The 230,686-nt window shown below is 64.1% G+C and carries 175 protein-coding genes and 4 pseudogenes (2 of these 179 cut by a window edge); 94 read left to right on the top strand and 85 right to left on the bottom strand.

Annotation, left to right across the window (positions count from 1 at the left end; all coding sequences use genetic code 11):
* Together LOY34_RS12880 and LOY34_RS12875 are read right to left on the bottom strand one after the other, a co-directional pair.
* Positions 1-145, bottom strand: partial view of a DUF3833 domain-containing protein gene (locus LOY34_RS12880; RefSeq protein WP_195884038.1) — the 5' portion only. It extends 392 nt beyond the left edge of the window; 145 of the gene's 537 nt are visible here — the first part of the coding sequence; the start codon lies at positions 143-145; its stop codon lies beyond the left edge, outside the window.
* A gap of 3 nt (positions 146-148) precedes the next feature.
* Entirely contained in the window at positions 149-697 is a 549-nt protein-coding gene (locus LOY34_RS12875; RefSeq protein ID WP_195884037.1) for a chalcone isomerase family protein, read from the bottom strand.
* Positions 698-834: 137 nt separating this feature from the next.
* On the opposite strand from LOY34_RS12875, the gene LOY34_RS12870 reads away from it, so the two are divergent.
* Complete coding sequence (locus LOY34_RS12870) at positions 835-1,602, top strand: SDR family NAD(P)-dependent oxidoreductase (RefSeq protein ID WP_195884036.1); 768 nt, start codon at positions 835-837, stop codon at positions 1,600-1,602.
* Between the two features lie 184 nt (positions 1,603-1,786).
* Here LOY34_RS12870 and LOY34_RS12865 read toward each other — a convergent pair whose 3' ends face one another.
* The 8 genes and pseudogenes from LOY34_RS12865 to LOY34_RS12835 form a co-directional block, all read right to left on the bottom strand.
* On the bottom strand, positions 1,787-2,518 hold the full coding sequence (locus LOY34_RS12865; protein ID WP_195884035.1) for an anti-sigma factor domain-containing protein: 732 nt from the start codon (positions 2,516-2,518) through the stop codon (positions 1,787-1,789).
* Complete coding sequence (locus LOY34_RS12860; protein WP_195885995.1) at positions 2,515-3,075, bottom strand: sigma-70 family RNA polymerase sigma factor; 561 nt, start codon at positions 3,073-3,075, stop codon at positions 2,515-2,517. Before LOY34_RS12860 ends, LOY34_RS12865 begins: the two co-directional genes overlap by 4 nt.
* Positions 3,076-3,185: 110 nt before the next feature.
* Complete coding sequence (locus LOY34_RS12855) at positions 3,186-3,728, bottom strand: DUF3455 domain-containing protein (RefSeq protein ID WP_195884034.1); 543 nt, start codon at positions 3,726-3,728, stop codon at positions 3,186-3,188.
* 203 nt (positions 3,729-3,931) lie between these two features.
* Positions 3,932-4,075 (bottom strand): annotated as a pseudogene (locus LOY34_RS27510) (hypothetical protein); the annotation flags it as partial.
* A gap of 38 nt (positions 4,076-4,113) precedes the next feature.
* Positions 4,114-5,844, bottom strand: a pseudogene (locus LOY34_RS12850) (TonB-dependent receptor domain-containing protein); the annotation flags it as partial.
* Positions 5,845-5,920: 76 nt separating this feature from the next.
* Positions 5,921-6,754: a FecR family protein gene (locus LOY34_RS12845; protein WP_195884006.1), complete on the bottom strand. Its 834-nt coding sequence runs from the start codon at positions 6,752-6,754 to the stop codon at positions 5,921-5,923.
* A complete protein-coding gene (locus LOY34_RS12840) occupies positions 6,751-7,272 on the bottom strand; it encodes an RNA polymerase sigma factor (protein ID WP_195884005.1) in 522 nt (173 codons plus the stop codon). The genes LOY34_RS12845 and LOY34_RS12840 overlap by 4 nt, the downstream gene beginning before the upstream one ends.
* 105 nt (positions 7,273-7,377) lie before the next feature.
* Complete coding sequence (locus LOY34_RS12835; RefSeq protein ID WP_195884004.1) at positions 7,378-7,809, bottom strand: nuclear transport factor 2 family protein; 432 nt, start codon at positions 7,807-7,809, stop codon at positions 7,378-7,380.
* Positions 7,810-8,007: 198 nt separating this feature from the next.
* On the opposite strand from LOY34_RS12835, the gene LOY34_RS12830 reads away from it, so the two are divergent.
* Positions 8,008-8,709, top strand: a complete 702-nt coding sequence (locus tag LOY34_RS12830) for an EthD domain-containing protein (protein ID WP_045198977.1) — start codon at positions 8,008-8,010, stop codon at positions 8,707-8,709.
* Here LOY34_RS12830 and LOY34_RS12825 read toward each other — a convergent pair.
* Positions 8,706-9,182 (bottom strand): nuclear transport factor 2 family protein, encoded by a 477-nt coding sequence (locus LOY34_RS12825; protein WP_195884003.1) that lies wholly within the window; start codon positions 9,180-9,182, stop codon positions 8,706-8,708. The genes LOY34_RS12830 and LOY34_RS12825 overlap by 4 nt on opposite strands.
* A 105-nt stretch (positions 9,183-9,287) precedes the next feature.
* Here LOY34_RS12825 and LOY34_RS12820 point away from each other — a divergent pair, with 105 nt between their 5' ends.
* Positions 9,288-11,141, top strand: coding sequence for an ABC transporter ATP-binding protein (locus tag LOY34_RS12820; protein ID WP_195884002.1), 1,854 nt, complete (start codon positions 9,288-9,290; stop codon positions 11,139-11,141).
* A 24-nt stretch (positions 11,142-11,165) separates the two neighbouring features.
* Here the strand turns inward: LOY34_RS12820 and LOY34_RS12815 are convergent, their stop codons facing one another.
* The gene (locus LOY34_RS12815) at positions 11,166-11,777 is read right to left on the bottom strand and encodes a dTMP kinase (RefSeq protein ID WP_195884001.1); all 612 of its coding nucleotides are present in this window, start codon (positions 11,775-11,777) and stop codon (positions 11,166-11,168) included.
* 388 nt (positions 11,778-12,165) lie between these two features.
* On the opposite strand from LOY34_RS12815, the gene LOY34_RS12810 reads away from it, so the two are divergent.
* The 4 genes from LOY34_RS12810 to LOY34_RS12795 all read left to right on the top strand — a co-directional run bounded on the left by LOY34_RS12810 (position 12,166) and on the right by LOY34_RS12795 (position 15,230).
* Positions 12,166-12,468: a DUF3077 domain-containing protein gene (locus LOY34_RS12810; RefSeq protein ID WP_258665010.1), complete on the top strand. Its 303-nt coding sequence runs from the start codon at positions 12,166-12,168 to the stop codon at positions 12,466-12,468.
* Positions 12,469-12,577: 109 nt separating this feature from the next.
* The gene (locus LOY34_RS12805; RefSeq protein WP_195883999.1) at positions 12,578-13,609 is read left to right on the top strand and encodes a hypothetical protein; all 1,032 of its coding nucleotides are present in this window, start codon (positions 12,578-12,580) and stop codon (positions 13,607-13,609) included.
* A 42-nt stretch (positions 13,610-13,651) separates the two neighbouring features.
* Positions 13,652-14,377, top strand: coding sequence for a hypothetical protein (locus LOY34_RS12800; protein ID WP_195883998.1), 726 nt, complete (start codon positions 13,652-13,654; stop codon positions 14,375-14,377).
* A 73-nt stretch (positions 14,378-14,450) separates the two neighbouring features.
* Positions 14,451-15,230 carry a YcxB family protein gene (locus tag LOY34_RS12795; RefSeq protein ID WP_230090852.1) on the top strand — a complete coding sequence of 260 codons (780 nt, stop codon included), beginning with the start codon at positions 14,451-14,453 and terminating at the stop codon, positions 15,228-15,230.
* Here LOY34_RS12795 and LOY34_RS12790 read toward each other — a convergent pair.
* The 11 genes from LOY34_RS12790 to LOY34_RS12740 form a co-directional block, all read right to left on the bottom strand.
* On the bottom strand, positions 15,131-16,060 hold the full coding sequence (locus LOY34_RS12790) for an AEC family transporter (protein ID WP_195883997.1): 930 nt from the start codon (positions 16,058-16,060) through the stop codon (positions 15,131-15,133). The genes LOY34_RS12795 and LOY34_RS12790 overlap by 100 nt on opposite strands.
* A 5-nt stretch (positions 16,061-16,065) precedes the next feature.
* Positions 16,066-17,118 (bottom strand): FAD-binding oxidoreductase, encoded by a 1,053-nt coding sequence (locus tag LOY34_RS12785; protein ID WP_195883996.1) that lies wholly within the window; start codon positions 17,116-17,118, stop codon positions 16,066-16,068.
* A complete protein-coding gene (locus LOY34_RS12780) occupies positions 17,108-17,458 on the bottom strand; it encodes a cupin domain-containing protein (protein ID WP_195883995.1) in 351 nt (116 codons plus the stop codon). Before LOY34_RS12780 ends, LOY34_RS12785 begins: the two co-directional genes overlap by 11 nt.
* On the bottom strand, positions 17,455-18,624 hold the full coding sequence (locus LOY34_RS12775) for a CaiB/BaiF CoA-transferase family protein (RefSeq protein ID WP_195883994.1): 1,170 nt from the start codon (positions 18,622-18,624) through the stop codon (positions 17,455-17,457). The genes LOY34_RS12780 and LOY34_RS12775 overlap by 4 nt, the downstream gene beginning before the upstream one ends.
* Positions 18,621-20,165 (bottom strand): methionine--tRNA ligase, encoded by a 1,545-nt coding sequence (locus LOY34_RS12770; protein WP_258665001.1) that lies wholly within the window; start codon positions 20,163-20,165, stop codon positions 18,621-18,623. Before LOY34_RS12770 ends, LOY34_RS12775 begins: the two co-directional genes overlap by 4 nt.
* Entirely contained in the window at positions 20,158-21,447 is a 1,290-nt protein-coding gene (locus LOY34_RS12765; RefSeq protein WP_195883992.1) for an acetyl-CoA carboxylase biotin carboxylase subunit family protein, read from the bottom strand. The genes LOY34_RS12770 and LOY34_RS12765 overlap by 8 nt, the downstream gene beginning before the upstream one ends.
* A gap of 11 nt (positions 21,448-21,458) precedes the next feature.
* Positions 21,459-22,817 carry a lysine N(6)-hydroxylase/L-ornithine N(5)-oxygenase family protein gene (locus tag LOY34_RS12760; protein ID WP_195883991.1) on the bottom strand — a complete coding sequence of 453 codons (1,359 nt, stop codon included), beginning with the start codon at positions 22,815-22,817 and terminating at the stop codon, positions 21,459-21,461.
* Positions 22,818-22,869: 52 nt separating this feature from the next.
* Entirely contained in the window at positions 22,870-24,006 is a 1,137-nt protein-coding gene (locus tag LOY34_RS12755) for an FAD-binding oxidoreductase (RefSeq protein WP_195883990.1), read from the bottom strand.
* Positions 24,003-25,340 carry a KamA family radical SAM protein gene (locus tag LOY34_RS12750; protein WP_195883989.1) on the bottom strand — a complete coding sequence of 446 codons (1,338 nt, stop codon included), beginning with the start codon at positions 25,338-25,340 and terminating at the stop codon, positions 24,003-24,005. The genes LOY34_RS12755 and LOY34_RS12750 overlap by 4 nt, the downstream gene beginning before the upstream one ends.
* A gap of 238 nt (positions 25,341-25,578) precedes the next feature.
* Entirely contained in the window at positions 25,579-26,466 is an 888-nt protein-coding gene (locus tag LOY34_RS12745) for an oxaloacetate decarboxylase (protein WP_195883988.1), read from the bottom strand.
* 9 nt (positions 26,467-26,475) lie between these two features.
* Positions 26,476-27,381 carry an amidohydrolase gene (locus LOY34_RS12740; protein ID WP_195883987.1) on the bottom strand — a complete coding sequence of 302 codons (906 nt, stop codon included), beginning with the start codon at positions 27,379-27,381 and terminating at the stop codon, positions 26,476-26,478.
* 124 nt (positions 27,382-27,505) lie between these two features.
* Here LOY34_RS12740 and LOY34_RS12735 point away from each other — a divergent pair, with 124 nt between their 5' ends.
* The gene (locus tag LOY34_RS12735) at positions 27,506-28,390 is read left to right on the top strand and encodes a LysR family transcriptional regulator (protein WP_045198920.1); all 885 of its coding nucleotides are present in this window, start codon (positions 27,506-27,508) and stop codon (positions 28,388-28,390) included.
* 33 nt (positions 28,391-28,423) lie between these two features.
* Here the strand turns inward: LOY34_RS12735 and LOY34_RS12730 are convergent, their stop codons facing one another.
* The gene (locus tag LOY34_RS12730; RefSeq protein ID WP_195883986.1) at positions 28,424-28,756 is read right to left on the bottom strand and encodes a hypothetical protein; all 333 of its coding nucleotides are present in this window, start codon (positions 28,754-28,756) and stop codon (positions 28,424-28,426) included.
* Positions 28,757-30,127 carry a PLP-dependent aminotransferase family protein gene (locus LOY34_RS12725; protein ID WP_093383083.1) on the bottom strand — a complete coding sequence of 457 codons (1,371 nt, stop codon included), beginning with the start codon at positions 30,125-30,127 and terminating at the stop codon, positions 28,757-28,759.
* 138 nt (positions 30,128-30,265) lie between these two features.
* On the opposite strand from LOY34_RS12725, the gene LOY34_RS12720 reads away from it, so the two are divergent.
* From LOY34_RS12720 to LOY34_RS12695, 6 genes are all read left to right on the top strand, one after another.
* The gene (locus LOY34_RS12720; protein ID WP_093383086.1) at positions 30,266-31,552 is read left to right on the top strand and encodes a hydroxymethylglutaryl-CoA reductase, degradative; all 1,287 of its coding nucleotides are present in this window, start codon (positions 30,266-30,268) and stop codon (positions 31,550-31,552) included.
* The gene (locus LOY34_RS12715; protein ID WP_195883985.1) at positions 31,552-32,463 is read left to right on the top strand and encodes a hydroxymethylglutaryl-CoA lyase; all 912 of its coding nucleotides are present in this window, start codon (positions 31,552-31,554) and stop codon (positions 32,461-32,463) included. Before LOY34_RS12720 ends, LOY34_RS12715 begins: the two co-directional genes overlap by 1 nt.
* Before the next feature lie 58 nt (positions 32,464-32,521).
* Positions 32,522-32,998: a hypothetical protein gene (locus LOY34_RS12710; protein ID WP_093383092.1), complete on the top strand. Its 477-nt coding sequence runs from the start codon at positions 32,522-32,524 to the stop codon at positions 32,996-32,998.
* Positions 32,995-34,383 carry a tripartite tricarboxylate transporter permease gene (locus LOY34_RS12705; RefSeq protein ID WP_045198912.1) on the top strand — a complete coding sequence of 463 codons (1,389 nt, stop codon included), beginning with the start codon at positions 32,995-32,997 and terminating at the stop codon, positions 34,381-34,383. The genes LOY34_RS12710 and LOY34_RS12705 overlap by 4 nt, the downstream gene beginning before the upstream one ends.
* Before the next feature lie 85 nt (positions 34,384-34,468).
* Entirely contained in the window at positions 34,469-35,722 is a 1,254-nt protein-coding gene (locus LOY34_RS12700; RefSeq protein WP_195883984.1) for an OprD family porin, read from the top strand.
* A gap of 100 nt (positions 35,723-35,822) precedes the next feature.
* Entirely contained in the window at positions 35,823-36,749 is a 927-nt protein-coding gene (locus LOY34_RS12695; protein ID WP_230090851.1) for a class I SAM-dependent methyltransferase, read from the top strand.
* A gap of 47 nt (positions 36,750-36,796) precedes the next feature.
* Here LOY34_RS12695 and LOY34_RS12690 read toward each other — a convergent pair whose 3' ends face one another.
* The 7 genes from LOY34_RS12690 to LOY34_RS12660 all read right to left on the bottom strand — a co-directional run bounded on the left by LOY34_RS12690 (position 36,797) and on the right by LOY34_RS12660 (position 45,788).
* On the bottom strand, positions 36,797-38,104 hold the full coding sequence (locus LOY34_RS12690; RefSeq protein ID WP_093383098.1) for an MFS transporter: 1,308 nt from the start codon (positions 38,102-38,104) through the stop codon (positions 36,797-36,799).
* A gap of 90 nt (positions 38,105-38,194) precedes the next feature.
* The gene (locus LOY34_RS12685) at positions 38,195-39,412 is read right to left on the bottom strand and encodes a fumarylacetoacetate hydrolase family protein (protein ID WP_195883983.1); all 1,218 of its coding nucleotides are present in this window, start codon (positions 39,410-39,412) and stop codon (positions 38,195-38,197) included.
* 20 nt (positions 39,413-39,432) lie between these two features.
* Positions 39,433-40,491, bottom strand: coding sequence for an Ldh family oxidoreductase (locus tag LOY34_RS12680; RefSeq protein ID WP_195883982.1), 1,059 nt, complete (start codon positions 40,489-40,491; stop codon positions 39,433-39,435).
* A gap of 16 nt (positions 40,492-40,507) precedes the next feature.
* A complete protein-coding gene (locus LOY34_RS12675; protein ID WP_408980907.1) occupies positions 40,508-42,088 on the bottom strand; it encodes an aldehyde dehydrogenase (NADP(+)) in 1,581 nt (526 codons plus the stop codon).
* Positions 42,089-42,127: 39 nt separating this feature from the next.
* Entirely contained in the window at positions 42,128-43,675 is a 1,548-nt protein-coding gene (locus LOY34_RS12670; protein WP_195883980.1) for a UxaA family hydrolase, read from the bottom strand.
* Positions 43,676-43,840: 165 nt separating this feature from the next.
* The gene (locus tag LOY34_RS12665; protein WP_195883979.1) at positions 43,841-44,806 is read right to left on the bottom strand and encodes a LysR family transcriptional regulator; all 966 of its coding nucleotides are present in this window, start codon (positions 44,804-44,806) and stop codon (positions 43,841-43,843) included.
* Positions 44,807-44,840: 34 nt separating this feature from the next.
* On the bottom strand, positions 44,841-45,788 hold the full coding sequence (locus tag LOY34_RS12660; RefSeq protein WP_195883978.1) for a LysR substrate-binding domain-containing protein: 948 nt from the start codon (positions 45,786-45,788) through the stop codon (positions 44,841-44,843).
* Between the two features lie 101 nt (positions 45,789-45,889).
* Here LOY34_RS12660 and LOY34_RS12655 point away from each other — a divergent pair, with 101 nt between their 5' ends.
* The 3 genes from LOY34_RS12655 to LOY34_RS12645 all read left to right on the top strand — a co-directional run bounded on the left by LOY34_RS12655 (position 45,890) and on the right by LOY34_RS12645 (position 48,959).
* Entirely contained in the window at positions 45,890-47,203 is a 1,314-nt protein-coding gene (locus LOY34_RS12655; RefSeq protein ID WP_045198901.1) for an L-fuconate dehydratase, read from the top strand.
* Between the two features lie 67 nt (positions 47,204-47,270).
* Positions 47,271-48,572 carry an MFS transporter gene (locus LOY34_RS12650; protein ID WP_258664994.1) on the top strand — a complete coding sequence of 434 codons (1,302 nt, stop codon included), beginning with the start codon at positions 47,271-47,273 and terminating at the stop codon, positions 48,570-48,572.
* 186 nt (positions 48,573-48,758) lie between these two features.
* The gene (locus tag LOY34_RS12645) at positions 48,759-48,959 is read left to right on the top strand and encodes a hypothetical protein (protein ID WP_195883976.1); all 201 of its coding nucleotides are present in this window, start codon (positions 48,759-48,761) and stop codon (positions 48,957-48,959) included.
* Here the strand turns inward: LOY34_RS12645 and LOY34_RS12640 are convergent.
* Both LOY34_RS12640 and LOY34_RS12635 read right to left on the bottom strand, forming a co-directional pair.
* Positions 48,943-50,049, bottom strand: coding sequence for an alkene reductase (locus LOY34_RS12640; RefSeq protein WP_258664992.1), 1,107 nt, complete (start codon positions 50,047-50,049; stop codon positions 48,943-48,945). The two genes, LOY34_RS12645 and LOY34_RS12640, sit on opposite strands and share 17 nt — an antisense overlap.
* Positions 50,050-50,068: 19 nt before the next feature.
* A complete protein-coding gene (locus LOY34_RS12635) occupies positions 50,069-50,479 on the bottom strand; it encodes a hypothetical protein (RefSeq protein WP_195883974.1) in 411 nt (136 codons plus the stop codon).
* A gap of 390 nt (positions 50,480-50,869) precedes the next feature.
* Here LOY34_RS12635 and leuA point away from each other — a divergent pair, with 390 nt between their 5' ends.
* The 11 genes from leuA (at position 50,870) to LOY34_RS12580 (ending at position 66,552) form a co-directional block, all read left to right on the top strand.
* Entirely contained in the window at positions 50,870-52,567 is a 1,698-nt protein-coding gene (leuA, locus tag LOY34_RS12630) for a 2-isopropylmalate synthase (RefSeq protein WP_258664988.1), read from the top strand.
* A gap of 10 nt (positions 52,568-52,577) precedes the next feature.
* Complete coding sequence (locus tag LOY34_RS12625; protein WP_045198892.1) at positions 52,578-53,312, top strand: helix-turn-helix transcriptional regulator; 735 nt, start codon at positions 52,578-52,580, stop codon at positions 53,310-53,312.
* 143 nt (positions 53,313-53,455) lie between these two features.
* Complete coding sequence (locus LOY34_RS12620; RefSeq protein WP_195883972.1) at positions 53,456-54,949, top strand: efflux transporter outer membrane subunit; 1,494 nt, start codon at positions 53,456-53,458, stop codon at positions 54,947-54,949.
* The gene (locus tag LOY34_RS12615; RefSeq protein WP_195883971.1) at positions 54,946-56,100 is read left to right on the top strand and encodes an HlyD family secretion protein; all 1,155 of its coding nucleotides are present in this window, start codon (positions 54,946-54,948) and stop codon (positions 56,098-56,100) included. Before LOY34_RS12620 ends, LOY34_RS12615 begins: the two co-directional genes overlap by 4 nt.
* A complete protein-coding gene (locus LOY34_RS12610; protein WP_045198886.1) occupies positions 56,090-57,604 on the top strand; it encodes a DHA2 family efflux MFS transporter permease subunit in 1,515 nt (504 codons plus the stop codon). The genes LOY34_RS12615 and LOY34_RS12610 overlap by 11 nt, the downstream gene beginning before the upstream one ends.
* 370 nt (positions 57,605-57,974) lie before the next feature.
* Positions 57,975-58,751: a DUF3050 domain-containing protein gene (locus LOY34_RS12605; RefSeq protein ID WP_258664984.1), complete on the top strand. Its 777-nt coding sequence runs from the start codon at positions 57,975-57,977 to the stop codon at positions 58,749-58,751.
* On the top strand, positions 58,748-59,095 hold the full coding sequence (locus LOY34_RS12600) for a DUF4437 domain-containing protein (RefSeq protein ID WP_045198882.1): 348 nt from the start codon (positions 58,748-58,750) through the stop codon (positions 59,093-59,095). The genes LOY34_RS12605 and LOY34_RS12600 overlap by 4 nt, the downstream gene beginning before the upstream one ends.
* A gap of 17 nt (positions 59,096-59,112) precedes the next feature.
* Entirely contained in the window at positions 59,113-60,042 is a 930-nt protein-coding gene (locus LOY34_RS12595; RefSeq protein ID WP_195883970.1) for a diiron oxygenase, read from the top strand.
* A 20-nt stretch (positions 60,043-60,062) separates the two neighbouring features.
* Positions 60,063-63,530: an amino acid adenylation domain-containing protein gene (locus LOY34_RS12590; protein WP_195883969.1), complete on the top strand. Its 3,468-nt coding sequence runs from the start codon at positions 60,063-60,065 to the stop codon at positions 63,528-63,530.
* A 19-nt stretch (positions 63,531-63,549) separates the two neighbouring features.
* Positions 63,550-64,017 (top strand): SRPBCC family protein, encoded by a 468-nt coding sequence (locus LOY34_RS12585; RefSeq protein WP_258664979.1) that lies wholly within the window; start codon positions 63,550-63,552, stop codon positions 64,015-64,017.
* 147 nt (positions 64,018-64,164) lie between these two features.
* On the top strand, positions 64,165-66,552 hold the full coding sequence (locus tag LOY34_RS12580) for a DUF3772 domain-containing protein (RefSeq protein ID WP_195883967.1): 2,388 nt from the start codon (positions 64,165-64,167) through the stop codon (positions 66,550-66,552).
* A gap of 22 nt (positions 66,553-66,574) precedes the next feature.
* Here the strand turns inward: LOY34_RS12580 and LOY34_RS12575 are convergent, their stop codons facing one another.
* Entirely contained in the window at positions 66,575-67,633 is a 1,059-nt protein-coding gene (locus LOY34_RS12575; RefSeq protein ID WP_195883966.1) for a GlxA family transcriptional regulator, read from the bottom strand.
* 33 nt (positions 67,634-67,666) lie between these two features.
* On the opposite strand from LOY34_RS12575, the gene LOY34_RS12570 reads away from it, so the two are divergent.
* Both LOY34_RS12570 and LOY34_RS12565 read left to right on the top strand, forming a co-directional pair.
* Positions 67,667-68,620, top strand: coding sequence for an ABC transporter substrate-binding protein (locus LOY34_RS12570; RefSeq protein WP_195883965.1), 954 nt, complete (start codon positions 67,667-67,669; stop codon positions 68,618-68,620).
* 63 nt (positions 68,621-68,683) lie between these two features.
* Positions 68,684-69,805, top strand: coding sequence for an aryl-sulfate sulfotransferase (locus LOY34_RS12565; protein WP_195883964.1), 1,122 nt, complete (start codon positions 68,684-68,686; stop codon positions 69,803-69,805).
* 234 nt (positions 69,806-70,039) lie between these two features.
* On the opposite strand, the gene LOY34_RS12560 is transcribed toward LOY34_RS12565, so the two are convergent.
* The 3 genes from LOY34_RS12560 to LOY34_RS12550 form a co-directional block, all read right to left on the bottom strand.
* Positions 70,040-70,600 (bottom strand): cupin domain-containing protein, encoded by a 561-nt coding sequence (locus LOY34_RS12560; RefSeq protein ID WP_230090850.1) that lies wholly within the window; start codon positions 70,598-70,600, stop codon positions 70,040-70,042.
* A 35-nt stretch (positions 70,601-70,635) separates the two neighbouring features.
* Positions 70,636-70,782: a hypothetical protein gene (locus LOY34_RS12555; protein ID WP_156160215.1), complete on the bottom strand. Its 147-nt coding sequence runs from the start codon at positions 70,780-70,782 to the stop codon at positions 70,636-70,638.
* Positions 70,783-70,870: 88 nt separating this feature from the next.
* Positions 70,871-71,605, bottom strand: coding sequence for a TraX family protein (locus LOY34_RS12550; protein WP_045198865.1), 735 nt, complete (start codon positions 71,603-71,605; stop codon positions 70,871-70,873).
* Between the two features lie 122 nt (positions 71,606-71,727).
* Here LOY34_RS12550 and LOY34_RS12545 point away from each other — a divergent pair, with 122 nt between their 5' ends.
* Positions 71,728-71,928: a hypothetical protein gene (locus LOY34_RS12545; protein WP_045198863.1), complete on the top strand. Its 201-nt coding sequence runs from the start codon at positions 71,728-71,730 to the stop codon at positions 71,926-71,928.
* Here the strand turns inward: LOY34_RS12545 and LOY34_RS12540 are convergent.
* From LOY34_RS12540 to xth, 3 genes are all read right to left on the bottom strand, one after another.
* Positions 71,925-73,202 carry an NTP/NDP exchange transporter gene (locus LOY34_RS12540; RefSeq protein WP_093383149.1) on the bottom strand — a complete coding sequence of 426 codons (1,278 nt, stop codon included), beginning with the start codon at positions 73,200-73,202 and terminating at the stop codon, positions 71,925-71,927. The two genes, LOY34_RS12545 and LOY34_RS12540, sit on opposite strands and share 4 nt — an antisense overlap.
* A 4-nt stretch (positions 73,203-73,206) precedes the next feature.
* Positions 73,207-74,118: an aldo/keto reductase gene (locus LOY34_RS12535; protein ID WP_195883962.1), complete on the bottom strand. Its 912-nt coding sequence runs from the start codon at positions 74,116-74,118 to the stop codon at positions 73,207-73,209.
* 132 nt (positions 74,119-74,250) lie between these two features.
* A complete protein-coding gene (gene xth, locus LOY34_RS12530; RefSeq protein WP_195883961.1) occupies positions 74,251-75,030 on the bottom strand; it encodes an exodeoxyribonuclease III in 780 nt (259 codons plus the stop codon).
* 257 nt (positions 75,031-75,287) lie between these two features.
* On the opposite strand from xth, the gene LOY34_RS12525 reads away from it, so the two are divergent.
* Both LOY34_RS12525 and LOY34_RS12520 read left to right on the top strand, forming a co-directional pair.
* Positions 75,288-83,879, top strand: a complete 8,592-nt coding sequence (locus tag LOY34_RS12525) for a glycoside hydrolase family 94 protein (protein ID WP_195883960.1) — start codon at positions 75,288-75,290, stop codon at positions 83,877-83,879.
* A gap of 60 nt (positions 83,880-83,939) precedes the next feature.
* A complete protein-coding gene (locus LOY34_RS12520; protein WP_195883959.1) occupies positions 83,940-84,680 on the top strand; it encodes a Crp/Fnr family transcriptional regulator in 741 nt (246 codons plus the stop codon).
* A gap of 28 nt (positions 84,681-84,708) precedes the next feature.
* On the opposite strand, the gene LOY34_RS12515 is transcribed toward LOY34_RS12520, so the two are convergent.
* Positions 84,709-85,668 (bottom strand): HlyD family secretion protein, encoded by a 960-nt coding sequence (locus tag LOY34_RS12515; RefSeq protein ID WP_258664963.1) that lies wholly within the window; start codon positions 85,666-85,668, stop codon positions 84,709-84,711.
* A 2-nt stretch (positions 85,669-85,670) separates the two neighbouring features.
* Positions 85,671-86,039 (bottom strand): DUF3302 domain-containing protein, encoded by a 369-nt coding sequence (locus LOY34_RS12510; RefSeq protein ID WP_045198848.1) that lies wholly within the window; start codon positions 86,037-86,039, stop codon positions 85,671-85,673.
* A 150-nt stretch (positions 86,040-86,189) separates the two neighbouring features.
* On the opposite strand from LOY34_RS12510, the gene napE reads away from it, so the two are divergent.
* The 11 genes from napE (at position 86,190) to LOY34_RS12455 (ending at position 95,982) form a co-directional block, all read left to right on the top strand.
* Positions 86,190-86,360: a periplasmic nitrate reductase, NapE protein gene (gene napE / locus LOY34_RS12505; RefSeq protein ID WP_093383168.1), complete on the top strand. Its 171-nt coding sequence runs from the start codon at positions 86,190-86,192 to the stop codon at positions 86,358-86,360.
* A 22-nt stretch (positions 86,361-86,382) separates the two neighbouring features.
* Positions 86,383-86,643, top strand: coding sequence for a chaperone NapD (locus tag LOY34_RS12500; protein WP_045198844.1), 261 nt, complete (start codon positions 86,383-86,385; stop codon positions 86,641-86,643).
* Entirely contained in the window at positions 86,640-89,144 is a 2,505-nt protein-coding gene (napA, locus tag LOY34_RS12495) for a nitrate reductase catalytic subunit NapA (RefSeq protein ID WP_195883958.1), read from the top strand. The genes LOY34_RS12500 and napA overlap by 4 nt, the downstream gene beginning before the upstream one ends.
* Before the next feature lie 11 nt (positions 89,145-89,155).
* The gene (locus tag LOY34_RS12490; RefSeq protein WP_195883957.1) at positions 89,156-89,641 is read left to right on the top strand and encodes a nitrate reductase cytochrome c-type subunit; all 486 of its coding nucleotides are present in this window, start codon (positions 89,156-89,158) and stop codon (positions 89,639-89,641) included.
* Positions 89,642-89,650: 9 nt separating this feature from the next.
* Positions 89,651-90,247 (top strand): cytochrome c3 family protein, encoded by a 597-nt coding sequence (locus LOY34_RS12485; RefSeq protein WP_045198838.1) that lies wholly within the window; start codon positions 89,651-89,653, stop codon positions 90,245-90,247.
* 192 nt (positions 90,248-90,439) lie between these two features.
* A complete protein-coding gene (locus tag LOY34_RS12480) occupies positions 90,440-91,039 on the top strand; it encodes a paraquat-inducible protein A (protein WP_045198836.1) in 600 nt (199 codons plus the stop codon).
* On the top strand, positions 91,036-91,662 hold the full coding sequence (locus tag LOY34_RS12475; RefSeq protein ID WP_045198835.1) for a paraquat-inducible protein A: 627 nt from the start codon (positions 91,036-91,038) through the stop codon (positions 91,660-91,662). Before LOY34_RS12480 ends, LOY34_RS12475 begins: the two co-directional genes overlap by 4 nt.
* Positions 91,655-93,307 (top strand): intermembrane transport protein PqiB, encoded by a 1,653-nt coding sequence (locus tag LOY34_RS12470; RefSeq protein ID WP_195883956.1) that lies wholly within the window; start codon positions 91,655-91,657, stop codon positions 93,305-93,307. The genes LOY34_RS12475 and LOY34_RS12470 overlap by 8 nt, the downstream gene beginning before the upstream one ends.
* Positions 93,308-93,323: 16 nt before the next feature.
* A complete protein-coding gene (locus LOY34_RS12465) occupies positions 93,324-93,869 on the top strand; it encodes a PqiC family protein (RefSeq protein WP_195883955.1) in 546 nt (181 codons plus the stop codon).
* Between the two features lie 30 nt (positions 93,870-93,899).
* The gene (locus tag LOY34_RS12460; protein ID WP_258664958.1) at positions 93,900-95,036 is read left to right on the top strand and encodes an AI-2E family transporter; all 1,137 of its coding nucleotides are present in this window, start codon (positions 93,900-93,902) and stop codon (positions 95,034-95,036) included.
* Positions 95,037-95,085: 49 nt separating this feature from the next.
* A complete protein-coding gene (locus LOY34_RS12455) occupies positions 95,086-95,982 on the top strand; it encodes a universal stress protein (RefSeq protein WP_195883953.1) in 897 nt (298 codons plus the stop codon).
* 7 nt (positions 95,983-95,989) lie between these two features.
* On the opposite strand, the gene LOY34_RS12450 is transcribed toward LOY34_RS12455, so the two are convergent.
* The 8 genes from LOY34_RS12450 to LOY34_RS12415 all read right to left on the bottom strand — a co-directional run bounded on the left by LOY34_RS12450 (position 95,990) and on the right by LOY34_RS12415 (position 105,359).
* The gene (locus LOY34_RS12450; RefSeq protein WP_195883952.1) at positions 95,990-96,811 is read right to left on the bottom strand and encodes a response regulator transcription factor; all 822 of its coding nucleotides are present in this window, start codon (positions 96,809-96,811) and stop codon (positions 95,990-95,992) included.
* Positions 96,812-96,884: 73 nt separating this feature from the next.
* Positions 96,885-98,303: an aminotransferase gene (locus tag LOY34_RS12445; RefSeq protein WP_258664955.1), complete on the bottom strand. Its 1,419-nt coding sequence runs from the start codon at positions 98,301-98,303 to the stop codon at positions 96,885-96,887.
* A 32-nt stretch (positions 98,304-98,335) separates the two neighbouring features.
* A complete protein-coding gene (locus tag LOY34_RS12440) occupies positions 98,336-99,439 on the bottom strand; it encodes a polyamine ABC transporter substrate-binding protein (RefSeq protein WP_195883950.1) in 1,104 nt (367 codons plus the stop codon).
* 113 nt (positions 99,440-99,552) lie between these two features.
* Positions 99,553-100,254: an NAD(P)H-dependent oxidoreductase gene (locus LOY34_RS12435; protein ID WP_195883949.1), complete on the bottom strand. Its 702-nt coding sequence runs from the start codon at positions 100,252-100,254 to the stop codon at positions 99,553-99,555.
* Positions 100,255-100,263: 9 nt separating this feature from the next.
* Complete coding sequence (locus LOY34_RS12430) at positions 100,264-101,910, bottom strand: ABC transporter ATP-binding protein (RefSeq protein WP_093383201.1); 1,647 nt, start codon at positions 101,908-101,910, stop codon at positions 100,264-100,266.
* A gap of 2 nt (positions 101,911-101,912) precedes the next feature.
* Positions 101,913-102,740 (bottom strand): ABC transporter permease, encoded by an 828-nt coding sequence (locus LOY34_RS12425; RefSeq protein ID WP_195883948.1) that lies wholly within the window; start codon positions 102,738-102,740, stop codon positions 101,913-101,915.
* A 3-nt stretch (positions 102,741-102,743) separates the two neighbouring features.
* Complete coding sequence (locus LOY34_RS12420; RefSeq protein WP_195883947.1) at positions 102,744-103,703, bottom strand: ABC transporter permease; 960 nt, start codon at positions 103,701-103,703, stop codon at positions 102,744-102,746.
* Positions 103,704-103,757: 54 nt separating this feature from the next.
* Positions 103,758-105,359 carry an ABC transporter substrate-binding protein gene (locus LOY34_RS12415; protein ID WP_195883946.1) on the bottom strand — a complete coding sequence of 534 codons (1,602 nt, stop codon included), beginning with the start codon at positions 105,357-105,359 and terminating at the stop codon, positions 103,758-103,760.
* 220 nt (positions 105,360-105,579) lie between these two features.
* On the opposite strand from LOY34_RS12415, the gene LOY34_RS12410 reads away from it, so the two are divergent.
* Positions 105,580-106,020, top strand: coding sequence for an Rrf2 family transcriptional regulator (locus LOY34_RS12410; RefSeq protein WP_093383213.1), 441 nt, complete (start codon positions 105,580-105,582; stop codon positions 106,018-106,020).
* Between the two features lie 14 nt (positions 106,021-106,034).
* Here LOY34_RS12410 and LOY34_RS12405 read toward each other — a convergent pair whose 3' ends face one another.
* The 13 genes from LOY34_RS12405 to LOY34_RS12345 form a co-directional block, all read right to left on the bottom strand.
* Positions 106,035-107,450, bottom strand: coding sequence for an aldehyde dehydrogenase family protein (locus LOY34_RS12405; protein WP_258664951.1), 1,416 nt, complete (start codon positions 107,448-107,450; stop codon positions 106,035-106,037).
* Positions 107,443-108,633: a pyridoxal phosphate-dependent aminotransferase gene (locus LOY34_RS12400; RefSeq protein ID WP_195883944.1), complete on the bottom strand. Its 1,191-nt coding sequence runs from the start codon at positions 108,631-108,633 to the stop codon at positions 107,443-107,445. Before LOY34_RS12400 ends, LOY34_RS12405 begins: the two co-directional genes overlap by 8 nt.
* A gap of 28 nt (positions 108,634-108,661) precedes the next feature.
* A complete protein-coding gene (locus LOY34_RS12395) occupies positions 108,662-110,269 on the bottom strand; it encodes a 5-guanidino-2-oxopentanoate decarboxylase (RefSeq protein WP_195883943.1) in 1,608 nt (535 codons plus the stop codon).
* A gap of 10 nt (positions 110,270-110,279) precedes the next feature.
* A complete protein-coding gene (locus LOY34_RS12390) occupies positions 110,280-112,370 on the bottom strand; it encodes an acetate--CoA ligase family protein (RefSeq protein ID WP_195883942.1) in 2,091 nt (696 codons plus the stop codon).
* Between the two features lie 14 nt (positions 112,371-112,384).
* The gene (locus LOY34_RS12385; protein ID WP_045198812.1) at positions 112,385-113,545 is read right to left on the bottom strand and encodes an acyl-CoA dehydrogenase family protein; all 1,161 of its coding nucleotides are present in this window, start codon (positions 113,543-113,545) and stop codon (positions 112,385-112,387) included.
* Positions 113,546-113,576: 31 nt separating this feature from the next.
* Complete coding sequence (locus LOY34_RS12380; RefSeq protein WP_195883941.1) at positions 113,577-114,368, bottom strand: enoyl-CoA hydratase/isomerase family protein; 792 nt, start codon at positions 114,366-114,368, stop codon at positions 113,577-113,579.
* 254 nt (positions 114,369-114,622) lie between these two features.
* Entirely contained in the window at positions 114,623-116,026 is a 1,404-nt protein-coding gene (locus LOY34_RS12375; RefSeq protein WP_045198808.1) for an amino acid permease, read from the bottom strand.
* Between the two features lie 202 nt (positions 116,027-116,228).
* Positions 116,229-118,484: an ATP-binding protein gene (locus LOY34_RS12370; protein ID WP_195883940.1), complete on the bottom strand. Its 2,256-nt coding sequence runs from the start codon at positions 118,482-118,484 to the stop codon at positions 116,229-116,231.
* The gene (locus LOY34_RS12365; protein ID WP_195883939.1) at positions 118,481-119,254 is read right to left on the bottom strand and encodes an ABC transporter substrate-binding protein; all 774 of its coding nucleotides are present in this window, start codon (positions 119,252-119,254) and stop codon (positions 118,481-118,483) included. The genes LOY34_RS12370 and LOY34_RS12365 overlap by 4 nt, the downstream gene beginning before the upstream one ends.
* Positions 119,255-119,258: 4 nt before the next feature.
* The gene (locus LOY34_RS12360) at positions 119,259-119,975 is read right to left on the bottom strand and encodes a response regulator (protein ID WP_045198803.1); all 717 of its coding nucleotides are present in this window, start codon (positions 119,973-119,975) and stop codon (positions 119,259-119,261) included.
* A 69-nt stretch (positions 119,976-120,044) separates the two neighbouring features.
* Entirely contained in the window at positions 120,045-120,689 is a 645-nt protein-coding gene (locus LOY34_RS12355; protein WP_093383240.1) for a TetR family transcriptional regulator C-terminal domain-containing protein, read from the bottom strand.
* Positions 120,690-120,895: 206 nt separating this feature from the next.
* Positions 120,896-121,651, bottom strand: coding sequence for a class II aldolase/adducin family protein (locus tag LOY34_RS12350; RefSeq protein ID WP_195883938.1), 756 nt, complete (start codon positions 121,649-121,651; stop codon positions 120,896-120,898).
* A gap of 71 nt (positions 121,652-121,722) precedes the next feature.
* The gene (locus LOY34_RS12345) at positions 121,723-122,760 is read right to left on the bottom strand and encodes an ABC transporter substrate-binding protein (protein WP_045198796.1); all 1,038 of its coding nucleotides are present in this window, start codon (positions 122,758-122,760) and stop codon (positions 121,723-121,725) included.
* Between the two features lie 184 nt (positions 122,761-122,944).
* Here LOY34_RS12345 and LOY34_RS12340 point away from each other — a divergent pair, with 184 nt between their 5' ends.
* The 3 genes from LOY34_RS12340 to LOY34_RS12330 are packed head-to-tail and all read left to right on the top strand — an operon-like array spanning position 122,945 to position 126,317.
* Positions 122,945-124,894 carry an FAD-dependent oxidoreductase gene (locus tag LOY34_RS12340; RefSeq protein WP_045198794.1) on the top strand — a complete coding sequence of 650 codons (1,950 nt, stop codon included), beginning with the start codon at positions 122,945-122,947 and terminating at the stop codon, positions 124,892-124,894.
* A 46-nt stretch (positions 124,895-124,940) separates the two neighbouring features.
* Positions 124,941-125,546 carry a helix-turn-helix domain-containing protein gene (locus LOY34_RS12335; protein ID WP_045198793.1) on the top strand — a complete coding sequence of 202 codons (606 nt, stop codon included), beginning with the start codon at positions 124,941-124,943 and terminating at the stop codon, positions 125,544-125,546.
* A gap of 24 nt (positions 125,547-125,570) precedes the next feature.
* The gene (locus LOY34_RS12330) at positions 125,571-126,317 is read left to right on the top strand and encodes an enoyl-CoA hydratase-related protein (protein WP_195883936.1); all 747 of its coding nucleotides are present in this window, start codon (positions 125,571-125,573) and stop codon (positions 126,315-126,317) included.
* A 118-nt stretch (positions 126,318-126,435) separates the two neighbouring features.
* Here the strand turns inward: LOY34_RS12330 and LOY34_RS12325 are convergent, their stop codons facing one another.
* Together LOY34_RS12325 and LOY34_RS12320 are read right to left on the bottom strand one after the other, a co-directional pair.
* Positions 126,436-126,936: a GNAT family N-acetyltransferase gene (locus LOY34_RS12325; protein WP_195883935.1), complete on the bottom strand. Its 501-nt coding sequence runs from the start codon at positions 126,934-126,936 to the stop codon at positions 126,436-126,438.
* A gap of 78 nt (positions 126,937-127,014) precedes the next feature.
* Positions 127,015-128,088, bottom strand: coding sequence for an NAD(P)-dependent alcohol dehydrogenase (locus tag LOY34_RS12320; protein ID WP_093383257.1), 1,074 nt, complete (start codon positions 128,086-128,088; stop codon positions 127,015-127,017).
* A 165-nt stretch (positions 128,089-128,253) separates the two neighbouring features.
* Here LOY34_RS12320 and LOY34_RS12315 point away from each other — a divergent pair, with 165 nt between their 5' ends.
* Complete coding sequence (locus tag LOY34_RS12315; protein WP_195883934.1) at positions 128,254-128,931, top strand: DUF3313 domain-containing protein; 678 nt, start codon at positions 128,254-128,256, stop codon at positions 128,929-128,931.
* Between the two features lie 60 nt (positions 128,932-128,991).
* On the opposite strand, the gene LOY34_RS12310 is transcribed toward LOY34_RS12315, so the two are convergent.
* From LOY34_RS12310 to LOY34_RS12300, 3 genes are all read right to left on the bottom strand, one after another.
* Positions 128,992-130,359 (bottom strand): hypothetical protein, encoded by a 1,368-nt coding sequence (locus tag LOY34_RS12310; RefSeq protein WP_195883933.1) that lies wholly within the window; start codon positions 130,357-130,359, stop codon positions 128,992-128,994.
* A 60-nt stretch (positions 130,360-130,419) separates the two neighbouring features.
* Positions 130,420-131,718 (bottom strand): serine/threonine transporter, encoded by a 1,299-nt coding sequence (locus LOY34_RS12305; protein WP_176794261.1) that lies wholly within the window; start codon positions 131,716-131,718, stop codon positions 130,420-130,422.
* A 114-nt stretch (positions 131,719-131,832) separates the two neighbouring features.
* A complete protein-coding gene (locus LOY34_RS12300) occupies positions 131,833-133,209 on the bottom strand; it encodes an L-serine ammonia-lyase (protein WP_195883932.1) in 1,377 nt (458 codons plus the stop codon).
* Between the two features lie 146 nt (positions 133,210-133,355).
* Between LOY34_RS12300 and LOY34_RS12295 the strand changes: the two genes are divergently transcribed.
* Positions 133,356-134,315: a LysR substrate-binding domain-containing protein gene (locus LOY34_RS12295; RefSeq protein ID WP_045198779.1), complete on the top strand. Its 960-nt coding sequence runs from the start codon at positions 133,356-133,358 to the stop codon at positions 134,313-134,315.
* A gap of 33 nt (positions 134,316-134,348) precedes the next feature.
* Here LOY34_RS12295 and LOY34_RS12290 read toward each other — a convergent pair whose 3' ends face one another.
* Positions 134,349-139,439: a dermonecrotic toxin domain-containing protein gene (locus tag LOY34_RS12290; RefSeq protein WP_195883931.1), complete on the bottom strand. Its 5,091-nt coding sequence runs from the start codon at positions 139,437-139,439 to the stop codon at positions 134,349-134,351.
* Between the two features lie 85 nt (positions 139,440-139,524).
* The gene (locus tag LOY34_RS12285) at positions 139,525-141,234 is read right to left on the bottom strand and encodes a sulfatase-like hydrolase/transferase (protein WP_195883930.1); all 1,710 of its coding nucleotides are present in this window, start codon (positions 141,232-141,234) and stop codon (positions 139,525-139,527) included.
* Positions 141,235-141,639: 405 nt separating this feature from the next.
* On the opposite strand from LOY34_RS12285, the gene LOY34_RS12280 reads away from it, so the two are divergent.
* From LOY34_RS12280 to LOY34_RS12205, 16 genes are read left to right on the top strand one after another with little or no spacing between them, the layout of a single operon-like run.
* Entirely contained in the window at positions 141,640-142,992 is a 1,353-nt protein-coding gene (locus LOY34_RS12280; RefSeq protein ID WP_093383285.1) for a UDP-glucose/GDP-mannose dehydrogenase family protein, read from the top strand.
* Positions 142,989-144,059, top strand: a complete 1,071-nt coding sequence (locus tag LOY34_RS12275) for an NAD-dependent epimerase (RefSeq protein WP_258664929.1) — start codon at positions 142,989-142,991, stop codon at positions 144,057-144,059. Before LOY34_RS12280 ends, LOY34_RS12275 begins: the two co-directional genes overlap by 4 nt.
* Positions 144,056-144,802 carry a sugar transferase gene (locus LOY34_RS12270; RefSeq protein ID WP_045198774.1) on the top strand — a complete coding sequence of 249 codons (747 nt, stop codon included), beginning with the start codon at positions 144,056-144,058 and terminating at the stop codon, positions 144,800-144,802. The genes LOY34_RS12275 and LOY34_RS12270 overlap by 4 nt, the downstream gene beginning before the upstream one ends.
* Positions 144,803-145,450: a CpsD/CapB family tyrosine-protein kinase gene (locus LOY34_RS12265; protein WP_045198772.1), complete on the top strand. Its 648-nt coding sequence runs from the start codon at positions 144,803-144,805 to the stop codon at positions 145,448-145,450.
* Positions 145,451-145,472: 22 nt separating this feature from the next.
* Positions 145,473-146,495, top strand: coding sequence for a polysaccharide biosynthesis/export family protein (locus tag LOY34_RS12260; protein ID WP_045198770.1), 1,023 nt, complete (start codon positions 145,473-145,475; stop codon positions 146,493-146,495).
* Between the two features lie 20 nt (positions 146,496-146,515).
* Positions 146,516-148,105, top strand: coding sequence for an LPS biosynthesis protein (locus LOY34_RS12255; RefSeq protein ID WP_045198768.1), 1,590 nt, complete (start codon positions 146,516-146,518; stop codon positions 148,103-148,105).
* A complete protein-coding gene (locus LOY34_RS12250; RefSeq protein WP_045198766.1) occupies positions 148,102-149,190 on the top strand; it encodes a glycosyltransferase family 4 protein in 1,089 nt (362 codons plus the stop codon). The genes LOY34_RS12255 and LOY34_RS12250 overlap by 4 nt, the downstream gene beginning before the upstream one ends.
* Positions 149,187-150,557, top strand: coding sequence for an O-antigen ligase (locus LOY34_RS12245; protein ID WP_258664926.1), 1,371 nt, complete (start codon positions 149,187-149,189; stop codon positions 150,555-150,557). The genes LOY34_RS12250 and LOY34_RS12245 overlap by 4 nt, the downstream gene beginning before the upstream one ends.
* Complete coding sequence (locus tag LOY34_RS12240; RefSeq protein ID WP_195883928.1) at positions 150,554-151,519, top strand: glycosyltransferase family 2 protein; 966 nt, start codon at positions 150,554-150,556, stop codon at positions 151,517-151,519. The genes LOY34_RS12245 and LOY34_RS12240 overlap by 4 nt, the downstream gene beginning before the upstream one ends.
* A complete protein-coding gene (locus LOY34_RS12235) occupies positions 151,512-152,648 on the top strand; it encodes a glycosyltransferase family 2 protein (RefSeq protein ID WP_093383297.1) in 1,137 nt (378 codons plus the stop codon). The genes LOY34_RS12240 and LOY34_RS12235 overlap by 8 nt, the downstream gene beginning before the upstream one ends.
* 9 nt (positions 152,649-152,657) lie before the next feature.
* Complete coding sequence (locus tag LOY34_RS12230; protein ID WP_195883927.1) at positions 152,658-153,668, top strand: polysaccharide deacetylase family protein; 1,011 nt, start codon at positions 152,658-152,660, stop codon at positions 153,666-153,668.
* Complete coding sequence (locus tag LOY34_RS12225; protein WP_195883926.1) at positions 153,665-154,969, top strand: oligosaccharide flippase family protein; 1,305 nt, start codon at positions 153,665-153,667, stop codon at positions 154,967-154,969. The genes LOY34_RS12230 and LOY34_RS12225 overlap by 4 nt, the downstream gene beginning before the upstream one ends.
* Entirely contained in the window at positions 154,966-156,885 is a 1,920-nt protein-coding gene (locus LOY34_RS12220; protein WP_195883925.1) for a hypothetical protein, read from the top strand. The genes LOY34_RS12225 and LOY34_RS12220 overlap by 4 nt, the downstream gene beginning before the upstream one ends.
* 34 nt (positions 156,886-156,919) lie before the next feature.
* A complete protein-coding gene (locus tag LOY34_RS12215; protein WP_195883924.1) occupies positions 156,920-157,609 on the top strand; it encodes an N-acetyltransferase in 690 nt (229 codons plus the stop codon).
* A gap of 4 nt (positions 157,610-157,613) precedes the next feature.
* Positions 157,614-158,786 carry a GNAT family N-acetyltransferase gene (locus tag LOY34_RS12210; RefSeq protein ID WP_195883923.1) on the top strand — a complete coding sequence of 391 codons (1,173 nt, stop codon included), beginning with the start codon at positions 157,614-157,616 and terminating at the stop codon, positions 158,784-158,786.
* Positions 158,758-159,552: a carbohydrate deacetylase gene (locus LOY34_RS12205; protein ID WP_195883922.1), complete on the top strand. Its 795-nt coding sequence runs from the start codon at positions 158,758-158,760 to the stop codon at positions 159,550-159,552. Before LOY34_RS12210 ends, LOY34_RS12205 begins: the two co-directional genes overlap by 29 nt.
* 135 nt (positions 159,553-159,687) lie before the next feature.
* Here LOY34_RS12205 and LOY34_RS12200 read toward each other — a convergent pair whose 3' ends face one another.
* Together LOY34_RS12200 and LOY34_RS12195 are read right to left on the bottom strand one after the other, a co-directional pair.
* Positions 159,688-167,886 (bottom strand): RHS repeat-associated core domain-containing protein, encoded by an 8,199-nt coding sequence (locus LOY34_RS12200; protein WP_258664919.1) that lies wholly within the window; start codon positions 167,884-167,886, stop codon positions 159,688-159,690.
* A 148-nt stretch (positions 167,887-168,034) separates the two neighbouring features.
* Positions 168,035-168,721, bottom strand: a complete 687-nt coding sequence (locus LOY34_RS12195; RefSeq protein ID WP_258664916.1) for a hypothetical protein — start codon at positions 168,719-168,721, stop codon at positions 168,035-168,037.
* A 561-nt stretch (positions 168,722-169,282) separates the two neighbouring features.
* Between LOY34_RS12195 and LOY34_RS12190 the strand changes: the two genes are divergently transcribed.
* Together LOY34_RS12190 and LOY34_RS12185 are read left to right on the top strand one after the other, a co-directional pair.
* Complete coding sequence (locus LOY34_RS12190; protein ID WP_195883919.1) at positions 169,283-173,461, top strand: leucine-rich repeat domain-containing protein; 4,179 nt, start codon at positions 169,283-169,285, stop codon at positions 173,459-173,461.
* Positions 173,462-173,527: 66 nt separating this feature from the next.
* Positions 173,528-177,859: a dermonecrotic toxin domain-containing protein gene (locus LOY34_RS12185; protein ID WP_195883918.1), complete on the top strand. Its 4,332-nt coding sequence runs from the start codon at positions 173,528-173,530 to the stop codon at positions 177,857-177,859.
* Here the strand turns inward: LOY34_RS12185 and LOY34_RS12180 are convergent.
* Positions 177,835-180,090 carry a bifunctional diguanylate cyclase/phosphodiesterase gene (locus tag LOY34_RS12180; RefSeq protein WP_195883917.1) on the bottom strand — a complete coding sequence of 752 codons (2,256 nt, stop codon included), beginning with the start codon at positions 180,088-180,090 and terminating at the stop codon, positions 177,835-177,837. The genes LOY34_RS12185 and LOY34_RS12180 overlap by 25 nt on opposite strands.
* Positions 180,091-180,229: 139 nt before the next feature.
* Here LOY34_RS12180 and LOY34_RS12175 point away from each other — a divergent pair, with 139 nt between their 5' ends.
* The 5 genes from LOY34_RS12175 to LOY34_RS12155 all read left to right on the top strand — a co-directional run bounded on the left by LOY34_RS12175 (position 180,230) and on the right by LOY34_RS12155 (position 184,680).
* Positions 180,230-181,849: an NADP-dependent glyceraldehyde-3-phosphate dehydrogenase gene (locus tag LOY34_RS12175; RefSeq protein ID WP_195883916.1), complete on the top strand. Its 1,620-nt coding sequence runs from the start codon at positions 180,230-180,232 to the stop codon at positions 181,847-181,849.
* A gap of 109 nt (positions 181,850-181,958) precedes the next feature.
* The gene (locus tag LOY34_RS12170; protein WP_093383327.1) at positions 181,959-182,426 is read left to right on the top strand and encodes a VOC family protein; all 468 of its coding nucleotides are present in this window, start codon (positions 181,959-181,961) and stop codon (positions 182,424-182,426) included.
* 83 nt (positions 182,427-182,509) lie between these two features.
* Positions 182,510-183,703, top strand: coding sequence for a hypothetical protein (locus tag LOY34_RS12165; RefSeq protein WP_195883915.1), 1,194 nt, complete (start codon positions 182,510-182,512; stop codon positions 183,701-183,703).
* 80 nt (positions 183,704-183,783) lie between these two features.
* Complete coding sequence (locus LOY34_RS12160; protein ID WP_195883914.1) at positions 183,784-184,089, top strand: hypothetical protein; 306 nt, start codon at positions 183,784-183,786, stop codon at positions 184,087-184,089.
* Positions 184,090-184,224: 135 nt separating this feature from the next.
* Positions 184,225-184,680 carry an REP-associated tyrosine transposase gene (locus tag LOY34_RS12155; RefSeq protein WP_195883913.1) on the top strand — a complete coding sequence of 152 codons (456 nt, stop codon included), beginning with the start codon at positions 184,225-184,227 and terminating at the stop codon, positions 184,678-184,680.
* 78 nt (positions 184,681-184,758) lie between these two features.
* Here the strand turns inward: LOY34_RS12155 and LOY34_RS12150 are convergent, their stop codons facing one another.
* The 3 genes from LOY34_RS12150 to LOY34_RS12140 all read right to left on the bottom strand — a co-directional run bounded on the left by LOY34_RS12150 (position 184,759) and on the right by LOY34_RS12140 (position 189,483).
* Positions 184,759-186,186, bottom strand: a complete 1,428-nt coding sequence (locus LOY34_RS12150) for a sigma-54 dependent transcriptional regulator (RefSeq protein ID WP_195883912.1) — start codon at positions 186,184-186,186, stop codon at positions 184,759-184,761.
* The gene (locus tag LOY34_RS12145; protein ID WP_195883911.1) at positions 186,161-187,648 is read right to left on the bottom strand and encodes an ATP-binding protein; all 1,488 of its coding nucleotides are present in this window, start codon (positions 187,646-187,648) and stop codon (positions 186,161-186,163) included. Before LOY34_RS12145 ends, LOY34_RS12150 begins: the two co-directional genes overlap by 26 nt.
* Positions 187,649-188,004: 356 nt before the next feature.
* Complete coding sequence (locus tag LOY34_RS12140; protein ID WP_195883910.1) at positions 188,005-189,483, bottom strand: HAMP domain-containing sensor histidine kinase; 1,479 nt, start codon at positions 189,481-189,483, stop codon at positions 188,005-188,007.
* Positions 189,484-189,732: 249 nt separating this feature from the next.
* Here LOY34_RS12140 and LOY34_RS12135 point away from each other — a divergent pair, with 249 nt between their 5' ends.
* The 10 genes from LOY34_RS12135 (at position 189,733) to LOY34_RS12090 (ending at position 206,542) form a co-directional block, all read left to right on the top strand.
* A complete protein-coding gene (locus LOY34_RS12135) occupies positions 189,733-191,079 on the top strand; it encodes a hypothetical protein (protein WP_258664908.1) in 1,347 nt (448 codons plus the stop codon).
* 35 nt (positions 191,080-191,114) lie between these two features.
* Positions 191,115-193,343: an Ig-like domain-containing protein gene (locus LOY34_RS12130; protein WP_195883908.1), complete on the top strand. Its 2,229-nt coding sequence runs from the start codon at positions 191,115-191,117 to the stop codon at positions 193,341-193,343.
* A gap of 16 nt (positions 193,344-193,359) precedes the next feature.
* Positions 193,360-193,830, top strand: coding sequence for a curlin (locus tag LOY34_RS12125; RefSeq protein WP_045198721.1), 471 nt, complete (start codon positions 193,360-193,362; stop codon positions 193,828-193,830).
* Between the two features lie 16 nt (positions 193,831-193,846).
* On the top strand, positions 193,847-195,292 hold the full coding sequence (locus tag LOY34_RS12120) for a curlin (RefSeq protein WP_195883907.1): 1,446 nt from the start codon (positions 193,847-193,849) through the stop codon (positions 195,290-195,292).
* Positions 195,293-195,440: 148 nt separating this feature from the next.
* Positions 195,441-195,953: a sigma-70 family RNA polymerase sigma factor gene (locus LOY34_RS12115; protein WP_258664903.1), complete on the top strand. Its 513-nt coding sequence runs from the start codon at positions 195,441-195,443 to the stop codon at positions 195,951-195,953.
* Positions 195,950-196,894, top strand: a complete 945-nt coding sequence (locus LOY34_RS12110; RefSeq protein WP_258664899.1) for a FecR domain-containing protein — start codon at positions 195,950-195,952, stop codon at positions 196,892-196,894. Before LOY34_RS12115 ends, LOY34_RS12110 begins: the two co-directional genes overlap by 4 nt.
* Before the next feature lie 115 nt (positions 196,895-197,009).
* Positions 197,010-199,934 carry a TonB-dependent receptor gene (locus tag LOY34_RS12105; protein ID WP_195883904.1) on the top strand — a complete coding sequence of 975 codons (2,925 nt, stop codon included), beginning with the start codon at positions 197,010-197,012 and terminating at the stop codon, positions 199,932-199,934.
* 183 nt (positions 199,935-200,117) lie between these two features.
* Positions 200,118-202,364, top strand: coding sequence for a FepA family TonB-dependent siderophore receptor (locus tag LOY34_RS12100; RefSeq protein WP_195883903.1), 2,247 nt, complete (start codon positions 200,118-200,120; stop codon positions 202,362-202,364).
* 244 nt (positions 202,365-202,608) lie between these two features.
* A complete protein-coding gene (locus LOY34_RS12095; RefSeq protein ID WP_045198714.1) occupies positions 202,609-203,223 on the top strand; it encodes a response regulator transcription factor in 615 nt (204 codons plus the stop codon).
* A 7-nt stretch (positions 203,224-203,230) separates the two neighbouring features.
* Positions 203,231-206,542, top strand: a complete 3,312-nt coding sequence (locus LOY34_RS12090; protein ID WP_195883902.1) for a transporter substrate-binding domain-containing protein — start codon at positions 203,231-203,233, stop codon at positions 206,540-206,542.
* On the opposite strand, the pseudogene LOY34_RS27505 reads toward LOY34_RS12090, so the two are convergent.
* From LOY34_RS27505 to LOY34_RS12080, 3 genes and pseudogenes are all read right to left on the bottom strand, one after another.
* A pseudogene (locus LOY34_RS27505) lies at positions 206,517-206,948 on the bottom strand (methyl-accepting chemotaxis protein); the annotation flags it as partial. The gene LOY34_RS12090 and the pseudogene LOY34_RS27505 overlap by 26 nt on opposite strands.
* Before the next feature lie 105 nt (positions 206,949-207,053).
* Positions 207,054-207,731, bottom strand: a pseudogene (locus tag LOY34_RS27500) (PAS domain-containing protein); the annotation flags it as partial.
* A gap of 204 nt (positions 207,732-207,935) precedes the next feature.
* Positions 207,936-208,955: a LacI family DNA-binding transcriptional regulator gene (locus LOY34_RS12080; protein WP_195883901.1), complete on the bottom strand. Its 1,020-nt coding sequence runs from the start codon at positions 208,953-208,955 to the stop codon at positions 207,936-207,938.
* A 206-nt stretch (positions 208,956-209,161) separates the two neighbouring features.
* Between LOY34_RS12080 and LOY34_RS12075 the strand changes: the two genes are divergently transcribed.
* Together LOY34_RS12075 and LOY34_RS12070 are read left to right on the top strand one after the other, a co-directional pair.
* Positions 209,162-209,701, top strand: a complete 540-nt coding sequence (locus tag LOY34_RS12075) for a gluconokinase (RefSeq protein ID WP_195883900.1) — start codon at positions 209,162-209,164, stop codon at positions 209,699-209,701.
* 99 nt (positions 209,702-209,800) lie between these two features.
* The gene (locus LOY34_RS12070; RefSeq protein ID WP_045198708.1) at positions 209,801-211,153 is read left to right on the top strand and encodes a GntP family permease; all 1,353 of its coding nucleotides are present in this window, start codon (positions 209,801-209,803) and stop codon (positions 211,151-211,153) included.
* Positions 211,154-211,215: 62 nt separating this feature from the next.
* Here the strand turns inward: LOY34_RS12070 and yiaY are convergent, their stop codons facing one another.
* The 3 genes from yiaY to LOY34_RS12055 all read right to left on the bottom strand — a co-directional run bounded on the left by yiaY (position 211,216) and on the right by LOY34_RS12055 (position 214,606).
* Entirely contained in the window at positions 211,216-212,364 is a 1,149-nt protein-coding gene (gene yiaY / locus LOY34_RS12065; protein WP_195883899.1) for an L-threonine dehydrogenase, read from the bottom strand.
* Between the two features lie 71 nt (positions 212,365-212,435).
* Positions 212,436-213,998 (bottom strand): threonine ammonia-lyase, biosynthetic, encoded by a 1,563-nt coding sequence (gene ilvA, locus LOY34_RS12060; protein ID WP_195883898.1) that lies wholly within the window; start codon positions 213,996-213,998, stop codon positions 212,436-212,438.
* Between the two features lie 179 nt (positions 213,999-214,177).
* Positions 214,178-214,606, bottom strand: a complete 429-nt coding sequence (locus tag LOY34_RS12055) for a PACE efflux transporter (RefSeq protein ID WP_045198705.1) — start codon at positions 214,604-214,606, stop codon at positions 214,178-214,180.
* 98 nt (positions 214,607-214,704) lie between these two features.
* Between LOY34_RS12055 and LOY34_RS12050 the strand changes: the two genes are divergently transcribed.
* The 8 genes from LOY34_RS12050 (at position 214,705) to LOY34_RS12015 (ending at position 228,335) form a co-directional block, all read left to right on the top strand.
* Positions 214,705-215,589 (top strand): LysR substrate-binding domain-containing protein, encoded by an 885-nt coding sequence (locus LOY34_RS12050; protein WP_195883897.1) that lies wholly within the window; start codon positions 214,705-214,707, stop codon positions 215,587-215,589.
* Positions 215,590-215,702: 113 nt separating this feature from the next.
* The gene (wecB, locus tag LOY34_RS12045; RefSeq protein WP_093383410.1) at positions 215,703-216,857 is read left to right on the top strand and encodes a non-hydrolyzing UDP-N-acetylglucosamine 2-epimerase; all 1,155 of its coding nucleotides are present in this window, start codon (positions 215,703-215,705) and stop codon (positions 216,855-216,857) included.
* Positions 216,854-218,974 carry a cyclic di-3',5'-guanylate-activated glycosyltransferase NrfB gene (gene nrfB / locus LOY34_RS12040; protein WP_258664891.1) on the top strand — a complete coding sequence of 707 codons (2,121 nt, stop codon included), beginning with the start codon at positions 216,854-216,856 and terminating at the stop codon, positions 218,972-218,974. Before wecB ends, nrfB begins: the two co-directional genes overlap by 4 nt.
* On the top strand, positions 218,971-221,946 hold the full coding sequence (locus LOY34_RS12035; protein WP_258664889.1) for an NfrA family protein: 2,976 nt from the start codon (positions 218,971-218,973) through the stop codon (positions 221,944-221,946). Before nrfB ends, LOY34_RS12035 begins: the two co-directional genes overlap by 4 nt.
* Positions 221,946-222,791, top strand: coding sequence for a DUF4434 family protein (locus tag LOY34_RS12030; protein ID WP_258664886.1), 846 nt, complete (start codon positions 221,946-221,948; stop codon positions 222,789-222,791). The genes LOY34_RS12035 and LOY34_RS12030 overlap by 1 nt, the downstream gene beginning before the upstream one ends.
* Positions 222,792-222,821: 30 nt before the next feature.
* Positions 222,822-223,910: a diguanylate cyclase gene (locus tag LOY34_RS12025; RefSeq protein WP_195883893.1), complete on the top strand. Its 1,089-nt coding sequence runs from the start codon at positions 222,822-222,824 to the stop codon at positions 223,908-223,910.
* 286 nt (positions 223,911-224,196) lie between these two features.
* Positions 224,197-228,150, top strand: coding sequence for a non-ribosomal peptide synthetase (locus LOY34_RS12020; protein WP_195883892.1), 3,954 nt, complete (start codon positions 224,197-224,199; stop codon positions 228,148-228,150).
* Positions 228,147-228,335: an MbtH family protein gene (locus LOY34_RS12015; protein ID WP_045198690.1), complete on the top strand. Its 189-nt coding sequence runs from the start codon at positions 228,147-228,149 to the stop codon at positions 228,333-228,335. Before LOY34_RS12020 ends, LOY34_RS12015 begins: the two co-directional genes overlap by 4 nt.
* Here the strand turns inward: LOY34_RS12015 and LOY34_RS12010 are convergent.
* Together LOY34_RS12010 and LOY34_RS12005 are read right to left on the bottom strand one after the other, a co-directional pair.
* Positions 228,332-229,630: an ATP-binding protein gene (locus LOY34_RS12010; RefSeq protein WP_045198688.1), complete on the bottom strand. Its 1,299-nt coding sequence runs from the start codon at positions 229,628-229,630 to the stop codon at positions 228,332-228,334. The genes LOY34_RS12015 and LOY34_RS12010 overlap by 4 nt on opposite strands.
* Before the next feature lie 6 nt (positions 229,631-229,636).
* Positions 229,637-230,338 carry a response regulator transcription factor gene (locus LOY34_RS12005; RefSeq protein WP_045198685.1) on the bottom strand — a complete coding sequence of 234 codons (702 nt, stop codon included), beginning with the start codon at positions 230,336-230,338 and terminating at the stop codon, positions 229,637-229,639.
* A gap of 156 nt (positions 230,339-230,494) precedes the next feature.
* Between LOY34_RS12005 and LOY34_RS12000 the strand changes: the two genes are divergently transcribed.
* Positions 230,495-230,686, top strand: partial view of an efflux RND transporter periplasmic adaptor subunit gene (locus LOY34_RS12000; protein WP_195883891.1) — the start only. Its footprint extends 987 nt past the window's final position; only the first 192 of its 1,179 coding nucleotides appear in the window; it begins with the start codon at positions 230,495-230,497; its stop codon lies off the right edge, out of view.

The following is a 230,686-nucleotide window of genomic DNA, read 5'->3' as shown; positions in this document are numbered from 1 at the left end:
TTTGGAACATGCCCCAGGCCTGCACCGGCCGCGAGAAAAACTCCACCAGGTTGAGGCGTGGATGCTCCCCAGCGTAGCGCTCAACGCCGACGTTTCCGCAACTACCTAGTAGCAAGCAGCCGATCAACAGAAGCACTTTGTACATATTTCAGTCTCCTCGGTCGCTCCCGGCCAGCCCGAGCAGGCGCTGGCGCAATTGTGGATCACGGGCCCGCGGATCAACCCAAATGGCGAAGAAAGCACGGGCGAAGGCCGGGTCGGTCACTTCAAGGCTGAGTTGGCCATCGACATAGAATCGGCAACCTTGCCCCGGTAGGTACAGACCGGCGATGCGCATGCCCGGGCGCACATCCACAAACGCTTCCTGCATCGCTTTTGACCATCGCTTCACGGTTTCCCTCGCCATTGGACGGTCAGCTAGGCGCTGCATTTCATCAATGCTGGCCTGCACCAACGTTTCCCGGGTCAATGCCCGGTGGTAGATCAGCTCGAGGGCGAACGGCTCATTCCAGCTCCATGCAGCACCGGCGCTCCACAGGCGGGCGGTGTAAAGACGCAGGCCGAACCAGGTGAATTCGCCGCTGCCGACCACGCGCGCCTCTGAAAGCGAAGGCCTCCAGTCTGACAATGCAGGCTGTGTGATCGTCATAAGAAAGGCCAACGCGAATAGGCTGAGTGCTGAGGTTCTGCTTGCCATGTGCGGGACACCGGGAAGAGAAAATACTGTACAAGTATATTTTAATGTACAGTTTTTAGTACAAATATCGAAGGTGATGATCAATTTCGTATGGCCCGGGGGTTAATACTGCGGCAACATCTTGCCGGGAGAGCAATATGACGCTGATCACCAATCTAGCTGTGGCAGCAAACACTCTTGTCTGCGGCGCCAGCGAAGGCATCGGTCTTGCGCTTTGCTCACAATTGCTAGCGCGTGATGACGTTAGGCAGGTGTTTGCTGTCTCGCGTCAGGCTAACCACAGCGCGGGTCTGGAGGCGTTGGCCCGGCAACATGGCCGGCGTTTGATACGCATCAATTGCGACGCCCGCTACGAAAAGTCGCTGGAGAAACTGACTCGTCATATCGGCGCAACTTGCGAGTGTTTGCATCTAGTGATCAGCACACTGGGCGTGCTGCACGACGCTCCAGCACGGGCGGAAAAAAAACTTGCGCAGTTAGACTTAGCAAGCCTGCAGGCCAGTTTCGTCACCAACAGCTTTGCCCCCATCTTACTGCTTAAACACCTCTTCCCGCTGCTGCATCAGCCTACGACCTTCGCCGCGCTTTCGGCGAGAGTCGGCTCAATCAGCGACAACCGTCTGGGTGGCTGGTACAGCTACCGGGCCAGCAAGGCGGCGCTCAACCAACTGTTGCGCACCGCCAGTATCGAACTGAAGCGGCTGAACCCCGCGTCGACGGTGCTGGCGCTACACCCCGGCACGACGGCTACCCGCCTTTCTCAACCGTTCCAGGCCAATGTACCGCCAGACAAACTGTTCGCGCCTGCGTTTGCCGCGCAGTGCATCCTCGAACTAATCGCTCGGCACGGGCCAGCTCACAGCGGCACTTTCTGGGCATGGGACCATCAGCCGGTCGCCTGGTGAACCTCCCTGCCTTTGTCACAGCAGAAAGCGTTGCATGAAACCTACCAGCATCCAGTTTGCCAACAGGGCCTGAAATTAGAGTAGGAACGCGATTTAGGTTGCAGTTATGACTATCAATCTCGCTCTAACGTTTCATCCAGCTTGGACCCGGAGCAGACAACTACAACCAAGCCTGGAGGGACCATCAGATTACTTTCACGGCACGGCCGATGAATTGCACCGGTCCTGTGGGTTTGCCAGTCTTCGATCCAGTGGGACTTTCCAGCGTCAGTTCAAAGAGCTGGTTGGGCTCCAGCGGTGGCAGTTTATCTAGAGGGACAGAAAGTGTTTGTCCAGGTGTGACCAATCCAAGAGATACCGGTCCTTGCCAGCCGTCGGCTTTGGTCCAGAACTCAAGTGCTTTGTCGGCAGGGACTTGCGTGCCCCCCAAAGGTATCAGTTGGATTTCCCGTGGACTGCTCGCCTGAATCACCCAGCCGGGCGTCTGATTTTGTGGCGCCACCAGAACGACCAGGTAGGTGATCGGTTTCATCTGAGCGGTTTGGGTCAGGAGTGCGGTTGCGAGCAACAGCGATGCGACAAGACCTGTCGCCGCCAGCCCACGCCATAGTGCAAGACGGTTCCACCATGAGTTCGGCTGTGCGGCGGCCGTTGCTCGTGGTGCTTGTCGCTCAATGCTGTTCACGCTGCGCTCGATACGCTCCCAGAGGCGTGGCGTAGGCGATTGCGCTTCAACCAGTTCAGTCAACGGGTATAAGCGCTGCTCCCAAGCATCTACAGCGGATCGTAGTTCAGTGTCTTGGGCCAGACGCTTTTGTACTTCGATGCGCTGCTCGGCCTGCAGCGTGCCCAGAACATACTCACTGGCCAGCGCGTCGATGTCGTCCGGGCTTTGATCTTGAGGGGTCTCGGTCATCCCATGCACTCCCGCAATGCCACCAGACTGCGTTTGATCCAGGCTTTGACCGTCCCCAGTGGTGTACCCAGTTTCTGTGCGATTTGTGCATGCGAATAGCCGTCGACATACGCATGAAGTATGCAGGTGCGCCGCGCCGGCTCCAGTTGCTCAAGGCAGGTATAAATGCGCCCTGAATGGCCGTGATAATCGAAGGTTTGCGCAGTCTCTAGCGATGCCTCCATGGAGGCTGAAGCGTGCAACGCCGTTTCGCTCTGCTCACTGACCTGTACTTCCCTGGCGCCATTACGCATGAAATTAAGCGCCAGGTGCCGCGTCACGCTGAAAATCCAGCCACGTGCTGAGCCTCTTGCCGGGTTGAAACTGGCGGCACGGGTCCAGATCCTGATAAAGGCATCGTGCACGATGTCTTCGGCCAGAACGTTGTCACGCGCAATGCGCCTGGCGACACCCAAAAGCCGAGGACTTTCCTGCTCATATAAATCCCGTAGTGCCTGCTGGTCGCCTCTGGCGCAGGCAATCAGGCAGGATTCATAGTCAAAACCGGGCTCGGGCAAGGACAATTTTTCCGCCGTCAGCAAGGGGTAGCCCCCAGCCGTATAGCTGGAGTTCGATCAGAGCAGCGTAGACGACTTTGTGCGCTGTCAGGCTGCTCTGAATCGCTGGCTTAATTGGCTGTCCAGAAAATATAGTCAGCCTGATATTTGACCATCTCTTGTTTGCCCTTGTTTGCGGCGGAGCATTCGCTACTGGGGGCTACGCCGCCTTTGACGGCCACCCGCTGGATATAGCTGACACCGTTCATCGCGCCTTTGCCTTCAGCTGGGTTGGCCTTGACCAACTGATAAGGGAGGTCACCGGTGCTTGAAGGGGCAACAGACAGTTGCGTCCCGGTGACTTTGGAGCCGTCTTTGGCTTGCCAGGTGGCAGGCGGTCCAAAGTAGGTGCCGATCTGTTTGCCGCTACGATCATTGAGCACCGCCTTGGGCCCGACAAACACCCATTCGGTCTGGCCGGCGGCGTTGGCTTTGTCGCGGCATTCATAAGTGATTTCGCCCACGCCTACGGCTTCCAGTGCGGTCTTGTGGCCGTCCGGAACCTTGATGCTGTCGGGCAGATTTGCCTGTCCATAGGCCGCGGGGATCATGAGTGACAAACAGGTGACAGCGAGCGTAGTACTGGTCATGCAGAGGAACCGTATGGCGTTCATGTAAGCCTCTCCAGAAGGATAATCAGCTCAGCAGCGCGATGGCTACTACCTGTACTACCCGCTGGAGGTCGATCTGGATGCAGTTACATTAGAAATATCAGTACAACTAACGCCGTAGAGCAAGTCCTTGATCGCTTGCCGGTGTGAGTGTCAGCTCTTGGATTGGGGGCAGCAGATTCTGACCGGATACAGGATCGCGTGGTCTTCACGTTTGCCCTCTCCAGTACCCCAATTTCCCGCTGCTGCAAAGCGGGCTTGAATATCTTGCCCACGGCAGTCAGTGGCAACGCTTCGAGGAATTCAATTCGTTTGGGAACTGCTGCCCGCTCGCTGATGTTGACCCAGGCACCGCCAGCAATCAAAGCGCCGGCTTTAAGCAGGTCCCGCCGGCCACCGGTGAGTAGGTGACGCTAAGGTTGGACAGCACCGAGTCGTAGTGCACCTCGCCGCCCTGCACCGTGGCCGGCTGGGCGGCGGCCGATTCCGACAGCGGAATGAAGTCATCGTACTCGGCGGTGGCGTACTCGTAGCGCACGCCGCCTTCCATCGACCAGTGCTCGTTGAACTTGTGCTGCAACTGGGCAAAGCCACCGACACTGCGCGAGGTCAGGTCGGGCATGTAGGTCAGCTTGCCGATCTTGTCGAACACCCGGCCGCCGCTGGCGTCGTACACCTGCGGGTCGAAGATGTCGATCGGCATGTCGCTGCGCTCCTGGTTGAAGTCGCCGCCCCACAGCAGCTCGGTGGTGCCGGCGCTGCCGATCGGGGTGCGCAGGGTCACGCGGCTGCCGAACACTTCGCTGTTTTGCATCACCTGGTCGACATTGCGCCCGCGGGTGGCCACCGCCCGCGCATCAAACGGCGTGAAGCGGGTGAAGTAGTCGCGGTAGTACAGCTGCGCATTGAGCGTGCCGCCGAGGATGTCGGTGTGCGCGTATTCAAGGTTGAGCAAGGTGTTCTTGATCTGGTTCTGCTCATCCAGCGACAGCCCCGACAGCGGCCTTGCCGGCACCGAATCTGGCGGTAACCGTGCAACCGAGGGGTCGGAGGTGTAGTCGGCGTTCTGCTCGGCGTTGTAGTGGCTGGCCGACAGCTGGATGCGCTGCACCTCGTCGATGCGCAAGCCCAGTTTGCCGCCGATGTTGTAGGTGTTGGAATCGAACAGGTCGCCCTGGCTCGGCTCGGGCGCTATACGGTGGCCTTTGGCGTCATAGGAGGCGCCAATGTGCCGGGCGCCAAAATCCAGGGCGTAATCGACCTGGCCCTGGGCGCCCGACAGGTGATGCTGCAACTGCCCGCCGAGGCCGTCGCTGTCTAGCTGGCTCAGTGGCGATACGGCGCTGAGGGTGGTTTGCGCACGCGGCTCGCCGCCGGCCGGGCGGGTGGTGATGGAGATGATCCCGCCGGTTGCCCCCGCGCCATAAATGGCGCTGCTGCCACGGATCACTTCGATGCGCTCGATCAGCGCCGGGTCGATGTTGGCCAGGTTACGTGAGGAATCGCGGTTGGTGTTCAGCGGTACGCCGTCGACCAGCACCAGCATTGTCCGCCCACGCAGCGTCTGCCCGTAGTCGGTGATGGTGCGGCTGGAGTCCGCCATGCCGGGGATGCTTTTCGCCAGCAGGGTGGCCAGGCCATCAGAGCCCTGGCGCAACTGCTGCAGTTGCTCGCGCTCGATGACATTGACCTGCCGGGCTTGCGGCACCAGGTCGCTGTTCAGGCGCGACGAGCTGATCTCCAGGCTGGCCAGTTCCACTGCAGCCGAATCGCTGGCGGGAGCTTCGTTAACAGCTGAAGTGGCGACCGGCAGCACCAGGTAGGTATGTTCGTCGCGCTCCTGGGCGGTCAGCCCGCTCTTGCCCAGCAGCCGCTGCAGCGCTTGCTGCAAGGTGTAGCGCCCGCGCAGCGCAGGTGCGCTCTTGCCGGCAGTGATGTCGCTGGCAAAGAGGATCTGCGCCGAGGATTGGCGGGCAACGGCGTTCAGGGATGTTTCCAGCGAGCTGGCGGGCACATCGAAATCGACCGGTGCCGATTGCGCCAGCGACCACTGGCTCAGCAGCAGGCCGCTGGCCAGCAAAGACAGGCGCACAGGCGCACGCAGGAAGGGCTGACTCACGTTTTTATTCTCCACAAAGTAGGGTTGCAGAGAGATAGCCGTCAGCACCGCCGCGCAACCCTACCTCTGGCGCAGATTATTTTTTCGTGTCGCGGGATTTAATCAGCACCGCGCCATCAGCCGCGGTCGCAACGCTGACCGGCAGGATCGCCGGCAACAGCGCCAGCAGGCGCTCGACATGCGCGCTGTCGAACACCCCGGATACCGGCAAGCGGGCCATGCCCGGGTCGATCAGCCTGATCGGCTGGCGGTGATAGCGCTGCAGCGTGGCGATGACCTCGGCCAGCGGCGTGCTGGCAAACACCAGGCGGTTGTCCTTCCAGGCCGTGACATCATCGGCGCTGACCTGGGTCACCGGGCCGGCGATGCCATCGCGCACGCGCAGTTGCTGGCCAGGTTCGAGCAACGTCACCGCCTCGGTGGCACGCCCGCGCACCGCGACCTTGCCTTCGGCCACGGTCACCTGCACGTCTTGCCCGTTGCGGTTGACGTTGAAGCGGGTGCCGACCACCCGCACCCCTGCCCCGCCGGCATCGACCAGAAACGGCCGGTAGACCCTCGGCGACACCTGGAACAGCGCCTGGCCCCGTTGCAGCTCGACCTGACGGGTGCGCAGGTGCCAGCTGATGGTCAGCTCGCTGTCGCTGTCGAGCAGCACCTGGCTGCCGTCGGCCAGTTGCAGGGCCTGGCGCTGGCCGACCTGGCTGGCAAGGTGTTGAGTCTGATACGCAGGGTCCAGCCACAGTGCGCCAGCCGCCAGGGCCAGCACAACCAGCCCCAGGGTTTTGCCGGTGGCGCGCTTGCGCTTGGTGGGTGTTGGCGCCGGCAGCGGGAATCGCTGCTTGAGCTCCTCGCGAAAACGCGCAAGGGCTTCGTCTTCTTCGCGGTAGTCCTGGGGCTTGCGGCTCATGGCAGCAGCTCCGAGGCCAGGTGTTTGCGGCACGCGTTCATGCCCAGGCGCAGGTGTTTTTCTACGGTCTTGAGCGAGATGCCCAGGCGTTCGGCCACTTGCGCTTGCGGCAGTTCGTGCAGTTTGTGCATGACGAACACCGCCTGGCAGCGCGCCGGCAAGCTGGCAATCGCATCGGTCAGCAGCGCCAGGGTGCGTTCAGCGTCAAGATGGCGCTCCTGGCTTGGGGCGCCACTGGCGACCTCAGGCAAGGCATCAACGCCGATTATCCAGCCCTGGCGACGGCGTTCGCTACGGTAGCGGCTAACCGCGAGATCGTGGGCGATCTTGCGCAACAACGCCACCGGCGTGCGCACGTCCTGTTTTTCGTCCTTTTCCAGCAACTGCAGGCACAGGTCATGCACCACTTCACGGGCGAACACCCGCTCGCCAAAACGTCGGCGCACATGGTCCACCAGCTCGTCATAATGACGGACCAAGGTTGCCAGGAGTGTGGGTTTGCTGGGCTCGACCTGCACGATGACCTGCGCGAAGGGAATGCCAAGGGAGGCGTGGCCGCGCAGTATAAATGCGAATACTTTACATTTAAAGCAAATACCGCATTCTTGCCTCCAGGCCCTTGACTAGCCCTCCACCCGCGAATGAGCGCTGAAGCAGGTCTCGATCAACTTCCACTGCCCATCGATGCGCCGGTAACGATCCTGGTAAATGCCACCCAGTTGCCGCGTGGCGCCGCTCTCGCCATCCAGGTTGAAGTAGTACAGGGCCCAGCGGCCCTGGGCCTGGTCGTCACCGGTCAGGTGTATTTCCGGGTTGGCGCCGTGATGCAGGTCGATCACCCGCGCGTTGCACGCCAGTTGCTGATAGAGCGCGACGAAACTGTCGCGATCGCGAAACGTCCCCACCGGGCCGTAGTCGATGAGGATCTCGCCTTCGGCAAAGCAGTCGCGGATGACCTCCACCTGCTTGAGGTCGCAGGCGTTGAAATAGCGGTGCTTGAGCTGGCGAATGGCGTCAAGCGCCTCCAGGCGGGCAATGCGGTGTTCCAGGCTCATTCGGCTGACCTCACAAGTGGGTGTGGCTTGAGTCTATCGAGCCGCAGGCGGGTGCTGATCGTCCGTTGGGACTAGCTGTGGCAAAGCGATTGAACGCTAGTCTGTTCGGAGGATTCCATGGTGTCGCGTTGCCCCCAGCATGGCTTTGGGTCGATACCCCGCCCGTTCATTGACCAACTGCGAAGGACCTTGATCGCCATGGAAAAAGTCATCTACCTGCTCTGGCGCGACACCCAGACCCCACGCGAAACCTTTGCCCGGCAACTGCGCTGCGAAGTTGCCGCGCAACTGCAGGCGCTGGGTGCGCAAAGGCTGCAACTCAACCTGGCCGACAGCGACGTCGACGCTGCGGCAGGCTTGCGCCAGGAGAACAACCGGCCGCTGCCGCACGCCTGCCTGTCGCTGTGGCTGGACAGCGCCAACGCCAGTGCCAGGCAGCCGTTCGACCGGCTGATCATGGCCGCAACCGCGCGTATGGCGGCCTATCTGGTGTGCGAGTCCGAGGCCATCGGCAACACACGCTTTGCTTGCGCGCCGGGCGAGCGAACCTACGGTTTTGCGCAAGTAGCCCTGCTGACCCGCCCTCCTCGCCTGACCCCGCAGGCCTGGCTGGACATCTGGCGCAACCACCACACGGCAGTGGCCATCGACACCCAGGACAACTTTCAGTACGTGCAGAACCTGGTGGTGCAGGTGCTGACCCACGGCGCCCCGCCGATCGACGCCATCGTCGAAGAGTGCTTCCCGCCGGCGGCGATGACCGACCCTCAAGCCTTCTTCGACGCGGTCGGCGACGAGGCAAAGTTCCAGCGCAACCTGGCAATCATGATGGACAGCTGCGCGCGCTTTATCGATTTCGACAAGATCGACGTGCTGCCCACCAGTCAATATCGCCTCTAGGGCTGGTCAAACAGGCTGGCCGTGACCTTGAACTGTGCAGGTATCGGTGAGGTCACGGTTTCAAACAGGCGCTGGTAGCCTGTGGCAACGATCAACCAGCGCCCGTCACGCTTGACGTAGTCATCCTGGTACAGCGCCGTGCCGTGCAGCATCCAGTCGCCCTCAAGGTCGATGGCGTGATCTTCCAGGTACCAGCTGCCACGCGCGGTGTCGGCCGAGAGCATTTCGATCTGCGGATGGTGCCCGTGGTGTTTGCACAGGAACGTCGGCCGGTCGAGTATCGCCTTGAGCCCGTCAATAAAGGCTGCCCGGCTGTCGAAGCTGTATTTGCCGCCGTCCAGGGCGGTGGTCAGGTCTTCGGCAAGGCACCCCTCCAGTGCCGCCCAGTCATGGCAATCAACCGCAAGAAAGTAACGGTACTTGAGCTGCTTGATGTGCTCGATCTCGACAAGGTCGTCCAAAGTAAGGGCCATCAGTGGTACTCCTGGGGGTGGGGAGGCATCGGCACAGGATAGGTCGATGCCCACTGACGTCATCGTCCGGCTAGACTACAGGGCTACACGTTTTCGGAAGCCACCATGCTGCAGATCTTTGAACGCCGCCTCGACCCCTTCCCGCCCGACGAAGTACCGCCGCCACCGGTAGGCCTGTTGCGCTTTCTGTGGGCCTGCACCCGTGGTGCGCGCGGCTATGTGCTTGCGCTCGCGCTGCTCAGTGCCAGTGTGTCGATCTACGAAGCCTGGTTGTTCGCCTTTCTCGGCCAGGTGGTCGACCTGCTCTCGACCTGGCAGGCCGGTGGCGCCACCGACGGCGAGGAACGGCGGGTGCTGTGGGGCATCGGTATCGTGCTGTTGACCAGCATCGGCCTGGTGGCGCTGCGCACCATGGTCCAGCACCAGGTACTGGCGATCAACCTGCCGCTGCGCCTGCGCTGGGACTTCCACCGGCTGATGTTGCGCCAGAGCCTGTCGTTCTTTTCCGATGAATTCTCCGGGCGGGTGACCACCAAGGTGATGCAGACCGCCCTCGCCGTGCGCGAGGTGCTGTTCACCCTGATCGAGATCGTCCCCGGCATCGGCGTGTACTTCATCGCCATCATCGCCCTGGCCGGTGGCTTCGCCCTCAAGCTGATGCTGCCTTTTATTGCCTGGGTCGCCTTGTTCGGCCTGGCCATGCTGTACTTCGTGCCGCGCCTGGGCAAGGTCGGGCAGGAGCAGGCCCATGCCCGCTCTTCGATGACCGGGCGTATCTCCGACGCTTACACCAACATCACCACGGTCAAGCTGTTTTCCCACTCCAAGCGTGAAGCGCACTTCGCCCGCGCGGCGATGGAAGATTTCAAGCAGACCGGCTTTCGCCAGATGCGCCTGGTCAGCCAGTTCGAAATCGTCAACCAGGCGCTGGTGGTGGCCTTGATCATCGGCGCCGGCGGCTACGCCCTGTGGTTGTGGCACCAGGGTGACGTCGGCACCGGCGCGGTGGCGGCGATTACCGCCATGGCCCTGCGCATCAACGGCATGTCGCACTGGATCATGTGGCAAATGACCGCGCTGTTCGAGAACATCGGCACCGTGCAGGACGGCATGGCCACCCTCACCCGCGGCCCCAAGGTGCAGGATGCGCCGAACGCCGGCGTGCTGCAGACCCGCGGCGGCGCGGTGAGTTTTGACAATGTCAGCTTCAACTACAACGGCGAGCGCCAGGTGCTCGATGGCCTCAACCTGAACATCCGCGCCGGTGAAAAGGTCGGCCTGGTGGGCCGCTCCGGCGCCGGCAAGTCGACGCTGATCAACCTGCTGTTGCGCTTCTACGACGTCGACAAGGGGGTGATCCGCATCGACGGCCAGAACATCGCCGAGGTCACCCAGGACAGCCTGCGCAGCGCCATCGGCATGGTCACCCAGGATACTTCCCTGCTGCACCGCTCCATCCGCGACAACATCGCCTATGGCCGCCCGGATGCCACTGATGCGCAAATCCGCGCGGCGGCCTACCACGCCCAGGCCGATGGCTTTATCAGCCAGCTGAGCGACAAGCAGGGCCATAGCGGCTACGACACCCTGGTCGGCGAGCGCGGTATCAAGCTCTCGGGCGGCCAGCGCCAACGCATTGCCATCGCCCGGGTGATGCTCAAGAACGCGCCGATCCTGCTGCTCGACGAGGCCACCAGCGCGCTGGATTCGGAAGTGGAAGTGGCGATTCAGGAAAGCCTTGGCGAAATGATGCAAGGCAAGACCGTCATCGCCATCGCCCACCGGCTCTCGACCATCGCCGCCATGGACCGGCTGATCGTCATGGACGAGGGGCGCATCATCGAGCAAGGCACCCACGCCGAACTGCTCGGGCGCAACGGCACCTATGCACGGCTGTGGCAGCACCAGAGTGGCGGCTTTCTGGGTGAGGACCAGGGGCTGGTGCTGGCCGAGGAATAGCTGGCCGAGGAACAGTAGCCGTTGCTAGTGCAGGACTGCATAGATCGACGAAACCACCTGGCGGGTGGCTTCCTCGATCGTGCCTTCATTGCGGCACAGCACCCAGCCGTTATCGGCAACCGCCTGCTCGAACGCCTGGGTACTCGCCACGTGCTCTTCGAGCCTGTGCATCACCGTGCTGTTCAGCCCGCGGTTGCGTGCCGCGGCCCTCGCCCACGACACTTCAGGGTCGGTGACTACCCCGACATGCAGGTCCGGCACCCGCACCTTGCGCTCCAGGTTCAACTGCAGAATCTCGGCGAACGGCACCAAACGGCGAAACGCCGCATCGGACGGGTACCAGCGGTCGATGAGGATGATGCTGTCGGCGGGCTGTTTAGTCAGCACATGCGCGGATATCCAGGTGCGGCTGTCGGCCAGGCGCTCGCACACGGCCAGTTCCAGATCCCGACAGGGATTGCGCACCAGCTGGTTGACCAGGGCCATGGTTGCACCGCGAAAGGGGTCGCTTTTTTTCTCGCACAGGCGGATCACCTTGTGCTTGTCGGCGCGCAAGGCTTTGGTCACGGCCTCCAGGAGCGTGGTCTTGCCGGTGCCCTTGGGGCCATCGAGGGAAACAAACAGCGGACGGTTCATGCTTCAAGCAACAATTGAGGGAGTGATGCGCACTCTACTGGTTTCTGCCGATCATTGGGCTTGCTCCCACAGTAAACAGCGACAAATCGCGACGCTGTAGGTGTTTTCTGTAAGACCGTTCTGAATCATACTTCCGCCGCCGTTGCGCTATTGTGCCGAGCCTTTTATGGCCCTAGGCTGCTGCCGTCGTTGGAAAATCCAATGACCGGATTTAGCAGTCCGAACATGCATCTAGAGTTCAACGGAAACCGCTATATGGCGGCTGTACGTGGGGCACCTTCGGGTGCGCCGGTTTTGCTCTAGGTGCCCGGTCTGCTAACCCGCGTACAGCTGCCACCCTTCGTTTAGCAGCGAAGCGTGGCAGCTCCACCGCACCTCGGAGCACGACATGAAAAAGCCAGTCCCCGATCCCCCCAGCCTCGACCTTTCCACCGCAACCACCGCCAGCACCCCGTTTGGCAACAATCACATGTTCACTGTTCGCGCCGGCATTCCTGCCGAAGAAGCACTGCTGCATGCCTGCCAGTTGCTGGAATGCGCCGAGGCCACGGTCAGCGACGCGCTCGACCACCTGACGCTCAACGACCACTCCCTGGTGTACGGCGCCGGCCAGCACATCGAGACGGCGCGGGCGCTGATTGACGCCGTGCTTGATGGTGGGGGCGTGAACCGGGTCTTTAGCCCCCGCTAGACGGTGGGATCAGGGGCGAGTGGAGCAAGGGCAGCTATTGGCTCAATACCCCAGGAGCCAATCATTGGCTATCATGCCTGCCCGTCAGACAACTGGAAGTCCGATCCTCATGCTCAAGCCCCTGGCCCTGCTGACTCTCGCTGGTGCGTGTGGCAACGCCAGTGCCGCATCCAGCGACCTTGCCGGGGTCTGGCAAGGCACTCTGGGCAAAGCGCCAATCACCGCCTGTTTCAATGCCGCCCCGGAGCGCAACGGTAGCTACTACTACCAGCGCTTTCTCACGCCGATCCCGCTAGCCCAGGAAAACCCCGGCGAACCCTGGGCCGAACACGGCAATACGGGTTTCTGGCACCTGGACGCACCCCAGGGCGATCACCTGAGCGGAACCTGGCGCAAGGCCCCGGGCGCCACGCCGCTACCTCTGGCGCTGACACGCACCAGCGCCGAAGGCTGTGGTGGCGACGCCTTCAACCAGCCGATGGAGGCAGCCCCGCTGCCGGTCAAGGTCGAGAAGAAAACCTTCGGCGAGCACGCCTATCAAGTACGCACCCAAGGCGCCCAGGTCACCTTGAAGCTCAACGGCGACAGCCCGGCCATCCATAAAATCAATCAACACCTGGCCCGCCTGGCCGCAAGCCCCGAGGGCCAGAACACCTTCTTCAGCGAACGCCGCGAGTTCCTCGGCCGCAACGGCTCCGCCGCAACCAGCGAGATCAGCGTCGAACCCACCTATTGGTCATCGCAGTGGATCACCGTCAGGTTCTACCGCTGGAGCGCAGGCTATGGTCGCGGCGGCATCAGTTGGGGCCTGCACAGCTGGAACCTGCAAACCGGCGAAAGCGTCGACCCCTGGACCTGGATCGGTACGCGCTTTGCGTGGGACAGCCCCTACACCGGGCATGTCGAACTGCCGAAAAAATTCGCCAGCTGGTTGCAGACCCAGGCCAGCGCAGACAGCGATTGCCCGGATGTCGCCAGCTACAGCAGCTACGACCTGAGTTTCGACACCCAGGGCCTGCGCCTGGCCAACCAGCCCAGCGGCGATGGCTGTGATGTCGACCTGAGCTTCACCTGGCAACAACTGCAGCCGCTGCTCTCGGCGCAGGGTCGGGCCGCGCTGCCGAGCTTGCAGGTGCCGTGACAGGTTCGCCAAACATAGACAACTCCCCGAGGTAGCCAGTCAATGGACCCGACCGACACCCAGGCCCTGCAGCAACTGCGCAGCGCCATCCCCATCGGCCTGCGCCATGCCCTGGCCTTGCTGGAGCGCTGCGCAGGCGACCCGCAGCAGGCCGCCGAGTGCTACAAGGCCGAGCTGCTGCAGGTGCTGGTGGACAAGTCCGGGCTGCCCGCCGATCAGGCCCGGGCGCACCTGCATGGCGCAGGCTATGACCTGAGCCGCGCCTTGAGCGCCATCGAGCAAATGCGCTACAGCCTTACCGAGCGCATCTTGCGCCAGCATCACCAGGACAAGGGCCGCGCCCTGGACCTGATTGCCCAGGCGCTGGAAACCGCCGAGCAACTGCCGCGCCCGTACTGGCTGGACTTCGCACGGCTGGAGCAACTGCCCCCGGCTACCCGCTGCTTCATGGTGTTGCACGAATGGCTGGCCTTCGAGGACTGGGAAGGCTTTGACTGTGCCCTGCACTTTCATTTGCCGCAGGCCATCGCCCAGCTTCGGCACCTGCAGCGGGATGCGCTGGCCGATACCCTGGACCAGGCCGAGCAACGCCAGCAACAACTGCGGGCAGCCCATGCCGGGGGCGAAAGCGCCGCAGAGCTTGCCGTTCGGGTCAACCAGGATGCGCTGTTCAACACCTGCCAGCAGCGCTTCAGTGAGCAGCGCGCGCACCTCGATGAGTGCCTGTACGCCTGGGTAGAGCGCCATATCGAGCAGTTCCCCGCCTGAAACGGGGCCGTCAGGCTGCAAAAGCCGGTAGACTGCCGCCCCCACCGAACACGGACCTCGGATCAACGCCGCCATGGAACTGCACTTCAGCATCACCGCCGCCCATCTTCACACCTGGATGGCCGAACGGCTCGAGCAGGAATTGCTCAAGCAGGATCAGCAGCAAGCGCGGGCCATGGCCACCTTTGCCCGTTGGCAAAGCCGCCTGGTCGGCCCGCTGATGTTCACCCTGTGCCTGGTCGGCGGCCTGCTGGCGATCTATTTCCCCGAACGACGCTTCACCCCGCAAAAGGTCATCACCCTGGGGCTGTTCGTGCTGCTGTTCATCCCGCTCTGGTGGCGTTTTTCCGGGCGCTGGATCAAGCACCTGCAAGCACGCATCGCCGCCAACCACGCCAAGCCCCGGGCACCGTTGCGCGGGCTCAATCAGCGGCTGATCGAAGCTCGGTTGCGGGCGCCACTGAAATCGATTGAAAGCACCTATTGCCTGCGCTTCGACGAGCAGGGCTTCAGCCTCGACAAAGCCGGTGCCGGCACCAGCAGCCTGGCCTGGGAGCAGATCGCGCAGGTGCTGGAAACACCGTACTGCTACCTCGTGGCCAGCGCGCCGATGGTGAGCCAGGACCAGTCCTTGGTGATTGTCAAAGACAGCGAGCTGATGCCGCCTGAGCAATACCAGCAAGGCTTGCGTGCGTTCCTCGGCCACTGCCCGGTGGCGCCCTCGACAATCGTTGAGGCCACCGGGCACACCGATCAGGGTACGGCCATCACTGATAGCGAGCCGGCCAGCAGGAACATCGGCACGAACGACAGCACCGTGGACACCGCCACGACGAACGCCATCAGCCGATGATCGCCACCATACTGGGTGGCCAGCACATATGAATTGCTCGCACAGGGCGCTACCGAGTACAGCAGCACCAGCGTCGCGACCAAGGGCGGCACGGGCCAGGCGCTGATCAGCGCATAGGCCAGCAGCGGGAACAGCCCCAGGCGGATGCTGGCGGTGAGCAAGCCGGTCTTGCACAAGCGGGCGAACTCGCCGCTGGGTATCTGCAAGGCCGCCCCGACGCAGATCAGGCTCAACGGCAAGGCCGGTGCACCCAGTGCGCTCAGCGGCTGGGCAAGCGCTTGCGGCAGCAGCACGCCGCTCAGGTTGAGGGCAAGCCCCGCGCCACTGGCGAGGATCAGCGGGTTGAGGCAAACCTTCAGGACAATCCCCCACACCGAGCCGTCCCTGCTGCCGAACGCCAGCAATACCACGGTATTGGAAATCGCCACCATGTAGGCAACCACCACGGCTGCCACGCCATAGTCCTCGGGTGTGAGCAACCGCGAGGCCACCGACAGGAAGATGAAACTGTTGAAGCGCACCGAGCCCTGCATGATCGAGGTGAAGGTTGCATGCACCACGCGCAGGTAGCGACAGCCAAGCAGTACGCCCAAGGTAATCACCAGGGTGACCGCACCGAGGATCAGCACCGTCGATTTGGCCGTGCTGCCCATGGTGCCGGCGGTGGCGATGGTATGCACCAGGTACGCCGGAAAGAACAGCCAGTGGGTGAGCTTCTCGGCGCCCTTCCAGAAGCCGCTGTCCAGCCACTCGCCACGCCTGAGCACGACACCGATCAGGATCAATATGAATGACGGCGCAATGGCCGCCAGCGCTGTTGCTGCATGCATGATGCTCAGGTTTCCTTGCAATGATTGATAAAGCCCGGGGCGCTGGCATCGGCCAGCAGCCCGACCGCCACCAGCGCTTCGTTTGCCAGCGCCGGGGCAAAACGCACCCCCGAGCCGGAAGCACCGACCAACGCACAGGCGCCAGGCCCCCCGGGCAGGCACACGACCCTGGGTTCGCCATCGGCGCAGTAGCTGTCAAATGCCGCGCGCGCGCGCAGCGAACGGATGGGTAGGCCGGGCAGCTCTTGTTGGAGAATGCTCTGCGCTTCGCGCGCTTCGTCGGGCAAGGCGTCGACGCGACCGTCAGCGACAGCGCGCCAGTCGGCAGAGGTGATGCTTAACAGCCAGCCATCGCGGCGCTGGTTGGGCATCACAAAGGCCTTGCGCGCTGGCATGTAGATGACCCCTTGCGTTGGGTCCGGTAGCTGTGCAGCTTGCAGGTCGAACGCCACGATCTTCTTGATCAGGCTGCCCGGGATTGCCCCCAGCAACGCGTTGCTGCGGGCACCGCTGGCGAAGATCACGCGCCGCGCCGTCACCGCGCCGGCGCTGGTCTGCAGGCACCAGGCACGGCCATCGCCGTCCAGGCGCTCAACCCGGGCGGCAAGCCGGGTCAGGCGACCCTCGCCAGGTGCCAGGTAAGCGCTCACCAGGCCCGGAACATCGATGACAAAGGCATGCCCGGCCTGGAACAAGGCCGGCTTGGCCGAGGCGCCGCGGTACTGGTGCATGAGCGCTGCCAGGCGGCCTTCGAGTGGCTTGGCGTCGAACAACAGCGGCCTTTGCCCCTCGCTGGCGACAAAGCTGAACGCAACCTTGGCGACCCCCGGCCAGCGCTGGCTCAGTGCCTGGTAATGGGCGAAAGCCAGCTCCGAGCGCCGGCGCCGGCTGCCCGCGCCGCAAAACGGCGTCACCAGGCCCGCCGACAGCGCCGAGGCACTGGCGCGCTGGCCGTCATCGACCAGCATCAGTGACAAACCGGGCAAGCACTGGCGTACCCGGGCCACCAGGGTCGCGCCGACAATGCCGGCGCCGACCACCACCAGGTCAGCCTGCATGGACATTCCACCAAACGGTGCTGATGACCAGCGGTTGCACACCATCATTGTGAATCTGGTGCTGGTGATGCGGCTCGAACAGCAGCACATCGCCCTGCTCGACCCGCAGCTTGCTGCCCTGGTACTCCAGCACCCCGCCGCCGTTGGCGATCATCCAGCATTCGCGTACTGCGTGCTTGTCCGGGCGCGAGGTGCACTGGGGCGCCACGGTAAACAGCCCGCCCCTGAACGGCGTGACCCCTGCGCCCAGGCCGGCGAAGTCCGCCTGGCGCAGCACCACACCCGGTACATGCGACTCGGCGGGCAGTGGCTTGACCTTGGGGTTGGCAGTGCTGTTCATGCTTTTACCTCCCGAATGGAGCGTGACAGTTGCTTGAGGATCGCCTCGCGATCCTGGTCCAGTGCCGGTGCGGCGCGACGCTTGCGTGGGTCAGGCGCGTCAGAAATCTTGATCGGCGAACCCACCAGGCGGTAGCGCCCCACTTGCGGGTCGTCGACGTCGATGAGCATGTTGCGCTCGGCCACCTGCGGATGGGCGACGGCCTGGTCGACGCGGTTGATCGGGCCGGCGGGCAGCCCGGCCGCAGCGAAGTGCTCGGTCCAGGCGCTGACCGGTTTTGCCGCCAGGGCGGCATTGAGCGTCTGTGCCAGCAATGCCTCGTTGTCCTTGCGTGCTTCGGCGCTCGAGAAGCGCGGATCGAGCAGCATGTCCGGGCGCTCAATGGCCTCGCACAGCACGGCAAACAGCTTGTCGTTGCCGGCCGCGATGATCAGCCCGCCATCGAGCGCCTGGTACACGCCAAACGGTGGGGCGATCGCCGGCCGGTAGCTGCCCACCGGCCCGGTCACCTCGCCAGTGGCGAAATAGCGCCCGATGAAGTATTCCATCAGGGCCAGCTGGCAATCGAACATGGCGATATCGACCTTCGCGCCATGCCCGCTGTGCTGGCGCTTGAGCAAGGCCATCAGCAGCCCGCAGGTAAGAAACAGGCCAGCGCTGATATCGCCGATCGACACCCCGACGCGCACCGGGGTGCGTCCTGGTTCACCGGTGACGCTCATGATCCCGCCCATGCCCTGGACGATCATGTCGTAGGCGCGCCGCTGGGATGACGAACCGGTGTGCCCGAACCCCGAGGCGGCGCCGTAGATCAGCCGCGGGTAGCGCGCATGCAGGGTATCCCAGCCATAACCGAGCTTTTCCATGGTGCCTGGGCGAAAGTTTTCGGTCAGCACATCGGCGTGCTCCAGCAGGTCTTCGAAGATCTGCCGGTCTTCGGCCTTCTTCAGGTCCAGGGCGATGCTTTGCTTGCCGCGATTGAGCGACGAGAAATAGGCAGACTTATTGCCAAACCACGGGCCATAGGCGCGGGCGTCGTCGCCCTTGCCCGGCTGCTCGACCTTGATAACCCGCGCCCCATGGTCGGCCAGCAGCATGGTACAGAACGGGCCCGCCAGTACCCGGGTCAGGTCGACGATGAGCAATCCTTCAAGGGCAGGTTTCATGAGCTGGCCTCCAGTTGGCCGTTGGCGACGGCTCGGGTTGCAGCGCGGCGTTGCTGCTTGAACGCCTGCACGCTGACCTCACCCGGCTGCCCTAGCCTGTGCCAGATCGACTGCGCCAGCGTCGGCAGCAACGGACAGGCCAGCACCGCCAGGCCCTTGAGCCACCAGTACCGACTGTTATCGTCAGCGAGCGTGGCGCACAGCGCCTCCCAGCCGGCGATGCTGCGGCTCACCGCCTGCGGATCGAAACTGGCGAAGGTCAGGGCCTGGGCCTGCTCGGCGTAGGCTGCATCGAATGCAGCCATCACCGGCGCATCGACCGCCGCAGCCTTGGCGGCACCGCCGAGTGCCGTGTTCACCCGCTCGATCAGGCCCGCGTAGCGGCCATTGAGGAACTGCTCGAAGTCTTGCCGGGTGAAATCCGTGCGCTGGTGAATCGGGCTGGTGCTGGCCAGGAAGTACCTCAGGGCATCGCAAGGTACCCGCCCTTCGCGGGCCATGTCCTCGACCCACACCGCCCAGCCGAGGCTGGTGGAAAACTTGCGCCCCTCCAGCGTGTAGAAGTGGTTGATGAGAAAGTGCTCGAACGGCTTGGAAAGGCCGTCGGCCATGGCCATCGCCTGGATGCTGACCAGGTGCGAAACACTGTTGTCGATGCCAAAACCATTGACCGTGATGACCGGCGAGTCGCGATCGAACGGGTTTTGCGCAAGGCCCGTCGCCCGGGCAAAGCAGTCGCCGACAAAACGCACCGCGCCAAACAGCAGGCCATGACCAAACAGCGTCCGCGCCTGGCCGTCCAGCTGATAGGGCAAGCCCCATCCGGCATGGTTGGTGACCCGTACCCGGGCTGGCAGCCGGCGTAGATGGCGCCGGGCGATGTCGATGAATGGGTCTGGGGTCTGGGTCGCCTGCAACTGCGCGAGCAGCGCCTGCGGCTCGCGGATCTGGAAGAACAGGTTGTCCAGTGCCCGCCCGGGCACCTCTTCGCCCCAGCGTGCACGTGGCGCGCGCACCTGGTCCGGCTCGAAATGCGCGCCGCAGTCTTCACAGAAGAACCCGGAAATGGCCTGATCGCACTGCGGGCAGTGCCCGGTCAGAAAGCTGCCGCTGACAAACGTCTGCCTGGCGGTGGACCACGGCATCTGTTCTTCGACGCAGCTCACCTGGCCCTGGGCGCTCAAGCGATCGACCAGGTCGACATGCGCGGCCAGGTATTGCTCGCGGTGCTCGGGGTCGAGCGGATCGATAAACAGGTCGACCTGGATGTTCATGTAGGCCAGGTCGTTGATGATCCCTGCGCAGCTTTCCTGGGCCAGCGACGCCGGATCGACCTCCGCCTGCTGGGCGCGCAGCGGAATGTAGGAGTCGAAGGGGTCGCTGGCGCAGACGATGCTGGCCTGGTGGCTTTCCCGGCGCAGGTGGCGCGCCAGTATGTCCAGGTTCAGGTACGGGCCGGCGACGTGGCCCAGGTGCAGCCGGCCGTTCGGCGCCGGCATCGCCGGTACCAGCAGGTATTGTTTTGCCGTGACCTCAGACATGTGACGCCTCCCGTTGCTGAGCAATGTCCACCTTGACTTCGCTGGCCAGTTGCCCGAGCACCGCGTGGATATCGTCCTCCAGGGCGCACTGGGCAATCAGATAGGCAATTTCGTAGGCCTTGAAGCGCTCGGCGGGCAAGGCCATTTGCGCGCCCTCGCCGGCCACCACCTGAAGAAAGCGCATCTCGCTGCGTTTCCACAGGCGTTCGTAGCCTTCGACCCGAGTCACCTGGCCGGTGCGCGGCGGCATGATCACCCGTTGCCCGGCGCGGGTAGCGGCGCTGGCGATGCGATCCACGCAGCCGTCCGGGATCACCCCGCACGCCAGTTGCAGCACGGCCTGATACGGGGAGTAGCCCAGCAGGCTGTTGGGCAGCAGGTGCGAGTTGATGAACTCGCCGCCCAGGCGCCCGCCGATCTCGAGGATCTTCGGCCCTTGGGCGGTGACCATCAGGTCGACATGAAAGCCGCACCAGTCAATGCCGGTGGCCGTGACCGCCGCGCGAACCATGGCGCAAATACGTTCCTGCAGCGCGCCGTCGAGCTGCGAAGGTGTGGTGTTTTCGTACTGGATCGGGATCGAGCGGTCGAATGTCTTGTCGATGATTGCGTTGATCACCACCCGGCCGTCGGCGACCAGCCCCGACACCGAGTGCTCACTGCCGACCAGTTGTTCCTCAAGCAGCGCATGCTCGCCATACAGCGCGTACATCTCGCCTTTGTCCGCAGTGTTGTAGGCACGGAAGGCGCGGTAAACCTGCAGCGCATCGCAGCCTTGGTCGAGCACGAAGATGCCGCGGCTGCCCGAGTTGCCGGCAGGCTTGAGCAAGGCCGGCAGGCCGACGCTTTGCAGGCCGTCAAGGAACGCCTGTTCGTCGCTGACCACGGCGTAACGGGGGTTGGCGTTGGCCACCGCGTCCAGGCAGCGGCGCGTACGCGCCTTGTCACGCACATTGGCGGCGGCCTCGGCCGAGCTCCCCACCAGGCCCAGGCGCTGGCTCAGGCGGCTGGCCAGTTCGACCTCCAGGTCCTTCCAGGCAACGATGCCTGAGAGGGTGATGCGCTGCTCGTCGAGGTAGCCAAGAATCGCCTCCTGGGCGGCGTCATAGTCGCCCAGGCGAGTAACGATCAGCCCCGCGCACCCCATGGACTTGAACACCTCGGGCGTGGGCGTGGCGACCAACACCTTGAAGCCAAGCGCATGGCCCGCGGCGATTTCGGCGATCCTTTCGCCGGCCAGGGCACGGGTGTCGAGGTAGAGGATGTAAGGTGCTTCAGACATGATGTGATCCTTCATTCAGTCAGTTGTTGGTCTTGCATCAGGAACGTCGGCGGCGCCGCTTCTGCGCCCCACTCGACCAGCCCCGGCGGCGTGCCGACGTCGTAGTGCGGCTTGCCAAGCACGGCATTGGCGATCTTGGCGCTGCGCCAGGCGGCCAGGCTCAGGTTCGGGTCGGCGATGCCGCGCAGGTGACGCGCGGCGTTCTGGAAGAACAGCCGTGGGTGGTCGGCCCGCGACCATTTCACCGAATAGTCTGCGCTGAGCTCGGGCAGGCCATTTTTCGTTGCCATCTCGAAACGCAGCGGCTGCAGCGCTGCCGGCATCTGAAACTCGGAACCGGTCGCCAGCAGCACCAGGTCGGCACCCAGGTTGCGCGTGCCGGTGGCATTGCCGATACGCAGCGCCAGCCCGTCGTCGACCGCGCGCAGCAACTCCAGGGTGGACCCGGGCAGCAGCCGGCAGAATTGATTGCGCCCCTCGATATAGGTCACCTCGTAAAGGCGCCGGTAGATGCTTTCGAGCAAGGCCTGGACCACCCCGTCACTGGCCATGTGCTGCTGGGCGAGTGCGTCTTGCCGTTGCTCGGCGGGCAAGCCGAAGAAGTGCTCGCTGTAGCCAGGGACAAACCACTCGTTGACAAAGGGCGAGTCGTCCATCGGCAAAAAGTTGCTGCGCCGGCTGATCCACACCAGCGACGCCGGTGCGCTGGCTTCTGGCAGGTTGAGCATCATCTGCATCAGTTCCGCCCCGCTCTGGCCGCCACCGATGACCACCACGCGCTTGCCGCTCACTTGCGGGGCATTGACCACAAATTGCGAGGAATGCATCACCGCCGGCCCCAGACAGGCTTGCGCACACTTGGGAATGAACGGCCGCTGGCCGGCACCGACCACCAGGTTGGCGGTCCTCGCCGTGCCCTTGGCGTGATTGATCACCCACTCGTTGCCATCCCTGGACACCCGCAGCACCTCGCTGTCAAAGGTCAGGTTGTGCAGCGACCGGCAGACCCAGACCATGTACTGCTCGAACTCCTTGCGGCGCACCGTGGGAAAGCGCGCGTTGAGGAACGAGTAGAACCGCTCGGTGTTCTTCAGGAACGCGATGAACGAATACGGGCTGCAAGGATCGGCCGGGGTTACCAGGTCCTTGAGAAAGCTGGTGGTCAGCGAAGAGTTCACATGCATCATGCCCTCATGCCAGCGAAAGTCGGCACGGCGCTCGAAGAACATGCTCTTGAAGCCTTTGCAAGGCTCCAGCAACGCCGCCAGGCTCAGGTTGGCCGGGCCGATGCCCAGGCCGATGACGTCGAAGCGCTCGCCAGAACGCGACACGCCCTTGGCGCCTACCGACGGGATTTCATAGGTATTCATGGATAACACACTCCCTGCATGCTTCAGGAAACCGCAGCGCGCCCGGGCGGGCTCAGCGCTGGCGTGATTGCATCGGTTGCGAGCCCGTGGTGACACCGGCCTCGGTCGCCAACCTTGCCAGTTGCCGCCCGCACTGCACGGCCGTGGCAATGCCGCTGCCGCAGTACCCACCGCCCCAGGACACCGGGCCGCTGGCCCCCAGGCGCGGCAGGCCGTTGTCGCTAAAGCCGAGGCTGCCCGACCACACCCTGGCAACCGGGATTGCCGCAAGAGACGGGAAATAGCCCGCCAGCCGCGCCTGCAAGGCGGCGACCACGGCCTGGGGGCTGGCATCCAGCGGTACCAGGCCCAGGCGACTGCCGAACAACAAGCGGCCGTGGTGCACGCGAAAGTAATCCTTGTCGGCGGTGGCGGTGCCATAGACCCGGGCACGCCGGGATACCAGCTGCAAATCCCGCGCGCCGAGCACCTGGCTTTCACACAGGTGGGTCTGGAACATCGTCAGCGGTTGCAACGCAGCCTCTGTGCAAAGGCCCCAGGCCTCCTCGCTGGCGATCAGTACCCGCGCCGCGTTGACCCGCGCCGCAGGCAACTGCAGGTTGACCGAGTCTGCCTGCGGGTCGAGCGCAAGCACCGGGCTTGAGTAGTCAATGCGCACGCCAAGGGCCTGGGCGTGATTGCGCATGGCAAGCAGCAGCCCGGCGGGATCAATCAAGGCAAAGTGCTCATTGAGCAGCCCCGCCACCACCCCTTGCGCAGCGGTTTGCGCACTGACCTGACGGGCGTCCAGCCAATGCACACCACCGCCAAACAGCGCGCTCGCCTCGGCGTGACGCTGCTTGAGCGTGCGCGCCGCATCATCCTCCATTGCCAGGGTAATGTGCCCGGGCTGACGCCACTGGCAGTCGTACTCGAAGGTGTCGATCTGGCGCTTGAGTTCGCTGATCGGCTCCAGCACCGCGCGCAGGCGCTGCTGCGCATCGGCGCCTTGGGAGCTTTGCGCGTCGCGATTGGGCAAGGCCGGCGGCATGGCCGCCACCGAGCCGAAGTTGAAGGCGCTGGCGTTGCCCGCCCATTCGCCGCGTTCGAAGACGCGTACGCCAAAGCCCTGGCCAGCCAGCTCGATTGCCGCACTCAAGCCACAGTAGCCGGCGCCGATGATGGCCATTTCGCAGGCCTGCGCCTTCATGCCTCACCCCGTACGAGCGCTTGCGTACCTTGTGGCGCTCCTTGCTCGACGAACCGGCGGTATTGGGCCTCGAAGAAAAACTCCGACTGCCCCTGCGGCGGTTGCAGTTGATCGAGCCAGCAGGCGGTCTCGCTGTACCTGGCCAGGAACGGCTTGCCCAGCCAGCGGGTATCGCGCGCCTGAATGAACTTCAACAGGAAATAGCGCTGCCCTTGCAGGTCGAGGGTTCCGCTGACCTCGACCTTGCCCGGCCCGGCGCTCATCGAGGGGCCCCGCGCGGTTTTCGCCAGGCCCGAGACGGATTCGATGGCCTCGTTGTAAATCGACAGGGCCCGCGCCAGGGGTACCTGGAAGTAGTCCTGCGGGCCGGTATCGCGCTCCACGAACATGTAGTAGGGCACGATGCCCAGGCGCACTTGCTGCTCCCAGTTGCGTTTCCAGGTGCTGGCACTGTCGTTGATGTGCCTGAGTACCGGCCCCTGGGCACGGATCACGATGCCCAGTTGCTGCAGGGCAGCCACTGCCTCCTCGGCGACTGGCGTGGTCAGTTCCCGCCAATGGTTCAAATGGGCCATGAGCGCGACGTTCTTGCCGCTGTCCACCAGGCGGCGCAACAACGCCATCAACTGCGGCGTATCGGTGTCGCTGACGAAACGGTACGGCCAGTAGCTCAGTGCCTTGGTGCCGATCCTGATGGTGGTGACATGGCTCAGCGCCGGTTGCAGAAATGGCTCCAGGTAGCGCGTCAGGTGCGCGGCCGTCATCACCATGGGGTCGCCGCCGGTGAACAGCACGTCGGTCACCTCAGGGTGGCGCGCCAGGTAGCGGTGCAACTGTTCGCCATCGTTTGAAGCAAACTTCAGCGACTTGTCGCCAATGAACTGCGGCCAGCGAAAACAGAAAGTGCAATAGCTGTGACAGGTCTGACCGTGACTGGGAAAGAACAGCACCGTTTGCGCGTACTTGTGCTGCACCCCTTGCAGCAGTTGCCCATCCAGGGAAGGCGCGTTCAACTGCTGATGCGCCGGGTGCGGGTTCATGCCGTCGCGCACGCGCTGGATGAGCGCGTTAAGTTGCTGCTCACCGCCCTCGTTGCGTACGCAATACGCCAATTGTTCGAGGTCTTCGGCATCAAGCATTTGCGCCTGGGGAAAGGTCAGGCGAAAGATCGGATCGTTTGGCACATCCGTCCAGTCGATCAGTTTGTTGACCACGTAATCGTTAACTTTGAACGGCAGTACACGCGCCACCAGGCTGATGGACTCCATCAGGTGGGGCGCATGCCTGACCAGTTGCGGGATCTGCCCGAGACGCTGGTGGCTGAATACACGCATGGGCGGCGACGCCAACTGCGTTCGACGTGTGCTAGTGCTCACGTTATAGGTGTTACTTGCTGAAACTTTCGTAATCAGGTTATCCATAACCACTTCCGACCTCAGATTATTAAATATTGTATTGAGCCAGTTTTCAGACGAAGGAAACCGCCACCGAAACTTCAAGGTCTCGGCGTTTCACACGTTGTTATTCAGATGCATGCAAGGACGTTGATACGCGGCAAGCGCCGCGGTTCAATTACCTGTCGGGCGCAGCGTAGTGACGCTCAAGTTGATCAAACATCGTCTTGTTCACCAGGCGCTGGCGCTCGGCGAACGGCACCACCAGCGACGGGTCTTCGTCCAGGCGGCCGTCGCGCAGCAGCGTAGCCAAGGCCCGCTGCATGCCCAGTGAGGCGCTCTGCAGGCCGGCATTGGCGTAGAGCACGATGCCGTAGCCGAGCTCGGCCAGTTCATCGCGGCTCAAGGTCGGGGTCTTGCCACCGATGACGATGTTGATCAGGTTCGGCGTGCTGAACAGCGCTGGCAGGCGCCTGATGTCCTCGAGGCTTTCGGTGGCCTCGATGAACAGGATATCGGCACCCGCCTGCACATAACGGTGGGCGCGCTCGATGGCCGCCTCCATGCCTTCTACCGCGCAGGCATCGGTGCGGGCGATGATCAGCAGGTTCGGGTCCTGGCGGGCATCGACCGCCGCCTTGAGCTTGCCGACCATCTCGGCGCAACTGATCACTTCCTTGCCATTGAAATGCCCGCACTTCTTCGGCAGCACCTGGTCCTCGAACTGGATCGCGTCTGCCCCGCTGCGCTCCAGCACCCGTACCGAGTGGCGCACGTTCAGGGCATTGCCGAAGCCGGTGTCGGCATCGACGATCAGCGGCAAGTCGGTGGTATCACGAACCCGGGCGGTATGGGCAGCCATCTCGTCCAGCCCGACGAAACCAAGGTCCGGCAGGCCGAGCGCCATGTTGGTCACCCCTGCGCCGCTCAGGTACAAGGCCTGAAAACCGATATCGGCAGCGATCCGTGCGCTCAGGGCATTGAATACACCGGCGACCAGCAGCCCCTGGCGGTCTTCGACCTGGCGACGAAAAGCGGCTCTGCGCTGCAAGCTTGAAAGGCTCATGGAAACTCCTTATGGATTGAACTTGAACAGTTTCTTCGGGGTTTGGCACACCACGTCGTGGCGCTCGAGCGGGTCAGGTACCCAGTCGGCCAGCGCCGACTTCGCCGCGGCGTAATCGACCCATTGGCGGTGCTGGGTATGAGGCCAGTCACTGCCCCAGAGCAGCCGCTCACTGGTAAAGGCCTGCATCAAAAGCCGCGTGGCCCGTCGCCCAAAGGCCCGGCCGCCGGGGTCGGCAGCCGGCTGCGCACAGCGATAGGCAGCCGACAACTTGACCCACAGCCGGGCGCTGTCGCCCTGGCGCAGCAAATACTCAAAGCCCGGGTCGGCCTCGGCCTGGCGTGGGTCCGGGCGGCCAAAGTGGTCGACCACTACCTTGCAGCCGCTGGCCAGCAGTACGCTGAGCAGGCCCGGCAGGTCCTGGGCCTGGCACTGCACCTCGACGTGCCAGTCCAGGGCCTTGATGCGTGCCAGAAAACCTTGCCACAGCAGGCTGCGCAGCGCCGGCAGGGGGACACCGATCAGGTTCAGCCGGACGCCGACCACACCCTGCAGCGCCAGCGCTTGCAACTGTGGCTCGTCGATATCCGGCGCGACCACCACCACGCCACGAAAGCGCGACGGGTAGCGTTCGAGCGCGGCCAGCAGAAAGGTATTGTCGGTGCCAAGAAAACTCGGCTGTACCAGCACGCCATGGGAAATCCGGTTGGCTGCCAGGTGGCGGGCGTAATCATCCACGCAGGCGTTGTAGTCCGGCGTGTGCCGCCGCTCCCGAGCCAGGTGCAAGCCCTGGACGAAAACGTGAGCGTGGCTGTCTATCGCGCTGATCACCGCTGCGCCTTGTGCGCACCAACGATCGGCAAACCCTTCGGCGGTGTGTGCCTGGCTGATCGTCCTTTCGCCATCCTGGGTCATTGCGCTTCCTTGTTATTGCCTGCCAGTCTGCAAGGCTTTATTGGATCCGATCCTTGGTGCCATCCTATGAAAATCTTGGATTGATATCTATTATGTCAACGATCAATATTCATACCGTGGGCTTATGGAAAACCGTCACCTGCGTTACTTCCTGGCAATCGCCGACACCGGCAGCATCACCCGCGCCGCAGAACACCTGGGGATTGCCCAGCCGGCGTTGAGCCAGGCCCTGGTGCGGATGGAAAACGAGCTGGGGGTCAAGCTGTTCGAGCGGTCGCGGCGCGGCGCCGTGCTGACCCCTGCGGCTACCGCGATCATCGATGACATCCGCGTCAGCCTGGCCAGGATTGACGCCGCCACCCAGCGTGCCCGCGCCATCGGCGCCAAACGGGCCGGCCGGCTGATCATCGGCTTCGTCTCCACGGCATTGTTCGGCGCCCTGCCCCGGGCACTGGACCGCATGCAGGCAAACTACCCGGGTGTAGAAGTGGTGCTGCGCGAGATGAGCAACGCCGAGCAGGGCCTGGCCCTGCAACGGGGCGAGATCGATATCGGCCTGCTGCACACGCCGGTGTCGATCCAGGGCAACATGCGCGAAAAGCTCATCAGCCAGGACCCGCTGATTGCCGTGCTACCCAGTGGCTACGCGCTGGGCGAAGACGGCAAGGTGGGCATGGAGCAACTGGCCGCCACCGGGCTGGTATGGTTTCCCGAACAGCAGTTGCCGTTGATTCGCAATGCCATTGTCGGCACCTTTCGCCGCCTCGGGCACCCGATCGAGATTATCCAGGAGGCCAACCGCACCCTGACGGTCGTCGCCTACGTTGCTGCCGGCCGGGGGGTTTCGCTGTTGCCGGCAACGGTGCAGGCCCTGCAATTCGAAGGCATGAAGTACAGCGAGATCCGCGATGGCGCCGACTTGCCGCACTTCGAGCTCAGTGCCATCTGGCCTGCCCAGTCCAAGCCGACCATGGCCGACCGCTTCGCCGAGCTGTTGTTTGCCCGCTAAGCGCTGGCAGGTGAAACCAGGTTCCACCCCCCTTCACTGCGCTTTACGAAGCGTGGCCAGGGCTTTTTCCAGCAGTTTCATGTCCGGCGGATTCTTTTGCCCGCCTTTGGAGCCCAGCCAGCGCTGCACCGGATTGTTGCGGCCATGGGTAAGCAGCTTGCCCTCCCCGCTTATCTCGCTGGCCATGAGCGCGCGTTTGAACAGCTTGCCTTGCGCATCGGTTACCCGACAGGTCAGAAGCTGATGCTTTTCGAGAAAAACCAGCAACGCTGTCAGGCCGGCTTCGACACCATCCCTGAGCTCAGGCTCTTGGCTGTAAGCCTCAAGAATCTGATCGATATCCCATACTGCGTAGTCTTCGCTCATTCAGTCCCTCACCATCGCCTTGAGCAGCGCATCATTCAAATACGCCACGTTTAACCGCGTCCACGGATTCACCCGGGCCTGCTCGGGCGAAAAGATATGCCCGGGGGCAATCATGAAGCCCTTGGGCAATAGCTGGCGGGTCAGCTCTTTGGCATCCTCGACCCCAGGAAACCGCGCCCACAGGTACAGGCTCTGCTCTGGCCGCACGAACACCTCGGCACCGATCTCGTCGAGCATCTGCAGGCCCGCCGTGGTCGCCGCTTTCAGGCGCTCCTGCAGGCGGATCAGGTGGCGCAGAAAATGCCCTTCGGTGAGGATCACGTCAACGGTGCGCTCGCACAGCTCCGAGCTGCTGGTGTGCAGGAGCATCTTCAGGTCGCCCAGCTCGTCGATGACCTCCTTGCTGCCGGCAATGAAGCCGACCCGCAGCGCCGCCGACACCGACTTGGAGAAACTGCCGACGTACAGCGAGCGCTGCAACTGGTCGAGCGCCGAGACCTTGATCGCCGAGGCCGGTTTGAAATCGGCCAGGGCGTCGTCGTCCACCAGGATGAACTGATGTTCTGCGGCCAGTTGCACCAACCGATGGGCCTTGCTTGGGGAAATGTCCGAGCCGGTCGGGTTGTGGCCCACCGACTGAATGAAAAACAGCTTGGGCCTGTGCTCGCGCAGGTGCTGCTCCAGCACCTCGATGTCCGGGCCATCCGCCAACCGCGGCACCGCGAGCATCCGCGCCCCTTGCAGTTGCAGCTTGCCGAATAGCGGGTAATAGCCCGGGTCTTCGACCAGCACGCTGTCGCCCGGGGCGACGAAGCGGCGGATAATCAGGTCCAGGGCATGGTTGGCGCCATGGGTGGTGACGATTTGCCGGGGGCTGGCGCTGATTGCATAACTGGCGAGCTTCTGCACCAGGTGCTGGCGCAGGCTGGCGTTGCCCAGGCGGTTGCCATAGCGGAACAGCGTGGTCACCCCGGTGCGCATGATCTGCCGGGTGAACTTGTCCAGGCGCATGTCCATCAGCCACTCGACCGGCGGGAAGCCCTCGCCCAGCGGTGAGTGGCCGGGCTCGCGGACGAACTGCTGGCGCATCAGCCAGATGGTGTCCATTGCCCGCTCGTAGGGCATCGGTTCTTCGGCTTCGTGGCCGTTGGGTGCGCCTTGCTTGACGAAAAAGCCCTGCCCGTGGCGAGCCTCGACCAGCCCCTGGGCAGCCAGCGCTTCATAGGCGTTGATCACCGTGTTTTTCGAATGGCCGAACAGGCGCATGCACTCGCGCAGCGACGGCAGGCGCTCGCCAACCCGGTAGGTGCCATTGCCGATCTGCCCGGCCAGGGATGCCGCCAGTTGTTCTGCGAGTGTCAGCCGCGCCATCGTCAGGTGTCCTGAATGCCTTTTGTCCACTGAGGGTACAGCTTGGGTACTGTCTGTCCAAACTGTACCTTCTTTAGCACAACAGTTCGGACTAGGGTGGCGCCATCTCACAACAATAACTGCAAGAGAGCCCTCCCCATGAGCATCGACTCCCGCCTGCCCATGTTCCGCGCCATGTCGCCTGCCGAACGCTTGAGCCACTTGCAAGCAGTGCTCGAACTGCCCGAGCAGGACCTCGCCCTGCTTCGCGACGCCGGCGCCCTGGCGCTGGAAATCGCCGACGGCATGATCGAGAACGTCCTCGGCACCTTCGAATTGCCCTACGCCGTGGCCAGCAACTTCCAGATCAACGGCCGCGACGTCATCGTGCCGCTGGTGGTCGAAGAGCCTTCGGTGGTCGCCGCCGCCTCGTTCATGGCCAAGCTGGCCCGCGAGGCCGGTGGCTTCCAGACCTCCAGTTCGCTGCCGCTGATGCGTGCCCAGGTGCAGATCGTCGAGATCGACGACCCCTACAATGCCCGCCTGAGCCTGATGCGCCGCAAGGACGAGATTATCGAGCTGGCCAACCGCAAGGACCAGTTGCTCAACAGCCTCGGCGGTGGCTGCCGCGACATCGAAGTGCACACTTTCGCCCAGAGCCCGCGCGGGCCGATGCTGGTCGCCCACCTGATCGTCGACGTGCGCGACGCCATGGGCGCCAACACCGTCAACACCATGGCCGAGGCGGTGGCGCCGCTGCTGGAGGAAATCACCGGTGGCAAGGTGCGCCTGCGCATCCTTTCCAACCTCGCCGACCTGCGCCTGGCCAGGGCTCAGCTGCGCATCGCTCCCGAGCACCTGGGCACGGGCGCCTACAGCGGTGAAGAGGTCATCGAGGGCATCCTCGATGCGTACAATTTTGCCGTGGTCGATCCCTACCGGGCCGCCACCCACAACAAGGGCATCATGAACGGCATCGACCCGTTGATCGTCGCCACCGGCAACGACTGGCGCGCAGTGGAAGCCGGCGCCCATGCCTATGCCTGCCGCAACGGCCACTACGGCTCGCTGACCACCTGGGAAAAAGACCGCCAGGGCCATCTGGTCGGTACCCTGGAGATGCCGATGCCGGTCGGCCTGGTCGGCGGCGCTACCAAGACCCACCCGCTGGCGCAACTGTCGCTGCGCATCCTCGGGGTGAAAACTGCCCAGGAACTGGCCGAAATCGCCGTCGCCGTGGGCCTGGCGCAAAACCTCGGGGCGCTGCGGGCACTGTCGACCGAAGGCATTCAGCGCGGGCACATGGCCTTGCACGCACGCAACATTGCCCTGGCAGCCGGTGCCCGCGGCGATGAGCTCAACTGGCTGGTCAAGCAGATGGTCGAGGCCCGCGATGTGCGCGCCGACAAGGCGGCAGAACTGCTCAAGCACAAGCGGGCGCAGTAATGGACGCGGTACGGCTGGTCGAAGTCGGCGCCAGGGATGGCCTGCAAAATGAAAAGCTGACGCTGTCGCCGCAGATTCGCGTGCAATTGCTCCAGCGCCTGGCCGACGCCGGGTTGCAAACCCTGGAAGCCGGGGCGTTTGTCTCGCCGCGCTGGGTGCCGCAGATGGCCGGGTCCGATGAGGTGTTCAAGGCGTTGCCTGTGCGCCCGGGGGTAACCTGGACGGCGCTTGTGCCCAACCTCAAAGGGCTGGAGGCGGCAATCGCCGCGGGTTGCCAGGAGGTCGCGGTGTTCGCCGCCGCCTCCGAGGCATTCTCGCAAAAAAACCTCAACTGCTCGATCGAACAAAGCCTGCGCCAGTACCAGCAGGTCATGGTCCGCGCCCGTGACGCCGGCATCCGCGTGCGCGGCTACGTGTCGTGCGTCATGGGTTGCCCGTTCACCGGTGCAGTAAAACCTGAAGCCGTGGCTGCAGTCAGCGCTGCATTGTTCGGCATGGGCTGCTACGAAATCAGTCTCGGCGACACCATCGGCACCGGTACGCCGGCGGCGACCCGGGCACTGCTCGCGGCCTGTCGCCAAGTGGTGCCGGTCAGCGCGCTGGCCGGGCATTTCCACGATACTTACGGTATGGCCATCGCCAATATCCATGCGGCGCTGGAAGCCGATGTACGGGTGTTCGACAGTTCGGTCGCAGGCCTGGGTGGCTGCCCGTATTCGCCCGGCGCCACTGGCAATGTCGCCAGCGAAGAGCTGGTGTACCTGCTCGACGGCCTGGGCGTGAACCATGGCGTCGATCTTGGCGCCCTGATCGATGCCGGTGAGTTCATCAGTGCCGAACTCGGCAGGCCGACCGGCTCCAGGGTCGCCCGTGCCCTGCTCGCCCAACGCCGCCTGTGTGCAATGCAATAAGCGTTATCTCTTCACCTTCATAACAATAAAAGCCCGCAAGGGCAGTGGGAGAATCCCGATGAAAGCCGAACTGTTCGAAGTCTGGGGCGACACCGTCGACGGTCGTCACCTGATCTGTTCCATCGCCATTGGCGCCAGCGTCAGCCTCGGCGCGTTTTTCACCGCCCAGCACCTGCTGAGCGGCTGGGTGGAGTCGCTGCAAATGGCCCGCGCCTACGCCATGCTGGTCGGTATTGTCGGCTGCCTGGCCGGCGGCGCCATCAGCGCAGCGCTGTTCAAGCCCAAGCGCAACGTGGTCGAGCACCTGGCAGACCCGGCCTGGCGGGCGAAAATCCTTGTCGAGCTGCAAAACGAATTCGGCCCGCTCGGCAGCTTGAGCGACCTGCCTGCGGCGACGATTGCCGAACTGCGCGAGATGGACCTGTATGACCTGTTCGCCGACTACGAAAAAGGCCTGCGCTCACCCCCGGACAACCCTGACGTGACACCTGCCGTGGTGGTCCGCGCAGCCAGCGCCGCCGGAGGCCGGTCATGATTGCCCTGTTGATGGATCAGTTTCTGATCGCCCTGGGCATGGGGGTTCTTGGCGCGGTGATCTTTGCCGGTATCGGCCTGATCTCCGGCAGCGATGAAACCACCACCCTCGCGCCGCTGACACTGTTGGTGGTACTGCTGGGTGTACCCGCCCCCGGCGTGCTGACCTTCTTTCTGGCCGGCGCCGTGGCCAAGCACATGACCCATGCGGTGCCGACCGCCTTGCTCGGCATCCCGGGCGACACCATGGCCACGCCGTTGATGCGCGAAGCGAACTTTTTGCGCAATCTGGGGGTTCCGCACATTGCCCTGCGCAAGATGATTTCCGGCGCGGTGATTGCCGCCCTGATCGCCGTGCCCATGGCGGTGTTGTTCGCGGTAATGCTGGCGCCGTTCGGCGACATGATCAAGCATGCCGCGCCGTGGGTATTCCTGCTGGCGGCGGTGGCCATCGCCTGGTTCTCCAAAGGCCGCCTGGCAGCGGTGTTGACCCTGATCCCGTTCGTCATGGTGATTATCGGCCTGCAGACCCTGACCGCGCAGCATGGGGTCAAGCTCAGCGTCAGCTACTTCCTCGGCATTGCCATCGGCCCGTTGATCGCCGCGCTGTTCTCTCTGCTGGCGCCGGCCGAGCGCGCCAGCATGCGTCGCCAGCAACCGCGCACCTTCTCGTTGTCGCCTGACGTCAAAAGCTGGGGCGGTTTCTTTCCCAACCCACTGCGCGTGCTCGACAGCAAGCAGAGCCTGTGGACGGCCGTTACTGCGGTGGTCTCCAGCGCCACCTTCGTGTTCAGCCCGGTGGCCATGACCGTGATTCTCGGCGAGGCGGTCGGTTCGCGGGTCAAGCACGTCTACCATCGCCTGACCACAGTGATCACTGCGCGCAACGGCGTCACCGAGTCCACCTACATCGCCGAAGCGCTGATTCCGCTGATCGCTTTCGGTCTGCCGCTGAGCCCGGTCGCCGCCGGCCCGGCTGCGCCGCTGTTCAATGCACCACCGCGCTTTAGCGTCGATGCCGCCAGCGGCCAGGTCAACAACCTGCACTCGCTGCTCAGCACCTGGGAGTTTCTCGGCTACGGCATGCTGGCGGTGATCGTCGCCATCCTGATCGCCTACCCCTTCACCATGAACTACGCGCACCGGGCAGCCTCCTACGTGTCGCGCAAAATCAGCCATGAAGCGGTGATCGCGACCTTTGTCGGCCTGATCCTGGTGATCGGCATCTGGGAAGGCGGCCTGCTCGGTTTGCTGGTGATCGTCACCATTGGCCTGCTGGGCGGATTTCTCTCGCGCTTTCTGGGCTTCAACATCGGCGTGCAGTTCATGGGCTACTACACCGCCGTGCTCACCGTGCCCGCCCTGGTTGCCCTGATCGGCGCCTGACCCCCACTCCCTCCTGTAACCGCCATTTTTCGCAGCCTTTGCGCTGCGAGGGCTTGCTGCGCTCACTAGAAAGGAAATAACAATAATGAAGATCCTTGCACGCACCAAAACCGCAAACCTTGCGTCACTGTTGATCTGCTCGACAGCCTCGCTTGGCGCCTCGGCAGCCGGCCTGGTCGACGACACCACGGCGTCGCTGAACCTGCGCAACTTCTACCACAACCGCAACTTCGTAAACCCGGCCTACCCCCAGGGCAAGGCCGAGGAATGGACGCAAAGCTTCATCTTCGACCTGCGTTCGGGCTTCACCCAGGGTACGCTAGGCTTTGGCGTCGACCTGCTGGGGCTGTACTCGGTCAAGCTCGATGGCGGTCGCGGCACGGCCGGTACGCAACTGCTGCCAGTGCACGATGACGGCCGCCCGGCCGACGACTTTGGCCGCCTGGGGGTTGCGCTCAAGGCCCGCTATTCGAAGACGGAACTGAAGGTCGGTGAATGGGTTTCGCAGTTGCCGATCTTGCGTTCCGATGATGGCCGCTCACTGCCACAGACTTTTCGCGGCGCCCAGCTGACTTCACGGGAAATCGACAACCTGACCCTCTACACCGGCCAGTTTCGCGGCAACAGCCCGCGCAACGACGCCAGCATGGAGCGCATGTTCATGACCGGCCGGCCCGACGCCACCTCGGACCGTTTCAACTTTGCCGGCGGCGAGTACCTGTTCAACGACAAGGCAACCCAGGTGGGCCTGTGGTATGCCCAGCTCGAGGACATCTACCAGCAGCAGTACTTGAACCTGATTCATAGCCAGGCTGTGGGCAGCTGGAAGCTGGGCGCCAACCTTGGCCTGTTTCTGGGCGATGAAGACGGCGCGGCCAAGGCAGGCCAGCTGGACAACAAAACCGCAACGCTGATGCTGTCTGCGAAAACCGGCGCACACACCTTCTCCCTCGGCCTGCAGCGGGTGTATGGCGAGACCGGCTGGATGCGGGTCAACGGCACCGCCGGCTACCCGCTGGCCAACGACACCTACAACTCAAGCTACGACAATGCCCGCGAGCGCTCCTGGCAGTTGCGCCACGACTATGACTTCGTTGCCCTCGGCGTGCCGGGCCTGACCCTGATGAACCGCTACCTGTCGGGTGATCATGTGCACACCAGCGCCACCAGCAACGGCAAGGAATGGGGCCGCGAGACGGAGCTGGGCTACGTGTTCCAGAGCGGCCCGCTCAAGGACCTGTCGCTGCGCTGGCGCAATTCGACCCTGCGCCGGGACTTCAGCAGCTACGACATCGATGAGAACCGCCTGATCGTCAATTACCCGATCAAGTTTCTTTAATCCCTGGCGCCCTCAACAATCTGCCGCCCCTGCCGATAACCACTGTGTCAGGCCGTATACTCGGCCTGACATCTATTTTCAGGGGCAGACAGGATTCGATATGAACGAGATGGGTATGGCGTTGGCCAACAAGTATTGCCAGGGTGCCGGTCTGGAGATTGGCGCTGCCAGCCATAACGCTTTTTACTTGCCAGACTGCCTCAATCTGGGCCCCTGTGACGGTGAGTCGTTTCTGTACCCGCTGGACTTGCAAGACTTCAACCTCTACAAGAACGAACAGGCCAACTACCAGGTCCCGCCTGCCCGGATCGACGCCCTGGGCGATTTCACCGACATACCGTTCGCCGATCAAACCTTCGACTACCTGATCAGCTCGCACGTCATCGAACACGTGCCCAACCTGTTTGCCGCCTATGTCGAGGCCGCGCGGGTGATCAAGGACGATGGCGTGTTCTTTTGCATCTTCCCGAAAAGGAACGCCGACCCCAATGACCGGGTACGCGCCCTGACCACCCTGGAGTCGATGATCGATGCGTTCGAAAAACGCGTCGACATGAGCGTGATGCCTGAATACAACTGGCGCGGGCACTACCATGTGTTCTCGCTGCAGAGCATGCTGCGGGCGATCAACATGATCAACTCGGTAGGCCTGGGGCACTGGCTGATCGAAACCATCGAAGAGACCGATTCGAAAGTCGGCAATGGCCACACCGTGGTGTTGCGCAAGCAACCCGGGCTGTCGGCCTTGAGCGCCAGCGACGCCAGTCAGTTCAACCAGGAGTTCAACGCACGCTTTCAGGCCCAGGACCTGAACGGTGCGCTGCACCTGGTGAAGGTCGCGCTGTCGTACGATTTCTTCAATGCCCAGAACCTGTACCTGGCCTTCGCCCTCAATTGCCAGCTGGACAATGCCCGCGAGGGCGTGGAGTTCCTGCGTCAGGCACTGATCCTGACCCCGGAGAACGAAGAGTTTCGCAAGCTCTTCGTCCAGGTCACCGGCGGGCCGTTCATCAACCCGGTGCAGTAACAGTCGCAGGGCGGCGTGATCAATCATCGTCCCCTGCACCCTGCCCCTTATTGCGTCACGCCCACCACCCGCTCAGGCGCGGCTTGTGCGTTGCCAATCGGCGCCTTGAGCAACAGGAAATACGCCAGCGCCGAACACAGCGCGACGATCGCACTGATCATGAACGCGGTGTTGAACGAGCCCGAGTACTGGATGCTGAAGCCGGTGACAATCGGCGCGACGGAGCCTGCGATGTAGCCGCCAAAGTTCTGGATCGAGCCGAACGAGGCCACCCGGCGGCTGTCGACGATGGTGTTGACGATCATCCAGGCCGTGGCACTGGCCATGTTGATGCTGAACAGCGCCAGGCACAGCAGGACGATGCACGCGGTCAAGCCGCTGACATACGACAGCGGCAAGGTGAACAGCGCGGCCAGCACCAGGCCGGTGATCACGCTGAACTTGCGACTGGCCAGGATGCTCAGGCCGCGGCGCACCAGCAGGTCGCAGAAGCGCCCGGCGACGATGGTGCCGACAGCGCCGAAACCATAGGCCAGCGACACCACCCAGGCGGTTTTGTACAGGTTCAGGCCATGCTCGCGCTCAAAATAACCGGGCAGCCAGGTCAGGTGCAGCCAGAGCATGTAGATCACCCCCATGAAACCGAGGATCGCGCCCCAGGTACTGCGGTGCCTGAACAGGTCGAGCCAGCCGGCAAAGTACGAAGCCTTGGGCTCTGCCGTTGCCTGTGGCGCCTGGTACTCACCTGGCAACGGCTTGCCTTGCGCGGCTAGTTCGGCCAGGTACTGCGCCTTGCTCTTGAAGAAGCTCAGCCAGCACAGGGCCAGGACGATGCCAAGCACGCCGGTGATAATGAACATGCCGCGCCAGCCGAAGTTGACCATGAACAGCGTCAGCAACGGCGGCGCCAGGCACGGGCCCAGGCAGGTCGAGGACCAGACGATGCCGGTAGGCGTGCCGCGCTCGTTGGCATCGAACCACTCCGACAGCGCCTTGGCCGCCGAGGGGAACATCGGCGCCTCGCCAATCCCCAGCAGCACGCGCAAGCCCATGAAGCCGGCGAAACTGTTGACCATGCCGAACGCCGATTGCGCCACCGACCAGGCCAGCAACGAGGCGCCAAGGGCGATCTTGCTGCCCAGGCGGTCGATGATCAGGCCCATGGGCAACTGGGCGAAGGCATAGGCGATGGAAAACGCCGAGAGCAGGATGCCCATCTGCGACGGGCTGATCATCATGTCCTTCTGGATCGAGGTGTTGGCGATCGACAGCGCGCTACGGTCCAGGTAGTTGACGATGCCGATCAACAGCAGGAAGACAACGGTGATGCGTTGGTACTTCTTCAGTGCGTTCATCTGATGGCCTTTATTATTATTGTTGCAGCGGTTTTATCGCCGGGGCGATCCTTCAGGCGGTCACACACTCATCCCTGGAACGTCTTTCAATCAGCTCTGCCGGGCGCTCACAGCGGCATCGAGCAGGCCGCGCCGGGCAAGGCTGTCGATCAGCGCGCGCACGCCGAAATCCCACTGCGGCGCCAGGTCGCTGGTGGTCACCCGGTTGCACAGGCTGCCCAGCTGCCCGTTGCTGATGGTCACCACATCGCCGGGTTTGTGGGTAAAGCCGTTGCCCGGCTGGTCGCGGTCCTGTTTGGGCGCGAACAGGGTGCCGAGAAACAGCACCAGGCCGTCGGGGTACTGATGGTTTTCGTTCAGGGTCTGCTGCACCAGGTCGAGCGGGTCGCGGCTGATCTGGCGCATCGAGCTGCGGCCCTGGAGCACAAAGCCGTCCAGGCCTTCGACCCGCAAGTCGACCTCGGCGCTGCGCACATCCTCAAGGCTGAAGGTCTCGTCGAACAGCCGCAGCAGCGGCCCCAGTGCGGTCGAGGCGTTGTTGTCCTTGGCCTTGGACAGCAGCAAGGCGCTGCGCCCTTCGAAGTCGCGCAGGTTGACGTCGTTGCCGAGGGTGGCGCCCTGCACCGTGCCGTTGCTCGACACCGCCAGCACCACTTCCGGCTCGGGGTTGTTCCAGCTCGACTTCGGGTGAATGCCGATATCGGCGCCATGGCCGACCGCCGACAACGGCTGGGCCTTGGTGAAGACCTCGGCGTCCGGGCCGATGCCCACTTCCAGGTACTGCGACCACAGCCCCTGCTCTACCAGGACCTTGCGCAAGGCTTCAGCCTGCGCCGAGCCCGGAACGATCTGCGACAGGTCGGCGCCGATGCGGCTGGCTAGCGTCGCCCTGATCGCGTCGGCCTTGGCCGGGTCGCCCTTGGCCTGCTCCTCGACCACCCGCTCCAGCAGGCTGGCGGCGAAGGTCACGCCGGCGGCCTTGACCGCCTGCAGGTCGATCGGCGCCAGCAGCCAGGGCAAGGCCGGATCGCGATGATTCGGGTCGCTGTTGGCCAGCAGCGCCGGCAACTCGATCAGCGCCTCGCCCAACGGCAGCGAACGCAAGTAGGCCACCGGCTCAGCTACTTCGAGCAAGGCCGACACGGTCGCCACATGGGCGCTGATATCGTGCACGGCGCCGGCTTTGACCAGCACCACGGCCGGGCCCTGCTGCGCCAGCCAGACGCGGCCGATCCAGGTACCGGTGTTGAATAGCGCAGCGTCTTTGCTCAGGTGTAGCGGTGTTTGGGTGTTCGCGTGCTCTCTCATGTCAGCGCTCTTGTTGTCGGTTAATGCGAAAGTGTCGGGCACTGCAGTTGCCCGGCGAGCTGGTTGAGGTTATCGATCAGCTGTGGCGACAGGCTCAAGCCTTCGCTCAAGGCCTGCTTGCGCCGTTTCAAGCCCGCTTGCCCAGGCAGGCGCACCGGCCGCTCGGGGTCGAGCGGGCGGCTGGCGAGCAGCAGCTGGCCGAGAAACGAGGTTTCAGCGGTGAAGGCGTCAAGCCCGCCAAAAAAGCGCGGATCGATCACCACGGCGGTTGCCGAGGCGCCCCACTGATCCGGCGCGTCCTTGCGCCCATAGCCCGCCAGCCCCGAGGTCAGTGCCTCGACCAGCAGCGCCAGGGCAAAGCCCTTGTGGCCGAAAGCCTGGCCGCCCAAGGGCAGGATGCTGCCGCTGGGGGTGGTGAAAAAATCTTCCGGGTTGTCGCTCAGACGCCCGTCGTTGCCCAGCAACACCGGGTGCGGCAGTCGCTGCCCGCTGTCGCGGCACTGGCCGACCAGGCCGAGGGTCACGGTCGACATGCTCACATCGAGCAGGATCGGCTCGCCACGGGTCGGAATACCGGCGGCAATCGGGTTGGGCGTGTACACAGGTTCAATACCGCCGTGGGCGCAAACCAGCGCCACCGACGGGTCGCTGGAATACAGCATGGCCACCAGGCCACGCTCGGTGAACGGCTGCAGGTAGGCCGCCAGGCAACCGATGTGCGCCGCCCGGCGCACCACGGCAATGCCAATGCCTTGTGCCGTTGCGCCCTGGGCCGCGCAGTCGAGGGCGCGGCTGACGCAGTACGGGCCGAGCAGATAATGACCGTCGAACAGGCTGGAAATACCGCTGTGCGCAAGCTGTTCGAGCAGCCCTGCCCGGGCCTTGACCTGCCCTGCCTGGATGCCGCCGATATAGCGGCTGACCAGGTTCAGGCCATGGGTGCGATGGCCCAGCAGTTCGCCTTCAAGCAGTACCCGGGTGACCACCCGGGCGACCTCGGCATCGGCACCGGCGGCTTCAAACAATTGCTCGACGAAGGCTGTGAGGCTTTGCACATCAACGCGGCGGGCGTCGCTCATCGCTGTTGCTCCGTGATCAGTTCAGGGCCGCGTTGCTTGGCTTGCCATCGACCAGGCGCTGGATACCCAGCGGGTTGGCATCGCGCAGCGCTTCGGGGAGCAAGGCATCGGGCACGTTCTGGTAGCACACCGGGCGCAGAAAGCGATCGATCGCCAGGGTGCCGACCGAGGTGCCGCGGGCATCGGAGGTCGCTGGGTACGGGCCGCCATGGACCATCGCATCGCAGACCTCGACGCCGGTCGGGTAGCCATTGAGCAGCACCCGCCCGACCTTGACTTCGAGCACCTCGAACAGTTGGCCAAAGTTGGCCAGGTCGTCGCTGTCGGCCAGCAAGGTGGCGGTCAGCTGGCCATGCAGGGCGTTGACCGCGCGCAACAGTTGGGCCTGATCATTGGCCTCGACCACCACCGTGCACGGGCCGAAGACTTCTTCCTGCAGCAGCTCATCCTGCTCCAGCAGCAGGCTGACATCGGCCTTGAACAGCTGCGGCTGCGCCTGCTTGCCGGATTGCGCCAGGCCGCTGAGTTTTTCTATTCCCGGGTGGGCCAGCAGCGCCTGGATACCCTTGCCGTAGCTTGCCAGGGTGCCGGCATTGAGCATGGTCTGCGGCGCCTGTTCGGCCATATGGCCGCGCAGCTGCTCGATAAAGGCACAGAAGGCCGGCGAGCGAATGCCCAGCACCAGGCCCGGGTTGGTGCAGAACTGGCCACAGCCCTGCACCACCGAGGCGCTCAAGTCCTTGGCCAACTGCGCACTGCGGCTGGCCAGGGCGTGTGGCAGCACCAGCACCGGGTTGATGCTCGACATCTCGGCGAATACCGGGATCGGCTGCGCCCGCGCGGCGGCCATGTCGCACAGCGCGCGGCCGCCCTTGAGCGAGCCGGTAAAGCCCACGGCCTGGATGCCCGGGTGCTTGACCAGCGCCTCGCCGACGCCGCCACCAAAGATCATGTTGAACACACCCGCCGGCATGCCGGTGCGCTCGGCAGCGCGCAGCAGCGCCTCGGCAACCCGCTCGGCAGTGGCCATGTGGCCGCTGTGGGCCTTGAACACCACCGGGCAACCGGCAGCCAGGGCGGCGGCGGTATCACCGCCGGCGGTCGAGAACGCCAGGGGGAAGTTGCTGGCACCGAACACCGCCACCGGGCCGACACCAATACGGTACTGGCGCAGGTCCGGGCGCGGCAATGGCGTGCGCGCTGGCAAGGCGCGGTCGATGCGCGCGCCATAAAAATCGCCACGGCGCAGCACCTGGGCAAACAGGCGCATCTGGCCGCTGGTGCGTGCCCGCTCACCGGCAATGCGCGCACTGGGCAGCGCGGTTTCCTGGCAGGTCACGGCGATAAAGTCCTCGCCCAGGCCGTCGAGCTCGTCGGCGATGGCCTCGAGAAACTGCGCCCGGCGCTCGGCCGAGAGTTTGCGATAGGCCGGGAACGCGGCGCTGGCCGCATCCACGGCATTGTCGACTTCGTCCAGGCTGGCCTGGTGAAAGGCGCCCGGCAGGCGCTCGCCGGTGTGGGCATCGACGCTGTAGACCAGGGTGTCGCCCAGGGCACTGCGCTGGCCGCCAATGAAGTTGTATCCGCTAAAGCTCATGTGCATGTCGCCTCGTCAAGAAGGTTGCAGGGCTGTCAATCAGGTCACGGCGCCGATCTGCCAGGGCACGAATTCGTTCTGCCCGTAGCCGTGCTGTTCACTTTTGCTGCGCTCACCGGAAGCGATGCGCAGCATCTGCTCGAAGATGTAGGCGCCGCGTTCTTCGATGCTGGTGCTGCCGTCGGCGATGCCGCCGCAGTTCACATCCATGTCTTCAAGCTGGTGCTCGAACACCCGGTTGTTGGTGGCCAGCTTGATCGACGGCGCCGGCGCGCAGCCGTAGGCCGAGCCGCGGCCGGTGGTAAAGGCAATCAGGTTGGCGCCGCCGGCGACCTGGCCGGTGGCCGAAACCGGGTCGTAGCCCGGGGTGTCCATGAACACCAGGCCTTTGGCGCGCACCGCTTCGGCGTACTGGTAGACGTCCACCAGGTTGCTGGAGCCGGCCTTGGCCACTGCACCGAGGGATTTCTCCAGGATGGTGGTCAGGCCGCCGGCCTTGTTGCCGGCCGAGGGGTTGTTGTTCAGCGCGGCGTTCATGCGCTGGCAGTAGTCTTCCCACCAATGGATGCGGGCGATGAGTTTCTCGCCCACTTCACGGCTGACCGCGCGGCGCGTGAGCAAGTGCTCGGCGCCGTAGATCTCCGGAGTTTCCGAGAGGATTGCGGTGCCGCCGGCTGCCACCAGGCGGTCAACGGCATTACCCAGGGCCGGGTTGGCGGTGATCCCCGAGTAGCCGTCGGAGCCGCCGCATTGCAGGCCGACTACCAGATGGCGGGCGCTGACCGGCTCGCGTTTGACCCGGTTGGCCTCGGCCAGCAGCGCCTTGACCTGCTCGATGCCGGCGGCGATGGTCTTCGAGGTACCGCCAATGCCCTGGATGGTAAAGGCGCGCAACTGATCGCTGGTTTGCAACTGCTGGGTTTGCAGCAGGCTTTCGATCTGGTTGGTCTCGCAGCCCAGGCCGATGATCAGCACGGCGGCAAAGTTGGGGTGGATGGCGTAGCCGCCCAAGGTCCGGCGCAGCAGGCCCAGGGCTTCGCCGCTGGGGTCTACCGCGCAACCGGCGCCGTGGGTCAAAGCGACCACGCCGTCGATGTTCGGGTAGGCGGCGAGCGCCTCGGGGTGGATGTCGCGGCGAAAGTGGTCGGCCACGGCGCGGGCGACGGTGGCCGAGCAGTTCACCGAAGTCAGAATGCCAATGTAGTTGCGGGTCGCGACCCGGCCGTCGGCACGCACGATGCCCTGGAACTGCGCCTCGCTGGCAGGCGTTGGCCTGGCATCGACGCCGAAGGCATAGTCGCGGGCAAAATCGCCCATCTCGACGTTGTGCACGTGCACATGCTCGCCGGCCTCGATCACTTGCGAGGCAAAACCAATGATCTGCCCGTAGCGGCGCAGCGGCTGGCCTTGCTCCACGCGCTCGGTGGCGACTTTATGCCCGGACGGGACCGCCTGGCGCACGGTGATGGCTTCGGCGTCCAGGTGCTGGCCTTCAACCAGGGCCTGGCGGGCAATCAGTACATTGTCCAGGGGGTTCAAGCGGATAACGGCAGGGTCGCCGCTGCGGGTGCTGGCAATTAGTTGCATGGGACCTCTCAGGGCGGATGCGGCCGGCTTCTTGTTATGGCGCCGCCCGTGCTGTGCCGGGCGAATCTGCGATAACTCTAAGGAGCCCGGCGCAACATTCCCAATGAGATGATCCGATCAAGCGATAACCCAGGGTTATCGCAAGCTGTCAGTCAGCCGTTTTTATCAATCGCCAGCACTGCCCTGCTCTGCCCGTCGCTGGCGGGCGAACTCCAGCAACAGCTCGACAAACGCCTGCGCCGAGGCGCTCAAGGGTTCGTCCTTGCGGGTGATCACCCCGTACTCCAGCGGCGCCAGTTGCAACGGCGACTGTAGCTCGCAGAACTGGCCGCTGCTCAACTGCGCAGCGACCATCGAGCGCGGCAACATGGCGATCATCGGCCCGGACTCGAGCAAATGCAGGAACATCGGCATCGAAATGGTATCGACGCTGTCTGCCGGGGTGGCGATGCCGACCGCCCTGAAGGCTTGTTCCAGACGCTCGCGCAACGGTGTGCCGACCGGATACAGCACCCAAGGCCAGTCGCCCAGGGCCGCCAGTGGCGTCTCGCCTTGCAGAATTAGCGGGTGGTGCTTGTTGACCACCAGGCTGAAGGGTTCCGGTTCCAGGGCCTGGAAGTCGAACAGCTGGCTGAAGCGCTCCTCGGTGAAGCGGCCGATCATCAGGTCGAGCTTGTTCTGCTCAAGCATGGCCAGCAGATGGTCGCTGGATTGCTCGACCACTTCGATCGACAGCAGCGGGCTGCGCGCCTTGATCGCGGCAATCGCCTGGGGCAGCACCAGGGGCGTTGCGGCAAAAATCCCGCCGACGCGAATAAAGCCATGGCCGCCCTTGCGCAGGCGGTTGACCTGGTCGACGAACTGCTGCGACTCGGCCAGCGCCCCTTGCGCATAACGCACCACGTACTCACCGAGTTCGGTGGGCGGCATGCTGCGCGGCAGGCGCTCGAACAGGGCAAAGCCGAACTGCTCTTCAAGGTCGCGCAGCATCTTGCTCAAGGCCGGCTGGCTGAGGTTCATGCGCGTGGCGGTGGCGTGCATGTTGCGCGTGCGCGCCAGGGTGTCGATCAGCACCAGGTGTTTGAAGCGGATCCAGTTGCAGAAACTGGCGTGGGTAATGTCTGAAGCCATCAACGAACTGCCTCTTGCCGATGAATACGCGGGGCTACTGCGCCCGCAGGTAGTGCAACAGGGTTTCCAGGGCCACCGAACGCGGCCGCGAACGCAAGGTCAGCAGCCCCAGGTTGACCATCGAGATCGGCAGTTCCACCGGCAGAATGGCAACCATGGCGTAACGGGCATAATGCTCGGCGACGTCGTTGGGCACCACTGCAATCATGTCCGAGGCCTCAAGCATCGCCGTGGTGGCGAGGATCGAGGCGGTCTCGACGATGTCCAGCGACTGCACCATGCCGGCTGCCTGCAGAGCGTTCTCGACCCGCCGGCGCATGGGGCTGCCGATCGGGTGGAGGATCCAGGTCAGCTCGGCGAGGTCGGCCAGTGCAAGGCGTGCGGCGCTGGCCAGTGGATGCCCGGCACGGGCGACCACGCGCATCTGCTCGTCGCTGTCGAACAGTTCGATGTTCAGCTCGTGACTGTCGCTCTGGTCCGGCAGGCGCCCGACCACCAGGTCGAAATCGCCGCGCAGCAGCGACGGCAGCAAGGTGTCGCTGGTACCGACCTCCAGCGAAATACGCACCTTGGGGTGCTCGCGCTTGTAGGCCAGCACCGCCTGGGTCAGCAGCCCCGGCACCGGGCCCATGACACTACCGACCCGCACCAGGCCGGAGGCGCCGCGGGCCAGTTCAGCGATCTGCGCCTGGGCGTGCTCGAATTCGTGCAGGGCGCCCTGGGCGTAGCGGATCATCACCTCGCCATACAGGGTCGGCTGCATGCCCCGGGGCAAACGCTCGAACAGGCGCACGCCGAGGCGCTCTTCCAGTTGCTGCAGCAACAGGCTGGCCGCAGGTTGCGTGGTGTGCATCGCCGCCGCGGCGCGGCGCAAATTGCCGAACTCGCCCAAGGCGTTGAGCAAGGTGATCTGCCGGCTGGAGATCTTCAGCGCCCCCAGGCTGGCAGGGGCCGGTAGCGCGACGTCGGGTTTAGGAGGCATATCAAATCCGGTATCCCTACTTAGGAATTGGCGATTATGCCTGTATCGCTCGACAACCTACAGTCAGGCCTCCCTGTGCCACCCCAGAACAAGAGCCCGCCATGAGCATACGCATTACCCACTTGAGTGTTCGCGACATCCGCTTTCCTACTTCGCTGTCGCTGGACGGCTCCGACGCGATGAACAGCGCCCCGGACTACTCGGCCTCCTATGTCGTGCTGCACACCGATGCCGACAGCCTCGAAGGCCATGGCCTGACCTTCACTATCGGGCGCGGCAACGAGATCTGCGCCGCCGCCGTGCAATCGCTGGCGCCACTGATTGTCGGCCTGACCCTTGAAGACATCACCGCCGACATGGGCGGCTTCTGGCACCGCTTTACCGCAGGCGACAGCCAGTTGCGCTGGCTCGGCCCGGAAAAAGGCGTGATTCACCTGGCCACCGCCGCCATCGTCAATGCGGTCTGGGACCTGTGGGCCAAGCACGAAGGCAAGCCGGTGTGGAAACTGCTCGCCGACATGAGCCCCGAACAGCTGGTGGGCTGCCTGGACTTCAGCTACGTCACCGACGTGCTCACCCCCGAAGAAGCCATCGCCCTGCTGCGCCGTCAGGTGCCAGGCAAGGCCGAGCGCGAGGCGCAGATGCTGCGCGAAGGCTACCCCGGCTACACCACCGCGCCCGGCTGGCTCGGCTACAGCGAAGAGAAAATGCGCCAGCTGACCCGCGAGGCTATCGCTGACGGCTGGACCCACATCAAGCAGAAAATCGGCGCCAACCTTGAAGACGACATGCGCCGCGCCAGCATCCTGCGCGACGAAATGGGCTGGGAGCGCACGCTGATGATGGACGCCAACCAGGTCTGGAGCGTCGATGAGTCGGTGGCCAACATGCGCCGCCTGGCAGTCTTCGAGCCGCTGTGGATCGAAGAGCCAACCAGCCCCGACGATATTCTCGGCCACGCCGCGATCCGCCAGCGCATCGCGCCGATCGGCGTCGCCACTGGCGAGCATTGCCATAACCGGGTGATGTTCAAGCAGATGTTCCAGGCCGGCGCGCTGGATTTCTGCCAGCTCGATGCCGCACGCCTGGGTGGCCTCAACGAGGTGCTGATCGTGCTGCTGATGGCGGCCAAGTACGATGTGCCGGTGTGCCCGCATGGCGGCGGCGTCGGCCTGTGCGAATATGTGCAGAACATCGCCCTGTTCGACTACATCGCCGTCTCGGCCTCGTTGCACAACCGCGTGCTGGAGTACGTCGACCACCTGCACGAACACTTCATCGACCCGGTGGTGATCCGCCGCGGTCGCTACATGCCGCCGCAACGCCCTGGCTACAGCATCGAAATGCACGCGCAAACCCTGGAGCGCTACCAGTATCCCGATGGCGCCGTGTGGCTGGACATCAACCGTGACTGACTGACCTGAGCCTGCGCGCCGCAGCACGTGCGGCGCGCAGTACGTACATTTGAACGGGGAAAAAACAATGACAATCCTCACTAACTCGACAGCGGCCGCCGCGCCTGCCGTCGCCGACGACCAGCGCCTGAACCGTCTGCTGCTGCGCAAGCTGATGCCGCTGCTGATCGTGGTCTATGTGATGAGTTTTCTGGACCGCACCAACATTGCCCTGGCCAAGGCCAGCATGGGCATCGACCTGGGCCTTTCGGCCGCAGCCTATGGCCTGGGTGCCGGGCTGTTCTTCCTGACCTACGCGCTGGCCGAAGTGCCGAGCAACCTGATCATGCACCGGGTCGGCGCGCGTTTCTGGATCACCCGCATCATGATCACCTGGGGCCTGCTGTCGGCGGGCATGGCCTTCGTCCAGGGCGAAACCTCGTTCTACATCATGCGCCTGCTGCTGGGCGTGGCCGAGGCCGGGTTGTTCCCCGGGGTGATGCTCTACCTGACCTACTGGTTCGACCGCGAGCAACGGGCGCGGGCTACCGGCTATTTTCTGCTCGGGGTGTGCCTGGCGAATATTCTCAGCGGTCCGCTGGGCGGCGCCTTGCTCGAACTCGATGGCCTGCTGGGCTGGCACGGCTGGCAGTGGCTGTTCGTCATAGAAGGCCTGCCGGCGGTAGCTCTGGCCTATGTGGTGTGGAAGAAACTGCCGGACGGCCCGGCCTCCGCGCCCTGGCTGTCGGCGGCCGATGCCCGCGACATCGAGCAGCGCCTGAACGCGGAAAAAGCCTTGGCGCCGCAACAGAGCCGGCTCAGCCAGATGTTCGCCGACAAACAGATCTGGCTGGCGATCGCGGTGTACTTCGTGCACCAGATCACCATCTATACAGTGATCTTCTTCCTGCCGGGCATCATTGGCACCTACGCCGCCTTGACCCCGTTGCAGATCGGCCTGCTGACCTCGGTGCCGTGGATTGCCGCCGCCATCGGCGCCGCCACCCTGCCGCGCCTGGCTACCTCACCGGGGCGTTGCCGCACCCTGCTGTTCTTCGGTTTGCTGACCATGGCCGCCGGCTTGCTGCTGGCGTCGTTGTCGAACTCGTTCATCGGCCTGATCGGTTTCTCGCTGACCGCGCTGATGCTGTTCGTGGTGCAGTCGATCATCTTCGTCTTCCCCTCCAGCCGCCTGAGCGGCAGTGCCCTGGCGGCGGGCCTGGCCTTCGTCACCACCTGCGGGTTGCTCGGCGGTTTTGTCGGGCCGTCGGTGATGGGCCTGATCGAACAGACCACCGGCAACACCCGCAACGGCCTGTGGCTGATCGCCGCGCTGCTGGTGCTGGCGGCGCTGATCAGCACGCGCTTGCGCCAGGGTCAGGAGCCCTAGCATAGCCCGAGGTGACTCCGTCCATCGCAAACCGGCCAGGCCTGTCCATTTTTTGACAAGGCTTGGCCTGCGGATTGCAGAGGCTGGCAATCACCGTCGGGCAGTGACGTAATACTGACGCGACGGCCAGCCCCCCAACGCTTATGGACGCCAGCAATCGCCTTGCTCGGTCACCGGAGAAGTCACGTGTCTACCCTCACTGAAATTGCAGCCAACCACGCCAGAATGATCAACGCCGTGGCCGCCGGCACGAGCGAACCGAGCGAGCGCCCGGCGCTGCTGGTGTTGGGCTTGCAGGCCCCCGCCGGCCTTGACGGGGTAGTCCCGGTACCGCTGGAGCTGATGCTTGCAGCCCAGGAACCCAGCCACTTCACTTGCCTGTCATAAAGGCTGGATAGTCGCTGTAGCCCAGCTCATCCCCGCCAAACAAGCGGCTGCCATCGAACTGCGCCATCGGCCAGCCGTTTGCCAGCCGCGCCGGCAAGTCCGGGTTGGCGACAAAGGGCCGGCCGAAGGCAATCAGGTCGACCAGCCCGGCCTCGAGCAAGGCCTGCGCACGATCCTCGTCGTAGCGCCCGGCAACGATGATGGCGCCGGCAAACACCTGGCGCAGTTCATGGCGGAACGGCTCGGGGATCTGCGGGGCATCGTCCCAGTCGGCTTCGGCCAGGTGCAGGTAGGCAATGCCTTGGGCGCCCAGGGCCTTGGCGGCCTGGAGGATGGTCGGGATGACGTCCGCGCAGTCCATGCCGCGGGCGGTGATGTAGGGCGCCAGGCGCACACCGGTGCGCTGTGCACCGATTTCGTCGGCCACCGCCGCGGCCACCTCCAGCAGAAAGCGGGTACGGTTTTCGCGGCTGCCGCCGTAGGCGTCATTGCGCAGGTTGGAGGTGGTGCGCAAGAACTGGTCGATCAGGTAACCGTTGCCCGCGTGAATCTCGACGCCATCAAAACCCGCCTCGCGGGCATGCCGGGCGGCAAGCCGATAATCCTCGATCACCGCTTGAATGTCTGCCTGGCTCAGGGCCCGTGGCGGGCTGACCTCGACCATGCGCCCGACGCCATCATCGCCCACCACCCACACCTGGGCATCGGCACGCAGCGCTGACGGCGCAACCGGCTGGCCATCGGCATGGAAGCTCGCATGGGACATGCGCCCGACATGCCACAACTGCAGGAAAATCCGTCCGCCTTGGCCATGCACGGCGTCGGTCACCTGACGCCAGCCGGCCACCTGCGCGGAGCTGTAGATGCCGGGGGTGAAGCTATAGCCCTTGCCCTGCGGGCTGATCTGCGTGGCTTCACTGATGATCAGGCCGGCACTGGCGCGCTGGGCGTAATAGGCCGCCATGATGGCGTTGGGCACATCACCGGGCTGGCTGCTGCGCGAGCGGGTCATCGGCGCCATGACGATACGGTTGGGCAACTGCAGTGGGCCCAGTTCAAAGGGTGTGAACAACGAAGCTGAAGTAGACATGCGTGTGGCTCTCCTGAAGTCAGACAGGTGCGTGGTCGCACTGCTGGTAGTCGTGGGTAATGCCGAGGTCGTCGCGATCGAGCGGGCAGTCCAGTTCCAGGACCAGGCCGCCGGGCAGGCTGACAAACAGTTGGCAGATGCGTTGCTCCGGTACCAGCGCGACCTGGTAGGCCAGGCCACTGGCGCGGACGCGTTCGAGCACTGCCGACGCCGGCTGCCGGGTACGCAGGGCCAGATGGCTGAGCTCGGTGTGCGGCCCCTGGATCAGATGCACCAGGGCCTGGTCGCCCTGGTACAGCCATTGCCCGGGAAATGGAAACGCCGGCCTCGGCCCGGGCTCGACGCCCAGCAGGGTTTGCAGCGCAGCCTGAAGCTCGCCGTCGGCGGCGCTGGTGAAGGCCAGGTGATCGAACTGCAGGTCAAGGATCATACTGAGCACCTCTGTGTGGGGTGTCAGCATGATGTTTGATTGAAAGTCGCTGATAAACAGGGCTGTACTGCAATGACTTGTTAGCAATTTTTATAGATGAGTTGAAACCCGCCACTAGGTGCCGGCTGAGGCCAGGTGCAATTTGCGGCTGAGTGTCGCAGGCAGGCGTTCAAATGGTGAGGATATGCTCATAAAAATGTCCAAGCGCAATAAATCACCAATAACCTCTACTTTCAGGCGATCAGCAAAGGCTTCTTCACCACTCACTGGCAAAATTAGCAATTATTTCTAGATGTAACAGCGCTAGAATTGGATCCCATCTGCGATTGGCATCGGTTGCTTGCGGGCAACCGGCGCTGCGCAAAACCGTAGGCACAGGAGAACGCCGCCATGATGTTGAAGGATCCTTCTACCAAGTACCGTCACTTCACCACCGTCGACCTGCCGGACCGCCAGTGGCCGAACCGGGTCCAGCAGGTCGCCCCGACCTGGTGCAGTGTGGACATGCGCGACGGTAACCAGGCGCTGATCGAACCGATGAACGCCGAGCGCAAGCGGCGCTTCTTCGACCTGCTGGTCAAGGTCGGCTTCAAGCAGATCGAGGTGGGTTTCCCGGCGGCCTCGCAAACCGACTTCGATTACGTGCGCGAGCTGGTCGAGAGCGGCGCGATCCCTGACGACGTCACCATCCAGGTGATGACCCAGGCCCGCAGCCACCTGATCGAGCGCACCTTCGAAGCCCTCAAGGGCGTGCCCCGGGCGATTGTCCACGTCTACAACGCCACCGCACCGGTGTTTCGCGAGGTGGTGTTCGGGGTCGACCGCGCCGGCTGCATCGAGATCGCCACCCAGGCCACCCGCGAGATCAAGGCCCACATGCAGGCCAACCCGCACACCCAGTGGACCTACCAGTACTCGCCCGAGACCTTCTGCTTTACCGAGCTGGATTTCGCCCTGGAGATCTGCGAGGCGGTGACCGAGGTGTTCCAGCCCTCGCCAAGCAACAAGATGATCCTCAACCTGCCGACCACCGTCGAGGTCTCGACCGCCAACGTCTTCGCCGACCAGATCGAGTGGTTCTGCCGCCACTTGAGCTGCCGCGACAGCGTGGTCATCAGCGTGCACCCGCACAACGACCGCGGTACCGGCGTGTCGACCGCCGAGCAGGCCTGCCTGGCGGGCGCCGAGCGGGTCGAGGGCACCTTGTTCGGCAACGGTGAGCGCACCGGCAACGTCGATATCCTGACCCTGGCGATGAACCTCTACACCAGCGGTATCAGCCCGCAGCTGGACTTCTCGGACATCATCCACGTGCAGCGCGAAGTCGAGTTCTGCAACCAGTTGCCAACCCACCCACGCCACCCGTATGCCGGCGAACTGGTGTTCACGGCGTTTTCCGGCTCGCACCAGGACGCCATCAAGAAAGGCTTCGCCCACCGGCGCAACCACCCCGAGGGCTACTGGCAGATCCCTTACCTGCCGATCGATCCGGCCGACATGGGCCGCAGCTACGAGGCAGTGATCCGGGTCAACAGCCAGTCCGGCAAAGGCGGCGTCGCCTATCTGCTCGAGCAACACGGCATTGTCCTGCCGCGGCGCCTGCAGATGGAGTTCAGTGGCCTGGTGCAACAAGTGGCCGACGAGGCCGGCCAGGAGATCAGCAGCGACATGATCCTGTCGTGTTTCACCGACAACTACCTTGAGCAAGGCAAGCCCTACACCCTGCAGCAACCTCGGCTTGCCAGCGAAGACAGCTGCACCTACCTCGATGCCCAGCTGGACATCGCCGGCGCGCGCCTGGCGCTCAGCGGCGAAGGCAACGGGCCGTTGGCGGCGCTGGTCAATGCCTTCGCCCAGCAGGGCCTGAACTTCGATATCGCCGACTATCACGAGCACGCCATTCGTGACGGTGCCCAGGCCGAAGCCATCGCCTACGTCGAGATCCGCGTCAACAGCCAGCTGCTGTTCGGTGTCGGCAAAGACAACAGCATCCTCCAGGCGTCGCTCAAGGCCGTGGTCGGTGCCGTGTCGCGGGCCACCCGCCAGGGCTTGCTCAAGCCCCTGCACGCCGCCAGCGTTTCTGCCTGAGGAGAAAGGCATGGAACCATTAGCGATGGACTATGAACATGGCGAGGTCGTGGGCAGCCACTGCCATGCCGAGGACCAGTTGATCTACGCCACCAGCGGGGTCATGCGCGTGTGCAGCGACGAAGGTAACTGGGTGATCCCCTGCGGGCACGCCCTCTGGGTGCCGGCAGGGGTCAGCCACGAGGTTCGCATGAGCGGCGAAGTGAGCATGCGCACCTTGTTGCTCAGCGCCCACGTCGACCGCTGTCAGGTGATCGTGGTCTCGGGGCTGCTGCGCGAGCTGATCCTGGCCTCATCACGCATGCAGGAGCAGCGCGACGAGTCGTTGGGCGAGCATGTGCGCGCGCTGATTCACCGCGAGCTGGAGGCGGCTGAACGCATCGAGGCGCATGTGCCGGTGCCGCAGCATCCACGCCTGCGGGCCTGGTGCGAGCGCTTTCTCGAAGACCCCGCGCAAGACCTCACCCTGGAGCAATGCGGCGCGCAGCTGAACATGAGTGCGCGCACCGTGGCGCGATTGTTCCAGCGCGAGGTGGGGATGTCCTACGGTGAATGGCGCACCCGCACGCGCATGATTCTCAGCCAGCAGCGCCTGGCCGGTGGCATGCCGATCCTGCACGTGGCGCTCGAACACGGCTACCAGAGTGCCAGCGCCTTTGCCGCGATGTTCAAGCGCATCCTCGGCTACACCCCACGCGACTGGCAGGTCAGCGCCCTGGAAGGCAGCGCCACGCGCAGCCACTGAGACCCGCAGCGAGGATGGCGGCCACGCCCTCCTCGCTGCCGGGCCAGGTTGTCCCGGTCACGGCCATGGTTGTCCCGCTCGCGGCAGAAGCGCTGCCCTCCCCTCGTTAATCTGGCATCACGACCCTAGATGTGACTTTCGTGATGCGTGCACTTCGATCCCCGCCGTTCCCCGCCAGGCTTCTCGCCGCCACCAGCCTCCTGGCTGTGCTCTGCGCTTGCACCAGCCAATCCGTAACGACCCCGGCGCCATTGGCACTGCAAGCCGATCCACTGGCCAGCCTGCCCGCCGGCGTCAGCCAGCAGGCCTTGCCCGAGCGCTGGTGGGAGCTGTACCAGGACCCGCAGCTCAACACCTGGGTCCAGCAAGCCCTGGCGCATAACCAGGACCTGGCCCAGGCCGAGGCCAACGTGCAGGCCATGCTCGCCGGTATCGGCGAGTACGACGCCAGACGCTGGCCCTCGACCAGCGTCGAGTTCGGTGCCAGCTACGGCAAAAGTGCCGACGACCAGACCCTGGCCCAGGCCACCGACAGCCATGCGCCGTCGCAATGGGAATTCAACCCGGGCATCGAGCTGGCCTATCAGGTCGATGTCTGGGGCCAGGTGCGGGCTGCCATCGAGCGCGCCCGGGCCCAGGCCGACGCCTCCCGCGAGGCCATGGAGCTGGTGCGTTTGCAGGTGGTGACCCAGACCAGCCGCGCTTACATCGACCAGTGCGTTTACGGCGCGCGCCTGCAGGAAACCGAACAATCCCTGCAGACCCTGGAGCGCAGCGTGCAGCTCAGTGACCGCCAGCGCCAGGCCGGGATCGCCACCGAACTCGATGCGGTGCGCCTGCGCGGGCTGCGCGAGCAGGTCCGCGCGCAACTGCCGATGCTTGAAGCGCGGCGGCAAATGGCGCTGTTCGAACTCAGCGTGCTCAGTGGCCAGCCGCCTGCGGCAATCAGCGCCGGTGCCGCCAGCTGCCGAAGCATCCCGACCCTGAAAGCAGCGTTGCCTGGCGGCGATGGCTGGCAACTGCTGGCCCGCCGCCCGGATGTGCGCAAGGCCGAGCGCGACCTGCGCGCCGCCGACCTTGAAGTCGACATCGTCAAGGCCGACCTGTACCCGAAGGTCAGCTTCGGCGCCTCGCTGACGTCCTCGGACCATCACCTGTCCAACCTCGGTGACAGCCAGGCGGTGATGTTCGCCGTCGGCCCGCTGATCAGCTGGGAGTTCCCCAACATCAAGGCCAACCGCGCCCGGGTCAGCAAGGCCCGGGCCCTGCAGCAAGCGCAGATCGCCCATTACCGCGGCGTGGCCCTGGGCGCGCTCAAGGATGTGCGCCAGGCCCTGGCCGGCTACGACGGCGAACGCCAGCGGGCACAGGCCCTGGATGCGGCCCTGGCGCACAGCCAGCGCGGCTTTGCCCTGGCCCAGGACAACTACCGCGCCGGCACCGTCGATGCCCTCGAGGTACTCGACAGCGAGCGCGACCTGATCAGCGTCCGCGCTCGCCACGTCGAGGCCCAGGGGCGCCTGGCGCGGGCACAAATCAATCTGTTCCGGGCCCTGGGCGGCAGCTGGCAAACGCCACCGGCCGCGGCCGCGACCCTGGTGCAGAGCGCACCTACCGACACTGGAATCCAACCATGAATATTGCCGTTGAAAAACCACCGCTGGCTGCCGATGAGCAGCAGCGCAAAGCCCCTTTGCCCACCCTCACCCGGCGGCGCCTGGCGCTGTACGCCACAGGCGGCCTGAGCGTGGTGGCGGTGCTGGTGTTCGGCGGCTACTGGTTTAGCACCGGGCGCTTTCTGGAGACCACCGATGACGCCTACGTGCGCGCCGACTGGGTGGCCTTGAGCCCGCGCGTGGCCGGCTATGTCGCCCAGGTTGAAGTCGATGACGACCAGGCGGTAAAAGCTGGCGACGTGCTGGTACGCCTGCAAAACCGCGACTATCAGGCCCGCCGCGACCAGGCCGAAGCCGGGGTGGCCGAGGCCCAGGCTGCGCTGACCGCCGCCCAGGCCAGCCAGCAGGTGGCAGTGGAGCGCATCAACCAGCAGCAGCAAACCATCCTCCAGGCCGAATCGGCCGTGCACAGCGCCGAGGCCGAGCGGCGCCGCAGCGAACTGGACATGCAGCGCTACCAGGGCCTGGTGCGCGACAACGCCGCCACCGTGCAGCGCCTGGAATCGGCCAACGCCAATGCCATCCAGGCCCGCGCCGCCTTGCAGAGCGCCCAGGCCCGCCAGCGCGAGCAGCAGTCGCAACTGGCAATGGCCAAGGCCCAGGCGCTGCTGGCCGAGGCGCAGATCAAACAACGTTCGGCAGCCCTGGCCAGCGCCAAGGCCCGCCACGCCCTGGCCGACCAGGACAGCCAGGACACGGTGATCCGCGCCCCTATCGATGGCGTGGTCGGCCAGCGCCGGGTGCGCGCCGGGCAATACGTGGTGCCCGGCCAGCCATTGCTGGCGGTGGTGCCGCTGCACCAGACCTACGTGGTCGCCAACTACAAAGAAACCCAGCTGGCCCACATGCGCCCGGGGCAGCCGGTGGAAATCAGCATCGACAGTTTTTCCAGCCAGCACCTGCGCGGCCGGGTGGCCAGCTTCTCGCCGGCTTCGGGCAATGTCTTCGCCCTGCTGCCCTCGGACAACGCCACCGGCAACTTCACCAAGATCGTCCAGCGCTTTCCCGTGCGCATCCTGCTCGACCCGGCCGAGGACGGCGTGCAGGTGCTGCCGGGAATGTCGGTGGTAACCACCGTCGACACCCGTGGGGAGCCTGCCGATGAGCAGTGAACAGCCGGTCTCGTTGCGGGCCTGGGTGGCCGTGATCGGCGGCTTGTTCGGCTGTTTCATGGCCGGCATGAACGTCCACGTCACCAGCGCTGCGCTGCCGGAAATCCGCGGTTCGCTGGGCGCCAGTTTCGAGGAAGGCTCGTGGATCTCCACCGCCTACCTGGTGGCGGAGATCGTCATGATTCCGCTCACGGCCTGGCTGGTCGAAGTGTTCTCCATGCGCCGGGTGATGTGGACCGGCTCGTTCATCTTCCTGCTGGCCTCGATCGCCTGCTCCTGGGCGCCCAACCTCGAGGCGATGATCATTATCCGGGTGATCCAGGGCGCCGCCGGCGCGGTGCTGATCCCGCTGTCGTTCCAGCTGATCATCACCGAACTGCCGGCCAGCAAGATGGCCATGGGCATGGCCCTGTTCAGTCTCGCCAACAGTGTCGCCCAGGCCGCGGGGCCGTCGATTGGCGGCTGGTTGACCGATGCCTATTCCTGGCGCTGGATTTTCTACCTGCAGCTGTTCCCCGGGGTGGCGCTATTGATTGCCATCGCCTGGTCGATCGAGGCCAAGCCGATGAAGCTTGAGTTACTGCGCCGCGGCGACTGGCTGGGGATCTTCGCCATGGTCGTGGGCCTGGGCGGCCTGCAGATCGTGCTCGAGGAAGGTGGGCGCCTGGACTGGTTCGGCTCGGGCTACATCCTCGGCATGTCGGTGGCCGCCGGCATCGCCCTGGTGGTGTTTGTGGTCACCCAGCTGTACGGCAGCCGCGCCTTCATCAACCTGCGCCTGCTCGGGCGCTACAACTTTGGCGTGGCCAGCGTCGCCATGTTCATCTTTGGCGGCGCCACCTTCGGCCTGGTGTTCCTGGTGCCCAACTACCTCTCGCAGTTGCAGGGTTTCAGCGCCCGCGATGTCGGCGTCAGCCTGATCGCCTATGGCCTGGTGCAATTGCTGCTGGCGCCGCTGATGCCGCGGTTGATGGCCTGGACCAGCGCCAAGTTCATGGTTGCCAGCGGCTTTCTGATCATGGCCCTGGGCTGCTGGCTGGGCGCCAGCCTCAACGTCGACAGCGCCGACAACGTCATCATCCCCTCCACCGTGGTTCGCGGCATCGGCCAGCCGTTCATCATGGTGGCGCTGTCGGTGCTGGCGGTGGCGGGCCTGGACAAGCGCGAAGCGGGCTCGGCATCGGCGGTGTTTTCCATGCTGCGCAACCTCGGTGGCGCCATCGGTACCGCCGGGCTGACGCAGATCGTTGCCACCCGTGAGCGCTACCACAGCGAGCGTATTCACGAACATGTCACGGTGTTTTCGCCAGGTTTGCAGGAGCGCCTCAACCAGGCGGTGCACACCTGGCTGCCGCAACAGCAGCAGATACTGGAGGGTCTGGCTGCAACCATACGCCGCGAGGCGTACCTGATGGCCTACAGCGATGCGTTTTATGTCGCCTGCCTGGCCCTGATTGGCTGCGCAGTAGCAGCGCTGGTGCTGCGCACCCAGCGGGCGGCCTGAAGTTTACATGTAATTAATAGTTATAACGGTATTAGCGAACAGGGAGTTCAGTGGTATGGCATGCGCCAAATCTAATTAAATAGCGATAAAAAACGCTATTAACAGCCTCTTGCCGCTTGGCAACTTCAGTAATGAAGTTGCCTTTTTCGCGTACCTGCAAGTTATTAATCCGCCCCTAAATTTTATGTTTGCGAAGTCTTGATTTGTAACTTCTTATGTCTTAGCTTTCCGTTGCCTGGCGCCATAACGGTTCCGGCCACTGCATGACGCAAACGCGCCAACAGGCCAGTTTCTGGCCACCTGTGCGGCTGCCCTAAAAACGATAACGCTGTTTTATATCCCGACAAAAAACCTGATAACCGAGGAAAACATGCACAATCAAAAAGCCGTTCTTGAACACAACAAAACCGAACTTGGCAACCACCCGATCTTCGCTGAAATCGGTTCTTTGCAGGTATTGCGCACGTTCATGGAGACCCATGTTTTTGCGGTCTGGGACTTCATGTCGCTGACCAAGCGCCTGCAGCAGGAACTGACCTGCACCCGCCTGCCGTGGCTACCACCGCTGGACCCCGCCGCCGCCCACCTGATCAACGAAATCGTCCTCGGTGAAGAGTCCGACCAGAACCTGCAAGGCGGCCACTACAGCCACTTCGAACTGTACCTGCACGCCATGCGCGAGATTGGCGCGAGCACCGACCGTATCGAGCATTTTGTCCGTCTGCTGCGCGGCGGCGTCGAGCTTGACGAAGCCCTGCAGCACTGCCATGCCTCGCCGGCAGCGGTGCAGTTTGTCAGCAACACCCTCGACACCGCCATCAACGCCAAGCCTCATGAAGTCGCCGCAGCCTTTCTGCACGGGCGTGAAAGCGTGATCCCACGGATGTTCCAGACCATTCTCGATGACTGGGACATCGGTACCGACCAGGCCCCGACGTTCCGCTACTACCTGCAGCGCCATATCGACGTCGACTCCGACGACCATGGCCCGGCCGCCGAAAAACTGCTCGATCGCCTGGTCCAGGGCGACCCGCAGCGCCAGCAGGAAGTCTACGCCGCCGCCATTGCCGCAGTCGAAAGCCGCCGCGTGCTGTGGGACGAACTGCGCGCCGAAATGGCCGTGCAGATCGCCGAGTGTGTCGCATGAAGTTCGAAGTCATCGAGCACGACCAGGCCACCTGGCAAGCGGTCAGCAGCGAGCGTGGCATCACCCTCACGGTGTTCAAGGACACCCTCGATGCCAACACCCGTACCGGTATCCGCACACGCCTGGTGCGCTTTAACCCCGGCGGCGGCACGCGTGAAATCTATACCCATGATTACCACGAAGAAGTGTATTTGATCGAAGGTGATCAAACCGAACAGGCCGCGCCGGGGCGTGCACAAAAGACCTACGGGCAAGGCAGTTACTTCTTTCGCGCGGCGCACACGGAACATGGTCCGTTTCATTCGGAGCAGGGCTGCCTGTTATTTGAAGTTCATTACTATTGAACGGTGGGCAAGGTTAAATGAACGCACATGAGTATCAGTCTTTCGCCGACTCCTGGGAGCGGCGAGCGACCATTCGCACGCGTCCGCGGCGCACTGTGGAAGATGACGGCAAGTTGATTTACCCGACCAGCCGTCAACCCCTGGTGACCAGCGCCGTCTTTATGGAACAGTGCCCGCACTTGACAGACTTTGCCCTGGTGCAAAGTCTCTACAAGTTCATTAATGACGTGGTGATCTTCGAAACCGAGATTGTCGACAAAACCGCACGCAGCATTGCCAAGGACAGCTTTGCGATCCGCTTTCCGTTTGCCTGCCGCTACGACGCCATGACCGTGGTGGTGGATGAGGACTACCACGCCCTGGTGGCCATGGACTACCTGCAGCAGACCATCGAGCTGACCGGTATCGAGCCCATCGCCCTGCCGCGGGAAATCGAGCTCAGCCGCTCGATCCCCAAAGCCATGGAGATGGCCCCCGAACACCTGAAAGCGGCGGTCGAGCTGATTTGCGTGGCGGTTGCCGAGAACACCCTGACCAATGATGTCGCCGCCTTCGCCCGCGACGACACGGTCAAGGAATCGGTCAAGGGCCTGATGGCTGACCACCTGGCCGACGAAGGCCGGCATTCGAGCTTCTGGGCGCGGCTGACGCGCATCTACTGGAGTGCGGCGCCGGCTGAAGACCGGCAGATCCTCGCTTCGATCATGCCGGTGTTCCTCTGCCACTACCTGACCAACGACATCCAGAAAGCCTTCGACCTGGCGCTGATTGCCCACCTGGACACCAGTGAGCAGGTCAAGGCAGCGCTGCGCCTGGAAGTTGAAGCCATGGACTTCCCGATCACCCCGGGGCATCCCCTGGTGGGCAACATCATGCGGTTTTTCCGCGCCAGCGCAATGCTCGAAGATCCGGCCGTGCAGTCTTCCCTGGCCGCCTACCTGATCTGACATCAAAGGAATCAATGCCGATGAGACGTCTTGAAATTCTGCTGTGCGGGAGCAGCCGCGGGCTGGCCTGCCTGGCGGACGAGTTGCGGCGAATGGGCCATGGTGCCCATTTGCTCGACACGCCGGCCAGTTACGATCACTGGCAACTCCACGCCTCGGACCTGGTCATCGACGACGCGACCCTGGCGCCGTGGCCGGAAACGGGCAACACCTGGCAAGTCTCGTTGCAGGTCAGCGGCAGCGACCTCAGCGACCCGCTGCAAGACCTGCAACTGCACCTGCTGGGCCGCCAGGGCAGCCAGCCCTGGCAATGCCTGGAACGCCAGGATGTACCTGCAGAGGCCTCGGGCAACGGCGCCGACCTGGTGAACAGGGCCGTGCAGGAACTGGTCGAGGCGGCAGCGGCGCATGTCAGCGGCTACTCGCGCCATGACGACTACTTCAGCCAGTACCGCTTCCAGGCCCTGGGCCAGGTGCCCAGCGCCGGGCTGGGCGTGCTCGACACCCTGGCCTTCGCCCACCGTTGCAACCGCACGGCAGCGCCGGCCATTAGCGAGGCGGCCAGCGTGCCGTTCATCCAGCGCCTGGCCGCCAGCCTGCGCCAGCACCATGACGCCCCGGCCTTGCTGGTCGAAGGCCGCAGCGTCAGCTATGGCGAGCTGCATGCCCTGAGCGTGGCGATCCAGGAGCGCCTGGTGCCGCTGCTGGGTGAAGACCGGCAGCAGCCGGTGGTGGCCATCGCCCTGGGCAAGGGCGTGGCCCTCTACGCCTCGATTCTCGCCGTGCTCGGCTGCGGCGCCCTGTACCTGCCGCTGGACCCCAGCCACCCCGCCGAACGCCGGGCGCTGATCGTCGAACATGCCCGGGCGCGGATCGTCATCCACGACGATAACCTGGCCATCCCCGCCGGTTGCATCGGCCTGGATGTCAGCCACCTGAGCGCCGTGCACCAGGGCGCCGATGGCCACCAGGGCATTGCCCTGGCCCAGCATCAGTCGCTGCTGCGCGGCACCTGGGAAGGTGCGCGGCCGTGCGTGGCGATCTACACCTCGGGCACCACCGGAACGCCCAAAGGCGTGCAGTTGACCGTTGCCAACCTCAGCCACTTCTGTGCCTGGTACGCCGAGCATGTCGAGGTCGGGCCCAAGACCCGCGCCTTGCAGTTCTCGACCATCAACTTCGATGCTTCGCTGCTGGACATCTTCCCGACCTTGCTCGAAGGCGGTTGCCTGGTGGTGCCCAACGAGGACCAGCGCCGCGACCCGCTGGCCCTGGCGCAACTGGTGGTCCAGGCCGAAGTCAGCCATGCCTTCCTGCCACCGGCGCTGCTGAGCATCCTGCCGCTGCACAGCCTGCGCGGCATGACCCACCTGATCACCGGCGGCGATGTGTGCGAGCCGCACGTGATCGACGCCCTGGCCGAGCACTGCCACCTGCACAACATCTACGGCCCCACCGAAACCACGGTGCTGGCCACCAGCCGGGTGATGCGCGCCGGCGACTCCAACCGCCTGCTCGGCCTGCCGATCGCCAATACCCGCCTGTACCTGCTCGACGAGCAAGGCCTGCCGGTGTCCGAAGGCCAGAGCGGCGAGATCTACATCGCCGGGCCCGGCGTCGGTGCCGGCTACCTGCACAACCCCGCCGCCAGCGCCGAGCGCTACCTGAACGGCAGCGGCGGCCTGCACGGCGAGCGCCTGTACCGCACCGGCGACCTGGCGCGCTGGGGCCGCGCCGGCGTGGAAATCATCGGCCGCCTGGACAATCAGGTGAAGATCCGCGGCTTTCGGGTCGAGCCCGAAGAGATCGAGCACGTGCTGCGCAGCAGCAACCTGTTCGGCCAGCAGGCCGTGGTGATCGATGAGCAGCGGCGCATCCTGGCGTTCTTCGCCGAACCGCGCAACGGTGATGCGCACAGCGCCACCGAAGCCTTGAAGGCCCATGCCCAGCAGCACTTGCCGGACTACATGCGCCCTGCCCGCTGGCGCCTGCTCGAGACCCTGCCCGCGACCACCAACGGCAAGATCGATCGCAAGGCCCTGCGCCTGATGCCCGACGACAGCCGTCAGCGCCAGGTGCGCGCCCAGCCGCTGAGCGCAGCCACGCAAAGCCTGCTGGCGATCTGGGCCAAGCTGCTGGAAATCGACGCCGACGACATCGGCCTGGACGAGAGCTTCTTCAACCTCGGCGGCCATTCGATCCTGCTCTCGCGCATGCTCATGGACATTCGCGAGACCTTTGCCAAGGGCGTGTCGATCAACCGCTTCATCGAGCAGCCAACCCTGACCAACCTGGCGCGCCTGCTCGAGCAGGACGACGCCGGCGATGCGGTGGTCAGCGCCCGGGCCCTGGCCGACGCCAACCTCAGTGTCGACCTTGAGGTGCTGCCGCTCAGCCGCCAGGGTGACGTGCACAAGGTCATCGTCACCGGCGCCAATGGCTTTCTTGGTGTGCACCTGGTCGAGGCTCTGCTCGAACTGGGCTCCAGCGAAGTCGCCTGCCTGGTACGCGCATCCCCCGGGCAATCGGCGCAGCAGCGTTTTGCCCAGGCCCTGGTCGACAACCGCCTCGAACACCTGGACATGAGCCGTGTGCGGGTGCTGGCCGCCGACATCAGCCAGCCGCTGCTGGGCCTGAGCGCCGAAGCGTACGAACACCTGGACCGCGACTACGGCGCGCTGATCTACAACGCAGCCAACGTCAACCACGTGCTCGACTACGAGTCGCTGATCAAGGACAACGTGGCGCCGCTGCTTGAATGCCTGAAACTGTGCGAGGGGCGCAGCAAGAAGATCTTCAACTTCATCTCCACCCTGTCGGCCTCCAGCAGCATCGATGCCCAGGGCCGGGTGCTGGAAACCCCGCCCGCGGCGACGCCGCCGATCTACATCCGCAATGGCTACAACCTGTCCAAGTGGGTCGGCGAGCGGATTCTCTGGAACGCCTGCGAGCGTGGCGTGCGGGTCAATATCTATCGCCCCGGGAACATTGCCTTCAATACCCGCACCGGCGTCTGCCAACCGCACCAGAACCGCCTGATGCTGATGCTCAAGGGCTCGCTGCAACTGAAGGAAGTGCCGCAACTGTCGCTGAACTTCGACCTGATGCCGGTGGATTTCCTCGCGCGCTTCATCGGTTTTCATGCCAGCCGCCACACCATCAACCGCGCGGTGTTCAACCTGCACAACCCGACGCCGCTGAGCTGGGACAACTACGTCGAGGCGTTCCGCCACATGGGCCACGACTTCCAGCTGGTGCCGGTCAGCCGCTGGCAGCAGCGGCTCTCGACCATCGGCAGCGACAACGCCCTGTTCGGTGTAGTCGGTTTCTACCTCAACGGTTTTGAGGAAGACATCGGCGACATCTCGATGATCGAGCACGGCAATGCCCGCCACGGCATCGACAACATGGGCGAGGAGTACCCCGCCAAAAGCCCGACCCTGCTGCGCCGGGGTTGTGAATTCCTCAAAGAAATCGACTTCATCTAACCCGTCAAAGGAGCTCGACATGTCACATCTGGAACCCGATACCCTGATCAAAAACCCTGTTGGCGAGCCCGTGGTTGCCACGGTGGCCGTCAATGCCGACGCCCGCAGCGTGTGGAACATCGTCGGCAACTTCGCCGGTTTTCCGCTGTTTATCCCGGCGCTGTCGCACATTGAAATGACCGGCAGCGGCGTGCGCTCGGTGCGCAAGAAGCTGTTCAAGGATGGCAACGTGGTGATGGAGCAACTCAATAGCCATGATGACCAGCAGATGGTCATGACCTGGTCGTTGATCTACACCTCGCTGAACATCGGCAACCTCTGGGCGCGCATGGAGGTCAAGGCCCAGGGCGCCAATCAGTCACTGGCCACCTGGACCATCATGGGCGAGCCGCAGACCGGCGGCGCGCAAGACCTGCCGGCGTTCCAGGCGTTCCTGCAGGGCTTTGCCGATGGCGCCATGAACAACGTCAAGCAGATGCTCGCTTAAGCCGCAGCGCAAGCCCGCTCCCACCGCTCGGTAGGCGCGGGCTTTGCCTCGCGGTTCACTACACAACGCACAAGCGCAGCCGGGCAAATGCCCGCCGATGTCCTACCCTCATAAGCTGGGAGATCAATAACCGAACCGGGCATAACCATGCGCAGTGCTTTGCAGATCATCGGCTTCATTGCCCTCACCCTGCTGCTGTCCAGCCCTCCCGGGCAGGCCGCACAACCCCCTGCGCCAGCACCCGCCAGTGCTGCCGCGCCTGTGGTCAAGGTCACCCAGCAAGACCTGCAAGCCCTGCAACTGCGCCTGGACAGCCTCAAGCAGCAGATTTCCCAGGCCAACAACTACAACCAGCTCGAAGGCCCGCAAGACCGCTTGCAGGCGCTGATCGTCGATATCGACCGGCTGAGCGCGGCGCTGTTGCCCGAACAGGCGCAGTTGCGCGCGCAACTGGAAGTGCTCGGCCCGGCGCCGGTCGAAGCCCTGGTGCCCGGCACCTCGGACATCGCCGCGCAACGCACGGCGCTTACCGAGCAAAAAAACAGCCTCGACACCACCCTCAAAGCCCTGGCCGCGCTCAAGGAAAACGCCAGCAACCTGCTGACGCAGATTTCCGCCATTCGCCGCACCATGCTCGAAAGCGAGCTGACCCTGAGCACCCACAGCTTGCTCAACCCGGCATTCTGGTCGCCGGTGCTCACCCCTTCGGCAGACGACCGCCAGCGCTTGCAGGCGTTCTTCGACGAGGTCAGCGATACCGCCAACGCGGTCTGGCAGCCCGGCCAGCGCTTCGCCACCCTGCTGCTGGTGCTGCTTGCCATACTGGCCTGGACCCTCGGCCGCCGGCTGCTGGAGCGCTGGCTGGCCTGGTTATGCATGAACCGCGTGCCTGAAGGCCGCCTGCGCCGCAGCTCGCTGGCTCTGGCCTCGGTAATGGCCACTCTGCTGGCCACCGGGGTAGCCCTGGAGCTGCTGTTTTACGCCTGCACCCACCACCTGCCGTTGCCGTCGATGCTGGCGACGTTTTCTGAAGAGTTCGAAAAACTTGCCTATACCTGCGTGCTGATCACCGGCTTGAGCCGCGCACTGCTGTCGACCTCGCATCCGTCCTGGCGGCTGCCGGACATCGCCGACCCGGTGGCGCTGGCCTTGCAGCCCTTCGCCCGCTGGCTGGCCAGTACCTTGCTGGTATTGGTGGCCCTGGTGCAGATCTCCAACGCCGCCGGCATGAGCAGCCAGCTGGTGATCGCCGGGCGGGGAATCGCCGCGCTGGTGATCAGCGCCCTGATCATCGCCCTGTTGGTGCGCACCAGCCGCGCGCGCCGGGTCATGGCCGCCGCCGGCGATGCACCGGAAGCCGCCTCGACCATGGCTGGGCTGATCTACAGCATCGCCAGCATGGCCATGGTCATCTCGGTGATTGCCCTGCTGACCGGCTACGTGTCGCTGGCGCGCTTTGTGACCTACGAGGTGGTCTGGGTGTTCATCCTGCTGGCCGGCTTCTATGTGCTCATCCAGGTGTTCAAGGACGGCTGCGAATATGTCTTCTCACCGCGTCAGGCCAGCGGCAAGGCGCTCAAGGAACTGCTGGGCATCGGCGACCGGCGCCTGGACCAGATCGAGACCCTGGTCTCCGGCTTCGGCCGTGCCGCGCTGTTGCTGCTGGCGGTAATCACCCTGTTCGTTGGCGGCATCGGCACCACCCTGGGGCAGTTGATCAGCAACATCGTCGCGTTCCTGGGCGGCGCCGGCTTGCGCCAGTTCAACATCATCCCCGGGCACCTGTTCAATGCTGTGCTGGCGCTGGTGCTGGGCATCTACCTGATCCGCACGCTGCGCCGCTGGCTGGACAACGAGTTCCTGCCCAAGACCGACATGGACCCGGGCATGTGCGCCTCGCTCAGCACCCTGTTCGCCAACATCGGCTATGCCCTGGTGATCCTCCTGACCCTGTCGTCGCTAGGGGTAAAGTGGACCAACCTGGCCTGGATCGTCAGTGCGCTGTCGGTGGGTATCGGCTTCGGCCTGCAGGAAATCGTCAAGAACTTCGTCTCCGGGCTGATCCTGCTCACCGAGCGCCCGGTCAAGGTCGGCGACCTGATCAGCATCAGCGGGGTCGAGGGTGATATCCGCCGCATCAATGTGCGCGCCACCGAGATCCAGCTCAGCGACCGCTCGATCGTCATCGTGCCCAACTCGCAATTGATCTCGCAGAACCTGCGCAACGTCACCCTCGGTGGCAGCGCCCAGGGCGTGGCGAGCCTGGAGCTGGTGTTCCCCCTGGACATCGACCCCGAGCAGGTGCAGACCTTGCTTTACGATACCTACTGCGAGCACGAAACCATCCTCGACAAACCGGCGCCGTTCGTGCGCTTCAGCAAGCTCACGGCCGACGGCATCACCCTGACCGTGACCGGTTACGTCAGCAGCCCGCGGATAGTCGGCACCACCAAGAGCGACCTGCTGTTCGAGATCCTCAAGCGCCTGGGTGCGGCGGGTATCGAACTGGCCAAGCCGGCTGCGCCGGCAAGCTGAACATTGCCGGCCATGATCCCTGCTAGCGCGCAAGCTGCAGCCTTGACTGCGAACGGTAGCCCAGCGGGCTGGTGCCCAGTTGCCGCTGAAAACTGCGGCGCATGCGTTCTTCGTTACCGAAACCGGTGGTTTCGGCGATGCGCTTGATCGGTTCCTGGCTGGTTTCGAGCAAGCGGCAGGCGGCTTCAAGCCTCAGGGTTTCGACGGTTTGCGCCGGGGTGCCGCCAGTAGCCGCGGCATAGGCGCGGGCAAAGTGCCGGGGGCTCATGCCGAGTTTTTCGGCCAGGCGTTCAACCCGCAGGTCGCCATTAAGATTTGCCGCGATCCAGGCATGCAGGCGCACCAGGCGCTGGTCACGGTCGCGGTGCAGGGCTTGGCTCTGCGCCTTGAGTGGCGCGCTGAGCTGGGCCTGCTCGGCCGAGCGTTGCAAAAACACTGTGAAGTAACGCGCCAGGGCTAATGCCGCCTGGGCGCCCAGATCCTGTTCGAGCAGGGCCAGGCCCAGGTCGATGCCGGCTGCGCCGCCGCCGCAGGTCCACAGCCGGTCGTCATGCAGGTACAGCGCTTCGCGCTCCACGGTCAGCGCCGGGTAGCCTTGCTGCAGGGCCTCGGCAAACTGCCAGTGGGTGACCACCCGGCGTCCGTCCAGCAGCCCGGCGGCGGCCAGGGCGAAGGCGCCGGTGCCGATCGAACACAGGCGCCGCGCCGTCGGCGCCCGGCGTTGCAGCCAGGCGATTGCCTGCTGGTCACGCTCAAGCTCGGCAACCCCCGGGCCGCCGATGACGATCAGGGTGTCGATTGCAAGCGCGCTGTCGACCTCGGCCAACGAACGGGTCATTACGCCAATCCCGGAGATCGTCTCGATCTCGCCGCCCTGGGCCGACGCCAGTATCACCCGGTAAGGCGGGTTATCGGCCAGTTCGCCGCCGAGCACCCGCGACGCCGCGGCAAATACTTCAAGGGGCCCGGCGGCGTTGAGCAGCAGCGCGCCGGGAAATGCCAGTACCAGCACCGTCCGGGCACTGTGCATGGCAGAAAAGGTGGGGTGTTTGGCATGGTGGCTGGCAGGTTGCGTCGACATACTCAAGGCACACGTGATTCGAGAGCCCAGACGATGCCGAGAAAGTCCTTCACTGCCAAGCACCTTGTGTTGCTGACCAGCCTGCTGGCCACCTTGCAGGTCTGGGCCGCGCCCGCGCCGGAACTTGAAGTCGGCGACCAGAGCGGCCTGACCCAGGCGCTGCTGGAGGCCGCCGGCCAAGACCAGGGGCTTGCCTACCGCCTCGACTGGCACCCGTTCGGCGCCGGCACCGCGCTGATGGAAGCGCTCAATGCCGCTGCCATCGACGTTGGTGTAGTCGGTAACGCGCCACCGGTGTTTGCCCAGGCCGGCGGCTTTGCGGTGCGCGTGGTCGCCGCGGCCGAAGGTGCACAGAACAACAACGCGCTGCTGGTGCAGGCGGACTCGCCGATTCGCCAGGCGGCCGACCTCAAGGGCAAGCGCATCGCCGTGGCCAAAGGCAGCAGCGGCCACTACCTGCTGCTGGCCACCCTCGCCCGCGCCGGGCTGAAACTCAGTGACGTCAACATGGTCTATGCAAGCCCAGTGGATGCGCAGAACGCCTTTGCCAGCGGCAAGCTCGATGCCTGGGCGGTGTGGTACCCCTTTGTCGGCCAGGCCACCGCGCGCGGTGCGCAAAAACTGCTGGACGGCAGCCAGTGGCCGGAAACCGGGCTGAACTTTACCGTGGCAAGCCTCGCCGCCCTCGACGATCCGCACAAAGCCGAGGCGCTGGGTGATTTCGTCCAGCGCCTGGCCCGCGCCCAGGCCTGGGCCACGGCCAACCCCGAAGCCTGGGCGCAACAATTGGCCAGGGTTACCCGCCTGCCCCTGGGGCTGGTGCGCGACATGCTTGCCCAGCAGCACTTGCAGTACGTGGCCCTGGACGCCCGGGTCATCGGCCTGCAGCAGCGCCTGGCCGACAGCTTTGCCCAGGCACGGTTGGTTCCGCGGCCGATCAAGGTCGCCGAGGCCTTCGACGACCGCTACAACCCCCTGCTGCCCTAACCCCCCTGCCCTTGTCGCCATGCCGCAAACGCCGGCAGGGCGGCGTTCATCTGGAGAAATGTGATGCCCACCCTCGATAACACCACCTTGCGCCGCCAGGCCACCGGCCTGCTCGCCGTCGACGCCGAACGTTCGGCCGGCGGCTACACCCTGTTTGCCCCGCAAACCGCCGGCGGCAAGGTGTTTTTGATCGACCTGCACGGCGAAGAAGTGCACCGCTGGCAACTGCCCCAGCGCCCCGGGCGCGACGCGGTGATCCTCGCCAACGGCAACCTTGGCTACAACGGCAATCACCCGGATTCGCCCGAGCTGTTCCCCGGCTGGTCGGTGTGGCACGGCGGCGCCTTCAGCGAGGTAACGCCCGAGGGCGAAGTGCTCTGGCAGCACACCGACCTCGGCCATCATCACGACGCCCAGTGGCTGGCCAACGGCAACCTGCTGTACACCACCGCCGAGCCGTTGCCGCTGGACATCGCCCGCCGCGTGCAAGGCGGTATCCCCGGCAGCGAAGCGCCCGGCGGGGTGATCTACGGTGATGTGGTCAAGGAAGTCGATCGCGCCGGCAACCTGCTCTGGCAATGGCGCAGCTGGGAACACCTGGCCCCGGAAGACTACCCGCTGCACGCCTGTTTCGAGCGCTATCACTGGCCGATGACCAACAGCGTGACGCCGGGGCGCGACGGCAAGGTCATCCTCAGCCTGCGCAGCGTATCCTCAGTAATCGCCGTCGACAAAGCCAGCGACCGCGTACTCTGGCGCCTGGGCCATGACCTGGTGGCGCAGCAGCATTGCCCCAGCGAGCTGGCGGACGGCCGTATCCTGGTGTTCGACAACGGCATCTCGCGCCCGCAGGTGTCGATGCCGCATTCGCGGGTGATCGAGATCGACCCCGTGCGCCAGCGCATCGAATGGCAATATGCCGATACCCCAGGCTACGCCTTCTTCACCCCGTTCATGGGCGGCGCCCAGCGTTTGCACAACGGCAACACGCTGATCACCGAGGCCAACTTCGGCCGCCTGTTCGAGGTCACCCGCGCCGGCGAGGTGGTCTGGGAATACATCAACCCGCACTTTGCCGCCTACCCGGACGCCGCCTCACAGGCTTACCTGCCGGGTGAAAACAATGCGATCTTCCGTGCGCACCGTTACCAGGCGCAGGATATCGCCTGGCTGCAACGCGACTAGGGTTTGTACGAAAAGTCGCCGAGCGGCGATCAGGCAAGGCGAAAACAGGCGAGGAACGGCCGGGGTCGCGCACGACTTTACGAGTTGTAAATGAGCATTCCGAGCCTGTTTTCAACGCAGCATGATCGTCGCGCAGGCACTTTTCGTACAAAGCCTAGCGTTTTAAATTCGCCAGCAGCCGTAGCCACGGCTGCCTCGAACTTATCGCGCAAAACATCATCACCTACAGGGCCGCTACGCCGGATCAGCAAGCACATGCCAGGCCGACGCCAGCCAGCCGCCGGCGCCGATCACCGGGTCCTGGCAAGGTAACGGCACCTGGGCGATGCGCGCCTGGCACGCCTCATGGGTCTTGGCGCTGGGGCGCTGGATATCGTAGCCCTGCTGGCCCAGCGGGTAAGCGCCGACCACCAGAAAGTCCTCGCTGCTGTCGATGCAGCAGTGCCCGGTACCGGCCGGCAGCACCAGCACATCGCCGCGCTTGAGCCCCAGGAGCTGGCCCTGCGCACCGCCGAGCATCACCTGGGCGTGCCCGCAGGCAACGCCCAGGGCTTCGTGGGCGTTGGAGTGATAATGCTGGTAGGCAAAGATGCCCGCACGCCACAAGGGTGGCCATCGATGGGCGCGGAACAAGGCTTCGAAGCCCGCCGCGGCGTCGCTCTGCGGCGCGAGCCGAAGATGATAGAGCAGCACCGGCAAGCGGCTGTTAGGGGTCGCGCCGTCATCCTCGAAATACAACAGCCGGCGATTACCGAGCATGGTTTGCGGGTCGATCTCACTGAGGTGCGGGTTCATCACGGTTGTCCATCTGACCTACGCTGCTGGCACCCTTAGCGCTGATTGTCGCGCTCGTGCTCGCGGGCGATGCGCTCTTCGCGCCGTCGGCGCCGGGCCAACGCCGCGCCCCAGGCCAGTACCCCGACCGAGGCGATCAGCATCGCCGCCAACAGCAAGTAGCCCCAGTGAACTTCCATCATGCTGCGACACCTGGGGCCCGAATCAAGCCCTCACTGATCGATACACCTGGGTCCGCGCGACTTCGACCGGTGAGCCAGTACCTGAAGCTCAAGTATAGTCAATGATGGTAATGAGTTTGATCAGCAACAGATGCAGCGGATAGAACCAGTAGCCCCAGCGCCCGACGCGCCATACCTGACGTTGCAGCTGCAGGCGCAACAGCCCGAGGCCGAGCGGGGCCGACAGCAGTGCGGCGCCCAGGGCCATGAGCGAGATCGCCTGCAGCGGATGGGCGCGCAGCCAGAGGTTGCTCAGGTTGGCCGCCACCGCCAGGCCTGCAGGCAGCAGCCACGCTAGCGGCCCTAGGCGCAGGGCCAGCAGGAATGCCGCCGGCAGCAGCACCCCGGCCAGCCCGTACATCAACCCGTCGGCTGCCAGCGTCGCCACCACAGCTGTTGCCAGGGCAACCCACACACTGCTGCGCCGACGGTGATGGTGCAGGCCCCAGGCAATCAACAGGCCCAGCGCCAGGGTCGGCATGATGTTGAGCGTCGGCGACGGGCCATTGAGCCAGCGATACGGCCACTGCGACAGCACGGCAAAAATCACCAGCCCTTGCAGGTAGCGCGCCGTGCCCGCGGTAAAGGCCTGCCCGGGTGGGGCGCGGGCCACGTTGGCGGCAATCGCCAGGCAAAACCAGGGGAACGCCAGGCGGCCGACGACAAACAGCCAATGCTCGGCCGGCCAGATAAAACGCAGGTGATCGGCGATCATGCTGATGATCGCCAGCCACTTGAGCAGGTCCAGACTGATGTGCCGCTGGGCGCCACGCTGCTCGCTCATGTCCGTCCCGGTCGGAAAAAGGTTAGCGAACAATGCCACAGGCACCTGCAGTTTGTCGGCTGGACTGGAAAAAGGTTGTAAACATGGATTACTGTATATGCATACAGCAACAACGAGTAACCATGATGACCGACTACGAAGAAGACTTCGCCGCACCGGATTCACCGACCCTGGTGGAAATGTGGAAGCATCAGGTGGTCCTGATGACCAACGAAGCCGAGTACCTCAACAGCGAACTGCTCAAGGCCCGGCAGAACATTGCCAAGCTGGTGGCGATCAATGCCGAGCTTGCCGCGCAGTTGCGCGGGGTGCGCAGCAGTTAAACATGGCCCGGCTGATCCTCGCGCCGGCGCTGCTGACGCCCCAGCCACCAGCCGCTGCCTGCCCAGCCCAGGGCAATCCCCGCGCCGATGAGCATCGCCAGCTGCGGATGATCGCCCATCACATCCAGGCCGCGCTTGAGCCAGCCACTCACGGCATCGGCACCGCGATAAACCACGGTGTCGGTAAAGTTCTTGGCCTTGTACTTGTGCCCGGGCTCAACCACGGTGTAGAGCATTTCGCGTCCCGGCCGCACCAGCGCGTACTCGCCCACCCGGCGCACCACCATGACCAGCACGAACACGGCAAACAGCGGCGCCAGGGCCAGCCAGATGAACCCCAGCACCATCACCAGCGGCACCGCCACCAGCAACACCCCGACCCCGAGCTTGCGGGCGACATGCCCGGTGACAAACAGCTGGGTGAGGATCGCCAGGGCCTGCACGGCGCTGTCGATCAGGCCGAACACCTGGGTCTGTTCGGTACGGCTGGTGAAGTGCGCGGCCACCAGCCGCGCCTGCTCGAAATACAAGAAGGTGCTGACGCTGGCCAGCAGCACCACGAACAGCGCTATACCCAGCAGGTAGGGCGAACGCAACACCTCGCTGGCACCGGCAAAGGGGTTGCCGCCCAACGCCTGTGAACGCGGATGCTCGGTTTGCGCCGGCAGCGGGTACAGGTCGCGCCAGTGCTGCAGGTACATGGCCGCCACCACACTGGCGAGCAGGCACACCGTGGCCAGCAGCACCAGCCCGGCATGGCCGATCAGGCCCACCAGCAACGTCCCGAGCAATGGCCCGAGCAAGCCACCGCCGCTCGCCCCCGCCGCCAGCAGGCCGAACAGGCGTTTGGCCTGCTCGCTGGAGAACAGGTCGGCGAGCACGCTCCAGGCCAGGGAGATGGTCAACAGGTTGAACATCGACAACCAGATATAGAACGCCCGCGCGCCCCAGAGGTTATCGGGTTGCACGGCGAACAAGGCCGCAAACAGCAACAGGTTGCTGGCCATGAACGCGTAGGTCCAGGGCAGGATGCGCCGGCGCTGTACTTTCGAGGCCAGCCAGCCGAACAGCGGCAAGGCGATCAGGGTGACGACAAAGGTCCCGGTGAACAGCCACTGCAGGTTGTCCACGCCACCGGCCACGCCCATGGTTTCGCGCACCGGGCGCAGCATGAAGTAACCGGCGAACAGCAAAAAGAACAGCGCCAAACCGGCAACCACCGCCGGCGCCTCGCCAGGCCTGACGTTGAACACGCGGGTGCCCAGGCGTTTCATGGCTTCAGGCGAACTGCTTGATCAGGTCGTGTTGCTGCGCGCTGGTGAGCAGTGGCCCGCTACCGGCCTTGAGCTGGTCAAGCTGGCGGTCTGGGCGGCTGGTGGCCGGGATCACCGTGGTCACCGCCGGGTGGCTGATGGCGAACTTGAGAAACAACTGCGCCCAGCTACCGATCCCCGCCTCGGTCGCCCAGCCGGGCAGCGCCTGGCCCTTGACCTTGGCAAACAGCTGGCCATCGTCGAAGGCGCGGTTGATCAACACCGCCACGCCTTTGTCCTGGGCCAGGGGCAGCACGGTGCGCGCAGCCTTGGGCGAATTGACCGAGTAGTGGATCTGGATGAAGTCCAGGGCTTCACTGCGCAGAATTTGCTCAAGCGCTTCCAGGCCACTGTCAATGTAGTGGGTCACGCCGACATAGCGGGTCAGGCCCTGGGCTTTGAGCTCGCGGGCATAGGGCAACTGGCGTTGCCAGTCGCGCAGGTTGTGAATTTGCAGCAGGTCGACCTTGTCGGTGCGCAGCTTTTGCAGGGTCCCGGCCCACTGCGATTGGGCGTCGGCGCGGCTGTCGGCGGCGATCTTGGTGGCGATAAAGGTTTTGTCCCGCCAGCCGCCCTCCTCCAGCAGCTGGCCAAGGATGGCGTCGGCGCCGCCGTAGTTGGGCGAGGTGTCGATAACCCGGCCGCCACCATTGAAAAACACCTTGAGCACTTGCTTGAGCTGCTGATAATCAGGCGAACCCGCCTCGACCTCGAAACTGCCAGACGTACCGGCACCGATCACTGGCAGCGCCTCACCCGTGGACGGGATCTTGCGGGTGAGCATTGCGCTGCTGGCCTGGGCCAAGGGCAAGCCAGTGAGGGCCAGCCCGGCGGCCAGGGTGGCACTGGCGGCAAGAAAGTGGCGACGGGTGGGCATGGCACACCTCCTGATAAAGCCTGCACTCAAGGGCTAAAAGCTTAGTGCGCGAGAGCGCTTTGCACCGCAGTATTGGTAACTGCATATGTAGTCGCTAGCTGCACTCAATCCCGAGGGCCGTTGTACGCAGGCTCACGTCGGGGCCTTGAGCTCGATCCACACCGGCGCATGATCGCTGGCGTGCGCTTCGTTGCGCACCCAGGCATCGACCCCGGCGTTTTTCAGCTGCGTGGCCAGGGCCGGGTTGAGCAGCAGGTGATCGATACGCAGGCCGGCGTTTTTCTGCCAGTGCTGGCGAAAGTAGTCCCAGAAGGTGTAGACCCGCTCATCCGGGTACAGGTGGCGGATGGCATCGGTCCAGCCCTGGGCCAACAGGCGCTGGTAGCAGTCGCGGCTCTCGGGCTGGAGCAAGGCGTCCTTGAGCCAGGAGCGGGTGTTGTAGATGTCGAAATCGGTGGGCACGACATTGAAGTCGCCGGCCAGCAACACCGGGTGATCGTTGCCGACCAGGGTCTTGGCATGGTCGATCAGCCGCTCGAACCAGGCCAGCTTGTAGGCGAACTTCGGCCCCGGTTGCGGGTTGCCGTTGGGCAGGTACAGGCAGGCGATATGAATGCCCTGTACGGCGGCCTCCAGGTAGCGGCTCTGGCTGTCGTCCTCAAGGCCCGGCAGGCCGCGGCGGATCTCCAGCGGCTGGGCCTCGCGGGCAAGAATCGCCACGCCATTCCACGAGGCCTGGCCGTGGTGCAGCGAGCCATAGCCAAGGGCCTCGAAATCGGCGGCCGGAAACGCAGCATCGGCGGCCTTGAGTTCCTGCAGGCAGACCACATCGGGCTGTTCGCGCTGCAGCCAGTCGAGCAGGTTGGGCAACCGCGCGCGAATGCCGTTGATGTTGAAGGTGGCGATCTTCAAGGGGCTCCTCCTCTGGCTTGCCAGCGATGGGCTGCAGCGCAGCCTTCAAAGCCTCAGACCGCCACCATCAGCGTTTGATCAACGAGATTTTCGTCCCTTCGCTACGCACCCCGGCCTGCAAGCCCCAGGAGCCGGTGACCGAGTTGTACACCTCAGCCTAAGCGCAATGGACCAAGCGCTCTGTTCGCTAGCGTACAGACCCGCCACCGCCACCGCGGCACACTGCAGCTGTCAGCCTCAGCCCATACAAGGACATCATGGACAAGCCCTGGCCCCGTGCCCTGATGCTGCTCAAGCGCCTTTCATGGCGATCCGCACCGCGTACTTTCGGCTACGAGGCGCTGTTGCGCGCGGAGCTGCTGAGCGCCGAACAAATGGCCAGCCATGGCACCCTGCTCGCCCGCCAGCACCGGCTGGACCCGACGCCCCGTGCCGATGGCCTTTTAGCCCGCCTGGCCGACAATGAACGGGTCCTGGCCAGCAGTTGCGCACGCTTCATCGACGCCCAGCCCAGCAGCCGGCGAGTGACCCCCGCCGCCGAATGGCTACTGGACAACTACTACCTGGTCGAAGCCCATATCCGCCTGGCCAAGACCCACTTGCCCAAAGGCTACAGCCGCCAGTTGCCGCGCCTGGGCAACGGCCCGTCGACCGGCTTGCCGAGGGTCTACGACATCGCCCTGGAAACCATCAGCCACGGCGATGGCCGGGTCGATGACGAAAGCCTGGGGCGTTTCGTCGAGGCCTACCAGAGCGTCACCGCGCTGACCCTGGGCGAGCTGTGGGCGATTCCGATCATGCTGCGCCTGGCGCTGATCGAGAACCTGCGGCGCATCGCTGCGCGGGTCATGGCCAGCTGGGCCGACCGCAACCTGGCCAATGACTGGGCCGACCGCCTGAGCGAAACCGCCGAGCGCGACGTCAAGAGCGTGGTGCTGGTGGTCGCTGACATGGCCCGCTCCGAACCGCCGATGACCGCCGCCTTCGTTGCTGAACTCACCCGCCGGCTGCAGGGCCAGAGCGCAACCCTGATCCAGCCGTTGACCTGGATCGAGCAACTGCTGGCCGAATCCGGCCTGACCATCGAGCGCCTGGTGCACCTGGATGCCCAACAGCAGGCCGCCGACCAGGTGTCGATCAGCAATAGCATCGCCAGCCTGCGGCTGCTCTCGACCAGCGACTGGCGGGCCTTCGTCGAGCGCCTGAGCCAGGTCGAACGGCAGTTGCACAACGACCCGGCAGGCACCTACGCGCACATGGACTTCGCCAGCCGCGATCACTACCGCCACGTCATCGAGCGCCTGGCGCGGCATTGCCGGCACAGCGAGGAACAGGTCGCGCAACAGGCCATCGCGCTCGCCCAGCAGCGCGGCCAACCGCCGCCGGCAGCGGACGTCGCCGGGCATGTCGGCTTCTACCTGATCGGCCCGGGCCTTGAGCAACTGGAGCAGCACCTGAATGCCCGCGTGCCGCTGGCCCAGCGCTGGCAACGGCTGTTGCACCACGCGCCGCTGGCATTTTTTTTAACCCCGGTAGCGCTGCTGTCGCTGGGCTTTGCCTGGCCCTTTCTGCTCGACGGCCATCGGGCCGGTTGGCGCGGTTGGGGCCTGGCACTGCTGGCCGTGGCGCTGCTGCTGATGACCAGCCGCCTGGCCATCGGCCTGATCAACTGGCTGGTGACTCTCACTGTTGCGCCGTGCCAGCTGCCGCGCCTGGACTACCGCGAAGGCCTGCCGGCCGAGGCCCGCACCCTGGTGGTGGTGCCGACGCTGATGGCCAGCAGTGCCGATGTCGAGGAACTGGTCGAAGGGCTTGAGGTGCGTTTTCTCGCCAACCGCGACGAGCAGCTGTACTTCGCCCTGCTCACAGACTTCATGGATAGCCCGGTCGAGGTGCAGGAGCAGGACGCCGGCCTGCTGACCGAGGCCAGCGAGCACATTGGCGCTTTGAACCGCAAGTACCCGGCGTTGCATGGCGAGCGGTTTTTGCTGTTGCACCGGCCGCGGCGCTGGAACCCCGCCGAACGCGCCTGGATGGGTTACGAGCGCAAGCGCGGCAAGCTGGCCGAGCTCAATGCGCTGCTGCGCGGGCACGGCGTTGAGCGCTTTGCGCTGATCGTCGGCGATATCGCGGCGTTGCCAGGAGTGCGCTATGTCATCACCCTGGACACCGACACTCAGTTGCCCCGCGATGCTGCCCGCCAGTTCATCGGCGCCATGCAGCACCCGCTCAATCAGCCGCACTTCGACGTCCAGGGGCGGATCCATCGCGGCTACGCCATATTGCAACCGCGGGTCGGCATCAGCCTGCCCAGCGCCGCCCGTTCGCGCTATGCGCGGCTGTTCGGCAGCGATGCCGGGGTCGACCCGTACACCCGCGCGGTGTCCGACGTGTATCAGGACCTGTTCCTGCACGGCTCGTTCATCGGCAAAGGCATTTACGCGGTCGATGCCTTCGAACAGGCACTGGACGGCCGCTTTGCCGAGAACCGCATCCTCAGCCATGACCTGATCGAAGGCTGTTACGCCCATTCCGGGCTACTCAGCGACGTGCAACTGTTCGAGGAATACCCGGCCCGCTACAGCGCCGACGTCAAGCGCCGGCACCGCTGGATTCGCGGCGACTGGCAACTGCTGCCGTGGCTGCTGCCCTGGGCGCCGTGCTGTAGCGGCTTGCAAAGCAACCACCTCAGCGCCCTGGCGCGCTGGAAGCTGTTCGACAACCTGCGCCGCAGCCTGGAGCCGGCGGCGTTCCTCGGTGTGCTGCTGTGCGCCTGGTTGATTGCCCCGCAACCGGGGCTGTGGACCCTGGCCGTGGTCGCCCTGCTGCTGACTCAGCCGCTGCTGGACAGCTTGCTCGCGCTGCTGGGCAAAACCACCGACGTGCCGCTGGCCGAGCACCTGCTGGCGGTGCTGCACGGCGCCGCCCAGCACGGCATACGCGCCACTTTCAACCTGGCCTGGTTGCCGTTCGAGGCCCATTACAGCCTGGATGCGATTGCCCGCACGCTGTGGCGCATGCTGGTGAGCAAACGGCGCTTGTTGCAATGGAGCCCGTCGCGGGAGGTCGAGCGCACCAGCGTCAACAGCCTGGCGGGGCTGTATCGCACCCTGTGGGTCGCGCCGGCACTGGCCCTGGCGCTGATCGCCGTGCTGGCGCCAACGCCGGGCCTGCTCGCCCTCGCCGCACCGTTTTTGCTGCTGTGGCTGGCTGGCCCGGCCCTGGCCTGGTGGGTCAGCCGCGCCGACAGCGGCGCCAGCCAGGCCATCTCGCCCCAAGGCGTGCAGTTTCTGCACTTGCTGGCCCGGCGCAACTGGGCTTTTTTCAACCAGTACGTCAATGCCGAAGATCGCTGGCTGCCACCGGACAACATCCAGCAAGCGCCTTACGCCAACGTCGCCCACCGCACCTCGCCGACCAACATGGGCATGGCCCTGCTTGCGCACCTGGCCGCCCATGACTTCGGCTACCTGGGCAGCGCGCGCCTGCTGCAGCGCCTGGCAGCGATGCTACAGAGCATGCACAGCCTGGAGCGTCACCAGCAGCACTTCTACAACTGGTACGACACCCGCAGCGGCGTGGCGCTGCACCCCCTGTATGTATCGACGGTGGACAGCGGCAACCTCGCCGGCCTGCTGCTGACCTTACGCCCCGGCTTGCTGGCCCTGGGCGATGCGCCGCTGCTCGATGGGCGCCTGCGCCAGGGGCTGCTGGACAGCCTCGATGTGCTGCTGCAAGCCTACAAGGCGGCGGGCATTGCCGATGAGCAATGGCAGGTGCTGCGCGCCGAGCTCGAGATCAACCACGCACCGCAGCAACTGCCGGCGCTGCTGCAACAGTTGCTCGACTGCCCGCTGTCGCCAGCCGAGCCCAGCGGCGATTGCGCCTTCTGGCGCGCTGCGCTGCAGGAGCACTGCCAGGACCTGCTCGATGAATTGCGCGCCTTCGAGCTGCCTGCTGGCGACGACCCGGCAGCGCAGCTACCGCTAAGCTGGCGGCAACTGGCGCAGCTCGACGCCCAGCGCTGGCCGCCAGCCGAACGCGCGCGGGTTAATGCCGTGCGCAACCTCGCTCGCGAGCGTATCGCCAGCGCGGCGCACCTGGCCGAACAGGCTGGCGCCCTGGCCAACATGGATTTCCGTTTTCTCTACGATCTGCAGCGCGACCTTTTCGTGATCGGCTACAACGTCGACGAACAACGCCTGGACAGCGCCTTCTACGACCTGCTGGCCTCGGAAATGCGCCTGACCAACTTCGTCGTCATTGCCCAGGGCCAGGTGCCTCAGGACAGCTGGTTCGCCCTTGGCCGCCTGCTCACCAGCAATGCCGGTGAGCCGGTATTGTTGTCGTGGTCGGGGTCGATGTTCGAGTACCTGATGCCGATGCTGGTGATGCCCTCCTACCCGGGCACGCTGCTGGAGCAGTCCTGCCGCGCGGCGGTCAACCGGCAGATCGCCTACGGCAACCAGCTGGGCATCCCCTGGGGGGTGTCGGAGTCGGCCTACAACAGCCTCGATACCCACTTCAACTACCAGTACCGGGCCTTCGGCGTGCCCGGCCTGGGTCTGAAGCGCGGCTTGGGCGAAGACCGGGTGGTGGCGCCCTATGCCAGTGCCCTGGCGCTGCTGGTGGCGCCCGCGGCGGCCTGCGCCAACCTCCAGCGCCTGGCCGCACAGGGGGTTGCCGGGCGCTTCGGGCTTTATGAGGCGGTGGACTACAGCGAAGCACGGCTGCCGCCCGGGCAGGAGGCGGTGGTGATCAAGTCGTTCATGGCCCACCACCAGGGCATGAGCCTGCTTGCCCTGACCTCATTGCTGCTCGATCGCCCGATGCAGCGGCGTTTCGAGTCCGACCCGCAGTTCCAGGCCAGCGCTCTGCTGCTGCAGGAGCGCGTGCCGAAGACCGCCGCCGCCTACCTGCACGCCGCCCAGGCCCCGGTCAGCGAAGACGCCAGCGCAGGCGAGCAACAGTTGCGGGTGTTCACCGAGCCCAACCGGCGCTGCCCGGCCGTGCAACTGCTGTCCAACGGCCGTTACCACGTGATGGTCAACAACGCTGGCGCCGGTTACAGCCGTTGCAACGACCTGGCCGTGACCCGCTGGCACGAGGATATCGCCAGCGATACTCTCGGCATCTTCTGCTACCTGCGCGATGTTGCCAGCGGTGCGTTCTGGTCCACGGCGCACCAGCCAACCCTGTACCGGCCACAAAGCCAGGAGGCGATCTTCAGTGACGCGCGGGCCGAATTTCGCCTGCGCGAACGCGACATCGATTGCCACACTGAAATCGTCGTCTCCCCCGAGGACGACGTCGAACTGCGCCGCCTGCACCTGACCAACCATGGCCGCCAGCGCCGCCAACTTGAACTGACCAGCTACGCCGAGGTGGTGCTGGCCCCGGCGATCAGCGATGCCCTGCACCCGGCGTTCAGCAAGCTGTTCGTGCAAACCGAGCTGCTGCGCCCGCTGCAGGCCATTGTCTGTAGCCGCCGGCCGCGTTCGCAGCAAGAGCCGGTGCCGTGGCTGTGCCACCTGCTGGCCGCCCATGGCGTGGATATCGAAGCCATCTCATATGAAACCGACCGCGCCCGCTTCATCGGCCGTGGCCGTACCCTCAAGGCCCCGGCGGCGTTGATGCCTGAGGTTGAGCAGTTGTCCGACAGCGCCGGGGCGGTGCTCGATCCGATCGTCGCCATTCGCTGCCGGATCAGCCTCGAGCCCGGGCAGAGCGCGACCATCGACCTGGTCACCGGTATTGCCCCGAGCCGCGAGAACTGCCTGCAGCAGATCCACAAATACCGCGACCGCCACCTGGCAGACCGGGTCTTTGACCTGGCCTGGACCCACAGCCAGGTGCTGCTGCGCCAGCTCAATGCGTCCCTGGCCGATGCGCGGCTGTTCGAGCAGATGGCCGCCTCGGTGATCTATGCCAACCCGTCGCTACGCAGTGAAAGCGCAGTGCTGGCGAGCAACCGGCGCAACCAGTCCGGGCTCTGGGGCCAGGCGATTTCCGGCGACCTGCCGATCGTGCTGGTGCAGATCAGCGACCCGGCCAACATCGAACTGGTGCGCCAGATGGTCCAGGCCCATGCCTACTGGCGGCAGAAAGGCCTGAGCCTGGACCTGGTGATCTGGAACGAAGACCAGGCCGGCTACCGCCAGCAGCTGCAGGAGCTGATCATGGGCCTGGTGACTTCGGGCAGCGAAGCGGCGCTGCTCGACCGGCCCGGCGGGATCTTCGTACGTCCGGCCCAGCAGTTGTCCAGCGAAGACCGCACGCTGATGCTCAGCGTCGCCCGCCTGGTGCTCAGCGACAGCCGTGGCAGCCTCGCCGAACAGGTGCATCAGCGGCGCAGCGAACACGCCTTGGCGCGCTTCGAAGCCAACCCCGGCAGCCCGGCGCAGGCGCCGGTACGGCCGGGGCCTAGCGTGCAGCCAGGGCTGCTGATGGAAAACCCCTACGGCGGTTTCAGCGCCGATGGCAGCGAGTACATCATCAATCACCGCCCCGGCCAGCCGACGCCGGCGCCCTGGGTCAACGTGCTGGCCAACCCGCAGTTCGGCTCGGTGATCAGCGAAAGCGGCGGCGCCTACACCTTTGGCGACAATGCCCATGAGTTTCGCCTGACGCCCTGGCACAACGACCCGGTCAGCGACCCCAGCGGCGAGGCCCTGTACCTACGCGACGAAGACAGCGGCCGCTACTGGTCGCCAACCCCGCAGCCGTGCCCTGGCCAGGGCAGCTACCGCACCCGCCACGGCTTTGGCTACAGCGTCTTCGAGCATGACGAGGACGGCCTGCACAGCGAGCTGTGGGTGTTCGTCGCCCTCGATGCGCCGGTGAAGTTCTCGCGCCTGAAGCTGCGCAACACCTCGGGCCGGCCGCGCCGGTTGTCGGTAACCAGCTATGTGGAATGGGTGCTGGGCGACCTGCGCAGCAAGACGGCCATGCACGTGGTCAGTGAGGCCGACCCGTTCAGTGGCGCGCTGTTTGCGCGCAATGCCTACTCCATCGAGTTTTCCGCGCGGGTGGCGTTCCTCGACAGCGACCTGCCCTACCGCAGCCTCAGTTGCGACCGCCTGGAGTTCATTGGCCGCAACGGCAATCTCGGCGCGCCGGCAGCCATGGGCCGGGCGCGGCTCTCCGGGCGCAGCGGCGGTGGCCTGGACCCTTGCGCAGCGTTGCAGGTGGCCCTGGAGCTGGCCGACGGTGAAAGCCAGGAGGTGGTGTTCCGCCTGGGCGCCGAGCACGACGCCACGGCCGCCACCCGCCGGGTCCAGCAGTACCGCGGGCTGCGCGCGGCGGCGGTCGAACTGGAACGGGTGCGCGCGCACTGGCGCGAGGTACTCGGCGCCATCCGTATCGAAACCCCGGAGCCGGCCCTGAATGTGCTGGTCAATGGCTGGTTGCTGTACCAGGTGATCGCCTGCCGCTTCTGGGCGCGCAGTGGTTTTTACCAGTCCGGTGGCGCCTTTGGTTTCCGCGACCAGTTGCAGGACAGCATGGCGATGATCCACGCCGACCCGGCCGCGGCGCGCCAGCACCTGCTGCTGTGTGCCAGCCATCAATACCGCGAAGGCGACGTCCAGCACTGGTGGCACCCGCCGTTGCAGCGCGGCGTGCGCACCCGCTGCTCCGACGACATGCTCTGGCTGCCTCTGGCCACCAGCCGCTATGTGCAGGTGACCGGCGACCTCGGCGTGCTCGATGAACAGGTCGGCTATATCGAAGGCCGCGCGCTGAACCCTGGCGAGGAGTCCTACTACGACCTGCCGAACCGTTCGGCACTCACCGAGAACCTCTACCAGCATTGCCAGCGGGCGCTGCAACACGGCCTGCAGTGCGGCGTGCATGGCCTGCCGCTGATGGGCAGCGGCGACTGGAACGACGGCATGAACCGCGTCGGCGAACAGGGCCTGGGCGAAAGCGTGTGGCTGGGCTTTTTCGGCGTCGAGGTGCTGCAGCAGTTCGCCCGCACCGCCCAGCGCCAGGGTGACGGCCCGTTCGCCGAGGACTGCAACAGGCGCGCCGCCACCCTGCGTGGCAACCTCGAAGCCCATGGCTGGGACGGCGGTTGGTACCGCCGCGCCTATTTCGATGACGGCCAGGTGCTGGGGTCGGCGAGCAATGAAGAATGCCGTATCGACTCCATCGCCCAGAGCTGGGCAGTGCTCTCGGGCGCCGCCGCCCCTGAACGGGGCCGCCTGGCCATGGAGGCGCTGGACCGTTACCTGGTGCGCCGCGACATCGGTATCGTCAAGCTGCTTGATCCACCCTTTGACCAGGGCAGCCTGGACCCTGGCTACATCAAGGGTTACGTGCCCGGCGTGCGTGAGAACGGCGGCCAGTACAGCCATGCCGCCGTCTGGGCGAGCATGGCCTTTGCCCGCCTGGGCGACGGCGCCAGGGCCTGGGAACTGCTGCGCCTGATCAACCCGTTGCGCCAGGGCAGCGCCGAGCGTATCGACACCTACAAGGTCGAGCCGTACGTGATGGCCGCCGATGTCTATGGCGCGCCGCCCCATGCCGGGCGCGGCGGCTGGAGCTGGTACACCGGCGCCGCCGGCTGGATGTACCGGCTGATCGTCGAGTCACTGCTGGGCTTGCAGCGCAGCGGCGAAACCTTGAGCCTGCAACCGCTGCTGCCGGCCGAATGGCCGGGCTACGTGCTGCACTATCGCTATGGCGCCAGCCGCTACCGCATCGAGGTGCACCATGCGGGCGCGGGCGCGTTGAGCCTGAGCCTGGATGGCCAGCCCCTGGCCGACGGCGTGGTCAGGCTCGTGGATGACGGTCAAACCCACCAGATCAGCGCGCATTGCCTGCCGGCCACTGCCAGCCTCCCCTAGCCCGCGTGGATAGGAGTACCCTGAGGCCAGACAGCTCTCGTCTGCCATCGGTGGCTCCGTATGCCCGCATCACCCAAGCCACAGGTCAGGCCACAGGACAATCACCTGCTGGCGGCCCTGCCGACAACCGCGCTGGAGCGCCTGCTGCCACACCTGGAACTGGTCGCCCTGCCGCTGGGCAAGGTGCTTTATGAGTCTGGCGATGCCTTGCGCCACGTGTACTTCCCGACCAATGCCATCGTCTCGCTGCTGTATGTCATGGAAAACGGCGCCTCGGCGGAGATCTCCGTGGTCGGTAACGAAGGCCTGATCGGCGTTGCCGTATTCATGGGCGGCGAAAGCACCCCGAGCCGCGCCATCGTGCAGAGCGCCGGCCACGCCTACCGCCTGCCCGGCCAGCGCCTGAAAGACGAATTCAACCGCCACGGCGAGCTGCTGGTGCTGATGCTGCGCTACACCCAGGCGCTGATCACGCAGATGGCGCAGACCGCGGTGTGCAATCGTCATCACTCGATTGACCAGCAACTGTGCCGCTGGCTGCTGTTGTCGCTGGATCGGCTCAAAGGCAACCAGCTGACCATGACCCAGGAGCTGATCGCCAACATGCTCGGGGTACGCCGCGAAGGCGTCACCGATGCCGCCGGCAAGCTGCAGCGCCTGGGCGTGATCGAGTACAGCCGCGGGCATATCAAGGTCCTTGATCGGGCGCGCCTGGAGCAGTTGAGCTGCGAGTGCTATGCGGTGGTCAGAAAGGAAACCGAGCGCCTGCTGCCGTATCTACCGACCCGGCCGCAGGCGTGAATCAGGCATGGAGTACATTTGTACTCCACTAGTGGAACGGGAAGATGTAGTTCATCCACGCCGCCATGCGCAGGAGGATCTTGCGCATGGTGGCGATGTGCGGAAAGTGCTTGCTGTACAGCGCCGCCTGGCCATAGGCACCACCGGGCATCTGCGCGCTGTACTGGGCGTACGCCGGGTCGTCGATTTCAATGATGACCGGCACCCGCCCGGGTGGCGGTAAACCGGTGTAGCCGATCAGGGTGCCGGACGGCTGCACCTGGCCCTCGGCGATCACCGCGATGACGTTCTTGACCTTGCCATGAAAGACCTTGCCCGGAATGCCGTCGAAGGCCACTTCCGCCTCATCCCCAGGCACCAGGCGCAGCAGGCTGTTCTGGCGCATCCAGGCAGCAAAGTACTGGCCTTCCTGGGGAATGAACACCATCGATGGGCGCAGCGGCAAGGCGCTCGCGCGCATCCCGGTGCGCAGCGACACATGGGTGACATAACCCTTGCTCGGCGCCCGCACCACGGTGCTGTCGAGTTCGAACTGGGCGTTGTCCAGTTGCGCCTGCAGGTCATCGACCTGGGCGATGGCCGCTTCCTGCTCGCGGCGGGTACCGAAGTTGCGCTTGATCAGTTCGTTGATGCGGTACAGATCGCCCCGCGCCGCAACGATCTGCGCCTTGAGCGAGCGCACCCGGTACTCGAACGGCGCCGGATCGATACGAAACAGCACATCGCCCTTCTCCAGCGGCTGGTTGCCTTTGACCGGCACCTCGATCACCTGGCCGGTAACCGCCGGGATCACCGGCACCGAGACGAAGTAGGAACGCGCCACTTCCGAATACGGATGGTTGTAGTTCATGGTGAAGATCAGCGCGCCGATCATCACGATCCCCCCCAGCACCGCCGTGGGCACTGTCCACTTGTTCAGGGGGATGCGAAACAGCTTGAAGATCGCCACGCAAATGGCCGCGTAAGTGAGGATCAGCAGCAAGTCCATGCTCAGTGCCCTCCGTTGCCATCGTCGTGGCCGGGCGCAGGCTCGGCGGGCGCTACGCCTTCGAGGCGGGCGATGCGTTGCTGCAGCTCGGCGACCTGTTGTTCAAGGCGCACCACGTGGTTTTGCGGCGACTTGCCATCGCGAAAGCCCCAACCGCGATCTTCGCGGTAGAGCATTGCCCAGATCCACAGGAACGGCCACAGCGCGTGCAGGGTGAACAAGCTGACCCAGCCGGTGGCGTGGATCGCATCCTGGTGCGGGTGGTTGCGGTGTACGGCGATTTCATAGGGAATGTCGTGCAAGACGATGATCCCGTAGAACAGCACCAGGCCGACAAAAATCAAAATACCCAACGCGAAGTAATCAAGCATATTCGCTTTCCACCGCAGCCAGGGGGTCCGTGCCAGCAGTGTAGTTCACCTGTAGTGTTTTCAAGGCCGTGTTGACCGTTGGTCGCGCCAGCCGGCGTGGGCAGAGCACGCTGATCTAGGCTCAGTTCATGCTCGACAGGAGGCCGCTCCATGTCATTGGCTGAAGAACAGAAAATCGCCCGCAGAAGAGAAACGCTGCTGTTCCTGTTTCTGATCGTCTGCCTGTTCCCCTTGATGTCGGTCGCCATCGTTGGCGGCTACGGTTTTCTCGTCTGGTTTTTCCAGTTGCTGTATGGCCCTCCCGGCCCTCCCAACGGCTAGCCGAGACTGCCGGAGCCCGCCCATGGACGACGTTCTGCACATTGCCAGCCTGGTGGTACATGCCCGCCCCGAACTGTTCGAGGCGGTGAAGGCCAACCTGCTGCTGCTCGACAACCTCGAACTGCATCAGCACAGCCCCGCCGGCAAGCTGGTGGTGGTGCTCGAAGCCCACCATGAACAGCAGATCCTGCAGCGCATCGAGCAGATCAACAACCTGCCCGGGGTGCTCAATGCCGCGCTGATTTACCACGAACTCCTCGCCCCAGAAGGAGACTCACCATGAGCATGACCCGCCGTGAATTTGCCAAGGCCCAGGCCGCCGCCATTGCCGCCGCCGCGGCGGGCCTGCCGATCTTCACCAGCGCCAGCAACCTGGTGACCGAAGCCGACCTGGTGACCCTGAACTGGAACAAGGCGCCCTGCCGCTTTTGCGGCACCGGTTGCAGCGTCATGGTGGCGACGCGCGACAACCGCGTGGTGGCCACCCACGGCGACGTCAAGGCCGAGGTCAATCGCGGCCTGAACTGCGTCAAAGGCTATTTTCTGTCGAAAATCATGTACGGCAATGACCGCCTGACCCAACCGCTGCTGCGCATGCGCAACGGCCAGTACCACAAGCAGGGCGAATTCCAGCCGATCAGTTGGGAAAAAGCCTTCGACATCATGGCCGAAAAGTACAAGCAAGCGCTGCACGACAAAGGCCCGGAATCGATCGGCATGTTTGGCTCCGGGCAATGGACGGTGTGGGAAGGCTACGCCGCCAACAAACTGATGAAGGCCGGCTTTCGCAGCAACAACATCGACCCCAATGCCCGCCACTGCATGGCTTCGGCGGTGATGGGCTTCATGCGCACCTTCGGCATGGATGAACCCATGGGCTGCTACGACGACATCGAGGCCACCGATGCCTTTGTGCTGTGGGGCTCGAACATGGCCGAAATGCACCCGATCCTCTGGAGCCGGGTCACCGACCGGCGCCTGAGCCAGCCGCAGGTCAAGGTTGCGGTGCTGTCGACCTTCGAACACCGCAGCTTCGACCTGGCCGACATTCCCATGGTGTTCAAGCCGCAAACCGACCTGCTGATCCTCAACTACATCGCCAACCACATCATCGAAAGCGGCGCGGTGAACAAGGATTTCATCAGCAAGCACACACGCTTCGCCCTCGGCGCCGATGACATCGGCTACGGCCTGCGTGCCGACGATCCACGCGAAGCCAAGGCCAGGAACGCCGACAAGGCCAACACCTGGAGCGACATCGATTTCGAGCAGTTCGCCGCCTTTGTGCGGCCCTACACCCTTGAGCGCGCAGCCACCGAATCGGGCGTGCCGCAAGAGCGCCTCAAGGCGCTGGCCGAGCTGTATGCCGACCCCAAGCGCAAGGTGGTGTCGTTCTGGACCATGGGCTTCAACCAGCACACCCGCGGGGTGTGGGCCAACAACCTGATCTACAACATCCACCTGCTCACCGGCAAGATCAGCGAGCCGGGCAACAGCCCCTTCTCGCTCACCGGCCAGCCCTCGGCCTGTGGCACCGCCCGCGAAGTCGGGACCTTCTCGCACCGCTTGCCGGCCGACCTGGTGGTGACCAACCCCAAGCACCGCGCCAGCGCCGAAAAAATCTGGAAGCTGCCCGCCGGCACTATCCAGGAGAAAGTCGGCTTTCATGCCGTGCAACAGAGCCGCATGCTCAAGGACGGGGTGCTCAACGTCTACTGGACCCAGGCCAGCAATAACATGCACGCCGGGCCCAATATCATGCAGGAAGTGCTGCCGGGCTGGCGCAAGCCGGACAATTTCGTGATTGTCTCGGACGTTTACCCCACGGTGTCGGCCCAGGCTGCCGACCTGATCCTGCCCAGCGCCATGTGGGTAGAAAAGGAAGGCGCCTATGGCAATGCCGAGCGCCGCACCCAGTTCTGGCATCAGTTGGTGACCGCCCCGGGCGAAGCACGTTCAGACCTGTGGCAACTGATGGAGTTTTCCAAGCGCTTCACCACCGACGAGGTCTGGCCTGCCGAGTTGCTGGCCAAGGCCCCCGAGTACAAAGGCAAGACCCTGTTCGAAGTGCTGTACAAAAATGGTCAGGTCGACCAGTTCCCGGTCGAGCAGCTGCAAGCCGGTTACCACAACGATGAAGCCAAGGCCTTTGGCTTCTACCCGCAAAAGGGCTTGTTCGAAGAGTACGCACAGTTCGGACGGGGCCATGGTCACGACCTGGCAGCGTTTGATCGCTACCACAGCGAGCGCGGCCTGCGCTGGCCGGTGGTCGACGGCCAGGAAACCCGCTGGCGCTACCGCGAAGGCCTCGACCCGTACGTGGAGAAAGGCAGTGAAGTACAGTTTTACGGTTACCCGGACAAAAAGGCGATCATCTTCGCCTTGCCCTACGAGCCGCCGGCCGAAGCACCGGATGCCGACTACCCGTTCTGGCTGAGTACCGGCCGGGTGCTGGAGCATTGGCACACCGGGAGCATGACCCAGCGCGTTGAAGAGTTGTACAAAGCAGTGCCCGATGCCCTGGTGTACATGCACCCTGACGATGCCAAGGCCCTGAATGCACGGCGCGGCAGCGAAGTGAAACTGATCAGCCGGCGCGGCGAGATTCGCGCGCGCATCGAAACCCGCGGGCGCAACAAGCCACCGCGCGGCCTGGTGTTCGTGCCGTTTTTCGATGCCAACAAGCTGATCAACAAAGTCACCCTGGACGCCACCGACCCGATCTCCAAGCAAACCGATTACAAGAAATGCGCCATACGCATCGAGCTGATCAGCGCGGCCTGAGGAGAACCGTCATGCCCATTCGCAGCCTGCCTTTGCTGCTGTTCGCGGTCATCGGCCTGGTGGTCGCCGCCGAAGTCGATTACTCCCTCGATGCCCCCGGCCCCGATGGCCGGCGCCCGGGCGGCACCCTGACCCAGAGTTTGCCGGCGCCGCCGCTGGCCAACGACGAGAACAAGGACCTCAAGCGCGAACGCAATTACCCCGACCAGCCGCCGACCATCCCCCACACGATTCGCGGCTATCAGGTCGACCTCAACGGCAACAAGTGCCTGTCCTGCCACAGCCGCGCCAACAGTGCGCGCAGCCAGGCGACCATGATCAGCATCACCCACTACATGGACCGCGATGGCCAGGCGTTGGCGGCGGTATCGCCACGGCGCTACTTCTGCACCCAGTGTCATGTGCCGCAAAAAGAGGTGCAGCCACTGGTGGGCAACAGCTTCGAAACCATCGACAAGCTGCTGCAAGACGACGCCAACGCCGCGCAAAAACCCTGAGGAGGCGCCATGCGAGCACTGTTCGGGCTACTCAAGCAATACTGGGGCATTCTCTGGCGGCCCAGTGTCTACTACAGCCTGGGCTTTCTGACCCTCGGCGGGTTCGTCGCCGGGATCATCTTCTGGGGCGGCTTCAACACCGCCCTGGAGGTGACCAACACCGAGAAGTTCTGCACCTCCTGCCATGAGATGCGCGACAACGTCTTTGTCGAACTCAAGGAGACCATTCACTACAGCAACCGCTCCGGGGTACGCGCCAGTTGCCCGGATTGCCATGTACCGCATGAATGGACACACAAGATCGCGCGCAAGATGCAGGCGTCCAAGGAAGTCTGGGGCAAGATTTTCGGCACCATCGACACCCGCGACAAATTCCTCGCGCACCGCCGTGAACTGGCCGAGCACGAATGGGCGCGGCTCAAGGCCAACGACTCGCGCGAATGTCGCAACTGCCACAACTTCGAGTTCATGGATTTCACCCGCCAGAGCAAGCGTGCCGCAGCCATGCACTCGACCTCGCTGGCCAGCGGGCAGGCGACCTGTATCGATTGCCACAAGGGCATCGCCCACAAACTGCCGGACATGCGCGGGGTGCCGGGTTGGTAGCCGCTGCACCGGCCTCATCGCGGGTCAAGTCGAGTCGTCGCACCGCCGCTCCCACAGGTCCGGTGTGTAGGAGCGGGCTTGACCCGCGATGAGGCCGGTGCAGCCAACTCCCGCAGTGGGTAAAAAATCCGAAGCCCCGCGCCAGCGCCGACTATATTGAGCTAGTCCCCGCCCGCAGCCAGAGCGCGCGCCATGCTGGATACCCATCAGTTGATCATCTGCGAACATTGCGACTGCGTGTACCAGAAAGTCAGCCTCGGCAAACATCAGAAGGCCCTGTGTCAGTGCTGCGGCGCCGTGCTGCAACGCTATAACGGCCTGAGCGTGCAGCAACGCCTGGCCCTGAGCGTCACCGCGCTAATCCTCTGGGTGTTCGCCAATTTCTACCCGATCATGAGCATCAGCCTCAAAGGCCTGCACAACAGCGCCACCCTGTGGGACTCGGTGCGGGCCCTGGCCAATGGGCCGATCACCTTTATCGCCCTGGTGGCGGCGATTTCGATCATCATCGCCCCGGTGTTCCAGTTGCTGCTGTTGATCTGGGTGCTCGGCTTTGCCCTGGCCGGCGGCCGCGCCCCGGGCTTCAGCCTGTGCATGCGCTGGCTGGAAACCCTGCGCCCGTGGAGCATGCTCGAAGTCTGCCTGCTCGGCGCCATGGTCGCGGTGTTCAAGCTGGCCGGCATGCTCGATGTGCTGCCGGGCATCGGCCTGCTGGCACTGGCGGCCCTGAGCCTGTTGATTCTGCGCATCGCCGGGCGCGACATCCGCGAGCTCTGGGACCTGCTGCCATGAGCCGCCCACCGCGCGCCGCCGAGCTCAACCTGGTGCTCTGCCATGCCTGCGGCATGGCCTGCGACAACACTCATCAGCCGCACGAATGCGAACGCTGCGGCGCGCCGCTGCATGCGCACAAGCCCGATTCGCTGACCCGCACCTGGGCCTACCTGGTCGCCTCGCTGGTGCTCTATATCCCCGCCAACCTGCTGCCGGTGATGAACACCACGCTGTTCGGCAGCGGCGCCGACAGCACCATCATGAGCGGCGTCATGGAGTTCTGGGAGCATGGCGCCTGGGACATCGCCCTGATCATCTTCATCGCCAGCATCGCTGTGCCGGCGACCAAGTTCGTTGCCCTGGCCCTGCTGCTGATCACCGTGCAGCGGCGCAGCACCTGGGCGCAGACGCAACGGGCGCGCCTGTACCGCTTCGTCGAACTGATCGGCTACTGGTCGATGCTCGATGTGCTGGTGGTCGCCCTGGTGGCGGCGCTGGTCAAGTTCCAGGCCCTGGGCGACATCGAACCGCGCCCGGGCATTCTGTTCTTCGGCATGGTGGTGGTACTGACCATGCTTGCGGCAATGAGCTTCGACCCTAGACTGATCTGGCAGCACGACAAGGAGCAGGCCGATGACTGATACCCGCCAAGACAGCCCCCAACCCGGCCAGCCCGGGGTCAAGACCCGGCGCTTCAGCATCTCGCTGGTGTGGATCGTGCCGCTGGTGGCGGTGCTGGTGGGCTTGTCGCTGGTGGTCCATAACGTCATGCAGCAAGGCCCGACCATCGAGATCACTTTCAAGACCGGCCAGGGCCTGGAGGCCAACAAGACCGCGGTCAAGTACCGCAACGTGGTGATCGGCCAGGTCACCGCAGTGGAGTTGAGCAAGGACCAGAAGAGCGTCACCGCCACGGTCAAGCTGGTCAAGCAGGCCGACAATTTTACCCGCGAGGACTCCAAGTTCTGGGTAGTGCGCGCGCGCATCGGCGCCGGCGGCGTGTCGGGCATCGACACCCTGCTGTCCGGCGACTTCATCGGCGCCGATTCCGGCGAATCTCACACCCGCGCCAAAGCCTTCGTCGGCCTCGAATCGCCGCCGCCGATCACCTACGGCGAGCCCGGCAAGCGCTTTTTCCTGCACGCCAGCGACCTCGGCTCGCTGGGGGTCGGTTCGCCGGTCTACTACCGCAAGATCCCGGTCGGCCAGGTGGTCGCCTATAACCTCGACGAGAACGGCAAAGGGGTGAGTATCGAGGTGTTCATCAACTCGCCCAACGATGCCTTCGTCACCGACAACACGCGCTTCTGGAACGCCAGCGGCGTCGATGTCGAGGTCGGCGCCAACGGCTTTGCCTTTCGTACCGAATCGCTGTCGTCGGTGATTGTCGGCGGCATTGCCTTTCGCGCCCCCGACTACAGCCCCGATGACCAGGTGGCCGCCGAAGACCGCCAGTTCGAGCTGTTCGACGACCGCGCCCGGGCCCTGTCGCCGCCGCATGGCAAGGCGCAGTACCTGAGCCTGCGTTTCGACCAGGCGCTGCGCGGCCTCAAGGTCGGAGCGCCGGTGGAGTTCCTCGGCGTCGAGATCGGCTCGGTGGTGTCGGTCAACCTCGATTTCGACGTCGACAAGCGCACCTTTCCGGTCAATGTCGGCATCGTCATCTACCCGCAACGCCTGGGCCGCGCCCACACCAAGCTGCTCAAGGCGCTGAACCACGACCCCGACGACGAAAAAGCCGCCGCGCAGTTGCTCGGCACCTTCGTCGACAACGGCCTGCGTGCCCAGGCGCGCAGCGGCAACCTGCTCACCGGGCAGTTGTACATCGCCCTGGATTTCGACCCCAAGGCGCCGAAAGTGGTGTTCGACCCGAGCGCCCGACCGATTACCATCCCCACCGTACCGGGTAGCCTGGAGCAACTGCAGGAGCAGTTCCAGGCCATGGTCGAGAAGCTCAACCGCCTGCCGATCGAGCGCATCGCCAACAACCTCGACGCCAACCTGGTGGAACTGCGCAAGGGCCTGCAGCAGTTCAACAGCCGTACCTTGCCGGGCGTCCAGGGCACCTTGCAGGAGGTCAGCAAGACCCTGCAGTCGGCCAACTCGACCCTGGCCGAGGATTCGCCGCAACGCGAGCAACTGACCCAGACCCTCGACGAGCTGGGGCGCATGTCGCGCTCGCTGCGGGAGCTGGCCGACTACCTGGGGCGCAACCCCGAGTCGCTGTTGCGTGGCCGGCCCAAGGACGCACCCGCTGACGCTTTGAAACCTTCGTCGCGCAACTGACCGCAGGAGCACACCCATGGCGCATGCCTTCAAGATTGCCGTGTTGAGCCTGGCCTTGCTGCTGGCCGCTTGCCGCAGCGACCCGATCCACTACCACACGCTGATCCCGCAACAGCCGGCCGCGGCCAGCAGTGCCGATGTGCTACTGGAACAGGTCAGCGTGCCGCCACAGGTCGATCGCCCGCAGGTGGTGATTCGTCAGGGCAACAGCAGCCTGGCGATCCTTGAGACCGAATGGTGGGGCGCAAGCCTCGCCGACGAGCTGCGCAACGCCCTGGTCAACCAGTTCGCCAGCAGCAGCGCCCAGCCACGCCTGGGCCTGCGCGTGGAAGTCCAGCGCTTTGACTCGGTGCCTGGGCAATACGCCCTGTTCGATGCCCGCTGGCGTCTGCGGGCCGCCAACGGCGGCGCGGCGCTCAACTGTCGCAGCGTGATCCAGACGCAGGCAGGCGCCAGCATCGACGCGCTGGTGCTGGCCCACCAGCAGAACCTCAAGCGCTTCACCGAACTGGTCAGCCAGGCGGCCAGCGGCGGCGCCAATCGCTGCCCGGCACTGCGCTAAAGCGCCGATTGCCCGCCCAAGGAGACGCCGATGGCCAACAACCGCCCCCTGCACCTGGGCACCACCCGCGAACTGCTGGATGTGCTGATCCGCGCTGGCCTGATCGCGGTGCTGGTGATGTTCTGCTTCGAGATCTTCCGGCCATTCTTGAGCCTGATGCTCTGGGCGGTGATCCTGGCGATCACCCTCTACCCGCTCAACCAGCGCCTGGGCAGCTGGCTGGGTGGCCGCCCTGGCTGGGCCGCGGTGGTGCTGGTGATTATCGGCCTGGCCTGCCTGATCGGGCCGTTGAGCCTGCTCGGCACCTCGGTGGCCGACACCGTGCAGCAAGGCATCCACGGCTTCGAGGACCAGCGCATCGAAATCCCGCCGCCGCCGGACAACGTGCGTGACTGGCCGCTGATCGGTGCACCGCTGTACGGTATCTGGGCCCATGCCAGCAGCGACCTGAGCTGGGCGTTGTCGCAGGTGGCCCCGCACCTCAAGGGCGTGAGCAAGACCTTGCTGACGCAACTGGCCGGGATCGGCTCGGGCATCCTGGTGTTCGTGGTTGCCCTGGTGGTCGCCGGGGTGATCATGGCCAAGGGCGACAATGGTCAGCGCACCGCCGAGGCCATTGCCATGCGCATTTCCGGGCCACAGCGCGGCGAGCAACTGGCCGCGCTGTGCACCGCGACCATTCGCGCCGTGGCCCAGGGCGTGGTTGGCATCGCCTTCGTGCAGATGCTGCTGGTGGGCATCGGCCTGGTGGTCATGGGCGTGCCCGCGGCCGGGGTGCTGGCGCTACTGGTGTTGCTGCTGGGCATCACCCAGCTACCGGTGCTGCTGGTGACCTTGCCGGTGGTGATCTACGTGTTTGCCCATGACGGAGTCAGTGCCAGCACGGTGATCTTCGCCATCTGGACCCTGCTCGCCGGGCTGTGCGACAACGTCCTCAAGCCACTGCTGCTGGGCCGCGGGGTTGCCGTGCCGATGCCGGTAGTGCTGATCGGCGCGCTCGGCGGCATGTTGACCAACGGCATCATCGGCCTGTTCATCGGCCCGGTGGTGCTGGCCGTGGGTTACGAGCTGTTCATGAGCTGGGTGGCGCAGCCGCTGGCTGCCGACAGCCCGGCCGAAGAGCCTGCACTGGAGCAGCCGGGCGCTTCGCGCAGCACCATGGACTAGACTTCAAGCACCGGGGGGCTGGCAACACAACGCTACCGGAGGTACCCCCATGAGCCAGTACCAACGCCTGTTCCTGATGGTAGGTTCCGACCTGCGCCACACCCCGGCGCTGGAGCGCGCCGCTGCCCTGGCCCACGCCACCGGCGCCACCTTGCATATCTGCGCCTTTGTCGACGAAATCGATACCCTCGGGCTCATGAGCGGTGACGAACACCGCCTCGATACGCTGATGCAGAACAACCGCCAGTGGCTGGCCGATGAAGCGACCTTGCTGCACGAAAACGGTATTCGCGTCAGTACCGAGGTGATTCTCGCCCGCGACGTGCTGCAAGCGGCCCTGGCGCAAGTGGCCGAAATCACCCCCGACCTGCTGATCAAGGACGTACAGCACGAGCCGCTGCTCAAGCGCCTGGTGGTCGCGCCGCTGGACTGGCAACTGCTGCGCGAATGCCCGTGCCCGGTGCACCTGGTCAGCGAGGTGCACTGCCCGCTGCCGCGCATCGTGATTGCCGCGGTCGACCCGACCCACCCCGAACACCCCCACGACGATCTTAACGAAAGCGTGATCAACGCCGCCGCCGACCTGGCCCGCCAGTGCAACGCCGAGCTGCACCTGTTGCACGTATGCGACAGCGCCCACACCCACATGGCCGACTTCGGCGCCGGCACCGTGACCATGCCGGGCTTTGGCAGTGACGTGCGCAAGTCGATCCACAAGGCTTTCGAGCAAATGGCCGCGCGCCATGGCGTAACGGTTGAGCGCCAGCACTTTTTGTCGGCGCCGATCACCCGCAGCATCGCCGAGTTCATCGCCCACAGCCGCGCCGACGTGCTGGTGATGGGCAACCACCCGCGCAAACTGCTCGAACGCCTGACCGGCAGCACCACCGAGCATGTGCTTGAACAGCGCTTGTGCAATGTGTTGGCGATCAGGGCCGCGGCGTGAGACAGCCTCAGCCTAGGCGCAGCCAGTCGATAAAACGCGCAAACAGTTCGGACTGGGAGTTGATCTCAAGCTTCAGGTAGAGGTTCTTGCGGTGCATGCGCACGGTTTCTGGCGATATGCCCATTTCGCCGGCGGTGGACTTCACCGAGTGGCCGCGCAGGATCATCTGCGCCACTTGCCGTTCGCGCTCGGTTAGCACGTTGCAGCCGAAGCTGTCGAAGGCGGCCTGGACACTGCCCTGGCTGGCCGCTTCACTGCCGGGCTCAAGGCCATGCTGGGCAAAGCGGCGGATCAGTTCGCGGACCATCGGCTCGACCGCCTGCAACACGTGCAGTTGCTCGACGCTCAGGCTGCTGCCGCCACAGCCCTGGAACAGGCTCAGGGAGATCTTGCTGTGCGGGTCGATGTCGACGATGTAGTAGCTGTCTTCGCTGCAGCCGGTGCCCAGGTAGTAGGTCTTGTAGTAGTCGCTGTCGAAGAAGTGGTCCGGGGCGATGTCCTGCAGGTGGTAAAAACCCTGGGCCAGGCCTTTTTCTACCGCCAGGCAGAACGGGTCGAGCAGGTAGCCGGCACTGAAGTAACGGTTGAGGATGGCGTCGCGGTGACGCTCGGGGATGCCCTGCTGGTACAACAGTTGCGGTGGCTGGCCTTGGCGCTCGAGGCTGATCATCATCGACTCGACCGCCACCAGTTGGCTCAGGGCGGCGGCGAGGCTTGCCAGGGCGTCGGCCTCGCCGCTGCGGGCAATGGCATGCTGCAGCGCCGCATGCCATTGCTGCAGGGCTGAGAACGACAGGCAGATCGGGGTGTCGGCAGTGGCTCGGGTCATGCCCGGCAGTCTAACCCGCCGGGGGGCTGCGATGCAGCCCATCGCCGGCAAGGCCGGCTCCCGCAAGGGCTTGTCATGCACCCGCGTACAACCCTTCGCGGCGCAGTTCTTCAGCGGTTTCGATGATGCACTGGCGCAGGGTTTCGACGATCTCGTCGACCTGCGCGCGGGTGATGATCAGCGGCGGCGACATCACGTTCAGGTGCATGATCGGCCGCACCAGCAAGCCTTTGGCCTGGGCCCGGCGGTGGATGCGCTCGCCGATGTTCACCTCATCGGCAAACAGCGCCTTGCTGCGCTTGTCGGCGACGAACTCGACGCAGGCCATCAGCTTCATGCAGCGCACCTCGCCGACCAGCGGCAGCCCGGCCAGGCTCTGCAGGCGCTGCTCCAGGTAGCCGCCGACCTCATCGACATGGGCCAGAAGCTGCTCACGCTCGATGATCTCGATGTTCTTCAGCGCCGCCGTGCAGCACACCGGATGGCCGCTGTAGGTAAAGCCATGGGTGAAGCAGCGGCCCTTGCCCGGCTCGGCAATGACCTTCCAGATGCGCGCCGAGAAGATGCACGCGCCCAGCGGCAGGTACGCCGAAGTCAGGCCCTTGGCGGTGGTGATGATGTCCGGCTGCACGCCGAACAGCGCCTCGCTGGCGAAGAATTTGCCCAGGCGGCCAAATGAGGTCACCACCTCGTCGGCCACGAAGAGGATGTCGTAGGTCTGGCACACCTGCCACATGCGCAGGAAGTAGTCCTTGGGCGGGATAATCACCCCGCCCGAGCCCATGATCGGCTCGGCAAAGAACGCCGCGACGTTGTCGGCGCCGAGCGAGAGGATCTTGTCTTCGAACTCGGCCACCAGAAAGTCGAGAAACTCTGCTTCGTCCATGTCATCCGGCGCCCGGTAGGGGTTGGGGTTGGAGACGTGGTGGATCAGCTCGTTGGCATAGTCGAACTCGGGCACGCGGTCGGCGGCCTTGTTGCCGATCGACATGGTCAGGCAGGTCGAGCCGTGGTAGGCGTTGTAGCGGGCGATCACGTGCTTTTTGTGCGGCTTGCCACGGCAGTTCTGGTAGTACTGGATCAGCCGGTAGGCGGTATCGACCGCGGTCGAACCACCGGTGGTGAGGAACACGTGGTCGAGATCGCCCGGGGCCAGGCTGGCCAGTTTTGCGCAAAGCTCGATGGCGACGTTGTTGGCCATGTCCGAAAACGGGTTGGAATAGGCCAGCTGACGCACCTGGTCGGCGATGGCCAGGGCCATTTCTTCGCGGCCCAGGCCGATGTTGGTGCACCACATGCCGCCGACAGCGTCGAGAAAGCGGTTGCCCTCGGTGTCGTAGATGTAGGCGCCCTCGCCTTCGACAATGTTCAGCGCGCCTTGCTCGGCATGCTCGTCGAACACGTGGTATCCGTGCATGTAGTGGGCTTTGTCGGCGGCCACCAGGGCATCGTTGGCAGCATTTGTTGGCAAGGCTTGGTTTGGCGTGGCCATGGCAGTGTCCTTGGCGAAGGGAAATTGAAATGTCAGCTACCGGTCTTGACCGTGCTCCAGACCCGGGTGATGGCGCGCATGTCCTTGCCGCTCTGGGTTTTCTGCGCGAACAGGCGCTGGCGGGTGGCGGCGTCCGGGTAGATCGCCGGGTCGTCGCGAATCTCGGCCTGCACCAAGGGCGTGGCAGCGGCGTTGCTGTTGGCGTAGTGGATGTAGTTGCTGACCTTGGCGATGTTCTGCGGCTGCAGGAGGAATTCGATGAAACGGTGGGCGTTGGCCGGGTGCGGCGCGTCGCTGGGCAGGTAAAGGTTGTCGAACCAGATCAGCGAGCCTTCCTGCGGGATGAAGAACGACAGCTTGATGTTGTTCTTCGCCTCCTCGGCCCGCGCCTGGGCGGTGGCGTAATCGCCGGACCAGGTCAATGCCAGGCAGGTATCACCGTTGGGCAGGCTGGTCAGGTAGTTGACCGAGTCGAATTTGTTGATGAACGGCCGCACGCCGAGCAGCAACTGCTGGGCCGCCTTGAGGTCATCGGCGCTGGCGCTGTTGGGGTCGCGCCCCAGGTACTTGAGGGCCAGCGGGATGACTTCGCTGGGTGCATCCATCAAGGTCACGCCGCAGTCGGCGAAGCGCGAGACGATCTTCGGGTCGAACAGCATGGCCAGCGAGCCGATGGGCGCATCGGGCATGCGTGCCTTGATCTTGTCGACGTTGTAGGTCACCCCCGAGCTGCCCCAGGTGTAGGGCGCCGAATACGCAAGGCCCGGGTCGTAGCCTTGCAGGGTGCTGAGCACCTGCGGGTCGAGGTTGTTCCAGCTGGGCAGCTGTTTTTTGTCCAGCGGCTGGAACACCCGGGCCTTGATCAGCGGCGGCACCAGGGAGGCGTTGAGCACCACCAGGTCGTAGCCCGAGCGCCCGGTCAGCAGTTTGGTCTGCACCGTTTCGTAGCCGTCGAAGGTGTCGTAGATCACCTTGATGCCGGTGGCGTGTTCAAAGTCGGCGAGGGTCGTTTCGCCGATGTAGTCCGTCCAGTTGTACAGCCTGAGTGTGTTGCCCGCCCCGTCGTCGGCGGCAAGGGCCGCCGCTGCCAGGGGCGCGAGCAACAGACTGGAAATCACCTTCAGTGTCTTTCGCATAGCCACTCCGTCGTGTCACCAGATCTGCTCGGTGTGAGCCGACGGAGTTACTATCGCGGGAGCCGGTAATGGCGACCATACCCCGAATGGGTAGGTGTCGTTTTTATCGCGGGTCAAGCCCGCGGATACAACGCCTCGTCAAACTGCGCCAGGCGCGGAAACACCAGCGGCTGGTCATCGGACAGATGCTCCAGGCGCTGCTGATAGCTGCGCAAAAAGTCCTTGCGCGCCTCGTCGCTGATATACGGCACGTGCCAGGCCACGAACGGCTCCAGCACCTCGAAGCCGACGTAGGCCAGGGTGCCGCGCAGGATCGGTCGCAGCATGTCCTCCAGCGGCCCGTGAATCGCCCCTTCGCCGAACATGTGCTCGCGCCCGCCGAGGGTCACGGTGACCAGCGCCTTCTTGCCCGCCAGCCCGCCCTGGTCATAAAAGCGCTTGCCGCCGTAGCACACCCCGGACACCAGCACGCGGTCGATCCAGCCCTTAAGCATGGCCGGTGCCGAGAACCAGAAGATCGGGAAGTTCAGCACCACAAGGTCCGCCCACAGCAGCTTGTCGAGCTCCTGCTGGATGTCGGCGGCAATCGACTGACTTTTGACTCCCAGGCGCTGCTCCAGGGCATACACCAGGTAATCGGGGTTCTCGCGGCTGACGAAGTCAGCGGCGCTGGCCACCGGGTTCCAGTTCATCGCATACAGGTCGCTGACCTGCACCTGGTGACCCTGGGCGGTGAAGGTTGCAACGGCCTGGTCGCGCAGGGCGGCAGTGAAGGATTGCGGCTCGGGGTGAGCGTGAACGATCAGTACATTCATGAGGGGTCCTTAAACGGTTTGCACAGGGGAAATCAGCGCCCGCTTGGCCAGCAGGCGGTCGAGCCAGTCCGGGTCCATTTCCGGCTCGCTGGAGAACAACAAGCCGGTGTAGTCGCGGTGCGGTGGGGTAAAGATCGCCTCGCGGCTGCCGTGATCGACCACCTGCCCGCGCTGCATCACCAGCACCTCGTCGGCGATGGCGCGCACGGTGGCGACGTCGTGGGTGATGAACAGATAAGCCACGCCCAGTTGCTGCTGGATGCGGGTGAGCAGCTTCAGAACGCCTTCGGCCACCAGTTGATCGAGGGCCGAGGTAACTTCGTCGCAGATGATCAGCTGCGGCTCGGCCGCCAGCGCCCGAGCGATGCAGATGCGCTGCTTCTGCCCGCCGGACAGCTCGCGGGGCTGGCGGTCCATGTAGCGCGCCGGGTCGAGCTCGATCATCTCCAGCAGTTCGGCGACCCGCTGGCGCAGGGCCTGGCCTTTGAGGCCGAGGTAGAAGCTCAGCGGCCGGCCGATGATGTCGACGATGCGCTGGCGCGGGTTGAGGGCGGTGTCGGGGATCTGGTAGATCATCTGCACCCGGCGCAGTTGCTCCTTGCTGCGCTGGCGATAATCGGCCGGCAGCGCTTCACCGTCATACAACACCTGGCCTGAAGTCGGCGGCAACAGGCCGGTGATCAGCCGCGCGGTTGAGCTCTTGCCGCTGCCCGACTCACCGATCACCGCCAGGGTCTGGCCGCGATGGAGCGTGAGCGAGACCTCATGCAGCACCGGCTGGTGGCCGTAACTGGCACTGGCCTTGCGCACCTCCAGCAGCGGCGTCGCCTGCGCCGGGTACGGCTTGGGTTCGGTACGAAAGCTGCGTACCGCCCACAGCGACTTGGTGTAATCCTGCTGAGGGGTGTCGAGCATGGTCCGGGTGTCGGCCTCTTCCACCAGCTTGCCGTGGCGCAGGACCATGATGCGGTCGGCCATCTGCGCCACCACCGCCAGGTCGTGGCTGATGTACAGGGCGGCGCTGTCGTAGGTTTTCAGCGCCTCACGAATCGCCGCCAGCACTTCGATCTGGGTGGTGACGTCCAGCGCCGTGGTCGGTTCGTCGAAGATGATCAAGTCCGGGTGGCAGGCCATGGCCATGGCGGTCATGACCCGTTGCAACTGGCCGCCGGAGACCTGGTGGGGGTAACGCTGGCCGATCTGTTCAGGGTTGGGCAGGCGCAGCACGCGGTACAGCTCGACCGCTTCGGCTTGCGCCTTGGCACGGTCGATACCGCCGTTCTTCACCGCGGTCTCGACATGCTGGTCGATCAGCCGGTGTGCCGGGTTGAACGAGGCCGCCGCGCTTTGCGCAACATAGGCGATACGCAGGCCGCGCAACTTGCGCAGGGCTTCGGGCTTGGCGCCGACCAGCTCCCGGCCGTCGAAGCGCACCGAGCCACCGGTGATGCGGCAACCGTCGCGCACATAGCCCATGGCGGCCAGCCCCAGGGTCGACTTGCCCGCCCCCGATTCACCAATCAGACCCAGTACTTCGCCGCGTTGCAGGCTTAGGTCGATGCCCTTGATCAGTGGGTGCCAGGTGTCCTGGTAATGGCCTTCGATGCGCAGGTCGCGGATGTCCAGCAGCGGCTTGTCAGTTGAATGTACGCTCATGCTCAGCACTCCTTCAGGCCACTGGATTGATGCAGCACCCAGTCCACGACAAAGTTGACGCTGACGGTGATCAGCGCCACCGCCAGGGCCGGCAGCAACGGGCTGATATCGCCGAAAGTAATCAGCACGGCGTTGTCGCGGACCATGCTGCCCCAGTCGGCGGTTGGCGGCTGGATGCCCAGGCCCAGGAACGACAGCGCACTGATGAACAAAAACACAAAGCAAAAGCGCAGGCCGAACTCGGCAATCAGCGGCGCAGCGGCATTGGGCAGCACCTCGCGGCTGACCAGCCACCACAGCCCCTCGCCACGAAGCCGGGCGGCCTCGACGAAGTCCTGGACCACCACGGTCATCGCCACCGCCCGCGACAGGCGAAACACCCGGGTAGCATCGAGCAGCGCGATCACCAGCACCAGCGAGGTGGCATTGGTGCCAACCACGCTGAGGATCAGCAAGGCGAAGATCAGCTGCGGGATGGCCATGAGGATATCCACCAGGCGCGACAGGCCCTGGTCGATCCAGCCGCCCCTGATCGCCGCCACCAGGCCGCAGAAACCGCCGACGGCAAAGGCCAGCAAGGTGGTCAGGAAGGCGATCCCCAGGGTGTTGCGCGCGCCATACACCAGGCGGCTGAACATGTCGCGGCCAAGGTTATCGGTGCCCAGCAGGAACTGCCCGCCCCAGGGTGCGAAGCCCTCGCCAACCACTTCGGTCTCGCCAAACGGCGCCAGCACCGGCGCGAACATCGCCACCAGAATGTAGGCAACAATCACCAACAGGCCGAACTGGGCGCTCAACGGCGCCCGCAACAACGCTTTGATCAGGCTCATGGCTTACCCCTTCGGATGCATCAGGCGTGGGTTGCTGGCAATCGACAGCACGTCGGCCGTGGTATTGAGCAGAATGTAGGTGGCGGCGAAGATCAGGCTGCAGGCCTGCACCACCGGGATGTCGCGCTTGGACACCGAATCGACCAGCAACTGGCCGAGCCCCGGGTAGACGAACACCACCTCGACCACCACCACGCCAACCACCAGGTAGGCCAGGTTCAGCGCCACCACGTTGATGATCGGTGCCAGGGCATTGGGCAAGGCGTGGTGGAAGACGATCCGCGCCTGGCTGATGCCCTTGAGCCGGGCCATCTCGATATACGGGCTGGCCAGCAGGTTGATCAAGGCCGCGCGGGTCATGCGCATCATCTGTGCGATCACCACCAGGCTCAGGGTCAGCACCGGCAGCAGCGAACGCTCCAGCACCTCGGCGAAGGACGCACCCGGGGCCAGGTTGGAGATGCTCGGCAACCAGTTGAGCTTGACCGCGAACACCAGGATCAGGATGTAGGCGACGAAAAACTCCGGGAACGACACCGCACTCAGGGCGCTGGTGTTGAGCAGCCGGTCGAACCAGCTGTTGCGGTACAGCGCCGCGAGCATGCCCAGCAGCAAAGCCACCGGCACCGACACCAGCGCCGCCAGCAAGGCCAGGGTAAAGGTGTTGCCCAGGCGCGTGCCGATCAGCTCGGCAATCGGCCGCTGGTTGGCCAGCGACAGGCCAAGGTCACCGTGCAGCAGTTGCCAGGCCCAGTGGCCGAAGCGGGTCAGCGGCGGCAGGTCCAGGCCCAGTTGGGCGCGAAAGGCAGCGACGGTCTCGGGGGTTGCCGCCTGGCCGAGCATGGCCTGGGCGACGTCGCCCGGGAGCATGCCAACGGCCAGGAAGATGATCACCGACACCGCCAACAGCGCCAGCAGGCCCAGGGCCAGGCGCTGGAGCAGCAGTTTGCAAAGACTATTCACCGTACAGCTCCTCGAACAGGCTCAACGAAAGAAGGTGCAAGCAACGTGTCGGGCTTACGCCTGCCACCAGCGCTCGATCAGCCGCAGGCCGTCTAGCTCGCCGTAAGGCGCGGTCAGCCCACCGTGGGCCACCCGTTTGGAGCGCGCGGCCACGGAGTTTGCGAACAGCGGCACGATCGCCCCGCCCTCGTCGCGGCACAGGGCCTGCATTTCGTTGTACATCTCCTGGCGCAGCGGCGCGTTCATCTCGCCGCGGGCGGCGTTGAGCAACTGGTTGAAGCGGGCGTTGTCCCAGTGCGTCTCGTTCCAGGCCGCGCCCTTGGCGTAGCCGATGCTGAACATGCGGTCGGCGGTCAGGCTGCTGTACCAGAACGAGGTGGTGAACGGCTGCTTCATCCACACATTGGAGAAAAAGCCGTCGGCAGGTTCGCGCACCACGTCGATGTCGATGCCAGCCTGGCGCGCCTGTTCCTTGAACAGCACCGAGGCGTCGACCGCGCCGGTGTAGGCGGCGTCGGAGGCCTGCAGGCGCACCTTGAGCGAATCGACCCCGGCCTGGCGCAGATAGAACCGCGCCTTGTCCGGGTCATAGCCGCGCTGCTCCAGGGCGCTATTGATGAAGCGGCTGCCGGGCTGGATCGGGTGGTCGTTGCCGATCTGGCCGTAGCCGTAGAGCACCGAGGCCAGCAGGGTTTCACGGTTGATCGCATGCTTGAGCGCCAGGCGGATGTTGTTGTCCTGGAACTGCTGGCTGTCGGTGAGCATCGGGAAGGTGTAATGCTGGGCGCCCTTGGTCTCTTCGATGACCAGGTTGGGATTACGCTTGAGCAGAGCGATGGTCTTCAGGTCGACCTTGTTGATCACATCGACTTGCCCTGTGACCAGGGCGTTGACCCGCGCCGCGCCATCGGCGATGGCCAGCAGTTCGGCGCTGGCGAAATGCGCGCGGCCGGCTTTCCAGTAATCCGGGCTGCGTTCAAGGTCCATGCGTACGCCGGGCTCGAAGCCCTTGAGGCGATAGCCACCGGTGCCGACCCCGGCCTGCCAGTCGGCGGCGCCGTCCTTGGCCGGCATGATCACCAGATGATAGTCAGCCACCACGTAGGCGAAGTCGGCATTGCCCGAGTGCAGCTCGAACACCACGGTGTCGGTGCCCTGGGCGCTGACCTTGGCGACATCGCCGAGCACGGTCTTGGCCGCCGAGGTGGACTTGTCGCCCAGGTGGTGCTGGATCGAGGCGACCACGTCGCCGGCATCGAGGGTCTTGCCGTTATGGAAGGTCACGCCCTGGCGCAGGGTGAAGGTCCAGACACGCGCGTCGGGGCTGGACTCCCAGCGCTCGGCAAGCTCGGGAATCGCCGTGCCGTCGACGCTGATTTCGCTCAAGGTGTTGTAGACCGCAGAGAAACCGACAAAGGTGAAGGTGTCGCTCCATGAGCCCGGGTCGCGGGAGTCGGTGGTGCTGCCACCGGCCAGGCCCATGCGCAGTACGCCACCGGCTTTCGGGGTGGCCTCCTCGGCCCGGCCGTGCAGCGGCAAACCCAGGGAAAGCACCCCGGCCACGGCCGCCGCAGCGGCGCTGTACTTGAGAAAATCCCGACGCGGCAGGCCGCTGTCGTGCATCGCTTGAGTAATCTTGTTGTTGTTATCGCTCATGGCATTGCCCCTGTAGAACTGCAGAGAAAAGGATTCAGCCAACCTCGCACGCATCGATGCAAATATTTGTAATTGTCATCGTAACAAATACATTAAACTCAAAAACACGTCGCTGCCAATCCCCTTCCTCTGTAGGAGCGGGCTTGCCCCGCGATAGGTTTTTTTCAGTCACATCGATTCGCGGGGCAAGCCCGCTCCCACAGACAAGGGACTTCGCCAGATGAGCCAGTCGACCCGCCTGATCACCGCCTCGTACATCCTCTCGTTCGTGGCCGCCAATGCGCCGCAAAAGCTGCGCACCGAGACCATCGCCAAGTGGGTCAAGACCCACCCCACGCGGGTGCGCAGCCTGGTCTCGCTGATGGTCAAGGCCAATATCCTCAAGTCCTGGCGTGGCGCCCATGGCGGCCTGACCCTGGCCCGCCCGGCCAGCGAGATCACCCTGCGCGAGGTCTATGACGCGGTGCAGGAGAGCTCGCTGATCGCCGAGAAAATCGACAACCCGTTTTCCGGCATGGAAGATCATTGCAAAGTGTTCGAGGTGTTCACCCGCCTGTTCGCCATGCTCGAAGCCAACATGCGTCTGGACCTGGGGGCCATCACCGCCGACCAGTTGTTCGTCGCCTTCGACAAGCCGCAGGACAACATCGGGCAGGCCTGAGCCTGCCCGACACTTCAGAGCTGAATGGCCTTGGTCTCGACGAACTCGGCCAGGCCCTCCTCGCCCCATTCGCGGCCATTGCCCGAGGTCTTGTAGCCGCCGAACGGCGCCTGGTAGTTGAACGCCGCGCCATTGATAAAGCACTGCCCGGCGCGCAGTTGCCGGCCCAGGTGCAGGGCCCGCTCGCGGTCGGCCGCCCACACTGCGCTGGACAAACCAAAGGGCGAGTCATTGGCGATGGCCAGCGCTTGCGCCTCATCGGCATAGGGGATCAGGCACAGCACCGGGCCGAAGATCTCTTCCTGGGCGATACGCATGCGGTTGTCGACGTCAGCGAACAGCGTTGGCGCCACGTAGAAGCCACGCTCGAAACCTGGCGCCGTGTCGCCGCCACACAACAGCCGTGCGCCCTCTTCCTGGCCGATGCGGATGTAGTCCAGCACGGTGCGCCGCTGCGCTGCCGAAGACATCGGGCCGAGGAAGCTGCCGGGGTCTTGCGGGTCGCCCATGACCAGGCTGCGGGTTTCATCCACGGCGATTGCCAGGGCCTCTTCATAACGGCTGGCCGGCAACAGCATGCGCGCCAGCGCCGTGCAGGTCTGCCCGGAGTTGATCATTACATCCTGCACGCCATAGCGCACCGCGGCTTCCAGGTCGGCGTCGGCGGTGATCAACAACGGCGACTTGCCGCCCAGTTCCAGGCACACGCGCTTGACCGACGGCGCCGCCGCCTGGGCCACGCGCACACCGGCGCCGGTAGAGCCGGTGAACGACACCATGTCGACTTGCGGGTGGCGGGCCAGCGCCTCGCCGACCTTGGCGCCGGGGCCGCTGACCAGGTTGAAGACCCCGGCCGGCAAGCCGATGGCATCGATCATCTCGGCCAGTAAAAACGCATGCAGCGGGGTTTCCTGGCTCGGCTTGAGCACCACCGTGCAACCGGCGGCCAGGGCCGGGGCGAGCTTGCCGATCAACTGGTGCAGCGGGTAGTTCCAGGGGTTGATGAAGGCACACACACCGACAGCCTCGCGCACCACCAGCGAGTTGCCGACCTCGCGCACCTCATCCATCAGCCCGGCCAGTTCGATGTACTGCTCAAGGCCGACAATCGGCCCGTCGACCTGCACCGCCCGGCACCATTGCACCGGCATGCCCAGCTCGCTGGTGATCACGGCGGCCATCTCATCGGCGCGGGCCTTGAGCTGCTCGGCTAGGGCGCGAAGGTAGCCGGCGCGCACGCTGGACGGGGTTTGCGACCAACTGCCAAAGGCATGGCGCGCTGCTGCCACCGCGCGGTTGACGTCGTGCTCGTCGCCCAGCGGCACCCTGCCGGCCACGGCTTCGGTGGCCGGGTTGATCACCTCGGCCAGGCCCTGCCCCGACGGCAGTTGCCAGCTGCCATCGATAAACAGCCGCGAATAGTCACGCATGGGTCTTGCCCTCCATCAGTTCGGCGGCGCAGCGGGCAATACGCTGGCAGGCCTCGCGCAGCGGTTCGGCGCCGAGCACCAGGCCCAGGCGGATATGCCCGGCGGCGCTGGGGCCGAAGGCTTCGCCGGCAAGTACCGAGACGCCATGGTGATCGAGCAGGCGATAGGAGAACGCCTGGGCGCTAAGGCCGGTTTCACGGATATCGACCATCACGAACATGCCGCCATCAGGCTTGAGCGCACGCAAGCCCGGGCAATCGGCCAGGCACTCGCAGACCAGGTCGCGGCGCTGGCGGTAGGCTTCGCGCATGGCCGCAAGCTCCGGCAGTTGTTGCTCCAGAGCCACCACGGCGGCGTCCTGGATGAAGTCCGGCGAGCCGTAGAGCATGCACAGTGCGAGATTTTCCAGGTGCGTGGCCAAAGCCTGCGAGCCGACCACCCAGCCCACCCGCCAGCCAGTCATGGCATGGGACTTGGACAGGCTGTTCAAGGTTGCGGTGCGCTCGGCCATGCCCGGCAGGCTGCCGGGGCTGATGTGCTCACCGTCGTAGAGCAGCTCGCTGTAGACCTCATCGGAAATCAGCCACAGGTCATGGGCAATGCACAACCCGGCCAGCGCCTCCCAGGTGCTGCGCGGCAGGCTGGCGCCAGAGGGGTTGTGCGGGCTGTTGAGGGCCAGGGCGCGGGTCTTGGGGGTGATGCGCGCGGCGACATCTTCAGCCTGGACCCGAAAGCCGTTCTCCGGGCGCACCGGCACCGGGATCACCGTGGCGCCACAGGCGCCGAACACCGCTTCGTAGGTGACGTACATGGGCTCGGCGACGATCACCTCATCACCGGGGTTGAGCAGGCACTGGGCCACGCAGAACAGCGCGCACTGAGCGCCGGCCAGCACGGTTACCTGATCGGCGCCGGTCGGCTGGCCGCTGCGTTGCTGATGGCGGCGGGCAATGGCCTGGCGCAGGGCCAGTTTGCCGCGCACATCGGAGTAATGGGTGTGGCCGCTGCGCAGGCTGTCGATGGCGGCCTCAACGATCGGCGCCGGGGTGTCGAAATCCGGGTCGCCGACCGACAGCAGCAACACGTCCTGGCCTTTTTCCAGCAGCTCAAGGGCGCGGTAGTGAATCTCCCAGGCAGCGGCGCCGTCACCGGCGATACGTTGGGTCAGAGCGGAAAAACGCATGGCAGTCTCCCAAAAATACGGTGTAGGCTCAGCGCGCGCAGGCGTGCTTGAGCTCGATCAGGGTCACGCCATTGCGGGCAAAGCCGCTGCGCAGTTCCCGTTGCAGGTCATCCAGGCTGTGTGGCTGCGCCACGTTGCAGCCAAAGGCCCGGGCCAGGCCGATGAAGTCCGGGTTGCGCGGCAGCACGCCGATTGGCTCGATATCCAGGCCGAGCATGTCGTCGCGAATCTGCCCCAGGGCATCGTTGTTCCACAGCAGGACCACCAGCGGCCGGTCCAGTTCTTCGACCGCAGTGGCCAGTTCCTGGGCGGTGTAGAGGAACCCGCCATCACCGACCAGCACCAGGCCCGGGCGGTCATCCGTGGCGAACATGCCGCCGATACCGGCAGGCAAACCGTAACCGAGGGTGCCGTAGCCGGTGGGGTGTAGCCAGCTACGGGGCGCGCGGCTGGCATAGACATAATTGCCGGTGTAGGCCAGCTGGGTCATGTCGGTGCTGATAAAGGCGTTGGCCGGAAGCGCTGCGGCAACCCGGTCCAGGATTGCCTGGTGGATTGCCTGCAGCGGGCCATGGCTGGCCTTGACCGCCTGGCGCAGGCTGGCGACCGCAGCACTGGCGGCAGCGGAATCGCGCGGTGCTGGCGGCAAACGTTCGAGCAACGCCGCGACGGTCTGCCGGGCATCACCCTGCAAGGCCACCGCACAGGGGTAGAAGTCGTTGAACTTGCGCGGATCGATATCCACCCGCAGCAACTCACCATTGAGTTGCAACCGTTCACGCCAGAAGTCGGTGTCGGCCATTTCGGTGCCGACCGCAAGGATCACATCGGCCTCGGCGATCAGTTGCCAGCCTGGCTCCACGCACAACGCTGAGCCGGCATTGAGCGGCGCATCGGGTGGCAGCAGGCCTTTGCCGGCAACGCTGGTGAACAGCGGCGCGGCCAGGCGCGTGCTCAGTTGTTGCAGCTCCTGGGCCGCGGCCAGGGCACCGCCACCGGCGATGATCATCGGCCGTTTGGCGCCGGCCAATTTGCCTGCGGCCTGATCCAGCGCGCTGCTGGCCGGCACGCCCCGGCCCGGGCGGCGCACCACTTCATTGCTCCAGTCGCGGGCGACCGGTGCGGCCAGCACATCCAGCGGTACCGAAATATGCACCGGGCGCGGGCGTTCGCTGTCGAACACCGCGTAAGCACGGGCGATCAGCTCGGGCAGGTCCTCGGCGCTCAGGGCCACGGCGGAAAACGCTGTGATCGGCGCGGTCATGGCGCGCTGGTCCTGGGTTTCGTGCAGGCAGCCCCAGCCTTTGCCCAGGCTCGCGGTATGGTTGACGCTGGAAATCACCAGCATCGGAATCGAATCGGCGTAGGCCTGGCCGATGGCGGTGGCGGCGTTGGTAACCCCGGGGCCGGTGATGACGAAACACACCCCCGGCTTGCCGCTGACTCGCGCATAACCGTCGGCCATGAAACCCGCGCCCTGCTCATGGCGGGTCAGCACGTGGCGGATACCGCTACCGGGCAGGCCGCGGTAGAGCTCCAGGGTGTGTACCCCGGGAATGCCGAACACGGTATCGACGCCGTAGTTGGCCAACAGGCGCACCAGGGCCTGGCCACCGGTCAATGGGCTGTTGTGCATGTTCATCTCCTTACACCTGGCCGAGGCGAATCAACGCATCGACCGCGGTGGTGCCCTGGGCACCGACCATTAATGGGTTGACATCCAGTTCGAGCAATTGCGCGGCGTTCTCACAGGCGTAGTCGGCCACCGCACGAATCGCCGCCACCAGCGCCTCGAGGTCCGCCGCTTCACGGCCACGAAAGCCCTGGAGCAAGGCGGCGCTGCGCAGGCCGAGCACGGCCCTGCGGATGGCGCCGTCGGTGGTCGGCAGCAGCAGGCTGGTGCTGTCCTTGAGCAACTCGACGAGGATGCCGCCCGCGCCGATCACCAGCGCCAGGCCGAAGTCGTTCTCGCGCTTGATGCCGACGATCAGCTCGGCCAGCGGCGCGCTGGCCATGGGTTCGAGCAGCACCTGGTCGAACACTACACCCGGCGCATAGGCCGCGATCCGCGTACGCATCTGTTCCAGGGCCGCGCCCAGGGCCTGCGGGTCACGCAGGTTGAGAGCAACGGCACCGGCTTCGGTCTTGTGCGGCAGTTGCGCGCTGACCGCTTTGAGCACCAAGGGATAGCCGACCGTTTCAGCATCCTTGAGGGCTTGCTCAGGGCTGCTCAACACGCCCTTGGGCACCGCCAGGCCGAACGCCTGCAAGGCTTGCTTGGACTGCCACTCGGTGAGCATCTCGCCCTCGCCATGCAGTGCCTGCGGGCACAACGGCGCCAATGCCGACTCGCCCAGATCAAGCAGCGCCTGGCGCCTGGCCTGGTACGCGGCAATCCGCCCCCAGGCCGCCAGGCCGTCCTCGACGCCCTGCAGCGCAGCAATGCCATGAGCATGCAGGCGCTCGCGGGCGAAGGCCGGCAGCAGTTCGGGCAAGGCCGAGGTGACAAAGCCGGTCTTGCCGTGACGCTTGAGCGCCGCGCAGTACAGCTCCAGCAGCAGGTCGCACTCCTTGCGCTCGCCGGTGAACTCGGCCGGGTAGTCGAGCACCAGCATGGCCGCATCGGCCTCGGTGCGCAGGGCGCTGTCGAGCATGCGCTCAAGCGCGCAGGCGTCGCCCCAGATCGCCGTGGTGAAGTCCAGCGGGTTGACCAGGTTGGCATAGCTTGGCAACACCTGGGCCAGCTCGCCGACCTGAGCGTCATCGAGTTTCGGCAGGCTCAGCGCGTTGCGTTCGGCATAGTCGGCGATCAGCCCGGCGTCACCACCGGAGCAGGCCAGGGCGATCAGGCTGCCGCCCTTGGGCAACTGACCGCAAGCGGCGGCCTTGAGGGTTTCGACAAAGCTCACCGGGCCGCTGACGCGGATCACCCCCAGGCGCTCGAACAGGCTGTCGTACAAGGCATCGGAGCCGGACAGCGAGCTGGTGTGGCTCAGCGCCAGTTGCGCGCCGATCTGCGACACCCCGGTTTTCAGGGCGATGATCGGGATACCCAGCTGCAGCGCCTTGTGCGCGGCGCGGGCAAAGCCCGGCACGTTCTTCAGGCCTTCCAGGTGCAGGCCGATGGCGGTCACCCGCGGCTCATCGAGCAGCGCGTCCATCAGTTCGGCGATACCGATCTGCGCCTGGTTGCCCACCGAGGCCATGTAGGCCACCGGCAGCGAGCGGTCGCTCATTGACAGGTTGTAGGCAAAGTTGCCGCTCTGGGTCAGCACCGCCACGCCCTTCTCCACCACCTTGCCGCCATGGGCCACCGGCCACAGCGCCGAGCTGTGCAGGTAGTCGAGCAGGCCATAGCAGTTGGGGCCCAGCAGCGCCATGTCGCCGGCGGCCTTGAGCAGTTGCTGTTGCAGGGCCAGGCCTTCGGCGCCGCTTTCGGCAAAGCCCGAGGCGTAGCAAATGGCCCCGCCGGTGCCCTTGGCGGCCAGCTCGGCCACGCAGGTCAGGGTCAGTTCGCGGTTGGTGGCGATGAACACCGCATCCGGCGCACAGGGCAGTTCGGCGACGCTGCGCACGCACGGCACGCCATCGAGGCTGTCGTGCTGCGGGTTGACCAGCCACATCTGCCCTTGGTAGCCGCCTTCGGCGCAGCGTTTGAAGGCCCGGGCCATGCTGCGCCCGCCGACGAAGGCCAGGTGGCGCGGGGCGAGCAGGCGTTTGAGGTTGTCTCGTAACATGAGCAGGCTCCTGGTCAGCGCAGCAGCGGGCGCAGCAGTTCACGGGAAATGATGTGCCGCTGGATCTCCGAGGTGCCCTCCCAGACCCGCTCGATGCGCGCATTGCGCCAGATCCGCTCGACCGGCCCTTCGTCCATCAGGCCCATGCCGCCATAGATCTGCACCGCCTCATCGGCGACCTTGCCGAGCACTTCACTGGCAAACAGCTTGGCCATGCCGGCCTCGCCGTCGGTCATCGTGCCCTGGTCCATCTTCCAGGCGGTGTGCAGGGTCAATAGCTCAGCGGCGCGGATTTGCGTGGCCATGTCGGCGAGCTTGAACGAAATGCCCTGGTAGGTGCCGATCGGCTGGCCGAACTGCTTGCGGTCGGCCGCCCATTGCAGCGACACATCCAGGGCGCGCTGGGCCTGGCCAACACAGTTGGCGGCAACCATCACCCGCCCGGCGGTGAGCCAGGCGTTGGCCACTTCCCAGCCCTTGCCGACTTCACCCAGCACCTTGCTGGCCGGCACCTTGCAGTCATCGAAGAACAGCTCGAAGGTGTGATAGCCGCGATTGCTCACGCATTTAGGCCCGCGGCGGATGGTCATGCCCGGGGTGCCGCGGTCGACCAGGAAGGCCGTCACCGCGTTGCGCGTCTTGCCGTTGTGCTGGTAGGTGTCGGTGACGGCAAAGACAATGGCGAAATCGGCATGCCCGGCATGGCTGATGAAGTGCTTGCTGCCGTTGAGCACAAAGTTGTCGCCCTCGCGCACGGCGCGGGTCTTGATCGCGTTGGCATCGGAGCCGGCGCCAGGCTCGGTCAGGGCAAAGCAGTCGGTCTTCTCGCCCTGGATGCACGGCAGCAGGTAATCGTTGATCTGTTCGTCCTTGCAGGCCATGAGGATCTTCGACGGCCGCGCGACAAACACATGCAGGGCCCACGACACCTTCGACAGCTCGCGTTCGATCAGCGCCTGGGACAGGTAGTCGAGGCCGCCACCGCCGACTTCCTCGGGCATATTGAAGGCATAGAAGCCGGCGGCGATGGCCTTGCCGCGAATCTGCGCGGCAAGCTCTGGCGAGACCTCGTCGGCGCGGTCGACGGCCTCTTCATGGGGCAGTAACTCCTTGGCGACAAAACTGCGTACCGCTTCCACCAACATTTGTTGTTCTTGGGTCAGTTGGAAATTCATGAGTCGATCCTCAAGAAGTGCTTGTAAGTGTTTATTTACCAACGAAATTAGCAGTGCGCTTCTCGACGGCGGCGCGCAACGCTTCGGCGCCATCTGCGCTGCGCCCGCACAGCAGCCCGGCGGCAAGCTCAGCCTGTAACTGCTCGCCCAGGGTGCGCTGGGCGCCGTCGCGGATCAGCCGTTTGGTCTGGGCGAAGGCGAAGGTCGGGCCCTTGGCCAGGCGCCCGGCAAGGTCTGCGCTGACCGCCAGCAACTGCTCATCGGCGCACACCTCGCCGACCAGCCCGGCCGCCAGGGCCCGCTCGGCGCCCCACAGCTCATCGAGAAACAGCAGGCGCTTGGCCTGTTCGCTGCCGATCAGCCGTGGCAGGTGCCAGCTGGCGCCGGCATCCGGGCTGTAGGCCATGCTGGTGTAGCCAGCCTTGAACCGCGCCGAGGCCGCTGCTACGCGCAGGTCGCAGCACAGGGTCAGGTCCATGCCGGCGCCGACGGCGGTGCCGTTGATGGCGGCAATGGTTGGCTTGTCGAGGCTGTGCAGGCGCTGCATCAGGGCATGGGCGGTTTCGGTCCAGCCGTAGCTTTCCAGCGCGCCGCGGGATTCGGCCTCGGCCCATTCGGCAAGGTCCGCGCCGGCGCAGAAGCTGCGACCCGTGCCGGTCAGCACCACCACACGCACGGCCGGGTCGGCGTTATGGGCGTCGAGCAAGGCATGCAGGTTTTTCAGGCTGGGGATGTCCAGCGCGTTGCGCTGGTCGGGGCGGTTGAGGGTGATCCAGGCAATGCCGGCTTCGACCTGGCTGAGCAGCGACGCAGGAGGGGTCATGGGTGGCCTCGAATTATTGTGGTTGGCGTTAGAGGTATGACGTGAGGCCATACTAAACGAGTGTTCAACAAGGAGACAATCGGCTGGATAACTTGCTGTAACAGATGAAGTTACAGAGCTAATTGCTTGTTTTTATGAGATTTAAATACTTACACTGAGAAGTAATGGCCGCGCCTGTTACAACTTTGTACAACCTATCGCGGGGCAAGCCGCTCCTACATTTACAGGTAGGAGCGGCTTGCCCCGCGATGGGTTTACACCGATGGCGCCAACACCGCCTGGCGCTTGCGATGGATGATGAAGTACGCCGCGTAACACACGGCGATGAAACCAAAACCCCAGTACAGCGACGGCCGCTGGGTTTCGTCCAGGGCCAGGAACACGAACAGCGAACTGCACAGGGTGATGCACAGCAGCGGCACCAGCGGGAACAGCGGCGCGCGGTACTTGAGGTCGGCCAGCTTGCCGCCATCGCGCAGGTACGCACGGCGGAACTTGTACTGGGCCAGGGCAATGACGATCCAGGTCACGGTGCCGGACATGCCGCTCACCGCCATCAGCACCATGAACAAGGTGTCGGCGGCAACAAAGCTGGTCATCAGCGACACCAGGGCAAAGCACAGGGTGATGCTCAGGGCCCGCAGCGGCACGCCGCGCTTGCTCAAGGGCGACAGGCTCTTGGGCGCCATGCCGGTCTTGGACATGGCCCAGAGGATGCGCGTGGAGGCATACAGGCCGGAGTTGCCCACCGACAGGATCGCGGTAAGGATGACGAAGTTCATCAGGTCGGCGGCGTAGGGAATGCCGACCATGTCGAACACCTGCACGAACGGGCTTTCCATCAGCCCGGCCTGCTGCCACGGCACGATGGCCGAAAGCACGACGATGGCCAGCACATAGAAGATCAGTACGCGGAACACCACGTTGCGCACCGCCCGCGGGATGCTCTTTTCCGGCTGGTCGGTTTCACCGGCGGCCACGCCCATGATCTCGCAGCCCTGGAAGGCATAGACCACGGTCATCATCACCGCGAACACCGCCGACAGACCGTTGGGGAACATCGAGTCGCCGATCAGGTTGTTCATCATCGGCGCCGGCTCGCCGCTGGTCAGCGGGATCGCGCCGAAGATCACCAGCACGCCGACGATGATAAACCCGAGGATCGCCGCCACCTTGATCCCCGAGAACCAGTACTCGGCTTCGCCAAAGGCGCGGGTGGCCAGGGCATTGAGGCCGAACAGCACCACCACGAACAGCGCCGACCAGTACCAGATCGGCACCTCGGGGAACCAGCGCACCATCAGCATGCCAGCGGCGGTGAACTCAAGGCCGACGGTGGTGGCCCAGCTCATCCAGTACACCCAGCCGATCATGAAGCCGGTGGCCGGGCCGATGAATTTGGTCGCGTGGGTCTGGAACGAGCCGGACACCGGCATCTGCACCGACAGCTCGCCCAGGCAGACCATCACCAGGTACATCAGAAAACCGGCCACCAGGTAGGCGAGGATCGCGCCCATGGGCCCGCCCTGGTTGATGGTCACCCCCGAGCCCATGAACAGCCCGGTACCGATCACCCCGCCCAGCGAGAGCATGAAGATGTGCCGGCTTTTCAGCGCACGGGTCAGGTGGATGCCTTTACGGTCAGTAGAGTCAGTCATGTCGGCACCTCAACAGTGGTTGAAGCGCGGGAGGGACAGGCGATGGTGCGAGGACGGCTGAGCTTTACGGCAGTTCATTATTATTATCTCCAATAAGCTTCGAAGACCGCGTGCAGCGGTTGCCGTCGATTATTGGAAAGCGATGTAAGCTGGCGTTGTACCTGAAGATCGAAGATGTAAAAAGTCGTAAGGTTTTTGTACGTCAGCTCTGGATCAACTGTTTGAGGGTCTGTGCGGCCAGGCGCAACTGCTCGGTCAGGGGTGCTTGCAATGCATTCAGGGCCGCCTGGTGCTTACCCAGCGCTGCTGCCTCGAGCCCGCGCAGTACCGTCGCCAGGCCGCTAAAACCCAGAGAGTCGCTGCTGCCGGCGAGGCGATGGGCCAGGTGTGCGACCTCGGTGCAGTCACCGGCCTTGAGCGCCTCGGCCAGCGCGCCTTGGTGCTGTTCGAGGGCATCGCGCAGCACCGTCAGCAAACCCTGGACTTTCTGTTCGCCGAGCAGGCTGCGATGGGTATCGAGCAGCGCCCAGTCCATGCCCTGCCCGGCCGTCGCCGCCTCGACCACCACCCCCTGTTGCGCCAGCGCTTGGCGCAGGCTGTCGAGCTTCAGCGGCTTGGCGAGGATGCCCTGCATGCCCGCCGCAAGAAATCCGCGCACCAGCGCCGGTTGCACGCTGGCGGTCAGCGCCAGGATCCGGCAAGCGCGGTTCGGCCCGGGAATGCGGCGGATCTGCCGGCACAGCTCGACGCCACTGATACCCGGCAGGTGCACATCGAGCAGGATCAGTTCGAAGCGCCGCTGGGCGCAGAGCTCCAGCGCCTGTTCACCGTCTTCAGCCATCCACAAGCGGTGGCCGTCACGCTGCAGCAGGCCGCGCACCACCTCGCGGTTGAGTTCGACGTCTTCGACCACAAGAATATCCAGGGCCTGCACCGCTGCTGCCGGCAGCAGCGCCGGGGCCTCGGCGGCAGCCGCTTGCAGCTGCAGTTCGAACCAGAAACAACTGCCCTGGCCCTCAACGCTTTCAAGACCGATGCGCCCACCGAGCAGCTCGACCAGGTGCTTGCAGATCGCCAGGCCCAGGCCGGTGCCGCCGTAACGCCGGGCCACGGCGTCGCTGGCCTGGACGAAGCGATCGAAAATCCGCCCCTGCACCGGCGCAGCGATGCCGATGCCGTTGTCGCGCACGCTGACCCGCAACTGTTGGCGGCCTTGCGCCTGGTCCAGCACCTGGACATCGACACTCACCTCGCCGGCCTCGGTGAACTTGATGGCGTTGGCCAGCAAGTTGCTAAGCACCTGACGCAAAAACTGCTCGGCGCCGTGCTGGCGAGGCGCCAACTGGCTATCGATGCGACAGCGCAGCACCGTATCGTTGTTCAGCGCTCGCGGCTCGAGCAGGGTCATGACCTCATCGCATAATTGGCGCAGGGAGAAGTCCACCGGCTCCGGGTGGCTTTCGCCCTCTTCCAGGCGGGCGAAATACAGCACTTCGTTAAGGATGGTCAGCAAACCTTCGCCGGCTTTGTACAGGGCATCCAGGCGCTTGCGGTCACGGGCGTCGAGGTGCGCTTCGCGCAGCAGTTCGGCCATGCCGAGGATGCCGTTGAGCGGGGTGCGCAGTTCATGGCTCATGGTTGCCAGGAAGCGCGACTTGGCCAGGTTCGCCGCCTCGGCCTCCTCCTTGGCATGCATCAGGCTGGCGGTGCGGCGCTCGACCATCTTCTGCAGTTCGTCGCGTTTGTCCTGCAGGGCCAGGCGGTCGATTTCACGGCGATCGATATCGCTGAGAATATTGCGCCGCATGTCGTCCAGGGCGTGGGCCACGGTATCGATTTCGTCTTCGCGGCTGGAGCGGCGCTTGTCCAGGCGCAGCGGCTCCTGCAAATCGCCGGCGCCTATACGGCGGGCAAACTCGGCCATCACCTGCAGGTGGCGGGTGACCAGGCGGTAGAACAACCCCGACAGGGCCACGGCCAGGCCGCAGAGGAACACGCTCATCCACAACAGGCTGGTCAGCCCGGTGGCGAACAGGCGTCGGTGCACCGCGCCCAGGTCGATGCTGACTTCCAGCTCGCCCAAATGGCGTGGCGGCCCTGACGGCGGCTGGTAGTCGAGGGCGAAGCGCTCGATGCGCAGCGGCCCTTGCGGCGTGGCTTCGCCCTGCAGCAAGTCGAAATCAGCGCTGCTCAGGCGCACCCGCGCCACATCGGAGAAGTCCACCAGGCCGCGCAATTGCACGTTCAGTTGCTCCTGGTTGAGATCCCAGAGGCTGCGCTCAAGGCTTGCCAGGTAGCCGGCGCGAATCAGCGCCATGCGCGAATCGATGTCGCGCATCTCGCGGCGGTACTCGAAATACAACTGCACGGTGCTGGCCAGCACGGTAAAGCACAGGCTGAACAACAGGATGAACAGCAGCAGGCGCCGCAGCAGGCCACCGGGTTGCAGGCGCATCAACGGGCGTCCGCCGGCAGGTTGACCATGTCGCGGTAGGTGACTTCGCTTTGTTCCAGCCAGCGCTGGATCTCACCGTTGTCGGTCATGCGCTGCAACTGCTCATCGATTTGCGCCATGTGCTGGCTCAAGGGTGAATGACGCGACACCGCCACCCGCAGGTAGTCGACGCTCAGCGCGGTGGGCAAGGCCTGGATGTCCTGGGCGCCAGGCAGGTGCTCGACGAACAACTGGCCGGTGCGCCGCTCCTGGATGACGAAATCGATGCGCCCGCGAATCAGCTTGCCGAAATTCTGCTGGCTGTCGGAGACCCACTCGATGTTCTGGTGGCGGGCGACGAAGCGGTCGAAGTCAGGGCCGTAGCTTTCGCCGAACAACAGCCCGCCGCGGTAGCTGGCAAGGTCTTCAAGGCGCTCGAATTTCACCGGCCGCTGGCGGTTGAAAAACACCGCCACCTCTTCGCGCAGCACTGGCACCGTGGAAAAACGCATGCCCTGGTCGCGCTGGTCGCTGTTGTAGGCCAACACCACGTCGACCCGGCCTTCGGCGGCATCGAGCAGGCAGCGCTTCCAGTTGCCGAGCACGACGATCTCCACCTCATAGCCCAGGCGCGTGAACAACTGGCGTACCACGGTCGGCGCCAGGCCGCGCACCTGCTTGCCGTCACTCCAGGAGACCGGCGGGTACACCGGGTAGTCGCAATAGCGGATGCGCTCGGCGCCCTGGGCCTGGGCGCCGAGCACCAGCAGGGCCAGCCATAACCACCGCCACATGCGCTCAGGCCGCCACGCTGGCGGTAAACAGGTAACCGGCGCCGTGAATGGTGATGATCAGCTGCGGTTCGGCCGGGTCATCGTGCAGCTTGCGTCGCAAGCGGCCGACCAGCACATCGATGGAGCGGTCGTTGGGCACCCATTCGCGGTTGCGGATCTGGTCCATCAACTGGTCGCGGCTGAGGGTATGGCCGCTGTTGCGCAGGAACACGCTGAGCAGCTGGAACTCGCCATGGGTCAGCAGGGTTTCGCCGCCCTGGGGGTCGATCAGGCGCCGGCGGTCGGTGTCCAGGGCCCAGTCGGCAAACTGCTTGAGCGGATGATTGGCGCCACTGGGCGGCTTGCCGGCCTGGGCATGGCGCACCCGGCGCACCAGGTTCTTGGCCCGCGACACCAGCTCGCGCGGGTTCAGCGGTTTGATCACGTAGTCGTCGGCGCCGCATTCCAGGCCAACGATGCGGTCGATGTCGTCGTTGCGGCCAGTGATGAGGATGATGCCGACTTCCGAGCGCACCCGCAGTTCGCGGGTCAGGGTCAGGCCATCCTTGCCCGGCAGACGGATGTCGAGCATGACCAGGTCGACGGCCTGCTCGCCAAGAAAATGCTCGGCCTGCTCCGCCGTGGCGGCGCAGTGCACGTCGTAGCCTTCCTGGGACAGGTAGGCGTGCAGCAAGTCGCGAATCAGCGGATCGTCATCGACGACCAGTACCCGAGGCGTCATTGCGTGTTGTCTCTTATAAAAATTGTTGTATGACTCACGACAGCAGCGTACCCATTACTGAACGACCGATCAACAGCCCTCGATCAGGGTGAAGCGCCGGCGCCCACCGGCTTGCAAACCATCGACCCAGGCCTCGCAGATCTGCACGCCCTGCTCCGGGGTGAAGGTCCCGGGGTTGAGCCCCGATTCCAGCCACAGGCCGTCGAGCAAGGCGCTCAGGCTGATGGCCGCGAGGTCGGCGTTGAACGCCTGCCAGCCCTCCTCTGTGGCCAGGTCCGCCAGCAGCCGGCCCAGTTCGTTGCGGTACTCGCCGTAGGAATGATCGTGCACCTGGTTGATCGCCTCGGCGGTTTTCACCGCGCCCCAGAACGCCAGCCAGGCATCTAGCAGTTGCGGGTCGAGCAATTCGGCGCAGAATGAGGCGCGAAAGAACGCCGACAGCCGTTCGCGGGCATTGGGTGCGGCCTGGGCCATGGCTTCGCGGATCAGCCCCATGACCCGGCCGGTGACCGCCATGTAGGCCTCGGCGACCAGTTCGTCCTTGCCCGAATAGTGATGGCTGATCAACCCCACCGAGACGCCGGCCTCGGCGGAGATCTTGCGGATCGAGGCGCCCTGGAAGCCGTGGCGTTTCAGGCACACCAGGGTCGCTTCGACCAGGTTGGCCTTGCGCAACTCCGGGACCATACGGCTGTAACGGGCTTCCTGAGACATAGGGTTTCTCGAACAGAGTGAGTTGCAGGAACCCGGTGGGAGCGGGCCTTGCCCCGCGATCGAGCGCGAAGCGGTCGTAAAAGCGGCCAATGCGGTGTGTCTGTTTGCACCGTGTCGACAGGTTTTACTGCTGCTTCGCAGCAGATCGCGGGGCAAGGCCCGCTCCCACAGGATTGCGTATTGAACGACTGTACAACAACTGCTGATCAGTCGCGATAGCCCGGCGCCACCCGATCGAGCAGACGCAGCAATGCCGACCAGGCCAGTTGCATGCCGTCCGGATCGCTCAGCTCACCTTCCTTCAGCGGCCGCGCCGGTTCGTTGAACTGGCGTTCGGTGTGGGCACAGACTTCTTCCGACGGCAGCACCAGCTCGCCGGCAGCCATCGCCGTCAGCTGGATCTCGCAGGCTTTTTCCAGGTAATACATGCGCAGGAACGCCTCGCTGACACTGCGCCCGACGCTGAGCAAGCCATGGTTGCGCAAAATCAGCACCGCCTTGTCACCCAGGTCATCGACCAGGCGCGCTTGCTCGGCCATGTCCAGGGCGATGCCTTCGTAGTCGTGGTAGGCAACCTTGCCGTGGAATTCCATGGAAATCTGGTTGACCGGCAGCAACCCGCACTTGAGCGCCGCCAGCGCGCAGCCGGCCTTGGTATGAGTGTGCAGCACGCACTGGGCGTCTTCGCGGGCACCGTGGATGGCACTGTGAATGACAAAACCGGCCGGGTTCACCGGGTACGGCGAAGCCTCCACCGCCCTGCCCGCCAGGTCGATCTTGACCAGGTTAGAGGCGCTGATTTCATCGAACATCAAACCATAGGGGTTGATCAGAAAATGATGCTCGGGGCCGGGAATGCGCACCGAGATATGGGTGAAGATCAGATCGGTCATGCGAAAGTGCGCGATCAATCGATAGCAGGCGGCCAGTTCCTGGCGCAGGCGGATTTCGGTCTCGGTCATTATTGTTGTCCTCAGGCGAAAAACTGGCCAGACAATAGGGCTGGACACCGTACGATGTCCAGCCACAGGGGTTAGCGACTGGCCCAGGCGTTGAAGCGCTCTTCCAGCTCATCGCCGTGATCGACCCAGAACTCGACGTTCATCGACAGTGCGCCCTCAAGGTTCTGCCTGGACGTCGGCACCCAGCTCGCCAGCTTCGGATCAAGCTCGGCGGCAGCCTGGGTGTTGGTCGGCCCGTAGGGGATTTGCTTGACGTAGCGCACCTGGGTGTCGGGCTGGTTGGCGAAGGCGATCAAGCGCTTGGCCTGGTCGACATGCCTGGAGCCCTTGATGATCGCCCAGTAGTCCATGCCGTACAGGCTGCCCGGCCACACCAGGGCCAGCGGGCTGCCCTCCTGGGCGGCGACGGCGACCCGACCGCTGTAGGTCGAGGTCATGACTACGTCGCCGGCGCTCAGCCACTGCGCCGGTTGCGCGCCGGCTTCCCACCACTGGATATAGGGCTTGAGCTCGCTGAGCTTGTTGAAGGCGCGGTCGACACCCTCGGGGGTGGCCAGGACCTTGTAGACGTCCTCGACCTTGACCCCGTCGGCCATCAGCGCGAACTCCAGGTTGTACACCGCACGCTTGCGCAGGCCGCGCTTGCCGGGGATTTTCTTGACGTCCCAGAAGTCCGCCCACGAGGCCGGCGCCTGGGCCAGCTTGTTGCGGTCGTAGGCAATCGCCACGCTCCACACCAGCACCGCCGAGCCGCACTCCTGGGCGGCGTCGGGTATCAGTTGCTCGGCACGCCCGAGCTGGGTCCAGTCGAGGCGCTCGTACATACCCTCGTCGCAGCCGCGCATCAGGTCCGGGCCTTCGATCTGCACCAGGTCCCAGTCGACGTTGCCGGTATCGACCATGACCTTGATGCGGGCCATTTCGCCGTTGTATTCACTCTGGATCAACGTGCTGCCGTCCTGGGCACTGAAAGGCTTGAAGATCGCCGCATCCTGGGCTTTCTGGCCGGCGCCGCCATAGGCGACCACGACCATGTCCGGTGCTGCCTGGGCGCCGCCGACCGCAAGGGCAAGCAACCAGGGAGAGAGCTTGAGCAGGTTCGATTTCATCAATGCTTCCTCTTGCCGGTACCACGTGATGCGTGGCCCGTTTTCTTGTTGTTGTGAGGTGTGCCCCAGGACCCGGGGTGATTTGCAAACTAGTCAAAGGCCAGTAAAAAAACAAGTTGATTTTTTACTGGCGGTACACTTCTATAGAAAAATAATAACAACACCCCGCTGGAGCCTGACCCGCATGTCGACCTTCGCGCACCTGTTCGAACCGCTGCACATCCGTGGCAAACGCCTGAAGAACCGCATCATGTCCAGCGGCCACGACACCTCGATGCCCACCGACAACCTGGTCAACGAGCGCCTGATTGCCTACCACCAGGCCCGTGCCGCTGGCGGCGTCGGCCTGATCGTGCTGCAGGTGGCCGGGGTGCACGACAGTGCGCGCTACACCTCGCACGTGCTGATGGCCACCGACGATGCCTGCATCGACGGCTACCGCCAACTGGCCGAGACCTGCCATGCCCACGGCACCGTGGTGCTGTCGCAGATCTTCCACCCCGGGCGGGAAATCATGGAGTCCAGCGACGGCTTGCTGGCCGTGGCCTACTCGGCCTCGGCGGTGCCCAACGAGCGTTTTCGGGTGATGCCACGGGCGCTGGACCAGGCCATGATCGACGAGATCATTGCTGGCTATGCCGCTGCTGCCCGGCGCCTGCACCAGGCCGGCATCGATGGCGTCGAGGTGGTGGCCAGCCACGGCTACCTGCCGGCGCAGTTCATCAACCCACGGGTCAACCGCCGCAGCGATGGCTACAACGGTGAGCTGCAGCAACGCCTGCGCTTTGTCCGTGAAGTAATCGCCGCAGTGCGGGCGGCGACGGCAGACGACTTCATCATCGGCCTGCGCATCAGCGCCGATGAGCGCGACGCCGAGGGCCTGACCGAGGATGAATCGCTGGCGGCGGTGAAGCTGCTTCAAGCAGAACTGGACTACGTGCATATCGTCGCCGGCACCTCGGCCTCGCTCGGCGGCGCCGTGCACATCGTCCCGCCAATGGCTATCGAGGCGGCGTACCTGGCGCGCGAGGCCGGGACCTTCAAGGCGCAACTGAGCATTCCGCTGTTCGTCACCGGGCGCATCAACCAGCCCCAGGAAGCCGAGCTGATCCTTGCCCGTGGCCAGGCCGATGTCTGCGGCATGACCCGCGCGCTGATCTGCGACCCGCAAATGCCCAACAAGACCCGCACTGAGCGCGTTGAAGATGTACGCGCCTGCATCGCCTGCAACCAGGCCTGCATCGGCCACTTTCACAAGGGCCTGCCGATCTCGTGCATCCAGCATCCGGAAACCGGGCGCGAGCAGCAGTTCGGCAGCCTGCAGCCGGCAGTTGTGCGCAAGCGCATCATGATCGCCGGTGGCGGCCCGGCCGGCATGAAGGCGGCGGCAGTGGCGGCAGCGCGCGGCCACGACGTGACTTTGTACGAAGCCAGCACACAGCTCGGCGGCCAGGTGCTGCTCGCGCAATTGCTGCCGCGCCGGGCCGAATTCGGCGGCGCCAGCACCAACCTGCAACGGGAGATGCAGCTGGCCGGGGTCAAGGTGGTGCGCAACACGCGCGTGGATCGCGCCCTGGTCGAACGCGAACAGCCCGACCTGGTGATCGTCGCCACCGGCGCCGAACCCTACTGGCCGGCCTTCGAGCGCGGTGGCGAACTGCAGGTGCTCGATGCCTGGCAGATCCTGCGTGGCGAGGCCCGGCCCGGGCGCTCGGTGCTGGTGGTCGATTGGCGCTGCGACTGGATCGGCCCGGGCATCGCCGAGCGCCTGGTGCGTGAAGGCCACCAGGTGCAACTGGCGGTCAATGGTACCCACTGCGGCGAAAGCCTGCCGCTGTACGTGCGCGACCAGATGGCCGGCGAACTGCACAAGCTGGGCATCCCGATCACCCCCTATGCACGCCTGTACGGCTGCGACGACACCACCGTGTACCTGCAACACACCGCCAGCGGCGAGCCGATGATCTTCGAAGACATCGACACCCTGGTGCTGTGCCAGGGCCATCAGCCGGTCGATAGCCTGGCCGCCGAGCTGCACGGCCTGGTCGAGGTAAAACGCATCGGCGACTGCCTGGCCCCGCGCACGGTGGAAGAAGCCGTCTACGACGGTTTGAAGGTCGCCTGGAGCCTGTAAGGCTGTTTATACTCCGGGGCTTTGACAGTGCGGTTCGGAGCACGCCATGAGCAACAGCAGCAAGACGCCGCCCGCCGCCAGCCAGGAAGGCACCAGCACCGCGCATTTTCTCGGCACCCGTATCCGCGGCCTGCGCAAGCGCCGCGGCATGACCCTGGCCGAGCTTGCCGAGCAGAGCGAGCTGACCGCCGGCTACATCAGCCAGCTGGAGCGCAACCTCTCCTACCCGTCGATCCCGGCGCTGTTCAACATCGCCCGCAGCCTGGGCGTGACCATCCAGTGGTTTTTCGCCAGCGAGGCCAGCACCGCTCCGGAGGACAACGGCTACGTGGTGCGCAAGCACAGCCGCCTGAGCGTGCACTACGAAGACGGCATCGTCGACCAGTTACTGACCCCGCAACCCAACCGCCAGCTGGAAATCCTCCACTCGCGCTTCCCGCCGGGCACCTACAGCCAGCAAAGCTACAGCCATGACGGCGAAGAAGCCGGCTACCTGCTGTCCGGCAGTTTCGAGCTGTGGGTTGGCGAGCGCTATTTTCAGCTCGGCGAAGGCGACAGCTTCAGTTTTTCCAGCCAGGAGCCGCACCGTTACGGCAACCCCGGCGAAGTGGATGCGGTGGTGATCTGGGTGATCACCCCGCCGACGTTCTGATACCTACAACAACACAGGCACGCCATGAACGAACTGATCACCCGCGAACTGCACCAGGGCCTGCTGACCCTGACCTTCAACCGCCCGGGCAAGCTCAATGCGCTGAACAACGCCATGTACAGCCAGCTGGGCGAGCTATTGCTGGCGGCCCAGGAGGACGCCCAGGTCGAGGTCATCCTCCTGACCGGCGGCGCGCAGTGCTTCAGCGCCGGCAACGACCTCAAGGACTTCCTCGACAACCCGCCCGGCGACATGGACAGCCCGGTGTTTCGCCTGATGCGCGTAGTGCTGGCGCTGGACAAGCCGCTGATCGCAGCGGTTGCCGGCGCCGCCATCGGCATCGGCGCCACCTTGCTGCTGCACTGCGACCAGATACTGGTCAGCCGGTGCACTAAACTGCGCATGCCGTTCGTGCCGCTGGGGGTGTGCCCGGAGTTTGGCTCCAGCCTGCTATTGCCACGCCTGCTCGGTCATGCCCGGGCCGCGCGATTGTTGCTGTGCAATGAACTGCTCACAGGCGAACAGGCCGTCGAATGGGGCCTGGCCAATGAGCTGCATGAAGATGGCGAACAGTGCCTGGCGGCGGCGCGCAAGCTGGCGGCACGGTTACAGGCCCTGCCCCAGGATGCGCTGCGCATCAGCAAGCGCCTGCTCAAGGATGCCCATCGCCAGGAATTGGAAGCGACGGTTCAACGTGAAGGCTTGCTGTTTATCGAACGGTTGCAAACGCCGGAGGCGAAGGCGGCGTTGCGGGCGTTGGTCAAGGATTGACGCTGGCGGCCTCATCGCGGGTCAAGTCGGGTCGCCGCACCGCCGCTCCCACAGTGGCCAGGATCAATGCAATCCCTGTGGGAGCGGGCTTGACCCGCGATTGAGCACCGAGTTTGAATCAACGCCTCAACTCATAGCGCAACCGCGCATTCGCCCCGCTCGCCGACGCCACCCGCTTGAACCCCAATCCCTCCACCAGGCGCTGGCACGCAACATTGGCCGGCGACGTGGTCAGCCACAACAGCGAGCCTTCGAGCAGTGGCAACAGCGTTTCCAGCGCCTCGGTCATCAAGCCCTGCCGGGCATGGGCCTCGGCGATCCGGTAACCCAGGCCGACCTTGCCCTGGGCATCCGGGCGCACACCGAGGCAACCGATCAGCTCACCACTGGCGAGGAACAGGTAGTAGCGTTTTTCTCCCTGGGGCGCCGCCCAGTTCTGCCGGGCCTGGAGCAGGCTTTGGCGCGCCTGCTCCAGGGTCCAGTCGTCACGGGCCCAGGGCAGAAACTCACGGTGAAAGTCGAAGTTGGCGTTGAGCACCGCCTGCAGTTGCGCAGCGAAGGTCAGTTCCGGGGCGTGGAGTTTCAGCTGTTTGCTGCGCAAGCGGCGGGGCAGGTCCATTGCGGGGTCCAGGGGTGGGAAAGGATTGACCAGTATTGCATAGTCAAAATCATTGCGAGCGCTTTGCGCTCGACACACTCACGGGGTAATCGCCACCTTCATCACCCCGTCCCGCTGATGGGCAAACAACTCATACGCCGCCTCAATGTCATCGAGCTTGAAGTGATGGGTCACCAGCGGCTTGAGGTCCACCTGGCCGCTGCCTACCACTTCCATCAGCCGGCGCATGCGCTCCTTGCCGCCGGGGCACAGGGTGCTGACGATGCGGTAGTCGCCAAGCCCTGCGGCAAAGGCGTCCAGCGGCAAGCGCAAGTCGCTTGAGTACACGCCCAGGCTCGACAAGGTGCCGCCGGGGCGCAGCACCCGCAACGCTGATTCGAAGGTCGATTGCGTGCCCAGCGCCTCGATGGCGACGTCAACCCCACGGCCATCGGTGAGCTGCATGATCTGCTGGACCACATCGCCCTGGTTGAAATCCACTACATGGGTTGCACCGAGCTTGTGCGCCACTGCAATCCGCGCCGCGACGGTATCGACGCCAATGATCGTGGTCGCGCCCTTGAGCCGCGCGCCGGCGACGGCACACAGGCCAATCGGGCCGAGGGCAAAGACCACGACCGTGTCGCCTATCTGCACCTCGCCACGCTCGGCGCCAGAAAATCCGGTAGACATGATGTCCGGGCACATCAGTACCTGCTCGTCGCTCAAGTGATCGGGAATGGCACAGAGGTTGGCAGTGGCATCGGGCACCAGCAGGTACTCGGCCTGGCTGCCGTCGATGCTGTTGCCGAATTTCCAGCCGCCCGCCGCACGAAAGCCGTGGCGGGTATCCGGGCCGTCCTGGGCGCCGCAACCGCACAGGCAGGCAAAGCTGTGGCCGCTTGGGGTGATGGCGCCGGCGATCACCCGCTGGCCTTCGACAAAACCCTGTACCTGGGAGCCGAGCTTTTCGATCACCCCCACCGGCTCGTGGCCGATGGTCAAGCCCTTGGCCACCGGGTACTCACCGCGCAGAATGTGCACGTCGGTGCCGCACAAGGTTGTGGTGGTGATGCGGATCAGCGCATCCAGCGGGCCTACTTCGGGGATCGGCTTTTCGTCCAGCACGATGCGGTTCTTTTCAACGAAAATCGCAGCTTTCATCTTGGCCATGGCGGTGTCCTCGACGGGGCGGTAGTGATTGTCCACCCTGCGCCCGACAGGCCCGGGTGCGCTTGACCGGGGTCAATGAACTGGCGGCCAGGCCAAGAGCTGCTAGCGTTGTTCAGGCGATCAATTCCCCGTCCCGTGCGGTCATTGCCAAGGATACGAACGTCGATGAAACCCACCTTGCGCTCCACCCTGCTCTGCTCTGCCCTTATCGTCCTTGCCGGTTGCTCCAGCAGCCAGGTCGACCCCAGCCAGTACTCCGGGTTTCTCAAGGACTATAGCCGCCTCAAGCCCGCCGAAAGCAGCTCCGGCAAGCCGGTGATGCGCTGGATCGACCCACAAGTGAAGGCCGCGCGCTTTACCCAGGTGTTTATCGAGCCCAGCCAGTTCTACCCCAAGCCCCAGGCTACCGCGGCGATTTCGCCGCAAATCCTCAGCCAGATCACCCAGTACTACAACACCGCGCTCAAGCGTGAACTGGGCGCCGAATTGCCTTTGGCCCAGGGCCCGGGCCCCGGCGTGCTGGTGGTGCGCCCGGCGATCACCGCGGTATCGACCAAGACCGAAGGCCTGAAACCCTACGAAGTGATCCCCATCGCCCTGGTGGCCGCTGCGGTCAATACCGCCGCCGGCGGCCGCGACCAGGAAGTCGACATCGCCACCGAGGCGGCCTTCCTCGACGGCGGCAATAACAAGGTGATTGCCCAGGTGGTGCGCAAAGGCACCGGCGAGGCCCTGGAAAACGACACCTCAAAGCTGGCCCTGGAGAACGTCAAGCCGGTGCTGGACGGTTGGGCCAGTGACCTGCGCAAAAGCTTCGCCAAGCTCAAGAGCGAGTCGCGCTAGCCGCTGACCACGCGCCGAGATCACAGGCTGATCTCGGCGCGCGATCGCCTGGTTGAGCATTCACAACAGCGAGGGTTCCGGGAGCAGATTGCGCTTATGCAAAAAGCTGCAAAACTCCTCACTTTGCAGCTCATGCTGATACTGCTGTTCGATGTCCTGCAACAGCGCATTGGCCTGCTGCAGCAGCGCCGATGAGTCATGAAGGCGGTGCAGATGACGGCCCAGGCATTGCTCGATGGCGTCGAGGATGGGCCGAGGGTCGATACGCTTGAGCTTCTGATCCAGCGACATCAGCTCGCTGTTGCAGAGGTTGCGCTCGATGCGCTCGTGGTCGAGGTTGCCGTCCTCGTCCGTGGCCCCATACATATAGGAATGCTCGTACTCCGGGTTCGACATGATGGATTGGATAATCGCAAACTCCTGGTGCTCGACAAACTCCTGCAGATGAGTGACCAGGTGACGGGCGGCCAGTTGCTGAAGGTCTTGCCCGAATTCCTCGAGTGCTTGCGCATCGAACTTCAACGCCTCGAGGGCTTCGGCCTCCTCCAGCAACTCCAGCACCTTCGGCTTGTGCAAAGAAAGCTGGTCATTGAGCGAGTGGACCAGGCTCCAAAGCCTGAACAGCAGCGCTTCATCCTTCACCTGGGCAAAGTCGTCGGTGCCATACAACTCATCGAACAGTTCCTCGACCAGGGTATGCGGCGCACTGGCCTGGCCTATTTTCGATAGCAGCCGGTACAGCGCAACGCGATCGCGGCATTCAGGCGCCAGGCAAATGTAGCCGCTCAGGCCTTTCAATGCCGCGCGCAGTTGCAGGGCCTGGGCGACATGGCTGGCGGCGGTGTCGATCTTCACCCCCTCGATCAGCGCATCGGCATAGGCCTGGGCAGCGCTGCGCCGACAGATGCGCTGACAGAGCATGCGATCATCCAGCACGCGGTCAAACAAGGCATTGGCGCAGGCATTGCCAGGATCTTCGATGCGCACCAGGGCTTCATGAAAGCGATTGAAGTAGAGCTTGTCTTCGATCCCGTTGAAGTAGGGTTCGGCAGCACCCGAAAGGTTCTGCGAACCAAGAAAGCTCACCCCGCGATAGCTGAGCAGCTTGATGTGGCAAGCGCCATGCACAAACAGCTCGATGCCCGATTGCGGGTCGAAATGCCTGAACAGCTTGCGGATCTGGCCGGCAAGCGCCTCGGAACCGATACTGTCAATGTTCGACAGGCCGATCATCACCCGGCAGGAGCCTTTGGCGCGTCGCAGGAAGGTGTTGTGCAGGTACTTGACCATCGACGCCAGATTGCCTGCCACGCCGTAGGTGATGATCCGCAGATCGTGCAACTCTTTTTCGGCCAGCGCCTGGGCAAAGGCGTGTTCACCATAGTGACGGTGCAGCACCGTGGCGCTGAGCTTGGCGATGGTTTTCATGCAGGTCCCTTGCGACTGAATGCTGGCTATAGGCTATAGCCAGCATATCAGAGGGGGACGTCAGGCAAAGAACGAGAACAGAATCGCCGACAGGGTAATCAGGCCAATCAGCACCACAAACACGTTCGAGGCCTTGCCCGAGTATTTGCGCAGCGCCGGCACCTTGTGGATGGCGTACATCGGCATCAGGAACAGCAGGCAGGCGATGATCGGCCCGCCGAGGTTCTCGATCATGCCGAGGATGCTCGGGTTGAGGGTCGCCACGGCCCAGCAGGTGATGACCATGAACAACGCGGTCATCTGTTCCAGGCGCTTGCTTGAGACCTGTTTGCCACGGCTGCGCAGGCTTTTCACGATCATGCCCTGGAAGCCTTCGCTGGCACCGATGTAGTGGCCGAGGAACGACTTGGTAATTGCCACCAGGGCAATCAGCGGCGCGACAAAGGCGATCACCGGGGTCTGGAAGTGGTTGGCCAGGTACGACAGGATCGAGATGTTTTGCTGTTTGGCAGCGGCCAGGTCCGCCGGGCTCAGGGCCAGCACGCAACTGAAGCAGAAGAACATCACCGTCAGCACCATCATCACATGGGCGCTGGCGAGGATCTTGCCGCTCCTGGCGTCGGCCTGCTCGCCGTAGCGGTGCTTCTGGTCAACGGCAAAGGCGGAGATGATCGGCGAGTGGTTGAACGAGAACACCATCACCGGGATGGCCAGCCACAGGGTCTTGAAGAACAGCTCCAGGGGCATGCCCTCGCTGGCCTGGGCGAAGAAGGCGCCGTTCCAGTTGGGGATCAGGCTCACCGCCAGCAGCAACAGCGCGGCCACGAACGGGTAGACCAGCAGGCTCATGACCTTGACGATAATGCCCTGGCCGCTGCGCACCACGATCATCAGCCCGCAAATCAGCAGCAAGGCCAGCAGCGCCCGCGGCGGCGGGGTCATGTGCAGCTGGTGCTCCATGAAATTGCCCAGGGTGTTGGTCAGGGCGACGCTGTACACCAGCAGGATCGGGAAGATGGCAAAGAAGTACAGCAAGGTGATGAGCTTGCCGGCGCCGACGCCGAAGTGCTCTTCGACCACTTCGGTGATGTCTTCGCTGGCGCCGCGCTTGCCGGAAAGCACGAAGCGGGTCAGGCCGCGGTGGGCGTAGAAGGTCATCGGGAAGGCCAGTACCGCCAGTACCAGCAGCGGCCAGAAGCCCCCTACCCCGGCGTTGATCGGCAGGAACAGGGTGCCGGCGCCGATGGCGGTGCCGTACAGGCCCAGGACCCAGGTGGTGTCGTGACGGCTCCAGGCACGGCTTTGCGCAGGCGCGGCCGAATCCACACGAACGGTCGTGGTGCTATTTACATCAGTCATCGATATTGCCTTGTAGTTGTTTTTGTTGCGTATGAATAACTTTGGAACAGGGGTGCAGCTATCGCGGGTCAAGCCCGCTCCCACATGTAGGAGCGGGCTTGACCCGCGATGGGATCAACACTCGACGAAGGCGACCGCCAGGCCGCCGCGTGACGTCTCCTTGTAGTTGGCATGCATGTCGGCGCCGGTGTCGCGCATGGTGCGGATCACCCGGTCGAGGGAGATGAAGTGCTCGCCATCGCCTCGCAAGGCCATCTGCACGGCGTTGATGGCCTTGACTGCAGCAATCGCGTTGCGCTCGATGCACGGCACCTGGACCAGACCGCCGACCGGGTCGCAGGTCAGCCCGAGGTTGTGCTCAAGGGCGATTTCGGCGGCGTTTTCCACTTGCATGGGCGTTGCCCCCAGCACTTCGGCAAGGCCGGCCGCGGCCATCGCGCAGGCCGAACCGACCTCGCCCTGGCAGCCGACTTCGGCGCCGGAGATCGAGGCGTTCTTTTTGCACAGGATGCCCACCGCAGCGGCGCTGAGGAGGAAGTCGACGACGTCGTTGTCGCAGGCCTCGGGGTTGAATTTCATGTAGTAGTGCAGCACCGCCGGGATGATGCCGGCGGCGCCATTGGTCGGTGCGGTGACCATGCGCCCGCCGGCGGCGTTTTCTTCGTTGACCGCCAGGGCGAACAGGTTGACCCACTCCATGGCGCTCAGGGTCGAACCGATGACGTTGGGCTTGCCCAGCTCCTGCAGGCTGCGGTGCAGCTTGGCGGCGCGGCGCTTGACCTTGAGCCCGCCCGGCAAGATGCCCTCGTTGCGCAGGCCGTTGTCGACGCACTCGCGCATCGCCGCCCAGAGTTTCAGCAGGCCGCTGCGCACCTGGGCTTCCTCGCGCCAGGCCAGCTCGTTGGCCATCATCACCTGGCTGACCCGCAGCTTGTGCTGCTTGCACAGCGCCAGCAACTGGGCGGCGCTGTCGAAGTCATAGGGCAGTTGCACCTGCTCGGCGCTGTTGCCGGCCGTGCCCACTTGCGCGGCCTCGACGATAAAACCGCCACCGACCGAATAGTAGGTTTGCTGCAGCAACGAGCCCGATGCGCTGCTGGCTTCCAGGGTCATGGCGTTGGGGTGATACGGCAGGCTTTCATCGAGCAGCAGCAAGTCGCTGGCGCAGTCGAATGCAATCGCCTGCGTGCCGTCGAGCATCAGTACCTGGCTTTGCTGCAGTTGCGCGATCAGCGGCTCGATGCTTTGCGGGTCGATCTGGTCCGGCCATTCGCCCATCAGCCCGAGCAGGCAGGCGCGGTCGGTGGCGTGGCCGACGCCGGTGGCCGACAACGAGCCGTACAGGCGCACCTCGACCCGGCTAACCTGCTCCAGCAGGCCTTGCTCACGCAGGGCCTGGGCAAAGGTTGCCGCCGCACGCATGGGGCCTACGGTGTGGGAGCTGGAGGGGCCGATGCCAATCTTGAAAAGGTCGAAAACACTGATAGCCATGCTAATGCCTGACCGAGGCAACAATCCATGTCACGCAACGGCACTGTTAAAAAATTGATGGGTGTCGCGAAGTTGCGCGATACTGCCCGGTCACTTGCGTGTTGACCAACGAAACTTTCTAAGCAAGCCTTTAGCAGAGCTAAACGATGAAGCGACAAATGAATGGCCAGATGTACGTCTGGCTGCATGTGTTTGCCTGTGCGGCGCGGCACCTGTCGTTCACCCGCTGCGCCGAAGAACTGCACATCACCCCCGGCGCAGTCAGCCAGCAGATCCGCCAACTGGAAGAGCGCCTGGGCTTTCGCCTGTTCCTGCGCCGCGCCCGCGGCGTCGAGCTGACCGCCGAAGGCCAGCGCCTGGCGCAGACCGTCGGCGAAGCCTATGGCAGCATCGATGCCGAGTTGCGCCGCCTGGACGCTGGCGAAATCCGCGGCACCCTGCGCCTGCGCTCGATCCCGTCGTTTCTGGCCAAGTGGCTGACCCCGCGCCTGCCGCGCCTGCAGCAACGCTACCCGGACATCCAGCTGCGCCTGGTGGCCGAAGACAGCAGCCAGGCCTTGCACGAAGGCGACTTCGACCTGGCCATCGACCTCAACGACGGCAGCTACCCGGGCATGCATTCCACACCGCTGCTCGACGAACAGATCTTCCCGGTCTGCGCCCCTTCCCTGCTGCGCGGCCGCCCGCCGCTGCATGGCCCGGCAGACCTGGCGCATTACCCGCTGCTGCACGACATCACCGCCTGGCGCGGCAGTTCGGAATACGCCGAATGGGAGTTCTACCTCGAGGGCATTGGCGCCAGTGGCCTGGACGTGCGCCGTGGGCACACCTTCAACCGCAACCACCTGACCATCGAGGCGGCGATTGCCGGCATCGGCGTGGCCATTGCTCGGCGAACCCTGCTCAATGACGAGCTGGAGCGCGGCGCGCTGATCGTGCCGTTCGGCCTGCCGATCGCCAACCACAAGCGTTATGTGTTGCTGTACCCGCCCGGTGGCCTGGCGCACCCGGGGGCGCGGGCGGTGCATGACTGGCTGGTGGAAGAAGCCGAAAGCTTTCGCGCGTTGCATGCCCAGGACGCCGGTGCGCTTGCCTTGCGCCGATAGTGCAGCGACGCAAGGCAAGGCCGCTCAGGGCGCTTAGCTTTCGCTGCTGCGGGTCAGTTCGAGGATGAGGCCGTGCTCGGCCGCAGTGCTGACTTCTTTCAACTGCTGCTCAGCGGTGAAGTAGCGCCCTTCCGACAGTGCCAGACGCTGCAGGTGCCCCTGCCCGTCCACGGGTGCATCGGGCAGGATCTGCTGCAGCGCACTGCGCACCTCGGGCGCCAGCGGCCCGTCGAACTCATGCCAGTCGTACAGGCAGCTCAACAGGTAGTCGGCGGCATCGCGCCATTGCTGTTCGAAGGTCGCAAAGCGCTGCCCGTGCAGTTTGCGCAAGTAGCGCTTCCAGCCATGTTGCAGCACCATCCATTGCTGCCTGGCCTCTACCTGGCTGCTCAGGCGCTGGACTTCACGCTCGACATTCTTGATCACACGCGCGTCAACACTGGCCCGGTACGCAAACAGCATGCCGCTGGAGGGCTCGGGAAACTCGAGCTTGTCGGCCAGTTTCTGACGCAACCTCAAGCGAATCTCCACTGGATCGGCCTCCTGCTCCAGGTCCTGGTCAGTGAGGTTGTCCAGCGGGTCGAAGGCAGGAAGCGGCCGGGCAGCGGCGCGAATGCCGGCGCGACGCAAATCACGCGCCAGGCCGATACGCTGGGCCAGGGAATTGACCAGGTCGCGGCGATAGAGCTGCTTGTACAACTCCACCACTGCCGTCGTGCGCTGCAGCGGGTCACGTGCCTGCTGCTCCTTGTGCGAGACCAGTAGCTCGATTTCCAGGGCGCTAAAGCCATCAGCCCCGGCGTCGCCACAGGTTGGTGGATACGCTTGGGCAATGGCTTGCAAATCACTGAACAATTGATCGGAACCTTGCGCTGCACGCAACAGCTTCCAGACCCTGGCTGACATGTTGTTGAAATCGAACCTGGCCTCGCTGGACTCCAACGCCCGGTCGAGCACCAGCAACAGCGGCCGATGGGTGTCATCATCCGGGAACAAGCTGTCCCACAGTTGCTGCTGCTCGGCGCTTGCCTTACGCAACCAGCCGGCGGCCAGGCCGCTGCCACTGCGACTGTATGGCATGCCAAGGCCGCGCAAGTGGCTGACAGCAGCCTCGCTGAGCGGGTTCTGGTTGAGCAGTAGCCAGCGGCTGCGCTGGCCATCGGCACGCAGCGCGGCGCCGAAGGCCGTAGCGCCAAGGTCGGGAAGCTCGGTCAGCTCGTTGCGGCTCAGCTCCACCGTGCGCAAAACGTGCCTGCGCGGCTGCATCAATTCTGATAGCCCTTGCGGCCAGTCTTGGATTTGGCAGCCACGCAGGCTCAGGTGCTGCAGTGCCCTGAGATTACCCAGGCGTGGGGCCCGGCCCAGAGGGTTGTCGGTGAGGTTGAGCGTGCGCAACCGCACCAGGCCGGCAAAAGCAGCCGCCCCGGCCTCGTCCAGCTCGATGGCGTTGCGGCCAAGGTCCAGTTCCTGCAATGGGATGGCCGCCAGGGCCTGCAATTGCCCGGCATCCAGTGTCAGGCCATTGGCCCGCAGGCCCAGGGTGCTCAGGCTGTCGAGCGTGCCCAGGGCATGGATAGCTTCAACCGCCAGGACGGAAATCTGATTAGCCGCAAGGTTGAGCCAGCGCAAAGCCCGCAGGTTTTGCAGTGGTTCGAACATGCGCGCGTTGGCGCTGATCTGGTTGCCTTCCAGATTAAGCACACGCAGTTTGCTTCGGTTGCCAAGGGTCGCGGGAATTTCCGTCAGACGGTTGTGTTCCAGGCTCAACTCCCTGAGTTCGGTAAACGATGAAAGAAAAGACTCCGGCACGGCGCTCAGCTCCATTCGATTGAGGAACAAGCGGGTGACATGACGAAAGCGCACATTGATCGATGGCAATCCGTCAGGCCTCCAGGAAGACAGATCCAGTTCATGTTTATGATCGCCACCCACACGGCGCCAGGCAGCTTTCAACCGGTCACGAAGCATTTCCCGGTCCACGCGCTCGCCACCGCTGGGTCGCTGCGCCACCCAGTTGTCGAGGGTTTGCCCGAGCTGGCGATACTCATCTTCCAGGCCCTGGATCGCAGCACCGAGGTCTTCATTGGCGATTCGCAGCTGATTCTTGATCTCGGTAATTTCATTGGCGCGCAACTCGGGGTACAAGGCGCTCAAACGGCGATATTCGCTGGAACGCAAGGTCCCCACCGCGCCGCCCAGCGGGTAGCCACGGCGCCCGTCGGCCACGCGCAACGGCGATTGCAACCAGGGCCGCGAGGGTTGCTGGCCGATCAGGGTCGAACAGCGGGCGCGATTGCCCAGGGCTTGCTGGGTCAAATGCTGGCGCAGTTGCGCGGGCTCGTAGATCTCTACCCCAAGCGACTGGCGCAGGGTGTCGGGCAGTGCGCGTAACAGCGCAGCAAAAAAGTCATCGCTCAGCCCCAGTTCATTACCGCGGGCATCAAAAACGCGATAGCCACCCTCGTACTTGAGTATCGAGCGCAGCTCTGCCTCGCTGTCACCGACGCTGGCCAGCACCGCGCTAGCCAGCGTCTGTTGGTGTAGCTCAAGGCGAATACCGCTGTTCCAGCCGGGCAAATCGGCGAGCAATTGCAGTGCCAGGCGCTCGCTGTCCAGGGCCATTCTTGCAGGGAACACCAACCCTTCAAGGGCACGATTGAGGCGCAACTGGCGCTGATAGGCCTGGGCTTCTTCGGCCAAGCGCCTAGGTACGCGAGCTTGCTCGCCAGTCAGTTGCCCACGCTCCTGGGCAGTGGCGTGCCGCACAATTTCCTCGGCAAGCGAATCAGGCAGCGAGGCGAAGTCACGCTGCAAGGTCCTGGCGCCCAGGCCGGGGGGGCTTTCGATACTGGCGTACAGACTGTCGAACACCGCGCTGCGCTTGCGCTCTGCCAGATCGGCCAATTGCTCGCGCAAGGCCGGCAAGCGTGCCTGCTCGGGCAAATGCTCACCCAGCAGCTCGCTGCGTTGCGCCTCACTCAAGGCCTGCAACAGCACCTGGGCGAGCTTGCCGCTGCGCACATCGGCGGCCAGCACCTTGAAGGCGTGACCCTGGGGCCAGCGCTCCAGTCCATAGGTCTGCGATTCACCCCACAGCTCCGGCCCCCTGAACACCTGCAATACCCGGTTGGCCGGCCATTTGGGCAACTCGACCAGCAACGCCAACGGATAGGTCATGCCCGCCTCCAGCGCCGCGCCACTGCGGATATCGGCGACCATCCGGGTAATGCGCCGGTCCAGTTGCAGGCGCTGCAAGGTATCGGCCAGCAGCGGTGCAAGCGGCCCCTGCTCGACATGCATGTGGCGCAGCACGTCGTCGTCGACCCCGCTGATGTCGGCAGCCTGTGCCAGGCTGGCATCGTCCAGGCCCTCGGCCAGAACGCCGATGCGCCGCAGCAACTGGCCACGCTCCCAATGCAGCGGCTGTTCACCCTGGAACTGCCAGGCGCCGTTACCGTAGTGTTTGAGCGGCGGCTCGAAGGCGTCGTTGTTGTCCGGGTGCCTGATTCGCCATTGTTGAAGACCGGCATCATAGCGTTGCTGGTACAGCTTGCCATCCAGGCGGATGTACAACTGATCGTTCAGCGCGTACTGCCCCAGGGCATTGGGCGCCAGGCCCTCGGGTAGTTGCACCGGGCTTGCATAACCGCTCAGGTCGGGCTTCCACAGACGCACTTGGCCATTGGCCAATTCGACACGCTCCAGACCATCGACAAACAGCGACGGTTCGGCGGCGCTGCCGGCTACCCCCAGCCCTGCGATCAAACCCAGGTTGACCACCAGCGACTCGACCTGCGCCAGGGCTTCGGCGGTTTCCCCGGCTTCCCAGGCCTCGACGCCATGGAACACATTGCCCATCAGTTGCGCGCCGGTCACCGCCAGCATCAGCGGATTGAGCGCCGGGACTAAAAACGCCGCCGCGTTGAGCACATTCAGGCCGATATCCAGCCAATGCTGCAAACGCGCCAGGCGCGCGGCGCGGTCTTCATCGGCGGTCGGCACCGCCAGTACCCGGGCATTGGCCTTGAGCCTGCGCACCTGCAGGCGCTGCAAGCGGCTCCACAGCTCGCCGTCGAGCGCATGTTCCTCGACCTTCAGGCGCGGGTTGAGGATCGGCTGGCGGATTTTTTCCTCGCCCTCAAAGCGTTCGACGTACAGCGCCTGATTCAAGGCGCGTACAAATGCCGGGCGCTCGGCCTGGGGCACACATTTGAGTATTGCCTGGCGGTAATCGTCAGTTTGCAGGCTGGTAGCCAGGTCGTGGGCAAAGGCGCTGGTCGAGGAATACTCCTTGATCGGGTACAGCGGCGCGCCGGCGATCCAGGCCACACAGCGTTCAGTGACATTGCTCGCCGCCGGATCCGGGCCGATCAACAGCGCTCCGTCCAGCACGCTGCCCAACACGCTGATCTGCCGACAGACCACGGCTTTGCCATCGAGCCGGGGCGCAGCGCCATTGGCCAGCAGCAACAACGCCGCCTGTACTGCGTCGGTGATCTCACCGTAGCTTCGCGCCCGCTGCACTTGCGCGACGAAGTCGGCCCGGGTCGCTGCCGTCATGCTGGCGGCCCTGACGGGGCCCTGCAGCACCTCGGCCAGGTGCTGCTGATACTGCCGACCCAGGTCGAGTTCGCGACACAGGGCGACGAAACGCTCACAGCTCAGGCTCACGGTTTGACCTTGCGCGTCAGCCAGGTAGCTGAAAGGGCCCAGGTCTTCGTTGGCGCTGAAATTCTGCAGCGCCGCCTCAAGCAGGCTGCTGCTGTGGGTCGCGCCCTTGGGCAAGGTACGCCCGCCAAGGGTTTCAAAACCGACCTGGTGCAGTTGCGCCTTGAGCACATCCACTTCCAGCCCATGGGCCTCACGTAATGAACGGGCCAACAGTGGTGCACAGAACTGGCTGATGCCCTTGAGCGCGGCAAGCTGCACTGCCAGCGCCTGGCGTGCAGCCCTCGAAGCCTTGAGCGCAGCCTGTAGCTGCGGCTCTATCGCCGACGGCAGTTGCTGGCTCTGCAGCAGGGTTTGAAAGTCTTTGGCCGCCAGATGGCTGACCCAGGCAGGAATCGCCGCGCCGATCAAGTTGCGGTGGAAAATCAACGCAGGGTTTGGCTTTGCAGGTGTCATTGGAAAAGTTCCTGACAGTGGGGGGCTGTCAGGAGAGCAGCACCGCCGTTGACGGCGGAGCTAGATAAATAGTGCCTTCACCCGCTCAATCCGCCTGGCCCACCGGCATCTGCGCATTCGGCAAGGCCGCCCCCGGGGTCACCACTTCGCTCAGGTCAATATGCTTGAACACCGGCTTGGCCCCCAGCCGCGCATTGAAGCGGGTATTGAAGCTGAACGGGTCGGCGCTCGGCACTACCAGCGAGCGCCCGTACACTGCGGCGATACCGGCCGGGTCGTAGCCGAGCAGCTGCAGCAAGGTGGGGAAGATGTTGTAGTGGCTGGAACGGTCCTTGTTGGTTGCCAGTTGCGCCTGCCAGTCGAGGGTCTGCAGGCCCTGGCCCTGGATCACCACCAATGGCACCAGGCCCTCCTCCTCCACCGGGTTGCTGTCGCAGTGGGTGTTGAGCCCCGGGTTGCCGCGCTCGTGCAGGTCCTGGCCGTGGTCGGAGGTGTAGATGAGCACCGCCTGGCTGAGGTCGGCCTTGGCGAACAGGCGGTTGAAGAACTCGCCGACGTTCCACAGCAGGCTGTTCATGTACGAATTGCGGTACAGCACCCAGTCTTCGGGCTGGCCATTGAATCCGTCGCGCCGGCCGGTGTCGGTAATGTCGGTGTACTGCCCGCGCGGCAAGGCCGGGCGGTAGGTCATGAAGTCGTCGGGGTATTTGTCGTGCACCGGGAAATGCACGCCGACCTTGTTGATCACGATCAGTTGCGCTTTGCCGTCGGCCAGCAGCTCGGTGAGCTTGGCCACAGCGGCCATGTCGCGATCACGCACCGGGGTGCTGTCGAACTGGATGAACTGGTCGATGTCGCGTTTTTCCGCCGCGTTCATCAGGTTCTGCAGGTTGCCGCCGGTGCGCTGGGCGTCGATGTACACGGTGCCCAAGCCGGCAGCCTTGGCGTACTGCCAGATCGACGGCAGGGTCGAGTTGATGCGCAGGTAGTCGTCGCGGGTGCCGCCATAACGCAGGGTGACGTTGGTGTCGGAGCTGCAGTTGGCGATCGAGGCGGCGTAGCCATAATTGAAAATGCTCACCCCGGGCCGGGCCTGGTTGAGCTGGCTGCGCACGCCATGGGCGGTGTTCAGGTCCAGGTAATTGCCCGAGACGCTTTCGTCGATGATCAGCACGATGTCGCGGGCCAGGGCCGGGCCGCTGCGTGCCAGGGTCACCGGCTCACGGGGGCCGACGCTGTCGTGCAGCGACTCGTAGAGCATCAGGTTGGCATAGGCCAGCGGCGTGTACATGATCGGCAGGCCGCGCGCGCCTTCACCGGCGCGCACGAACAGAATCGCCGTGAGCAAGGCAATGCCCAGCAGCGGCGCCGCCCACGGCAGCGCCCCGGGCCCGGGCACAGGGTGGCGTGGCTTGAGCCCCAGGCCCAGCAGCAACAGCAGCGAACTGCCCAGTACCCGGAGGATCACGCTGTGGTACTGCTCGATGGCCTCGCCGATAAAACCACCGGAATACACCATCGAGATAAAACCGCTGTAGGTCAGGTAGTCGGCGGTAATGCGCGTGTAGGCATCGAAGAACACCGCGCTGGCGCTGAACACCAGGGCAAAGCCCCAGCGCAGCCAGGCCTGGCGGATGTTGGCGCACAGCAGCAAGGCCAGCACCAGCAGCACCAGGACGCCGAGGTACAACAGCAACGCCGGGCTCAGGCCGATGGCCTGCAAGCGCTCCAGGTAATAGGGGTAATTGCTCAGCAGGTACAGCGCCAGCAGCAGTTCCTTGACGTATTTGAACATCTTCCCCTCGCCCAATTTTGACCTTGCAAGCACCCGGACATTGACACGTTAGCAGTCGCCACCCAAAGCGCAAACCGGAACAACGTCAGTTTTTTGACCCAACTTGGCGGTGCCAATTCTGACAGTTCAAAAACGCGAAAGCGTTGCATTCGTGAAACATCCACATCCATAAACGCCTTGTTTATCGCGGGCTTCGACCGTTCATCGTTTTGCGATGCGGCAATTGGCCAGTGCTCACCAATGCTAACCCCCGGATTTAGAACGGCTTGATAGCAAAAAGCCCAAATCACAGCGAGTGTAAATCCGACGAAACATGCCATTTGATTGACACAACTTCCCACGGGTGGGCTATACCGAAATCACACCACTGTTTCATCCTCATTACTCCATACGAGGCACGCCGACATGGACGTGAGCGTATTTGGCACCGGCTATGTCGGTCTTGTGCAAGCTGCGGCCCTCGCAGACGTAGGACACCGGGTTTTGTGCGTCGATGTCGATGCGCACAAGATCAGTCAACTGCGTCAGGGCGTACCGCCGATCAGCGAGCCGGGGCTTTCGGCCATGCTCGAAGAAAACATCAAGGAAGGCCGCCTGCTGTTCAGCACCCAGGCCAGTGATGCGGTCAGTCACGCCGAACTGATCTTCATCGCCGTCGGTACGCCGCCGGATGAAGACGGCTCGGCCGACCTCTCCCATGTCCTGGGGGTGACCCGGCAGATCGCCGGGCTGATGGAAGCCGATCGCACCCTGATCATCAAGTCCACCGTCCCGGTCGGCACCGCTGACAAGGTCGCCGCCCTGGCCGGCGAAGAACTGCAGCGCCTGGGCAAGGGCGCGCTCAAGGTGCGGGTGGTGTCCAACCCCGAATTCCTTAAAGAAGGCAGCGCCCTGGCCGACTGCATGCGTCCGGACCGGATCATCGTTGGCACCGCCGATGACCAGGCCCACGACCAGCTCGCCGAGCTCTACGCGCCCTTCTGCCGCAACCATGAAAAGCTCATGTTCATGGACAACCGCAGCGCCGAGCTGACCAAGTACGCGGCCAACGCCATGCTCGCCACGCGCATCAGTTTCATGAACGAGCTGGCCAACCTCACCGAGCACCTGGGCGCCGACATCGAAGCGGTGCGCAAGGGCATCGGCTCCGACCCGCGCATCGGCTACCACTTCATCTACCCCGGCTGCGGCTTTGGCGGCTCGTGCTTTCCCAAGGACCTGCGCGCCCTGCTGCACACCGCCGAACGCAGCGGCATGCCGCTGCGCCTGCTGCAAAGCGTCAGTGAAGTCAACGACAGCCAGCGTCAGATCCTCTTCGCCAAGCTCAAGCAGCGCTTTCCTGGCAGCCTGGCCGGCAAGTCGATTGCGGTCTGGGGCCTGGCCTTCAAGCCCAACACCGACGACATGCGCGAAGCCCCCAGCCGCTACCTGATGGAAGCGCTGTGGGCCGAAGGCGCTACCGTGTGCGCCTTTGACCCCGAGGCGATGTCCGAATGCCGGCGCATCTACGGCTACCGCAAAGACCTGCAGCTGTGCGCCACCCGCGACGACACCCTGGAAGACGCCGACGCCCTGGTGATCTGCACCGAGTGGAAAAACTTTCGCGTGGTCGACTTCGCCCTGCTGGCGAAAAAGCTGCGCAGCCGCCTGATCATTGACGGGCGCAACCTGTACAACCCCGAGCAGGTCGCCACTTTCGGCCTGAGCTACAGTGGCATCGGCCTGCGCCAGGTGCAGCCGGAGGTACCGGCGCCATGAAGATCCTGGTCACCGGCGCCGCCGGTTTCATTGGTGCCCATTGCAGCCTGCGGCTGTTGCGCGACGGCCACCAGGTGATCGGCCTGGACAACTTCAACGACTACTACGACCCGGCGCTCAAGCATGCGCGGGTGCGCTGGGTCGAAGCTGAGGCCAAAGCCTTTACCCTCTACCGCCTCGACCTCAACGATGCCGCCGGCATAGCCGAGCTGTTTGCCAGCGAGCAACCCGAGGTAGTGATTCACCTGGCGGCGCAAGCCGGGGTGCGCTACTCGCTGGAAAACCCGCGGGCCTACATCGACAGCAACCTCAGCGGCTTTCTGAACATTCTCGAAGGCTGCCGCCGCCATCCGGTGCAGCACCTGCTGTATGCCTCGTCGAGCTCAGTGTACGGCGCCAACCAGCACACCCCGTACCGGGTCGAGGATGCCGTCGACCACCCGCTGTCGCTGTACGCGGCGACCAAAAAAGCCAACGAGGCCATGGCCCACAGCTACAGCCACCTGTTCGACATCCCCACCAGCGGCCTGCGCTTTTTTACCGTGTACGGCCCCTGGGGCCGCCCGGACATGTCGCCGATCCAGTTCGCCCGGGCGATTGCCGAAGGCCGGCCGATCCAGCTGTTCAACTACGGCCAGCACCAGCGCGACTTCACCTACATCGATGACATCGTCGAAAGCCTGGTACGCCTGATCCCGCTGGCGCCAACCGCCAACCCGGCCTGGGACCGCGAGCATCCGGACCCGGCCAGCAGCCACGCGCCGTGGCGCCTGTTCAACATCGGCGGCCAGCGCCCGGTGGAACTCACCGACTACGTGGCCTTGCTGGAAAAACACTTGCAACGCAGCGCCAGCATCGAGCTGCTGCCCTTGCAACCGGGTGATGTGCTGGCCACCTGTGCCGATGCCAGCGCCCTGGAACAGGTCACCGGCTTCACCCCCCAGGTTTCGCTGGATGAAGGGCTCGGGCGTTTTATTGCCTGGTTTCATCAGTACTACCCGCAACTTGACCGGGACGCGGTGCGGGTCAACGGGCACTTGCCCGCGCAGCAACGGAGAACGGTATGACAGGACAACCTAAAAGTGCGCAACTGCAGGCACTGTATCAAGACAAGCGCATGGACCCCGCGCACCGCCAGCGCATCGACGCGGCGATTCACATGCAAGGCCGTGGCTGGCTGACCGGCCGTGCCGGCGGGCGCCCCTGGACCCTGTCGCGCACCAACCGGGTGGTCGCCTGCTTTGGTGCCTTGTGCATTCTGGCGATCATTTCGCCACTGCTGCTGGGCCTGGCCGTGCTGGTCAAGTTCAGCAGCCCCGGCCCGGTGTTCTTCGTGCAAAAACGCACCGGTTATCGCGGCCGCGCCTTCGGCATGTACAAGTTCCGCACCATGGTCGCCAACGCCGAGGCCTTGAAGGACTCGGTGCGCCACCTCAACAAGCACGGCGCCGATGCCATCGATTTCAAGATCGACAAAGACCCGCGCGTCACCCCGATCGGCCAGTGGCTGCGGCGCAGCAGCCTGGACGAGTTGCCCAACCTGTTCAACGTGGTGCTCGGTGACATGCGCCTGGTCGGCCCGCGCCCCACCTCGTTCAACGCCTATCGCTACAAAGACAACCACCTCGCCCGCCTGAGCATCTACCCCGGCATGACCGGCCTGTGGCAGATCTCCGGACGCAGCGACATAGACTTCGACCAGCGAGTCGAACTGGACCTGAGCTACATCAACGAACAGAGCTTGATGCTGGATCTGAAGATCCTCTTCAAGACTCCCTTCAAAGTCTTCAGCGGCCACGGAGCAAGTTGAATGGACGGTTCTACTTCAAGAAGTCTGACGATCGCCACCCCGAGCGAAACCAACCTGACCTCCACGGTGCTCGATGAAGACCAGCGCATCCTGCTGCTGACCGCTGCCAACACCGGCAGCGGCACCAGCACCAGCGCCCTGGCCTTTGCCAGCCAGTTGGCGTTGATGAGCGGCGGCCCGGTCTTGCTGGTCGACAGCAGCCCCAGCGGCAACAACCTCAGCCAGCAGTTGAGCCTGCACAAGCTGCGCGGCTTCAACGACCTGATGTTCGACCAGGACACCCCGCCGTTGATGCAGGACTGCATCGTGCGCCTGTCCGACCAGCCGTTCGACGTGCTGCCGGCCGGCACCTACAAGCGCGGCAAGGAGCGCCTGAACCCCGACCTGCTGCGGGTGCTGCTCAAGCACATGGGCGAGCACTACCGCTTCGTGGTGATCGACGGCGAGGCGGTGTACGCCAGCGCCGACAGCCTGATCATCGGCACCCTGGTCGATGGCGTGATTCTCGTCGTGTGCGCCGAGGAAACCCGCTGGGAAGTGGCCCAGGCCGCCGCCCAGCGCCTGACCCAGGCCGGCGCCAGGCTGATCGGCAGCGTCTTCAACCGGCGCAAGTACTACATGCCCAAGTGGCTGTACAACAACCTTTAGGCCAGCAGACCAGGAGCCTCACATGAAATACACGACGTTCGCGCTGTGCCTGCTGACCCTGGCCGGCTGCGCCAATCAGGACACCCGGCAGATGCCGGTACAGATCATGACCGCCAATGCCGCCAACGCCCAGGACGCCGAACTGCCGCGCAGCGAACAGGTGCTGCGCCCGCAGGACGTGCTCGATGTGATCTTCCACATCAGCACCAGCGGCTCGGCGTCGTACCGTATCCAGTCCGGCGACACCGTCGGCCTGGCCTTCCCGGCAGCCAGCTCGCTCAACGGCAACCAGCTGGTGCTGCCCGACGGCACCATCGAACTGCCGCGGGCCAACACCTCGGTCAACGTTGCCGGGCAAACCCCGGACCAAGCCCGGCGCACCATCCAGCAGGCCTACCGCAACAAGCGTCTGTTCCAGCCCGGGCGCGACAACGTCACCGTGCAGGTGATCAGCCCGCTGACCAACGAGCAGAACCTCAAAAGCGCGCTCAACCACCCGGCCACCGGCATGAGCCGCGAAATCACCGTCGGCAGCGACGGCCAGGCGAGCTTCCCGGAAATCGGTTCGGTGCCGCTGCAGGGCATGACTGTCACCCAGCTGCAAACCTACCTGAACAAGCGCTACGCCGACCTGCCGGGGCGCATGACCGTGGACGTGATGCTCAAGTCCACCGCCGTCAACGAGATCTACGTACTGGGTGAAGTCGGCCAGCCCGGCGCCTACCCGATCCGCCGCCCGGTGTCGGTGCTTGAAGCCCTGACCCTGGCGCGTGGCCCGAACGTCAAGGCGCGGCTCGACTCGGTGGTGATCATGCGCCGCAACGGCAACCAGGTGCAGGCCGTGCCCTACAACGTCGACAAGGCCCTGGATGCCAGCGCCGCGCAAGTCGCCTACCTGCAGCCGGACGACATGCTCTACGTGCCCAAGACCAAGCTCGCCAGCGCCGGCGACCTGGCCCGGCAACTGGCTGACGTGGTGCTGTTCCAGGGGGTCGGCTTCAGCTTCGGTTATCGCGTTGACAACAAAGACAGCGACAACAACTAATTCCAGGCGGGTATCCGAGCATGAATACAAAAGAAAACTACCTGCATGAATTCTTCAGGATCTTCTTTGCCAACCGCCAGTTGGTCAAACGGGTGTTCCTGGTCTTCGCAGTGATCGCCTTGCTGTTGCCGCTGGTGCTCAAGCAGAGCTTCGACATTACCGCCGAAGTGATCGTGCAGTCGAAAAAACTGTCCCAGAGCGACACCAACACCACCCTCGCCCAGGAGACCGACAAGTTCATCCCGCCGTCGCTGGCCGACATGGAGACCGAGAGCAATATCCTGCGTTCGCCGACCCTGATCCGCGAAACCATCAGCCAGCTGCGCGCCGAGGGCAAGTACGAGATCCCGCCCAGCTTCATGCAGCGGGTGGTGTTCGGGCCGATCCGCAGCGGCATCATCAACCCGTTGCGCGAGTACGTGGTCAACCCGGTGCGCTCGCTGTTCGGCCTTGAGGTCGACCCGGTGCGCGACACCCAGCTCGACACCCTCACCGACGACGCCATCAAGGACCTCAAGGTCGAAACCCTGCCCGGCTCCAACGTGGTCTCGGTGACGTATAGCTTTCCCGACCCGAAACTGGGCACGCTGTTCGTCAGCCGCCTGCTCGACAACTACCTGCGCAACCGCCAGAACCTGCAGTCCAACGAGCTGCCCGAGCAGTTCTACGAGCAGAAGAAACTGCAGTACCAGGTGCGCATGGATGACCTCGAAGGCAAGCGCCTGGGCATGCTCGAAAGCATCGGCTCCTCGGACCCCAAAGAAGAGATCACCTTCCGCCTCAACGCCATCAACACCGAAGAACAGGCACTGAACCAGTACCGCGACCGCCTGCTGCAAAGCCAGCAGTGGCTGGACTACCTGAAAACCAGCCTGGCCGCGGCCAGCAACGCCAACATGCGCGATTTCGCCTTCCCCTACACCTTCACCACCACGGTCGACAACGTGGCCTTTGAAGACCGCGAAATCAAGCAGCTCGGTGAACAGCTGACCACCCTGGTGCTGACCTACGTCAGCGACCTGGCGGTGTTCCAGCCCGGCAGCGAGCAGATGCTGCTGCAACGAGAACAGATCGCCAAGACCCGCCAGCAGTTCTTGAAGATCGTCGCCAACCGCATCAAGGAGCGCGAGAAGGACCTGGCCGTGGTCCAGGACGTGATCGCCCAGAAGACCGCGCGCATCGCCGACTTCAAAGGCCGCGTGCACCAGTTGCAAGAAACCCAGAGCAAGGCGCGCCAGCTCGACACCGAGATCGACGCCCTGCACAAGGCCTACTTCACCTACACCCAGCGCTACGAAGAATCGCGCGGCGCCGACCTGCTCAACGGCCTGTCCAACGCGCGCATCCTCAGCGCCCCGTACGAGCCTGCGGAGCCGGCGTTTCCCAAGCCGCTGCTGATCGTGCCGTTCGGCATGCTCACCGGCCTGCTGCTGGCGATTGCCCTGGTGTACGTCAAAGAGTTCTTTGACCGGCGCTTCAAGCACCCGGCGCAAATCAGCCATCAACTGGACCTGCCGGTACTGCTGGTGATCAACGACCAGACCCCGGAAACCCCCAACCCTTACAAGGGCTGGTCGCTGCCGCGGCTGGTGCACTGGGTGCGCAATTGAACGCAGCCCTGAACCCGCCACGGCCGATCCTGCACCTGCTCAGCAGTGGCGGCTTCTACGGCGCCGAGCGGATGCTGCTGGACCACTGCCAGGCCACCCCGGGGCAGCACCAGGTGCTGTTTCTCGGGGCCCCGGAGCAACTGGTGGCGCGTTTTCGCGCCGCCGGCGTGGCCTGCCAGACCTGCGACGGAGTCGGCGAACTGCTGGCTGAACTGCGCCGGCGCCACGACCAGCAGCCGCTGATCAACAGCCACAACTTCAAGGGCCTGCTGTTCGGCTGGCTGGGCGCGCAGTTGTGGCGCCTGCCGATGGTCGCCACCCAGCACGGCTTTACCCCCAGCAGCCGCAAGCAGCGCCTGTACACCTGGATCAGCCTGCAGCTGTGCCGCACCGCCACCATCGAGCGGGTGGTCTGCGTGGCCGAGAGCATCAAGCGCATCCATCGCCAGGCCGGGGTCGCCGAGCACAAGCTGCAGGTGATCCCCAACGGCTTGCCCGAGGCCGACGCCCTGCCCGCACGCCACCCTGGCGCTGGCCGCTGGCTGGCCGGCTATGTTGGCCGCTTGAGCTGCGAGAAAGGCCCGGACCTGTTTCTCGATACGCTGATCCCGCTGTGCCAGCGCCACCCGCAGCTCGACGCAGTGATGCTCGGCGACGGCCCCGAGCGCGACGCCCTGCAAGCACGCATCGACGCCGCCGGTTTAAGCCAGCGCATCCGCCTGCCCGGCTTTCAGGCCGACATGCGCCAGTGGATGGCGCGCCTGGATGCCCTGGTGATCAGCTCGCGCACCGAAGGCACGCCAATGATCCTGCTCGAAGCCATGCAGGATGGCGTGCCGGTGGTGGCCTTTGCGGTCGGCGGTATCCCCGATGTGATCGAGCACGGGCGCAGCGGCCTGCTGGCCCGGCCCCTGGCGGTGCAAGAGCTGGCCGCCCAGCTTGAGGCGCTGATGCTCGACCCGGCCCAGGCCGGCGAGCTGATCGCCCAGGCGCGGCGCACCCAACGCGAACGTTATCACCTGCCGACGCTGGCGCAACGCTGGGCCCGGGTTTACCTGGGCGCGGCCACGGAGACCTGCGCATGATCATTCCCCTGTCCCTGATCGGCCTGCTGGCCATCGCCTGCGTGGCATTGCTGGCCAGCCCCTACCCGTTTCTCGCCCCCGGCGCGGTAATCGGCCTGGCCGGCCTGCTGGCGCTGTACAAACGCCCGGTCTGGGGACTGCTGGCAATTATCACCCTGGTGCCGCTGGAAGGCCTGTTCAAGGACAGCGAGCTGACCGCCTCGAAAATGATCGGCGCGGCCCTGGCCCTGGTGCTGGTGCTGCAACTGGCGGTCAAGCAACTGCCCGCCGAGCGTCTGCGCAGCAGCATGTGGCGGCTGTTGCTGGGGTTTATGGCGCTGTACCTGCTGAGTTTCTGGGCCAGCGACAGCAGCGAGATGTCCCTGGGGCACTTTCGCGAGCTGGCCGTGGGCCTGCTGTTGTTCGGCATCACCCTGCTGGTTGGCCGCGACCTCGACCTGCCGATGATGTACCGGCTGGTGACCCTCAGCGTCAGCCTGACCTGCATCATGGCCATGGCCTCGGCCAAGTACCAGGACGAGGGCCGCGCCGCCGGCCTGCTGGAAGACCCCAACGTGTTCGCCATGCTCATCGCCATCGCCGTGCCCATGGCCTTGTGGCTGGTGTTCAACAGCCCGCGGCGGCTGCACAAGCTGTTCTGGATCGCCTGCTGCATCCTGCTGCTGGCGGGCATGACCAAGACCAACTCGCGCTCGGGCCTGGTGGTGCTGTTGATCAGCCTGGGCATCGTGCTGGTGCACTACCGCACCCAGGTCGCCCACCTGCGCCCGCGGCACCTGGGCTTTGCCATGCTTGGCCTGGCCATTCTGCTGCCGACCATGGTGGCGCTGATGCCGGCCAGCTACGTGGCGCGCATCCAGTCGCTGGCGCTGCTCAAGTCCGGGGTCAATGCCTTCCAGGACGATTCCCTGGGCCGGCGCTCGTCGTACATCGTGGTCGGCAGCAAGATGATCCGCGAACACCCGGTGCTCGGCACCGGCCCCGGCACCTTCCCCCTGCACTACGCCACCACCGGCTACGCCAAGGCGTTTTCAGCCAACCGCAAGGTCGGCGACCTGTACCGCCGCGCGCACAACACCTACCTGGAGATCTTCAGCGAGGTCGGCATACCCGCCGGCATCCTCTTTGTCAGCATGGTCTTGCTGGCCCTGTACAACGTCTGGTACGCCCGGCGCCTGTGGCTGCGCCAGGGTGAGCAGGGCCAGGCCGACCTGCTCACCCACCTGTGCATGAGCATGCTCGCCATCAGCCTGTTCCTGATGTTCCTCAGCGCGCCCAACCACAAGTACCTGTGGATCATGCTGGCGCTGTCCAGCGTGCTGCGGCTCAAGGCCGAACAGGCGCAACCGGCGCAGGTGAAGGCATGAAGGTCAGTGTCGTGGTGCCCATGTTCAACGAAGCCCGGCACATCGCCCGGACCCTGCAATCGGCGTTGAACGCCGCCGCCGATGCCGGCCTTGACTGCGAGCTGGTGGTGGTCGACAACGGCTCCAGCGACGACGGCCCGCAGATCGCCCGCAGCCTCGGCGCCCAGGTGCTGAGCCTGCCCGGGCTGACCATCGGCGCCTTGCGCAACCGTGGCGTACAGGCCAGCAGCGGTGAGTGGCTGGCGTTTCTCGATGCCGACATCGAAGTGCCCGAGCACTGGCTGAGCCTGCTGCTCAAGCTGCATGGCGAAGGCCTTGGCGACGTCTTCGCCCTGGACTGCGACACCCCGCGCCAGGCGCCCTGGTTCGCCCGCGCCTGGCAACGCCGGACCCTGCGTGCAGGCTTGCCGGCACTGCACCCGATGCAGTGGCTGCCGACCCCCAACCTGCTGATGCAGCGCCACTGGTTCGATCAGGTGGGCGGCTTCAACGAAACCCTGCGCACCGGCGAAGACAAGGACTTTACCTGGCACCTGAACAAGGCCGGCGCGCGGCTTTTGGCCCTGCGCGAGCCGGTGGTGCTGCACTGGGGTTTTGAGGGCAGCTGGCGCGAGTGGCTGGGCAAGGAGCTGTGGCGCCAGGGCAGCAACCTGCAACTGCTGCGCAGCAACGGCCCGAGCCTGCGCCTGCTGCGCTTTCCGCTGCTGTCGCTGGGCGCCTGGCTGCTGGACTTCATGGCTTTGTCGGCGCTGCTCGACGGTTACCCGCACCTGGCGCTGTTGTTGCTGCTGGTCACCAGCTTGCCCGCGCTGGCCCTGAGCCTGCGCCAGAGCCTGAAACACCGCGACCTGTTGTTCGCCCTGCAGCTTTGGGGCCTGCACTGGATTCGCCTGCACCTGGCCGGCGCGGCCTTCGTGCTCAGCCTGTTCAACTGGAACGCAAGGAGGCCCGCCCGTGGCTGAGTTCATCTTTTGGTTGTGCCTGTTGCTACCGTTCTATGCCTGGCTGGGCTACCCGCTGCTGCTGACCCTGGTGGGGCCGCTGTTCCCCCGTCACCGCCCCGCGCCGCTGGCGCCGCAGCGGGTCAGCGTGGTGGTGGCCGCGCACAACGAAGCGCGCAATATCGACAACAAGCTGCGCAACCTGCTGGCCCAGGATTACCAGGCCCAGAGCCTGCAGATCGTCGTCGCCAGCGATGGCTCCACGGATAGCACCGTGGCCCTGGCGCGCAGCTTTGACGACCCGCGCATCCAGGTCCTCGACCTGCCGCGCATGGGCAAGAACAGCGTGCTCAACGTCGCCGTCACCCAGTGTACGGGCGACATCGTGGTGTTCACCGACGCCGATGTGCACTGGATTGACGGCACCCTCGCCGCCTTGCTGGCACCCTTTGCCGACCCTGAAGTGGGCGGCACGGTGGGCAAGATGATCATCCCCGAGGCCGGCAAGGGCCTGAGCCTGGGCGAAAGCCTGTACCGCCACTACGAAGCCTGGCTGCGCCGGGTGGAGAGCCGCACCGGCTGCACGGTGTCGGCCGATGGCGCCCTGCAGGCACTGCGCCGCGAGCTGTACCAGCCGATTCCGGCGCGGGTCAACGACGACTTCTACATCAACACCTGCGCACCGGTGGCCGGCAAACGGGTGGTCTACGTTGACGAAGCCCAGGTGCTCGACCAGGGCGTGGATGAGGCCGACCGCCAGTTCAGCCGCCGCCAGCGCGTCACCGTCGGCGGCCTGATCAGCCTGGCCGCTCGCCGCGAACTGCTCAACCCGCTGCGCCACGGCCTGTACGCCATTGCCCTGATCAGCCACAAGCTGATCCGCCGCCTGGCGCCGGTGCTGCTGTTGCCCCTGCTGCTGGCCAACCTGTGGTTGCTCGACGGCCACGGCTTTTACCAACTGACCCTGGCCGCGCAACTGCTCGGCTATGCCATCGCCATCGCCGGCCTGCTGGACGTGCGCCAGCGCCTGCCCAAACCGTTTCGCCTGGCCGCCTTCGTGCTGGTGACCCTGGCCGGCATGAGCGTCGGCCTGTGGCAGTTTTTACGCGGGCACAGCTACAACCAATGGAACCCCGACCAGACTCGATGAGCACCTGACATGCCGATAAAAACCAGTATAAAGCGTGCCAGCGGTTGGCTGTACCTCAACTCCCCCAAGGGCCGCAGCCAGTTGCGCGGCGCCGGGGTGATCCTCATGCTGCACCGGGTGCTGGCCGACGACGACAGTGCCGCCCTGCCGCACCGCAATGAACTGTGCGTCGGCCCCCAGGCCTTCGAACGCCTGCTGCGCTGGTTGCAACGCCACTTTGACTGCGTACACTTGATGGACCTGCTCAAGGCTCACGAACACCCGCGCAGCGGCAACCGGCCGAAAGTGGCCCTGACCTTCGACGACGGCTGGCGCGACAACGCCCTCAATGCCTTCCCGCTGCTGCAGCAATACCAGGTGCCGGCGAGCATCTTTTTGTCCACCGACTACATCGGCAGCCGCCAGCGCTTCTGGTGGGAAAGCCTCGGCGAAACCCTGTGGGGCACCCACGGCGAAATCTCCCGCCGGGCGCTGATCGAGCAACTGCGCAAGATCGGCCGGCCGCTGCCGGCGGCCTACTTCATGAGCGACCGTCCGCACGCGCGCAGCCAGGCCCTGGGCAAATACCTGCAAAGCCTGAAAAGCCTCAGCCCGATGGCCCTGCATCACCTCACCGACGCCTGCCCGGCCGAATCCCTGCCCCAGGCCCTGGACTGGAACCAGGTGCGCCACCTGGAAAACTCCGGGCTGATCAGCTTCGGCCCCCACGGCGCCAGCCACGCGCTACTGCCGGGCCTGGACGACCAGCGCCTGGAAGAAGAACTGAGCCGCAGCCACTACGCCCTGCAACAAGGCTGTAAACAGCCGCTGCCGGTGTACTGCTACCCCAACGGCGACCACGACGCGCGGGTGCGCGAGCGCCTGGCCGCGCACCGCTACCCCTTTGCCCTGAGCACCCGCGCCGGGATCTGCCAGGGCCACGACGACCCCTTGGCCCTGCCGCGTATCAGTGTCAGCCAGCGCAGCGCCAGCCGCCCTTCGCTGTTGGCCTGGCGCATCAGCCGCGGAGGCCGCCCATGAGCCGCAGCCACTACGTGCGCCACCTGCTGCTGAGCATGGGCACGCGCCTGGCGATGATCGCCCTGCGGCTGATGCGCAACGTGCTGCTGGCGCGCATCCTGGGCCCCAGCGAGCGCGGCCTGTTCGCCCTGCTCAGCACCCTGCCCGACCTGATCAGCGCCGCCACCAGCGGCGGGCTCAACACCGCCGTCGGTTACCAGGCGGCCAAGCAGCGCAGCATGGGCCTGCTGCTCAGCCAGGTGCTGATCTACGGCTGCCTGGTGGCCGGCGCCTTGACCCTGGTCTGCGTGGCCCTGGCCCGGGAGTTCGGCACAGAACTGGAAGTGACCACCCAGCTGGGCCTGCTGGCCTGGCTGTTGCTGCTGGCGGTGCCGCTGACGGTGCTTAAAAGCGGCCTGCTGACCCTGCACAACGCCACCGGCGGCGTCGGCGCCTTCAACGCCCTGCGCCTGACCGAGTCGCTGGTGCCGCTGCTGCTGTTTGTCGGCCTGTTCTGGATGTGGCAGCACGCGGCCCTGGAAGCGGCGCTGATCAGCTGGCTGCTGGGCCTGAGCCTGGTGGTCATGCTCGGTTTGTACTGGCTCGGCCGGCAGCACTCGATCCGCCTGTGCTGGGACCGCAGCGGCCAGCGCGAGCTGCTCTCCTATAGCGCCAAGAGCCACCCGGACTTATTGTTCCAGCAGGTGATTCTGCGCTCCGACTACCTGTTCATCAGCGCCATGCTCGGCAGCGCCGCGCTGGGCCATTACGCCATGGCCAGCGCCGCCGCCGAACTGCTGCTGATCGTCCCTGAGGCGGTGACCACACCGCTGATGAAACGCCTGCTGCAGCAGGACGCCGGCATGGACAAGCTTACCCCGCTGGCCCTGCGCCTGACCGCCACGGTGATGCTCGGCGCCTGCCTGAGCATGGCGCTGATTGGCGAGTGGCTGATCGTCACCCTGTTCGGCGCCGAATACCAGCCGGCCTATCCGGCGCTGCTGGCCTTGCTGCCGGGGCTGTTCGGCCTGTGCTATGCGAGCATCCTGCGCCTCGACCTGCTGGGCAAGAACCGCCCCGGCACGGTATCGCTGATGATGGGCCTGGGCGCAGCGCTGAACCTGCTGCTCAACGTGCTGTTGATCCCCACCTATGGCATCGTCGGCGCTGCGGCGGCCTCATCCATCGCCTACCTGGCGGTGACCCTGGCGATGCTGCTGTTGTACTGCAAACTCAGCGCCGTGCCGTTCTGGCAAACCCTGCTGGTACTGCCCAGCGACCTCGCGCCGCTTCGGCAGATGCTGCAACGGCGGCCGGCATGAAAGCCCTGGCCCTGGTGGTGAGCGGCGTGCTGGTGAGCGCCACGCTACAGGCTGCGCCCCTGCAATGGGGCGACTTGCGCGATGGCAGCCTGTACCTGCAAGCGAGCAAGGCCGACACCGTCACGGTCAGCTGGCAACCGGCCTGGCAGGCCGAGGCCAACCCCGAGCGCATCTTTTTGCTCGACGGCCAGGGCCACTTGCAGGCCGAGCGCGCGATCGAGGCCAATGAAAGCCGAGGCCGGGTGCAATGGCCTCTGGCGGCGAGCGGCAGCGACTACCAGGTGGAAATCCCCGGCTACAGCTTTCGCCGTTACCGCATCGAGCATGCCGACAGCACCCGGGCGCTGTTCGCCCCGGCCAAGGTGCACTTCAGCGCCGAAGTCGGGCCCAATGTCGAGCTGTACTTCAAAGTGCCCGCGGGCGAGAAAGCCACCCTGGCCGGCAAATATCATGGCGGCGTACGCAGCCTGCAGGTGCAGCGCCTGGGCGACAGCCAGCAACTGAGCCTGGCGCTCAAGCCCTACCCCGCCTATTGGCAGTTCGATCGCCTGGCGCTGCCGCAGTCGAGTAAAGAGCAGACCTTCCGCCTGCAACTGCAAGGCCGTGGCAAGGTGGCGTTCTGGCTCGACGGCAGCGCCAACCTGTTCGCCCAGCAGCCCGGGCAATTACGCCCGCTACACAACAGCGACGGCAAGGTCGCGCTCAGCCTTGGCCACACCGTACTGGGCCGCACCCCGGACCTGGGCGTCAACCTGCCCTATGTACTGCCGCCGCCATCAAGCTACGCCGTGCTCGATGCCCTGCAACCGCAAGCAGCCGGCTACTACAGCTTCGCCGACCTGCTGGCACGCAAGCCTGGCTATGAAACTGCCTTTCGCAGCTTTTATCAGCAACGCTACAACATCAAACAGGACATCACCCTGCTGGCCGGCACCGGCCGCGAATCGGTACTGGCCGCCGACCGCATCCGCAACGACGGCCTCGACGACTGGCTGAACACCACCCGCAAGCTAGGCGGCAACAGCCTGCACTACCTGGCCTTCGCCGACGAACCGAACCTCAACTACAGCGACTACCCCACCTTCAGCCGCTACTTCCAGGCCATGGCCGAGCGCGTGCAACGCAGCCCCGGCGCCCGCGAAGCCGGGGTGCGCATCGCCATGCCGGCAAGCTCGCGACTGGTCAACGGCCCGCTGCACAGCGACAGCGAAAAGCGCATCGGCCTTGACTGGGCACAGCGCCTGCTCAAGGAGCACGGTGCGCAGATCGACGCCCTGGCCTGGCACGAATGGATGGTCCGCGACCTGCTGGCCACCCGCAGCTACCGCGACTCGGTGCGCCAGGCCGCCGGGCTGGTCGGCCTCGATGCCCAGGGGCGGCCGAACAAGGCCCTGCTGCTGGACCAGACCAACCTCTCCAGCGGCTCGAGCCTGAGCCCCTACGACCAGGAAACCCACTTCACCGCCCTGTGGTGGGCCTCGGTGGTGATCAACGCCTCCCAGGACGGCCTGCTCGACATGCTCAACTGGTTCCACGTCGCCGACGAGCCCGAATGGCCCAAGGGCATGGTCCGGGTGCTGGGCGAAAACCGTTTTGAACTCAAGCCCGTGGGCCTGGCCCAGCAGTTCATCCAGCAGCACTGGCTCGACCAGGTGCTGGCCCTGGACAACGACGCCTTCGAAGTCGACGCCCTGGCCATGGCCCGTGGCAAGCAGCGCAGCCTGTTGGGGGTGAACAAGGGCGAGCGCCTGCAACAGGTGACCCTTGCCACCGAACAACGCTGCGCTGCAGGCGCCCTGAGCTTTTTCGGCCCCGACAACAGCACACGCCGCGCGCAGTTTGTCTGCGAGCAAGGCCGTATCCATTTTCAATTGCCAGGGCAAACCTTGTTCGCCCTGACCTGGAGCGCGTCATGAGCGCGCACCTCACCTGCCAGAAACAGGAGGCACCATGAGTGCTTTGAGCAAGATCCAGGATCGCATCCAGCGCAAAGGACTGCGTAATACCCTCAACGCCGGGGTCAAGCGTTACCTGTTCTACCACTGGGAACTGCTGTGGATGGAGCGCGACCTGGTCAGCCCCGTGCCGCCGCACAAACTCAAACCCTACCCGCCGCTGCGGGTCGAGCCGATCACCGTGCACAACGTGCGGGCTTTCGCCAAACACTTTGGCGACCGCATCGAGACCATGCGCGAGCTGGCCGCCGAGGGCCACACCGGGCTGATGTTCCTCGATGACGCGGGTGACGTGGTGGCATTCATCTGGGGCAGCCTGCGCCACTACCACGACCGCCACTTCTACGGCTGCTGGTTCCCGGTCGAGCCCGGGCAGTTCTTTGAATTTGGCGGCGAGCTGGCGCGCAAGTACTGGGGCACCGAGCTTTCGGTCGACCTGCAGCTGGAGCTGTGGAAGGCCATGGCCGCCCAGGGCTGCGACACCGTGGTGGACGTGTGTGAAAGCCACAACATCCCGGCGCTCAAGCTGCACCTGCGCATGGGCTATAAGGAACAAGGACGGGTGATGAATGTGTACTGCCTGTTCGGCCGCTGGAAGTTCTACCGCGAAACCCGCTACAGCGAATCGCGCCTGGAGCCCCTGCGCAAACCTGAAGCAAGCCCCGCCCCGGCCACGGTGACCTGAACCCATGAGCCTTGAACTGCAGTGGTACCCGTCGCTGGCGGCGGCGGACTTCCCCGCCGCCGACTACGAGCAACTGCGCCAGCAACTGGCCGACAGCACGCCGTTCAACCACCTGGGCTGGCTGCTGGCGGCCGAAGCGGCACTGACGGCCGGGCAACAACTGCAGGTGCTGGTGGGCCGCGACCAGGGCCGGTTGTGCCTGTGCCTGCCGCTGGTGCGCGGCACTGAGCGCTTCGGCCCATTGACCGCGCAGGTGGTGCGCCACCTGGGCTACCCGCTCAGCGACCGCATCGCCCTGCTCTGCGACCTGCCGGCCAAAGCGGCCGCGCAGGTGTTACGGGCGATCCGCAAGCAACTGCCCCATGCCCTGCTGCAACTGGACGAAGTGCCCGACGACGCGGCAACCCACAGCCTGCTCAGCCGCTGGGCAAGGCGCAGCTCTACCCATGAGCAGCGCCTGAACTGCCGGGTGCCGGTGCACCGCATCGTGCCCGAAGACCGTCAGGAAATCAGCGGCGACCCGCGCTACAAACTGCGCCGCGCGCGTAAGCGCATTGCCGCCTGCGGCGCCCAGGTACGCCGGGTGATCCCGGATGCAAACACCATTACGCCACTGCTCGATGCCATCAGCGCCGTCGAAGAGCTCAGCTGGAAAGGCGACGACGAGGTCGGCATCTTCTCTGGCCGCCTGCGCCGCCAATGGATGTACCAGGCTTTCACCGCCCTGGCGGCCCAGGGCCTGGTGCGCATGGTGCTGCTGGAGCTCGATGGCCGCTGCATCAGCTACCGCCTGGGGGTGTTCGAGCGCGGCCGGGTGTACGACTACAACCTGGCCTTCGTGCCCGCCTATGCCGAGCTTGGCAGCGGCCGGGTGCTGCTCGAAGAATGGATTCACTGGGGCCTGGACGACGGCTGGGAGTGGGTCGACGCCTCGCGGGTGAGCCTGCACAACTCCAGCCACCAACTGCACGAACGCATGAGCGGCGCCGTTGAACACCAGCGGCAAAGCTTCTACAGCTGGCGCCCCAGCGGCCTGGCCCTGGGCCTGGCCTTGCGCCTGTGGCAACGCTTCAAGCCACAGTTGCAACGCCTGCGCCAAAAAACCTCGGCCACAGCCGCCGAGCCCGACTCGCCACAGGAGAACCCGGATGCCCTCACAGGTCATAGTCAACGCTGACGACTTCGGCCTCAGCGCCCACACCAACGCGGTCATCCTGCATGCCTTCCAGGCCGGGCTGATCAGCTCGGCCACGGCCATGGCCAATATGCCGGCCTTCAGCGCCGCCTGCAGCCTGGCGCAACTGCCGGCCTTGCGCGGGCGCATCGGCCTGCACTTCAACCTCACCTACGGCCGGCCGCTGAGCCAAGCCATTCGCCAGCAGCCACGCTTCTGCGCGCCCAACGGCGAATTCGACCTGCGCCTGAAACAACGCACCCTGCGCCTGAGCCGCGCCGAGCGCGAGGCAGTCGAGCAGGAACTGCAGGCGCAGTGGCAACACTGCCTGAACCAGGGCCTGATGCCCAGCCACCTGGACTCGCACCAGCACGTGCACAACATCTGGCCGATCGGCGTGATTGTCGCCCGCTTTGCGGCACGTGAAGGCGTTGCGGTGCGGCTGGCGCGCAACCTCGGGCACAACATCGGGCCGCTGAAGCGGGTGTTCAAAACGTTGCTTAATCGGCGCTTGAAGCAGTTGGCGGGGGCGACGGCGGATTATGTATGTACGCCGGCGGATTTACGCGCGGGGTTGGCGCCGGCGGATGGGTTGCTGGAGGTGGTGGCGCATCCGAGTGCGTTGGGGGGGCATGATTTTGGGGATGCTTATTTGGGCAGTGGGGAGTCGCTAAAAACACTGCTCGAACAACGCCTGTCTGGAGTGCCGCGTATTAGCTACAACACTGTAGAGGCAGAGCAGCGGAGCCAAGCTATACCCATGCGCTGAATCAAATTAATGACCAGAAACCGGAATACTCGCCGGTTTCTGGTATGTTAGGGGACAGCCTGTGGGCAGTTCTGGTTACGCTACTGTCTACGATTGCCCGAACCACTCATGGCTAGCTTTACCAAAATCAAATTATCAAGTGTAAACCATGTGTTGATAGTTTGGATTATAGAAAACATGCTGAGGCATAGGATTCGCCCCATAGTAGGGTGGAGCGGACGCATAACTGGTAGCCGGTGGCAAGGTATAGTTATACAGAAGTCGTTCGTCATTTATCCCATAGCAATATGCATGTATGTAATGTCCTGATCCCTTCTCGATCGCATTCAGATCGCTCGCAAACATTGAACGGATGTCGGTAACAAATATTTGTCGTTTGTTCAAAGCCTGCTGAACACTAGGCTCTTGATCAAAGGCATCAAGCGCCCCATAATCTCCATTATCGCGATAATAGAAATCAAACTCATTAAGAGCGGGATCTCTTACTGCTGTAGGTCTTCCCGTTGGCGTTACCGCGTCCAGCCAATTATTACCGTCCCGGCGCCCGTGCACACCTGTCAAAATGTGAACATCACTTGTCGAGCCCCTTCGAGCAATTTGTCTCAAAGGAGTCATTACTTGACCGCCTGTGATTGAAGTGTCAGCACCCCAGATATGTCTGACCCCGCCACCGTATGTAGGTGAAGGCATCGATATTTGATGCCAGTGTGTCGATCGCGTACCTCGAGGCATAACAGGGACGTACTGATTTACATTCGAGAAATAATGCGCTCGATATTGCTCTCCGGCCCCCGCTGCAACACGGCCAACGCCCCGAGCGGCTAGTTTCGATGCCCCAAATGCGCCAACGGCAGAAGCGATCCCCAACCCCAAGCCAACGTAGCCCAGCGTTTCAGACAATTTTGGATCACTTTCCTCCAGCGCGGTCGACGCTATCTCAAAAGCCGAGGCAACAAGCGCCAGGCCTGTGACCGATAGCGACACCAGTAGCGAACTTGCCCCTGTAAAAGGTGCTAGCAGTAGCCCGGCGACAGCTAGCCCCAAGCGGAACTCGCGGGTGTACATAAGCGGATACGTTGAAACGTAGGTGTAATGTGCAACTTCCCGGTGGCCACTGGGATCGTGAAAGTTGACCGGGTCTCCAGCGCAATAAGCGTAACTAACTGCACCTACAGGTCCAAATGGATACCAGCTATCGGGAGACTGAAAGGACATGTACTCCGGATTGTAAATCCGTTCACTGCCCAGGTAATAAGTACCGTCCAACAGCTTCGCTTCGCCCTTGAAACCTAACCAACTACTGTTACCACCAATGCCGTACGGAGAATAAGTATGGTAGGTGACTACTTTGGATCGATTGACCGTTGCGAATACAGTGCCAGCCGAGTCCCGCAGCTCGAAGCTGGTCTCCGAGGCATCAGTTTTATCCACGCTGTTTCGGATGCGTGAGTGATGCACATAGCACCCTTTACTATCATTGAGAAGGGTTTGATCGTGTCGCTCCCCCCCCATTATTGATGAACGAGCATAGACGCTTCCGCCACGATAGTGAAATTGCGCCCCATAGGGGACATTATTACCGCCAACCAAGTACATACCCCGTACTCGCCCCAGGTCGTCATACCCCAGCTCCATACCTGTATAATTTATGGCTGTATAATCAACACGCTTGACTTTACCATTAGCGTAATAGCTGACCCCGTTATATATCCAACGTCCTTGAGCGTCACTGGAAATAACATCACTACTATGTTTTTTCAACAGACCCGGTTTATCTGGATCGAATTCACGGTTAATAACCGGACTCCACTGATATGTATCGGTGGCGCTTTTAACTTGTGTAGGTTGGGTTTGCACCACATTACCTAATATATCGTAGGTGAACGTCTGCTCATTCACCGGCGTCGATGAGTATAAAAACGCCTTGTTGGTGCCGTTCCACTTAAGCAACCGCCCCTGGCTGTTGTACTGGTATTGGTCACTGGAGTGTTCCTGGTCATCCAGGCTTAGAACACTTTTAGTCAGACGACCGTCCAGCGCCAGTTCACGTGTCAGCTTATGGGTGGCAAGACCGTCGAGTGAAAAAGTTCGGGAGGTTTCGTTTCCCGTCAGGTCATAGTCGTAAACTGTGGTCATGCTATGACCGCCGAGCAGGTCTTGGACTGTCTCCTGCTGCACGTGACCGTCGTCACGATACGTCAACGTCGTTTTACAAGCAGCGCTAGCCGTCTCCTTCACTCGCCCGAAGGCATCATAGACATAGGAAGTGGTGTAGCCCGCCACGTCAGTAATACTCAGCAACCGGCCGCGATAGCTATAGGTACTTGAGGTCGTTAGCGTATCCGAGCCATTGCCTGTCTGGGTAGCTTGGACCGGGCAGGTCTCAGTGTAGATACAAGCCGTTGAATCTATCTCGGCTTTATAACCCTTGATCGCCCCTGGCTTTTCAAGTTTAGCTGTACTACCCCAGTTAGATGCGCCCTTGAATACAAATGCCTGTTGCGTGCCATTGATAGTACGCGATGTGATCCGCCCCAGCACATCTACCTGCTGTGTGCCTAAGGTGACGCTGGACTCCGTCGCCTCAGTTCCCTCCGTGGCTTCAGTGATGCTAACCAGTTTCGCTTCAGCCGCTGCTGAACTGAGACCGTTGCCCGAGTAACTGTTACGAATAAGCCTACCGTTATCGTTTTGTTTGACGAGCCGGCCGAAGTGGTCGTATTCATACGTAGTTGCAAACGATGTGCCCCCGCTCGTTCCTGTCTTTCCAATAGGCAATCCATCGACACCATAGTCAGTAACGATAGCGCTTAGTTCGGTTTCAACGCCCGCCTTGACGCGATAACTTTTGACTGAAAGGGGTTTGCCGAAACGGTCGAACGCGGTCTGTACCTTTAACCTTCCATTCGCTTTCTCTCCAAGGCCGGACGTTGTGGTCAGGGTTCGCTCGCCGGCCGCAAACGATTGTTCATACGCGAACGTACCGCACGCCATCCGTGTGGTGTGATTGTTGCGCATCCAAGTGACTGTCTGGCTATCAAGCGACACACCCTTGCCATCCTTTAACGCGTAGGTGATTTCGCAGGTGTGTAGCGCGTCCTTATAATTATATAGTGTCTCGAGCGTGCTGATCCTCTTACCGGCACTGTCATAATCATGCTCAATGGTGTGGGATGGGCGACCGCGGGAATCGCACTTCGAACTGCCCATTTCCAGCCAGGTCTCCCCGTCCTTGGCTTCAGCTCGCCGCTGTATCAAGCCCGAAAAACTGGATTCCATCCAGATGGCGGCCTTGGACAGGACATCTTGCGTCACGTAGTTTCTTTTCCCCTTCTCGACTACGTCTACATGGAACAGGGTATCACTGAGAGTCTCTGCGCCGCTCGTGATGGTGGTTCGAGTAACCTTGCCACGGTTGTCATATTCATGCGCAGTGCTCATACCCTCTGTGTCGGTGCTCTGACAAAGCCGCCCACTCAGGCTTGAGCAGGTACGACTGGAGCTCACTTCAAGTGGGTCGGCAGTTTTGACAACGGTCTTCGTTGTAATAGTGTGCTTGGCGCTGTCGCTGCTGAACTCAAAGGTGGTACTGACTGTCGACGCCTCTTTCTTCTTGCCCTTATCATCCAGCCAGTACGTAGTGATCGCCTTGACCTGCCCAAAACCTGCACTGCTTACGACATTATCGTAGGCCAGGGCCTCCACTTGCATGGTGTCCGATTGGTAAGGGGTCTTAAGCTTATAACCAGTACGATTGAACTTACTTTGGGCATCTAGCAGCGTGTTCAGATCGGCCAAAGCCGTTCTAGAGGCATCTCTATCTTCGTCGGAAGCTTTCTTGTCTGCGATTCGGGCATTCAGATTATCAATGTAGGCTTTTGCTGCTGCTTGGGCCACAATCAGTTGTGCAGCAGATACATCAACTTCCTCATACGCCGGCTGGACAACCGTTAGTTTTACCGATGGCACCACAACATGGGTGCGGGAAAGCCCTGGGTGTTTGACGGGTGTGAATTTCTCGTAGCCAAAATAGGTCAATTGCTGGACGTGTTTACTTTCGCCAGACTTACGATAGACAAGTTCAGATTCAACATGAGGCGACACCCCCTCAGCACTGCCAGGATAGTTGATATCAATAGGCAGATTGAAAGATGTTTTGGCATAGTTACTACCCGTAGGTGCAGTACTAACCTTCGTGTGTGTCACCGTGTGCCAGGTCAGGCCGCTGTCGCCAAAAATCAAGAAGCCCCAGCCGATAGGATTAGCGTAATCCGCTAACACTGGCGCCCAGGTGGCAGGCCAGTTCCCCACATTTGCAGTACTTACGCGCTCCGGCGTTAAACTAACGGTGTATTGATCGTAGTCATTAAAATAGGTCCACTCGCTGACCTGATCGCCCTCCTGAAGAAATATCAGGTTGCCTCGTGCATCATACTTCTGCAACGTTGTTTCAGCTTCCGCGGCACCGGCTTTGATGGACGTGGTGACTGTTGCCGTCATGAGTGCCTTATCGATAGCAACTTCCCGCGTCTCGGTGGTTGTCTGTCCATTGGCAATCGAAGTAATGGCTTTGATACCACTAGCATTGAACTCGTAGATCCGCCGCTCAATTTCGTTGGGTTTGGTGTTGCCCAACGTGTACACCACCGTCACTCTATCGCCAGCATAATTATAATTTGCCACCAGTGGTTCATACCCACCACCCGCGGTACCCACCCAATTACTCGCCGGTTTCATGGCGTAGCTTTTTACCTGTTCAAGCTCGTTGTATGCGATCAACTCAGCGTCAATGCGTACCGTCCTGTCGAATGTGTGCAATATATCGTAGTGTGCTTTGGCATCAACACGATTTATTCTTTTATTTAAAGTATCTATCTGATACTCGAGTTCATCCGCATCAATCCCCGCACCCTTGAAGCTGACGATTATTGCGTTTTCTTCATAGGTAATGGACCCAGTGAATTGCTCATCGGTATTGGGAAATACCACCAGGCTCTTTATTCTATGCACTCCGGCTTTGTCGGCAGCCCACGTTGCTACCAACAAGTCCGTTGCCCCCTCCTTAACGCCCACTAGCCTCGGTTGGGATTTCCGATCTTCCCAGGTGAACTCTAGCGAGCGCCCGGAGGGAAAAACCAATGATTTCAGGAACACTTTGGAGTCCGTCCCGGACTCTCCGCCTCCCGAGCACTCAAAGACATGGGCAACACCATTCTTGGCGATTAACGCTACACACCTGTCTTCAGTTTCGTGCGATTTGAATGAACCCTTTTTTGACAGCTCATCACGTTCAGCCTGCGTTAATTTATCAAGTTCCGCCTCAGTTAAGGTATCTTGTTTATCGAGTAGCGCCGCCAAATCCCGTTTGGCTTTGACAAACGCAAGCGCGTCCACTACCAGCCCCGCACCGCGCGCGAGCCCAGTACCATCCATTTCGATATCCAAATCCAGTGGTACTGCACCTGGCAAAGGCACGCCCCTCAACTCAAACTTAAAATGTTGATGAGTGCCTGAAATGTGCCAAGTGCCATGCGGCATGAAGTTTAAAACTGGCTCAATTAAATCACTGGTCAGGCACACATCATACACGGGCTCTCGGCCGTGCATCAAAAGGCTCGCTAACGACAGCCGGAGAGCGCCCTGCCCTGTACGCTCGTCGATATGAATCACTCTATTCATGACACCAGCATAGTTAGCAGACACATTCCCTGGCGACGCGTTTGCAGCAGGTGTGACTATCGACGCGTCATTGTTCAGCTCACTACCATGCAAATGCACTTGCGTTACTTCTTTAACCTTGCCCTGAATGAGCTTATAAATAGACTCCGCCGTATTTCTCGTAGTATCGACAATAATCTTGAATGTATCCGTACCGCCCAACGCGCCCACGCCCACCTGAGCGATCGTTTTGTCAGCACTTATGGACACTGTCCAAACTTCAATACCTGACAATGCAGGAGCTGTTTTACTCTCATCAAACAACCCTGGCACGAGGTGGATATTGGTTGCACTCACATCGCCGCTGCGGACCTCAGCGCGACTCGTTGCCGATCGACTGAGTGTGCTGGCGGGTGGATTTTGTAATTGAAATACTACGGCGCCGGCACAGGAATACCTCAATGTAGAGTCCGCCGGGTCAAGCGACGCCAAATCCCGGCCCACCCGGAGATTGGCAAACCTGCTGTCATAGGCGTTAAACACCATGTCTGGATTGGTTTGCAAGAGGAACAACAGTCGATCATACAAGACCGGATCAAGTTCAGAGCGCAGGTGATCTAAGGCTTCGGAATCTTTGTTGAAATAATCCGCCCACTCGCTATTCCCTTGAATAGGTTTATGCAACTGCTGATCTTCGATAGGGTATCCGTAATGACTTTGAATAAATTGTGCAACTGCCTGATCATCCTGAAAATATCGATCCCCCCCGGTTTCACCTTGCAACCCCGGAAAGTCAGGATAATCACCCCTGGACAGCATGGCGTAGAGGAATTCTGAGCTGTTCAGAAACTCGGGTTGGGCGAGCCGGTAGTCTTTCCGATTGTCGCTATGCACTTCTTTATAGCTGTCGATTGTCCCTCGCATCCAGGCGGAACCCATTGGTCGCTGGTACTCACCAACCGGCTGGTCGTCGTCCAGCATCAATTCACCCTCGCGGTAAACTTCTACCTCTTTTGTACCTGCCAGCCCTTGGATTAGTTGATGGACTAATTTGCCGCTGTTTCGCTCGGTATCGACTACAATTTTATGGAACGTCCAGCCGGCCTCCATTGACTTTGGCTGTACACCGACTCTGGCAGTTTTTTTGTCTGCACTTAACATCACCCACCAGGTATGAACTCCGTCGAGCGCCGGAAACTCGGTATATTCATCAGCTAACCCGGGCACTAGCCACACACAATCGGCCTTTTGTTCCGCACCTTGGTTAGATAACTTGAAAATCGCGTCACCGGCACTACCAAATCCCAATGTTGAATCGGCCGCGTTCAATGCAGCGTAGTGCTGCCCCACCACCAGGTTGGCGAAGCGCTTATCAAATGCCTCCAGTACGCTGCGCGGTTTGCGTCGGAAGTTCTCCAGGCGATTGTTGAACAACGCATCGCTCAGGGGTGAACGGGGCCGCAGTTCGCTGTCTTTTTGTGGGTCAAAACGCGAAATAAGGGCCTGAGGGCCGAACTGGGCATCTTTGTAGGTTTCAATCGAGTAATCGGTTGCGAACGTTTCATTGAAGTAGGCGATCAACGCCGCATCATTACCCAATGGTGGCTCTGCCTGATCCGCTGGAACGGGCTCATTGAAGGTGGCGGGAAGTTCACCGCGCAGGTAGTCCCGCAAGAACAAGTCGAAGTGTCGGGTAAACTCTGGATAAATTAAGGGATGCTGCTGGCCTTGTATATCCGTGACTTGCTTGTGGTCATGAACGGTGCCGCGGACCCAACTGAAGTTACTGGTCTGGGTGCCGGGGATGCTAGGGATCAGGCTATCGTCATCGACAATGTCTTTGCCCCCGGCTGTCACGCTCAATGCCGCTCCGGTGCCACCGAAAATAGTCGCAAACGCACGCAGGAAGTTGTGCAACGTCTTGCCCGTATTCTTACGGGTGTCGACAATAAAGTGGTAACGCACCTTGAACTCACTACCGGCCGCAAAGGTTGTACCAATCTCGACCCGTGACATGTCGCTGGTGAAGGAGGCCAACCACACTTCAACGCCTTCAAGCACTGGCATGTAGGCGCCGCGATAGAACACACCGGGCAACAGCCAGACATCATCGGCTAGGATATCCTGGTTGGTTTCTACAGGATGAAAAATGACTGATGATCCAGAGCACGAGTAACCGAAGCTGGATTCGCGGGGATCAAAGGCACAGTTGAAAGTACTGTTACGCATGTTTTCGAAGCGGTCGTCGTACGCTCTGATCACGGCCTGCGGGTTTTTCTTCAACACTGCCAGGCGCCTGGCCATCTCATTGGTATTGACCATCGGCTGCGGGTAGGTTTGCTGGATTCGGTTGATATCGTTCTTCAAGTAGAAATCGAGGAGCGCGGCGCCGAACAGTGGCTCTGCTGCCTGGGCAGCGTCGAAGTCCTTGAAGTCGCTGGCAAACGTATCATTGAAAAAGCTGACCATCGCTGCCGGAGAACTTAATGTCTCCAGTGGCTCGGGCGTTTCATGTTTACGGTACTGCAAGGCAAACTCATGACTCAACAGACGCTTCAGATAGTCTCCACTATGAAGGAAGTATGGATAGACCAGATCATAGTGAAACCCGTCATCGCCAATGACTTGTTTGTGATCAAACACTGTACCGCGGAGCCAAAGTGTAGAACTACTCATGACCGCTTCCTCACATTCGACACAACTTTATTGATAGTTACGAACTAGTTTGCAGCCACACGCCTGGCTCTGGCTAACCAGACCCAGGACTACCGGCAATTAAACAAGCAATGAACTTTGTTTTTAAGCTTGAGACGCTGGAACCGTCTCAGGTTACTTTGACCCAGGGGCTTTCCGTGGTACCGCCAACACTAATCAGTCCACCTACAATATCCGACAGCGCGACGATCCCTGATAACGACTGGAATTGCCGGTCGCGCCCGGCCATCGCACCGACAATATAGCCGTGGGCAGGATTCAGCCCGATGAATGCAATTGCACACTCGCTACCGGCCGGATCTTTGTAATGAAAGTTTCCCGTTATTTGGTATACGCGGCTGGCCGTTTCTACAGTTCCAAAAAAAGTACCGGCTTCGTCATCAATTGATTCAGATGGAATGATTAATGTTGCGCCAGCAAGATCATCACGATAATGCCCAGCCAACAGGCTGCTAGACGCTAGTTTAATACCTGTACCCGTTCCCTTGCGCGGACCGGTATCAATCGGCGCTCCGGTATCAGGATCAATTTCGGGATCGGTTCCGGTCCCTGTATCGCTGTGTGCGGTGCAGCCCCCTTTGTAAGGTGGTTTCTCACAATTGATAAACCATTTACCAAACCAGAATTCGTTGTAGGTGTGCCCGGACGCGGGGTCTTTAAACCACCCTTCAGGGGTCAACGGTTCAGTTGGCTTGGTTGGGTCCGTTGGTTTGGTCGGGTCGGTCGGGTCGGTGGGCTTGGGCAGCTCGGGTTGGCGGGGGCTGTCAGGAATTACGATCCATTGAAAGAAGGGCATTCTACTAACTCCTAAACCTGTTCGGGAATACAGCAGTTTCCATCGATGTCGCCAAAATAGATTGCCCCCCCTTTCGCCCCTTCGCTACTGACAAAAATGATAGTTTTATCATGCAACCAGATGTAAAGAGGGCCCGGCAGACGGCGCGAAGCAGGGCACTTTTCTACGTCAACGCTGTCGTTGATTGCTCGCCCGAGTAGGCTATAGTTGCGTCGACCACACAAAGCCCTTCCCCGCCTCGCTGCTGTACTGCACAGCTTCAGCAATGGTCGAACTGGCACAAGGCAAATACAGCAACGCATGCACCAGCGGGCGGATCGGGAACAGGCTTTTTCATGGTCAACTCCGAGTGTATTTGGGACCGGAACACTCGGAAACCCGGCAGGGCCGAGGCACTCCCACGAACAGCTGCCATAAAACAGACGGCCACCTCTGGCGACGACGCCAGCCAGCACTGGAAGTCTCGACCCTTCACTGACCAGCGCGGTCAGCAATAACTACCACCCTCCCCCAATCCCGCCATCGTCTCCTGTCGGCCTTCACCCCCACAGGACCACCCCCATGACCCCACCCACCCGCCACATCCCCCACCACAGCATCATCGAGCAAAACCTCCCCACCTGGACCCGACACACCAGCGCCGAGCACTGGCAACGCCTGCGTCACGCCCAGCAACCGCCCCAGGGCCACGCCGGCCTTGAGGCCGACTGGTTCGCCAACGCCGCGCCCGACCTGCGCGAGGCGGTGCTTGTCGCTCAGGCCTGCAGCCGGACTTCTACGGCGGCGCTGGCGGGCAAGCTGCGCGGCTTGCAGAGCCTGACCGGCTTTGCCGAACCGCTGCTGGCCGAGCGCTTGCAGGCGGACTTTGGCCTGCGACTTGAGGTGCGCCAGGTGCAGTGGGTGGACTACGAAGAGGTGCTGTTTTCCCCGCGCCAGCCGCCCAAGGCGGTGGCCAAGGCACCGATCTGCCTGGTGCAGGCGGCGCTGCATAACTTTTATGCCAATCAGGCGTTTTTGTCGCCGAGCCATCTGCGCGACGCTGCGCAAACCCGGCTGGCGATTGCCCCGGCTGCCTTCGCCGCCGCCTGCCGGGCCCTGGACCTGGGCCAGCGCTATCAGGCGCATCTGCTTAGCCAGTACCGTGCGCCCTTCGTCGCCCAGCTGTGGATGACCGCCACCCAGGACCGTTTGCGCGCCGCCGTGCAGTTGGCGCGTTTGCGCCTGGATATTCGCGGCGAAACCCAGGAGCGCTTGCTGGCCCTGCTGGACGGCAGCGCCCAACTGATGCCGGTGCAGCAACCCAGCCTGTTCGCCGTCGCCCTGCGCGAGGTGCTGCTGTTTCACCCGCAAGGCCTGGGTGATGATCAACCCGTAGTGCTGTGGCTACCCGCCGCGCCAGACGGCGAGCTGGTTGAATATGCATCGCTGGCCGAGTGCACGGCGGCCTTGCAAGCGCGCTTGTGCAAGGCTGACTTCCGGCAGTTCTTCGCCCGCTTTGTCAGCACCGCGCAACAGGCGCATTTTTTCAGCGTGCTCAAGCGCAACCTCGATGGCGGCGACGCCAAGGCGGATGAGGACTGGCCCCTGCAAACCGGTGCCGACCTGCACCTGACCACCCGCACGCTGGCGAACCCACACTTTCGCTCGCTGTTCGAGCAGCACCTGCAACAGGCCCTGGACGATGCCCGTTTGCTGGCGGTGCCGAGCGCCGATGCCGATGCCGCGCGGCATGCGCAAATCAAGGCGTTCTGGGAAAGCAGCGCGCTGAATTTTCTCAATGCCGCGGCGTTCTTTGTCCCCGGCCTGGGTGAGGTGATGATGGCCGTGGTCGCCTATCAACTGGTCGAGGAAGTGGTCGAGGGCGTGCAGGCCTGGCAGATCGGCGATATCGATGCGGCCATGGAACATATGGAATCGGTGGCGTTGAACGTGGCCTTTATCGGCGGCCTGGCCGTGGCCGGCAAGGCGGCGGCGCAGTTATCGAAGCTGGCCGAGGTGCGCCTGGCCGATGGCCGGGTGCGTTTGTGGCAGCCAGACTTGGCCCCTTACCGCAGCGCCGTCGAGCTGCCCGCTGACCTGAGTGGCAATGACCTGGGCCAGTACCTGCAAGGCGACAAGACCTACGTGCGGATCGACGGTCACCTGCACGAGCAACGCTTTGACACCGCGCAGGGCCAGTGGCGCCTGGTCCACCCCGATGACCCCGGCGCTTATCAGCCGGAGCTGGTTCACAACGGCCATGGCGCCTGGCGCTCGGTTCACGAACGGCCGCTGAACTGGTCGGCCGGGCAACTGCTGCGCCGCCTCGGGCCGCTCAGCGAGGGCTTGGGCGATGCCGAGCTGCTGGCGGTGCTGGAGCTCAGCGGCACGTCCGAGGCGCAACTGCGCCAGGCGCTGGTGGGCAACGCACCACCGCCGCCGCTGCTCGCCGACACCCTGGCCCGCCTGCAGGCCGCGCGCCGGGCCGGCAGCCGCGCGCGGTTCGCGCAGAGCTACACGGCGCAGCCGCCTGCAGCGGCGAGCAGCGAACTGCCACTGGTTCGCGCCCTGCAAGGCTTGTACAGCCCGGTGCTGGCCAGTGCCGACAGTGATCGCCTGCTGCTGGCCTGTGTGCAGCGCCTGCCCGGTTGGCCTGAAGACCTGTCCCTGGAGCTGCGCGGCGGCGCTGTTGATGGTCCGCTGCTGGAACGGATTGGCCTGCGCTCGGCGCCCCGGTGCACGGTGGTAGTAAAGACCCTGGACGGTTACCAGGCGCCGCCCGAGCCATCGGTCGATGACCTGTTCGAGGCAGCGTTCAACAGCCTGGACAGCGACGCCCGTGAGGCACTGGCCGTGCCCGACAGCACTGCATTAATGACCAAGGTGCGCAGCCTGGCCTTGCAGCACCGCGACCAGCTCAGCCAATGGCTGTGGTCGTACCGGCGCTTTGCCTGGCCTGAAACCGGCGGCTTGCGCGGCGGCAGTGGCCGTGGCTACCCACAGGGCAGCCATGCCCTCGCCTCGCTGGTGGCGCGCTACCGCAGGCTGTATCCGGCACTGACCGACGCCCAGGCGCAAAGGGCGCTGGACAGCTGGGCCGGGGTCAACCTCAATGCCGCCGAGCAGCTCGGCCGCCTGGAGCAACAGTTCACCGGCCTGCAGCGCGACCTGGCGCACTGGTCCGCCGCCAACGAGGCGCGCCAGACCCTGCGCGACGAGCTGCTCAGCGTCTGGCAGCAGGAGCGCTATCGGCAATTGCCCGATGGCTCGCGGGTGTTCCAGCTGAACATGGACGAAACCGGGCTGAACACCGACGACCTGCGCAGTTTCCCGGCCATCCAGGCGTCGTTCGCCCATGTGCGCGAACTGTCGCTGGACGACAACCCGCTGGACGAGCTGCCAAGGGCCTTCAGCCGGCACTTCCCCAACCTGCAGCGCCTGTCATTGAGCAGCACCCAGCTGAGCAGCGTGCCCAGTAGCCTAGGCGCGCAACTGCGGGTCATGGACCTGTCGGACAGTGCCCTGATCTGGACCCCCGACGATCAGGCCGCCCTGCAGCAATACCGCAACCTGGAAGAGTTGCAACTGTCGGCCAACCCCCTGGAGACACCGCCAGACCTCAGCGCCCTGACGCGGCTGCGCATGCTCGACTTGTCGCACACGCAAATCAGCGCGCTGCCACCCGGCCTGCCAGGTTTGCAACAGGCGCAGTTGATCGACCTCAGCGATAACCTGCTGCAGCGCCTGCCGGTCGGTTTCGTGCTGCCCGAGCCCATCGCGCGGGCCCTGCGCCTGGAGAACAACCCCTTCGACGCGGTGACCCTGGAGCGCATCGAGCAGTACTTTACGGCCCACCAGGTCGACCTGATGGTCGCCGACGTCAACTATGACGGCCTGTTGTTCACCGCCACCCCCGAGCAACGGGCACTGTGGCAGCGCCTGCAGGTGCACGCCCCGCGCCCGTTCGTGCGCCACCTGCGCGGGTTGTATGGCCGCCTGGACTACCAGACCGCCCCCCACGCCACCTTGCGGCGCTGGTGGCGGGTAATGGGCTGGCTCGAACACGCCCCGGCCAACCAGACGCTGATGGTGCCTGAGATCGCCCGCAACCTGCTGGTTCTCGAGCCCCAGGCGCAAAGCGCCTTCGCCCTGGCGGCGCCGAACCCGGCCTTACGGGCCGAACGGCTGCTGCGCCAGGTGCTTGAGCGCGTGCGTTTGCAGGCGGTGCAGAGCGCCGCCGAACAAACCAGTACGGCGTTGATTCTGGGTGATGCCGCAGCAGCGGTGAACCGCGAGCCGATTCAGCAAGCGTTTTTCTTTTGGTTCTTGCAACAACTGGGCGAGGACCCGACCCTGGTCATGGCGCCTACGCCCCTGGCTGGCGAGCCGCTGTCCACCGAGTTGATCGAACCCTATCTGCAGCAACAACCGGGCGGCTGGCTGGAACCGTTGCGCGAGCACATTGAACAGCTCAACCCGGGCACCGAGGCGGGCCTGAACGCGATTTTGCAACGCTACCAGGGCACGCGACTTTTCGTTCATGCCGATTGGGCCGCCCTGCTGCGCCAACGCTTTGCCGCGCAGTTCATCGAGCTGGAAAGCCAGTACGCACGCACCCTGGAACTGGCCGAGGGGATGATTGAAGATCCGCAGCACCTGCAGGTCTATCGCCAAGACCTCGAGCAGCAGTTTTTGCAGCGCCTCGATGCCCTGGTGCGGCGCCTGACCCGCAATATCGAGGTCGAACCCCACGAAGAGTAATAATTACCACCCGCTGACAGGCGTTCGGGAGCTTGCTGACGGCTTCATGCCACAGGAGCCTTCCGCATGCCTTCCAGCAACCCGCACCACGCCTTCCTCAGCCAGCAATTGCCCGGCTGGGCCTTGCATGCCAGCCAGGAAAACTGGCAGCACCTGCGCCAGAGCCTGCTTACAACAGGCGCCGACGCGCTACTCAGTCCCCAGGCAAGGCAGTATCAACTGCAGTTACGTCGCTCGCGCAACGCCCTGCACGCCTTGCTCAAGCCTTTGCAAGGCGTCATGGCCTTCACTCAGCCCCTGCTCACCGCACGCCTGAAAGATGCCTTTGGCCTGGAGGTAGATGTCAGCCGTTGCACCCTGACGCCCGTCAGCACGAACATTGGTGGCTTGCTGACGGGGCGGGACGTTACCGGATTGACTGCCAGCCTGCTGCAATACGCGCTGCACAACTTCAGCGGTATTTACTTCGACCCACCCAGCGCCATTCGCGACGCCCAAGGCCAGGCCCTGGCGATCAGTGCCACGGCGTTTGCCGCCGAGTGTCGCAGGCTCGACCTCGGCCGGCGCTATCAGGATCATCTCGACGGGCTGCTGGTGTATGGCGACCAAGCCAGGCAGGTGCGCGACGCCTTCGAGCAGGTACACAAGGACCAACTGCGCCTGGACCTGCACCTTGCCCATGGACAAAAACGCCTGGGTGATAACGGCATGAGCGCCCTCAACGACCTGCTCGCCGGCCGAACAGCCGTGAAAATCGGTAGCCGGCCCGTGCGCTGCTGGTCGCTGAGCCTGTTCGGCATCGATCTGCACGATGCCTGGATGCTAGCCCCCGCCGAATCCGAGGCTGAACGTATCGCTCAGGTGTCGGAGCAACTGTCCACGCCGCTGGCGCTGTTCAACCCGCTGTCGATCTTTTCGCCGCGCCAGAGCGTGCTCGATCGCAACCGGCTGAAGTCTGTCGGCCCGGTGTTACTGTACCTGCCGGGCACCACGCCCGCCGTGCAGCAGTATCCCTCGTTGCAGGCGCTGCACCATGATCTCAAGGGCAAGCTGTGCCAGGCGCAGTTTCGCGCGCTGTTCATGCGCTTCGTACCCCTTGAACAACGCGCGCACTTTGCCAGCGTGCTCAGGCAGAACCTGGCTGCCAAGGCGGCGGCCGATGCCGACTGGCCGCTGCCCGGTTTTGCCAAGCTGCACCTCAAGCGCCAACTGATCGAAGGCGAACTGTTCAATTACCTACAAAGCGCCCAGCTGCGCCGCCTGCGCAACGAAGCCCGGACCCTGGCGGTGCCTACCGCCGATGTCGACGAACAGGCCCGCCAGGCGCTGCTGCAGGGCCTGGAAGACCTGGGGCTGAACTTTCTCAACCTGGCGGCATTCTTTGTCCCGGGCCTGGGCCAGGTGATGATGGGCGTGTTCGCCGCGCAGATGCTGTACAGCGCCTTCGAGGGTGTCGAGGCCTGGCAAGAGGGTGACGTCGACACCGCCCTGGCACACCTGCAGTCAATCGCTCTTAACGTGGCAGTCGCCGGAGGCCTGGCGGCAGCGGGTGGTGTGGCCGGCAAGCTGGTCAATGGCGAGTTGATGGAGTCGTTGATCAGCGTGCAACGTGCCGATGGCAGCCAGCGCCTGTGGCAGCCGACATTGGCCAGCTATCGCAGCGCCATGCAATTGCCTGACGGATTGCAGCCCAACTCCCTGGGCCAGTATGTGCTCGACGGCAGGCACTATATTCGCCTCGACGGCGAAATGTTCGAACAACGCCTGGACACGGCCACCCGGCAATGGCGAATCGTCAACCCCCGCGACCCCGCAGCATTCCAGCCGCCCCTGCTGCACAACAACCGGGGTGCCTGGCGGCACGTGCACGAACGGCCACTGCAATGGTCGCGGGCCACCTTGCTGCGGCGCCTGGGGCACCCGGTCGAGGCCTACAGCGACCAGCAACTGAGCCAGGCGGCGTGGATCAGCGGCGTCAGCGAAGACACCCTGCGCCGTGTGCATGTGCAACACGAGCAGCCCCCTGAGTTGCTCCTCGACTGCCTTGAGCGCTTACAGGCGGCAAACACCAGCGAAGCAGAGGTCGATCGCCTTGGCGACATCAGGTTCGATGACACCTTCGCCGGGCACTACGCCGGCCCACCGGCCGGGGTCAGCACCTTACAACTGGCCTTGCCGCGGGCCCTTGAAGGCCTGTACCAGCCCCGCCTGGCCAACGACGACTGCGAGCGCCTGGTGTTCGCCTGCCTCAAGCGCTTGCCAGGCTGGCCGGACTCACTGCGCCTTGAACTGCGTCGGGGTAATCCGGACGGCCCGCTGATTGCACAGGTCGGCCCCAAGCAGGCCAGCGAGCGCCGGGTGCTGGTCATAGCCGAGCGCTGGGATGGCCACGACTGGCGCGCCTACCGGGCCGGCCTGCCGCTGGCGGAATCAAGTACTAATCGCTACCAGGCGATCCTCGATGCCCTGCCCGACGCCGATCGCCAGCCCCTGGCACTACAGGCCAGCGACGGCGACCAGCTTGGCAGGCGTATCCTGGACCTGACACAGGCCAACCGCGACCAGCTTTCTCAATGGTTGTGGTCCTACGAGCCAGGCTGGTCGGACTCCATCGGTTTGCGCGGCGGGACGCCGATGAGTTACGGGCCAACGTCGCCGAGCACCTCGCTGGTGGCACGCTATCGGGCGCTGTATCCGCGAAGCAGCCTAGCGCAGATACGGGCAGCAATCGATGGCTGGCGCGCCGCCAACGTCGAACCCATCGCCGCGTTGCAACGGCTTGAAATGCAGTTGCAACGCCTGCGCATCGATCTGCAGAGGTGGGCCATCGACAACCCGCGGCGCCAGGAGGCGATACCCAACCTGATCGAAGCCTGGCAGCGCATGCATTTATCACCCACGGCCCAGGGGCAACCGCTGTTTGCCCTGTACCTGGACGAGCTGGACCTGGCTGGCGAAGACCTTGCCGGCCTGGCGCAACTCGAGCCGGGTATCTTCGCTCACGTTCAACTGCTGTCACTCAACTTCAACCCGCTGGGCCAACTGCCCGCAGGGTTCGCCAATCACTTTCCACAGCTGCGCAACCTGTCATTGCGCAGTAGCCTACTCAGCGAAATCCCCCAAGGCCTGGGTGAACAGCTGGTATCGCTCGACCTGGGTGATAACCAGTTGGCCTGGACAGCCAGCAACCAGGCCCGGCTGGCAACCTATCCGCGCCTGCAGCACCTGTTTCTGGAAGGCAACCCGATAACCACCGCTCCTGACTTCAGCGGTCATCTCTATTTGCGTCACCTCTCGCTGACCGGCTGTGGCCTGACGCAACTGCCGCGCGGCCTGGAAAACTTGCAGGCCCCGACTCTGATCGACCTGTCGGATAACCTATTGACGCACCTGCCAGAGCACTTCGACCCACCCCGGGCGGTCGGCCATGCGTTGCAGCTGGAGCGCAACCCTTTTACGCAAGAGACAGCGTTGCAGATCCAACGCTACTTCGCCGATAACCGGGTCGATCTACTGGTGTCTCAAGATGCCTACAGCGATCTGCTTTTTCAGGCGTCGGACGATCAACTGCTACTGTGGGAGCGCCTGCAGGTACCGCAACGCCTGAGTTTCGTCCGGCGCCTGCGCGAGCTCTATGACAGCTTCAGCTACCTGCTGGCGCCGGCCACCACGCGCAGGCGCCTGTGGCGGATTCTGGAGGTGGTCGAAACACAGCCGCCTGTCGATGAGTGGCTCGCCCAGTATGCCGGTGGCGCACGCATTCTACTGTTGGAAGACATGGTCGATGGCGTCCTCGCCCTCAATGGCAACGACCCCCGGCAACTCGGCCGCAACCTGCTGCAGGTCATGCAGCGGCGCACCTGGCGCCAAGCCATCCAGGCGCATGTCGAGCAACAAACACCGCCGGAGGACGCACAATTCGCGCCGCGTGCCCTGCGTCTCGAGGCGCTGTATTACTGGACCTTGCGGCAACTGGCCGAAGACCCGGCGATGATCATTGCGCAAACGCCACTGCCGGCGGAGGCACTGGTGACCGACTCGATCCAGCTGACCTTGCAACAACTGCCCGCCGACTGGGTCGAGCAGTTGCACCAACAATTGCTGACACTCACCCCCGACAGCGACGCCGGAGTCGAGGCGGTGTTGCGCCGTAATGAACAGCACCAGTACCTTAACCGGGACTGGGTTACCTACTTGCGATTGCGCTTTGACGAGCGCTTTGATGAGTTGGACGACGAATTGAATCAACGCTTGCAGGCCGTCCAGCAAGAAATCGCCAACCCCGATGAGCGCTCAGTGACCGAACAACTGGTACGGCAAAACCATCAAGCCGAGGAACACCAGTTGCTCAGGGAATTGACACAGCTCGTTTATCACGAATTGCTCAACGTGGAGTAACTGCCATGCTGGTTGGCCGTACGCGCGGCCAGCCAGCTATCAAACTCGGCCACCGGCATCGGCCGGCCCATCCAGAAGCCCTGGCCCTGATCACACCCGGCATTGCGCAAAAACGCGTACTGCTCGGCGGTTTCGATGCCTTCGGCGGTGATCTTGAAGCCCAGGGCGTGGCCCAGGTCGATGATCGCCCGGGTAATGGCGGCGCCATCATCGTCTTCGGGCAACTCCTTGATGAAAGCGCGGTCGATCTTCAGGTGGTCGATCGGCAGCATCTTCAGGTACGCCAGCGACGAATATCCGGTGCCGAAGTCGTCCACTGCAGTGGTCACGCCCAGTTCCTGCAACTGCGCAAGCACCGCGCAGGCGTGCTGCTGGCTTTCCATCAGCAGGCTTTCGGTGATCTCGACTTCCAGCAGGGTCGGTGCCAGGTCATAACGTTTGAGGCTGCGCCTGAGGCTGGCGACATAGTCGCTGCGCTCGATCTGCAGGGCCGCGACGTTGATTGCCACCGGCCCCGGCAGGCGGTCGGCGGCGCGCCAGGCGGCGATCTGCGCGCAGGCAAGATCCAGCACTTTCTCGCCCAGGGGGATGATCAGCCCGGTGCGCTCGGCCAGCGGGATGAACTGCGCCGGCGACACCAGGCCGTGCTCGGGGTCACGCCAGCGCAGCAGCGCCTCGGCGCCTTCGACGCGGCCGCTGAACAGGTCGATCTTGGGCTGGTACCAGAGCTCGAATTCATTGTGCTTGAGCGCCCGGCGCAGGTTGTGCTCCAGGTCCAGGCGCTGCTGCAGGCGCTGGGTCATTTCCGGCTGGTACAGGCGGTAGGCATTACGCCCGCTCTCCTTGGCCGCGTACATCGCGGTGTCGGCGTGGCGCAGCAGGCGGTCGGCGCTCTGCCCATGTTCCGGGCACCAGGCCAGGCCGATGCTGCCGGTCACCAGCGCGGCGTTGCCCTTGAGGTCAAACGGCAATTGCAGGGTTTGCAGCAGGGCCTGGATACGCTCGATGCAACGGTCATCCGGCCCTTTGAGAACAAAGGCAAATTCGTCGCCACCCAGGCGGCACAGGCAATCCTCAGGCTCGATGATCTGCATGAAGCGCGCCGTGGCCTGCTGCAGCAACAGGTCGCCCATGGCGTGGCCGAGGCTGTCGTTGATCTGCTTGAAGCCGTCGATGTCGAGCACCAGCACAGCCAGGCGCTGGCCCTGGCTGATGGCTTCGAGCAACTGCTGCTGAAAGCGCAGGCGGTTGGGCAGCCCGGTAATGGCATCGAAATGCGCCAGGCGCTCCAGTTGCGCCTGGGACTGCTTGAGTTCCAGGTTGCGCAGGTTGATCAGGTGATTGCTGCGGTTGAGCTGGGCGACGAACACGCTGAACAGCCCGGTGCAGGTCAGGGCAAACAAAAACAGCGGCGAGGCGAACAGGCTCATCGACGGCCAGCCGCCCAGGGGGCTGGCCGCCAGTTGCCAGAGCCCGCCGGGCACATCGACATTGACCGTCACCGGGTGCTGTTCGAACAACTGCGGGTCGCCCCAGATCACCGCGCCCGCCGGGCCCTGGCCGTCGGCGCCGCGCAGGGCCAGCTCGAAGCCCGGGTCCAGATCGAGCCCGGCGGTGCTGAGCAAGCGGTCGATATCGGCAACAATCGAGACATTGCCCCAGTACAGGTTGACGCCCTTGTGGCCCTTGAGGAACACCGGGCGCCGGTAGATCAGCCCGCGCCCGCCCTGCAGCAACTGCACCGGGCCTGCCAGCACCGGGCTGTAGTTGTCGCGGGCACGCTGCAGCAGCGGGTACTGGTCGGGCAGCCGGCGGTAGTCCATGCCCAGCACGCCCTGATTGCCATTGAGCGGGTAGACGTCGGCGATCACATCGTTGGGCGCCAGGGAAACATGGCGGATGTGCGGCACCGAGGCGATGGCCTGGCGGGCCATGTCGTGAAAATGCTCGGGGCTGATTTCGCCATCGGCACTCAGCAGTTGGGCAATGCCCTCGGTCTCGCCGAACGCCGAGCGCAACTGCGCCTCGATGCTGGCGCGCACGCCCGACAGGCGCGCGCTGGCATTGGCGATCACCTCGGCTTCCTGGCGCTGCACGTCCAGGCGCCCGAGCACCACCGACAGGCCGATGCCGATCAGGGCAAAACCTACGGGCAGCAGGCGATTGAGGGTGGTGCGCAGGTTCTTCGACAGGACCGGATTGTCATCAAGGGCGAGGATTCTTGTGCTCATAGGTCCGTAGTTCGCATCGCATTACTGCTTTATCGGCGCCGGCGGCGCATTGTTTAGCCAGGCTGGCTTTTTTTAGCGCGCTGGCGTTATGCTCAAACTGAAACGTTTCACCCATTACAGAAAAAGAGGTGCTGCGCCCATGGACCGTCTGCTCGATTCGCTGTTTCCCACCGCCAACGAGATCCCTGAGGCGTACCGCCTGGGTGAGCCGCTGGTGCAACGCGAGTACCTGGTCAACGGCCAGTTGCAGCAATGGGACGGGCCGCTGGCCACGGTGCGCAGCCCGGTGTGGCTCAAGGAGGGCAATGAAGAACGCCAGGTGATCCTCGGCAACACGCCACTGCTGGACGCCGACACCGCCCTCACCGCCCTGGACGCCGCCGTGCAGGCCTACGACAAGGGCCGCGGCGCCTGGCCCAACATGCGCGTGGCCGAGCGTATCCAGCATGTCGAAACCTTCCTGGCCAAGATGCGCGAACAGCGCGCGGCGGTGGTCAAGCTGCTGATGTGGGAAATCGGCAAGAACCTCAAGGACTCGGAAAAAGAGTTCGACCGCACCTGCGACTACATCGTCGACACCATCGGCGCCCTCAAAGAGCTGGACCGCCGCTCCAGCCGCTTCGAACTGGAGCAGGACACCCTCGGCCAGATCCGCCGCGCGCCGCTGGGCGTGGCTTTGTGCATGGGCCCCTACAACTACCCGCTGAACGAAACCTTCACCACCCTGATCCCGGCGCTGATCATGGGCAACACCGTGGTGTTCAAGCCGGCCAAGTTCGGCGTGCTGTTGATCCGTCCGCTGCTTGAGGCCTTCCGCGACAGTTTCCCGGCCGGGGTCATCAACGTTATCTACGGCCGTGGCCGCGAGACCGTCAGCGCGCTGATGGCCAGCGGCAAGATCGACGTGTTCGCCTTCATCGGCACCAACAAGGCCGCCAGCGACCTGAAAAAACTCCACCCGCGCCCGCATCGGCTGCGCGCAGCCCTGGGCCTGGATGCCAAGAACCCGGGCATCGTGCTGCCCGAGGTTGACCTGGACAACGCGGTGAACGAGGCGGTCACCGGCGCGCTGTCGTTCAACGGCCAGCGCTGCACGGCGCTGAAAATCCTCTTCGTCCATGAAGACGTGGTCGATGAATTCCTCGATAAATTCCAGCGCAAGCTGGCCGCGCTCAAGCCAGGCATGCCCTGGGAGCCGGGCGTGGCCCTGACGCCGCTGCCTGAGGCCGGCAAGATCGATTACCTCAATGGCCTGGTGGCCGATGCCATCGACAAAGGCGCCAGTGTCATCAACGAAGGCGGTGGCGCCAGCCGTGGCTCGTTCTTCTACCCCGCCCTGCTATACCCGGTGAATGCGCAGATGCGCGTGTACCAGGAGGAGCAATTCGGCCCGGTGGTGCCGGTGGTGCCTTATCGCGACCTGCAGACGGTGATCGACTACGTGCTCGATTCCGATTTCGGCCAGCAACTGAGCATCTTTGGTACTGACTCGGCCGAGGTCGGCAGGCTGGTCGATACCTTCGCCAACCAGGTCGGGCGCATCAACCTCAACGCCCAGTGCCAGCGCGGCCCCGACACCTATCCGTTCAACGGGCGCAAGAACTCGGCCGAGGGCACCCTCTCGGTACACGACGCCCTGCGGGTGTTCTCGATCCGTACGCTGGTGGCGACCAAGTTCCAGGACAGCAACAAGCAGTTGATCAGCGACATCATCCGTAACCGCGAGTCGAGCTTCCTGACCACCGATTACATTTTCTGACTGCCGCTCGTCCAGCGCCGCGACTTTTGATTTGCCCAATCGCCGAAACTGTATAAATATACAGTTTCGCGCCATTCACCCTGCGGCGCCTTAAAGGAGGATCAATAAAATGGCAGTCAAACCAATCCCCGAAGGACAGCACAGCATTACCCCCTACCTGGGCATCAAGGATGCCGCCAAGGCCATCGAGTTCTACAAGAAGGCCTTCGGCGCGCTCGAGATGTTCCGCCTCGACGGCCCCGACGGGCGCGTCGGCCATGCCGAGCTGAAAATCGGCGATTCCTCGCTGATGCTTGCCGACCCGTGCGATCAGTCCGGCGGGCTGGTCAGCAGCCAGTCGCTCAATGGCACGGCCGTTGGCCTGCACCTGTATGTCGAGGACGCCGATGCCACCTATGCCCAGGCCCTCGCCGCCGGTGCCAGCCAGGTTACCGAGGTCAAAGACCAGTTCTACGGCGACCGTAGCGGCACCCTGAAAGACCCGTTCGGCAACCTCTGGTTCGTCTCCACCCACAAGGAAGACCTGAGCGTGGAAGAGATCCGCGAGCGCGCCGCCAAGCTGTTTGGCGGCCAGTAGGGCCAGGTTCGGCTGGCGGGCATGTTCGCCAGCCGGGCTTTGCATTAAGGTGGCAGGCACAGGAAGGCAGGCCAGGATTGTCCATGCGAATCATCGAAAAAAACGCCGCGCTGGTGCGCACCCTTACCCCTGCTGAAGACGAGCTGTTGCGTGGGTTTGCCCAGGGCAACCTCGAAGGCCCGCGCTTGCTGCAGGCCAACCAGTTGCTGATCAAGGTGCGCGCTGCCGGCCATTGGCTGGCCTGTGATTGCCAGCCCAAGGCGATGCCGGTGCTCAACGTCAACCTCAACGGCAACACCGGCACCCTGTTCCTCAAGAACAACCCGGGCACCGCCGAGCACGCGCCAGACTGTGCGTTCATCAAGGACGAGCGTGAAAGCGCCAGCCGCGACAGCGACACTGATGAACCACCGGCCGCGTGGCTGGCGCCCGATGCGCCGCTGCGGCTGATTGGCGACTTCAAGCGCGCCAGTGAAGCCAGCAGCGAATCCGCAGGTACTGGCGACAAACGCGAACAGCATCGATTGCTGTCGTTGCTGCTGACCCTGATCGAGGCCAGTGGCCTGAACGTCTACGCCACTCACCTGAAAAAAGACCTCACCGGGCAGTTTGCCGAGTTGCGCGGGGTGGCCAGCCGTTATCCGCTGATCGAACGGGTGCCGGCCAGCAACTACCTGGAAACCCGCCTGGACATGAAGCACATGATGATGCTCAAGGCGCGCTTGCGCGAGTCCACGGCCTTTGGCACCCATCGCCGGCATGGCTTGCTGCTCGACTGCGTCAGCCAGATCAAGGCGCGCAAGGTGTTCAACGAGCGCAGCGAGGACGGCTTCGACTTTCAGGGCCATCACCTGCTCTGGGGCGGCAGCAAGACCCCGGGGCCGTTGCTGGCCCTGGCGATCTACTCGCCGGCCAGTGCAGGCAGTCATTTCTATGAGCTGATCCATGTCGCCAGCGTGCCGGTGCTGTCGCGCGGGCAGCTGTTTGCGGTGTACCGCGATGAAGAGCGCGAGCCGCTGAAAATGCTCATCTCGCTGATCGACTGGATGGCCAGCAAGGGCGTCAAGGTGATCATGCGCCGGCCGGTGCTCGGTGGCCAGGGCATGGACGCGCTGGTGCTCAGCTCCGACCAGGATCGGGTGCTGTCGGTGTCGCTGACCGAGCAACCACTGGGGCCGGAGCCGGAGGGCGAGGCCTTCAAGCGCTATGCCGACTTCAAGAGCCTGGACACCTTTCGCAAGTACGTGGCAGGTTTTTTCATGCGCGGGCGCGAGTAGCGCCGTTGGTCGCGTGCGTCGCACCTTCCCTTCGCGGCTGGGCCTAACCTCTGGCACCTGCCCTGAAAAGGAGTTTGACCATGACCCGTAGCGCCCTCGCTGCCTTATTGTTTGCCGCATTGCTCGGCACCCAGGCGGTTGCCGCCGGCACCGGCCCGACCAACCCCAACCCGGACACCACCCCGACCACACCGTTGCCAGGCATCAACACCGGCACCGACCCCATCGGCACCCCACTGCACAAAGGCACCGACCCGCGCACCCAGGGCAATGACGCCGGGCGCCAGGGTGGTAGCGAGACCGATGGCAGCCGGCGCGAGCCGAAGAAAGACGGCAGCGGCTCGGAGAATGGTGGTGCAAGTGAAGGCGGCGCTGGCGGTTATTAGGCCGCTGCGCGGCCATCGCCGGCAACGCCGGCTCCCACAGGGTTGTGCATGCTTCAGACACATCAGGTTTAACTGTCCTGATATCCGAAAGCAATGATCGGGCTAGCCTGAAAGTTCATCTTCAGGAGACCCCACATGGACAGTCCAGCCTCCCATCGCCTCAGACGTGGGCGAGTATCGACACCTGGCGGTTTGTACGTGCTGACCAGCATCACTGAAAACCGCCAACCGGTTTTCACTGATTTTCACCTGGCTCGGCTGATGGTTGAACAGCTGCAATATGCACAGCATCAAGCCCTGGCGAAATCCTTGGCCTGGGTGATCATGCCCGATCATCTGCACTGGTTGATCGAGCTGCAGCAGGGAACCCTTGCATCCTTGGTACGGCGGGTCAAATCTCGCAGTACCTGCCTGATCAACAAGACCAGCCGGCGCACGGGGCGCTTGTGGCAACAAGGTTTCCATGACCGGGCGTTGCGCCGGGAAGAAGATATTCAGGCGGTGGCGCGCTATATCGTTGCCAATCCTCTGAGGGCGGGGTTGGTGTCTCGCATAGGTGACTACCCGCATTGGGATGCCATCTGGCTCTAGACCTCTGGGGGAATCGGAGCATGCACAACCCTGTGGGAGCCGGCGTTGCCGGCGAAGGGCTGCGCAGCAGCCCCAAGGCTACCACTGGCGCTTGTCCGGCCGGGTCAGGCCGAGCTTTTCGATCCGGTAGCGCAACATGTCCCGGCTCAGGCCCAGCAGCCGCGCCGATTTGGTGACGTTCCAGTCGGTGCGGTCGAGCATCTTGCGCACCATGTCGCGCTCCACTTCCGGCAAGCTCGCCGAGGCCATGGCCTCAGCATTGCCGAACGCTTCATGCACGGCAGGCGCCGGCATTTCCAGCGGCTCGTCGACCAGGCTCATGCACACGTTGAGCTGGTGCGGGGCGATCAGGTCCTGGGGCGCCAGCAATACCGTCTGTTCAAGCATGTTGCGCAACTCGCGCACGTTGCCCGGCCAGCTGTAGTTGAGCATCAACTCCTCGGCCTCGTCGCAAAAGCGCAGGTTGGGCTTGCCATAGCGTTTGCCATGCAGGGCAAGAAAATGCCGGGCCAGCAGCAGGATGTCTTCACCCCGGGCATACAGCCTGGGCACCTTGATCGAGATAATGCGCAGGCGGAAGAACAGGTCACGGCGAAACTTGCCCTGCTGGACCATCTGCTCCAGGTTGCAGTTGGTGGCGCTGATGATGCGCAAGTCGACCTTGCGCTCCTTCACCGCGCCAATCCGGCGAATGGTGCGGTCTTCCAGTAGCTTGAGCAACTTGGCCTGCAGCAGCAGGTCCATTTCGCCAATCTCGTCGAGGAACAAGGTGCCGCCGTCGGCCGCCTCGACCAGGCCCACCCGGCGATCCTTGGCATCGGTAAACGCGCCCTTCTCATGGCCGAACAGTTCAGCCTCCAGCAGGTTGGCCGGGATCGATGCGCAGTTGAACTCGATAAACGGCCCCTTGCTGCGCACTCCGTCAAAATGCAGGGCGCGGGCTACCAGCTCCTTGCCGGTACCGGTTTCGCCTTCTACCAGCACCGGCGGCAGGTCGCCGCTGGCCATGCGCCGCTCGGCATCGAGCAGTTGGCGGATGGTGTGCTTGAGGCCGAGCATGGCCGGTGATTCGCCTATCAGCGCCTGGCCACCTGATTTTTGCGCCTCGCGTTCCTGGTAGAACGACAGGGTGCGCTCCATGCGCTCGGTAGCCAGGGCCTTCTCCAGCATCAGTTTGAGCTCGGCCAGCACCACCGGTTTGGTCAGGTAGTGGAAGGCGCCCTCCTTCATCGCCAGCACGGCGTCTTCGACGTTGCCGTAGCCGGTCATCATGATCACCTTGAGCTCCGGCGCGCGCTGGGCCAGGGCCTTGAGCAGCTCGTGGCCGTTCATGCCCGGCAGCGAGTTGTCGGTCAGCACCGCATCGGGCTGACAGCGCGGCAGCTGCTCCAGGGCCTCTTCGGCGCTGTGACAAACCGTGACCTCAAAGCCTTTGCGCTCAAGGTAGGTCTGGATGTTCTCGGCGAGGATTTGATCGTCCTCAACCACCAGGATGCTCTGCTCCATGGTCCCCTCCCGCTGCAATATTGAAGATCAGGCACACGCGGGTTCCTTCCTCTTCGCGGCTGGCCAGGCTCACCGAGCCACCAAAACGTTCCATGATCCGCTTGACCAGTACCAGGCCGACCCCGAGGCCGCCCTGTTTGGTCGTAAAAAACGGCTTGAAGACCATCCGCTCCTGCTGCTGGGTCATGCCCTTGCCGGTGTCGCTCAAGGTCAGTTGCAGCTGTTTGCCGTCTTCCAGCGCCTGCACCACCACGCTCAGGCGCCCGCCGCTGGGCATGGCTTCAAGGGCATTGGCGAACAGACTGTTGAGAATCTGCGTCAGCAGCACCGGCTGGCTGATCACCCAGGCCGTTTCGGGCGTGTCGATTTGCACCTGGACCTTGTGCCGCTCCAGTTGCTGGGCAAAGGCATGGCGGGTGTCGTCGATCGCCGCCACCAGCTCGACCGCTTCGGCATCGTCGTTGACCGGGCGCAGCGACACCAGCAAGTCGCGCACCCAGCGCGACATGCGGTCGACCTGGCTGATGATGTCGCCAATGTTCTTCTGCGCCGGGGCACTGGCGATGTCCTGGGCAAGTTCGGCGCTGGAGCGGATATTGGCCAGCGGGTTGCGCAGGCTGTGGGCCACCGCCGAGGACATTTCGCCAAGGGCGACGAAGGTTTCGCTGGCCACCAGCTGGGTTTGCTGGGTCTGCAGCATGCTCGCGGCGCGGCGCACGATCCAGAACAGGCCGAAGTAGATCAGCGCCCCGCCGACCAGGGTCGAGGCCCAGATCAGCACATACCCGCGCTGGATGCGCCGCACCAGGTCCTGGGGTTCCTTGTACACCTCGACCATCGACAGCACCTTTTGCCCGTCGCTGTCGAACATCGGGATGTAGTTCTCGATGAACAGGTACTGCGGCGCGCGCTGGAACTTTTGTTCATCGCGGTCTTCATTGGCCTTGTGGTAGCTGGCCGAGACCGGCACTTTCGAGGCGAACGATTCATCCAGGTCGTCGTCGCCGACGATTTTCTCCCCGATCAGCTGCGGGTTGGTCGACCAGACGATGGTCCGGTCCAGGGCATAGACGTTGGCCAGCAAGGTGTCGGGCAGGTGTTCGACATGGTCTAGAAACTCCACCCGGGTGGACTCGGCCAGGGTCGGGCTGACCCCCGGGTGGTGCTGGTCCAGGCGCGGGTCGAGCAGCTCGCCCATGGTGGTGCCCGGCGGAATGCGCGAATGGCGCACTTCAGCCTGGGCCATGGCCTGGATGAACTGGGCGGTGAGCATGGCATCGCGCTCGACGCTGTCGGTGACCACGAAGCGGGTCGAGACATAGCCCAGCCCGCCTGCCACCGAAGCGATGATCAACAGGCTGACCAACGAGAACCAGCGCAACAGGTTGAACTGGCGCAAGGGTCGGTCGGCTGCCTGGCTGTCGAGGCCCTCATCGGCCAGTTTTCCGTTGAGCATCTGCATCGGGTCTGGTCCTGCCGTGGATGCTTCTTTTCTTAGAACTTATAGCCCAGCGTGCACACCGGCGTGGCACATCAAAACTAATGGCCACGGCGCCAGTGATAGTATTTTGCCTTTATGGCTGTTGGCGTTCGGCCTCCTGCTCGAGAAAGGCCAGCAAGGCTTGGCATTCGGCCCAACACAGGCTCAGATTTCGTTATTTATCAATAGTTTATTAGTTTTATCTAATGCAATTTAAGAAGATTATTGTTTGAACAACATCCCAGTCTTGGGTATTTTCCCTGTGTGAGCCGGTAAAGTCGGTTCCACCAGCATCCAATCAAAATAATAATATGTTTAAATTCAGATACTTATGATGATTAATTAAAGCTCTCTATCCGATAGTTCTTCACCACCCTGAACGTCAGCAACACACACGTACCCTGCCCCTCCTCGCTACTGAGCTTCACCGTTCCGCCAAAGCGCTCCATGATCCGCCGCACCAGCACCAGGCCAACCCCCAGTCCGCCTTGCTTGGTGCTGAAGAACGGCTTGAAGGCCATGCGTTGCTGCTCCTCGGTCATGCCCTTGCCGCTGTCGCACAACTGCAGGGTCAGGCCCTGGCGCGTTTGCCGGCGCCGCTCGACACGCAGTTCACCGCCTTCGGGCATGGCCTCCAGGGCGTTGGCGATCAGGCTGTTGAAGATCTGCCCGAGCAGTACCGGCTGGCACAACACCAGGGCCTGGGGCAACTCGCCCATCTGCAGGCGCACGCCCTGGCGCAGCAGTTGCGGGGCAAAGCCTTGCAGGCTGTCCTGCAGCACCCGCAGCAGGTCTACCGGCTCCGGGGTATCGTTCAAGGGCCGCAGCGACTGCAACAGCTCGCGCACCCAGTGGGACATGCGGTCGACCTGGCTGATGATGTCGCCGATGTTCTTCTGCGCCGGCCCCTCTTCGATCTCCTGGGCCAGTTCGGCGCTGGAGCGAATGCTCGCCAGGGGGTTGCGCAGGCTGTGGGCTACCGCCGACGACATCTCGCCCAGGGCCACATAGGTTTCGTTGTTGATCAGGCGCTTTTGCTGCACCGCTAACTGCCGGGCGGCGCGGCGCATGATGCCGTACAGGCCGATGTACACAAGCCCCGCGCCGATCGCCGTGGCCAGCCAGATCAGCAACAGGCCGCGTTCGATACGCAAAATCAGGTCGCGGGGCTCCTTGTAGATCTCGACCATGGCGGTGACGTTGCCGCCCTCGGCATCGAACAGCGGGATGTAGTTCTCGATGAACAACTGCTCGGGCGGGGTAATGAACTTCTGCTCGCTGCGCCCCTGGTCGACGTCGTGGTAGCTGGCCGAGACGCGCATCTTCTGGTCGAAGGCATGGTCAAGGTCGTCATCGGCGTCGATCATCTTGCCCACCAGCGCCGGGTTGCTCGACCAGATGACCATGCGGTCCGGGGCGTAGATATTGGCCAGCAACACGTCGGGCAGGTGGGCGATATGGTCGAGGAACTCGCCCCGGGCACTGCGCCGGGCCTCGGGGTCGACATCCGGGAAGGCCTGGTCCAGGCGCGGGTCGAGCAATTCGCCCATGGTCCGCACGTTGGGGATCGACACGTGGCGCACTTCGGCCAGGGCGATGGCCTGGATGAACTGGGCGGTGAGCAAGGCGTCGCGCTCGACGCTTTCGTTGATCACGAAGCGGCTGGAGATCAAGCCCAGGCCCACGGCCACTGAAAAGATGATCGCCAGGCTGACGAAGGCGTACCAGCGCAGCAGGTTGAACGGCTTGCGCGCGGCGGCCGGGGCCGGGCTTGCGAGCTGCAGGGACGACGAATCGAGGCGTGGCTGGCTGCTCATCACTGACTCCCGAATGAACGCTCCTTAGGTTATAGCCCAGCCCGCGCAATTCCCCCGCCCGCTTGCCCCACTTGCCCCCAACCCTGGGGCCAGCGACCCGAGTCGAGTGGCTCTGCCGACACCCTGTAACCGCACGCCAGGCCTTGCGCAGCAAGGCCTGCAGGGTCTTGAGAATAAATTGGTACGGATGTTGCCGATGCCTGTGCAGACGACCCAAGTCCATGGGCCCGATTGCAAGAGGGAAGACTCATGCACCGTCCAACGCCCCACCCACTGGCTCTGCTGATCCTGGCGAGCATTATCCAGGCACCGGCCCAGGCCGCCCTGTTCGAAGTAGACCCCGGCCCTTACCTGCCCGCTACCGGCGGCTTTGCTGCCTGGTACCAGGACACCCATGGCCGGGTGCTCGACCTGTGCCTGTCCAAGGCGGTCAGTTCGCGGGTGCCCGGCGCACCCGGGGCGCCGTCATACATGTGCGTGCTCAACCCCGCCCCCGGGGTGTTCGACGACACCCGGCCGATCAGCTTCCCGAGCAACTACCCCGACGAAACCTTCTGGTTCACCGCCGATGCCGCCATCACCGACGCCGCCAGCGGCATCGACCTGACCTACGGCACCGCCATCGAGGCCGCCTTCGCTGCCGAAGACGTGGTCGACGGTGACCAGGTCAGCTTTGCCCGGGTGCGTATCCGCGTCGACGTGCCCACGCCAGGCACCTACATCGTCACCCACCCCTACGGCGTCGAAGTGTTCGATGTACCGGCGGCCGGGCGGCGGGCAATCAACATGACCCGCGACATCGGCATCGGCGCGCCGAAAACCTACACCGGCGCGCTCAAGGGCGATGTCGGCCCGTTCCTGCGCGGTGCTGGTGGCCCCTACAGCGAAACCAACCCGGCCACTGGCGCCAGCGAACGCTTCATCGGCGACCCGAACCTGCAGGAAGCGGTGACCGGCAGCCCGTTCAACACCAACTTCGTGCGCATCGAGGGCCCCAACGGCCTGGATTTGCGTACCGAACTGTTCTCGGTCTCGGGCAAGCTCTCCACCGTCGCCCGCCCGACCCCGGTGATCGCCCAGCGCAGCACCTATTCGCGGCACAGCGAAAACGGCGACCTGCGCGCCCAGCAGGACCTGTTCGTACAGGCCCCGCCGCCACCGGCGACCGCCACCCTGGTCAGCCAGCCCCCCAACCTCAACCTCAGCGAGGCCAACACCACTGGCGCCTGGTACGCCCAGTCGGTGCTCAACCCGTCGCTGCCGCTGAACCTGCAGGTGACCGCCGACAACAGCCTGGCGATCCCCACCAGTACCCCGACCACCCTGACCCTGGCGCTGACCGACCTGGTGGTGATCGAGCGCGCCGAGTACAGCCTGGCCTCCGGGCAACTGTCCCTGGTCGCCAGCACCAGCGACGAAACCAGCCCGCCAGTGCTCAGCGCCCGCACCGGCAACGGCGCCACGATCGGCACCCTGAGCGGCAATGGCGCGGTCAAGACCCTCACCACCGGCCTGTCGCCGATTCCGCCCGCCAAGGTCACGGTGACCAGCACCAACGGCGGTAGCGACAGCGAAGAAGTGGTGCTCGTGCCATGAACACTCTTACGCCACGTCCCGTAGCAGGAGGCAGCATGAACAACTGGCCACGCCTGGCGCTCTGCGCAGCCGGGCTTTCCCTCTCGCTGGCCGGCACTGCCTGGGCCGGCCTCAAGGCGGTCGATCCCGGCCCCTACACCCTGGCCACCGGGCGTTACCCGATGTGGTACCAGGACCACGGCAACCTGTCGCTGGAGCTGTGCCAGTCGCGGGCGGCAAGCTCGCGGGTAGCGGTTTCGGTGCCGCCGGCCTACATGTGTACCTTGCTGCCGGAGCCTGGGGTGTACGACGACGCCCTGCCGCTGGTGTTCCCCGATAACTGGCCGCCGGAGATGTTCTGGTTTCTGGCCGAGACCGAAATCCCTGAAGTGGGCAACAGCGGTTACGAGCTGGAAGTCTATGTCGCCGGCATTGAGGCGGCGTTTGCCGCCGAAAACCCGGTGGACGGCGACCAGCAAAGCTTCGCCCGTATCCGTATCCGCGCCTCGGTGCCGCGCACCGGCACTTACGTGATCACCCACCCGTACGGGGTCGAGACGGTCAACGTCACCACCGCCGGGCGCCGCGCCATCAACATTACCCGCGACATCGGCATCGGCGCCCCGGGCAACTTCAGCGGCGTGCTCAACGGCGCGATCGGGCCGTTCCTGCGCGGCGTCGGCGGCCCCTACACCGAGATCAACCCGGACACCGGCGCCAGCGAAACCTACGTAGGCGACCCGAACATCACCGAAGCGGTCACCGGCAGCCCCAACAACACCAACTTCGTGCGCATCCAGGGCCCGGCCGGGACCATCCAGACCAACCTGTTCACGGTCTCCGGCAAGGTCCTCGACCCACGCAAGCAAACCCCTGCCGAACTGCAGCGGGCCAGCTACCGGCGCACCTCGGACGGCACCCGCGTCGAGGTGTTCGCCAAGGCGCCGAACAACGCCACGCTGTGCATGCGCGAGACCCTTGCGCTGGTGCCGGGCACCCCGCCCTCGCCCTGCCAGTTCAACCTGCTGGCCGACAACAATGGCCTGTTCTTCGCCCAGCACCTGAGCAGCGCCGCACCGCCGCCAGTCATCGTCGTCACCGCCAGCGACCCGACCGGCGCCACCCGCCCCACCGCGCTGTCGAGCAAGCTCAGCGACGTAGTCAAGGTCACCACCGCCCGCTATGACTGGGCCAACAAGCGCCTGCGCATCGAGGCCAGCTCCAGTGATGAAGTGCAGGTGCCCGACCTGGTCGCCCAGGGTTACGGGCGGTTGTCGAAGTCCGGCACCCTGCAGACCCTGACGGTCAACGAGCTGAGCCAGCCGCCTGCGATCGTGACGGTGAAATCCGCCGCCGGCGGCAGCGACAGCGAGCCGGTGGTGGTCATCGGCAATGCCCCGGTCGACGCCGCCAACCAGCCGCCAGTGGCCCAGGCCGACGTCGGCAGCACCCGCGTTGGCGTGCCGCTGAGCCTGAACTTGCTGGCCAACGACAGCGACCCTGACGAAAACGTGCCGCTGAGCATCAGCGACCTCACCCAGCCGGCCACCGGCCAGGGCACGGTGGTGCTCAACGGCACCACGGCCGTCACCTACACCCCACCGGCAGTGGTCAATGCGCCGCTGGTGGCCACCTTCACTTACCGTGCCCAGGACAGCAAAGGGCTGAAATCACCCGTCACTAACGTCACTGTCAATGTCGCCGCCAACCAGCCGCCGCTGGCTGTCAACGACACCGCCAGCACCCTCGGCGTGGCCTTGCCGATCAACGTGCTGGGCAACGACAGCGACCCGGATGGCAACGTACCACTGACGGTCGCCAGCGTTACCCAGCCGGCGCTGGGCCGCGGCACGGTCAGCACCGACGACAACCAGGTCACCTACACCCCGCCGGCAGTGATCCTGGCCGCGTTCAGCACCACCTTCACCTACATCGCCCGCGACAGCGCAGGTGCCCTGTCGGCACCGGCCACGGTCACGGTGCAGGTGTCGCCACGGCCACCGGCAGAGAACTTCACCGTCACCGCCGCAACGGTCACGGCGCGAGCTGGCGGTCGCTTTACCTGGGATATCTCCGGCACCACCTCGGCGATCCTGCTCAACGCCGTCACCGTGCAGGTCAGCACCCCGACCGGCCTGGTCAGCCTGGGCACCACCCCGGTACCGCTGACCGGACGCTGGCGGCTGAGCGTCACCAACAGCGTCGCGCCGAGCACACCGGCACCGACGGCAACCGTCACCACCAGCCTGGGCACCGTGCGCACTGTGCCGGTCACCGTGCAGTAACCACAGGAGAACGACCATGGCGCGCCTGACCACCTTGCTGCTGTGCCTGAGCCTGAGCGCTCAGGGCGCCCTGGCCGACGACCTGATGGACAACGCTGACCTGGCCATGGGCAGCGACCTGGGCGAGCTGTCGATGCAGCCACTGGCGCCTTCAAGTGGCCAGCAGGCACTGGTCGAGCAGAACGGCCAGAGCAACCGCGCAGCGATTGGCCAGGACGGCCAGGCGCTGCTCGGGCGCATCGTCCAGCAAGGTGGCGCGCAGGAGGCGTACATCCTGCAACAAGGCAACGACCTGATGGCCTCGATCAGCCAGCAGGGCTATGGCAACAGCGCCTCGATCAGCCAGAGCGGCAGCAACAACCGCGCGCAGATCGAGCAATACGGCAACAGCAACAGCGCCAGCATCGAGCAGGCCGGCAGCGGGCTTTCCAGCTCGGTGATCCAGGCCGGCAACGGTCAGCGCGTGCAGGTCAACCAATACCGTTAAACCTGGAGGCACCACCATGTTCAAGCTCGCTCCCTTAAGCGCCGCCATTGTCCTGGCCGTGGCCGGCCAGGCCATGGCCGACGACAGCCTGTCGACCCAGAACCAGTTCGGCACCGAGAACATCGCCGAGGTCAAGCAGACCGCTGCGCCGCTCAGTACCACTACCCAGAACCAGTTGGGCCTGGGCAACAACCACGCCGCCAAGCAGGACGGCGGCAACAGCCAGATCCAGCAAAGCGGCGCCGGCGACTACAACGCCGGCTACGCCGAGCAGTTGTACGAGTTCGGCAGCCAGATCAACCAGCAAAACGCCGGGGCCCTGAACAACACCCACGCCAGCCAGTCGCTGGGGGTCGAGAACAGCGCCCAGCAGACCCAGCAAGGCACCGGCAACTTCTCGTTCATCTACCAGGACACCCAGGCCGGCAGCCAGGGCACCACCTTGCAATTCGGCGATAACAACCGCGCCTTTGTCGAGCAGCAGTACGGAGGCGGCGGCAACAATGCCCTGAGCATCCAGGCCGGTAGCGGCAACTACAGCGCCGCCGAGCACCTGAACTACAACAATGGCCAGATCGGCATCTACCAGGCCGGCGATGACAACTGGGCCTATGGCGATCAGCGCGAAGGCCAGGATGGCAGCGTCACCATCAGCCAGACCGGCAGCGCCAACTCCAGCGAAGTCTGGCAAGACACCCAACTGGGCAGCCAGGCCACGGTGACCCAGTACGGGCAAACCAACGAAAGCGTGCTCGACCAGAGCTTCGGCGAGGGCAATGTGGCCAGCATCACCCAGGCCGGCAGCCTCAACGCCAGCTATGCCGACCAGTTCGGATCGCAGCAGTCGACCACCACGGTGTTCCAGAACGGCCAGGGCAACGTCCACTACACCTACCAGAATGGCGACAACCACGTGCTCACGGTGAGCTCCACCGGCACCGGCAACAAGATCCTCGCCAGCAACTGGAAGGGCGACAAGTTCGGCGGCCAGTTCGGCAGCGCCCAGCGCGCCGAGGTCAACCAGAACGGCAGCGGCAACAGTGCCAACTTCACCCAGGACGGCAGCACCCAGCTCGCCCGCCTGAACCAGAACGGCAGCGGCAACAGCGCCGAACTTGCCCAGGTCGACAACAACAACGAGCTGTATTTTGAACAGAACGGCAGCGACAACCTGCTGATCGCCGACCAGCGCGGCACCGCCAACTACGCCACCGGCGTCAGCAGCGGCGCCGGCAACAGCGTCAAGGTCGAGCAATCGGGCAGCGGCAACCAGAGCTACACCTGGCAGCTGTACGGCGACAACAACCAGGCAAGCATCAAGCAGACCGACGGCGTCAACGTCGCCTACGTGACCCAGGGCGGCTCGGCCAACCAGGCGATGGTCGACCAGAGTGGCGCGAACATGGCCGCGACCATCCAGCAGTTTGGTGCGGGTAACCAGGCGACGGTGTTGCAGCAGTAATTAATTCGGGGCCGCTTCGCGCCCCATCGCCGGCAATCTGATTCTCCCCCCTTGACCGTGACTCGCCGACAGGCTGGTCACGGTTCTTTTTTTGCCCTTATAATGCGAACAATTCGCAACTGCATCTTTCATGTTTCAGGATCCCCGGGTGCCCCCTACCTCCCCCGCTCCCCAGCAACAGCTCCATGGCCTCTATCGCGATCACCACGGCTGGCTGCAGGCCTGGCTGCGCAAGCGCCTGGGCGACCGTGAGCGCGCTGCCGACATCGCCCACGACACCTTCCTGCGCCTGCTGGTCAGCGGCCGTTTGCCCGGCCACGACGAGGGCCGCAGCTACCTGGTGCAACTGGCGCGCAACCTGGTCATCGACCAGTGGCGCCGGCAACACATCGAGCAGGCGTACCTGGCCAGCATCGCCCACCTGGGCGAACCGCAAACGCCGTCGCTGGAGACCCGCGCGATGATCCTGCAAACCCTGCAACAGATCGACCAGATGCTCGACAGCATGCCGGCCAAGGTGCGCAGCGCCTTTTTGCTGTCGCGCTTCGAAGGCCTGGGCTATGCCGAGATCGCCGAGCGCCTGGGGGTCACCGTAAGCTCGGTGCAAAAGTACATGATCCGCGCCATCCAGGCCTGCTACCAGGTGCTCTACAGCGAATGAGCGCGGCAAACGATGCACCGATCGACGCGGCGATTGTCGAGCAGGCCAGCCACTGGCTGATGCTGCACTGGGACGGCCCGCTGGATGCCGGGCAACGCCTGGCGTTTGCCGATTGGCAAGCGGCCGATGCCGAGCACCGGCGCGCCTGGCAACGCCTGCAAACCCTGCAGCAGACCCTCGCCGCCGTGCCCGCGCAAACCGCCCGCAGCGTGCTCGAAGAGCGCCAGAGCCGGCGTTCGCTGCTGCGCCAACTGTGCGTCGTGCTACTGCTGGGCGGCAGCGCTTACCTGGGGCAGCGCCATCTGCCCTGGCGCGAGGCAATGGCCGACCAGCGCAGCGCCCCCGGCGAAGTGCGCCGCCTGCAACTGGCCGATGGCAGCCAGTTGCTGCTCAACAGCCGCAGCAGCGTCAACATCCAGTTCAGCGCACAAGAGCGGCGCATCCACCTGCTCGAAGGCGAGCTGCTGCTGACCAGCGGCAAAGACCCAAGGCCGCTCAAGGTCCAGACCCTGGCCGGCGAAGTACAGGCCCTCGGTACCCGCTTTGCCGTGCGCGAGCTGCGGGGTGGCAGCCGCGTCGAGCTGTTCGAAGGCGCCTTGATGATTCAACCCGGAGCGGGCACCGAGCAGTTGCTCACGGCCGGCCACGGCCTGTGGTTCAACCGCCAGGGCTGCGGACCACAGCATCCGGCCGATAGCAACAGCATTGCCTGGGAGCACGGCCGGCTGATTGCCGAGCGCCAGCCGCTGGGGCGCTTTCTCGAGGAACTGGGCCGCCATCGGCGCGGGGTCATCCGCTGCGAGCCGGCCATCGCCGAACTGCCAATCACCGGCGTATTTGCCCTCGCCGACAGCGAGCGCACCCTCGCCGCCATGCAAGACAGCCTGCCGATCCGGGTGCACTACCTGAGCCGCTACTGGGTGACCGTCACTGCGCGTTGACCGCCCGTGCTTGCACTTTCGCAAAAATAACTGCGCAAGCCGTTGTCGGTTTGCGCCGCTCGTTCGGGTTAGTCATCAAAGCTAACCAATACGCATTCTCAAAGGAGTCTTCGGGATGCCGAACCTGCCGCCCCCCTGCCCGTCCCCCCTGAGCTTGGCAATCCGCAGCGGATTGCTCGCCGGCCTGCTCGGCAGCGCCTGCTGCAGCCTGGCCATGCCCGCCCAGGCCGAAGCTGCCCGCCAGGAACAACGCTTGTACCAGATTCCCGCTGGCACCCTCGACCAGGCCCTGACCCAGTTCGCCGCCAGTGCCGGCCTGCTGCTGTCGGTGGATGCGCGCCTGACCGCCGGCAAGCCGTCGCTGGGCCTGCAGGGCCATTACGCGCCGGCCCAGGCCTTGAGCAAACTGCTGGCCGGTAGCGGCCTGAGCGCCTACTTCAGTGACGACGGCCGGGTGCTGATCGAAAAGTCCGCGCACGCCAGTGATGCCCTGGAGCTCGGCGCCACCCGGGTCAAGGGCCAGGCCGAGGACGACGGGCTCAAGGACTACGGCGTGCCGCGCTCGGTGGAAACCCGCAATCTGGAGCAACTGGAGCGTTTTCGCGGTCGCTCCAATGCCGACCTGCTCGCCGGCATCGCTGGCGTGCAGACCTCCGACGGGCGCAACGGCGGCGGCATCGAAGTCAACATCCGCGGCATCCAGGGCCAGGGCCGGGTGCCGATCAAGGTCGATGGCAGCCAGCAGTCGCTGGATGTTTACCGCGGCTACGCCGGCACTGCACAGCGCGCCTACATCGACCCGGACCTGATCAGCAGCGTCACCGTCAACAAGGGCCCGAGCCTGGACGCCGGTGCTTCCGGCGCCATCGGCGGCTCGGTCGAGATGCAGACGCTGACCGTCGATGACATCCTCAAGCCCGGCGAGACCACCGGCTGGCGCCTGCGCGGCTCGCTGGCGGACAACAGCAGCGCCGACGTCCCCAGCGACTATCGGGTGCGCCCACGCACCGAGCGCAACGACCTGCTGCACGCGCACGACTGGTCGCGCAGCCTGGCCTTCGCCCACAAGGACGAAGCCTTCGATGTGGTCGCCGCCTACGCCGAGCGACGTAACAACAACTACTTTGCCGGCAAGCACGGTTATTCGCGCTACGACACCTCGGTAATCAGTGGCGGCGCCCTGGTCGATGCCAACACCGTGGCACGCAACTACTGGCCCGGCGAAGAGGTGCTCAACTCCAGCACCCACAACAAATCCTTCATGCTCAAGGGCACCCTGTACCGCGACAACGGCCTGGAGCTGGGCCTGGGCTACCGCTACATGGATTCGAGCTTTGGCGAAATCATGCCCTCGCAGATTGGCCGCTCAGGCCCGTCGATGACCCAGCCACTGGGCGACTTCAAAAAAGACATCGACCGCTACGACGAAGCCTTCTGGATGAGCGCCGCCCCCGAGTATTACCAGCAATGCTCGGCCATCGCGGCCCCGGTGCCGGACGGCGACAATATGTGGGACAGCACCGGCTGCTTTGTGCGCGAGACCCTCGACCCGGTCTACGACTACAGCGGCGCCAACCAGATGATCCAGTTCAAGCCCGGCAACATGAAGCTGCACACCCTCACCAGCGAGTTCAAATGGCGCCCCGAGGACGACAGCCTGGCCCGCTACATCGACCTCAACGGCCATGCCTGGGCAACCTTCGGGCGCAGCATCATGTACAACAACGTCGGCTTTACCGCGCCGCAACGCGGCCAGGGCTATCAGGACGAGCAAAGCGAGCACTACCGCCAATCGCTCAAGTCCGACCTGAGCAACCTCAAGGTCGGCACTGACATCAGCAACACCAGCCGCCTGCTGACCGGCAGCGGCGACTACGCCCTGACCTATGGCGCCTCGTACCAGTACGAAACCATCGACCCGAGCCGCAAGCCGTGGCAGGACGACCTGGAAAACAACCGCATCGAACGCAATGGCTATCGCCACGAATACAGCCTCAGCACCGCCCTGGAATACAAACCGGTCCCGCAGCTGACGTTCACCGCTGGCGGGCGCTACAGCGGTTACCGCATCTATGACCGCAACCGCCAGGCGCTGTATGCCGCGCCGGCCGGGGCCGGCCCCGACGAGCCATGGTGGAACGCCGAATTTGCCGGCTTCGCCGACAATGCCGAACTGTCTGGCCACGGCTTCGCCCCGGCCTACAGCGTCAGCTATGCCTTTACCCCCAATGTCATGGCTTACGCCCTGTACAACCAGGGCATGCGCATGCCGTCGCTGTTCGAGACCACTCTGGGCAGTTGGTCGGCAGAACCGAACTACGACTTGCGCCCGGAGCGGATGAAAACCTTCGAGGTCGGCGCATCGTTCAAGGGCAGCAACCTGCTGCTGAACAACGACCAGGCCGGGTTCAAGCTGGCCTACTTTCACAACACCATCGATGACATGGTCACCCGCAACTACCGTTACAACCCCAAGGGCCGCCCCGGTTTCAACGGCGAGTTGAAGATCCGCAACGTCGACAGCTTCACCACCCAGGGCATCGAGCTGCAAAGCCACTACGACAGCGCCTGGTGGTTCGCCGACGCCTCGTACGTCTACAACATCAAGGCCGAAACCTGCGACCGCGCCTTTGCCCAGGCCCTGCGCGACGGCGGCAAGAGCGAAACGCCGGACTGCACCACCGGCGGTTTCCAGGGTTCCTACACCAACACCCAGAACCCGCCGCGCTACAGCGTCAACCTGGTGCTGGGGGCCAAGGCCTTCGAGCAGAAACTGGCCAGTGGCATACGCATGCGCTACACCAGCGGGCCGATGTACGTGCTGGACAAAAGCTGGCACGTAGGCACCACCACCCCACAGCAGCACTACCTGGAAGCGCGCATCTATGATTTTTTTGCCGACTACCAGGTCAGCGATGAACTCAAGGTCAGTTTCAATGTTTACAACTTTACCGACCAGTACTACCTCGACCCCATGTCGCAAAGCATGATGCCAGCACCCGGCCGCACCTCAAGCCTGGCAGCATCCCTACAGTTCTAAAGGCCTTTTGCCATTAATCTGTCGGAATCGCCGTAGCAGGGTTTTACCGCCCTGCTTCGTTAATATTTTATTTTTCTCCTTAAGGGTTTACACGCGAATGGTAATTCTTATCATTCTCGACTTACCGAACGGCCCGGCCCTTCCGTCCAGGCCGTTCACCCTTTGTTTCAGGAGAGATCTGACATGGTGTCGCGCTTCAACCTCAGCCGCTTGAGCATTGCCTTGCTGGCCACCCTGGGTTCCACGGCACTGGCCGCAGCGCCCTTGGAGCTGCAACCGGATGACGTCCAGGTGCAGCCCACCGACCTGCCAGTGGACGGCAGCCGCCAGGCGATCGAGCTGGAGAACACCCGGGTGCTGGGCACCGCCGAAGAGGAGCTCAAGCAAGCGCCAGGCGTGTCGATCATCACCGCTGAAGACATCAAGAAGCGTCCGCCGGTCAACGATCTTTCCGACATCATCCGCCGCGAGCCGGGGGTCAACCTCACCGGCAACAGCAGCAGCGGCGCGCGTGGCAACAACCGCCAGATCGACCTGCGCGGCATGGGCCCGGAAAACACCCTGATCCTCATCGATGGCAAGCCGTCGACCTCGCGCAACGCCGTGCGCTACGGCTGGAGCGGCGACCGCGACACCCGCGGCGAAACCAACTGGGTGCCGGCCGAAGAAGTCGAACGCATCGAGATCCTCCGTGGCCCTGCCGCCGCGCGCTACGGCTCGGGTGCCATGGGCGGTGTGGTCAACATCATCACCAAACGCCCGACCCAGGACCTGCGCGGCTCGATGACCCTCTACACCATGCTCCCCGAGGACGACTCCGAAGGTACCGGCAAGCGGGTCAACTTCAGCCTCAGCGGGCCGCTCACCGACAGCCTGATCTTTCGCGTGTACGGCAACCTGAACAAGACCGACGCCGACGACATGAAGATCAACTCGGCGCACCAGGCCTATGAAGAATCGCTGATGGCCGGCCGCGAAGGTGTGCGCAACAAGGACATCAACGGCCTGCTGAGCTGGAAGATCGACCCGGCCAACACCGTCGACCTGGAGTCCAGCTACAGCCGCCAGGGCAACATCTTTGCCGGCGACACCATGCTCAACGCCGGCGGCGAGTTCGTCGAGAGCCAGGTGGGCAAGGAAACCAACGTCATGCAGCGCTCAAGCTTTGCCCTGACCCACCGTGGCGACTACGACTGGGGCACCTCCACCGCCTCGCTGTCCTACGACCTGACCCGCAACGAGCGTCTCAACGAAGGCCTGGCCGGCTGGGGCGAAGGCGCGCCATCGGGCGGTGCCGGGCGCTTCGAGTCGCGCCTGCGCAACACCCGCGCCACCGGCGAGATCAACCTGCCGCTGAGCATGGGCCTGGAGCAGGTGCTGACCCTGGGCGGCGAGTACCTCTACGAGTCGCTCAACGACCCAGGTTCGCTGCGCCCGCAAAGCTATGACCCGGGTGCCGAGCTGCCGGGCTTTGACCGCACCCAGACCAAATCCACCGCGCGCAGCTTTGCCCTGTACGCCGAGGACAACATCGAAGTCGGTGAAAACACCATCGTCACCCCCGGCCTGCGCCTGGACCACCACGAAGACTACGGCGACAACTGGAGCCCGAGCCTGAACGCCTCGCACCAGATCACCGAGGCCCTGAGCATCAAGGGCGGCATCGCCCGCGCCTACAAGACCCCCAACCTGTACCAGGCCAACCCCAACTACCTGCTGTACAGCCGCGGTACGGGCTGCAACTCCGGTGAAGTCAACAACGGCGGCTGCTACCTGCTGGGCAACGCCAACCTCGACCCGGAAACCAGCGTCAACAAGGAACTGGGCCTGGCCTACGACAAAGGCACCTGGCGCACCAGCGCCACCTACTTCCGTAACGACTACAAGAACAAGATCGAAGCCGGCAACCAGACCTTGTTCCGCCTGCCCAACGGCCGGCGCATCCTGCGCTGGGAAAACACCGGCAAAGCCGTGGTGCAAGGGGTCGAGGGCAACCTGTTCGTCGAGCTGACCCCGGCGCTGGACTGGAACACCAATTTCACCTACATGATCGAGTCCAAGGACAAGAAAACCGGCGAGCCGCTGAGCATCATCCCCGAGTACACGGTCAACTCGACCCTGGACTGGAATGTCACCGACAAGCTGTCGTTCCAGCTCAACGGCACCTACTACGGCAAGCAGGAAGCGCCAACCTACAACGCCCGGGCCAATGAAACCCTGGACAAGAAGGTGCAGAAGGACGTCGATCCCTATGGCATTGTCGGCATCAGCAGCGGTTACGAGTTCACCAAGAACCTGAGCATGCGCGTGGGCGTCAACAACCTGTTCGACAAGCGCCTGTACCGCGAGGGCAACTCCGATGAAGCCGGGGCACTGACCTATAACGAAGCGGGCCGTTCGTACTTCGCCTCGTTTACCACGTCGTTCTGATGGAGTGAGTGGGGGGTGGAAGCTGGCCTCGCAGGTCTCAGGCCGAGTCATTCACCCCGACAAGCCACAACTCAAGTGCGTAGGAATTTTCTACAATTCCTACCACAATTTTCAACGCCTCTATACTTCCCATACTCTTGCAACCTGATTCGACGTATCGTTGGCGACTCGCCGGCTCCGGCCCGATTCGTCTTCCTGAATGATTCAGGAAACGGCCTACCCTCTTCGTCAAGGAGTTGCGCCAATGCCTACGGTACTGATCGTCGATGATCACCCCACGATTCGCCTTGCGGTGCGCATGCTGCTCGAGCGCGAACGCTACGAAGTGGTCGGCGAAACCGGCGACGGCGTGGCTGCCGTGCAGATGGCCCGCGAACTGCGCCCCGATGTGGTCATCCTTGATATCGGCCTGCCCGGGCTCGATGGCCTGAGCGTGATCAAGCGCCTGCACCTGCTGGAAAAAACCCCGAAAATCATGGTCCTCACCGGGCAACCGGCCAGTTTGTTCGCCCGTCGCTGCCTGGATGCCGGCAGCTCCGCCTTCGTGCACAAAGACGAGGACCTGGAAGCGCTGGTATTCGCCTTGAAAGCCATGGTCAAAGGCTACTCGACCTTCCCCGACATGTCGGCCAACCGTGGCCCGCTGGGTTCTGAAGAAGAACGCCTGGGCAGCCTGTCGCACCGCGAGATGGAAGTGCTGCGCATGCTCGCGGCCGGGCTGTCGAACAACGAGATCGGCGAACGTATGCTGCTGAGCCCGAAAACCATCAGCACCTACAAAAGCCGGATCATGGAGAAACTTCAGGTAGGATCTTTCGTCGAGTTAATGGCTCTGGCCACTCGTAACCAGGTGATCTGAGCCCGTCATGAACATCCGCCCTGCTCTGCTGGCCCTGGTGCTGGGCTGCCTGCCGCTGTTGCTGCTCGACAGCAGCCTGGCCGATGAGCCCGGCGAGCTGCGCACACTGCTGGCGCGTTCGGTGGTCGGCGGCGAAGGCGTGGCCCTGTCAGCAGATGACCGGCGCTGGCTGAAGGAAAAAGCCGTGCTGCGCCTGGGGACCTCGCGCCCGGACTACCCGCCTTTTGATATCAACGTCAGCCAGAACGAATACGAAGGCCTGACCGCCGACTACGCCGGGCTGATCAGCGAGCTGCTGGGCATCCGCGTAGAGGTTCGCCGCTACAACAGCCGTCAACAGGCAATCACTGCCCTGCACACCGGGGCCATCGACCTGCTCGGCAGTTCCAATGGCTTTGAAGCCGCCGATGCGCAACTGGTGCTCAGCCAACCCTATGCCGACGACCTGCCGGTGATCGTCACGCCCCAGGGCAAAACCCGCGCCGTCGATGACGAGCTGGACGGGCTGCGCCTGGCCATGGTCGATCACTACCTGCCGGACGAAGAGGTCCAGCACCTGTTTCCCAAGGCCCGCCTGCAGCTGTACTCCTCGACCATGGCCGGCTTGTCGGCAGTGTCACTGGGCCAGGCCGATGCCTTTCTCGGCGATGCCATCAGCAGTGACTACCTGATCGGCAAGAGCTTTCAGGAAAGTGTGCAGATCTCGCACTTCGTCAGGCACGAGCGCGAAACCTTCGCCTTTGCCCTGGCCCTGGGCAACGACCGATTGCTGCGCTTGCTCAACCAGTCGCTGGCCGTCACCAGTGAAACCGAGCGTCTGAACATCCTGCGCCGCTGGAGCAGTGGCAGCACCAGCATGCTGCTCAACCGCGGGGCCCTGCCGCTAAATCCTCAGGAGCAAGCGTGGATCGAGCAGCATCCGGTGGCCAGGGTAGTGTTCAACAAGTACTACGCACCGTTGACCTTTTATGACGACCAACAGCAACTGCGCGGCATCAGCGCCGACGTGCTGGAACAAATCAGCTTGCGTACTGGCCTTAAGTTCGAGTTCATCGAAGCCGATCCTGGTGCCGCAACCATCGCCTTGCTTGAACAGGGAGATGCCGACATTGCCAGTACCCTGGTCCCCAGCAAACAGCGCGAGGCCCGCCTGCGCTTTACCCGGCCATACATGCTCAGCCCGCGGGTACTGGTCACTCGCGCCGAACCTGACGCCGTGCAAGGTATCGAACAACTGAACGGCAAGCGCCTGGCGATCATCCGCGACTACCCGTTAAAGCCACTGTTGCAGGCGAATTTCCCCGGAGTCCGGCTGGTCGAGGTCGATAACCCCCTGTCATTGATGGAGCATGTCGCCCAGGGCCAGGCCGATGCCGCCATCAGCTCGCAGGTCAATGCCGCCTACTTCATCAGCCGACTGTTCAAGGATCGCTTGCGCATTGCCTCATTGTTCGGCGACCAACCGGTGATCGGTGCCTTCTCCACCACACACTCTGCGAGCGTGCTGCATGCAATTCTCGACAAGGCGCTGCTGAGTATCGAGCCGGACGAGCTGGCGCAACTGACCAACCGCTGGCGCACCAACGCGCTGATCAGCGATAGCCCCTGGTACAACTACCGCTCGCTGATCTTGCAGATACTTATCGTCGCCGGCTTGCTGATCGCCTGTGTGGTGTTCTGGAACCGCTACCTGCGCAACCTGATCCGCCAGCGCAGCGAAGCCCAGCAGGCATTGCAACATGAGCTGGGCTTCAGCAAACGCCTGCTCGAAGAGCTGCGCCTGGCCAAGGACCAGGCCGACGATGCCAGCCGCGCCAAAAGCACCTTTCTGGCGACCATGAGCCATGAAATCCGCACGCCGATGAACGCGGTGATCGGCCTGCTCGAGCTTGCGGTCAAGGACGCCGAACAGGGCCGCGCCGACCGTGCGTCGCTGCAGGTCGCCTTCGACTCGGCCAATGGCCTGCTGGCGCTGATCGGCGACATTCTCGACATCGCCCGCATCGAGTCCGGGCACATGCAACTGAACGCCGAAGCGACCGACCTGACTACCCTGGTCGCCGCCACCGTGCGCGTGTTCGAGGGCAATGCGCGGCTCAAGGGCCTGGCCTTGGTCACCGACCTGCAGCCCCTCGACGAAGGCCTCATGGTCGACCCGCTGCGGCTCAAGCAAGTGCTGTCGAACCTGCTGGGCAATGCCCTGAAGTTCACCGAGCAGGGCCAGGTGCAAGTCACCCTGCGCTACGGCCCGGCGCAACCCGGGCAACTGCGCCGGGTGCTGCTGAGCGTGCAAGACAGCGGCATCGGCATCAGCGCTGCAGACCAGGCGCGCTTGTTCCACAACTTCGCCCAGGTGGGCGAGCAACCCGCGCGCCAGGGCACCGGCCTGGGCCTGGTGATCAGCCGCACCCTGTGCGAGCTGATGGGCGGCCGCCTGAGCCTGAGCAGCAGCCCGGGCCGCGGCACCCGCGTCGATATCGAATTGCAACTGGCGCTGGCGACGGTGGTGCACGCCCCGGTGGCGCCGATCGAGCAAGCGCCAGCCACGCAGGCCTTGAACATCCTGGTGGTGGACGACTACCCGGCCAACCTGATGCTGCTTGAGCGCCAGTTGAGCGTGCTCGGCCATCAGGTCAGCCAGGCCGGCGATGGCCAGGCGGCGCTGGGGTTGTGGCTGCAGGGGCAGTTCGAGGTAGTCATCACTGATTGCCATATGCCCGGCATGGACGGCCATCAACTGGCACGGCGCCTGCGCAATGAGGAGCAGCAACAGCAACGCCAGCCCTGCCTGATCCTCGGCCTGACCGCCAACGCCCAGGCCGAAGAGCGCGAGCGTTGCCTGGCCAGCGGCATGAACGATTGCCTGTTCAAGCCGATCGGTCTCAATGAACTGCGCCGTCACCTGACCGGCATCGACAGCCCGGCTGCGCCGGTAGTGGCAAGCGATAACCTTGAAGCACATGCCAGCGGCTTCGAGGTCGACAACCTCAGGTACCTGACCCTGGGCGACCCGCAACTGGTCGAACGCCTGCTACGGGAACTGGCCCAGAGCAACGGCGACGACCTCAAGGCCCTGCGCGCCCTCGGCCCGACGCCCACCCGCGATGCCTTGCGCAGCCTGGCTCACCGGATCAAGGGCGGCGCCAAGATGCTCAAGGCCCGGGGCGTGGTGCAGCGCTGCGAAGCGCTTGAGCAAGCCTGTGTCGGCGACGCCGGTATCGAGCACCTGCAGGCCCTGGCCAGGGCCCTGGAACTGAGCCTGCAGACCCTCGAGACCGAGCTCAATCAGCGCGTCAGTGCAACTGCAAGGTCGAGTTGATCTGGCTGATCGCATCGACCACATGCTGCGAGCCCTGCTGGATTTCCAGAATCACCTCACCGGCTTCGTTGGCCAGCTCCACGCCAAGGCCCGTGCGGCTCAGGCTCGACTGCATGCTGGCCACGGCAGTCAACGACAGGTCGTGGTTCTGGCGCACCACTTCGACGATCTCCAGGGTCGCCTTGCTGGTGCGCGCCGCCAGGTTACGCACCTCATCGGCGACCACCGCAAAACCGCGGCCGTGCTCGCCGGCGCGGGCCGCTTCGATGGCCGCGTTGAGGGCCAGCAGGTTGGTCTGGTCGGCGATGCTGCGGATGGTCTGGACGATCTGCCCGATCAGTTCCGACTGTTTGCTCACCGCATCGATACTGCGCGCGGCGGCGTTGAGGTCCTGGGAGATTTCCTCGATCACCTGCACGGTTTGCTGCACCACCTGCGAGCCTTTGCGCGCGCAGGCGTCGTTCTGCACCGAAGTGGCATGGGCCGACTCGGCGGCGGTCTGCTGGGTGCTGACCTGGCGGGTGATGTCGCTGGCGAACTTGACCACCTTGTACAGGCGCCCGCGGGTGTCGAAGATCGGGTTGTAGGAGGCTTCGAGGTAAACCATCTGCCCGAGCTTGTTGACCCGCTCGAATCGGTGGGAATGGTACTCGCCACGGTTGAGCGAGGCCCAGAAGGCCTTGTAGGCCGCCGACTCGCTTTCGCTTTTGTGGCAGAACAGGCTGTGGTGCTTGCCCACCACCTCGTCGAGGCGGTAGTGCATGGTATTGAGGAAGTTCTGGTTGGCGTCGATGACCTTGCCATCCGGGGTGAACTCGATCATTGCCATCGAGCGGCTGATGGCGTTGATCAGGCTCTCGGTCTCGTGCTCGTGCTGCACCCGCTGAGTGATATCGGAAGCGACCTTGATGACGCTGGTGACCTGCTGCTGGGCGCCAAGCACCGGCATGTAGCTGGCTTCGAGCCAGACTTCGCGGCCGCGCTTGTCGATCCGGGCGAAGGTGCCGCTGCGCGGCTCGCCACGGTTCAGGTCACGCCACAGCTGGCGGTATTCCTCGCTTTTGCCGAAGGCTTCGTCGCAGAACAGGCGGTGATGCTTGCCACGGATCTCCTCAACGCCGTAGCCCATGGTCTTGCAGAAGTTTTCGTTGGCGTCGAGGATGATCCCGTCGGGGCTGAACTCGATCATCGCCATCGAGCGGCTGACCGCCGCCAACTTGGCAGTCATCTGGCCCAGGGCCTGGGTGCAACGCTCGATTTCAGCCAGATCGGACTTACGATGCAAATCAAACATTTTGTAACACTCCATGCTCGGGATTTGCTGAGCATAGATGGCGATTGGCACCGTGCAAGCACTCTGACATCACCTTGCAGCGCCCGCCGACTGGCGGTTTCAGCTGCTTTCGCGAACCATCAGTTCGAAGCCCAGATCCTGGCACTGCAACTGACTGCGCTTGCCATCAAGCAGGCCCAACAGCGCCTGCGCGGCGCAACGGCCAATGGCCGCGCGCGGGGTGCGGATCGAGGTCAGGCGCGGAACCATGTGCGCCGAAGCCGGCAGGTCGTTGAAACCGACCATGGCCACCTGCTGCGGCACCTTGATGCCCTGGCGCAAGGCTTCAAGAATCGCCCCCTGGGCCAGGTCGTCGTTACAGAAGAAAATGCCATCGACATCGGCATGGCGCTGCAGCAGCTGGGCAAACAGCTCGCCGCCCAGGCCGATCGATGAGGGTTGTGGTGCCAGCAGCTCGCGGCCGTGGGCATCCAGGCCGGCTTCGGCCAGGGCCAGGCGAAAGCCTTCGGCGCGCTGCATCACCCGTGGGTCAAGTTGCGCGGCAATAAAGCCCGGGCGCTTGCAACCGCGCTCGAGCAGATGGCGCGCCGCCGCCCTTCCCGCTTCCTGTTGGGAAAACCCTACCGACATGGCCTGGCCTTCGCCGCCCAGCTCCATCATGTGTACGCACGGTACGCCGCTGGCGGCGAGCATCTGCTTGGCGGCGTCGCTGCGGTCAAAACCGGTGAGCAGGATGCCGCGCGGCTGATAAGCCAGGTAGTTGCGGATCAGGTTCTCTTCTTCGGCGATATCGTAGTGATAGTTGCCGATCAGCACTTCAAGACCGCGAGGGCGCATGACCTCGTGAATGGCTTCGAGGGTGTCGATGAACAGGTGGTTGGACAGCGACGGGATCAACACCACGATTGACTGGCTCTGCTTGGAGGCCAATGCCCGCGCAGCCGGGTTGGCTACATAGCCGAGGCTGGCGGCGGCGACCTGGACCTTTTCCACAAGCGCGGGGGCAACCGTGCTGACCCCGCGCAGTGCCCGCGAAGCGGTGATCGGGGAAACCCCGGAAAGCCTGGCAACTTCCGCCAGGGTGGGACGACCGGTAGTACGAGAGCCAATGCGGGTCATGAGGGGTTTTATTTTCGACTTGCAAAGAATGGGGAACGGGCACTAAGGTAGCGCTGTCTCAGACCACAGGCAATGCAAAACTGCATGAGGCCAGGAATGAGCATCCAGACTGCTTTTACAAAATCAATAACATCTGGGTGGGAAGCGCCCGAGACGTTAGCCGTCTCGCTTCAAGATAGCGCTATCTTACCCTGCAGGAGGTACCGATGAACCCACCCCTCTCCGCGATTGTGGTCATGGGCGTCGCTGGCTGTGGCAAGAGCTACGTCGGTGCCGCCATTGCAGGCCTGAGCGGCGGTCGCCTGATCGAAGGCGACGACTTCCACCCCGCTGCCAATATCAAAAAAATGAGTGCCGGCATTCCCCTGGACGACGACGACCGTGCCGGTTGGCTGATTCGCCTGGGCGAGGAACTGCAAGCGTGCCTGAAGGCCGGCGAGCGTCCGATCCTCACCTGCTCGGCGCTGAAGAAGCGCTACCGCGATGCCCTGCGCCATGCCGTGCCGGACCTTGGCTTTGTGTTTCTCGATCTCACCCCCGCTGAAGCCAGCCGCCGCGTGCTCGCCCGCCCCGGCCACTTTATGCCCGCCAGCCTGATCGACAGCCAGTTCGCCGCCCTCGAACGGCCCAACAGCGAGCCGCTGACCCTGGCGCTGGACGCCACCCTGGCGGTGGACAAGCTGGCCATCGAGGTAGACCAGTGGCTAAAGCCCTGCGGTGAACCGCTGCTGGCGCGAACGGCCTGACCCTGGCTGTTTTTTCGGCTCACCCAAGATAGCGCTGTCTCGACCCGTAAACACTGTAATAGTTCCGCCCACAACAATGACAATACGAGGCACTGAACCATGTTTGGTTTGGCAACTGATACCTACCTGCTGCTCGATGCGGTGGTCACCATCATCGGCCTGGTGCTGCTGATCACTCACTTCAAGGTCCACCCCTTTGTCGCCCTGACCCTGGCGGCCGGTTTTCTCGGCCTGACCTCGGGCATGCCGGTGGCCAAGGTGATGAAATCATTCCAGGACGGCTTCGGTGGCGTGCTGGGTTTTGTCGGCATCGTCCTGGCCCTGGGCACCATGCTCGGCAAGCTGATGGCCGACTCCGGCGGCGCCGACCAGATCGCCCAGACACTGATCCGCGCCTTCGGCAAGCAGAAGGTGCACTGGGCGATGATGTTCGCCGCTTTCCTGGTGGGCATTCCGCTGTTCTTCGAGATCGGCTTCGTGCTGTTGATCCCGCTGGTGTTCATCGTCGCCCGGCGCTCCGGGGTGTCGTTGATCAAGATCGGCATTCCGCTGCTGGCCGGCTTGTCGGTGGTCCACGGCCTGGTGCCGCCGCACCCGGGGCCGCTGCTGGCGATCGGCATCTTCAATGCCGACATCGGCAAAACCATTTTCTACGGGCTGATCGTCGCCCTGCCCACGGCGATCATTGCCGGTCCCCTGTACGGCAACTTCATCTCCAAATACATCCCGGGCAACCCCAACAAGGAGCTGATGGAGCAGATCGCCCGCGAGTCCGACCAGCAGAACCTGCCCAGCTTCAGCATCACCCTGATCACCGTGCTGCTGCCGGTGTTCCTGATGCTGCTGAAAACCTTCGCCGACGTGGTGCTGCCGGCCGAGCACATCGTGCGCCAATGGATGGACCTGATCGGCCACCCGATCAGCGCCCTGCTTGCCGCCTTGCTGCTGGCGTTCTACACCTTTGGCGCGGCGCGCGGGTTCTCCCGCCAGCAGATCATGAAGCTGCTTGACCAGAGCCTGGCGCCGACGGCGGCGATCATCCTGATCGTCGGTGCCGGCGGTGGCTTCAAGCAGATGCTGGTCGATACCGGGGTGGGTAATGTGATCGGGCAGATGGCCGTGCAGGCACAGATTTCGCCGATCATGCTGGCCTGGCTGGTGGCGGCGGTGATTCGTATCGCCACCGGTTCCGCAACGGTGGCGACCATTACCGGCGCCGGGATCGTTGCGCCAGTGATCGGCATGATGCCGGGGGTCAACCGTGAACTGCTGGTACTGGCGACCGGCGCCGGCTCGTTGATTCTGTCGCACGTCAACGATGCCGGCTTCTGGCTGGTGAAACAGTACTTCAACATGACCGTGGCCGAGACCTTCAAGACCTGGAGCATGATGGAGACCATCCTCTCGGTGGTCGGCATCATCTTTATCATGCTGCTGTCGCTGGTGGTTTGAGGGCCTCATCGCGGGGCAAGCCCGCTCCTGCACTGTAGGAGCGGGCTCGCCCCGCGATGCTGTTAAAAGGCTGCTTTAAAGATCGCCTCGATCTCTGCCTGGCTGGCCACCCGCGGGTTGGTCAGGCCGCAGGCATCCTTCAGGGCATTGGCCGCCAGGGTCGGAATATCGGCCTCCTTGGCCCCCAGCACCGCCAGCCCCGGCGCAATTTCAATGGCCCGCGACAGCTGCTCGATCGCCGCCAGGGCGGCATCGCTGCCCTGCTCGGCACTCATGGCGCTGACATCCACGCCCATGGCCTTGGCCACATCGCGCAGGCGCGCGGCGCTGACGCTGGCGTTGAAGCGCTGCACATGGGGCAGCAGCACCGCGTTGCACACGCCATGGGGCAAGTCATAAAAACCACCGAGCTGGTGGGCCATGGCATGCACGTAACCCAGCGAGGCGTTGTTGAACGCCATGCCGGCGAGGAACTGGGCGTAGGCCATGTTTTCCCGGGCCTTGAGGTCGCTGCCGTCGGCCACGGCCTGGCGCAGGTTGTCGCTGATCAGCTCGATGGCCTTGATCGCGCAGGCGTCGGTGATCGGCGTGGCGGCAGTGGAAACGTAGGCCTCGATGGCGTGGGTCAGGGCATCCATGCCGGTGGCCGCGGTCAAGCCCTTGGGCATGCCGACCATCAGCGCCGGGTCGTTGACCGACAGCAGCGGCGTGACGTTGCGGTCGACAATGGCCATTTTCACGTGGCGCGCTTCGTCGGTGATGATGCAGAAGCGGGTCATCTCACTGGCGGTGCCGGCGGTGGTGTTGATGGCAATCAGCGGCAGTTGCGGCTTGGCCGACTGGTCCAGCCCTTCGTAATCACGGATATGCCCGCCGTTGGTGGCGCACAGGGCAATGCCCTTGGCGCAGTCATGGGGCGAGCCGCCGCCCAGGGAAATCACGCAGTCGCAGCGTTCACGCTGCAACAGCGCCAGTCCCTGCTCGACGTTGGCAATGCTCGGGTTGGGCTTGGCGCCATCGAAGATCGCCGAGTCGATGTCGCGCATCGCCAGCATTTCGGCAATGCGCTCGGCAATCCCGGCCTTGGCCAGGCCCGCGTCGGTGACGATCAGGGCCTTGCGCAGGCCGTATCCGGCAATGGCAGCCATCGCCTCTTCGAGGCAATCGATGCCCATGATGTTGACGGCGGGGATGAAAAACGTGCTGCTCATGGCGAAATCCTCATGCAATGTTCCTTTGCCATGAGGATCCGCCTGTCTGCCCTGCCCCGTGTTGATCTGAGTCAGCCGAGGAACAGCCGGTAGGCCGGGTTGTCGCTTTCGTCCCAGTAGCGGTAGCCCATGGCGTCCAGCGCTGCGGGCAGGCCGGGCTGTTCGTCCTGGGGCACTTCCAGGGCGGCAAACACCCGTGCTTCGGCGGCGCCGTGGTTGCGGTAGTGGAACAGGCTGATGTTCCAGCGCTTGCCCAGGCGCTCGAGAAAGCCCAGCAAGGCCCCCGGACGCTCGGGGAATTCAAAGCGCAGCACGCGCTCGTCCGCCCCAGGCCCGGCATGCCCGCCCACAGTGTGGCGAACGTGGGCCTTGGCCAGTTCGTTGTCGGTCAGGTCGAGCACGCTGTAACCCTGTTCGCGCAGGCTGGCCAGCAACTGGTCGCGCGGGTCGGTCTGCGGATGGGTCTGCACGCCAACGAACAGTCGCGCCTCCTTGCCGGGGTAGTAGCGGTAGTTGAACTCGGTGATCTGGCGCTTGCCCAGGGCCTGGCAAAAGGCGCGGAAACTGCCCGGCTGCTCGGGGATGGTCACGGCGATGATCGCTTCGCGCTGCTCGCCCAGTTCGGCGCGCTCGGCAACATGGCGCAGGCGGTCGAAATTGACGTTGGCACCGGAGTCGATCGCCACCAGGGTCTGACCCTGGGCGCCTTCGCGGGCCACGTACTTCTTGATCCCGGCCACAGCCAGGGCGCCGGAAGGTTCGGTGATCGAGCGGGTGTCGTCGTAGATGTCCTTGATCGCCGCGCACAGCTCGTCGCTGCTGACGGTGATGACCTCATCGACATAGTGGCGGCACAACTCGAAGCAATGGGCGCCGATCTGCGCCACCGCCACGCCTTCGGCAAAGCTGCCGACCTGGGCCAGCACCACCCGCTCGCCGGCGGCCATGGCCGCTTGCAGGCAGTTCGAGTCCTGCGGCTCGACGCCGATCACCTTGACCTCGGGGCGCAGGTACTTGACATAGGCGGCGATGCCGGCGATCAGGCCGCCGCCACCGACCGGAACGAAGATCGCATCCAGCGCGCCGGGTTGCTGACGGAGGATCTCCATGGCCACCGTGCCTTGGCCGGCGATCACGTCGGGGTCGTCGAACGGCGGCACGAAGGTCGCGCCTTCGCTATCGGCCAATTTCAGCGCATGGGCCAGGGCGTGGGGGAAGCTTTCGCCGTGCAGCACCACCTGGCCGCCGCGCGAACGCACGCCTTCGACCTTGAGCTCCGGGGTGGTGGTCGGCATCACGATAGTGGCGCGCATGCCCAGTTCGCGGGCGGCCAACGCCACGCCCTGGGCGTGGTTGCCGGCGGACGCGGTGATCACCCCGCGCTGGCGCTGGGCCGGGCTCAGGCGGCTGAGACGGGTGTAGGCGCCGCGGATCTTGAAGGAAAAGGTCGGCTGCAGGTCTTCGCGCTTGAGCAACACCTGGTTGCCAAGGCTGCGCGACAGCGCCGGCGCCGCTTGCAGGGGCGTTTCGATCGCCAGGTCGTACACCGGCGCCGCAAGAATGCGCCGCACGTAGTCAGACAGCAGGTTCAGCGGCGCGGCAGGTGTGCGGGGGCTAACGGCAAGGCTGGTCATCGGTGACTCCTGGTTTTTTTAAAGTGCCCAGGAGAGAGAGAAAGAACCCGCCTCCAGGGCGGGTTCGGTGCAAGTGCCAGCTAGCCCGCCAAAACGATAATGGCGGTAATAATGCTGTGCTGAGGCGACTGCAGGAATGTGTTCATGCCAGCGAAACTAGCGCAGCCACCCAGGCAAAGTCAAGCAGGCTCGCGGGCAGAATCGGGCACATCGAACACCCGGTCGAAGGCCCACTGGAACACGAAGGCATAGACAAAGAAGAATGCGAACAGCGCAAGGTTGGTCAGCAGAGCCTGCCACAGGCTGATCTGCAGCCAGCCGGCGACCACCGGCAAGAGGATCAGCACCAGCCCGCCTTCAAAGCCCAGGGCGTGGAGAAACCGCCGCCACAGGGTGCGCTGGCGCTGGGCCTGGCGGGCTTCCCAGTGCTCGAACGCCCAGTTGTAGAACATGTTCCAGGCCAGGGCCACCGCCGACAGAATCAGCGACAGCACCGTGGAGTGGGCCATACCGGCATCGAAGGCCCAGGACAGCGCCGGCGCCACGCACAGCACGGCGATGGTTTCGTAGAGAATGGCCTGGACGACCTTGCGCGACTTGCCTTGCATATCTGCCTCCCTGAACGTCAATGAAGCCCCACCCTAGCGGCGTTGAGGCGATGCTTCAATTGAGCTAAATTGAGCCTCCCTCAATTGGCTTGAGCACTGTGTTCGGCAAACTGCCCCTGACTGCCCTGCGCACCTTCGAATCGGCGGCCCGCCTGGGCGGCTTCAAGGCTGCCAGCGACGAACTGGCAGTCACGCCTGCGGCGGTTTCGCACCAGATCAAACGCCTGGAATCGCAGCTGGGCCTGCTGCTGTTCGAGCGCAGCCGCCAGGGTGTCAGGCTCAGCGACGCCGGCGAGCGCCTGTACCTGCAGGTGCACCAGGGCCTGGCCAACCTGCAGCAAAGTCTTGACGACCTGCAACCGCCCTGTGATCGCCAGCAACTGACCCTGACCACCACCGCGGCCTTCGCCAGTGCATGGCTGATCCCGCGGCTGGGCGATTTCCATCGCCGCCATGCCGACATCCAGGTGCGGGTGCTGACCGGCAACGAGGTGGTCGACCTGCAGCGCGAGCACCGTTTCGACCTGGCCTTGCGTGCCGAATTCAATCCTGATCCGGCGTTGCAGCGGTTGCCATTGCTGGCCGAGCATTTCTCGGTATACACCCTGCCCGGTTGGCAGCCGCCGCCTGCCAATCTGCCGCTGTCGATGCTTGAAGTGCCGTGGGCTTCGGTCAGTGGCGTGGTCATCGACTGGGCCCGCTGGTGCGCCCTGGCCGGGTGTGAAGACTGGCTGCAACGGGCGCGTTTTCATCACTATGACGATGAGCACCATGCCCTGCAGGCGGCCGCTGCCGGCTATGGGCTGGTGCTGGCCAGCAACGTGCTGGTGGCCGACAGTGTGCGCCAGGGTGTGCTGCAGCCGTGGCACCCTGAGGTGCGCTTGCCGGCCGCGCAGTACAGCGCCGTGTGGTTGCCGGGGCGCGAGCGCGAACCTGCGCTGCGGGCGTTTCTCGACTGGCTGGCACTCTCCCTGGGGCCTTGAGCAATCGCTGACCCGCCCATTGGACAACCCCGCCTTCTACTGCTTGTATCTAAACCTTACAAGAGCGGCAGAACGTACAACTTCTCAGAAAAGGACGGACGAGGAGCGGGACAATGGCGTACACAGTCATGATGGTGTTTGGCACACGCCCGGAAGCGATCAAAATGGCCCCGCTGGCCCAGGTGTTGCGCCAGTGGCCGGATATCGAGCTGAACATCTGCTCCACCGGCCAGCACCGGGAAATGCTCCAGCAAGTGCTGCACGATTTTGGCCTGAGCGTCGATGAAGACCTCAAGGTGATGACCCAGAACCAGACCCTCAACGGCCTGTCCCAGCAATTGCTCAAACAGCTCGACGACACCTACGCACGCATCCAGCCCGACATCGTCCTGGTGCACGGCGACACCACCACCAGTTTCATCGCCGCGCTGGCGGCGTTCAACCGGCAGATCCCCATCGGCCACGTCGAGGCAGGGCTGCGCACCGGCAACCTCAAGGCGCCGTGGCCCGAGGAAGCCAACCGGCGCCTGACCGGGGTGATCGCCGACCTGCATTTCCCGCCCACCACCAAGGCCCGCGACAACCTGCTACGCGAAGGCGTGGTGCTCGAGCACATCGAAGTCACCGGCAACACCGTGATCGACGCGCTGCTGTGGATGCGCGAGCACCTGAACAAGAGCCAGTGGAAACCTGCGCCCGAGTCGCCGCTGGCGCAACTGCGCGACGACCAGCGCCTGGTACTGATTACCGGCCATCGCCGGGAAAACTTCGGCCAGGGTTTCGAACGCATCTGCCTGGCCCTGGCCGAACTTGCCTTGCGTTACCCGCACGTGCAGTTCGTGTACCCGGTGCACCTCAACCCGCAGGTGCAAAAAGCCGTGTACGCGCTGCTCTCGCATCAGCCGAACATCCTCCTGGTGGCGCCCCAGGACTATCAGCATTTCGTCTGGCTGATGGACCGCGCCTACCTGATCCTCACCGATTCGGGCGGCGTCCAGGAAGAAGCGCCGGCACTCGGCAAGCCCCTGCTGGTGCTGCGCAAGGTCACCGAGCGGCCGTCAGTGCTCGAAGGCGGCACGGTGATGCTGGTGGGCACCCAGACCGAACGCATCGTCAAGGAAACCAGCCGCCTGCTCGATGACAGCGAGGCCTACCAACGCATGAGCCGGGTGTTCAGCCCTTACGGCGACGGCCATGCCAGCGAACGCATCGCCGAACGCCTGAGCCGCTGGCTCGAGGAAAACGCCGCTGAGCGAGACGAGGCATGAGCCTGGCCTGGGTCGATTTCTTCACCTATGTATTGTTCGGCCTCAAGCTGCTGGCCATCGTCCTTGCCAGTTTGATGTTCCTGCTCGGCCTGGATGACCTGTTCATCGACATCGTCTATTGGGGCCGCAAGCTGATTCGCCGCTTTCGCATCTACGACAAGTACGAGAAGGCCGACGAAAAACGCCTGTTCGAAGTGCCGGAAAAACCCCTGGCAATCATGGTCCCGGCCTGGAACGAGGTCGGTGTGGTCGGCGAGATGGCGCGCCTGGCAGCCTCGACCATCGACTACGAAAACTACCAGATCTTCGTCGGCACCTACCCCAACGACCCGCAGACCCAGGCCGACGTCGACGCCGTGTGCCTGCACTACCCCAACGTGCACAAGGTGGTGTGCGCGCGGCCCGGGCCGACCAGCAAGGCCGACTGCCTGAACAACATCATCGATGCGATCCTGCGTTTTGAGCAGGACGCGCGCATCGAGTTCGCCGGCTTCATCCTGCACGACGCCGAAGACGTCATCTCGCCCATGGAGCTGCGGCTGTACAACTACCTGCTGCCGAACAAGGACATGATCCAGATCCCGGTCTACCCCTTCGCCCCCGAGTGGCGCGGTTTTACTGCCGGGCACTACGTCGACGAGTTCGCCGAAAACCACGGCAAGGACGTGATCGTGCGCGAAGCGTTGACCGGCCAGGTGCCCAGCGCCGGGGTCGGCACCTGCTTCAGCCGCAAGGCGATCAGCGCCCTGCTCGAAGACGGCGACGGCATTGCCTTCGACGTGCAGAGCCTGACCGAAGACTACGACATCGGTTTTCGCCTCAAGCAAAAGGGCATGAAGTGTATCTTCGCCCGCTACTCGATGAGCGACCCGCAACTGGCCCTCAAGCGCGACTGGCGCTGGGGCATGAGCCGAGAGTTCGCCCAGGTCATCTGCGTGCGCGAGCACTTCCCGCGCGACTGGCAGCATGCGATCCGGCAAAAGTCGCGGTGGATTGTCGGCATTGTCTTCCAGGGCACCAGCAACCTGGGCTGGAGCCGCACCGGCGCGCTCAACTATTTTCTCTGGCGCGACCGCCGCGGCTTGTTCGCCTACCTGCTGAGCTTTCTGGTCAACCTGCTGTTCCTGGTGCTGATCGCCATGTGGCTGGTGACGATGCTGGCGCCCAACGCCTGGCGCTTCCAGTCGATTCTCAGCGACAGCCCGCTGCTGATGACCCTGCTCTGGCTCAACGGCCTGTTGTTGATCAACCGCCTGTTCCAGCGTGGCTTTTTCGTCACCCGTTACTACGGCATCTTCGAGGGGCTGCTGTCGGCGCCGCGGATGATGTGGAGCAACTTCGTCAACTTCTTCGCCAACCTGCGGGCGCTGCGCCAGGTCATGGAAATGGGCGACTCGCGCCGGGTGGCGTGGGACAAGACCACCCACGAGTTCCCGGCCCTCGGCGCGCCGGCACGCACGCCTCTGGGTCAGCGCCTGGTGGCCAAGGGGCTGATCAGCGAGGCGCAACTGCAAGCGCTGATCACCAGCGAGCAACTGGTGCAAACCCTGGCCGAACAACTGGATTTACCCTGGGCGCCATTAAATCCATTCAAACTTGAGCGCAAATTGATTACCCTGCTGCCCCGCCGCCTGGCAGTGCACTACGGGGTGCTGCCGGTAGCGCAAGACGGCGATACATTGATCCTGGCCAGCGAAGGCCCGGTCAGCCAGGTGTCCCTCGGGGTCATCAGCCGTCAACTCAAACGCCCGGTGCAATATCGCCTGGCGCCCCAGGGCCGGGTCACCCTCGGCCTGCGTTACCACTACCCCAGCCCCTGGCAGAAGGAGGAGACCCGGCACATGCTCGCGGTTCTCGAAAAGCATCAGGACGATGCCGCGTTGCTTGAGCGGGTCAGTCACCACCAAATCATGCTCGGCACCCTGTTGCAGGTGCGCGGCATGGTCCCCCCCACGTTGTTCAACCAGGCCTTGATCGATTTCAACCCGGAGCACATGTCCCTGGGCGAGCACCTGATTGCCCGCGGCATCATCAGCGAAGCGGTACTGCAAGACGCCCTCGCCGAGCAGCTCGAAGAACAGCAAGCCGCTTATGACCTGACCCGGGAGGTGGCATGAGTGTGCGCCCGCCGCTGACGCTGGCCAGTTTGTTGTTGTCGTTCTACACCGTGCACGGCCTGGCCGCGCCGCTTAGCGACTTCGAACGCTTTCGCAGCTACCCCTTCCTTGAACGCAGCTACCGCGAGGCCAAGGCCGACAACTGGAAAGAAGTCGAACGCCTGACCCGCCACCTGCTCGAGCGGGTACCCAACAACAGCGAAGCCCGCGCCTTGCTGATCCAGGCCCTGGCCCATCAGCGCCGCTACCGCGAAGCCGAGCAACTGGCCGAAGCCGCCAGCAGCAGCGACGCCGACGCCCTGCTGGAGCTGCGCCTGACCTGGATCGAGCAGGACCCACCCGCCGCAAGCCGGGTCGAGGGCTGGATCGCCACCAGCAGCCTCAACCAGCGTATCCGCCTGTGGCAGGCCTACAGCCTGAGCCTGGCCAAGTTCGGTGGCGCGGCCAAGGCCCTGGAGTGGCTCAACCACCTGCCGGCCCATGGCGACGACAACATCCTGCGCCTGGCCCGGGCCAACTGGGCCGAGCAATTGCGCAACTGGAGCCAGACCATCGCCGCCCTGGCGCCGCTGGCCGAGCGCGGCGAGCTGCCGGCGCAAGACTGGCAACGCCTGGCCAACGCCTACGTACAGCGCCTGGACGAGGCGCCACTGCAACAACTGCTCAAGCAGGCGCCCACCCCCGAGATCGCCCGCCAGACCCGCCTGGCCATGGCCAACCGGGCAATTGCCATGGGCCACACCGAGCTGGCCCAGCGCTGGCTGCAGTCGCTGCCCGAGCAAGACCTGCACGACCCGGCCAATCGCCGGCAGCTGTGGGAACTGGCGCGCCAGGGCGATGATGCCGCGCTGGTACGGCGGCTCAGCAACGAGCTGAACCGGCCATGCCTGGAAACCACCGAATGGCTGTCGCGCCACGATCCGCAGGCCGCCCGCGAGCAGCTCAAAGGCTGCCGCGCCGATGACAACCCCAAAGCCTGGCTGGTACTCAACCAGCGCCTGCAGGGCCCGGGTGGCGAGGCGCGTTCCGCACAGATGTGGGAGCGCCTGTACCGCCAGAGCGGCGACCTGCAGGCCCTCGAACAAGCGAGCTTCCTGCAGCTCAAGGAGGGCCGCAAGGAGCATGTGCGCCAACTGCTCGAACAGGCCTACGACCGCCGCCAGGGCCGCTTGCCACAACCCTTGCTGCAGCGCCTGGCCGGGCTTTACAGTGCCGACGATGCGCCGCTCGACAACCGGCGAATGGCCGCCTTGATCCCGCGGGTCGATGCCGCCAACCGCGCCCTGCTGCTCGCCCGCCTGGCCGAGCGCGGGCAGTGCGACACGGTCCGCCAGGCGATCCCCGCCACACCCAGCGAAGTCGGCCAGTTGCGTGCCCTGGGCCGCTGCGCCATGCCCGAGCGCCCTGGCGAAGCGGTGGTCTATTACCAGGCCGCCGCAGACCTGGGCGATACCGGCAGCCGCCTGCCGCTGGCCTACGCCCTGGAAGCCGCCGGCGATTCCTACGCGGCGCAACCGCTGTGGAAAGCCCTGGCCGACAGCGAGTGGACCGCCAACGCCCGGCTTACCGCCGCGCGCAGTGCGCTGAACGCCGACAATCCTCACCTGGCATACACCTATTGGAAACAGGCAACGCCGGTAACGGCCGATGACTGGGCGCTGGGCGCGGCCATCGCCCAGCGCGACTACCAGGTCCACGACGCCATGGACTACCAGCGCCAGGCCCTCGCGCAGCAACCGCGCCCCGACCATTACTATGGCGCTGCGGTGACCGCCGCGCAGAACGGCGACCTGGCGCAGAGCACCGCCTGGCTTGCCGAGGCCGTGCGCCTGGCGCCAGAGCAGCCGCGCTACAGCGCCGACTACGGCATGCGCCTGGCGGGCTCGGAACAACAAGTAACCCGCGCCCGCTCGATCCCCTACCTTGAGCGCGCCGCCAAGGCCTTCCCCGAGGATTACCGGATCGGCGAAACCCTGGCCTGGCGCTACGACGAAGTCGAGAACAGCGCGGCGGCCCGTAAAGAGCTGCGCCGGGTGCTGGACGTCGAACACGACCTGGTCGATGGCGACGACCAGTTCGGCAGCCTGGACGCACGCAAGTACCGCCAGCGCCGCGCCCACGAGGCGCTGTCGCGGCGCGACAGCTTCACCCTGGCCAGCACCTGGTCACCGGCCGGCGTCTCGACCAACGACAACTTTCGCGATGACCGCCAGGACCGCCGTGCCAGCTCGCAGAACGTGCAGCTGGCGATGTGGGACCACGCCCTCGGTGAAGAGCCGAGCCGCAACGGCAGCACCTTCTCGGTCTACGGCCGGGTGCTGTTCGGCGGCAGCGGGCGCAACGACTATGCGCAGAGCATGGGCACCGGCGTCGGCCTGCGCTACAAGCCGTTGGGCACCAGCAACCTGAACCTGTACACCGAGTTGTACCACCAGCGCCAGATCGACGACGCCCATTACGGCGGCCTGAGCCTTGGCCAGTTGCTCAGCCCGAGCAAGGTCGGCGACAACTATGGCGACCTGCGCGGCCATGCCGAGTCGAGCAACGACCTGCTGCTGCGCGCCACCGCCTCGTACCTCGACCAGGGCAAATGGCGCAACGACTGGCGGGTCGATGAGGACGAGTGGGACGAGCGTTTCCTCTACCTCGATGGCGCCTGGTGGACCCGCGCCGGCGACCATCAATGGCTGTCGCGCTACCAGCGCGGGCACACCTGGAAGCTGCCCAGTGCCTCGCCACAAACCCTGATGCCGTATGGTTTTCTCGAGTTCTCAAGCCAGGACCCGAGCAACGACTGGCGCCAGGACCTGCGCACCGGCCTGGGCCTGCGCTGGCAATGGTGGTTCGACGACGACCGCTACAACGCCTATCGCGGTTCGCTGAAAGTACGCGCCGAATACCAGCAGTCGCTGGGCGGCAATCTTTATGAACACGCCAACGGCGTGTTGCTGGGTGCGGAGTTGACCTTTTGATGCGCCGCTTGATCGCTGTGATGCTGTTCGTCCTGAGCCTGCAGGCAACTGCCGACGAGCGCCTGTTCTACCAACCGCTGAACCGCGACGCGCAGTTGAGCGAGGCGCAGTGGCGCGCGCTGTGGCAAGCCACTGCGGCCCAGGGTGGCAAAACCCTGATCGTGCAGTGGAGCGCCTATGGCGACAGCGACTTCGGCGGTGCCGGGGGCTGGCTGGCCAACAGCCTGCGCCTGGCCCACGAACAAGGTCTGCAGCTGGTGCTGGGGCTGTACATGGACGCCGCCTATTACCAGCGCATCGACGAACTCGATGGCGCCGGCCTGGCCGCTTATTGGCGCGCGCAACTGGGCAATTCCCTGGCCCAGCAGCGCAAGATCCGCCAGGACTGGCAGTTGCCGGTGGCCGGCTGGTACCTGCCGATGGAGCTGGACGACCTGCACTTTCACAGTGCCGACCGCCGCCAGGCGCTGTACACCCAGCTACAGGCCTTCAATCGCCGCCTGGATGCGCCGCTGCACATCAGCGCTTTCAGCGCCGCGCGCCTGAGCCCGCAAGTCAATGCTCGCTGGCTCGAGCAGCTGGCCAGCCTCAAGCTGCAGGTCTGGTGGCAGGACGGCGCCGGCACCGGGCGCCTGGCGCCGCTGGTGCGCCAGCACTACGAGGATGCCCTGCCCTGCAGCATCGGCATCGTCAACGAAGCCTTTCGCCAGACCAGCGCCGCCGGCCAGCCCTTCACTGCCGTGGCAGCGCCACCGCTGCTGCGCAGCGACTGCCATCCGCGGGCAGTGTTCTCGTTGCGCTACCGGCCCTGGACCCAGGGGGTACTGCCCTTGGCCGGGCACTGAAACCGTCTTCTTTGAGCATTCAGGGCTGCCATGTACAAGACCATCGAACAGCAAGTGCGCAGGAACGTCGCACCGCCGCAACTGCGCGAAGAATTCCGCCAGCACGACTTCGAAAGCCTGAAGTCGTTCAGCTTGCTGGTGTTCGTGCTGAGCCTGGGGATCTGGATTCTGTTCGACCTGATCGTCAGCTACCAGGGCAATCAGGGCCTGACCTGGCTGTCGGCGCTGTTCATCGCGGTGATGGGCATGCTCACCATCATCCTCGGCTTCGTCCGCAAGGCGGCGCATTTCGATGTGCTCAACCTGGTGTTCATCGCCGTGATCACCCTGGCGGTGCGCCTGGTGATCGACGGCCTGCCGCAAGCGCTGCGCCCGGCCTGGATGGTGCTCGGCGCCTCGAGTGTGCTGTACAGCGTGTCGGTGCTGCCGGTGCGGCGCTGGTCGTTCCTGGCGACGATGCTGGTGACCTGGGTCAACCTCAACCCGTTCCAGGTCCCGGACATGCACCTGTTCGAGCTACGCGGCAGCATGTTCGTCTGCTATGCGGTGTTTCTCAACGGCCTGACCCTGTACAGCTACCTGAAGATGCGCCGGGCCAAGCTGTACAACTTCTACATGGCCAAGTTGCTGCTCGAGCAAGCCTACGTCGATGCCCTGACCGAGATCCCCAACCGCCGTTCGTTCATGGCCAAGGCCGAAAAACACCTGCAGCAGGACGCGGCCGCCACGCGCTACCTGGCGATGATCGACATCGACAACTTCAAGAAGGTCAACGACCAGTTCGGCCACGACATCGGCGACGTGGTGCTCAAGCGCATCGCCGCCGACATCAAGGCCTCGATGAGCGAATTCGAGTACGCACGGCTGGGCGGTGAAGAGTTCGTGATCTACGTCTGGGGGCTCAACCAGGCCGACGCCGAACGGCGCATCGACGCCCTGTGTCGGCGGGTCCGTGACGAAGTCGCCGAGCATCCGGTGACCATCAGTATCGGCCTGGCGCAAATCCTCGCCGAAGACACCCTGAGCAACGCCCTGGTCAAGGCCGACCAGGCGTTGTACGAGGCCAAGCGCAGTGGCAAGGACCGCTACGTGCTGTGGCGCGAGCCTCTCGGGTTGTAAGCCTTCAGCCCTTCGCGGCGGCCGCCAATGGCGCCGCGCCTTCGCCGAGATGCTCCCGCCACCCCTGCCGAGCCGCCTGGCAGCGAGTGCAAGCCTGCGGCCAACCGCGACCATCCTGCCGGTAAAGGCCGCAATCGTGCCGTCACAGCGGCTGTAGTAGTGCTCTGCCGGTCATCGCCAAGCCCCCTTGCGCTGCCTCTCAAAGCCCCCGTCCGCGTGCACTTGCAGATCATTTGCGCCGCTCTACGCTGCAATTTCGCGCAAACCCGGACAGAGGAACACTCGAATGGATTCGAACATCACCAGCGAAACCGGCCACCCCTTGACCGCAGGCCAACTGTGCATGTGGTTCAACGCCCAGCTTGCCCCACCCCAGACCAACATGAACCTGGCGGAGTCCGTCGACATATTTGGCGCGGTGGACGTCGAGCGCTTCATGACCGCCCTGCGCCGAGTGGCTGATGAGGCCGAAGCGGTGCGGCTGAACTTCGTTGACAGCGCCGAAGGCCCGCGGCAACTGCTGGCCCCGCGATTCAGGGGGGAACTGCCGTTTCTCGACTTCAGCACGGCGGATGATCCACGGGCCAGTGCCGATGCCTGGATGCATGACGACATCCAGCGCCGCGTCGACCTGGGCTGCGACCCGCTGTGGATGTCGGCGCTGCTCAAGCTGGGCCCGGCGCATTTTGTCTGGTACCAGCGCCCGCACCACATCATCCTCGACGGCTTTGGCGCCGGGTTGCTGGTGCGGCGCCTGGCCGACACCTACCAGGCCCTCGGCGAAGGCCAGCCGGTGTCCGCCGCCAGCGCCTTGCTGCCGATCAGCGAACTGGCCGAACAAGACAGCGAGTATCGCCAGTCGGAGCGCTTTCAGCGTGACCGCGAGTACTGGATGCAGCGCTTCGCCGACCTGCCGGCACCGATGAGCCTGGCGCGCCAGCGCACCCTCAACCACGACGGCCTGCTGCGCCGCACCGCCCACCTGCCCGCGGCCAGGGTCGACGCCCTGCGCCAGCGCGCCAGCGAACTGGGCAGCACCTTGCCACAGATCCTCACCGCCGCCACCGCCGCCTACCTCTATCGGGCCACCGGCAACCAGGACATGGTCATCGGTGTGCCGCTCAGCGCCCGGCGCAACGCGCGCATGCGCCAGGTGCCGGGCATGGTCGCCAACGCCATGCCGATGCGCCTGAGCATGCGCCCGGACATGAGCCTGGCCGAGCTGGTCCAGGAGGTATCGCGGCAAATGCGCCAGTTGCTGCGCCACCAGTCATACCGCTACGAGCACCTGCGCAACGACCTGGGCCTGCACGGGGCTCATCAGCAGCTGTTCACCACCCTGGTCAATATCGAGCCCTTCGACTACGCCATTGCCTTCGACGGCCACCCTACCCGCGCACGCAACCTGTCCAACGGCACCACCGACGATTTGGGCATCTTCTTCTATGAGCGCGGCCTGGGCCAGGACCTGCAGTTCGATTTCGACGCCAACCCCGGGCTGTACAGCGCCCAGGCACTGGCCGAACACCAGCAGCGCCTGCTCAAGGTGTTCGACGCGCTGATCGAACAGCCCCAACAGATGGTTGCCCGCATCGAACTGCTGAGCGACGAACAGCACCAGCAGTTGCACGCCTGGAACCGCACCGCGGTGGACTACTCGCCGTGGCAGCCGGTCAACCAACTGATCGAACAGCAGGCCCGGCGCACACCCGATGCCTGCGCGCTGCTGTTCGCCAACCAGCAGCTCAGCTACGGGCGCCTGAACCAGCAGGCCAATCGCCTGGCCAATCGTCTGCAACAGCACGGCATCGGCGCCGACAGCCTGGTCGCCATCGCCATGCCGCGCTCGCTGGAACTGGTGATCGGCCTGCTGGCCATCCTCAAGGCCGGCGCCGCTTATGTGCCGCTGGACCTGGAGCTGCCGCGCGAGCGACTGCGCTTCATGATCGAGGACAGCGCAGTCCAGTTGTTGCTGACAGCGCAGGCGTACAGCGGCCTTGGCGCCAATCTTGCCCCTGAACTGATGCTCGATGACCTGCTGGACGATGAGCACGGCAACGACGATACCCCCCTCAGCCACGTGCAAGGCAGCAACCTCGCCTACCTGATCTACACCTCCGGCTCCACCGGCCAGCCCAAGGGTGCCGGCAACAGCCATGAGGCCTTGTACAACCGGTTGATGTGGATGCAGGCGGCCTACCCGTTGACGAGCGCCGACACTGTGCTGCAGAAGACCCCTTGTGGCTTTGACGTGTCGGTCTGGGAGTTCTTCTGGCCGTTGATGAGCGGTGCCCGCCTGGCCATCGCCGAGCCCGGGGCCCACCGCGACCCGCAACAGTTGCTGGCGCTGATCGAGCGCTACCAGGTCACCACCCTGCACTTCGTGCCGTCGATGCTGCAGGTGTTTGTGCCCGAGCTCCAACCCGGCCAGGGCCAAAGCCTGCGGCACATCATCTGCAGCGGCGAAGCGCTGCCCGCCGAGCTGCAGCACCAGGTGCTGCAGGCGCTGCCCAATACCGCCCTGCACAACCTCTATGGCCCCACCGAAGCGGCCATCGATGTCAGTCACTGGACTTGTCGCGACGATGGTAGCCACAGCGTGCCGATCGGCCAACCGATCGCCAACCTGCAGGCCTATGTACTCGACAGCAGCCTGCACCAGCAGGCAATCGGCAGCCCTGGTGAGCTGTACCTGGGCGGCATCGGCCTGGCCCGGGGTTATCACCGCCGCCCGGGGCTGACCGCCGAGCGCTTTGTCGCCAACCCGTTCGGGCCGCCCGGCAGCCGCCTGTACCGTACCGGCGACCTGGCACTATGGCGCGCCGACGGCCAGCTTGAATACCTCGGGCGGGTTGATCAGCAGGTCAAGCTGCGCGGCCTGCGCATCGAGCTCGGCGAGATCGAGCACCTGCTGGCCAGCCATCCGCAAATTGCCCGCTGTACGGTGCAGGTGCGCGAAGACTGCCCCGGCCAGCAACAACTGGTGGCCTACCTGGTGCTGGCCGGTGAACAGGCGCTGGACCTGGGCCAGCTTGGCTATTACCTGGGCGAGCGCCTGCCCGAGTACATGGTGCCCAAGGTATTTGTGGTGCTGGCGCAACTGCCGTGCACCGCCAATGGCAAGCTCGACCGCCGGGCGCTGCCGGTGCCGGCGCAGCACCTGCAGGCACAACGCCCCGCCGAGCCTGCGCAAGGCCCGCTCGAACAGGCGTTGGTGCAGATCTGGAGTGAACTGCTGCAGCGCCAGGGTATCGACCGCAACAGCCACTTCTTCGAACTGGGCGGCCATTCGATCCTGGCAGTGCAAGTCGCCGCACGCTTGCGCCAGCAACTGGGCATAGAAGTGATGCCCACCGATCTGTTCACCCGCCCGGTGCTGCACCAGTTTGCCGAGCAGCTCCAGCGCAGCGCGGACCTGGCCCGCCCTGGCGACCCGTTTACGGTGCTGCTGGAGCTGCGCAGCGAGGGCAGCCAGGCGCCGCTGTTCTGCCTGCCGCCGGGCGGCGGCCTGGGCTGGCCTTACGCGGCGCTCAGTGGTTACCTGCCCGACCGCCCGCTGTATGCCCTGCAGGCTCGCGGCCTGCGCAACCCGGGGCTGCGCCCGGAGAGCGTCGAAGCCTGCGCCAGCGACTACCTGGCGCAGATCCGCAAGGTCCAGCCGGTTGGCCCGTACCACTTGCTCGGCTGGTCATTCGGCTGCCATGTCGCCCACGCCGTGGCGACCTTGCTGCAGCGCGAGGGCGAGTCAGTGGCACTGCTGGCGCTGCTCGACGGCTACCCGCTGCAACCTCACAGCCAGGTCCCGCAACTGAGCGACCAACAACTGCTGGCCCTGCTGATCGGCACCCTGACCAACAGCCCGGCAGACTTCAGCCAGCCCTTGCAACCGATCGCCGAGCAGCGCCGTTACCTGGCCGAAGTGCTCAACCTGGAAGGCGCGATCGTCCAGGCCTTCTGCGATGAAGTACGCCAGACCGTGCCGTTGATGGAGCGTTTCAAACCGCAGGTGTTTGCCGGCGAGGTGTTGTTCCTGCGCGCTACCGAAGGGCTGCGTGACGCCCTGTGGCAAGACCCCGAGCACTGGCGCGCCCACGTCGATGGCCGGTTGCAGGTCCACGATATTGCCTGCATGCACGAAAACATGCTGCGTGCCGACGCCGTGGCGCAGATCGCACCGCTGCTGGCCAGGGCCCTGCAGGCCAGCGAAAGCGCCCGCCGTGCCCAGGAGGTGAACCCATGAGCAGCCCATTCGACAACCCGCAAGGGCAATTCCAGGTGCTGCGCAATCACTTGCACCAGCACAGCCTGTGGCCGGCCTACCTGGCCTGCCCGCCCGGCTGGCAGGCGGTGTTCGGCCCGCAGCGCAAAGCGCTGTGCCTGGACTACGTCGAGCAGCACTGGCGCGACTTGCGCCCGCGCCGCTAGCCGCGCGGCAGCCTGATCTTGAACTGCGCACCGCCCAGCGCCGACTGCCCGACCGTCAGGGTGCCGCCCTGGCCTTCGATGGCCCGGCGGCTGATCGCCAGGCCCAGGCCAAAGCCGCCGGTGGTACGGTCGCGGCTGCGGTCCAGGCGGTAGAACGGCTGGAAGATCAGCTCGCGCTGGTCGTGGGGGATGCCGATGCCGTTGTCCTCCACGGTCAGCAGGCAATGGCCCTGGGGGTCGAGGCTCAGGCGCAGGAGGATCTGCCCGTCGCAGTAGCGCATGGCGTTGCGTACCAGGTTCTGCAAGGCACGGGCGGTCAGTCGTGGGTCGAGGATGAAGCGCGGCAGGTTGTCGTCGGCGCGCACCTGCCATTCGATGCCACGGCCATCGAGCTCTTCGGCAAAGCTGCCGAGGATGCTGTCGACCAACTCCAGCAGCGACACCTCGACCCGCTCGCGGGCCTGGTCGGCGTTCTGCAGACGGCTGTAGGACAACAGCTCGAGCACCAGTTCATCCAGCTCGCGCACATGCCCGACCAGTTCCAGCAGGCGCTTGCGGCAGTTGGGCGGGACTTCGTCAAACAGCAGCACCAGGCCAAAATCCAGGCGCGTCAGCGGCGTGCGCAGCTCATGGGACACGGCATTGAGCAGTTCGCGCTGCTGGGTCAGCAGGCGTTCGACGTCCTGGGCCATGGTGTCGAACACCTGGGCCAGTTCGCCGATGTTCGAGCGCGGCGGAATATGCGTGCGCTGCGACAGCTCGCCCTGGCCAAGGCGCCGGGCGGTTTCCTTGAGCCGTTCAAGGTCGCGCCAGTGCGGCCAGACCCAGAACAGCAGGCAGCCGAGCAAGGCGGCGCCGATCAGCACGGTCACCACCCAGGACAGCAGGCTGATGTCCAGGGGGTCGGGCGGATTGCTCAGTTCCACCAGCCAGGTGTCGTCCAGTGGTGCCAGGGCGGTCTCGTAGTAGCCCCAGTCGCCCAGGCGCACCACGTTCAGGCCGGCCTTGAGGCGGTCGCGCTCCGCATAGCTGAGGCCAATCTGGTCCTGACGGCGCAGTTGGATTTCCAGCGGGGCGAAATCCGCCGCCAGTTCCTTGGCCTTGGCCGGCCATTCAGTGCTCGGCACCTGCTCAAACTGCTTGACGATCAAGCGTTGCACGCCACGGGCCTGGTCAAGGTTGTAGGCAATGAAACGCTGGTGAAAGGCGCCGACGATGGCATCGGGAATCAAAAAGATCGCCCCGGCATAGGCGACGATGGTGATCAGGTACAGACGGATAAGGATTTTCAGCATGAGCCGCTAGAACTCCCACTCGACCCGGCTGAACAGATACCCCTTGCCCCACACGGTCTTGATCTTGCGCGCCTCGCCGGCGCTGTCGTCGAACTTGCGCCGCAGCTTGGAAATCGCCACGTCCACCGAGCGGTCGGTGCCGTTGAACTCGATGCCGCGCAGTTGCTGGAGGATGCGGTCGCGGCTGAGCACCACGCCAGCATTGCGCGCCAGCACCACCAGCAGATTGAATTCGCCGCTGGACAGCTCCACCGGCTGCTCGCGCCAGAACACATTGCGCTCGGCCAGATCGATGCGCAGGCCGCCGACCACGATCAGGTCGCTCTCAAGGCGTGGCTCGTTGATGCTGCTGCGGCGCAGCAAGGTGCGAATCCGCGCCAGCAGCACCCGTGGCTCGCACGGTTTGGTCACGTAGTCGTCGGCGCCCATTTCCAGGCCCAGCACCTGGTCGTGGCTATCGTCGCGGGCGGTCAGCATGAGGATCGGCAGGGCCTGGGACTCGGCGCGCAACAGCCGGCACACTTGCAGGCCGTCGAGGCCCGGCAGCATCAGGTCGAGGATCACCAGGTCCGGTTTGTTGCGCCGCGCCTCGGCCAGCACGTGATCGCCACGAGCAATCACGCTGACGCTGAAGTCGTTGCGCTGCAGGTAGCTGGCGATCAGTTCGGACAGGGCGCAGTCGTCTTCGACCAGGAGAATATTGGGCATGGGCAGTTTGACAGGCTGGGAAAGTCAGGCAGGATATAAGAGCTCACGCGCTCGCAGGATAAAGCTTCACACTTTTTTACACATGGCCTACACAGCTTAACTGTTGCCCGTCGGTCGCCTGCCTTAGCATTGCCGGGTCATTTTCGGAAGATCCGCATGTCCAGTTCAAGTCCCGCCCGTCTGCGCGCCCTGGCGCCGCTGTTGTTGATCACTTTCGCCCTGAGCGCCTGCGACGACAAATCGCCTGCCGAAGAAAAGGCCCCGCCCAGCGCAGTGCGGGTCGAGACCGTGCAGGTGCAGCCGCTGGCGATCACCACCGAGCTCAATGGCCGCATCCTCGCCCCGCGC

Source organism: Pseudomonas sp. B21-009 (assembly GCF_024749345.1).
Classification (GTDB): domain Bacteria; phylum Pseudomonadota; class Gammaproteobacteria; order Pseudomonadales; family Pseudomonadaceae; genus Aquipseudomonas.
This window is presented reverse-complemented; position numbering and strand designations above follow the sequence as displayed.

Bases quoted from the DNA above. Each gene is read 5' to 3' on its own strand.
- LOY34_RS12875 (WP_195884037.1), bottom strand. From the start codon at position 697: ATGGCAAGCAGAACCTCAGCACTCAGCCTATTCGCGTTGGCCTTTCTT.
- LOY34_RS12870 (WP_195884036.1), top strand. From the start codon at position 835: ATGACGCTGATCACCAATCTAGCTGTGGCAGCAAACACTCTTGTCTGC.
- LOY34_RS12865 (WP_195884035.1), bottom strand. From the start codon at position 2,518: ATGACCGAGACCCCTCAAGATCAAAGCCCGGACGACATCGACGCGCTG.
- LOY34_RS12855 (WP_195884034.1), bottom strand. From the start codon at position 3,728: ATGAACGCCATACGGTTCCTCTGCATGACCAGTACTACGCTCGCTGTC.
- LOY34_RS12845 (WP_195884006.1), bottom strand. From the start codon at position 6,754: ATGAGCCGCAAGCCCCAGGACTACCGCGAAGAAGACGAAGCCCTTGCG.
- LOY34_RS12835 (WP_195884004.1), bottom strand. From the start codon at position 7,809: ATGAGCCTGGAACACCGCATTGCCCGCCTGGAGGCGCTTGACGCCATT.
- LOY34_RS12830 (WP_045198977.1), top strand. From the start codon at position 8,008: ATGGAAAAAGTCATCTACCTGCTCTGGCGCGACACCCAGACCCCACGC.
- LOY34_RS12825 (WP_195884003.1), bottom strand. From the start codon at position 9,182: ATGGCCCTTACTTTGGACGACCTTGTCGAGATCGAGCACATCAAGCAG.
- LOY34_RS12820 (WP_195884002.1), top strand. From the start codon at position 9,288: ATGCTGCAGATCTTTGAACGCCGCCTCGACCCCTTCCCGCCCGACGAA.
- LOY34_RS12815 (WP_195884001.1), bottom strand. From the start codon at position 11,777: ATGAACCGTCCGCTGTTTGTTTCCCTCGATGGCCCCAAGGGCACCGGC.
- LOY34_RS12810 (WP_258665010.1), top strand. From the start codon at position 12,166: ATGAAAAAGCCAGTCCCCGATCCCCCCAGCCTCGACCTTTCCACCGCA.
- LOY34_RS12805 (WP_195883999.1), top strand. From the start codon at position 12,578: ATGCTCAAGCCCCTGGCCCTGCTGACTCTCGCTGGTGCGTGTGGCAAC.
- LOY34_RS12800 (WP_195883998.1), top strand. From the start codon at position 13,652: ATGGACCCGACCGACACCCAGGCCCTGCAGCAACTGCGCAGCGCCATC.
- LOY34_RS12795 (WP_230090852.1), top strand. From the start codon at position 14,451: ATGGAACTGCACTTCAGCATCACCGCCGCCCATCTTCACACCTGGATG.
- LOY34_RS12790 (WP_195883997.1), bottom strand. From the start codon at position 16,060: ATGCATGCAGCAACAGCGCTGGCGGCCATTGCGCCGTCATTCATATTG.
- LOY34_RS12785 (WP_195883996.1), bottom strand. From the start codon at position 17,118: ATGCAGGCTGACCTGGTGGTGGTCGGCGCCGGCATTGTCGGCGCGACC.
- LOY34_RS12780 (WP_195883995.1), bottom strand. From the start codon at position 17,458: ATGAACAGCACTGCCAACCCCAAGGTCAAGCCACTGCCCGCCGAGTCG.
- LOY34_RS12775 (WP_195883994.1), bottom strand. From the start codon at position 18,624: ATGAAACCTGCCCTTGAAGGATTGCTCATCGTCGACCTGACCCGGGTA.
- LOY34_RS12770 (WP_258665001.1), bottom strand. From the start codon at position 20,165: ATGTCTGAGGTCACGGCAAAACAATACCTGCTGGTACCGGCGATGCCG.
- LOY34_RS12765 (WP_195883992.1), bottom strand. From the start codon at position 21,447: ATGTCTGAAGCACCTTACATCCTCTACCTCGACACCCGTGCCCTGGCC.
- LOY34_RS12760 (WP_195883991.1), bottom strand. From the start codon at position 22,817: ATGAATACCTATGAAATCCCGTCGGTAGGCGCCAAGGGCGTGTCGCGT.
- LOY34_RS12755 (WP_195883990.1), bottom strand. From the start codon at position 24,006: ATGAAGGCGCAGGCCTGCGAAATGGCCATCATCGGCGCCGGCTACTGT.
- LOY34_RS12750 (WP_195883989.1), bottom strand. From the start codon at position 25,340: ATGCGTGTATTCAGCCACCAGCGTCTCGGGCAGATCCCGCAACTGGTC.
- LOY34_RS12745 (WP_195883988.1), bottom strand. From the start codon at position 26,466: ATGAGCCTTTCAAGCTTGCAGCGCAGAGCCGCTTTTCGTCGCCAGGTC.
- LOY34_RS12740 (WP_195883987.1), bottom strand. From the start codon at position 27,381: ATGACCCAGGATGGCGAAAGGACGATCAGCCAGGCACACACCGCCGAA.
- LOY34_RS12735 (WP_045198920.1), top strand. From the start codon at position 27,506: ATGGAAAACCGTCACCTGCGTTACTTCCTGGCAATCGCCGACACCGGC.
- LOY34_RS12730 (WP_195883986.1), bottom strand. From the start codon at position 28,756: ATGAGCGAAGACTACGCAGTATGGGATATCGATCAGATTCTTGAGGCT.
- LOY34_RS12725 (WP_093383083.1), bottom strand. From the start codon at position 30,127: ATGGCGCGGCTGACACTCGCAGAACAACTGGCGGCATCCCTGGCCGGG.
- LOY34_RS12720 (WP_093383086.1), top strand. From the start codon at position 30,266: ATGAGCATCGACTCCCGCCTGCCCATGTTCCGCGCCATGTCGCCTGCC.
- LOY34_RS12715 (WP_195883985.1), top strand. From the start codon at position 31,552: ATGGACGCGGTACGGCTGGTCGAAGTCGGCGCCAGGGATGGCCTGCAA.
- LOY34_RS12710 (WP_093383092.1), top strand. From the start codon at position 32,522: ATGAAAGCCGAACTGTTCGAAGTCTGGGGCGACACCGTCGACGGTCGT.
- LOY34_RS12705 (WP_045198912.1), top strand. From the start codon at position 32,995: ATGATTGCCCTGTTGATGGATCAGTTTCTGATCGCCCTGGGCATGGGG.
- LOY34_RS12700 (WP_195883984.1), top strand. From the start codon at position 34,469: ATGAAGATCCTTGCACGCACCAAAACCGCAAACCTTGCGTCACTGTTG.
- LOY34_RS12695 (WP_230090851.1), top strand. From the start codon at position 35,823: ATGAACGAGATGGGTATGGCGTTGGCCAACAAGTATTGCCAGGGTGCC.
- LOY34_RS12690 (WP_093383098.1), bottom strand. From the start codon at position 38,104: ATGAACGCACTGAAGAAGTACCAACGCATCACCGTTGTCTTCCTGCTG.
- LOY34_RS12685 (WP_195883983.1), bottom strand. From the start codon at position 39,412: ATGAGAGAGCACGCGAACACCCAAACACCGCTACACCTGAGCAAAGAC.
- LOY34_RS12680 (WP_195883982.1), bottom strand. From the start codon at position 40,491: ATGAGCGACGCCCGCCGCGTTGATGTGCAAAGCCTCACAGCCTTCGTC.
- LOY34_RS12675 (WP_408980907.1), bottom strand. From the start codon at position 42,088: ATGAGCTTTAGCGGATACAACTTCATTGGCGGCCAGCGCAGTGCCCTG.
- LOY34_RS12670 (WP_195883980.1), bottom strand. From the start codon at position 43,675: ATGCAACTAATTGCCAGCACCCGCAGCGGCGACCCTGCCGTTATCCGC.
- LOY34_RS12665 (WP_195883979.1), bottom strand. From the start codon at position 44,806: ATGGCTTCAGACATTACCCACGCCAGTTTCTGCAACTGGATCCGCTTC.
- LOY34_RS12660 (WP_195883978.1), bottom strand. From the start codon at position 45,788: ATGCCTCCTAAACCCGACGTCGCGCTACCGGCCCCTGCCAGCCTGGGG.
- LOY34_RS12655 (WP_045198901.1), top strand. From the start codon at position 45,890: ATGAGCATACGCATTACCCACTTGAGTGTTCGCGACATCCGCTTTCCT.
- LOY34_RS12650 (WP_258664994.1), top strand. From the start codon at position 47,271: ATGACAATCCTCACTAACTCGACAGCGGCCGCCGCGCCTGCCGTCGCC.
- LOY34_RS12640 (WP_258664992.1), bottom strand. From the start codon at position 50,049: ATGTCTACTTCAGCTTCGTTGTTCACACCCTTTGAACTGGGCCCACTG.
- LOY34_RS12635 (WP_195883974.1), bottom strand. From the start codon at position 50,479: ATGATCCTTGACCTGCAGTTCGATCACCTGGCCTTCACCAGCGCCGCC.
- leuA (WP_258664988.1), top strand. From the start codon at position 50,870: ATGATGTTGAAGGATCCTTCTACCAAGTACCGTCACTTCACCACCGTC.
- LOY34_RS12625 (WP_045198892.1), top strand. From the start codon at position 52,578: ATGGAACCATTAGCGATGGACTATGAACATGGCGAGGTCGTGGGCAGC.
- LOY34_RS12620 (WP_195883972.1), top strand. From the start codon at position 53,456: ATGCGTGCACTTCGATCCCCGCCGTTCCCCGCCAGGCTTCTCGCCGCC.
- LOY34_RS12615 (WP_195883971.1), top strand. From the start codon at position 54,946: ATGAATATTGCCGTTGAAAAACCACCGCTGGCTGCCGATGAGCAGCAG.
- LOY34_RS12610 (WP_045198886.1), top strand. From the start codon at position 56,090: ATGAGCAGTGAACAGCCGGTCTCGTTGCGGGCCTGGGTGGCCGTGATC.
- LOY34_RS12605 (WP_258664984.1), top strand. From the start codon at position 57,975: ATGCACAATCAAAAAGCCGTTCTTGAACACAACAAAACCGAACTTGGC.
- LOY34_RS12600 (WP_045198882.1), top strand. From the start codon at position 58,748: ATGAAGTTCGAAGTCATCGAGCACGACCAGGCCACCTGGCAAGCGGTC.
- LOY34_RS12595 (WP_195883970.1), top strand. From the start codon at position 59,113: ATGAACGCACATGAGTATCAGTCTTTCGCCGACTCCTGGGAGCGGCGA.
- LOY34_RS12590 (WP_195883969.1), top strand. From the start codon at position 60,063: ATGAGACGTCTTGAAATTCTGCTGTGCGGGAGCAGCCGCGGGCTGGCC.
- LOY34_RS12585 (WP_258664979.1), top strand. From the start codon at position 63,550: ATGTCACATCTGGAACCCGATACCCTGATCAAAAACCCTGTTGGCGAG.
- LOY34_RS12580 (WP_195883967.1), top strand. From the start codon at position 64,165: ATGCGCAGTGCTTTGCAGATCATCGGCTTCATTGCCCTCACCCTGCTG.
- LOY34_RS12575 (WP_195883966.1), bottom strand. From the start codon at position 67,633: ATGTCGACGCAACCTGCCAGCCACCATGCCAAACACCCCACCTTTTCT.
- LOY34_RS12570 (WP_195883965.1), top strand. From the start codon at position 67,667: ATGCCGAGAAAGTCCTTCACTGCCAAGCACCTTGTGTTGCTGACCAGC.
- LOY34_RS12565 (WP_195883964.1), top strand. From the start codon at position 68,684: ATGCCCACCCTCGATAACACCACCTTGCGCCGCCAGGCCACCGGCCTG.
- LOY34_RS12560 (WP_230090850.1), bottom strand. From the start codon at position 70,600: ATGAACCCGCACCTCAGTGAGATCGACCCGCAAACCATGCTCGGTAAT.
- LOY34_RS12555 (WP_156160215.1), bottom strand. From the start codon at position 70,782: ATGATGGAAGTTCACTGGGGCTACTTGCTGTTGGCGGCGATGCTGATC.
- LOY34_RS12550 (WP_045198865.1), bottom strand. From the start codon at position 71,605: ATGAGCGAGCAGCGTGGCGCCCAGCGGCACATCAGTCTGGACCTGCTC.
- LOY34_RS12545 (WP_045198863.1), top strand. From the start codon at position 71,728: ATGATGACCGACTACGAAGAAGACTTCGCCGCACCGGATTCACCGACC.
- LOY34_RS12540 (WP_093383149.1), bottom strand. From the start codon at position 73,202: ATGAAACGCCTGGGCACCCGCGTGTTCAACGTCAGGCCTGGCGAGGCG.
- LOY34_RS12535 (WP_195883962.1), bottom strand. From the start codon at position 74,118: ATGCCCACCCGTCGCCACTTTCTTGCCGCCAGTGCCACCCTGGCCGCC.
- LOY34_RS12525 (WP_195883960.1), top strand. From the start codon at position 75,288: ATGGACAAGCCCTGGCCCCGTGCCCTGATGCTGCTCAAGCGCCTTTCA.
- LOY34_RS12520 (WP_195883959.1), top strand. From the start codon at position 83,940: ATGCCCGCATCACCCAAGCCACAGGTCAGGCCACAGGACAATCACCTG.
- LOY34_RS12515 (WP_258664963.1), bottom strand. From the start codon at position 85,668: ATGGACTTGCTGCTGATCCTCACTTACGCGGCCATTTGCGTGGCGATC.
- LOY34_RS12510 (WP_045198848.1), bottom strand. From the start codon at position 86,039: ATGCTTGATTACTTCGCGTTGGGTATTTTGATTTTTGTCGGCCTGGTG.
- napE (WP_093383168.1), top strand. From the start codon at position 86,190: ATGTCATTGGCTGAAGAACAGAAAATCGCCCGCAGAAGAGAAACGCTG.
- LOY34_RS12500 (WP_045198844.1), top strand. From the start codon at position 86,383: ATGGACGACGTTCTGCACATTGCCAGCCTGGTGGTACATGCCCGCCCC.
- napA (WP_195883958.1), top strand. From the start codon at position 86,640: ATGAGCATGACCCGCCGTGAATTTGCCAAGGCCCAGGCCGCCGCCATT.
- LOY34_RS12490 (WP_195883957.1), top strand. From the start codon at position 89,156: ATGCCCATTCGCAGCCTGCCTTTGCTGCTGTTCGCGGTCATCGGCCTG.
- LOY34_RS12485 (WP_045198838.1), top strand. From the start codon at position 89,651: ATGCGAGCACTGTTCGGGCTACTCAAGCAATACTGGGGCATTCTCTGG.
- LOY34_RS12480 (WP_045198836.1), top strand. From the start codon at position 90,440: ATGCTGGATACCCATCAGTTGATCATCTGCGAACATTGCGACTGCGTG.
- LOY34_RS12475 (WP_045198835.1), top strand. From the start codon at position 91,036: ATGAGCCGCCCACCGCGCGCCGCCGAGCTCAACCTGGTGCTCTGCCAT.
- LOY34_RS12470 (WP_195883956.1), top strand. From the start codon at position 91,655: ATGACTGATACCCGCCAAGACAGCCCCCAACCCGGCCAGCCCGGGGTC.
- LOY34_RS12465 (WP_195883955.1), top strand. From the start codon at position 93,324: ATGGCGCATGCCTTCAAGATTGCCGTGTTGAGCCTGGCCTTGCTGCTG.
- LOY34_RS12460 (WP_258664958.1), top strand. From the start codon at position 93,900: ATGGCCAACAACCGCCCCCTGCACCTGGGCACCACCCGCGAACTGCTG.
- LOY34_RS12455 (WP_195883953.1), top strand. From the start codon at position 95,086: ATGAGCCAGTACCAACGCCTGTTCCTGATGGTAGGTTCCGACCTGCGC.
- LOY34_RS12450 (WP_195883952.1), bottom strand. From the start codon at position 96,811: ATGACCCGAGCCACTGCCGACACCCCGATCTGCCTGTCGTTCTCAGCC.
- LOY34_RS12445 (WP_258664955.1), bottom strand. From the start codon at position 98,303: ATGGCCACGCCAAACCAAGCCTTGCCAACAAATGCTGCCAACGATGCC.
- LOY34_RS12440 (WP_195883950.1), bottom strand. From the start codon at position 99,439: ATGCGAAAGACACTGAAGGTGATTTCCAGTCTGTTGCTCGCGCCCCTG.
- LOY34_RS12435 (WP_195883949.1), bottom strand. From the start codon at position 100,254: ATGAATGTACTGATCGTTCACGCTCACCCCGAGCCGCAATCCTTCACT.
- LOY34_RS12430 (WP_093383201.1), bottom strand. From the start codon at position 101,910: ATGAGCGTACATTCAACTGACAAGCCGCTGCTGGACATCCGCGACCTG.
- LOY34_RS12425 (WP_195883948.1), bottom strand. From the start codon at position 102,740: ATGAGCCTGATCAAAGCGTTGTTGCGGGCGCCGTTGAGCGCCCAGTTC.
- LOY34_RS12415 (WP_195883946.1), bottom strand. From the start codon at position 105,359: ATGAGCGATAACAACAACAAGATTACTCAAGCGATGCACGACAGCGGC.
- LOY34_RS12410 (WP_093383213.1), top strand. From the start codon at position 105,580: ATGAGCCAGTCGACCCGCCTGATCACCGCCTCGTACATCCTCTCGTTC.
- LOY34_RS12405 (WP_258664951.1), bottom strand. From the start codon at position 107,450: ATGCGTGACTATTCGCGGCTGTTTATCGATGGCAGCTGGCAACTGCCG.
- LOY34_RS12400 (WP_195883944.1), bottom strand. From the start codon at position 108,633: ATGCGTTTTTCCGCTCTGACCCAACGTATCGCCGGTGACGGCGCCGCT.
- LOY34_RS12395 (WP_195883943.1), bottom strand. From the start codon at position 110,269: ATGCACAACAGCCCATTGACCGGTGGCCAGGCCCTGGTGCGCCTGTTG.
- LOY34_RS12390 (WP_195883942.1), bottom strand. From the start codon at position 112,370: ATGTTACGAGACAACCTCAAACGCCTGCTCGCCCCGCGCCACCTGGCC.
- LOY34_RS12385 (WP_045198812.1), bottom strand. From the start codon at position 113,545: ATGAATTTCCAACTGACCCAAGAACAACAAATGTTGGTGGAAGCGGTA.
- LOY34_RS12380 (WP_195883941.1), bottom strand. From the start codon at position 114,368: ATGACCCCTCCTGCGTCGCTGCTCAGCCAGGTCGAAGCCGGCATTGCC.
- LOY34_RS12375 (WP_045198808.1), bottom strand. From the start codon at position 116,026: ATGACTGACTCTACTGACCGTAAAGGCATCCACCTGACCCGTGCGCTG.
- LOY34_RS12365 (WP_195883939.1), bottom strand. From the start codon at position 119,254: ATGTGGCGGTGGTTATGGCTGGCCCTGCTGGTGCTCGGCGCCCAGGCC.
- LOY34_RS12360 (WP_045198803.1), bottom strand. From the start codon at position 119,975: ATGACGCCTCGGGTACTGGTCGTCGATGACGATCCGCTGATTCGCGAC.
- LOY34_RS12355 (WP_093383240.1), bottom strand. From the start codon at position 120,689: ATGTCTCAGGAAGCCCGTTACAGCCGTATGGTCCCGGAGTTGCGCAAG.
- LOY34_RS12350 (WP_195883938.1), bottom strand. From the start codon at position 121,651: ATGACCGAGACCGAAATCCGCCTGCGCCAGGAACTGGCCGCCTGCTAT.
- LOY34_RS12345 (WP_045198796.1), bottom strand. From the start codon at position 122,760: ATGAAATCGAACCTGCTCAAGCTCTCTCCCTGGTTGCTTGCCCTTGCG.
- LOY34_RS12340 (WP_045198794.1), top strand. From the start codon at position 122,945: ATGTCGACCTTCGCGCACCTGTTCGAACCGCTGCACATCCGTGGCAAA.
- LOY34_RS12335 (WP_045198793.1), top strand. From the start codon at position 124,941: ATGAGCAACAGCAGCAAGACGCCGCCCGCCGCCAGCCAGGAAGGCACC.
- LOY34_RS12330 (WP_195883936.1), top strand. From the start codon at position 125,571: ATGAACGAACTGATCACCCGCGAACTGCACCAGGGCCTGCTGACCCTG.
- LOY34_RS12325 (WP_195883935.1), bottom strand. From the start codon at position 126,936: ATGGACCTGCCCCGCCGCTTGCGCAGCAAACAGCTGAAACTCCACGCC.
- LOY34_RS12320 (WP_093383257.1), bottom strand. From the start codon at position 128,088: ATGGCCAAGATGAAAGCTGCGATTTTCGTTGAAAAGAACCGCATCGTG.
- LOY34_RS12315 (WP_195883934.1), top strand. From the start codon at position 128,254: ATGAAACCCACCTTGCGCTCCACCCTGCTCTGCTCTGCCCTTATCGTC.
- LOY34_RS12310 (WP_195883933.1), bottom strand. From the start codon at position 130,359: ATGAAAACCATCGCCAAGCTCAGCGCCACGGTGCTGCACCGTCACTAT.
- LOY34_RS12305 (WP_176794261.1), bottom strand. From the start codon at position 131,718: ATGACTGATGTAAATAGCACCACGACCGTTCGTGTGGATTCGGCCGCG.
- LOY34_RS12300 (WP_195883932.1), bottom strand. From the start codon at position 133,209: ATGGCTATCAGTGTTTTCGACCTTTTCAAGATTGGCATCGGCCCCTCC.
- LOY34_RS12295 (WP_045198779.1), top strand. From the start codon at position 133,356: ATGAAGCGACAAATGAATGGCCAGATGTACGTCTGGCTGCATGTGTTT.
- LOY34_RS12290 (WP_195883931.1), bottom strand. From the start codon at position 139,439: ATGACACCTGCAAAGCCAAACCCTGCGTTGATTTTCCACCGCAACTTG.
- LOY34_RS12285 (WP_195883930.1), bottom strand. From the start codon at position 141,234: ATGTTCAAATACGTCAAGGAACTGCTGCTGGCGCTGTACCTGCTGAGC.
- LOY34_RS12280 (WP_093383285.1), top strand. From the start codon at position 141,640: ATGGACGTGAGCGTATTTGGCACCGGCTATGTCGGTCTTGTGCAAGCT.
- LOY34_RS12275 (WP_258664929.1), top strand. From the start codon at position 142,989: ATGAAGATCCTGGTCACCGGCGCCGCCGGTTTCATTGGTGCCCATTGC.
- LOY34_RS12270 (WP_045198774.1), top strand. From the start codon at position 144,056: ATGACAGGACAACCTAAAAGTGCGCAACTGCAGGCACTGTATCAAGAC.
- LOY34_RS12265 (WP_045198772.1), top strand. From the start codon at position 144,803: ATGGACGGTTCTACTTCAAGAAGTCTGACGATCGCCACCCCGAGCGAA.
- LOY34_RS12260 (WP_045198770.1), top strand. From the start codon at position 145,473: ATGAAATACACGACGTTCGCGCTGTGCCTGCTGACCCTGGCCGGCTGC.
- LOY34_RS12255 (WP_045198768.1), top strand. From the start codon at position 146,516: ATGAATACAAAAGAAAACTACCTGCATGAATTCTTCAGGATCTTCTTT.
- LOY34_RS12245 (WP_258664926.1), top strand. From the start codon at position 149,187: ATGATCATTCCCCTGTCCCTGATCGGCCTGCTGGCCATCGCCTGCGTG.
- LOY34_RS12240 (WP_195883928.1), top strand. From the start codon at position 150,554: ATGAAGGTCAGTGTCGTGGTGCCCATGTTCAACGAAGCCCGGCACATC.
- LOY34_RS12230 (WP_195883927.1), top strand. From the start codon at position 152,658: ATGCCGATAAAAACCAGTATAAAGCGTGCCAGCGGTTGGCTGTACCTC.
- LOY34_RS12225 (WP_195883926.1), top strand. From the start codon at position 153,665: ATGAGCCGCAGCCACTACGTGCGCCACCTGCTGCTGAGCATGGGCACG.
- LOY34_RS12220 (WP_195883925.1), top strand. From the start codon at position 154,966: ATGAAAGCCCTGGCCCTGGTGGTGAGCGGCGTGCTGGTGAGCGCCACG.
- LOY34_RS12215 (WP_195883924.1), top strand. From the start codon at position 156,920: ATGAGTGCTTTGAGCAAGATCCAGGATCGCATCCAGCGCAAAGGACTG.
- LOY34_RS12210 (WP_195883923.1), top strand. From the start codon at position 157,614: ATGAGCCTTGAACTGCAGTGGTACCCGTCGCTGGCGGCGGCGGACTTC.
- LOY34_RS12205 (WP_195883922.1), top strand. From the start codon at position 158,758: ATGCCCTCACAGGTCATAGTCAACGCTGACGACTTCGGCCTCAGCGCC.
- LOY34_RS12200 (WP_258664919.1), bottom strand. From the start codon at position 167,886: ATGAGTAGTTCTACACTTTGGCTCCGCGGTACAGTGTTTGATCACAAA.
- LOY34_RS12195 (WP_258664916.1), bottom strand. From the start codon at position 168,721: ATGCCCTTCTTTCAATGGATCGTAATTCCTGACAGCCCCCGCCAACCC.
- LOY34_RS12190 (WP_195883919.1), top strand. From the start codon at position 169,283: ATGACCCCACCCACCCGCCACATCCCCCACCACAGCATCATCGAGCAA.
- LOY34_RS12185 (WP_195883918.1), top strand. From the start codon at position 173,528: ATGCCTTCCAGCAACCCGCACCACGCCTTCCTCAGCCAGCAATTGCCC.
- LOY34_RS12180 (WP_195883917.1), bottom strand. From the start codon at position 180,090: ATGAGCACAAGAATCCTCGCCCTTGATGACAATCCGGTCCTGTCGAAG.
- LOY34_RS12175 (WP_195883916.1), top strand. From the start codon at position 180,230: ATGGACCGTCTGCTCGATTCGCTGTTTCCCACCGCCAACGAGATCCCT.
- LOY34_RS12170 (WP_093383327.1), top strand. From the start codon at position 181,959: ATGGCAGTCAAACCAATCCCCGAAGGACAGCACAGCATTACCCCCTAC.
- LOY34_RS12165 (WP_195883915.1), top strand. From the start codon at position 182,510: ATGCGAATCATCGAAAAAAACGCCGCGCTGGTGCGCACCCTTACCCCT.
- LOY34_RS12160 (WP_195883914.1), top strand. From the start codon at position 183,784: ATGACCCGTAGCGCCCTCGCTGCCTTATTGTTTGCCGCATTGCTCGGC.
- LOY34_RS12155 (WP_195883913.1), top strand. From the start codon at position 184,225: ATGGACAGTCCAGCCTCCCATCGCCTCAGACGTGGGCGAGTATCGACA.
- LOY34_RS12150 (WP_195883912.1), bottom strand. From the start codon at position 186,186: ATGGAGCAGAGCATCCTGGTGGTTGAGGACGATCAAATCCTCGCCGAG.
- LOY34_RS12145 (WP_195883911.1), bottom strand. From the start codon at position 187,648: ATGCAGATGCTCAACGGAAAACTGGCCGATGAGGGCCTCGACAGCCAG.
- LOY34_RS12140 (WP_195883910.1), bottom strand. From the start codon at position 189,483: ATGAGCAGCCAGCCACGCCTCGATTCGTCGTCCCTGCAGCTCGCAAGC.
- LOY34_RS12135 (WP_258664908.1), top strand. From the start codon at position 189,733: ATGCACCGTCCAACGCCCCACCCACTGGCTCTGCTGATCCTGGCGAGC.
- LOY34_RS12130 (WP_195883908.1), top strand. From the start codon at position 191,115: ATGAACAACTGGCCACGCCTGGCGCTCTGCGCAGCCGGGCTTTCCCTC.
- LOY34_RS12125 (WP_045198721.1), top strand. From the start codon at position 193,360: ATGGCGCGCCTGACCACCTTGCTGCTGTGCCTGAGCCTGAGCGCTCAG.
- LOY34_RS12120 (WP_195883907.1), top strand. From the start codon at position 193,847: ATGTTCAAGCTCGCTCCCTTAAGCGCCGCCATTGTCCTGGCCGTGGCC.
- LOY34_RS12110 (WP_258664899.1), top strand. From the start codon at position 195,950: ATGAGCGCGGCAAACGATGCACCGATCGACGCGGCGATTGTCGAGCAG.
- LOY34_RS12105 (WP_195883904.1), top strand. From the start codon at position 197,010: ATGCCGAACCTGCCGCCCCCCTGCCCGTCCCCCCTGAGCTTGGCAATC.
- LOY34_RS12100 (WP_195883903.1), top strand. From the start codon at position 200,118: ATGGTGTCGCGCTTCAACCTCAGCCGCTTGAGCATTGCCTTGCTGGCC.
- LOY34_RS12095 (WP_045198714.1), top strand. From the start codon at position 202,609: ATGCCTACGGTACTGATCGTCGATGATCACCCCACGATTCGCCTTGCG.
- LOY34_RS12090 (WP_195883902.1), top strand. From the start codon at position 203,231: ATGAACATCCGCCCTGCTCTGCTGGCCCTGGTGCTGGGCTGCCTGCCG.
- LOY34_RS12080 (WP_195883901.1), bottom strand. From the start codon at position 208,955: ATGACCCGCATTGGCTCTCGTACTACCGGTCGTCCCACCCTGGCGGAA.
- LOY34_RS12075 (WP_195883900.1), top strand. From the start codon at position 209,162: ATGAACCCACCCCTCTCCGCGATTGTGGTCATGGGCGTCGCTGGCTGT.
- LOY34_RS12070 (WP_045198708.1), top strand. From the start codon at position 209,801: ATGTTTGGTTTGGCAACTGATACCTACCTGCTGCTCGATGCGGTGGTC.
- yiaY (WP_195883899.1), bottom strand. From the start codon at position 212,364: ATGAGCAGCACGTTTTTCATCCCCGCCGTCAACATCATGGGCATCGAT.
- ilvA (WP_195883898.1), bottom strand. From the start codon at position 213,998: ATGACCAGCCTTGCCGTTAGCCCCCGCACACCTGCCGCGCCGCTGAAC.
- LOY34_RS12055 (WP_045198705.1), bottom strand. From the start codon at position 214,606: ATGCAAGGCAAGTCGCGCAAGGTCGTCCAGGCCATTCTCTACGAAACC.
- wecB (WP_093383410.1), top strand. From the start codon at position 215,703: ATGGCGTACACAGTCATGATGGTGTTTGGCACACGCCCGGAAGCGATC.
- nrfB (WP_258664891.1), top strand. From the start codon at position 216,854: ATGAGCCTGGCCTGGGTCGATTTCTTCACCTATGTATTGTTCGGCCTC.
- LOY34_RS12035 (WP_258664889.1), top strand. From the start codon at position 218,971: ATGAGTGTGCGCCCGCCGCTGACGCTGGCCAGTTTGTTGTTGTCGTTC.
- LOY34_RS12030 (WP_258664886.1), top strand. From the start codon at position 221,946: ATGCGCCGCTTGATCGCTGTGATGCTGTTCGTCCTGAGCCTGCAGGCA.
- LOY34_RS12025 (WP_195883893.1), top strand. From the start codon at position 222,822: ATGTACAAGACCATCGAACAGCAAGTGCGCAGGAACGTCGCACCGCCG.
- LOY34_RS12020 (WP_195883892.1), top strand. From the start codon at position 224,197: ATGGATTCGAACATCACCAGCGAAACCGGCCACCCCTTGACCGCAGGC.
- LOY34_RS12015 (WP_045198690.1), top strand. From the start codon at position 228,147: ATGAGCAGCCCATTCGACAACCCGCAAGGGCAATTCCAGGTGCTGCGC.
- LOY34_RS12010 (WP_045198688.1), bottom strand. From the start codon at position 229,630: ATGCTGAAAATCCTTATCCGTCTGTACCTGATCACCATCGTCGCCTAT.
- LOY34_RS12005 (WP_045198685.1), bottom strand. From the start codon at position 230,338: ATGCCCAATATTCTCCTGGTCGAAGACGACTGCGCCCTGTCCGAACTG.